Below are 226,083 nucleotides of genomic sequence, written 5' to 3'. Positions count from 1 at the left end.
CGTGACGAAGTCGGTGCCGTCCTTCATGTCGAACAGGCCGTCGTGGCGGTTCATCGGGGCGCCGTTGGGGCCGATGGGCGCGTCGCGGTCAAGGTACCGGCCATCGCCCAGGGTCACGTGGTCCACCCAGATATTGGTGGAGGTGACCGAGGAGATCGCATCGAAGCGGGCGTTCCAGGCGCCGTCCTCGCCGTCCCATGGATCCCAGGAGGAGAAGTAGTCGACCGGGGCTTCCAGCGACAGGTTGCGCAGCACGACGTTGTGGGCCAGGTGCAGCATGATGTTGGACTGGACAAAGCCGGCATCCTCGCCCAGGCCCACCAGGGTCGTGTTGCTCGGAATGGAGATCTCCGACTGGCGCTTGAGCGCATTGCTGCCGGTGACCCTGGCGCGGCGCTGCTGGCCGCAGTACTCGTGGCTCTGGTCGCTCCAGGTCCCGTCCTCGCCGAAGCAGCTCAGGTACTTGGCCACGTCGTAGCCCGGCGCGTAGTCCTGCTCCCCGAGCAAGGTGCCGTCGGCGGCCTGGTTGCCCTGGATGGTCCCGGAAACGTAGATGATCTTCGGCTTGTCGCGCTCCCCGTGGTTCTCCAGGGCCGCCATCAGCTCCTGGCGGTTGGCCACGGTGTAGGTGGACTGCGCATCGGCTCCGGCGCCGCCGTTGGTGCCGCCGTTCTGCGAGGCCCAGCCTGGGGCTTGGTCCGTGGTCATGAAAACGTTAGCTTCCGCTTGCTCCGCAGGCTGCGCGACGGCGCCCTGCGCGCCCGTTGCTGCCAGGGCCAGCGCGGCGACCGTGCTCGAGAGTACAGAGAGCTTCCTTGAAATTGATGACACGATGATCCCTTTCATGTCAGATCAGAGCGATGCCCGCCATTGGAAATCGCTTTCCGAGCCAATTATGGTGCAGCTCCCAGCGCAGTTCAACACTTGTATTTGCAAACGGTTTCATATATGGCGAACGCGACAGAAGCCCGCGACTGCGGGGCGCTCAGGCCCGGTGCCGCGTCGGCTGGATGATCGAGAACTCGGCGCCGGTGGCATCATGCAGCACGGCCATGCGCCCGAAGAAGGAATCCTGCGGCTCCCGGATGACCGCGCCTCCCAGCAACTCGGCGAGCGCCACGCTTGCATCCGCGTCGTCGACCGCAAAATAGGTCCGCCATCCGGCCTGCGCTTCCGGGCCCTGGCCCGCAATGTCATAGATTCCGGCCAGCGCCTCCGAGCCCTGCCCCAAGGTGCAATAGCGGAACTCGGGTGAATCGGAAACCGTGCTCAGCTCCCAGCCCAGGGCCTCGCGATAGAAGCGCGCCACCGCGTCGAAATGCTTGGTGTGCAGCTCGCTCCAGATGCGGGTGCCGTGGCGCCTCGCGGAGTGCAGGTCGCCGGCGTCAAAAGCCTGGAACAGGCCAACGCCAATGCCCTCGGGGTCGCTGATCATCGCCAGCGTCCCCTGCTCGGGGATCTCCACCGGCTTGAGGTGGATCTTGCCGCCATGCAGCCGCGCGGCGAAGGCGGCAGCGTGGACGTCGGCCACATTCAGATAGGTGGTCCAGACATCGGGCGCACCCGAGTCCCGGTCGTTGTGCACCAGCCCGGAAACCAGCTGGTCATCGAGGTAGGCCGGCAGGTAGCCTTCAGCGCGGGCCTCAGGGCCATCGTCAAAGCGCCAGCCGAAGAGGCGTGAATAGAATTCGACGGCACTGCCCAGATCGCTGGTGAGCAAATCCGCCCAGCAAGGTTCGGCCCGCGGTTCCCTGGCTCCCGGCATCGCTACCCCATTCCGCGCTCAATCCAGCTCGATGGGCTGAGTCTATTCCGGTTCCCCGCAGATCAGCAACGGATTCCGGGCACAAATAGGGATTATTACGAAACCGGATATCTTGATTTGAATCGCGGTTCCATTACGCTTGTTTGTGATGCAGGGCATACTCCTATCCCTACGGTGTCGAGGAGACGTCAATGAGCACATCCAATCTCACCCTCTCGGTGGCGGCAATCCTCGCCGAGGGCGCCACTCGCTATCCCGGCTTGAACGCCATCACCATGAATGGGCAGAGCACCACCTACCGCGACCTCTGGGATCAGGCCAGGGCCTACGCCGGGGCGCTGGAAGAGCAGGGCATATCCGAGGGCGACCGGGTCGCGGTGCTCATCCCGAACGTCACCGATTTCGCCCGGACCTACTACGCCATCCTGTCCCTGGGCGCCACCGTGGTGCCAATCCACGCGCTGCTCAAGGCCCGCGAAATCTCCTATGTGCTCGAAGACGCGGCAGCGAAGCTGCTGGTCTGCGCCGCCGGGCTGCTGGGCGAAGGCGCCAAGGGCGCGCAGCACTCCGGGGTCCGGCTGCTGACCGTCATGGACCCGGATGCCAGCGCCGGCAACCGGCTCGAGGACTTTGCCGCCCAAGCCACCCCGATCACCACCTACCTGCCACGCCGAGCCGAGGACATTGCCACGATCCTCTATACCTCAGGCACCACCGGCAAGCCCAAGGGCGCCCTGGGAACGCACCTGGCGCTGATCGAGCAAACCCACTCCACGCTGCTGAACACCATGGACATCCGCCAGGGCGACAAGCTCTTTGGCGGGCTGCCGCTGTTCCACACCTTCGGCCAGACCTGCGTGCTGAACACCGGCCTGCGCATTGGCGCCGAGGTGATGCTGCTGCCCAAGTTCACCGCAGAAGCGGCCTTGGACCTGGTGCTGGATGCGGACATCGACGTGTTCTTCGGGGTCCCGACCATGTACGTGGCGCTGCTGGAGGCCGGTGCCCAGCGCGAAGGCAAGCCGGAGAAGCTGCGCTATGCGATCTCCGGCGGCGCCTCGCTGCCGCTATCGGTGCTCGACGCCTTCGAGCAGCGCTTCGGCTCGCGGATCTACGAGGGCTACGGGCTGACCGAAACCTCGCCGGTGGCCTGCTTCAACCATGTGGGGCGCGAACCCCGCCCCGGCACCGTCGGCACCCCGGTGTGGGGCGTGGATGTGGAGATCGCCGATCCGGCCTATCCCGATGAAATCCGCCTGCTGCCGCGCGGGGAACTGGGCGAATTGGTGGTGCGCGGGCACAACCTCTTCTCCGGCTACCTCAACCGCCCCGACGCCACGGCGCAGGCCGTGGTGGATGGCTGGTTCCGCACCGGGGATCTGGGCACCAAGGACGAGGATGACTACCTGCGCATCCTTGATCGCACCAAGGACATGATCCTGCGCAATGGCTATAACGTGTACCCACGCGAAATCGAAGAGGTGCTCACCAGCCACCCGGAGGTTTCCAATGCGGCGGTCTACGGGGTGCCGCATGAGAAGCATGGCCAGGAGATTGCCGCGTCGGTGACGCTCAAGGCCGGTTCCTCGCTGAGCCCCGAGCAGCTGGGCGCATGGGCCCAGGAGCAGATGGCCGCCTACAAGTACCCGCGGCATATCCAGATCGTCGACCAGTTCCCGCTCGGGCCGTCGGGCAAGATCCTCAAGCGCGAACTGATCGCGCAGTTCAAGAACGGGTAGCCGGCCGGAAGTCGGGGGCGCGGTGCGCCGCAAAGGCCGCGCGCCCCTCGGCCAGGTCCCGGTTCTGCGCATTCTCCTCCCACACGGAGTCCCACCAGCTATCGCTTCCCTCGCCAGCGACCGCCAGCGCGATGGCTTCCTTGGTGCGCTCGATCGAGTAGGGCGAGTTGGCGTGCAGCTGGGCCAGCAGCTGCGCCAGCTGGGTTTCGAGTTCGGCCTGCGGCACCATGCGGGTGAACAGGTTCCAGCTGCCGATCTGATCGGACGGCAGCCGGGCACCGGAAAACAGCAGGTATTTGGCGCGGTGCTCCCCCACTGTGCGCACCAGCCGCTCAATGCCAGGGCGCGGGAAGAGCAGCCCGATCTTGGCCGGGGTGATCGCCAGGCGCACCTGGTCGCTGGCCAGCTGGATGTCGCAGGCCGAGGCCAGTTGCCACCCTCCGCCATAGCAATTGCCCTCCACCACCGCGATGGTGGTTTTGCCGCAGGCCAGGATGCTGCGGTCCACCAGATCGAAGTGGTTGATCAGCGCCCCCTGTTCGTCGCAGTCGAAGAGCACCCGGTCCATCTGGTCGATGGCGATGCCCGAGCAGAAGCTGGAATCCGCTCCGCGCAAGACGATGGCGCGCACCGCGGGATCGGCCGCCAGAGTGGCGAAGGCCCCCACCAGCTGCAGGCACATGTCCTTGGTCAGCGCGTTATATTGTCCGGGATTATCCAGCAGGACGGTGGCGGTTGAATCCTCGATGCCCACCAGGACTTTCGCTTCGCGAGCCATAATTGCCTCCCTGCCCAGAACTGCAGTTTGATCGGCACAGGGTGAAAAGGCACCTGCCCCGTACCAGCAATCTATCGCTGGTACGGGGCAGGCGCACGGACTTTGCTGGACTGTTACTTCACCTCCAGCCTCAGGAAAGTGACCGAGTGGGCCGGAACCTCGTAGTCAAGGCCCGTGCTGCCGGCCTTGACTTTGAACTTTCTGGGCACCACATTGGTCGGATCCTCCTTGGTGTTCTGCGCTTCAGGGGCAGCTACCAGTTCAGTGGCCCTGGCCGTGGAACCGATCTTGACGCCATCCACGGAGATCTTCGTCTGCGATGCCATGGCGGTCGGGTTCACCAGCTTGACGATCAGCTCGCCGGTGGCGCTGTCCCGCGTCACCACCTGGTAGAGCGGCTTGGCGGCAGGCTCGGTGTACTGGAATTGGAACTCGCCATCCAGATAGAGCTTGATGGTATTCCCATCGACCACGATCTTCACCTGGTAGTCCTTGCCGGTTTCCAAACTGAGATTTGGACCTGCCGCCACCTCGCCTTGGCGTGCCGAATCGGCCCGTTCAAGCACCGATCGGGTGTTGCCCCAGCCTCCGAGGTTCCACCAGTAGAACTTGTCCGCCGCCCCGGCGGCAAAGCCGATCAGGAAGCCTTCCTTGCCAGCGTCCTTGCGGGCGGTCAGTTCAACCGTGTAGTTCTTCCAGTCCTTGTCATAGGCTCCACTGACCAGGGTACGGGCGTCTTCGATCCCGGTATCCGACTGCACATAGCGGCCGTCCTTGATCTTCCAGTTGCCTCGTTGGGCCTCCCAGTTGGAATCGTCGGAGAAGTCGTCGCTGAACAGCTCCTGGCCGGAGCTGTTATCGGTGACTTTCACATTGTCGTATGCGGTTTTCGTCTGCCAGCTGCTCAGGAAAACGCCTCCCGCCAGATCAGCCGCGGTGGAACTGTTGCCGCTGAGTTCGGAAGGCACCACCTGATCGCCCACGTTGTTCATCCACAGCTTCTGGTTGTAGTAGTTCGCTGAGCCCCACGACTGGTCGTTGTCGAACCACATCATGTCCGGGGCCCATTGCACATAGTCCTCGTTGGCGAACATCGGTGCGTAGGAGGCAAGCTTGACCACGTCCGAGTTGCGTTCAAGGCCGGTCATGTAGGCAGCTTCCGAGAGGGCGTTGGCGAAGGTGTTGCCTCGCGAGGCATACTCGCCAAGGAACACTTCCGGGCCGCTGCGGTCGTAGGAGTCGTAGCGCTCGTCGTTGCCCAGGAACCACGACGGGTCGTTGTAATAGTGCTCATCGACCATATCCACGCCTTGGTCCTTGTTGAACTTCCACAGTTCGTCAAATCGGGTTCCGGTGTCATCCGGCCCGCTATTGGAAATGATCGTGATGCCGGGATATTCAGCGGCAATGGCGTCGCGGAACTTCGGGAAATTCGCTTCAAAGGTCTTGGTGACCTCCTCGTTGCCCAAACCGATGTATTCCAAGTTGAATGGCTCGCTATGGCCCAGTTCCGCGCGCTTGGCTCCCCATGTGGTGTCGGTGCCTCCGTTGGCGAATTCGATCAGGTCCAAGGTGTCCTGCACCCAGCGGTCGATGCGCTCCTGATCAGTCATTTCGGGAATTTTAGAACCGCAACCGTTGGCTCCGACGGAGACTACCGGCAGCGGGGTGGCCCCCAGGTCCTCGGCCCATTTCAGATATTCCAGGTAGCCAATGCCATAGGACTGGTTGTAGCCCCAGAAGTTCCAGTTGGTCGGGCGTTCTTCCACTGCGCCAATGGTTTCCTTCCATTGGAATGTTCGCTGGCGGTCCTGGCCATCTGATTCCAAGTACGTGTCGAAGGTTCCGACGTTGGTCACGCAGCCTCCCGGGAAACGCAGGAAGCTTGGATTCAAGTCGGCCACTTTTTCTGCCAGATCCTTGCGCAGCACGGATTTTCCATTCACCGGGCCCACCCAGGTCTCCTGCGGGAACAGCGAAATCATATCCAGCTTCACCGATCCAGCCGCAGCAGCCGACAGTGCCAGCCGGCCAGCAGCTACAGTGTCCTTGGCCTTGATCGTGGCGGTGTACTTCTTCCATTGGTCGCTGCCGTCCACAGCGATGGTGGCGACGCCATAAACCTTGGAACCCGTGGCATCTGTGAGCTTGACATCGATTTCCTTGGCTTCTGGCGAGCGCGCGAAGACGCTGAAGTCGTACTTTGCTCTCTTGTCCAGGGCAAGGCCCTCGTTGTAGGAGAGATTTCGTATTCCATCGCCCGGTGCTTGGGCCTCCAGCTCAAGATAGGCGCGATTGGAGTCGTTGAGCCACTGATCGCGCTCGGAACGAACGTGGATGCCGGCATTGCCTACCGTTTCCCATCCGGTCAACGCAGTGAAGTCCTTGTTGTCGGCCGCGCTGAACTCGAAGGAGCGGTTGCGCACCATTTCTGCGTAGAGCCCGCCGTCAGCAGCGTAATTGATATCTTCGTAGAAGGCGCCGTACATCGTGTCGCTGATCTCATGCGCGGTGGCGTCGCCATCGATGGACAGTTCCTGCTGCCCCAGCTCGCCAGAGCCGAGGGCAAAGCTCACGGCATCGGCTTTTGACCCCAAGCGCAGAGAACCATTCTTATGGCGCACCACCCACGCTGCGGCGTCATCGGACGCCCCTGCCAGGCGCAGGAGGCTTTTTCCGCCACCTGCATCAACCAGCCGCCATGCAGTGCCAGCATCCTTGGTCAGTTGCAGTTTTCCCTTTTTCACGTCCACGTTGCCGGCCTGGGCTGACAAGACCAGTGGATGCTGGCCATCGGGGCCGGTATCTGCAGCCTCGGCAGCAGTGAATCGCAGTGCCGTGCTGGGCCTGGTCGTGCTCAGCTCCAGCCGCTGCTTCTTATCGGCCGCCAGAAAACCCAGCTCCTTGGCGGGCTCCAAGGTGAACGGTCCTTCCGGGACCAGGTCCGCCGGACCTGCTTCGTTGAGCCAGAAGCTGTCGAAGGTGGCCGAATGGCCGGTGCCGTCTTGGGCGGCGAGCGCATACAAGCCGACCTTGGTGGCATTCCAATCCACGCTGAAGCTTGCGGCTTTCGCCCAATTGCCTTCTGCATCGCCGTAGGAAACGGTGATTTCCTTGCCCTTGCGGTCCAGACGCAGCCACTCGGTGGTTGATCCGGGACGCGCGGTGAACTGGGACGCATAGCTTCCCGCCGATTCGGCGGCGCTTTCAATTACGACCGGACCGCCCGGAGCGCTGGAGACATGCGCCAGGCCTGCACGCACGTAGTTGTCGAAGTCTTTCCAAGCCAGGAGCCCCGCGCCTTGGAAGTCCTTGGATACCGGAGAGGTGAGGTGGGTTGCCACCGAGAAGTCGCCCGCGGGGACATCGACCATGAACAGGTTCTTGGCGTCGTTCGAGTCCTGCCAGGTGTCTCCTCGCTGGGAGGTCAGGGTCAGCGCGGAGTCCTTCAGCTGCCATGCGCCTGCTTGCTCGTTGATGATGGAGAACCTGTCATCGAGCTCGGCCCCGTCGAATTCCTCGCGGAAAGTGCCTTCCGGAAGCTGAGGGTCAGGGCCCGGGACGACGGGCCCTGGCGGTTCGGGCTCCTCGCCGGGCGGGTAGGCGGCGATCAGTGCCTGTTGCTCCTCGGCGGTGATTGGCAGGACCGTTCCGTGGCGCGGGCTGGTGGGCAATTTCGCGTCGGGAACACTGGTCCAGTCCCCTCCGGCCAGATCCTCGGATTCAAATACCATGTAGCCGTTGCCACCATGATAGGAGGGCTGGTCGATCATCAGGTACCAGCTGTCATCGGTCAGCGAGGGGAACATGGTCGGCCCCTCGCCCGAGGTGAATGTTCCGCCCCACGGGTTCGGCTGGCCGACACCGATTTGCTCCGCAATCATCTCCCATCCATCGCCTTCGCTCACCCCCTGGGTGCGCAGCAGCTCCGGGGAGGATTCCATGCGCACGCTCATGTCGCCCTCGTCTTTGGTCAGGCGGTAGTAGGTATCGCCCACCTCGGCGACGGTGGAGTCGATCATCCCGAGTCCCGGGCCTTGGCGTTCGTCGATCCACACCTTGGGTTCGGAGAAGTCGACGAAATCGGTGGTGGTCGAGTACATCATGCGCTGATAGGAGTCCGTGATATCGCGCTGGTCAGCGGGAACATCATAGGGATAGAGCGCCGAGGCCCAGTAGACGATGTACTGGCCGGTAGCCTCGTCCCAATGCGCCTCCGGAGCCCACAAATTGCCGGAGTTCTCCGGAGCCAGCTCCACTTCTCGCTGCTCCGACCAGTTGATCAGATCCGAGGACTCCCAGATCATCAGCGAATGGCTTCCGGTTTCCTGCGCGTCGCCGAAGCTGCCGCCGCCGTACATCTTCAAGTCCGTGGCCAGCAGATAGTACTTGGATCCGTCTTGGGAACGGATCAGGAAGGGGTCGCGCAGGCCCTTGGTTCCCAGTGTCGATTCCAAGACGGGTTCGCCGTCATTGAGGGTATACCAGCTGTTGGGATCATTGCCCTGCGAGACAGCCAGGTGGATTTTCTCTCCGTCGTCGGTGCTTTCACCAGTGAAATACGGGAAGACGTAGGCCTCGTAATCAGCAGCTGATTCATCTGCATCTGAGGTGGCAAAAGGCAAGCTCGGCCTAGCCAGTTGTGGAACCGCGGCTAGAGCCGAGGCGGGGATTGATAGTGAAACGAGCAGCGCCAGTGGCACGGCCCATCGTTTACGAGGATGCATCACTTACTTGAACCTCCATGAGGTAGTTCGACGTGCTAACGTCGTGATGACGAGGACGGGTTCCGGCAAAAGACACCGTTCTCGCGAAGGGATATTCGCCGCCGATCGGCGGCTGGATATGGTCCAGGGTTCGGCACGGTCGTGCCGAACCCTGGACTTTTTCGCTACGGCACTAGGTCCTCCGCAGGGAAAGTATTCGCTGCAGGATCACGAAGATCAGCAGCAAGACACCGATAACGATCTTGGTCCACCATGAACTGAGCGTTCCTTCGAACGTGATGATCGTTTGGATCAGCCCAAGCACCATGACGCCTACGACTGAGCCGGCGACAAAACCCATCCCGCCGACGAGCAGCGTGCCGCCGATGACCACTGCCGCAATCGCGTCAAGTTCCATGCCCACGCCGGTGAGCGCATATCCTGAGCGGGAAAACATCGCGAACAGGATGCCTGCCAGCGAGGCGCAAGTACCGGAGATGACGTAAACCATCACTTTGGTGCGAGCTACTCGCAGCCCCATCAGGGTGGCAGAATGCTCGCCACCGCCGACCGCATACACGGTGCGGCCAAAGCGCGTGCGGTGCAGCGTCCACCAGGCCCCGGCAACGACGAGCAGCGCGATGAGCACGGCCGCGGTCAACCGCCATCGTCCGGCCGCCAGGCTCCAGTTGGTCAAGGAGGTAAAGCCCTCGTGCCGGATTGGCACCGATTCTGGCGCGAAGATGAAGCACAGGCCGCGGGCCAGGAACATCCCAGCCAGGGTGGCCACGAACGGTTGCACGTCGAAGTACTGGATCATCACTCCCATGCCCAGGCCAATGAGCGAGCCAGCCAGCAAGGCTGTCGGCAACACCAGGGCCAATGGGACTCCGGCCTGCAGCAGGGTTGCGGTGATCACCGAGGACAAGGCCAAGACCGCGCCGACCGAGAGGTCGATGCCTCCGGTGAGGATCACGAAGGTCATGCCCGTGGCAAGCACAATGAGGTGCGCATTATTGATGAAGAGGTTGGAAATCACCGCCGGCGAGAGGAAATTCTCGTAGCGCAGGCCGCCAACCAGCAGCATCAAGAGGAAAACAATGACGGTGCCCAGCACCGGGAGGTAGCGCCGGTCCAGCGAGAGACGCAGCGACGGGCGGGGCGTGGTGCTGGCAGTTGCGGTGCTCATGCGTTGACCTCCTGGAAACGGCGGCGCTCACGCAGTCCGGCCAGCATGGCGCGCAACCGCGTGGACATCATCAGTGTTACCGCGATGACGACAATGGCCTTGAAGAGCGAGGTCACCAGCGGCGATACCCCCAGCACCGTCACCGTCAGGCTCAGGGTGGTAATGATGAGCACGCCAATCAATGTGCCCGAAAGATTGAACTTGCCTCCGGCCAATGACGTGCCGCCAATCACGACAGCCAGAATCGCATCGAGTTCGATGAACAGGCCAGCGTTGTTTGCATCGGCGGCCATGGTGTTCGCAGCGAAGATCAGCCCGGCCAAGCCGGAGAGCATTGCGCACAGGACATAGACGGTGAATACGAGAGTTTTGGATTTAACCCCGGCAAGGCGGCTGGCTTCAGGGTTGATGCCCACGGATTCCAGCAGCATGCCCAGGGCGGTGCGGCGCACCAGGAGCGCTACCACGATATAGACCCCATAGGCGATGATGGCGGCCACCGGAAGCCCCAGCAGGAATCCGGACGCCAAAGTGCCAAAAGGCGCGCTGGCTACCGTAGTGATCTGGCCATTGGTGATCAGCATGGCGATGCCGCGGCCAGCAGTCATCAGGATCAGCGTGGCAATGATGGGCTGGATGCCGAAATTTGCCACCAGCATGCCGTTGAAGCATCCCAGCACGAAGCATAATCCCAGGGCCACCACGATGGCGCCCAGCGCTGTTCCCAGCGATCCGGGATGCTCGGAACTGGCGATGAATGTCAGGGCCACGGCCCCGGCAATGGCAACGGTGGCCCCGACTGACAGGTCGATGCCTCGGGTTGCGATGACCAGCGTCATGCCCAAGGCCACCAGCAGCAGCGGCGCGCTATTGCGCAGGATGTCGATCGGGGCGCCGAACAAATGCCCATCCAGGACGGTGATGCCCAGAATGCCAGGGCGCCTGATGCTGCAAGCCAGCAATAGTGCCGCCAGCGCGGCCAGCGGCCAGAACAGCCGGTGTTTGAATATGCGGATCATTTGTCTTCTTCCCCGGAAGCGATGATTTCAATGAGTCGTGGCACGTCCACGTCTGGGGTGCTGGGTATTTCGGCAACCTTCGCATGATCGCGCATGACGACAATGCGATCCGAGAGGCGCAGCACCTCTTCCAGCTCGGCGGAAATGAAGACCACCGCCATGCCTTGCTCGGCCAGTTCTGAAACAAGGTTCATGATCTCGGTTTTCGCGCCGATATCTATGCCTCGCGTGGGTTCATCCAAAATCAGCAGTTTCGGAGCAGTCGCCAGCCATCGGGCCAGCAGGACTTTTTGCTGGTTTCCACCCGATAGGTTCTTAAGCAGCGCTTGGGGGTTGGCCGGTCGTATTCCAAGCGCCTTGATATAGGCTTCAACGACCTGTGATGCCTTGGCCGCTGGCATCGGGCGGGTCCAGCCACGAGCGGCTTGCAGTCCCAGGATGATGTTCTCGGCCACGGTCAGGTCGCCGACCACGCCTTCGCCCTTGCGGTCCTCGGAAGTGTAGGCGATCTTGTGCCCAAGAGCTTGGCGAGGGGTACGCAATTTTGCCGGTGCCCCCTGCAGATTGATCGACCCCTCGTCGGCCTTATCTGCGCCATAGAGCAGTCGAGCCAGTTCAGTTCGCCCAGAACCCAGCAGCCCTGCCATTCCGATGACTTCGCCAGGATAAAGTTCCAGGTCGAACGGTTGCACTGCACCCTTGCGGCCCAGGCCTACGGCCTGCAGCAAGGGCTTGGCATTTTCGGCACGCGAACCGCTGGAGTTGCGCTCGTTGGCTTGGCCGACCTGCGCATCCGGGGTGCCGGCGATCATCAGCGAGACCAGCTCCCGTTGCGGCAGCTCGCCAGTGAGGCGTTCTTGGACCAATGCGCCGTTGCGCAAAACCGTGATGCGGTCCGAAATGGCGTAGATCTGGTCCAGGAAGTGCGAGACGAACAGGATTGCCACGCCATCTTGGCGCAGCTGGCGCATGACGTCGAACAGCTGTTCCACTTCATCGGTATCCAACGATGAGGTCGGCTCATCAAGGATCAGGACCTTGGCGTTGACTACCATGGCGCGGCTAATCGCCACGAGCTGCTGGACCGCCAGGGAATGGGATCCCAAGGAGCTGGCAGGGTCGATGCCCAGCCCCATTCGCGTGAGGAACACTTTGGCTTGGCGGCGCATGCTGTGCCAGTCCAGACCGCCAAAACGTCGTGGTTCGCTGCCAAGCATGATGTTTTCAGCGACTGTCAGGTTAGTGCACAGGTTGACTTCTTGGTAAACCGTGGAGATTCCATGTTCCCGCGCGTCGGCAGGGCCGCTGAAACGGGCTGGGGCTCCGCTGACCATGACGGTGCCAGCAGCAATCTGGTTGACTCCGGTCAGCGCCTTGATCAGCGTGGATTTTCCCGCGCCGTTCTCTCCCATCAGGGCGTGGACTTCGCCAGGAAATAGCCTGAAATCAACGCTGTCCAGTGCTTTGACGCCGGGGAATTCCACGGTGATTCCGGTCATCTGGACTACCGGTGAAGTTGGTGGGTACTCGGGGATATCGGCTGCGTTTGGCCGCTGTTGAGGTTCTGATGCAATCATTAACTTGCCTCTATGGGTCCGTAATCTGTTGCTAGTTGATGATCCGGCGCACAGTAACCCCGTGCGCCGGATCATGATGCCCTTGGCGCTTAGTACTTGCGCTCTGGCAAGGCCTTGGCTGCTTCGTCCTGGGTGAAAGCTGCATCTTCAACCACGATGCGCTTCTCCACCGCTTCGCCAGCGACGACCTTTTTGGCGATCTCGGAAAGGTCTTGCCCGAGCAGCGGATTGCATTCAACGATGTAGTTGATCTTGCCGTCTGCCAGGGCCTGCATTCCATCCTTCACCGCGTCAATGGTGACGATCTTGATGTCCTTGCCCGGCTTCTTGCCTGCTGCCTCGATGGCCTCGATGGCGCCCAGTCCCATATCGTCGTTGTGCGCGAAGACCAGGTCGATGTCGTCATGCGAGTTCAAGAACCCCTCCATGACCTGCTTGCCGCCGGCGCGGGTGAAATCGCCGGTCTGGGAATCCATGATCTTGATGTCAGTGCCAGCGATTGCTTTTTCGAAGCCTTCTTTGCGGTCGATGGCAGGAGCGGAACCGGTGGTCCCTTGCAGTTCCACCACCTTCAGCTCTTCATCCTTGAAGTTCTCTGCCACCCAGTCCCCAGCGCGCTTGCCTTCTTCAACAAAGTCAGAACCGATGAATGAGGCATAGAGCGAGTCATCTGCGGTGTCGACCGCGCGGTCGGTGAGCACTACCGGAATGTTGGCGTTTTTAGCTTCCTGAAGCACTGCGTCCCATCCGGTCTCCACGACGGGCGAGAAAGCCAGCACATCTACGCCCTGGGCAATGTACGAGCGGAGCGCCTGGATCTGGTTTTCCTGCTTCTGCTGTGCATCGGAGAAGCTGAGCTTGAAGCCATTGGCTTCGGTGAGGGTGTCCTGGATGTCCTTGGTGTTCGCCGCGCGCCATCCCGATTCAGCGCCAACTTGCGAAAATCCGATGGAGATGGTTTCCGAGCCGCCGCCGGATGCCGCAGATCCGCCAGAGTCCGAGCCTGAGCAGGCGGTCAAAGCCGCCATGGCTGCAACAGAGAGCGCAGCAATTCCTGCGCGTAAAAAGGTCTTTCGCTTCATTGAGATGTCCTTCTCGTGGGTCCCCGCCGACTGTCGAGTGATTGATTCCGAATGCGGGATGCCTGTGTCGGTGCTCACAATGTTAGCGCTAACAATTTAGCCTTGGAAGAGTCTGGGTAAATTTTCTTTTTTTATTACAGAATTGCCACAAACATTCGAACCCTGAAATTTCAGTCCGGCGACTAGGAGTTCTAGAGAAAAAGTTAAAAACCCAATGGGACTATTCGGTCGATTTGCACGTGGGAAAGGTTCTGCGCTCGGCATGCCTGCCCCGGAGAACAAGGGATCCTCTCCTGGCAGCACGCCAACGCAGCCTGCCAGGGCGCCACTGCACGAGGGTGGCGCCGGGCATCAGCTTCGCACGTTCGGTTGGCCCTTCCGGCCATGGGACCATGCTCGATGCTGTCACCGTCTTTGGGCAGCATCGAGATGGGCTTGGAGCTTGATCAGCTTGGTCTTCGCAGTACGCCCCTCGTTATTCCAGGCTGCAGCTGCGTAGCTGCCAGGGCCTGCTCGCCGACGCGGGGTGCAGAAGACCTGCGCTGAAGACCATGCAGTCGTGCCCGTGCCACACTAGGTGGGTGGATACACAGATTATTTACACCATTCTTGCTGGAATCTTGCTCGTGGTTTCGGCCCTGGGAACGATCTTCCCGGTGCTGCCCGGTTCGCTGCTGACCATCGGCACCCTGCTGGCCTGGGGCTGGCTGCTCGGCTCCAGCGCCTCCTGGTGGGCCGCCGGCCTGGGCATGGGAATCGCGGTGCTGGGATGGTCCGCCTCGGCCATACTGACCGGCAGGAAGCTCAAGGAGCACCAGGTTCCCAAGGGGTCGATCCTCTTTGCCGCGATCGGGGCCATCGCCGGGGCATTCATCATCCCGGTCCTGGGTCTGTTTATCGGCTTTGCCGTGGGGCTCTTTGCCGGGGAAAGCGTGCGGCGCCGCGAGATCTCCGGTGCTTTCAGCTCTTCCTGGGCGGCATTGAAGGCCATGGGCCTGGGCATCGTGGTGGAATTCGGCTGCGTGCTGCTGGCCTCTTCCATCTGGGTGATCGGCCTGATTGCGCACTTCGCGACTCGCTAGATCCAGCCCATCTCACGGGCGTAGCGCGCCGCCTCGATGCGGTTGGCGGTGCTGGTTTTGCCGATCGCGTTGGACAGGTGGTTGCGCACGGTTCCCACCGACAGGTGCACCGCGGAAGCAATCTGCGAGACCGGCGAGCCGGAGGCGGCCAGCGACAGGATCTCGCGCTCGCGCCCGGTCAGCGGGTTGCTGCTCGCCTCCACGCTGAGCATGGCGCGCTGCGGATCCACGACCTTGTCCCCGCAAGAAACCCTGCGGATGGCGGCAACCAGCTCCGCCGGTGGCGAGTCCTTGACCAGAAAGCCATGGGCGCCGGCCTCGAAGGCCTGGCGGAAGTAGCCGGGTCGGTCGAAAGTGGTCAGGATCAGCACTTTCACCCCCGGGTGGCTGGCCCTGAGTTCCGCCGCGGTGCGCAGCCCATCTTGCCGAGGCATCTGCACATCCAGCAAGGCGATATCCGCCGGGTGCTCAACTAGGGCAGCTGCGACTTCGTCCCCGTCGGCGCATTGCGCGACGACCTGGATATCTTCTTCGAGGTTCAGCAGGGCGGCCAGCGCACCGCGGACCAGGTGCTGGTCATCGGCGATGAGTATCCGGATCATGCTTTGCTCCCTTTCGCGCCAAAGGCTACCTGCACGCTGGTTCCGCCCAGTCGTGACGCCCCAACGGTGCAGCTGGCGCCGAACTGCCTGGCGCGTTCTTGCATTCCCCGGATGCCATGGCCCGGGGTGCTGGCCTGCAGTCCGTCGCCGTCGTCATCAACGCTGACCTTGCCCGGTTCCAGATGCAGCACGATTCTGCTGGCGTGGGCGTGGCGCAGCACGTTGGTGACCGCTTCGCGCAGGATCCACGCCACGTGCGAGCGCAGTTGCATCGGCACCTGCTCGGCGGTGCCTGCCACGCTGAATTTCAGGTTGTTGTCGCTGCAAGCCTGCTGCAGCTCGGCCAATTCCGCGGCCAGGTCCTGGCGGCTGAGCCCGTGCACCGTGGTGCGCACCGAATCCAGCGCGTCCACGGCCAAGGCACTGAGCTGCTCCAGTTCCCTGCGTGCCTGGGCGTATTGCTCCTGGTCCATCAGCCGCAGGGCGAGCTGCGCCTTCAAATTCAAAGCGGTCAGCGAATGTCCGATGCCATCGTGCACATCCCTGGCCACACGTTCCTGCTCGGCCACCAGCAGGTAGTCGCTGCGGATCTTTTCCGCTGCGGTCGAGCGCCGGATGGCGGCCACGGTGATGGCATACACCACCATCAGCACGAGGTTCAGGCCAATCAGGAAGATCGCATCCATGAACTGCCCGAAGATGATCGGCAGCGCGAAGCTGAGCACCAGCACCGCCGCATAGGTGGCGATGGCCCAGGTCCTGCTCAGCAGGAAGATCGCGAACGAGGTGATGAAGGGGAAAAGCCCCATGGTGGTCAGCCCGATGACCGGGATGCCTGCGGCGATGATCGCGCAGAGGACCAGGAAGCTCGCCTGCGCCCGGCGGGCGCTAGTTCCGCCCTGCCCGATCGTCCACGAGAACTGCGCATAGGACCTCAGGTACACGGCGGCGAACAGGGCAATCAGCGCCAGGCCGATGATCCGGGTGGGCAGCGCATAGTCATCCAGGACCAGGTCCAGAACCGGGAAGACCAGGAAAATCACCCAGACCCCGGCAATCAGCCAGCCTCGGCGATCCCAGAATTTCTGGTCATCGTCGAAGCCGCAGGGCAGATCGGCCGCTGCGCCGGCGCCGGGCTGGCTCTGGCTCACTGGCGAGCCTTGGCCTTCCTGGTGGCCAGAACCGCGAAGAGAACGAAGATGAGTGCCCATGCCACTAGGTTAGCGGTTGGGATCCACAGGGCATCCGGCGCCATGTCCACTCCGGCAGGCATGTCCTTGAGCAATGGGTAGCGGGCCAGTGCGACGTAGCCGTACATCGGGGTGAAGCGTGCCGCGTCGAGCATGCCTCCTTCCAGGGGCATGAAGACGTTGCCGAAGAAGGCGAAGAACACCATCAGTCCCGAGGCCAGGCCCAGGGCTGATTCGGATTTGAACATCATGCCCACCCCAATGCCATAACAGGCGAAAACCAAGGCGCCGAGCAGGATGATCAGGTAGCTCGCGCCCCAGATCCAGCCTTCTTGGACTTCGGCCCCAGTGGCCGCTCCCAAGGCGAAGACCAATGCTGCCGAAGCGCCAGCGACCGTCGCGGCAACGATCATCTTGCTTCCAACGAACATGGCCGGAGGCATTCTGGTCAAGGCGATTTGCCGGCCCCACCCCTGCATGGTTTCGGTGGCCACGGTGCCGGCGATGGCTACCGTGCTGACCGCCGCTCCGTAGGCAGCCATGGAAATCATCAGATAGAACTTCACGTTTCCAGCGCCCAGCGCGGATTCGGTGTAGCTGGGGATGTTTCCGAACAGGATGTACATTGCCGCGGGCAGCAGCAGGGCGAAGATCAGGTTGTACCCGTCGCGGAAGTGCCGCGCGAATTCCACGCGGATATAGGTGCTCATCATGATGCGTCCTTGGTCAGCTGGATGAAGGCGTCTTCCAGGCTCGGTGAGGAAATTTCCAGGTCGTAGCCCTGGTATTCGGAAAGCAGGGCGGCTGCGAAGCGGTCAGAATCTGCGCTGTGGAAGGACAGGCGCAATCCGTTGCGCTCGGCCACCTGCACCGAGTCGCCAAAAGCCGCGGCCCGGTCGGCGTGTTCTGGCGAGGGGAAGGAAGCGCTGACTGTGCGGCCGGAGATGAGTTTGCGCAGCTCTTCGGTCGCCCCGTCAGCGACAATCCGCCCTTGGCTCATCAATATGGTGCGTTCGGCGAAGTTCTGGGCTTCTTCCAGATAGTGCGTGGCGAAGATGATGGTGCGTCCATCGGTGGCTTCGGCGCGCATCGTGGCCCAGAAGTCCCTGCGGGCCATCACGTCCATGCCGGCCGTTGGCTCATCGAGGATCAGCACATCCGGGTCGGGCAGCAGGGCCAGGGCGAATTTGATGCGCTGCTGCTCGCCTCCGGAGCATTTGCCCACGCGCCGCTTGGCGATCTTGTCCAGGCCCGTGCGTTCCATGACCGGGCCAATGCGATCGGCCTTTTCATGCATGTGGGCGATGACGGACACGGTCTCCTTGACGGTCATGTCACGCAGGAGCCCACCGGTCTGCAAAACGGCCGAGACCCGGCCAGACAAGATCGCTTGGCGCGGATCCAGGCCGAGGATTTCCACCGATCCCCCGGTGGGCTGGGTCAGCCCCAGGATCATGTCCACGGTGGTTGTCTTGCCGGCTCCATTGGGTCCCAGGAAGGCCACGATCTGCCCGGTCTGGATCTTCAGGTCGATGCCCTTGACGGCTTCAACCTTGTTGCGCGGCGTCGAGAAAGTCTTCTTCAGGCCTCGGAGAGAAACCGCATCGGCTTTAATTAGCGTTTCCATGTTTCACAGTCTTCCCCGTTTGCCAGGTGGGCAGAAGAGCAGAATGTCATGTGTTGCCCATGACCGTTGTCATGGGCGGAAATTAGTTGCCCGGATTCAACCATGCAGTTGATTGCTTCTGGACCGACTGTGAGCTTGGCAACTCGCCGCCACGAGATGCCCGATGGCTGCTGTCGCCAATCTGGCGGAAAACCATGATCCCTCCGGGTCAACGAACACATTGGAGATTTTCTCCCTTGTGGCCGGGCAATCCAGCAGCGGAGCTTCGGGATACCCCTATGGGAAACTCACAGTGACATCCCGTAGGATTTTTCCTGTGCTAGATCAATCTTCTTTTCTTTCCTTCGTGACGGACTTTGCGTCGCCGACCGTGGGAGCGGCCTTCCTGCCAGACTGGCTGAACCCGGCTGTCTTCCTGAATAACCCGGAACTCGGACCATGGGTTGTCCTGCTGGTCTGCGTCATTGTCTTCGCCGAAACCGGATTGCTCGTGGGATTCTTCCTGCCAGGCGACTCGATGCTCTTCACCGTCGGCATGCTCATCGCCACCGGAACCATTCACGTACCGCTGTGGCTCTTTGCCCTGGCGATCTTCATCTGCGCCTTCGCCGGTGACCAAACCGGCTACATCATCGGCAGGAAGTCCGGCCCGGCCGTCTTCAACAAGCCGGACTCGCGCTTCTTCTCGCAAAAGAATGTTGAACGCGCCCACGAATTCTTCGAGAAGTTCGGTGGCCGCGCAGTGATCCTGGCACGTTTTGTTCCCGTCGTCCGCACTTTTGTCCCGGTCATCGCTGGCGTGGCCAAGATGGACCACAAGACCTTCGTCACCTTCAACCTGATCGGTGCCGCTCTCTGGGGCATCGGCGTCACGCTGCTGGGCTATTGGCTGGGACAGTTCAGCTGGATCGAAGAGAACATCGACATCATCTTCATTCTGATCGTTCTGCTCTCAGTGATCCCTATCGGCGTTGAATTGCTCAAGGCCCGCAAGCCAAATAAGAGGATCGAAGACTAGTTTCTAAGCACTTCGGCGGCCGAATCGGCCGCCACCCCACTGTACGCCGTGGCGCATCAACCAATTTTCGCAAGGTTGAATGGTGCCGCGGCGTACTCCTTTGCAGACCAAATCCTCGCCCGCATCGATCAGGCGCATCGCCTCGGTGGTTGCCGGCCGCACCACGTTCAGCAGGACTTCGCAGTCGCAATATCCGCCGAGCACCCGCATTTTCTTCTCCAGCGCGCTGGCTCGCGGAGCGCATTCATCACGATAAAAACTGAGCATCCGCAGGCTTCCATCGCAGGCGGCGTCCGAAGCCACCCGATACAAATAGCAGGGCAGGCATTCATGAATCACAGGCCTGGGCAACTCGGACATCAGAACTCCTTGACGCAGTAGTGGCGAGGCCGGTTATTCCGCCGTCCTCGCCACTACTGTCCAACGCCGAGTCCTCCCCGCAGCACGTTGGGAAGCGAACTGTGGACATCTAGCCCAGGGCCAGACTCCGGCGCAGGAACGCGTCCACCCGCTCCAGGGCTTCGGCCACGCGCTCGTATCCGGCGGCAAAAGACAGCCGGATGAACAGATGGCCTTCGAAGGGGTCAAAGTCCCCGCCCGGTGTCAGCGCCACATGCGCATTCTTCAAAACCTCTTGGCAGAAGCCGCTGGCCGACCCAAAATGTTCCAGCACTCCAGGGGCCAACCGGCCATAAAGGTAGAACGCGCCGTCCGCAGGCGCGGCCTGCTCGATGCCCAGCTTCTCCAGGCTGCCGAGCACCAGTTCCCGGGTGCGGGCGAATTCGCCAACGCGCGCGTTCGCTTCTTCCAGGCTCTGCGGGGTAAAGGCGGCCACCGCGGCGCGCTGGGCAGGAGCCGGGGCGCACAGGGCAAGGTTTGATGCGAGTGCATCCACCGCTGGCAGCAAGTCGTCGGGAACGATCATCCAGCCAAGACGCCATCCGGTCATGCCCCAGTACTTGGAGAAGGAAGAAACCACGATGGAAGTCCGCGAATACTCCCATGAGGTGTGGCCCTTGCGCTGCGGGTCGAACTCGATGCCGTGATAGATCTCGTCGCTGATCAGCCGGACCCCATTGGCCTCGCACCACAAGGCCAGCTCCCGCAGCTCCTCGGCGCTGAACATCGTGCCGGTGGGATTGTTCGGCGAGGCCACCACCAGCCCGTCGAGACGGCCATGCTCCTTCTTGGCTTGTTCCAGATTCTTGATGGTGGGCTGGAAGCGTTGTTCGGCGGTGGTCGGCAAGTCCACCACCGTCAGGCCCAAGGCACCAAGGATATTGGCATAGGCCGGATAGCCGGGGCGGGCCAAGGCCACCACATCGCCGGAATCGAAGGCGGCGAGGAAAGAAAGCTGGAAAGCGCCGGAGGATCCGGTGGTCATGACGAAGTTCTTCGCGGGAATCTGCACCGCATAACTGTCACGGTAGTGATCGGCAAGGGCCTGGCGGGTTTCGCTCAGGCCGGCCGTTGAGGTGTAGCCGAAGTCTGCATGCTCGCCGTGCAGCTGTGCTGCCAGCTCATTGACGGCGGCAGGCGCCCCGCCACCCGGTTCGCCAACGCACAGCGAGATCACGTCGTGGCCGGCCTGGCGCATCTTCGTGACCTGTTCAACGATCTGCATCACTTCAAATGGTGCAACCTTGGCGCGCTGGGATACCTGCACTCTTTGTCCTCACTGGTTACTGGTGCGGCGGGCCCGCACGGCCGGGTGAGGCGCGATTCGGCTGATTCGCGCCCACCCAAGTCCCAGCATCCCATGCTACCCCGGTCCTCCCAGCGGCCGGCTCGCGGTTACAACGGCTGCCGGCGCACCGCGCGCAGGACGGTCTTGGCCAGCATCAAGACCAGCAGCAGGACGCCGACATAGCCATTGACCACGTAGACCAGGTTGACCATCTGCGAGAACGGGAGCAGGAGGCCGATGACGGTTCCGGCGACGGCCAAGATGACGGTGAGGTATTTGAAGCCCTGGGTCCGGTCGGCGTAAAACCGCGAGGAGACCGTCCACAGCAGCGGCACGGCGGTGGTGTAGATGCCGGCGAGAATCATCACCGAAATACCAGCGGCCAGGATCGGATTGATGTCGGCGGCCAGCACCAGCATCGGAATTTCTGTGCCGCCCACTCGGGTGATGTTGGCCAGAAGGCCCAAACCGACAATGACGCACGCCAGCGAGAAGACCGTGGCTCCGGTCAGCGCCCCGGCGGTGGCTTCCTTGCGATTGCGCGCGGTCTTGCCCAGAGCGGTCAGGAATGCGGCCAGCCACAGCATGCAGAAGCCAACGTAGGACAGCCCCGACATGAACCAGTTAGTTGATGCCTGGGTCAGATCCAGGGTTGGCAGCAGCGCCTGCCCTTCGGCAATTCCGCTCGGATTGCGCAAGATGCCGATCAGCCCAAGCCCGACGGCAACAACCACGATCAACGGACCGATCTTGCCAATGACATCCACCAGGTTCTTCAAGCCGAACCAGACGCTCAATCCCACCACGATGGCCAGGCCGACGCCGCCAAAGTATTTGGACATTCCATAGTGTTCCTCGAAAACTGCTCCAGCGCCGGCGACCATCACGGTGAAGCTGAGGAAAACGAAGAGGACGGAGAAATAGTCGAAGAAGGTGCCCAGGTATTTGCCACAGTAGTAGTGGAAGATCCTTGACGGCTTCTCGAACTTCTTTGCCTGGCCGACTATGAAGAATTCAACGGCGACGTAGCTCATGAGCAGCAAGACCAGCAGGCCGGTTCCGAAAATTCCGGCATAGCCGTAGGAGGTGAAGTACTGCAGAATCTCCTGTCCCGTGGCGAATCCGGAGCCGATGAGAAAGGCGATAATCGCCTCGGCGTAGGTTGCTACGCGCACCAGCCTTCCCTTTTTGGATGTTGCTTCTGGAACCTGCGTTGATGAAGTGCTGGGCATTCAATTCCCCCGTGATGGCGCAAAGCCATGAAGTGATATATCAATATGACATCAAAGGTATGCGGGGGAAGCAGTCGCGTCAAGGGATTTCTGGAAAGTCGCCGTGGAGTTCTTGCACTTGTAACACGCCTGAGAACTCCGGAACATGTTCCGCCACGCCATGCTTGTTGATCGCTGGGCGACCGGGGAGACTGTAACAAGAGATTCCATGCTGCCCGGGCAGCAATCGGCTGAAAGCAGGAGAAGCGTTGAACGAGCAAAAAGTATTCCATGCCGTCGTTGGCAAAGAGGGCGGCTGGTGGAACATCTGGGTCCCCGAATTGGACCAGGTCACCTGCACCCGGAAGTCCCGCAAGATCGCCAGCTACACCCGCACGCTCATCGCGGCGATCCTCGGCATCCCGGAATCTTCCTTCCGCGTGGAACGCGAACTGGTGAGCGCGGCCGAATTCGAGCGCCGCTATACCGCGGCAGTTCGCAGCACCGATGCGCAGGAAAAACTGTAGTCCTCGCGAAAAGCGAGCAGCAGCGGAACCCACAGTACACGGCAATCCCTGGTGGCCAGCAGCTCGAAGCTGCGTTGTCCTGAACGCCTTGTGCTGCCCGGGTATCAGGACAGCTCGCGTTCCTTCACCGGGTGGCGCGAGAGAATTGAAATCCTGTTGAAGGCGTTCATGGCAACAGCGATCCACTGGATCGCCGCCACCTGCTCATCGGTCAGGACCAGGCGGGCAGAAGCCACCGCGGCAATGCGCTCCTCGGGCTTTGGCAGATCCGTGGCGGCCTCGGCAATGGCCAGCGCCGCGCATTCCTCTTCGCTGAACAAGCCGCCGCATTCATCCCAGGTGCGCAAGAGGTTGATGCGCTGCAGGCTCTCGCCAGCAGCCAACGCCTTGCGGGCATGCAGGTCCAGGCAATAGGCGCAGCCATTGATCTGCGAAACACGCAGGTTCACCAGCTCTGCGGTGCGGTCGCTGACACCGGCGGCGCGGTAGGACTTGGCCACTTCGTTGGAGAACTTTCCAATCGAGTTCCACAGCTCTGGGTTGGTCTTATCAAGAAATAACGGGTCTGAAACGGCCATGATTGAACTTTACCCCGCGCAGCCCATCTCGCGATTCGAGCTACCTGGTTAAAGCACCGCGGAGACCAGAAAACTGGTCTCCGCGAATAATGCTATTTGTCGCCGTCGGCGGCCAGCTGGCCGCAAGCGCCGTCGATTTCCTTGCCGCGGGTATCACGCAAGGTGGTCGGCACGCCCAGCTCGTCGAGGCGGCGAACGAACTTGGAGGTGATATCCGGTTCGCTTCGGGTCCAGATGGAACCCGGAACCGGGTTCAGCGGAATCGGGTTCACATGCACCCAGCCGCGGCCGCGGGCATTGAGCTTCTTGGCCAGCATTTCTGCGCGCCATTCGTGATCGTTCATGTCCTTGATCAGCGCGTACTCGATGGAAACGCGGCGACCGGTCTTCACGTAGTAGTCGAAGGCGGCATCCAGCGCCTCGTCGACCTTCCAGCGGGAGTTGACCGGGATCAGCTCGTCGCGCAGCTCGTCATCCGGCGCGTGCAGGGACAACGCGAAGGTCACTGGGACGTTCTCATCAGCCAGCTTGCGGATGGCCGGAACCAGCCCCACGGTGGACACGGTGATGCCGCGGGCGCTCATGCCCAGGCCTTCGGGGGCTTCGGCGACCATGCGGTGCACGGCGTTCATGACGCGCTTGTAGTTGGCCAGCGGCTCGCCCATGCCCATGAACACGATGTTGCCAACGCGCTCGTCCGGGTGCTTCTGGCCGCCCAGTCCGCCTTCGGCGATCACGCGGTTGGCCTGGACGATCTGGTCCAGGATTTCCGCGGTGGACATGTTGCGGGTCAGCCCGGCCTGGCCGGTGGCGCAGAATGGGCAGTTCATGCCGCAGCCGCACTGCGAGGAGATGCACAGGGTGATGCGGTTCGGGTAGCGCATCAGCACGGATTCGACCAGCGAGCCGTCGAAGAGGCGCCAGAGGAACTTGATGGTCTTGCCATCATCGGTCTCCAGGCGCTTGACCTCGGTGAGCAACTTCGGGAACATGGCCTGGACCAGTTCCTCGCGGCGATCCTTGGGAAGGTCGCTCATCTTCTCGGGGTCGGTGGTGTAGTGCTGGAAGTAGTGCACCGAAAGCTGCTTGGCGCGGAATGCCGGCAGGCCCAAGGCCTTCAGCTCGGCCTGGCGCTCGGCCAGAGTGAGGTCGGCGAGGTGCGTGGGCGGCTGGGAGACCCGGCGCTTGGTCGAGAACTGCAGTTCCGGGCGGCCATCGGCGCCCATCTCCTGCTTCCAGCCTTCTGCGGTGGGAATCACCTGCGAACGGCCTTCGGCATTGGCGCGGGACTTGGAAATGCGCAGCTGCTGGGCACGCTGAGCAGCAGCCTGCTCGGTACGCAGCGCCTTGCGCTCAACGGCGGTCAGTGTGGTGGAGTCGCTGGAAGTCATTACTACCTATTGTTTCACGTATCCGGGCAGTATTGGCGGTGAGTTTGGGCACGCGATAATGGTGCTGCACCGCCAGCTTAGCGCCAGTGCAGCACCACAGGATTCGAGCGACTAGAACTTGCAGAATTGTTTCACCTGGTCAATCTTTCCCACACCGCCGGCCAGGTCCAGTTCGCCCACTTGGCCACTGGTGACCACGGCAGGACGTTCCTTATCAGTGCGAACACACTCTTCCTGCCGATCCTTGGTAGTCACCACGTCGCCGGTGGCATCCATGGTGACATTCAGCTCTCGTGCTTGCCCCCAGATCGGCTCGCCCGTCTCGGATTCTCCTTCATAGACGCGAACTGTGGCATCAATCGTGGCCTGCGAGAGTTTCTTATCGACACTCACTTCCGCATCGTAGGCATACATGCCGACGATCCCCACTTCTTCTCTCTAATAGTGATTGGCAGGTCTGGTACCCGCTGGCAGGATAGATACCGCCCACAATGATGTGACCCACCACTTCTCTGCCTCAGTTCCACTGATGGCTTTGGTGTGACTCGTCCGCCATTATGGGTGGCATCAGTCCAGCCCCTTGCCTTGGCTTGATAAAAGGTTGACCGTACCGAATAGTGCGTGTCTCGTTAGAGAGTTGCCTGACAAGACCCGAAGCCCAGACCGATGCCACAATCAACGGCACCGAAGGAAAAGAGGGTCTTCCATCATGACCATCGTGGTTGAAGCATACGACTTCGTCATCGGCATCGACACCCACGCGCGCACCCATACCTACGCCATCATCAACACTTGCACCGGAGCAAGAATTGGATGCGAAACGTTCCCAGTGACCAACAACGGCATGAACCGCGCCGTTTCCTGGATCAGCAGAAACACACACGGCCAAACTCTGGCAGCCGTCGAGGGGACGAACTCCTACGGCTCCTCGATCCGACGTACCCTGGCCAAAGCAAACATCGACGTAGCCGAAGTGAAACCGCCTCGGAAACGAACCAGATATGGCGTCGGGAAAACAGATCAAATCGACGCTACCGCCGCGGCGATGAGCGCGCTTGGCACCGAGCTCACTTCGCTGCTGCATCCGCGTGATGATGGGGCACGAGCTGCCATTAGTGTCTTGCTTGCTGCACGTCGCCGAGTCGAAGAGCAATGCACCGCCGACCGCAATGCACTGAACGCGCTCGTGCGCCAGATCGATTTGGGACTCGATTCTCGCAAAGCGCTCACTGATGCCCAGATAACCGATATCAGCAACTGGCGGCTTCGCGAAAGCGATAATGTTGAGCAGCGTATTGCCCGTGCTGAAGCAGTCGATCTAGCGAAATCCATTCAGATATTCCATACTCGGTCGAAGGAGATCAAGAGCGAGTTAGCGATCTTGGACGAACAATTGGCCCCACGGATGCAGTCCCAGCTCGGTATGGGTCCAGTGACAGTCGGAATCATTCTTGCCGCCTACTCGCATCCAGGACGGATCCGCTCAGAGGCCGCCTTCGCCGCACTAGCTGGCGTCGCACCATTGGAAGCTTCCTCCGGCAATACCAAGCGTCATCGCTTGAACCGTGGAGGCGACCGCCAGCTGAACATGGCCTTGGACATCATCATCAAAACCCGCATGAGACTGGATGAAGCCACGAAGGCCTACGTAGAACGCAGAACCGCAGAAGGACGCACCTACCGGGAAATCAAACGTAGCCTGAAACGCTACCTGGCTCGCTCTATCTTCCGGCAACTGGAACGACTGATGAGTTGACATCACCCATAAAAGGGTCACACCCGCTATCAGGTTCCCATGACGGCAGTTGTCCCTCAGGGCAGTTGAAGCTCACCACCGCAACATCGCTGAAGCCGTTCGTGTTCCCCGAAAAGCCGATCAGGTGCGAGGTTCCAGCAAACCCCTCCAATTCTCCCACCTGGGCAATCTCGGCAGTGACCCAGGTGGCAGTGCTCTTTTCGGGCGGTGCTGCAGAGGCTGGTGCGAATGCGGTCACTGCCAGCGCCGCGGCACCGGTTACGGACAGAATTCCGCGAAATTTCAATGACATGCTGATCCCCTTCTCGCTCCGCATGCGCCGTTGCATGCGAATGTAGGCTCAGCCAGTTTGTTCCCCGCAATCCATTAATGCAATAGATGGATATAACAGTTACGGTTCTGATACCAGCGCCTGACAATGGGCCCGATTTCCACTCTTCTGGATCAGGGGAAGTCACCCAGACAGGTCATCAATATTTGCTTGGGGCCCTGCACTCCGCTCGACCGCAGTGAGGCAACCTGGAACCACCGCTGGCCAGCGCAAAAGGCCTGCGGCGCGAAGGGCACGCCATTCGCGATGGCCAAACACCGCTAGGCATCCGAAAAGAATCCAGCTTGTTATCTCTTCGCAATACCCGCACGCGCCCTTCGACCCCGCGCCGCGACCAGCAGAGCGCGCTGAAAATGATGATTCGTGCGATCAATCCAGATCACCGGAATACACGAAGAGGCCACCGGGGCCAAGGCATCACTGCACCTGCCGGAGGGGATCCGTCGGATCATCCGTGACGGCCAGTTCTGCCCCGGCGGCTGGCGAAGCCCTCATAGCCATCTGTTCGGGTCGCGGACTCTTTGTCCCCGGCCTTCCTTGTCCAGCAACTCGGTGGCCTGCCCTGCACTCGCTACCGCGCCACAGGACAGGCAGCCATGAATGACGGATCGACCGGTTCCTGAGCTTGATCAGCTAGAAGTAGCTCGATTTTGAGGCTGTCGGAATTACGCGTTCACTGGTGATAATGACGTTCATCGTTGCGACGGCCCGCTGCACAGAATCAGCCGCCGGGGTGTCCTGGGCGATCTCGGCAATGCGTTCTCGCGCCTGGGGTTCGCTCATGGAGGATAGCTCTTCGGCCAGGACCTGGCGTGTTTTGCCCGTGGCTTGCAGAATGCACAACACCGCAGAGTCGCTGACGCCAGCCGTCTTCTCCCCGTGGATTTCGGCGGCAAGGTCGTTGCGGATCTGGCGCTCGATTTGGTCATTGAGCACATGAACGCGCTCCTTGCCCAACCCGAGCATGCTCCGCGCGCCGTATTCGACGATGCCTTGCCTGGCCAAAGAATCAGTCACCCGCCGGACATTGCACAGCGAAGGGATTTTCACTGCTTCGCCAAGAGTGGTGACTGCCTTTTTCTCCAGCTTTTCCAGCGGAGCGGCCAATACCGGATCAGGGCAGGGACCGGCTCCGATGAACTGGATCCGGGAATCGGGGTCCTTGCTGAAAGCGATCCGGCCGGCAATCATCAGGTCCGAGAGCACCGCGGCGTTCATCCCGTATCCCGCAGCTGACATGACTGCTTCTGGCTTGTGGCGGTTGTCGGCCATCAGCAAGTAGAGCTTTTCTGAGATCAACATGCCTACAGGCTACCGATTCCACCCCGGTCGCGTCCTCAGTCTTTTGACGGATATTAGGATTTGGCCGGCAGCTGGGATTCTTCGGCGAGCCGTGCTTGATTCCGTTCTTCGCCATCGCGCGTCATGGCGGCAGTGGTTCGGATGAAGACCGAAATCCACGAGAACATGATGGCCACGACAGACAGCTCGAAACCGGTCAGGTTGTAGTAGGACCAGTCGTGCCACAGGATGAAGGCCGCCCACACGGCTGCCACCGCGGCAATGGACATCATGTGGAAGACGGCAGGGTACCCCGGAAGCAATACCGCGGTGCCCGCCAGAAGGATGATCATGGCCACCGAGGCCATTTGGACAAAGCCAGAATGCACCTGCGTCGATACATTCACCGGCACCATCCCGATGCCGACAATTGCGGTGGCCACCACCACCAGGCACCAGCGCACAATCCTCGGGCGCGGCCGAAGCCTTCTGGCCAACCGGTATCTGCGCAACGCGGGCCGGCAACGGTAGGTCCGGGAGAGCAGCACCAGATCGCGGGTGAGGAACTCGGTGAAGGCCGCCAGCACCAGCCCGGAAATAATCAGCGTCAGGTTGAAGGTCCAAAATGATCCGTGGCCAGCTTGCGAGGTGCCCAGGAACGAAAACATGCTGCGCCACCAGCCCTGGTCTTCGGCCAGCAGCATGCTGATCAGCACCCCTGCCGCCATGAAGATCCCCAGCACCACCGACAAGGTTTCCGCGCTGGTGCGCGCGGTGGCCACCAAGCACAAATAGGCGCTCAGGCCCGTCACCGCGCTGACTGCCAATCCGCCGGCCAGGACATCAAGGCGCAGGCCGAGGAAGGCTTGCTGGAAGAGGTGGAAGAGCACCAGGATGATCATCACCGAGCTGGCTGCATGCACCAGGATCAGGCCTATGGCAGTGATCAGCTGGCGCCATGCCGGGATGCGGCGCAGCCAGGGTTCGCGGTGCCTGAGGATGAAGCGGAAGGCATAGGCGCTGCTGGATGCCGCCGCGGTCGCCCCGCAGATCGCGGAAACCAGCCCCACCGACCAGCGCCCGAAGAGCGCGGGGCGTTCGCCGGCGAAAAAGATGAGTCCGGCGGCGAGCCCGAAAATGGAGCAGATCAGCCCCGCCCAGAGCGCGCGGCGCTCAATGTCGAGTTCGGTGATTCGGCGGCTGGCGGTGGCATCGGGATACTGGTATGGCACGCACCCATTCTCCCATTAGCTGTAGCAAAGCTGTATCGGCTTGCGCCCGGGGTCAGTGGCCTAAGAGCGCGATGATGCCTTCGGCCATCAGGCTGATGGCTCCGCCAAAGGCGATCAGCACCACGAAGGCCCGGCTGTACTTGGCCGGGATTTTTGGTGCCAGATAGTTCCCCAGCAGGATTCCTACGAGCATGGCGCCGAAACAGGCCACCCACTGGGTCCAATGAAGGTGCGGCAACCCGCCCTTGGCCAGCAGGGAGGTGCTGGAGAGCACCAGGAAATACAGCTGAACGGAGATCGCGAACTTCGCCTGCGGCCACCGGCTGGCCACGGCGTATCCGGCGATGGCCGGGCCGGAGACCCCTGCGGTCACCGACATGAAACCGGAAATGGCGCCGGCCCCAATGGCCATGGGTTTGCCCTGGGCTGCCGGAAGGTTGCGGATCAGGAAGCTGGAGACCAGCGCGAGGATCACCATGACCGCGATGCCGATGGACAGCCACGGGCCGTCCACGCGGGCGGCGACCCACGCGCCGGGAATGGTCATGAGCATCGCCGGAACCAGGAGCAGCGCCACTTTCTTGTACTCCACCTGGCGGAAGACCTGGAGGAAAATCAGCAGGCTGCTGCAGGCGCCCAGCAGGTTGACCAGCGTAATTCCCGCGTGCGGACCGAGCACGATGACCAGAAAGGGCGAGGCCACCAGCGCGAAGCCCATCCCGGAGATGCGCTGGGTGGAAGCTCCGACGAATACCGCTGCCGCCAGCGAGATCACTGCCGCCAGTTGCACGCTCTGCTCCACGCCGCCTCCACATCCTTGTTGTTCCCCAACTATTACGTTAGTGCACGCGCAATGCGTCCGTTGACCTGACGGCGGCCTGGCCAAGGATCTAGGCTGGAAAAGTGAGCAACGACGTAGAATTCCTGATCATTGGCGGCGGAGCGATGGGCAGCGCGACCGCCCTGTCCCTGGCGCAACGCGGGCACGAGGTGCTGCTGCTGGAGCGCTTTGAGCCCGGGCACCTGAACGGCGCTTCGCATGGAACCACCCGGAATTTCAATCCCGCCTACGGTCGGCCTGAGTACCTGCGCCTGCTGCAGCGGTCCAACACCCTGTGGGATGAGATCTCCGCGCAGGCCGGCACCCGGCTGCTGCACCGCACCGGGCTGGTGAACCACGGCATCGTGGCCGAACAGCGCCAGATGCACGAAGTTCTGGCTGGAGCCGGATTTGCCAGCGAACTGCTGGGCATCGACGAGGCCGAGGCGCGCTTTGGCGGGCTGAAATTTGAAACCGAGGTCCTGCACATCCCCTCCGGCGGGCAGATCAACGCCGATGCAACGCTGGTCGCCTTGCAGGAATTGGCGGCCCAGGCCGGCGCGGACATCAGGCATTCGCACCGGGTCACCGGCATCGAGGTCCTCGACGAGGGGCAGGCGGCGGTGCAGGTCTCCAGCGCCGCGGGCGAAGAGACCCTGCACGCCCGCCAAGTGGTTCTCACCGCCGGGGCCTGGACCCAGCAGCTGCTGGGCACCGGTTCGCTTCCGGCGATCCACGTCACCGAAGAGCATCCGGTGCACTTTGCGCTGCGCGGGGAGCCGGGCAATTTCCCGGGCTTCAACCACATCCTCGATGGCAGCAGGGATATCGGGTCCCCGGTGTTCGGCCCGGTCTACGGCATGCATACCCCCGGGCAGGGCATCAAGGCCGGCTGGCACGGTTCGGGGCGCGTGGTGGATCCCGAGTACCGCCCGCACCAGGTGCTCGCGGAGCAGACCCGCGCCCTGCAGCGCTATGCCGAGAAGTGGCTGCCGGGCGTGGACCCGGACGACTTCGAGCCGGTTTCCTGCACCTACGCCAATACCGAAGACGAGCACTTCATCCTGGACAAGCTCGGCCCCATCACCATCGGCGCGGGGTTCAGCGGCCACGGCTTCAAATTCGTTCCGGCCATTGGCGAATACCTTGCCGATCTGGCCCTGGGAACCCGGGGCGCCGAGGCATTATTTGCGGCCTCCGGGCCCGCGCGTGCGCCATTGTTCCTGGAACGCCGGCGCACGCTGGGCCTGGCCTAGCCCGGCGGCCTAGTCGCGCGGCAGCTGCTGGGTGATGCAGTGGATGCCGCCGCCCCGGGCGAACAGCTCGCGCGCATCCACGCTGAGCACTTGGCGCCCCGGGTAGGCCTCGGCCAGGATCCGCGCGGCCTGCTGGTCGTTCGGATCGTCAAAGGCGCAGGCGATCACCCCGCCATTGGTGACCAGGTGGTTGATGTACGAGTAATCCACCCAGCCCTCGTCATCGCGCAGCACGCTCGGGGCAGGCACGGCGATGAGCTCGAGCTGGCGGCCCTGCGCGTCGGTGGATTCCGCCAGGCGCTGGCGGACCTCTTGGGAGATCAGGTAGTCCGGGTGCTGCGGGTTTTGCTGGTCGTGATAGAGCACCACGCCGGGGGCGGCGAAGCAGGCCACGATGTCCACGTGCCCGCGGGTGCCGAACTCCTCGTTGTCCCGGGTCAGCCCGCGGTCCAGCCAGATGACCTTGGAGACCCCGAGCTGCCGGGCGAATTCCGCCTCGATGCCAGCCTCGGTGGCGTTCGGGTTGCGCCCCGGATCCAGTTGCACGCTGCGGGTGGCGAGCATAGTGCCCTCGCCGTCCACGTGGATGCCGCCGCCCTCGTTGGTGATCGATGCCTGCACGCGGGTGATGCCCTCAAGGCCAGCCACCGCGGCGGCGACCTTCGAGTCCTTGCCCCAGGCGGCCCAGGACTGGGCGCCCCAGCCGTTGAAGTTCCAGTCGATGGCCGACCACGTGCCTTCCTCGTCGCGCACGAACGTCGGGCCGATATCGCGCATCCAGGCGTCGTCGAGCTCATGGATCGCGTAGTCGACGGCGTCGCCCAGGTGGCGGCGGGCGTCCACCTCGGCCGACGGGTCGACCACCATGGTCACCGGGGTGAAGGCCGCTACCGCGCGGGCCACGTTGGCCCAAGTGGTGCGGGCCGCCTCGGCCTCTTCTTCGGTGTCCCCCAGGGTGTAGCCGTTGGAGGGAAAGGCCATGTAGATGCGCTGATGCGCCTCGGTTTCAGCAGGCATGAAGAGCTTAGGCATGTGCGCCTTCCTCCTGCTCGCCCAGGGCCGAGTCGTTGCGCTGCCGGGTCATCGCGCCGTAGGTCTCGGGGCGGCGGGTTCGCAGGAACGGGAAGAGCGTGAGCCAGTCGCGGCGGGCGTCCAGGTCCAAGGCCGCCACCAGCACCGCGGATTCATCGCGCGGGGCGCGGGCCAGGATGCGCCCGTAGGGATCGGAGATGAAGGAGGAGCCGTAGAATTCCAAGGCGCCCTCATTGCCCCAGCGGTTGGGCACCACCATGAACAGGCCGTTGGCGATGCCGTTGCCGATGATGGTCTGGCGCCACAGCGGCTCGGTATCGAAGTCCGGATGGTCAGGCTCGGAGCCGATGGCGGTGGGGTAGGCCAGCAGGTCGGCTCCGGCCAGCGAGTAGATGCGCGGCGGTTCGCTGAACCACTCGTCCCAGCAGGTGGGCAGGCCCATGGCCAGATCGCCCAGCTCGGGCACGCGGTGCACCGGGTAGGGATCCTCGTTGGGTCCTTCGCGGAAGTACTTGTCCTCGTAGTAGCCGGCGGTGCGCGGAATGTGCAGCTTGTTGGTGGCGGCAGCCAGCTCCCCCGCAGGAGAAACGATGATGGCGGTGTTCAGGCCCAGCCCATCGCTTCCAGGTGCAGTGCGGAACAAGGAAATGTGCACGTGGATCTGGTAGGCGGCGGCCATCTTCTTGGCGAAGCCGAAGGTCCTGCCGGTCATCAGATCCTCGGCGGTGGCATCGGCCGCCCCGGCCTCGGGGACTTCGAAGGCTGGGTACTTGCTCAGCGTCAGTTCGGGCAGGAAGACGATTTTTGCGCCGTGCTTGGCCGCGGACTTGATGCCTTCTTCCAGCTCGGCTTCGGTGTCGGCGGGGTTTTCATGCCAGCGGTGCTGGACCAGCGCCACCCTCAGCATGCCGCGCTGGGCATCGTCGACGCGTGCCGGGGAGACTGGCGGATTCAGGGACAGGATTTCTTGCATGGTTCACCTTCACGGTATTAAACGAATGTGATTCGTTTTTTAGAATAGATGCTTCGCGGCAGCCAAATCAAGAGTTTTAACGAATGACTTTCGTTTATTTTGTGTATGCTCAAGTCAAGAACATTCGACGCGACCGGAGAACACATGGCAAGGCCTTCCACACCCAAGCTCAGCACCAACGCCATTGCCGACGCCGCGCTCGGGCTCGTCGATGCCCGCGGCGAATTCACCCTTCCGCAGCTGGCCAAGGAACTCTCGGTTTCCGCCTCCTCCCTCTACAACCACGTCCAGGGAAAGGGAGAAATCATCGAGCTGATGCGCGGGCGGGCCATGGCGGAAATCGAGCTGCCGGACTTGGGCCAGGTCAGCTGGCAAGAAGCCGTGAGGGCTATCGCGATGGAATACTGGGCTTCCTATTCCAAGCACCCACGCCTGATCCCGCTGCTGACCAGCCATACGGTCCGGGACAGCACCACGCTGCGCGTCTACGATGCGCTGGCCGAAGCATTGGCGCTGGCCGGAATCGAGCCTGGGCGGCGCCTGCAGGCCATCACCATCATCGACTCCTTCGTCCTGGGTTCCGCCCTGGATGCGGCCGCACCGAAAATCGTGTGGGAAGCGAGTGCCGAGTCATCAAGCTATTTCAAAGAGGCGCTGGACGCCGGCTTAGCGGATAGCAACCGCCCGAAAGCCACCTTTGAGCTCGGGCTGGATATGCTTCTTGGCGCCTTGGGACGCCAGGCCACAGCCGACAGCGACGGAGCCTAGGAACAGGTAAAGTACCGGGCGAGCAGCAGCCCCGGGTGGTAGACGATGTTTCTCGTGGGTGCTGTCCCCACCGGTGAAACCCACCCGATATTGCTGCCGTTTTCACTCACCGCATTGCCATCGGTGGTGTAGACGACCAGCAGTTTCAGTTCCATGGACCGGGACCCGCCCGAGGTGACCAGCCCCAGCAGATTCAGCCCTGGTCCATAGGCCGCCGTTGTCGCACCGGCCGCCAGATTCGTATAGCCATAGGTGGAGGCATCGGTCTGCAACCTCAGCACCAGCCTGGCTCCGGGAGGAATCTGCTGCGCGGGCCAGGAGATATTGGCCGTGGTCAGCAAAACACCGGATTCGGTGCAGGCCAGCGGCCCGGTGGCCGGTGCCACCGTGCCCGCAGCGAGGGCCGATGACGCATTAGCGGTTCCGGTGAAGGCGGCCTGGGTCAGCGCGGCCTTGGGGCCGTGCACCGCAAAAGCGGCGAGCAAGGCCACCACGGCCAGCCCTGCCGCTAACCGGGGCCATCGGCCAGTTCCCGGCTCAGGCCGGGGCCGTTCTCCTTCATCCTGCTGCATCTTTGCTCGCCGCATCGGCGGCACTCCCGTTCCGCCGGCACCGTCCTTGGCACTGTCTATGCCGCGGAAGGCGATGAAGAGCAAATAAGCGCACAACAGGCTCCCGAGGGCGTAGGCCCAGGGCTGGCTGAGCCAGGAAACGGCGTAGCCCAGCCCGGGAACGCTCACCAGCAGCCGATCCACCTGGTCCACCGGATAGGCCTGCACATCGGGCACGGGGTTGGTATCCCCCTTGAGCACCAATCCGCCGGGAACCTTCTCAACCACGCGATGGGTAATGCGCTGGTTCCCGCTGTTGACCACCGACACCACGTCGCCCACGGCGACCTCTTGAACAGTTGCGGGAACGGCCAGGCCCAGGGATCCGGTGGGAATGCCCGGAGACATGGAGCCCGAGGCGAAAACCAGCGGCTTGATTCCAAACACCAAGGCCAGCACCGCCATGGCCAGGCACAGCGTGCCCAGGACAGCGCAGGTGTTCAGCAGGATCTTGTGGAAGGCCGTCAGCGAGGACGCCCGTTCAGATCGGGTTCGATTCGCCGGCATCTCAGGACCCCACGGTCGAGGTGAAGGCAAGGGCCACCGTCGTGGACGCTGCCTGCAGGGCATTCGCCGCATTCACCGGCAACGAGTATTGCACGCACAGCGTTTCGCTGCCGCCAGAAGCCAAGGTCCTGGGATCCGAGGCGCTGCCGAACTGGGAGCCGGCAGCCTTCGTCATCAGCGTGGTCCCGCCCGAGCAGGTGACGCTGGAGCCGCTTCCGCTGATAGTGGCACCGGTTTTCACCACGATAGCCAGTCCCGCGCCCAAGGTTCCTGATCCCGATTCAGTGATTTTTCCCTGGAAGACATAGGGCGCGGAGATGGAGCCGGTGTTCTTGACCGTCACCACCGAGGCCGAACTGGACCCCGGGAAGAGGCTGTTGCCGGTGATGGGCATCTGGTAGCTGGCCGAGGTGGCGGTGCCCGCGGTGGCTCCAACCCCCAGTGACACGGTTGCCGTGCTGATGCTCGAGGTGGCGGTCGCTTCCCCGGTCCATGAAGCCAGGGTCGAGACAGCGCCAAATCCCACGAGGATGCCCAAGGACAATACCGCCTTGATGCGCAGTGAACGTTCGCTCATCGTTGTGCCCCGTCCCTTTCCTGTTCCCGTCGATTTGCACCCCGGGATGCGGCCAGCGCCGCGCCCCCGAGCGCCAGGATGCCGGCCGCCGCCCACAGCACGGCACCGCTGAATCCGGTCTCCGGTAGATCAATTTCCTGCTCCGGGCCCGAAGAATCCGGGCCTCCGTCCTCCCGGGCCGATTCCACGGCATCCACGCGCACCTGCAATTCCGGCACCAGCTGGTCCTTGGAGCCATTGGATGCCGACCACGGCAGTCCGACCCTCAATTCGACTTCCCGTGTTCCCTCGTGTTCCAGCGTGAATGCCGAAGCTCCAGTGGTTGCGAAATAGATCCCGGTTGGCTCAGCTGGCGCGAGGGCGTGGACGCTGACTTCTACGTCCCTGTCCCGATCATTTCTGATCCACAGGGATTTGGCGACTTCATCGCCGGGCACCAGCTCGTGGCCCCCGGCAAAGATCGGCGGAGGGTTCTGGGCATAGCTGCGCCCATCCAGGCTGTAGCTCAGCCCGCGATCTGCTTCGGCGCCTGCCGCCGGCACGGCCAGGCCAAGGACAAGGCAGGGAAGAGCGGCAATGGCGCCCATGGCGATTTTGAGCCGGCCCCTATCCATCACTGTCCCTTCCTTTGCCGCTCGCGCCAAGCACTCGCGAACATCACCACTGAATACACCATCAGCCCGCCTGCGGCAGCCCACGTCAGCCAAGTCCTCTGCTGCCCGGTCAGGGCGCTGTTGACGAACCCGAGCATTGGCAGCGAATACCAGAGCTTGCCCCGGATCTGCTCGGGCCGCACCGGCTGGTCATCGACATTATTGGCATCCCCGCGGAAGACAAAGCGCTGGTCGCCTGCAAGGCTGGTTCCGATGCCGGCCACCCGGTGGGTGACGACTTCGGGCTCCCCCGACACCAATTGGTAGGTCGCCACGTCGCCGATGCGCAGCAGCTCGGGATCAATGGGCTTGACCACCACCAGCGTTCCGGGTGGAAACTGCGGCCTCATCGATCCGGTCAGCACGGTATACGCCGTCGCCCCGCCCAATTTCGGGACCACGATCATCACGGCGATCAGGGCCAGCACGATGAACAGCAGCAGCCAGGAGAACACCTGCCCGGCCCACCACAAGATTCCCGTTCGTTCTCGCAGATCCCTGCGGCGCACCACGTGTCCAGCGGTCATCGTTGCTGGCCTGCAAACTTCAAGGCCAGTTCCACCCTGCCGCCAGCGGCCGATTGCGCCGCCCCGGAAGGAACCGAAACACGCACGCACAAGCTCTCGCTCTCTGGCACCGGCTCGGCACCCAGCACCCTGGCGCTTGCAAAACTTGCGGCAGAGCCCAAGGGCCCCGCATACAGTGCCTCGCCGGCCAATGGCTGGTCCGCTTCGCAGGCCACCGGGTCCATGCCGGCATAGACGCTCAGCCGCAAAGCGCCAGCCAGCGCCTGGTCGGCGCTGCTTGGCGAGGCGGCCGCATTAACCGCCCCATTGAGCTGGTACGACAGGTCAACCGTGCCCGCGTTGCTGATCTGCAGCGGCGCCTGGGTGAATGATCCGGGGATCAGCTCGCTGCCTGCCAGCTCCAGGAACTGGTACTTTGCTTCGCCACCGGCCAGCAAGGCCAGCGATCCGCTGGTCAAGGCCGGCGGATCCACGGTGCTTTCGGCACGCCAATTGGCGGCTGTGCCCTGCGCGCTGACTCCCAGCAGCAAAAGCACAGCCGCGCATATGGCGAACTTCAAGGGTTTGGGCATGCACCGGCCGATCCACACGCCATGGCTAGGCGCGAACCTGGTCCAAGGTCAGGGTCAGCGCTTCAAGGTCGAGAACCTGGTCATAGGTCGAAGGCGGGGTGTCTCCGACAGCCCCTTCGGCGAAGGTAACGGTGATCAGGAACGGCACCGAGTACGTTCCCGGTTCGGCAAAGGTCAGTGTTCCGTCGGTTTCCTCGGTGATCCCCGGAGCCGAAGCATCAACCTGCAGGGCGACCGTCACGTACCCTTCCAGCGCGCCAAGGGCGGTGTCCAGCTGGTCAACGCTCAGCGAACCGGCGATGTTCTTGCCTTCGGCATCGATGGTGGCCGTCTGGCTGAATGAAACCACATCGCCTGGAACCAGTTGCTGGGTTGCCGGGTCGAAAGGCTCCGGCGCCTCTGGGTTGCTGATATCTTGCCAGACGCCGGCTCCCCCGGTGGTCAAATTCAGGTGGCCCGTTTCGACGGTGCCCGCATCGATGGTCTGCTGTGCCTGCCAGCGCGCTACCGTGCCGGCTCCGCCGAGAAGCAGCGCGCCAGCGGCCACAGCCGCGATGGTTGCCTTGGTTACTTTCTTCATGAAATACGCTTCCTCAAAGTCCACGTGCCGCCGATGGCACATACTTCAAGTAAAGCCTATTTAGTAAATTTTTCAACCCCCTAATTACCCATGTCCTTCGCTGGCGGAACGCAATACGGCAGGACCGCCCATTCGGCCGCCTGACACCAATGGCACGGAAGTTGCCATTCGCCAAAGATCCCCAGTTGACTAGGCGTTTTAAGTCGCCATGGCAATACTGGGCATCACAGTTGGGCGATGTTCGACAAGTGGTTGAATTTGCAATACATCTGTCCAAATAAGTCTAGCTAGTTGGCAGATCTTCACGCATCGCGAAGGAGTTCGACCATCGGCTGAATTAGCCTCGCCGGTCCGGAGCCGAGGCAAAAAGGTTCAGCCCCATGGCGCGCGAAAGCGCTCCGATGGCAAGCTGCGCCCGCACCGAGTTCCCGGCCATGTCCAGCGGTGGCGAAAACGCGCCAATGGCGCCCTTGCCCGGGGCCACCGCGACGATGCCACCCGAGACCCCCGATTTCGCCGGAATGCCAATCTCGAAGAGCCATTCCCCGGAGCGTTCATACAGGCCATTGGAGGCCACCGTGGCCAAGGTGTCGCGGCAAACATCGGCGTCGACTACGCGCTGTCCGGTGACCGGGTTGACTCCTCCATCGGCAAGGGTGGCGCCCATGACCGCCAGATCGTGGGCGGTGATGTTCAGCGAGCACTGCTTGGTGTAGACATCAACAGCCTCGGACGGATCATTCTCCAGCCGTCCGTAGCTCTTGAGCAGGTGCCCCAAGGCCCTATTGCGCTCATTGGCCAGCGACTCGGAATGATAGACCTCGTCATCCAGGCTCAACGGGCGGCCGGCAAAGGCCGAGAGCCCCTCGCGAACGTTTTCCCACTTCTTGGCGGCAGTCCGCCCTGGCATCATCGACGTCGTGGCAATGGCACCGGCATTAACCATGGGATTCATCGGCAGTCCATTGTTCAGCTCCACGGCCATCACCGAATTGAAGGACATGCCGGTGTTGTTCACGCCGATGCGCTCGCGCACCAGCTCGCGGCCATGCTCCTGGACCACCAGTGCGTAGACGAACATCTTGGAGATGGATTGGATCGAGAACGGGTGGGAGCAATCGCCCACGGCATGCACCGAACCGCCCACGTGGGACATGGCAATGCCAAATAGCCCGGGGTCCGCTTGGCCAAGCACGGGGATGTAATGGGCCAAGAGTCCGTCATCTGCGTCCGCGTAGCGCTCATGCGCTTCCTTCAGCAGGGCATCGATGCGGTCATGCTCCAGCTCGCCGGTGGAAACCTGCTGAACCACGTCATCGAAGTCGGTAGGAATAGTTTCATTATTCCCTTCCGAGGGGTAGGTCATTTTCACCTGCCTTTCTTAATGGCCTTGTTGATTCGCGCTCTGTGACTTGACCTTATCAACAGCGCACGCGGTTGGCACCCGCGAGCCACGCAGCGAGAACACCAGGTGCGGATCCTGCCTTCCATGCCCCGGGGACTGAAGTAAATCCCCGCGGCGGACCATATGTGTTTTCACCTACACTGTGCATCACCTAACAGCGCAAAGCGGCCCGGCTGGCTTAGCATTTTGAGCATGGCTAAGGGTATTACTTTTCATACGCGCAAGTGGGTTCGCCCAGAAGATCTGAATGCAAACGGGACGCTGTTCGGCGGCAGCCTGTTGCGCTGGATCGATGAAGAAGCTGCGATCTACTCCATCATCCAGCTGGGCAACAAGCACGTTGTCACCAAGTTCATGTCCGAAATCAACTTCATCGCCTCGGCAAAAGAAGGCGATTTGATCGAAATGGGCCTGACTGCCATCGACTTTGGCCGGACTTCAATCTCGCTGCGCGCAGAAGTGCGCAACATCTTCACCCAGGAATCGATTCTCACCATCGAGAAGATCGTCTTCGTGAACATCGGCGAGGACGGCACGCCTCAGCCGCACGGCTACGACCACATCACCTACACCCGTGACCGCATTCCGCTGGAAATCACCAAGGCGCTCGTTTAGGCTTCCTCAACTTTTGCCCTAAGCCCACACTGCATTCAGGGTGCTTTCAAGGCCCCGGCCAGCGGCACTGCCACAGTGCCCTGGCCGGGGCCTTGTCGTATCCTGCCGGAAGTTGGCCTGTGCCCTTGATCTGGCACGAAGCATGGCGCAGAGTAGTACTTGCCATCAAGCAGCACCCGCCGAGACTGAAGCGAGAATAGCCATGGGCCGAATGATCTTCGTCAACCTTCCAACCGCAGATCTAGCCACAGCCGACAAGTTCTACGAGGCATTGGGTTTCACGAAGAATCCCGCCTTCTCCGATGAGAATGCCACCTCTTGGATCATCGACGAGAACATCTTCGTCATGAGCCTGCAGCAAGAATTCTTCTCCAGCTTCCTGGTCAACGGCGACAAGCCGGGCCTTGGCTCCGGCCAGCGCGAAGCACTGAACGCCCTGTCTTCCGAGACCCGCGACGGCGTGGATGAATTTGTCGTCAACGCCCAGGCCGGCGGCGGAAGCATCTACCGCCCAGCTGATGAGCCATTCCCCGGAATGTACCAGGCAGCCGTCCAGGATCCCGACGGCCACGTCTGGGAAATTTCCTGGATGAGCCCAGAAGCCTTGCAGTCCATGGAAGCACCAGAGGGCTAGGCCCGGACCAAACGCTAGGACACCTCTGAATTCCGCAAATGCCGCGCATCCGAAAGTGCGCGGCGTTTGCGGAATTGCTTTTTCATCCCCTTGGCTGGATACATCGGTTCTGGCCACCGCGGCTGAAGCACATCGCCCAGGGTCACTCCGCGCAGCCGGCGCCCGAACATCGGCAGCACCCATTGCCGCAGCCATTCCACATCGCGCTGGGTGGCCTGCCAGAATCCCACCCGCTCGGCAGCACCGAGCGGATCAAACTCCAAGTGGTGCTCTGAACCGAGAATCTCAAGGATCCGGATGGCCATATAGCGGTGGCCAGCACGGTTCATATGCAATTTATCCGTATCCCACATGCGCTTATCGCGGTAGGCATGCCACTGCCAATAATCCACGAGCACCACATTCTCCGGATGCATCAGCGCCAATTCGCGCACGCACTCGTTAAAACGCCAGTTCCGCCTCTTGAACGGAGCCAAAACCGGATGCACCGGGATGTCGAAGCCGGTGAACAGCAAGACCTTGGCTCCGGTCGAAACGAGGTCGGCCACGGCCTGGGAGTATCGCTCAAGGAAAATTTTCATATCCTTGCGGAACTCCAAGATGTCGTTCCCGCCGGCATAGAAGGTAATCACTTCCGGTTTCAGTGCCAGCGCCACCGGAATCTGCTCCTCGATAATCTGTTCCAGGCGGCGGCTGCGGATCCCCAGGTTCACGTATTGCCACTGCGGGTCCGCCTTGGACAATTGCTTGGCCACCCGGTCGGCCCAGCCGCGCACGCCGTTGGGCAGCCGGGGCTCCCAGTCCCCCACGCCTTCGGTGAAGGAATCTCCCAGCGCCATGAATAGCCGTCCCATGATAGCGACGCTATCGGCCATAGCTGACGAACCGATGGATGGACGGCAAACGCATGGCCACCTGGAGGTGGACGTTCGGCCAACCCGGGCTTCGCAAGGGCTTGGGCTTCAGCGGCTTTCCGCCAGGCTGTCCATCACCGACAGCCCCTCGACTTTGCTGAAGTCGGTTCGGATCTGCGAGGAAACCACTGCAGCTATTTCCGTCGTGCTCATGCCCATGCCCGGGCCGGCGAGCGCCGGAAGGTCTTTCAGCACGTTAACGGCGGCCGCTTCAATTGCCTGCGCCGCTGCCTTTTCGCCCAGGTGGGCCAGCATCATCGCGGCGGAGAGAATCGCTCCTACCGGATTCGCCCAACCTTTTCCGGCGATGTCCGGGGCTGAACCGTGGATCGCTTCAAACATGCTCGGTGCCGAGCCATCAAGATTCAGATTCCCGCTGGCCGCAACCCCTAGTCCGCCCTGGATGACCGCGCCGAGATCCGTGATGATGTCGCCAAACAGGTTGTCGGTAACCACGACGTCGAACTTTTCCGGGGCTACCGGCAGATGGAAGCACATCGCATCCACGTGGACGTAATCCACGTTGACTTCCGGATATCGTGTGGCCACGGAATTCACGACGTCTTGCCACAGCTTGCCGGCTTCAATGAGGATGTTCTTCTTGTGGCACAGGGTCAGCTTCTTGCGGCGGTTCATGGCCAGCTTGAACGAGTATTCGACAACCCGCTCGATCCCCTGCCGGGTATTCACGGATTCCTGGATGGCAACAGTATTAGGCGTATTGGCATGGATGGTGGAGCCTTGCCCCACATAGGCGCCTTCGGTGTTTTCCCGCACGATGACCAAGTCGCAGCGTTCAGGGGTGAGCCCGGCGATGGGAGTCGCAACGCCGGGATAAAGCTTGACCGGCCGCAGATTCACTGCCTGCTCGAAGGCCTGGCGCATCGCAAGGATGAAACCGCGTTCCAGTATTCCTGGCTCTACCGAGGGATCGCCCATGGCACCAAAAAGCACCGCATCATGGGTCCGCAGCTGCTGCGCCAGATCGTGATTCCACAGTTCGCCGGTGGCTAGATAATGCTTCGCACCAGCCTTGTAGTGGTGGTACTTGATGGAGAGGCTAAAAATATCCTCGGTCGCCGCCAGTACTTCCAGGGCGCCGTCCATGACATCGGGACCGATGCCGTCTCCGGGGATTACTGCGATGGAATAGCTGTTCACGACGCGGTCCTTTCATTGCCATCGATCAAGTTGAGCAGTTCGTCAAAATACTTCTGCAGCTCCTGCTGCGCCTGTGGAACAGAGCCACGGATGATCGCTGCCATCGACGTCTCGATATGGCGATCCAAGGATGCAGCGGCTTCTTCGTACCAGGCACAAGCAGGCAGAAATACTTCTTCGCTCATGCGCACAAGCGGCACAGACCTGCGAAGCTGGTTATTCCTGCTGCACTCAAGAAGACCGGTGTGGAATCCTGAACGGCTTCGAGGCGTCCATGGGCCGGGATTGCCAGCCGCGAGTTGTTCCAGTTGTGCTGCTGTGCCGTGTTGCACGAGTTCGCAGGCGCCGGTTTCCATGATCCGCCGGTAGGCCAGGACTTCCTTGAGCAGGTGGCTTGCCATCCGGGTTACCGAGGCCCGGCCAAGGTCATCAATCTGAATCATGCCGTCGTTTTCAAGCAGGTTCAGCGCATCGCGCAGCGGGGTCCGGCTGACGCCGAGCTGTTCCGATAGCCACGCCTGTGGCAGCTGCTCGCCAGGTTGGTAGCGCCCTGAAAGTATGCGTTCGCTGATGAGTCCGGCTGTTTCACGCGCCAGGGATACGTTGCTGCGCCACGTGGTTGACATGTTCACCGCCCGGATCCGGAACCACCGATTCTCCGGTTCGGTATCCAGAGACTCTTCATTGACCATTACTGTTCCCCGAGCATTTTTGCTTGTCAATGGTTTCATCGATTTTTGCTCAGTTATGGGGTCACTTTTAATAAATCCATTGACTGCGAGCTAGATCACTGATTAGCTTTGAACACCTACTGGTCTGACCAGTAAAACTTCCACTAGCGACCGCTCGAAAGTAGGAATGGTGTCGACTTACCTGAATGCCTATCCAGAAGGATTGCCGATCGGCGGCCATTGGGTTCCGTGCGAGGACAGCGCCGATATCGTCTTCCCTTTCGATTCTTCGCTGATTGCTTCCGCACCGGTGGGAACCGTGGATCACGCAGCCCAGGCCCTGGACGCCGCCGAGCAGGTAGCCGACGAGGTCGAAGGGCTGAGCACCGGTACCCGTCGGTCAATCCTTTGCTCCGTTCATGACCGGCTGGCAGAACATCGCGAAGAACTGGAGCAGCTCCTGGTCCTCGAAACCGGGAAGCCGCTGGTTGACTGCAGGGTGGAAGTGGCCCGCACGTTGACCACATGGTCCTCTGCCGCCGAAGAAGTCGCCCATATCCACGGCGAAACCGTTCCATTGGACTTGCAGCCATCGGGCGAAGGCATGATGGGCTTCTGGGTGCGCAAGCCCGCCGGCATCGTCGTCGGCATTGCCGGCTTCAACTACCCGCTCTTGCTGGCAAGCCACAAGCTGGCCCCGGCAATTGCCGCTGGCTGCCCCATTATCCTCAAGCCGGCCCCCAACACTCCCCTCGCAACCTTGTGGGCAGTGCACATCATCCGCGAGGCATTGGCCGAGCATTCGGTGAACCCCGGAGCCGTTCAACTGGTCACCGGTGGCATCGACGTTGGCGAACGCCTCGTGGGCGACCCGCGTTCCGCGGTGGTTTCCTTTACCGGTTCCGCGGCTGTAGGACATCAAATTGCCAAGAACGCCGCCCCGCGGAAAACCGTGCTCGAGCTCGGCTCCAACACCGGCTTTATTGTCGCCGCAGACGCCAGCATTCCCCAGGCGGTGGACGCCGTTCTGCGCGGCGGCTTCTACGCCAACGGGCAGGCCTGCATTTCAATCCAGCGGGTGCTGCTGGACAAGGAAATCGCCCAGGAGTTTCAGGCACAGCTTCTGGAGCGCCTCGGCGAAGTCGCCGTTGGCGATCCCCGCTCCGCGCAAACGCGGGTAGCGCCCGTGATCAATGAGGCATCAACACAGCGAATCCTGGGCTGGATCAACGACGCCGCGGCCCATGGCGCCCAGGTGCTGGCTGGCGGCGAGCTGGAGGGCAGGGCCCTGAAGCCAACCGTGGTCCGCGATGTCCCCCGGGATCTGCAGCTATGGAATGAAGAAATCTTCGGGCCCGTTATCTGCCTGGAAACAGTCCCCGATCTCGACACGGCTTTCGAGATCCTCAATGACTCCAGGTACGGGCTGCAGGCGGCCATCTACAGCAGCTCGCTCAAGACCGCATTCCGCGCCATCGACACCCTCAAGGTCGGCGGCGTGGTCGTGAACGAAATCCCGGGATTCCGTTCGGACATCATGCCCTACGGCGGGGTCAAGGACTCGGGCATTGGCCGGGAAGGCCCGCGCTTCGCCATAGAAGAGTTCACCGTAACCCGCATGGCGCTGATCCGGCCATAGCAGCCCACAGAGAAAGAAGCCCACTAGTGGACTACACGCAATTATTTCAGTTCGCCTCACGCCGCGTGCTGGTCATCGGAGCCGGCAGCGGCATCGGGCGCGAAGCGGCCCTCGCCCTGCATGCGCACAATGCCCAGGTCATTTGCGCCGATCTGAACGAAGCGGCCGCCCGGGAAACGGCAGCCCTGCTCGGCGGCCATGCGACGGCCATCGGGCTCGACGTGCTCGACCACGACGCGGTCCGGGTCGCCGCCGAAACCTACCAGGACATCTCGGCCCTGGTCTTCACCGCTGCCATGAACGTGCGCAAGCGCATCGTCGATTACACGATGGAAGAATTCGACAAGGTCGTCAACCTCAACTTGCGCGCCTCATTCTCGCTGATCCAGGCCTTCGCACCGCGCCTGGCAGCCAACGGCGGCGGATCCATTATCGGCGTGGCCTCGATTCGCGCTTCCGTGGTGGAGCCGGGACAAAGCGTCTACGCGGCAACCAAGGCCGCGCTGGTGCAGCTGGTTCGCACCGCCGCGGCAGAGTTCGGCGAGCAGGCAGTGCGGGTCAATGTCATCGCCCCGGGAGTTGTCGAAACCCCGCTGACCGCGCAGATCAAGGCCAATGAGCAGTGGTACAACGCCTACGCCACCAAGAGCGCCCTGGGGCGCTGGGCGAAACCCGAGGAAATGGCCGGAGCCATCGTGTATTTGGCTTCCGACGCGTCGAGCTTCGTCACCGGATCGGTGTTGAGCGTTGACGGCGGATGGACCGCCATCGACGGCCGTTTCACACCGCCAAATTGATCCGAGTCGAGGAGGATACCGCCCATGGCGCAGCCACTGCAGCCCGCTGAACCACCGAAGGCGCGAGCCTTCGAAGCCATTGTCGATCACATTGAACGCCAGGTGCTTTCCGGCGAGCTCAATCCCGGAGAGCACCTTCCCGGCGAACGCGAACTGGTCACCGCCTTCCAGGTCAGCCGCTCCTCGGTGCGCGAAGCCATGCGCGTGCTGGAAAGCAACGGCATGATCGCTTCGCGTCCTGGCGACCCCCGCGGGGCGGTGATCCTGGCACCGACCTCGGGCCCCTTGCAGAAAGTGATCTCCCGGCTGGCCCAGGCCTCGGCATCCAGCCTCGCGGACCTGCTGATTTACCGCATGACCTTGGAATCATCGGCTAATTCCCTGGCCGCCACCCGGCGTACCGAAGCCGATCTGCTGCAGCTGGAAAAGGCCATGGCGCGGATGCGCGCGGCCCGGGCACAGGGACAAGAGGCCTTCAGCAAGGCCGACTTGGATTTCCATGATGTTGTGGCCAATGCCAGCGGCCATGCGCTGTTGCGCATTTCCGCTGAGGCGGTGCGCGACTCCATCGAGCAGCTCATCGCCGCAAGCATCGAGCAGAGCCCCGATGACCATGCGCTGATGCAACGCACCATCGACCACCACGACCAGGTATTCCAGGCCATACGCGACCAGGACGCCCACCTCGCCGAGCACCTGGCGCGAAGCAGCCTTTTCGAGTACTACGGGCACCTGCTGGCCAAGGACGAGCAGATCGCCTTGTCCGCCCTGGCCTCCTTCGGCAGCAACACCCGGTAGCCGCTCCTCCCGCCCTAGTCCAGGGCCAGCCAGTTGGGCACGGCGCTGGCCGGCCGCTGCGACTCGTACCAGCTGGCCGCTGCGAGCACCTGGTCATCGGCACCCACCCGTCCGGAGAGCTGCACTCCGATGGGCTTGCCGTCGCTGGTGAATCCGCAGTTCACCGTTGCGGCGGGCTGCCCCGACATGTTGTAGGGAACGGTGAAGCCGATGTGGCTCATGGTGGCGTGGGGATCGGGGTTCGGCATCGGCTGTTCCGCGCGGAAGGCGGGCATCGGCGACACCGGGGAGATCACCAGGTCGTAGGCGCTGGTCGCGGCAATCGTCGCCTTTTGCATCTGGTCGATGGCTCCGAAGTTCCTGATGGTCTGCGCTCCATCGAATTTTGCGCCATCGGTGCACCACGCGGCGATGTAGTCCAGGACTTTCGCCTGTTCGCTGGCCGGCAGTTCCCGGTAATCGGCCAGCGATCGAGTCCTCCAAAAGCCATCCAGCCGATCAAGCATGCCCTGATCGATGAAGGGGGCCAGCACCTGAACCCGGGCGCCTGCCGCGGCAAAGACCTCGGCAACGGCGGAAACTGCCGAGGCTATTTCCGGTTCCACCGGATCACCGGCATTCGCATCAAGGTGAAGCGCGACTTTCAGGCCCCGCACGCCAGGCAGCTCTGCGGCCCAGTCCATGGCCGGATACGGGCGTGCCGTGTAATCGCGCAGGTCCGGCTGGCCCAGGATCGACATGAACAGGGAAATATCGGCAACGCTGCGTCCCATGGGACCGGCAGCCCGGCCGATATATGGCACGTCCAGGGGAATGAGCCCGGCGCTCGGCTTGAGCGTTGCCAGCGCCTGCCAACCGCCGGGCAGCCGGATGGAGCCGCCGATATCCGTGCCGACATGCAACGGGCCATACCCGGCGGCCGCGGCAGCCCCCGCTCCGGCGCTGGACCCGCCAGTGGTCCATTCGGGGTTCCATGCGCTGCGTGAAATTCCATGCAGGCTGGAAACCCCGGAAGAGAGCATGCCCCAGTCGGGCATGGTGGTGGATCCGACAATCACCGCGCCCGCCTCCAGGATGCGATCGGTGATCGGCGCGTTCTGCGCGGGGATGGCGGGATTCGACAGCGCGGTGCCCGAGGGCATCGGGATTCCCTTGCGGGCGATATTCTCCTTGACCGTCACCGGCACCCCGTCCAGGGCGCTCAGCGGCCTTCCGCTGGCCCAGCGCGCTTCGCTTTCCCGGGCTTGGCGCATCACCTCACGCGGATCGAAGGCGTACATGGCGTTGAGCACCGGTTCGCGTTCTTCGACCCGGCTGATGACCGAGCTAGCCACCTGGACCGGCGAAAGCCCGCGCGCCGCGTAGCCCGCACCGAGTTCACGGGCAGAGAGCTGGTGCAGGGCTGTGGAGTGCTCTGATATTTGTGACATGCGGGCCTCTCAATATGTGCTGCGTGCCTAGCGGGAGGCTAGTTCCTCGCGAAGTGACATCGACGAATTGACCAATGTCCGGGTGTATTCATGGCGCGGATTTCCATAGATCTGCTCCGTGGTTCCGCTCTCCACGATCTGCCCATGGTTCATCACCACCACGTTGTCGCAGATGTAGCGCACGACGGAGAGGTCATGGGAGACGAAGACCAGCGTCAGCTGGTAATCGTCGACCAGATCCGAGAGCAGGTTGAGCACCTGGGCCCTGACCGAAACATCCAGCGCGCTCACCGGCTCATCGGCAACCAGGACCTTGGGCTGGCAAACCAGTGCGCGGGCGATGGAGATCCTTTGCCGCTGCCCGCCTGAGAACTGGTGCGGGAATCGCTCGGCAGCCTCCGCGGGCAGCCCCACGGCCCCCAGCATCTCAGCGACCTGCCGGCGATGCTTTGCGCTGTCCACCTTTTGGCCCGGTGCCAGCAGAGGCTCGGCTATGATGTCCCTGACCTTCATGCGCGGATCGAGGGAGCCCATGGGATCCTGGAAGACGATCTGCAGTTGCTGGCGCAGCTGCAGCAGGTCCTTTTCCTTGGCTCCGGCAATCTGGTTTCCTGCCACCTGCACGCTGCCGGAGGTCGGCTGGTCGAGCCCTGCCAGGATGCGCAGCAGGGTTGATTTCCCCGACCCCGATTCTCCGACCACCCCGAACCTTTGCCCGGCGGCCACGTCAAAGGAGATTCCGCGCAGGGCCTGGACTTCGCCGGGCTTGCCGAAGAGCGCCGTGCGGCCCACGGGATAGGTTCTGACAAGGTCCTTGACGCTGATCACCAGCTGATTGCCCTCGGCGGCTGCCTGCGGGGCAGCGGTCGCAGCGGGCTTCTCGGCCTCGGCTTGGGCTTGAGGCTGTGCCTGCGGATCCTCGATGGTGGGCGGCGTATAGGCGGCGGCCGAAGCGACGGTGAACAGCCTTCCCTCGGCATCGGTCGCGTTCAGGTCCGAGGCCGCCAGCAGGCCCCGGGTATAGGGGTGCTGCGGGTTGCTGAAGACCTGGGCGGTGCTTCCTTCTTCGACAATGCGCCCGTTGTTCATCACCAGGACCCGGTCGCAGACGTTGGCCACAACGGAGAGGTCATGGGTGATGAAGAGCAGCCCGGTGCCCCGTTCGGCCACCGATTCCTGGATCAACTCCAGCACTTGTCGCTGCACCGTCACGTCCAGGGCCGTTGTCGGCTCATCGCATAAGAGCAGCCCGGGGTCGTTGGCCAGGGCCATGGCCAGCATGGCGCGCTGGCGTTGGCCGCCCGAGAGCTGATGGGGATAGGCCCGTGCGGCGCGTTCAGGATCCGGCAGCTTCACGGAGGCCAGCAGTTCCACGGCACGCTTGCGGGCTTCGGCCTTGGTGGCAACTACCTTGTGGGTGGTCATGATCTCGGCGACTTGCCGCCCGACCTTCATCAACGGGTTCAACGCGGTCAGCGGTTCCTGGAAAACCATGGCCATGTCCTTGCCGCGGATCTTCTGCAGTTCCTTGTCGCTGGCGTCCACGAGATTTCCGGGATGCCCGGCCAGCTGGATCGAGCCTTGCGCGCTGGCTCCTTCGGGAAGCAGCCCCATCAGCGCCGAGGCGGTCATCGACTTGCCGGAACCTGATTCTCCAATCAGGCCCACCCGGTCCCCGCGTTTCATGCTCAGGTTGAAATCGGCCACCAAGGTGCGGGTCTTGGTCTTGATCGCCAGGTTGGAGACGTCCAACAGGCTTGAGCGCACGTCGTTGTCAGCCATGGTTCAGCGCTCTCCGTTCAGCTTCGGGTCGAATCTGTCGCGCAGGCCATCACCGAGCAGGGTGAAGCCCAGGACCGCCGTGGCGATGGCCAGGCCCGGCCATACCGCCAGCATCGGGTAAGTGCCCAGGAACTGCTGCGATTCCTGGAGCATGCGCCCCCAGGACGGAACCGGTGGAGGGGTGCCCAGGCCCAGGAAGGACAGCGCGGCTTCGGCCAGCACCGCGATGGCAAAGGAAACGGAGCACTGGACGACCACCATGCCGATGATGTTGGGCAGCACGTGGCGCCGGGCGATCCGCAGGCCGTTCTGGCTCGCAGCCTTGGCGGCCATGATGTACTCGGTGCTCATGACCTGCAGCGTCCCGCTGCGCGCGACCCGGGCGAATCCGGGAATCGAGCCGATGCCAATGGCGAGCATGGCGGTGAGCGTGCTGGCCCCGAAGACCGCGCCGAACATGATGGCGACGAGCAGCGCCGGGAAGGCCAGCAGGATGTCTGCGCCGCGCATCGTGACTTCCTCGGCCACCCCGCCGCGCATCCCGGCCAGGATCCCCAGCGGGGTGCCGATCAGCAGCGCGATGCCCACGGCGACCAGGCCGACCAGCAGCGTGATGCGCGCACCGTAGAGCACCCCGGAAAACACGTCGCGTCCGTAGCGGTCGGTGCCCATCAGGTGCTGGGCGCTGGAGCCCTGCAACCTGTCGGCGGGGACTGCCTGGATGGGATCGTAGGGCGTCCAGATGAAGGAGAGCAGCGCAGCGAGCAGCACCAGCGCTACCAGCGATCCGCCCACAATCAAGGTCGGCGAGAGCTTGCGCCTCGCGGGCTTGGCCACAGCGTGTACTTGTGCCATTACGCTCCCTTTCTGATGCGCGGATCCAGGATCGTATAAAGCACGTCCACCACGAGGTTGATGATCAATGTGATGGCCACCAGGACCATCACCACCGACTGGACGGTGAGCAGATCGCGATTTCCCACGGCATCGAGCAGCATGGAACCCAGGCCCGGAATCACGAAGACGCGTTCAATGACCACGGCCCCGATGATCAGCGCCGCCAGCTGCACGCTGGTCACGGTCAGCACGGGAATCGATGCATTGCGCAGCCCGTGCTTGACCAGTGCCTGCATTTTGCCCAGCCCCTTGGACCGCGCGGTCCGCAGATAGTCTTCGCTCATTACTTCCATGACTGCCGATCGGACGTAACGGGTCAGGATCGCGCCCTGGACCGAGGCCAGCGCCAGCACCGGCAGGATGACCCGGGCCAGGAAGTCGCCGAAGTCGGCCCCCGGCGGGGTCCAGCCATTGGCTGGCAGCCAGCCCAAGCCCACGGCAAACACCACAACCAGCAGGATGCCGGCAAGGAAGTTCGGAATCGCCACGCCCAGCTGGCTGATCCCGCTGATCAGGATGCCGCTGGGGTTGCGGTGCTTGACCGCGGCGTAGGTTCCAAAGGGCACCGCGATGGCCAGCGCAACGATCATTGCCATGATGACAAGGATCAAGCTGACTTGGACCCGGTCGGCGATCAGCGGGCTGATATCCTGCCGCGTGACGTATGAGGTGCCGAAGTCGCCCAAGGGCAGGCCCAGCGCCCAATCGAAGTACTGCACGATCAGCGGACGGTCCGTCCCGAATTCGGCACGGGTCTTGGCCAACAGCTCGGGCGTTGCATTCACGCCCAGCGCGATCTGCGCCGGGTCCCCGGGGATGGCCCTCATGAAGAAGAACACCGCCACGGTCGCAACCACATAGGTGACGACAAACCTCGCCACATTGATCAGTATTCGAAGTCCCATCAGCGTTTCCCCTCAAACGGCGGCTTGCTAGTTCCAGCCGATCCCGGTCAGGTTCAGTGCTTCGGTGACGGAGTTTTCCGGGATGCCGGTGACTCCCGATTTGGCGACAACGATGTTGGGGAAGATGAACAGCGTGTCGGCCGCAGCGTCGTCCACGATGGTCCGCACGACTTTTTTCATGCCCGCGACATAGCCTGCTTCATCGGCGGCATCGGCCTTGGCCGCGATGTCCTTGATTTTCGAGTTGTCGTAGCCCAGGTAGTAGTCCGGGTTGTTGAACATGGCCAGCACATCGCGGCTTTCCACGGCCAGCACCACCGACATCTGGTAGTCCTTCTTCGTGAAGACCTGATCCAGCCATACGGCCGGGAACTCCGCGGATTCGATGCTGGCCTTGATGCCGACATCGGCCAGCTGGGAGACCACGATTTCGGATACCGCAGTTGCGTAAGGCCTGGTGGGTACCGTGAAGGTGATGCTGAGGTCTTCTGCCCCGGCTTCTTTCAGAAGCTGCTTGGCCTTCTCCGGGTCATAGGGGTAGACGTCGTTGAGATCCTCGTAGTAGGGGTCGGTGGTTGGAACCGGTCCGCCCACTACGGTGCCGTAGCCATTCCATGCGGTGTCAACCACCGCTTGGCGGTCGATGGCGTACATGACCGCTTGGCGGACGCGCTTGTCATCGAAGGGCGCCTTCTTGTTGTTCATCGACAACACGATTTCGCCATTGGACGTTCCTTCGAGGACCTGGAACTGGTCATTGGATTCAAAGGAGGAAAGCAGCTCGGGAGACTGCATGTTGTACACGACGTCAACGTCCCCGGATTGCAAGGCATTGGTCGTTGCCACCGCGTCGGCGAAGTAGCGCAGCGTGGCCTTGTCGATCGCTGGCTTCTGGCCCCAGTAGTCGTCGCGGGTGGCAAAGTCGATCGACTGGCCGCGGTTCCACGCTTCGATTTCATAGGGCCCGGTGCCGATTGCGGTGCTCGCCAAATCCTCGACGCCGCTGGGGTCGAACATGGCTCCGACCAGGGTTCCCATGTCGAAGAGCCAGGCGTTGCTCGGCTTCTTCAGCGTGACGGCCACTTCGGTGTCGTTGATGACCTTCACCGAATCGACGATGTCCATCTTGGCTTTCAGGCTGGAAACCCAGGCTTCGGATTTGACCCGGTCGATGCTGAATTTGACGTCATCAGCGGTGAAGGCTTCTCCGTTGGAGAAGGTGACGCCCTCGCGGAGCTTGAAGGTATAGGTCTTGTTGCCGTTACCCAGTTCCCACGATTCAGCCAGCAAGGGCTGAATCTTGCCGTCCTGGTCGATCTCGACCAGGCCTTCGTAGACGTTGGACATGAGCGCCTGGGGAATTGCGGCGCCGGCGGTCGTGGTGAAATCGAGGTTGACCGGCTCGCCGGTCAACGCCACGGTGACCGAAGACTTTTGGCTGGCGTCCTGGGTCGCGGTCGAGCTTGATCCGGCCGAGCAAGCGCTCAAGGCCAGCGTGCCAACAAGTGCTGTCGTAACCAACCGGCAGAGGTTCTTCTTCGCGCTCATGATTCTCCATCGTTCAACGTGACAATGAGTGATGTGATCCATGAAACACCATCCATGCTGATATTTCTACTAAGTTTTCTGGTCTTACCAGTTAGAGAAGTTTTCGTTTTTGCCTGCCATTGAAGCGCCAGCTGGGATATCTTTGTCCTCAACCGAGTGTTTTCGATCCAGGAAAGGCACCAGATGAGCAAGCTGACTTTTACGCCGGCCGTGCCAACGTTGACCTACGAGCGGGTAGTCCAGCAGATCGAAGAAGCGATCCTGTCCAAGGAGATCAAGCCGGGACAGCATCTGCCCAGCGAACGCGAGCTGATGGCTCAATTCTCGGTCAGCCGCCCCACGGTTCGCGAAGCGCTCCGGGTGCTGCAAAGCCAGGGGCTCATTGCTTCCAAGCCCGGAGGCCGCAGCGGCCCGGTGGTCCTGCCGGTGTCCACGGATCATCTGGGCCGGTCCTTCGCCAACCTCACCCGGATTTCCTCGCTGTCGCTCGACGAGCTGGTGCAATTCCGCATCGTGCTGGAAAGCTCTGCCTGCCAGCTGGCGGCAGTCATGCACAATGAGGAGCAGCTCGCCGCGATGCGCGATGCCATCGAGCGCATGGAAATCGAGTCCGGCACCGGCTCCGATTCCTTCAACCGCGCCGACCTGGATTTCCACGCCGCCGTATGGGAAGCCAGCCACAACAGCATCCTGCGGATCTGCGGCGAAGCCGTCGCCGGCGCCATCTTGCAGGTCATGAATGACCAGATGAGCCACGCGGATAATGAAACCCGCGAAATGAAGAAGGTCGTCTCCCTGGACCGCGCCATCTTCGATGCCATCGAGGCCGGCGACCCGGTGGCCGCTGGGGACGCGGCCAGAACAGCGATCTCTTCGTACTTCCATAAGAGCCTGGATGAACAGGGCCTGCTGGGAGTCAAGGCGCTCACCGAGAAACGCTAGCCCCGGTCCGCCGCCGCAAGACCGGACCTCACAGCATCTTGCGCATGATCAGCCTGGGCAGCCGGCTGGCCAGGGCATCGCTGACGCCAACTACCTCGAAGCCGGCCTCTTCAAACATCTTGCGGGTCCCGACAAAGGCCATGGTCAGATCCATCCTGCCCTCGGGATCCACCGGGTATGCTTCCACCGCCGGAGCACCCAGGCTCTTGGCATAGTCCAGCGCGCCGAGCACCATCTGGCGATTCACTCCCCTGCGCCGATAGCCTGCCCGCACTACCATGCAGATGATGCTCCAGACCGCGACCTCGTCCACCGGGCGAATCAGCTTCGAGTTCTGCAGCCTCGGAATTTGGGCCCGCGGCGCAATGCTGCACCACCCCACCGGCTCGCCATCCAGGTAGGCAATGACTCCCGGGGCGATCTTTTCGCGGCTCAGCGAGCACATCGCTTCATAGCGGCTCTCCCCTCCGCGGTCCCGGATCTCCTGGGCGCTGAGCCGATGGGACAGGCACCAGCAGTGCTTCTCGCGGTGATTGGGATTCACTACCGCAGCGAAATCCGGCATCCTCGGCTCGGTCAGCGGTTCAATTCTCAGGGCAGGAGCGATGTTCATGCCACCATCTTGCGCTTGACCGGCATCGATGGCCAGAGCCCGGGGGACGAAAAAGTTCGGGTTTTCCCTAATGAACTTCTCCGGTTCCCTCGGTATCCGCACTGACCTGCGCAATCTACTGTTGAATTATGACTTCGACACCCTGGTCCCTCGCGGGCACCTCAACCGGGCGCCCTCCGCTGAAATTGGGCCTCACCCTGCTGCATTTGGCAGTGCTCGGCAGCTTCGGCACGATCGGGCTTTCGCTGCTGATCGCCTGGCTGGCCCTGGGCTTAGGGCTGGTCCCGCTGCTGGGCATCGGACTGCTCTTCCTGGCCGCGTTGCTGGCCACCCTCTTCGCCGTGGCCCGCGCGGAGATCCTGCGTATCAGCGGGCTCTACGGCATCGACGCGGTGCCGCTGCACTGGCCGGCCCGCCGCGGCCCCGGCTTCGGCGAGTACCTGAGAACCCTCGGCCGCGCGCTGGGCGACGGGCGCATGTGGGCGGCCCTGGGCAGCCTGGTACTCTCCTGCATCGCCGGCACGATCATGCTCGGCGTGCTGCAGTGGACGGTGCACTTCGCGATCATTTCCTTCGCTCCGCTTTCCAGTGCAGAGACTGTGGCAGGTCCCTTCTCGCTGCATACCCCGGCCGCCCAGGCCCCGTGGCTGATGCTGCTGGCCATCGCGGGAGCCGGACTTGTCATCGGCACCGCCTTCTTGCACCGCAGCATCACCGTCGGCATCATCGGGTCCCTGGCCCGGGAAACCGAACTGACCGAGCGGGTGCGCAGCACCACGGTGCAGCGCGAAGGCGCGGTGCGCGCCGCCGAGGTGGAACGCACCCGGATCGAGCGCGACCTGCACGATGGAGTCCAGCCCCGGCTGGTCTCGGTGGCGATGACCCTGGGCCTGGCCCATCAGCAGATCGACAGCAACCCCGAGCAGGCCAAGGAATTGGTGGCCGAGGCCCACGCCTCCACCAAGTCGGCCATTACCGAGCTGCGCCAGCTAACCCGCGGCATCTACGCCTCGGTGCTCGATGACCGCGGCCTGGACGCGGCACTATCCGCGGTCGCCGGCCGCTCGCATATTCCGGTCCAGCTCGATGTGCAGCTGCAGGGACGCTACCCCCGGGTGGCCGAAGCGGCCGTGTACTTCGCGATCGCCGAGGCGCTGACCAACGCCGCCAAGCACTCGCGGGCCCAGCGCTGCCTGGTCACCGTGCGGGTGCGCGAAGCCAGCGGGCAGCCGCACCTGTGGGCGCGGGTTGAAGACAACGGCGTGGGCTCGGCCCGGATCACCCCCGGCGGCGGATTGGATGGCATCAACAACCGGGTGCTGGCAGCCGGTGGAACCCTGCACCTTCAAAGCCCTGCCGGCGGACCAACAACCGTGGAAGTGAGCGTGCCATGCGTGTACTGATTTGCGAGGACTCGGTGCTGCTGCGCGAAGGGCTGGTGCGCCTGCTGGATCACAGCGGCCACCGCGTTGTCGCCGACCTGCCCGATGCCACCGGGCTGATGGACTTCCTGGGCTCGGCCGCCGCTGAGGACTTCCCGCAGATCGCCATCTTGGATGTGCGGCTGCCGCCAAGCTACACCGATGAGGGCATCCGGGCGGCCTTGCAGATCCGCAAGGCCTACCCTGAGCTGCCGCTGCTGGTGCTCTCCCAGTATGTGGAGGAACGCTACGCCTCGGAGCTGATCTCCACCCAGTCCGGGGCCATCGGCTACCTGCTCAAGGACCGCGTGGCCGATGTCAGCGAGTTCATCGCCTCGCTGGAGCAGATTGCCGACGGCGGCACGATCCTGGACCAGGAAGTGGTGGCGCAGCTGTTGACCCGGCGGAACCACGATGACCGGATGCAGCGGCTGACCGATAGGGAACGCAGCGTCCTGGCCGCGCTGGCCGAAGGAAAATCCAATCAGGCGATTGCCGCCTTGCTCTTCCTCTCCGAAGCCAGCGTAGAAAAATACATCACCTCCATCTTCCAAAAGCTCGGACTGGAAGCCGACGGAACGGGCAACCGGCGTGTGCTGGCCGCCCTGGCGCATATGCACAACCTGGTCACCAGCCACACAGACAGGAACGGATCATGACTGACACGCAAACCACCCCAATGCCGCCGGTTCCTCCACAGCCCAACGGCAAGCCCCGGGGCAACGGCACGGCGCTGAATATCATCCTTGCCGTGATCGGCGGCCTGGTGATCCTGACCGTGCTGATCAGCTCGGCACGCAGCGCCTTTGCCGCGCTGAGCCGGGATAACGCCACGCAGAGCGCCAGCGTCCAGGGGGTCACCGGCCTGCAAATCACCGCCAGCGCGGGAAGCTTCGATCTGCGCTTTGCCAAGATCCAGGAAGCCACCTTGGAGGTGGAGAGCACCAACTCCCGGGACTGGAAGCTGAAGCGCGAAGGCGGCAAGCTGGTTGTCGACTCCCCGGATTCCTGGGGCGACTGGTGCTTCTTCGGCTGCGGCTTTGATGAAAACACCGCCGTGCTGACCCTGCCCGAGTCAATGAACGATGGCAGCCTGGATGCGTCATTCGAACTCGCCGCCGGAGACTTCAACGCTGTCGGCTCCTATAAGAACCTGGAGATCGAGGTAGGCGCCGGTGCATTGGACATGACCGGGACGGCGCAGTCGGCCAAGGTCCAGCTGGGAGCGGGCCGGGCCGACGTATCTCTGGAAGATGTGCAAACAGCGGACTTCGACATTTCGGCAGGCCGGCTCTCGGGCACCCTGTCCGGAACGGCACCGCAGAACATCACCGCCAAGGTCAGCGCAGGTTCCCTGGATCTTGAGCTTCCCGGCGGCACCTACGATGTGCGCCAGAGCGTTGAGGCCGGGGACGTGAGCAACCTGCTGGCCACGGAGATGGACTCGCCGAACAAGATCTCGGTGGATGTATCAGCTGGCCATGCCACCTTGTACCCGCAGGACTCCGGCCCCGGCCCCTGGGACAACTAACCAGGACCTGGCAAAACAGCGCGGGCTGCCAATGATCAAGAATCATCCACCAGGCCAGCGGGCGGCGGGAATTTTCCCGGCCGCCCGCTGTCGCGGGTTTAACAGGATGCTGGGCAACTCAGACCGCGATCAGCAGAACTTCGCATCATGATCGGAATTGCCGTCCTGGCGAGACCCGAAAATCGGGATCTGCCAAGCGGAACAGCATATTGGCCTGAAGCTGCTATCCCCGTGTAGCACTCTTTTGTCTAGCAACCTCAGCCTCGCACCTGCCTGTGAAGAAGTTTTCGGCGATGCCGGCAAGCACCGGGTTTTACTGCCGTCTGATCGCTATCCCGCCATCGACGAGTGCATTGATGAGATCTTCTGCCAAGAACGCTACCGACAGGGAAACCTGCGAAGGATCACCGAGCCCAGCTTCAGCTCGACCGGCCATCATGGAACCAGCCGATTCTGGACCAGCCGCGAAATGCTCTCTGAGATAGACCAGAGCTTCCATGGTGGATTGCTGGCTCAATTCGTCGTTCAAAAGACTCAAAAACCGGTTCCGAAGTTCTGATGTTTCTACGCTTCGGAGTATTCGATACGAATCGTGGGCGTCTTTGTCGTTCGAGCGCATGGGAGTTTGAAGACGTTCGACGATCTTGTGAATTTTTGCCACTAGAAGCGCAGCTGGCCCCGCAACTTTTGCAGAAATCGACCGGTTGTCGGCAAGGTCCAGCGAGGTAATCTCTTGAACATCGAAGTCGACAAGTGTGGCTTCGATACCCCGTGTTTGCCGGGCTGAAAATTTATCATGAGGCGGGATGCTGACGCTTCGTCGACCCGACCCAGCCAGTTTCCGGGGAACCATCAGATCCACAGGGATCCCATCCTCACGCAGCCACGATCCGGGTTGAGCACTTGGCAAAAACCCTGCGCGCCGCATGGCTTGTTCGATTCGTGGATCGTCTTGCAGAAGACGTGGATCCAGCGAAAAATCGCTATCGTTCGTCGCCGGAGCCAGTGCGACGTCAAGCTCCCCAGTGCGCAGGTAGACCGCCTGCGCGCCAATCACTACCAATGCATCGCGTTGGCCCTCCAGTGCTTGAAGCGCGTCTAACAGGCCTGCGCGCGCACGAACGAGAAGGCCAGGAGAATCACCGCCATAAGGACTCATTGGCCGCCATCCATCTGATGAGTTCTTCTGCTTCGCCAGGAGCGCGCCCTGGACCGGTCAGGAGGTCCACGGCCACCTGCGTAGGCGCGGCAATGCTCAAGCCATCCTCCCGCTGGCGAGCACCGTCGGTCAACACTGAATAGGCTGGTTCTGCAAGCAAGACATTTGCTCCCGAGTCCGTGGCGCGCAAGCCCCAACGTTGGGCAATTTCGGATGGGTTCTGCGCATAGGCCATCAGAGATCGGGATGGCGCATAGGGGGCCCACGCCTGGGCAGCGACGGACCCGGTAACCGCGTACGTACTGGGATCGGTTGCCAAGGCCAAGCCGATTGCGCTCTCAATGCCTCGTGGAGCAATCCATTGCGTGACAACGTTTGTAGCAAGAAACTCGTAATCGAGGGACCATCTGCGCAGGAGTTGTTCCCACGCGGGGATTCCAACAGTCGAGTCGTCGTTGCGCACCAGCAAGGCTTCCGATTCCAGGAACTCAACCACCCTGTATGCGGAGCCAGTGGACGTACGGGCGGCGGTGGCCAACTGCCTCATTCGCCATGGCCCGGGCGCATCAAGCAATGTACGGGCCACGCGTGCGGCGGGTTCGCCTTTCAGATTGCCTCGCGGACGGCCAGGTCCACGCCAAGGATCCAGGTCCAATCCTCGATCGGCAATGAATAAAGCTGGTGCATCGGAACGAATGTAGATGTTGCCCGTCGCGTCAACGTAGGAAATTCCCGAATCTGTGAGCTTGTTGCGCACCGAAGGCGATAGGTAGCGGGCAGCGACTAGCCCTATGTCCCATGCCCCCACGCTCTGCCCGGAAACCAATTGTTCCGTTAGCTGTGCGACATTTCGCGGATCAATTACGCTCTTGGTGTTAACGGCAATGCGAGCAGATTCTCCGGCAGGACTGGAGAATCGCATCAGGGCGTCAACCGCCGTCGCTGAGCTAGCCGTTTGCGGCTTGTCCACTGTCCAACCAGCAGGAAGCCGCTCTTCAAGCGCACGCTTCAATCCCTGGATGAGCATGCGCTCGGTGACCTGCTTGGGAAGCTCCCGGGCTGTTGACATGTTCAGATAATAGCATCTCTCCGTCAACGACGGAACAGTCTAATTTTCTGAACAAAGAGCTCCCGCAGAACTTCGCGCTGATTTCCCAGCGAGTGTTCTACGGGAGCGTTTAAGAGGTCTCCGAGGACTAGGCCTGCTTGTTCTTCAGCGCGGCCAACCGTGCCTCAACCTCGGAAAGATCAGGTGCTGCGGCTTCCAGCTCTGGGCCGGCTGGCGCCTGCTCGATGACGTCTTCCGGATTGTTGCTGGACTTCAAGGCCGCCAACCGGGCGTCAACCTCGGAGGCAGCCCCCAGATCCTCAAGCTGGGCGAACTGCGCATCAAGCGATGAGGAGGCCAGTTCCTGGGCGCCTCGGACCTTGGCTTCGTCCTGGCGGATCTTCTGCTCAAAACGGCTGATCTCGCTGGATGGATCGCTGAAGTCCAAGGCCTTCATGGTGTCCATCATCTGCGTCTGGGTCTTGGCATTGCGGGCACGAGCCACCAGCTCGTCGCGCTTGGCTACCAGCTCTTGGCGCTTGGACTGCATGGAGTTCAAGCCGGTCTTGAGCTTGTCGACCACTTCGCGCTGGCTGGTGACGGTGGACTGCAGCGAGGCAGCTTTCTTCTCCGCCGACATCTGGCGCTGGATGGCGACGGTGGCCAGCTGGTTGAATTTCTGCTGGTTGGAAGCGTCCCCGGCAGCGGCATATTCGTCCGCCTTGTTCGAGGCAGCCACAGCCTTGGTGCCCCATTCGGTGGCTTCCTGGCTCAGCTTGGCCAGGTCGTCCTCGGCCATGCGCAGATTGCCGATGGTCTGGGCAACAGCCTGCTCAGCCTGGGCAATGTTGTTGGTGTAATCGCGGACCGTCTGGTCCAGCATCTTCTTTGGATCCTCGAGTGCGTCCAGTGCCGCGTTGGCGTTGGCCTTGCCGATACCGAAAATTCGAGCCCAAATTGAGCGCTTCTGTGCCATGGTGCGTCCCCTTCATCGTCCTTTGATTAAAAGCTTAGGGGAAGAGCGCCTGCCTCAATAACCGAGTGTTGTTTCGATGAACTCAGGCGTCGAAGTGTCGTAGGTAGCGCCCTGGCGCATCGAGGAACAAGCGCCAGTTGCTGACCATTTCCAATTCGTCATAACTTGCCGGGCGAATCCCCCACTGGCCGATTTCATAGATTTTTGCCTGCGGCAGCGAGGCAAGAATAGGCGAATGGGTGGAAAGGATGACTTGGGATCCGCTGCGCAACAGATCGGAAATGTGCGAAAGCAGCATCAGGCAGCCGTTGAAGGAGAGCGCTGATTCGGCTTCGTCGAAAACCCAGAGGCCGTTGACGCTGGAGCGTTCAGTGAAGAACTCGATAAAGGATTCGCCATGGCTTTGGAAATTGTGCTTGCCGCGCGAGCCAATGGACCCCAGATAGGTGAAGAGCCCGTGCATGGTTTCGGCCCGCAAGAAGACTCCGGCCTTGGAGGCGCCTGCGCCGCGTTCCAGTTGCAGGTGCGACGACAAGCCTGACTCGGTCATTTGGGTTTGGTGCATGGAGTTGCGGGTTCCGCCCTCGGGATTCAACCCGAAAGCGGCGGCGATGCCTTCAACCAGCGTAGATTTGCCGGCCCCGTTTTCACCGACCAGCACTGTCAGCTGCCCCAGTTCCAGTCCTTCATCAAGGATCTGGCGCACCGCCGGGACCTGTGCCGCCCAATCGGTGCGGTCCATGGGTGCTTTGGGATGCTCGGCGATGCGTCGCACCGGCAAGGAATCAAAGAACGCGTTCATGCCCCAGAGAGTATCAGCCCCGCACGACAGGACGAGTTGCTGGTCGTACGGGGCTGGGGCTGCATCTTGCGGGCCCAGTCCACATTCGTTACCAGCATATGGAGGTTGGCGCTGGATGAGTGCACGATCGGCCGCATGACATAGGCCAGCGTTATTTGGGTCGTTTCGACAGGATAAGTGGCACATCGCTTTCAACATTGATCCAGTGCCTAAAATCTGGATGTATATAACCGGCCAAGGCTACGAGGTCCTCAAATCTTTGCTCTAGGTCTGAGGTCCAGATTCGATGGTGATGCCCAATCCTGTTTCGCAGGTCTCGTAGTGCGCCAACTTTGGAGCTGACTAGCAGTTGATTGCGTCCTTTCATATATGGGAAAGCCCCAGCGAGGTCCGGCCAGAGGAACATCTGACCTTTTGAAACCATTTGGTGCCAGAAGCCGAACGAGATTTCAGAGATGATCTGCCCCGGGGCCAAAGGCATACGGTTCCTACGCACCCGAGAAATAGCTAATTCAATATCGGCATATGGATAAGCATGAGCTCGGTGTCCCTTGCCTGAGTCGCGTCCTAGCTCCCTGGACTCATCGAAAATCCAATTTCCTGGTCGTCCTTTTGCCTCATGCCGTAAGTTCATCTGTCGGTCAATGGCATTTCTCAGTCCCACTTCTAAGTGGCCTAGGGATTCCCAAAATGCGGCGGAGATATCGGAGTTCCATCTATAAAGAAGCATTGCCTGGCTTTGAACGTCATGGCATTCAATTAGATAGTGCTTGAGACGTGCTGCTCCAAAGTGAAACTCGTAAAAGTCCCAGGATTGCAGGCTGGCCATCGATACCCACCTCGTCTAGAATTGAAGAGAACATCCCGGAACCGTCCCTGTAGTCTTTTCAATAGACCGATCACACGGCCGGGATTCTGCTTTTAATTCATGTTCTCAGGGTGATGACCCTTTGATCGGGGCAAGCCTCAAATTGTGGGCATAAATAGCCCTGGATGGTTTCAACGCCGTTTTGAACTGGCACCACGGATCTGCACTGCGTTCTCCTCAGATATTTCGGCCGGGGCGTGGCTCGATCATGCTGTGGCTATGTGTCAGCCTCCGAAATCAGCAGCGCCGCTTGCTCCATGCATTTCTCATGGGGCAAGCGGTGCTGAGAGATAATCCTACGTGTCAGATTCTCACGTCAGATCAGGAATTGCTACCGCTTACCGGCAGCATATTCCCGGCGAAGAACTCGCTAATTTCCTCACGGGCATCCAGCGGGAAGATGCCAGCAACATACTGGTCCGGTCGGACAATTACGATGGCGCCGTCCTTGCTGATCTCGCGGTCGCGGAAGATATCGCGTCCGTGGCCGGCAGCGAAAACCTGGTTGATATCGTGCAGTCCGTAGGGGACCTTCAGCGGCTGGAAGATCTTCGGCACGTCGTGCAGTTCTACCTCGGTGTAGTCCTGCTGGTAGATGGCCTTGGCATCAAAGACCGCATCCTGATCCACCCCGGCTGGAGTGTAGCGGTTGCGCGGGGACGCAGGATCCTTTTCCCACCAGGCCGCGAAGTCGGCCATGGCGGTGCCTTCCAAGGCAGGAGCTGCAGCATCGGCGAAGGCGTAGACCCGCCACCGTCCGTCGGCCTCATGGAAGTGGCCCAGATGGCGCCAGCGGTTATCGGAACGACGGATCACTTCAGCCGATTTGAAGCGCTTGCCCACCGGGAAGCCGGGTGCCAGATCCTGGTGCTCCAGCCCGGTGGTGATGGCCGATTCGGTGTACTGGGTCATGAAGCCGGCAGGGAATTCCTGGGTCTTGGTGTAGTACTTCTCCAGTTCATCCGGGTCTTCCCAGTCATCCACGGACTTGGCCATCAGGGTCGACCATTCCTTGTCGAAGTCGATGAGGTTCTGCGCGATGACCTTGCGCTCCTCGGCGTAGGTATCCAGCAGCGCGTCCGGGGCGCGGCCTTCGAGCACGGCGGCCAGCTTCCAGCCGAGGTTGAAGCCGTCCTGGATGGACACGTTCATGCCCTGGCCGGCCTTGGCCGAGTGTGTGTGGCAGGCGTCGCCCATGATGAAAGCCCGGGCGCAGCGGGTGCCGCGCTCGTGGTCTTCCACATCGTCAAAGCCGTCGGTGATGCGGTGGGCGACCTCGTAGACCGAGAACCAGGCGACGTTCTTCACGTCCATGGTGTAAGGGTGGATGATGCGATTGGCGGTGGCCACGATCTCTTCCACCGGGGTGTTGCGGATGGCCCCGGCATCTTCCGCGGTCAGTTCGCCCAGGTCCACGTAGAAGCGGACCAGATAGCCGCCTTCGCGCGGGATGAGCAGGATGTTGCCCGCCTCATGGGACTGGATGGAGCACTTGACCTGGATGTCCGGGAAGTCGGTGTTGACCATGACGTCCATGACGCCCCAGGCATGCAGGGCCGCGTCGCCGTGCAGCTTGTGGCCCAGCGAGCGGCGCACCTGGCTGCGGGCACCGTCGCCGCCGACCAGGTATTTGGCCTTCACGGTGCGTTCTTCGCCAGCGCGTTCTCCGGCCACGTACTTGATGTGCGCGGAGACCGGGTATTCGGCGCCAGGGTCGATCTCGCAGCCGAGGTATTCCACCCCGTAGTCCGGAGTGACCTTGCCCGGAGCGCGTTCCGCGTCGCGCAGGAAGTAGTCCAGGATGCGCGACTGGTTCACGTAGATATGCGGGAATTCGCTCATCCCGGTGGCATCGTCGGCGGCGCGCGAGTGGCGCTTGATGTTCGCCGGGTTTTCGGGATCCGGGGTCCAGAAGCACATCTCGACATTGCGGTAGGCCTCTTCAATGACCTCGTTGGCAAAGCCAAAGGCCTGGAAGGTTTCCACCGAGCGGGCCTGGATGCCATCGGCCTGGCCAACTTCCAGCCGTCCGGGGCGCATTTCGATGGCGCGCACGTTGATGCTGGGGAAACGGGAGAGCTGCGCGGTCACCACGGAGGCCGCCGGTCCGGTGCCGACAATCAGCACATCCATTTCGTCGGGAATTTCTGCTGCCCGGTTGATCCCGTAGCCGGCGGCTTCCTTGACGCGTGGATCTCCCGAGACGTATCCCCGGTGGTGAATCTGCATGGTGTGACTCCTAGGTCCGTGCCACAAAAACTTCATTATCTCTATAGTTGCGACACTGTTCTAACTATAGAAACAAGTGTAGCTTTACTTGCCCCTCGCGCACCATGGCCAGCGGCATTTTTCTGCGATGCCACAAATGATAGGTGAACTGAACTGGGAAAACAGGTGCGCCCAAGGATCTGAAATCATCTTCACAGGGCCACTTCAATACCCCTGTAACCCCCGGTTCACGTGGTGAGATCCTGTTTACCTGCCGGACACAGAACGGCCGAGGCCGGTGAAACATGCGCTCACTAGGCTGATGCACATGACAGCGACGAATGAACAACAGCAGGCACCGGCCAGCCTTGCCGACGGCACCACCCAGGGGCAATTGAATGCCGCCAAGGAGTCCCTGGAGGACTACACCCTGCGTTTCGCCCCGCGCTCCTATCGGCGCTGGGTGCCCTCGGTGGTGGCCACCAGCGCACTGGGCGGAATTGCCTACCTGGCGGACTTCTCCATCGGCGCGAATATCGCCCTGGCCCACGGCACGGCGAGCGCCATCACCGGCGTATTGATCGCGGCGCTGATCATCTTCGCCACCGGATTCCCGCTGGCCTACTATGCCGCCCGCTACAACCTCGACCTGGATCTGATCACCCGCGGCTCGGGGTTCGGCTACTACGGTTCGATCGTCACCAACGTCATTTTTGCCACCTTCACCTTTATCTTCTTCGCCCTGGAAGGCGCCATCATGGCCCAGGGCCTGGAACTGGGACTCGGGATCCCCAAGCCGCTGGGCTACGCGATTTCAACCCTCATGGTCATCCCGCTGGTCATTTACGGGATGAAAACCCTGGCCAAGCTGCAGGTATGGACCACCCCGCTGTGGCTGATCCTGATGGTTGTGCCCATGGTGTACCTCGTGGCCACCCACCCGGAATCCGTGGAGACATTCGTCAACTATGCCGGCGAGCAGGGCACCGGCGAGGGCGTGAACTTCGCGTCGGCCATGCTGGCAGCCGGTGTCTGCCTCTCGCTGATGGCGCAGATCGCCGAACAGATCGACTACCTGCGTTTCATGCCTCCCAAAACCGCCGCCAACGCGCGCAGCTGGTGGACTGCGGTGATTCTTGGCGGCCCGGGCTGGGTCATCTTCGGTGCCATCAAGCAGATCACCGGCATGTTCATCGCCGTCTACCTGATCGCCACGCTGGACCCTCAGGCCTCGGCCACCGCCAACGAGCCGGTGCACCAGTTCCTGGGCGTCTACCGCGAAATGATGCCGGCATGGCTGGCCATGAGCCTGGCCGTCGTCCTGGTGGTCATCTCGCAGATCAAGATCAACGTCACCAACGCGTACTCCGGTTCGCTGGCTTGGACCAACTCCTTTACCCGCGTGACCAAGACCTATCCAGGACGCATGGTGTTCGTACTGGTCAACCTGGGCATCGCGCTGATCCTGATGGAAGCGAACATGTTCGACTTCCTCAATACCGTGCTGGGCTTCTACGCGAACTGCGCGATGGCCTGGGTGGTCACGGTGGCCAGCGACATCGCCATCAACAAGTACCTGCTGAAGCTCTCCCCCAAGGTGCCGGAATTCCGCCGCGGCATGCTCTACGCGGTCAACCCGGTGGGCTTCATCTCGATGCTCGCCTCTGCCATCGCCTCGATCGCCGTGTTCTTCGGGCTGCTCGGCGAGCAGATCCAGCCGTTCAGCCCGCTGGTGGCCGTGGGCCTGGCGCTCTTGATGCCACCGCTGCTGGCCATCGCCACCAAGGGCCGCTACTACCTGCGCCGCAGCGATGACGGCATCGACAGCCCGCTGCTGGACGCCGAAGGCAACCCGAGCGACGAGCTGTACACCTGCTGTGTCACCGGCCTGCGCTTCGAGCGCCCGGACATGCTGGCCTCCGCGGTGCCCGGCCCGAATGGAGAACTGCAGTACATTTCTTCGCTGGCCTTGGCCACGGATCGCACCGGCGACCACCTGCTGCCGGCTGATCCACCGATCCGCTAGTTCCAGTAGCGACCCCGCGCAGGGGCGCTGATAACGGAAGGCAGGCTGCACCGTGCAGCCTGCCTTCCGTTGCCTATCGCCCCGGCAGTCCTGCCAATCAGCATCGGGGCATTGGGCTAGGCTGTGAGCTAGAAATAGATCACGTGAAGCAGTACCTTGCCGGGCTAACGGCAGGTGGGATGAAATGATGAAGCAATGACCAAATCCACCGAAGGCGGGTCCCAGACCTTGGGCCGCGGGCTCGAAGCGCTGACCCTCATTGGCGAATCCACGGCACCGCTGAGCGTTGCCGAACTAGCCGCGCAACTTGGAATTCACCGCTCCATGGCCTACCGCCTGGTCAAGACCTTCGAGCAGTACGGCTTTGTCGAGCGCATGCCTTCCGGTGATTTGGAACTGGGTGCACGCCTGGGCGCCTTGGCACGCAATGTCGCCAAATCCCTGCAGTCGGCAGCTGCCCCGCACCTGGCAGCGGTGTCAGACGAGCTTCGAATGACTGCCCTGCTGGTGGTTTTTGACGGCGAAGCCGCGGTCACGTTGAGCACGGCCGAGCCCCGAATGGCCGATGCCACTGTGGCCCAGCGCCCCGGTACGCGCCATCCCATTGACAACGGGGCACCCGGACGGGTCATCCGCTCGCAAATCAATCCGGTGCAATACCCGGCCAAGGACTTCGAATCCAGCCACGACGAGGTCATCCCGGGACTGCACTCCATCGCGGTCCCCTTGCTGCTGCCACAGGACAAGCCGGCGGCCGTTGCGGTAATCTATCCACCGCTGGAATTGGATGAAAACCATATCGCCCAGGTACTCACCACAGCCTCCGAGCGCATCTCTGCTGCTCTGGGAATCCGGCCGAAGTAAATACCTGAGCGATGGGTTGTACTGGTTATTGCCTACGCGGTGCAGGCTTCATTGGAGCATCCGGCATCACGCGGCTTGTAGGTTTCCGTACCTTCGACTTTTTCCCACACCACGTGACGATGCTGTCCGCAACGCTCGCATGAAGGAGCGAGGTAAGTGGCCCGCTCTTCCATGGTGTATGTCCGAAAATCACCCATCAGAACCTCTCTTAAACCAGCCTCGAATCAAGGACCCGGGGCGTGCTGGACCTGCTTGGTGCCTTCACTCTACGCGCGGATCACAGCACCGGCTAGAGTCGTTTCCAAACAGTTACCCACACCCGGCCAAGCAGCATTCCCGATGACCTGCAACACTGGTGCCGTGAACCAGCACAAGCCGATTCGCTACCCATCGCACTGCCCGGAAAGAAGATGTCATGAGCACCTCTGAACAAAAGCTCCAGCGGCTGAAGGAACGGATTGCGCTGCTGCTGAACAAGGCGGAAAATACCAATTTCCCTGCAGAGGCCCAAACCTTCCAAGAACACGCCGAGCGGCTCATGGTTCGCTATGGCATTGGACGTGCTGAACTGGACGCGCAGCCCACCGGTCCTGGCAAGAAGAAAGAGCCGATCATTGAAGAGCACTTCGATATGCGCGGCACCTACCGGCTGGGCCAGCGCGATGGGCTGTCTTCGGTAGGCCATGCCTTCAGAACCGTAACCCTGTTGCAAACGAACTATTCGAACTTCTGCCGCCTGTACGTCATCGGCCACGAGTCCGATGTGAGCACCGTCAAGAGCCTCTTCTCTTCGCTGGTGATCCAGGCAAGCCTGGCGATGAGCCATTGGTGGAGCGAAGAAGGAAAGTATGTGGCCTGGGATCGAACCGATTCCGAGAAGGTCATTGAGCGCCGCGAGTTCCAGCGCAGTTTTTACCTCCAGGTGGCAGAACGCATCAGCGGGCTCTACCGGGAAGAAAGCCAGCAGGGCGGCAGCGGTACCGAACTGGTATTGGTGAGCCGCAAGGAACAGGTGGACGACTTTGTCAGCAGCAAATATCCCTCCCTGCGGCGCAGCCGAAATCGTGCTGCCACCGGCAGCTTGAACGCCGCCCTAGCTGGACGGGTCGCCGGTAGCAGGGCCGATCTTGGTTTTGGAAAAGACGTCGAGTCCAACGGGACCGCAGGAGAAGTAGCCAGCTAAGGCTTCTTACTCGAAATCCCACCCCAAAATTCCCAATTAGATTCTCTAAGTGGAAATTTTCAATGGAAGGAATCCAACTCGCTCGTCCGTGAAAGCTGAAGGTACAGCAAAGGGCCGCTCCGAAGAACGACCCTTCATGCCAGCTGACGATTACCCGAGCTTGGCGCGAACCATCTGCGAGACAGCCTTGCCGTCAAAGCGGCCAGCGATTTCGGCGCCGACCAATTTCATCGCCTGGCCCATATCCTTCATGGACAGCTCATGATCTGCTGCTAGTTCGGCCATCACCCTATCTACGATGCCCCGGGCTTCTGCCTCGTCAAGCATTTTTGGGAGGTAGGTAGAAATGAACGCAGCCTCTGCCAGCTCGCGATCTGCCAGTTCCGTTCGCCCATCCTTGGCTGCCAGCTGCGCAGTTTCCTCGCGGTTGCCCACTTCCTTGCGCAACAGGTTCTCGACATCCTGGTCGTTGAGTTCGCTAGGGTTTTTGCCCGACTTCTCCTTGGTGCCAATGGCACTGAGGATATTGCGCAGAGTGGTTTTCTCCAGCTCGTTGCCTGCCTTCAGGTGGACGATGCTGTCTTCGCGCAGGCGATCTTTCAAACTCATGGGGTCTCGCTTTCAAAGTACGTGTGGTTGAAACTCTACCCGCTGGCCCCTGCGATCCAGTGGTCGTGTTGGTACGGTAGCTAAATGAAACCACTGCGCCTTGGAGCGATGATCACGGCTCTGATCCTTGCGGTGGTCATCGTGCTGATCTGGAAGCCCTGGGATGCGTTCAACTCCTGCGATGCTCCCAAGGAGTATTGTGCTCTCGCTGCGCAATTGGATCAGAGGGAAGGGATCGACTCGACCAGCGTCGAGCATGAAATCACCTCTGTTGACGCCAAGGACGGAAACTCCTCGCAAGCGTCATGGACGGTGAAACTCGATGAGCATCTGGCGCCTGAGCAGGCCGGCGACATCGCGCATTGGGCTTCATCCCGCATACAGGCCTTTATCGGCCAGCAATCCAAGGTGTACAGTTCCATTCGTTTTGTTGCCGGAGAACCACAGGATTCGGACGTCCCAAATCTGGCGCTGTACCCGCTGGATGTGTCGGACAGCGAGAACGTCAAAGAGCAAATAATCCAAGCGTTCTCCCTGCGCCAGCTCGGTGCCGACAGCGTGGGCCAGGGATCCGCGGTAGCCAAGGATATCCAAGGGATGAAGGTTCTGGGCGGCTATGCAGCCGAGCATGACGAACCGGTCTCCTTGCGGCTGGAAGACTCTTCACTGATCTATAGCTCTGATCAGCGATTGGATCCCGCCGAGTTTGATCTGGCCTTGGAAGCAGCGGCTCTGGATGCCGTTGACAGCGCAGTATTTGATTCCAGCGGCCTGTCGGTGCACACCACCGCTGAGGCAGGCTCGGAAGACACCGGCCGGATCAAAAAATGGCTCGCCAAGCATGCTCCACTGGAACAACCAGTGGCATTCACCCTGAGCAATGCTGGCTACTCAGACGTCATCGAAGGCTGGGTTGGCGGGAAACTGCCCGAAGAGCTCATCGCCCGTCCGGCGCGGCTGCCCGACAATGTGGCAGCTTGGCCCCAAGATCCCGCTGCCCCAGCCTGCACCGAGAACGATTTGGAACTAGCTCTTGGCTCCCCAGATGCCGCGTTGGGTTCAAGGTACATGGCTGTCTACGCCAAGAACATCTCAACGGCTCCGTGCGCCGTCGAAGGTTACCCGCAGGTTCAATTCCGCAACTCCCAGGGCCAGGCACAACAAGATGTCAGCCTGGCACCGATGGCCAGCATTCAATCCGAGCGTGTGGTTATCCCCGCCGGCGAAAGCATCCTCTCGGCGCTGAAGTGGAAAGCCATGTCCACCGCGAATGATCCAGATGCGACGACCTCGCTGGACATAGCGGCAGCTGCCGGATTCGAGCCCACCGAGCTTGTCCCCGAAGTTGAGGGCTCTGCCACGAGCCTCGATATTCTCGACGGCGGCGAGATCTCCCAAAGCCCGTGGCTTCAAGCCCTGGATGGCTGGCCGGCGCCTGGCACGGCCGGCCAGCAGTCGCCTGGAGCACGGCCTTAAGCGAAGCGCAGGAGTTACTGGGCGCGCGGCGGGAACTTCAACGGGTTGGAGACCGTGCCGGCCTTGAGCAGCACGGCGGCCTTCTTGCCGGTCCCGCTATCGAGGTATCGGCGCAACAGATGATAGCGAGGTCGCTGCGTGTGCCAACCAAGCTCCACCCAGGACCAGATATCCCGATAGACGGTGTAACCGGCCTGGATTAACGCGGTCGCGGAGTTGACGTTTCCACGCTCAAGAACGAGATGCATCGCCATCGGGCTTTCGCTGCCAGGATTGCTGCCAGGAACGCGGTGGTCGAGTTCGTCGAGGTTTGATGCAACCGGAAACGGCAGCATGCCGCCGACGATCGGCTCAGCCCCCGGGCACTGCTGGAACGATGCCGAAGAGAAAAATCAAAGCGCCTGTCTCAACAACTTGGATTGCTGGCCCGCGCCTTCCGCCCAGAAGATGCGGGCCTGCCGCTAGCAAAAACCAATTAGCCCAGCACAACACCGGTAAGCATCGCCGAACCCGAAAGCACTACACGGACCTGCCCCGAAGCCAACGACACCTCATAAACGTGCCCGCCCAGATCAGACACGAACGCCACCCCGCGCCCATGATCCAACGCCAGCCCGATAGCTTCCTTGAACCCGCGAGCCACAACCTCAACGACACCACCGCGATCGCCGGCGGCCGGGATCTGCGCACGGTTCAGCGTGTTGCCATCCGGCTCGGCGCCACGGTCGGTCCAGTAGAGCAGGTTGGAGTCCAATTCCAGTTCCAGATCGATTGGTTCTGGCAGGTTTTCCCAGAGCAGTTCGATATCGGTGCGCTGCGCGGCGTCGGCGCCTTCGGGCAGCTCCAGCCCGGCTCGCAGGATACGTCCCTGTCCGCCCTTGGCTTCGCCCTTCTGGGTCCAGTAGAGATAGCCGTTGACAGCATCCACGGCCACACCAACGCATTGATCTTCGATTTCGCTCGGGGTGGAGCCGGAGGTGCGCACCAGCGCAGTGATGTTGCTGCCATCGGCTTCGCAGCGGTAGACGCCGTGGTCTTCGCGGTCCGACCAGTACAGCCGGCCGGTTGCGGCATCGCGGGCCAGCTGCTTTCCGGTGGTGAAAGCTCCATCCTCAACCACGGTGCGAATGGCTCCGGTTTCCAGAGACAGGGCGCGGATGCCGCCGTTGCGCTGGTAGAACGGAGGCTCGCTGCCGTTGACCGGTTCCTCGTCAGGCTCGCCCATGTGGGTGAAGACCAGTTCGTTGTTTTCGCGGTCCAGGACTACGCCGTCAGGGACCACGCTCAGAGATTCAACTAAAGTAGCGGTGTCGCCGCTGGCGGTGTCAACCTTCAGGATTCCTCCCGGGACGGCGCTCAGTGCGTACAGGGTGCGGTCTGCTGGTTCCAGGTCGGCGGCGCCATGCAGTGCCGAAAGCATGGAATTGCGGCGAAGTTCATCTTTGTTCTCCACGAGGGCTCCTTGGAGTACAGCTCCCACATGGGCGGCGATGACAATTTGCGTGGTTTCGGCCAGGGAAATGGCCGGAGCGAGGCCGGCGGCATCCAGCAGGCTGCCGACAAACGGCATGAGCCGGTGCTGCAGGTCCCGTGAATGCTCATGCAGCGCCTGCTCAATGTCGTTGCTGCCCTGCGATTGCAATGCAAAGACCGCTCGAAGCGCGTACCAGTTGGCATCGGAGGGGACTGCGTCCAGCAGGCGCTCGACGGCTTTTTCCAGATCAATCCCCGGTTCGAAGGGCGGCATGGCCGATAGCTCGTCAAACAGGATCCGGGTCTTGTGCTCATACAGGGCGAAGAGCAGGTCGTTGATGCTGCCGAAGTTCGAATAGAAAGCGCCCCGGGTGAAGCCTGCCTGCTTGCAGACCGCGTCGATGCTGAAGGAAAGCATTCCGGCTTCGGCCAGCAGGCTCTCAGCGGCTTCAATCAGCCGGGCACGGGTGTTGCTGCGGCGCCGGACGGTTTCGTTCATTGTGACCTCTCTCATGACCACACCCATCAATTTTGGGTGCATAATGAATTCAATACATAGTGTACTGAATTTGAGGAGAATTGCACCACATGACTTTCCGTGTTCCAGCAGACATCCAGAATCGCCCGGTAGTTGTAGTTGGCGGAGGCACCTTGGGCCGGCGCATTGCGGCGGTCTTCGCCAGCGGCGGATCGGCAGTACGCCTCGTCGACCTGTCCGAGCAGCAGCGCCAGGACGCCACCGAGTATGTCGCACAGACCGCGCCCGAGCTGCGCGAAAAGCTGAACCCCGTGCCCTCCCGTGCGGCTGGCCAGCTGGAGACCTTCGCCAGCATTGAAGAGGCCGTCTCCAGCGCCTGGCTGGTCATCGAGGCCATCCCGGAGCGCCTGGACCTCAAGCGCCCGTTGTTCGGCACCATGGATCGGATCGCAGACCCGGACGCCCTGCTGGCCACCAACTCATCGTCCTACGCTTCGCGCGAGGTCATTACCGAGGTCCAGCATGCAGACCGCGTGCTGAACATGCACTTCGCCATGCCGCCGGCATCCATGGCAGTGGAACTCATGAGCGACGGCCAAACAGCCACAGAAGCCCTCGAATTTCTTGAACGCGAACTGAGAGCCTTCGGCCTGCTGCCGTTCATTGCCAACAAGGAGAGCACCGGCTTCATCTTCAACCGCATCTGGGCCGCCATCAAGCGCGAGTCCCTCGCTGTGGTCGGTGAAGGCGTCAGCACTCCACAGGACGTTGATGGCATCATGCGCGTCAACATGGGGCTGGCGGCCGGGCCTTTCCAGCTCATGGACCAGGTGGGACTGGACATCGTGCTAGACATCGAGGAGCACTACCTGGCTGAGTCCCCTTGGATTCCCACCACCGCACGCGACCTGGTCAAGAGCTATGTGGATGCCGGAAAGCTGGGGAGCAAGAGCGGAGAGGGCTTCTACAAGTACGAAGCGTAGTTGATGCGCAGGCTGCCGAAAGCCGACACCACTTAGCGCCTGGCCTCGAGCCTAGAGGCGGTAAGTGGCGTGGTGGATCAAGTACTCCAATAACCGCCACAGGCTGCATGAGCCGGGTCAGGTGCCTGCGCGTTACGAGTAAGCACAGTCGGCCCCAGCGCAGGAACTACTGGGCGCGCGGCGGGAACTTCTTGTACTTGCGGTAGTGGTTGACCGCATTCAAGACCAGGTAGAGCTTGCGGCGCGGGTTCTTTTCCGCCGAGAACTTCAACGGGTTGGAGACCTTGCCGGCCTTGAGCAGCACGGCCGCTTTCCTACCGGTCCCGCTATCGAGGAATCGGCGCAGCAAGTGGTGCGGCAAGACGGTGAACAGCTGCTCGCGGCGCAGCTGCAGCACCCCAGCGGCGGTTTCCACGACGGCATCGGTGTGCGGATCCGAGTTGTCGAAGTCGGCGCCGAGGAACTCGGTGACGTAGAAACGCGCCGGGTTCACCCCAGCGGCAGTGAGGTAGAAGTGATTGCGGCCAAGGCGCGGGTTGATCTCGAAGAACTTGATCTGCCCGTCACGGCGGTCGTATTTCGCATCGATCATCGCGATGCCGCGCCACCCCAGCTCTTCGAGCATGCGGGCACCGTCGGCGGCCATCTGGTCGTTCTGCCCGGTGACGATGGCTGCCGAGTTGCCCAGCACCAGCGGCGCATGCTCCTCGATGACCACTTCGCCATAGCCGGCAAAGATGACCTTGCCTTCCTGGGTGGCGAAGTAGGTGCACAATCGCATGGCGTCATCGCCGCCGGGAACGTATTCCTGCAGGATGTAGCCGGAGGTGTAGCCGCTGCCGTCGATCCTGGACAACAGTGCCTCCAGCTCGACGCGGTTGTTGATGGTATGGATTTTCTGCTTGCCCTCGAACTTCGCGGCGATCCAATCCGCCGAGCTTGAAGGCTTGCCGATCACCGGGTAGGTGAAGTCCTTGGCCATGGCTTCCAGCTCGGTGCCCGGGTAGTAGACGGCGGTGCGCGGGTGGGCGATATCCAGCTGTTCGGCGAGCGCGTAGAAGTTTTCCTTCAGCGCCGCCGCTTCGATAATCTCCAATTCGGGATAGGGAATCACGAAGTGGGCTTCGAGCTGCGCGCGGTGCTTGGCGATCAGCATGATGTGGAAGTCCAGGGAACCGAAGAGCATCAGCGGGCGGGCCGAATCGGCGGCCAGCTCGTCGGCCAGATCGATCAGCGCCGCAACCACTCGCGACTCATCTGCCATGGAGCCGATGGGGCGCAATTCGATGGCCACCGAATGCTCGATCACCCCGTTGCCTGCGGCGGGCAGCACTACCGAACGGACCCCGTAGGCCTCGTAGAATTCGCGGGCCAGGGTGTAGGTGCCGATGTCGCCGCCGAGGATGACGGGGACAAATGGCTGGGTTGGATCAATTGCCACAGTGCTGTGTTCCCTACTTCTTGCGCCAGTTCATGTACTTTTCGAAGGCCCAGGCCAGCGGCTTGTTCAGCGCCAGGTCCCATTCGCCATTGGTCTGCACAATGTCGCAGCCGGTGTTGGTCTTGAACTTGGTCAGGCCCGAGAGATGGTGCTCCTTGTCCAAGGTGGCGCTGACGCCGCCCTGGTCCAGGTAGCGGCAGCCGGCGGCGATGGAGTCTTCCACCATGCGGTTCATGATCGCCTTGGGCGCGAAGATCTTGCGCTGTTCCGAGGACGAGGCCCCGTAGAGGTACCAGGCCAGGTTCGACGAGCGGATCACGATGGAGGCCGCCAGATCCACGCCTTCGTTGCTGGCGATGTACAGGGTGCAGGATCCTGGCACCGCTTCGTTGAGCACGCGGTGCATGGTTTCGAAGTAGCCCAGCGGGCGGCCGGTGAATTCCTGGCGGTCTGCGGTGTGGTTGTACAGGGCATGGAAGCGTGCCATATCCGAGGTGTCGCCCACCTCGATTTCCAAGGTGCTCTTCAGTGCCTTGCGGGTTTCATTGCGGGTGGTGGCCGAGTAGCTGGCCATGACCTGTTCCACGTCCAACTGGTTGCCGCCCTCATCCTGCAGGGCAACACGGGCCACGAATTCCGGCTGGCCTGCGCCGAAGTCCAGCCCGACGTCTTCCTTGGTGAAACCGAGGTCCAACAGGGCGTCGTTCAGCGCCAGGGCTTGGGCTGAGCTGCTCTTGAGCTCCAGGTCGGCCAGCTGGGTGAAGCCTTCTTTGCCGAGGTTCTTGCGCACCGCTGCCGCGGCCCAGGTGCGCACTTCCCGGCCCGGGCCCATCTTCAGCTGGAAGGAGCCACGGTTCTTGAGGTAGGCGGCCAGCGGGCGGATGACGTTTTCCGCACGGTGGGCCTGGAAGTCGATCACCGGGCCATCGGGAACGTAGGCCAGGGTCTTCTTGATCACGGGGGCGGCCCGGTGCAGCACCAGTGCGGCGCCGACCAGTTCGTCCTGGTCGAAGAAGCCGAGGGATTCACCACGCCACCCGCCCTTGACCCGGGCCCATTCAGGACGCTGCAGGAAGCTGACGTCGTGGGCGGTTTCGAGGAAGGCTGAGTGTTCGGCGCTGGAAATCGGACGCACGTGCAGGTCGTTGTGGCTCACGGGTGAAATCCTATCGTGCTTCGCGGGCTTAAGCGGGGAGGCTTGATACCCCCAGGGGGTACTTGACTTAATACCCCGTGGGGGTATTATCGAAGTATGGAAATCACCCAGAACCCGGATGCCCAGGCACAGCATCACGGTTATCACGCGGACAAGTCCGCACTGGAACGCCGCCTCAAGCGCATCGAAGGCCAGGTCCGCGGGGTCGCCAAGATGGTCGATGAAGACAAATACTGCATCGACATCCTGACCCAGATCTCCGCCATCAACGCGGCATTGCACAAGGTCAGCGTGCAACTGATTGACGATCACATCGGCCATTGTGTTGTCGACGCCGCGAAGACCTCGATTCAAAGCGGCGACCCCAGCATCGTCCAGGACAAGATCGCCGAGGCCACGGCCGCGATTTCCCGGCTGGTTCGCTAGGCGCACCCCTCCCCCTATTTCAGATTCACACAGAATTCATCGAAAGAGAGCAAGATCATGAGCCACAACTGCAACTGCGGATGCTCCTCCGAAAACAACTCCAGCAGCTCCCAGGGGCTGCAGATCACCACTCGTGAGCAGGCCACCGAGCTGACCACCCAGACCGAGATCAAGATCTCCGGGATGACCTGCGGCCACTGCGTCGCTTCGGTCACCGAAGAGCTCAAGGAACTGGACGGCGTCAAGGACGTCGATGTCATTCTCGATGCCCAGGGCATCTCCACCGCCACCGTCACCGCGACCGGCAAGCTCAGCGAAGCCAGCCTCCGCGAAGCGATCGACGAGGCCGGCTACACCGTCGAAGCAATCAACGCCTAGCCCATCAGCCAGGCACCAGGCCGCCATAGGCGGCAGGAAAGTGCAAGGTAGAACAATGACTTCCCATGCGCCAGAACATGCGCTGCCCGAAGCGCGCACCGTCGACCTGGATATCCAAGGCATGACCTGCGCATCGTGCGTAAACCGGGTGGAACGAAAGCTCGGCAAGCTTCCCGGGGTCACCGCCTCGGTCAACCTCCCCCTGGAAACCGCCAAGGTCCAGGTCCCGCACGATATCAGCGATCAAACACTGATCAGCACCGTCGAAGCCGCCGGATACACGGCGACACTCAAAAAGCCGACGGTCCCCGAACACGACGAGCATGGGCACGACGAGCACGCCGGCCACCAGCATCTGGTCCCCAGCCACCTGTTTCTGCGCCTGGTCATTTCGGCGCTCTTCACCATTCCGCTGTTTGTGATCTCGATGATCCCGGCGGCACAGTTCCCGCACTGGGGCTGGGTGGCTTTTGCCCTGGCCACGCCGGTGGTCTTCTACGGCGCCTGGCCGTTCCACAAGGCCGCGGCAATCAATGCCCGCCATTTCTCCTCCACCATGGACACCTTGGTGTCCCTTGGCGTGCTGGCCGCCTACCTGTTCTCCGCCATCCAGCTGATCCTCGATCCGCAGGTGACGGCGCACACCGGCATGGCCATGAGCGAACACGCGCTGTACTTCGAGACAGCTGGCGTGGTGGCCACCCTGCTGCTGCTCGGACGCTATCTGGAACACCGCGCCAAGTCGTCGGCTTCCGATGCATTGAAGTCCTTGCTGAATTTGGGCGCCAAGGACGCGGTGGTTCTCCGTGATGGCCAGGAGACCAGGATTCCGGCCGCCCAATTGCAGGTCGGTGAGCACTTTGTGGTGCGGCCAGGTGAAAAGATCGCCACCGACGGCATCGTCGTCGAAGGCACCAGCGCCGTCGACACCTCGCTGCTCACCGGCGAATCGGTCCCCCAGGAAGTCATGGACGGATCCGAAGTCACCGGTGCAACACTGAACACCTCGGGACGGCTGGTCATCAAGGCGACCCGCGTCGGCTCCGAAACAACGCTGGCGCAAATGGGCAAGCTGGTCTCCGAGGCGCAGTCGGGCAAGGCTCCGATTGCCCGATTGGCCGATCGCATTTCGGCAGTCTTCGTGCCGATTGTCTTGGCCATCGCGGTAGCCACCTTTGCGATCTGGTGGCTGGTTAGCTCCGATCCCTATCAGGCCTTCAGCGCTGCGGTTGCCGTGCTGGTTATCGCCTGCCCTTGCGCGTTGGGACTGGCCACGCCGATCGGCCTGCTGGTTGGCACCGGCCGCGGGGCGCAGCTGGGCATCTTGATCCGCGGCCCCCAGGTCCTGGAGGATACCCGCAACCTGGACACCATCGTCCTGGATAAGACCGGTACCGTCACCACCGGCGTCATGGCGCATGTGGGCACCAGCCCGGTTCCCGGGGTCGATGCCGACGAAATTCTCGCGTTGGCAGCAGCCGTTGAGCACCATTCGGAGCACCCGATTGCCCAGGCCATTGCCCGGGCCGGCGCCGAACGCGGCCCACTGGAAAAGGCAACGGATTTCCGCTCGGAGCCTGGTGGCGGAGTGTCCGGGATCGTGGCTGGCAAGCAGCTTGTTGTCGGCCGGCCCAGCTGGCTGGAAGCACAGGGCACGGTGCTGGATTCCACGGCGCACGCGCTGCTGAACGAGGCCGAGGCTGCAGGCTCCACCGCAATATTGGTATCAGTTGACCAGCAGTTCCAGGCCATCATCTCGGTGGCCGACCAGATCAAGGACTCCTCCGCGGCGGCCATCAAGGCATTGCAGCAGCGCGGACTGCGGGTAGTGCTGCTCACCGGTGATAATACCTCGGTGGCCACCAAGGTGGCGGCAAAGGTGGGCATCGACCCGCAGGACGTTTTTGCCGGGGTCTTCCCCGCCGACAAGGCCAAAGCCATTTCCTCCCTGCAGGAACAGGGCAAGGTCGTGGCCATGGTGGGCGACGGAGTGAATGACGCGCCGGCGCTGGCCCAGGCAGATCTTGGGATCGCCATGGGCTCAGGCACCGATGTCGCCATCGAGGCAGCGGACATTACCCTGATGGGCAACGATCTGCACCAGGTCAGTGCCGCCATTGACCTGTCGGCCAAGACCTTGGCCACGATCAAGATGAACCTGTTCTGGGCTTTCGCCTACAACACCGCTGGCATCCCGATCGCGGCCCTGGGGCTGCTGAACCCGATGATCGCCGGGGCGGCCATGGCGGCCAGCTCGGTGCTCGTGGTCGCGAACTCGCTGCGCCTTCGCAGCTTTGGCAAATAGCCCGCCGCGAGGGGTCTCCCCGGGCCCCTCACGGCGGACGGAGGCCGGCAAGCAATCCACGTGGAGGCCCTGGAGATACCCAGCTGCACTTGGAAACCGGCACATCCCAAGGTCCCAGCATCCTACAAAAGTATGATTGACAGATCGCGATTATTTGTGAATTAACCAATCTGACTATGCAAGAGTTAGCCGTGAATATAGTTAAATACGTAATATTCGCGAATATTGGATCAACTTCCATGATCCCTTGCTAGATTTCATGGCGTCAGCGCAAGTTGATGCAGCACCATTCATCATCACAAAACACGGAGGACATCATGGATCTGATCAACACCATTCTTGAACTGCTCGCCAGCCTGCTCGGAGGCCTGGGCGGCTAATTACGGCCCCAATAAAGCAAAGGCCACTTCGCGCCAACGGCAATTCCCGCCGTGGCCGCTGGGACCACCTTGCACATTGCCACCCTGGTTCTCCTGCAGCACCGGCGGCACTGCGTGCCACGACCCCCGTGAAGTCCACTGGACCTTCATGGGGGTCGCTTGCGTGCCAACCAGGCAGATGAGTGGCGGCACTGCACCACCATTCGTCGATGCGATGAGCGTCTGCGCGATGAGCAACAGTGAAACCTTCCGAAATGCGATTTGCATCACATTCATTATTCTGCGCATACTGTGATGGTAATCACCTCAACTGTCGTTGGTACGTGGCGCAACAGAGCCGTCCTCTCTGAGGGCGGGCGGCGCAGGAGCCATTTCCTCCCCGGAAAGCTCCCAAGCAGCCATACCGCCACGGGACGGCAACTCTGGAAAGCAGCGCAGAAAGGACTGCGCTCACCGGGGAGAGCAAGCTTCGCCCAGTAGTCGGGTTGAAGTGAAAACTCCCAGGTACCAATGCAGATGGAGAGATACCACGAACAGTGCCGCTTTCAGCGCGTAGGATTCGAGGGATCTTTCCAATGGCAAAGGCAGCAGTTGCTCTCAGCGCAGCGGGCTGGAGTTGTCTTCCCGGAGCACAGGCGAGCCTGGCGTTCTCAGCAAAGTAAGTTGCTAGGCGTCACGCCATGCTCCTGGAAGGCAACCAGCATGAGTACCGCCTGTTCTGATCCCACACTGGACTGCGGACTAGCCAATGGCCACTTCCGGCTCACCACCAATGGCAGGGCCAGCGGCAGCGGCCTGTTTATCAGTCGGCAAGGCCGAAATGCGCCAGGCTCGACAGCGGCCCCAGCTGATCCAGCATCGCCTTCTACTGCCCCGCAGCCTGCGTATTCACTGGGCACCCTGTACGTTGACCTCGATTACTGCGACGATGACAAGTGGCGGTCTCTGCCCAGCACCATGGGATAACCCTCCGCCTTGCAAGGAGATGCGCCATGACTAATATCCGACAGATTTCACGCGCTCAATCACCGGTTCCCCTGGCGCCGGAACAGCGATTAGCAGTTCTCCAGGATTGGATTCGAAGCAAGGAATCATTCACTGCGTCCTACCGATTCGAATCGACCAGCACCGCACTGGAATTCATCACACTCGTCGGGCTGCTCGCGGAAAAGGTGGGTGTCCACCCGCACGTGGAATGGCGCATTGACGTTGTCAGCCTGCGCCTGGGCCATGGCCCGAGCACGGAGATGACCGGGGATGAAGTGAACCTGGCCCGACGCATTTCGGCCGAAGCGCACCGGCTTGATGGTGCTGCCTTGATTAATTGCGAATCCCGTGAGGCAATTGCCTGACCCAATTCCCCAGACCCACTTGGCGCTCATGTGCCGATGGGACAACTTCCCGATGCTGGCCCGGCAGGCACGCAACCGCAGCACCCAGCGCCGTCATATCCACACGGTTAATAAGCAGGCTGGAAGCCAGTTCTGAACTGGCCTTGTGAAAGATCAACAGCGCTGCGCCGACCACAGAAGCCGCGCGAATGGCCCAGTTGCGCCAGCAGGCAAGTCCAATGCAGATCTTGCCGGCAATTTCCAGAAACGGGGCGATCCAGCTCCTCGGTTCCAAGTCGAGGGCCGCGACAAGCCAAGAAGCTGAACAGCTGGACCTCCATGATTTCAAGAACCAGTGAGGGCCAGCTGTTAGCTGCATCCGGCTGGCTACGGAATTCGGGCTTGAAACAGAATTTTCATGCCTTCACTATTGGCCAGAGGGATTGCCTGCACGCACCTGGGTCCCCTGAAGCCCATGGCATGCAGGTCTCGCTAATCCGCCAACCCGAGATCCTTGAGCATGAATTTGGCGCCCTTTTCACCGATCAGGATCGATGGCGCATTGGTATTTCCCGTAGTAATTCTCGGCATAATCGATGCATCGATCACGCGCAGCCCTGTTAGGCCATGCACCTTGAGCTCTGGGTCGACAACTGCCCGTTCGTCCACGCCCATCGCGCAGGTTCCGACCTGATGGTGGTAGGTCACCGCGTTGTTGCGGATGTAGACTTCGAGCTGCTCGTCATCCTGGACTTCTGGCCCTGGATAGACCTCCTGTGCTCCCCAGGATTCCGCGAGTGCTTCTTGCTGGGCTATGCTCCGGCACTGCTTGATGGAGAACAGGAAGGCCTGGATGTCGCGAGGGTCAGCCAGTGCGTTGAGATCGATATTCACCGGATCATCCAGGTCCGGTCCGCTCAGTGTGAGCTCGCCGCGGCTATAAGGGGTCACGATCCCGGAATGAAGAGTGAACGCGGTGCCCTCGACAGGCTCCATCCCCGGCGAATACATCGGAACAGCAAAGAAGATCGGCTGGGTGTCCGGCACGTCGAGATCATCACGGGATTTCGCAAACAGGTGCGACTGGGATACCGATACGCCCTGGCGCGGCGCCGGAATATCGCGCGCAGCGGTCTTCGCGATGACCGGCGCCAGCAAATGGTCATGCAAGTTCTTTCCCACCCCTTGCAGGGCATGCACCGGTGCCACCCCGGCCTGCTGCAGCTCTTCGGCGGGTCCGATTCCGGAGCGCAGCAGGATTTGCGGGGACCCCAAGGCACCGGCACTGAGCACAACATGGTCCGCGGTCAGCTGGCGCATTTGCCCATCCTGGCGGTAATTCACGCCAACGACGGCGCCCTGCTCAACAATGACCGAGTGCACCTCGGCACCGGTAATGATCGTGGCCTGTCCTCGGACCGGCTTCAGGTAGGCCTTCCAGGTATTGATGCGCAGCCCGTCGACGATGTTGACCTGCTCCTTGGAGACCCCGTCCAATACCCCGGAATTGTAGTCGGGGTTGAAGGGGACGCCGGATTGCTCGGCCGCCTTGATGATAGACGCGTGGATCTCATCCAGTTCGTAGTCATTGTCGACCGGAATGGGCCCGCCGGCTCCATGGACATCGCTGGCTCCGCCGGAGAAATCTTCGATATCCCGGTACACCGGAAGCACGTTCTCCCAGGCCCACTCCGAACCGCAGTGCTCCGCCCAGCCATCAAAATCCTGCTGGGCACAGCGAACCCAGATCGTAGCATTGAGCGCATGTGAGCCTCCAAGGACCTTGCCGCGCGGCAGGTGCACGCGTTTGCCGGCAGTGCCTTCCATGGGCGTGGTGTAGTAGTCCCAATCGTCGGGGCTGTGCCACAGCTCCCCGAGCCGCGAAAGATCATGGATGGCGGGATTGGTGTCTTCTCCCCCGGCCTCGAACACGGTCACGTCGGCACCGGCATCGATCAACCGGCGGGCAACCACCGATCCTGCCGAACCAGCACCGACCACAATGACAGATACCTTGCCCATGGAAACCCGCTTTCTGCAATCCTCCAGCCCACGCCGTTGCGGGCCGCGAAGTCATGGAACCAGTGTGCCCCGGCCCACAGGCCGGAAATTGGCTCTGCGTGCAGCGCCATTGCCATCGAGCGCACAGGGCGCCTCAGCGATCACCGCCCTTTTCGCAGGGCCCGCAATTCGTCAACGCGCACTAGCACCACGCCAGCGACAATCAGCAGGCCGCCAAAGAGCTGCACCAGTCCCGGCAATTCCGAGAGCAGCAGCCACGCCCAGAGCACCGCGAATAATACCTCGGTCAGCGAAATGAAGCTGGCCACCTTGGAGCCCAAGGCCCGTGCCGCCATGACCCCGGTGGTGTAGGAGAACACCGTGGCGATCATGATCAGCCCGACCAGGGCCGCCCACCAAGGAGTCTGGAATCCGGCGAAGGATCCGTTGCCCGCAGCAAAGGTCATCGGAAGGATTCCCAAGGCGCCCACCAGCAGCATCGTGATGGCGCCTACGGCCATGCCTCCTGCGGAGAGCATGATCGGCGGCAGCGCCCCGTCGACCTTGGCGCTGATGAAAAAGTAGACGGTCAGCCCGACGGCTGCTCCGAGCCCCCAGAGGACCCCGATCGGATCGATGGTTGATGCTCCGGTCAAATCCAGCACCGCGATCAAGCCCAGCAAGGACAACAGCGTGCCGGCTATGGTGGCTGCCGAGGGCCGCTTCTGATGCCTCACCCACAGCACCAGGACGATGAGCACCGGCGCCAGATACTCAAGCAGCAGAGCCACGCCCACATCCAGCCGCTGCACGGCCAAGAAATAGCACAGCTGGCAGGCTCCCACGCCAAAGAGGCCAAAGAGCAGGATCGACAGCCAATTGGTGCGCACCAGCACCCATCGTCCACGCATCGCAAGAACAGCCGGGATGGCCAGCACTATCGCTGCCCCGGCCATGCGTGCGGCTACCGCTGCGGTGGGGCTCCAGCCTGCTTCGAACAGGCCTCTGGCAAAGGAACCGGAAATTCCAAAGGCCGCCGAGGAGGCCAGGGCAATCCAGATTCCCCTGGCTTGGCTGCCGCCGTGCGCTGATGGTTCCCGGGTGCCTGCAGGCAGCTGCGAGCCGGTGGTTTCGCTCATGGGTGTCGATGTCTTTCACGAAGAATTCCAAGCCCCGCATAAGGGGCAACAATGCATATGGGCATGACGATACGGTTAGGCTTGAGAGGCAGTCAATCCACCCCTCGCCCAGGAACGAATTATGACCTTTGCCCCAGATATCGTCGCTTCGCTGAAGACCGTCGTGAACCTCTTGAATACCGAGGTGCAGATCATCGACATGCTCTCCACCGTCGCTGATCTGGACGAATTCCTCGACGCCGAAAACTTCGAGGGGTCCCGCGCGCACAACCAGGCGGAGCTACGTTCCATCCGCCAGCTGCGCTCCCAGCTCAAGGGCGTCTGGACCGGCAGCGAAGAAGAGGCCGTTTTCAAGGTCAACCAGATCCTGCGCAACGCCAATGCCCAGCCGCAATTGATCAAGAGCGAGAAACTCGGCTACCACCTGCACGCGACGACGACCAGCACGCCCTTGTACGACAGGTTGGCAGTGGACGCCGCCATGTCGCTGGCCGAGGTCATTCGCGCCGGCGGCATCGAGCGGCTGCGGATCTGCGCTTCTGCCGACTGCCGCAATGCCCTGCTGGACCTGTCCCGCAACCGGTCAAAGATCTATTGCGATACCGGGAACTGCGCCAACCGCGAGCACGTACGTGCCTACCGGGCGCGAAAGGCCGGCAAGTCTTCCTAGCGGAGGCGAACTGCTGGCGAAGGCCACGGCGCGTTCTCGCATTTAACCCGATCAGCACCCTATGATGAACACACCACCGGTACATCGGTGGTGCAGCAGTTGAAAGGGCAGGTCATGACTCAGGAAACACACGCTTCAGACGACTACGAGGCACGGCTGGAAGCTGCTCACAGCAACCCGATTGTGGCGGCAGGACGCTGGGTTGTCGCACTGGCTTCGGCGACCTTGGGTGATGGCGAGTTCGAAGCCAACGAGCCGCAGGTCGTGGTCCATTCCCGTGAAGATGATTCGGTAATGCTGCGCATCACCACCTCCAGCCTGGAAGAGGCAGAGCGCCTGATCGTGCAGATCCGCGAAGACCTGGAAAATCTGAGCACCGAAGAATTCCGTGCCGAGTGGGAACAGGCGGCTGACCGGGAACGGTAGCCGCACACCGGACTAGTGCTCGACGAGAATGCCGTCGATGTCCGCGTAGACCATCGCGCCGGGGCGCACCTGCACATCGCCGATGCTCAGCACTTCATCAACCGCGCCATGCGAGCGCTTGACGGTTTTGCGCGGATTGCTGCCCAGGGCCTTGATGCCCAGTTCCAATTCCGCCAACGCCGCGCGGTCGCGCACGGCACCGTAGATGATCACGCCAGCCCAGCCGTTCACTTCGGCGCTGGCGGCAATCATGTCGCCCATCAGCGCATAGCGCAGCGAGCCGCCGCCATCGACAACAAGCACTGCGCCGTTGCCCGGGAAGCTCAGGATCTCCTTGATCAGCCCGTTGTCTTCGTGGCATTTCACGGTGCGGGCTGGTCCGTGGAAGGACAGCCGTCCGCCGAAGTCCTGGAATTGCGCCGAGACGGACTGCAGCGCTTCACCGTGCTGGTCGTACAGGTCTGCGGTGCTGATGGGATCCTGCTGCATGATGCTCCTTGGAGGTCTGCGATGGTCTTCCACCACTCAGCATATCCGCGAGCGACCAGTCGCCGGTGAACGATGCGTAACTTGGAAGATTTACCTGCATTGGATCCACGGGTAAGACTCCTCATGCACGGGCAACCTTACCGAATAGAATGAGCCCCAAGACCTGGCTTCAGGAGTATACCTAAGGGCAGCTCCTCCGAGCCCGTCAGATGTAAGTACGGCTACTTGCTGGCCTCCATGCCATAGCCAGAGTTCGCCTTCACTCATCCAGGCTCCTTTTGACCCGCACATGCTGATTAGTGTTCTCATAAGTGCGGGTCATTTTGTTTCGCAGAGCCAGGGCATCATTGGAATGCCGTGGCGCTACGAGCAAATCGAGTCCGAGGCTATCCAAAACATTCAGGAGCGAGGCGACTGTTCCTGGTCTGCCGTTTTCAATTTGGCTGATAGTTGTCCTGGACACGCCTAGGGCTTGTGCTAGGTCGTCCTGGCTCAGACCGAGTTCAACGCGACGTTGCCGAATCGTACGGCTGAGCGATTGAAGGTTGTTGCTCAAGACTCACCTCATTTAATGTACTGAAATCTAAACATTATCGTGCGAAATTCATTAAAGTTCAGATTTTTGTACATTAAACGAACGTTGCACTTAAAGTACAGAAAGCTGGACAATAATCAACACTCGAGTCGCCGTGGCCGAGCCGTCTGGCCAAGCAACTGAAGCGATAGGTATCACGATAGACCGCAACCAGCCGCGAGCAAGTAAATCGCTACGGACAATTTAGAATTCGGTAATCAATATCAATTCAGTTCACAAGGAAAAAACACCTGGGCTTTAGCGCTCAAGCTCCCGCTGGTACGCCGCGGCATCCAGGGAACCCAAGCGTGAATGGCGGCGCCCGTAGCCAAGGTAGATGCCGGCGCCGACAATCATCCACAGCCCGAAGACCACCCAGGTGATCCCGGCAAGGTTGAACATCAAGAACAGGCAAGCGGCAATGCCAAGGATGGGAGTGGCCGGGTACAGCGGCACGCGGAAGGTGCGCGGAGTATCCGGCTGGGTCTTGCGCAGGTACATGACCGAAACACCGACCAGCGCAAAAGCGAACAGCGTGCCGATGCTGGTGGCTTCGGCCAGCTGCCCCAGCGGAATCAGCGAGGCGGCAATGGCGACCAGCAGGCCGGTGACGCAGGTGCCGATCACCGGGGTATGCGTCTTGGGCGAGACCTTGGCGAAGAAGCGCGGAACCAGGCCGTCACGTCCCATGGAGAGCAAAATGCGGGTCTGGCCATACAAGGTGGTGAGCACCACCGAAACAATGGCAATCACCGAAGCCAGCGCGAAAGCCACCACCAGCCAGCGCTGCCCGGTGATCTCAGAGACGATCTGCACCAGGGCAGCCTCGGAATCGGCGAACCAGTTCCACTCGCGGGCGCCAATCGCGGCAACGGCGACCAGCACGTAGATGGCGGTCACCAAAACCATCGCGATCATGATGGCACGGGGCAGGTCCTTCTGCGGGTTCTTCGCTTCCTCGCCCGCGGTGGAGGCCGCATCAAAACCGATGTAGGAGAAGAAGACCATCGAGGCGGCACCGGTGACACCGGCTGCGCCCATGGGCAGCAGCGGGGCGAAGTTCCCGGCGTTAAAAGCCGTGAAGGCGACGATCACGAAGAAGATCAGAATCGCGATTTTCACCAGCACCATGATGGTATTGGCCATCGCGGATTCACGGGCTCCGCGCACCAGCAGAACGGTGGCCAGCACCACGACGATCAACGCCGAAAGGTTGATCACTCCGCCTTCGCCCGGCCCGCCGGCCAAGCTCTCGGGCAATGACAAGCCGAAAATCTGCAGGGTCTGGTTCACGTAGGCCCCGGCTCCGACAGCTACTGCGGCCGCGGAGACCGCGTACTCCAAGACCAGGCACCAGCCGCAAATCCAGGCGACTCCCTCGCCCAGGGTGGCGTAGGAATAGGAATAGCTGGAACCGGAGACCGGAACCATGCCTGCCATCTCGGCGTAGGACACCGCGGAGAGCAGTGCGGTGATGCCCGCCAGCACAAAGGCGATCCAGATGGCTGGCCCGGCCACCGGCACGGCAGATCCCAGGATGACCAGGATGCCGGTGCCCAGGGTGGCGCCCACCGAGATCATCACCAGCTGCATGACACCCAGCGATCGCTTCAGCGTGCCGAGCCCGGCGTTGCTGGCGGCGTCATTGGACATCGCATTGATGGACTTGCGCCGCAGCAGCTGCTTGCCCAAAGGGGTGTGTCTGGCCGGCGGGGTGGTACTGGTGCTACTCACGGGAAATCCTTGATACGTATTTGTCGCAAACGGGAACGCGCCGGGACTATCGGTAAAGGACAGTCCCAGCGCGTGATCTTTGGCTAAGCTTTATAATCAGTCTTCAAACTTCTTGTCCGGGTTGGCTGAGGATCGGTTCACTCCGGTCCCCTTGCCCAGGTCTGGATCATTCTCCTTGCCTGCCATGGTCATCACCGAGATGACCAGGAGGCAGGCGATGAAGGCAATGCCGAAACAGGCCAAGCCGATGTCGAAACGCAGCGGATTCTGCGATCCGCCGGTGGAGCTGACCAGGCCGACGACTCCCGCGACGATCGCCATGGCCAGCGAGAAGCTCAGTGGGCCCTTGATCGACTGGCTCCACGGCTGCTTCTTCTTGTTGTTTCCCACCAGAAACTCCGTTTCTACTTTTCCTGCAGACTTCAAGACTAGTTGTTTTCTTGCTCCGGCATATCGGCCGCGTGGGGCGCTTCAGCCTTCATCTCGTGGCGATGGCCGAATCCGGCAATCAGCTCGAAGACTGCAAGGACAATGGTGCCGCCGCCAATCAGGCCGAAGAGCGCGTGGGCATCCATGCCGCCGCTGAAGCACAGCGCCATGGCCAAAATCACGCCCACCGCACCGGTGACCAGCTGGTTCCTGAACGGCGGGAAGGCGTGGCGGAGCTTGGCGAAAACGTAGAGTTCAGCAATACCGGAGGCCAGGAAGGCGAAGGCCGCGATGTATCCGATCCATGCCACGGAGGTGGCGAAGATGGTGGCGATGCCGGCCAGCAGCATCAGTCCGGCGCCTGCGGCATAGGCGCCGCGGGACTTTTCCGGGGCACTGCCAACCACCACGTACTGCCACATGAATACGCCGGTGACTACGAGGAACCCTGCCGTTGAATAGGCCAGGGCCTTCTGGTCCGCCCCGATCCAGAAGATCGAGAGCAGCGCGTAGGCCACCGCAGTGAGTCCGCGCAGGAAGACCGGGCGGAAAACATCTTGGGCTTGGGTTGGGGTGGTTTTTGGTGCAGGCACAATTTCTATTCTACCGCGCATAGAACTAACCGCCAGTTCAACGATGACGGAAGCGGGGATCTGCGCTTTTCCGCTTCAGCTTTCCAATGAAAATTCCTAGCTTGGGACTTCAGCGTGCAAGAGCTCTGGGGCTGGTTTCGTTGTTCCGCTTCGCTACAGGCACGGCCATGGTGATTTCAGTTCATAAGCGGACAAGAATTGGTTGGGGCACCTAGCAGCCAATCAGAGGGGTTGATCGCCAGCATTCCCTGAAGCTTGGTCGGAAGGCACCTGCTTCTTTTTCACACGTAGCAATGCGGTGACCAGGTAAGCCGTGGCAGCCAGCAAAAAGAAGACACCCACGAGGATATCGTCGGTAAAGAGATTCCATACGCCCACAGCTCCCGTAAGCAAGGCGAGCATCAAAGCTATTTTCCATGACATGGATGTGCTCCACATTTCGGTGCCTTTCCCCTACATGGTTGTCGAGTAAATACTCTACGTTCCCGTTAGCCTTCCGGCTAAGTGCTTCATCTGAACCGCGCCCGCAGCACCCAACCGCACCTGCAATTCTCGAATCTGCAAGGGAAGTAAGCTCCCGGCCATGCAGGTGGAATGCAGGGACTTAGCTCATGCGCCGGCGGATCAACGACTCATCCAGGTCCTTGATCGAGGCCGCCCCCATCAGCTGCATGGCAACTTCCACTTCCCTGGCCAAGAGTTCAATGGCACGGCTGACTCCCTGCTCGCCACCGGCCATCAGTCCATAGAGATAGGCGCGGCCAATGAGCACGAAGTCGGCCCCGGCGCATAGCGAGGCGACGATGTCCGCACCGGACATGATGCCCGAGTCCAGGATGATTTCCATGTCTTGGCCGACTTCGGCGCGAACCTCGCTCAGCGCTTCAAAGGCAATCGGGGCGCGGTCCAGCTGGCGTCCGCCGTGATTGGATACAACGAGTCCGTCAGCGCCGGCCGCCTTGGCTTTGGCGGCGTCTTCGGTAGTAAGCACCCCCTTGACGAAGAGCTTGCCCTTCCACAATTCGCGGATCCATTTCAGGTCGTCAAAGTCCAACGAGGAGTCGAACATGGAGTTGATGATGGTTGGCAAATCGGCCGAGGTGCCGGAGAGCGAAGCGAACTTCAGCGAATCGGTGGTCAGGAAATTGAACCACCACTCCGGACGATAGGAGGCATCAATGATGGTCTTGAAGGTCAGCTCCGGCGGGATCTTCATGCCGTTGCGCGTATCGCGGTGGCGCTGGCCGGCAACCGGAGTATCAACAGTGACCAGCAAGGTATCAAAACCTGCCGCTGCGGCACGTTCCACCAGAGCCGCGGACTTCTCGCGGTCCTTCCACAGGTACAGCTGGAACCAATGGCGCCCTTCGGGTGCAGCGGCCGCTACTTCCTCGATGGAGCGCGTGCCCATGGTGGACAGGCTGAACGGGATGCCCGCCTGTTGCGCTGCGCGCGACCCGCCAATTTCGCCCTCGGAGTGCATGAAGCGGGTGAAGCCGGTGGGGGCAATGCCAAAGGGCAGCTTGGATGCTGCACCGGCAATGGTGGTGGATAGATCCGAATGCGCGGTGCCATGCAGAATCCGTGGCAGGAGTTCCACCGAGTCGAAGACCTGGCGTGCGCGCCGGGCTGTGATCTCCCGGCCAGCGGCTCCGTCCACGTAGTCGAAAGCCGCGGTGGGAGTTCGTCGCTTGGCAATGGCCCGCAGGTCCCACACGTCGGCGGCAGCCGCCAGCCGCGCCGTGCGCCGGTCAAGGGATGGGGCCTTGAACTTCATCAAGCTCACCAGCTCGGACAGATCCGGTAGTTGTCGTTTGAGATTTCCCATTTATTGCCCTCGCTGCTTGCTGGCTTTCGATGACGCCACCGCGTAAGATTCCTGAAATATATTTCATGCCAGACTAAACTGTTTATCAGATCAGCACCTAGCGCAGGTCGCAAAGTTACGCCCGGAAGATTCGGAGAATCATGGCCAGCTCGCTCTCCGACCGACTCACCGGCATCTTGCGTGAACGCATCAACCGCGGCGAACTCGCACCCGGGACGGTGGTGATTGAACCGGCTTTGGCGCAAGAGTTTGAAGTTTCCAAAACTCCCGTCCGTGAATCCTTGCGGCAGCTCGCCAGCGAGGGGCTGCTCGAGGTCCTGCCTAAAAAGGGCTACCTCGTGCGCGCCATTTCGCTGAACGATATTTACGAAGTCCTGGAATTGCGGCGGCTCCTTGAACCACACGTGGCATCCGAAGTTGCCGCACTGCACTCGGCGCAACTGGCAACCAGCCTCAGCGCCCACCTGAAAGACCAGGAAGAGCTGGCAGTCAGCGATCCCATTGCTTCCATGCACGCGGCCCGCCAGTTCCACAGCGAACTGTGCGCGGCCTCGCGCAACTCCCGGATCACCGCCAGCTTGGAGAACTGCCTAGCGCAAACCGCGCGCGCCCATTATGTCCTGCCTTCCATGCAACCCTACATGTCGCAATCCGGGGAACTCGCCGAACACCAGCGTATTCTGGCCGCTATCCAGAATTCCGATGCCGGCGCAGCCCATCAGGCGATGGCCGAACACCTTGATTCCATCCGCCGGGCCATGCTGGGCGAATACTCGGTTCGGCAGTCACCGATAAGCTGACAGCAGTTCTGCCACCAGAAACCAGGAGCACACCCATGCAGCACCAGGCATCGGCCTATCCCGCGGTCAGCGCCGATGTACTGGTCTCCTGGAAATGCAATCTGAACTACACCATCGTCGTCTGGGTTCACCAGGGCACCGCGCGCGTGCATTTTGAAGATGAAGTCATCTCGCTGCGGCCGGGCCAGGCGCTATGGATTCCTCAGCGCACGGCTCATATGGTTGAACACGCTGCCGATAGCCTGGCCTTGGCGATCCTCATCCCGGCGCGCCATAGCGGGCCGGCGACCGGCCGGCTGCTGCGAATCGAAGTTCCGTCGGGACAAACTGGCTGGATGTTCTACCTCATGCTGCTCACGCTCTCGCCGTTGCATCGGGGCCAGATGCCGACGGCGCGTGTTGCGGAGCACCTGGCCCACTTTGTTGTTAAAGAGCACCGCTCTCCAGCATCGCCTCTGCCACCGGCGCGCCACCCGGCGTTGGAACGTGCGCGCAGGCTCTTGCGCCATGAACCGGCAACTGTGCGCACCCTTGGCGATGTGTCCGCCCGGCTGGCGGTTTCCGAACGTACTTTGCGCCGGCAGATTTCCGCCGAATATGCCATGGGCTTTGACGATTTCCGGCAACGCTGCCTCGCTGTGGACACCACCCCGGATCAAGACCGACCATGGCAGCCGGTGCCGGCCATGGCTACTCGCTGGATGAGTTTTCCGCAGCATCGGTATGCGCTGTGGGCCTACCAGGGACGCGGTTCCGTGAGCCTGTCCGCCCCCGGCGCGGACGAGCAGCAGATCCACACCCAGCGCCTGGAGGCCGGCGAGCTATTGGTGATTCCCGACGGTTATTCGGTCCGCCTGTCCATTGATTCCGGAGCGCTCTTCTTTCCGTTGAGCATGCCATTGGCAGGCAGCGGGCAACGCACGCATCTGCGCCTTCCGCTGCGCATTCCTCCAGAACTCGAGCCGCAGCTGATGCGCCAAGCCATCGCCCACATCACCGCGCTGCGGCCGCCGCACTTTGATCGGCGCGAAGTTTTCACTTTGTTGGAGCGAGGCACCCATTACCCCGGGCTGCGCTGGCCAGAGGACCCCAGCCTGGCGGGCATTGCCCGGCGCCTGCTTCTGGATACCGCTGGAGCCGCCAATATCGCCGAGCTGGCCGCGGAACACGGACTAAGCCCGCGGAGCCTGCAACGCCAATGGCGCGAGGCAACCGGCCAATCGCTGGCAGCTTGGTGGATGGCCTATCGCATGCAGCGTGCCGAGGGCATGCTCGCGGCCGGTTTTTCGATAAGTTCCGTGGCCCGCTGGGTGGGCTACGGGCATGTCCCGAATTTCTCGCGCGCCTTTCTCGCCGCACGGGGTCGTCGTCCCGGTTCCGTGCACCATTCCACAGTTTCCGGACAAAGAAATATCTATTAACGACAAATTTCTTTTGCATCCGAGAACCCGGCATTCACGGATTTTCTAGGCCTTATGGCCTCGGAGCCGGGCTTCTCCCGGCCTTTGATGTATGGGTACCCTAACTGGCTAAGGATAGGCTCTCATCTCGTTATTGCTCGTTCGCCTTGCTCCTGGATCCTGCCCTGTGCAGCATCGAGCAAGCCACCACCAAGGAGAGAATCCAGGTGCGTTTCAACCTTCGTACGATTGCTTCAACCTCCGTGGCCGCGGCGCTGATGCTGGGCCTCGGGGCCTGCACCGCCAGCGGCTCCGCTACGCCGGAAACCAGCGACACCCAGTCTTCGGCCACTCAACAGAGCCAATGGCCACGCACCATCACCGATGAAAAAGGTTCGGTGACCATCGAAGAACAGCCCAAGCGCATTGTGAACACCGCAATGTCCACCACCGGGTCCCTGCTGGCCATTGACGCACCCGTGGCTGCCACCACTGTCACTACCCCCGGACCGGAAGCCGACTCCAACGGATTCTTCACCCAGTGGAGTGAGGCAGCTGCTGCCGCCAACGTGCAGCCGCTGTACAAGATCGGCAACTTCGATCTGGAATCAATCATCGCCCAGGACCCCGATCTGATTGTTGTCTCAACCTCCGGCGCCGACTCGGTGATGGACCACTACGACCAGCTCAAGGAAATCGCCCCTACCATCGTGGTGAACTACTCCAATAAGGACTGGCCAGAGCTAACTCGTCAGTTGGCTGCGGCCACCGGGCATGAAGCTGAAGCGGAGAAGATCATCTCTGAATTCGACGAACGAGCGGCACAAGTCAAGGAAAAGCTGGCTATTCCGTCTGGCACCACAGCCTCCATCGTTTCCTACAACAAGGGCTCGGCCTCCCCGGTAGGCAAGACCACCGGACCACACTCCCGGCTGATCACAGCCCTCGGCTTTGAGGTCGTCGAGCCACCGGAAGAGTACAACACCAACCCGCAGAAGCGTGATGACTTCGTCTTCACCTCGTACGAGGGTCTGGCTAAGTCCGCCACCGGCGATGCGACCTTCCTGATTGCGGCCACCGAGGACACCGCCAAGAGCTTCCTCTCGGATCCCACCTTGGCCAACTTGCCTTCGGTCAAAAGCAAGAATGTCTTCCCGCTGGCCAACTCCTTCCGCCTGGACTACTACTCATCCAGCCAGATCCTGGACTACTTCGAGAACGACTTCCCTTCCTTGGCAAAGTAAGGCCACGTGTTCCAACCGCGCCCCACACCAGGACGCCGCGCACCACTGCTGTGGTGGGCGGCTGCCTTGGCCACGCTCTGCATCCTGATAGGCTGCTCCTTTGCAGTCGGCTCCGCTTCCATCGGGCTGCGCGAATCATTGCGTGCCGTCACCGACTTCGACCCCTCCAATACCGAGCATCTGCTCGTGCATGAGCTGCGCATTCCCCGTACCTTCCTGGCCATGCTGGTCGGCGCGGGACTGGGGCTGGCCGGAGCGCTCATGCAATCGCTCACTCGCAATCCGCTGGCCGAGCCGGGGTTGCTCGGCGTCAATTCAGGAGCCGCCTTTGCGGTGGCCATCGCCATCACGCTCGGAGTGATCCAGCCGGCGGTGCTGATGCTCTTTGCCTTTATCGGCGCCGGCATCAGCGCCATCGCCGTCTTTATGCTCGGCCAGCGCAGCACCCGGGGAAATGACCTCTCCCGCATGGTCCTGGCCGGAGCCGGACTCTCGGTCATGCTCGCGGCAGCAACCACCATTTTGATCATCGGAGGAACCTCGCAAAACCAAACTAAATACGCTTCCTGGGCCACTGGTTCGCTGCAAGGGCGCGGCTACGATGTCCTGCCGACCACCCTGGTCGTGATCCTGATTGGCGCGGTGCTGGCCCTGGGCATGTCACGCACCCTTGATGCACTTGCCCTGGGCGAAGACTCTGCCAAGGCCCTGGGTATTAGCACGCAACGTTCTTGGGTACTCGGGCTCCTGGGCATCGTCCTTCTCTCCGGGGCCGCTACCGCGGCAGCCGGACCGATCAGCTTTATCGGCTTGGCGGCCCCTCACGCCGCGCGCATGCTAACAGGAATCCAGCACCATCGCCTGCTTCCTCTGTCCATGGCCTTGGGGGCCCTCGCATTGCTCATTGCCGATATCCTCGGTCGAGTTGTCGTGATACCCGACGAAGTCGGCGCCGGGGCCATGAGTGCATTGATCGGCGCACCGCTATTCATCCTGTTGGCTCGACGCATGCTCAAGGCAGGTAGCTAATGGCAAAAAGCCACTACACGAAGTCACGCCGGCATACGGTGATGATCACTCTGGGTGCGCTCCTGTGCGTATTGGCCATCGTGGCGCTGGGCACTGGAACCATTAGGCTAGCGCCCGCAGAAGTACTCAGCGTCTTGGGCGGATACGGCAGCCAACGGGATCGGCTGGTCATTGGCTCTATCCGCGCACCACGTGTATTGACCGCCATCGGGGTGGGCGCGGCCTTGGGCGCGGCCGGAGCCAGTTTCCAATCCATCGCCCGCAACCCGTTGGGCAGCCCCGATATCATCGGCTTCACCACCGGGGCAGCCACTGGCGCGGTGGCGCAGATCGTCGTGTTCAATGCCGGTGCCCTGGCCACGGCGGGTGCGGCGATGGCTTGCGGCCTGCTCACCGCAGGGCTGGTCTACTCCCTTTCCTATGCTCGGGCACGCACCGGCGGCCAGCGCCTGGTCATCATCGGCATCGGGGTCAGCGCCATGCTCTCGGCTGCCAATACACTGCTCCTGGCCAAGGGCGACGCAGACCTGGCCGCACAGGCCAACCTCTGGCTCACAGGTTCATTGGGCGGACGCAGCTGGCCTGATGCGCTGTTGGTCTTGCTGGCACTGGCCTTCCTCCTGCCGGTCCTGTTGTGGCAGTCCACCGGGATGACCCTGTTGGAAATGGGCGACGACGCGGCGCGTGCCCTGGGCGTCGGGGCCGAAACCGTGCGCCGCGTAACCATCTTCACCGCGGTCTGCCTCAGCGCCGCGGCCACCGCGGCGGCCGGACCTGTAGCTTTCGTGGCCTTGGCTTCAGGGGCGGTTATTCGCCAGTTGATCGGTTCGCGCAACGTACCCATTGTGCCCGCGGCGCTCACCGGCGCCGTCTTGCTGCTTGGCTGTGACGTGGCGCTGCAACAGCTGCCCATGCAGTGGCAAATGCCCATCGGCATGGCCACCGCACTCGGTGGCGGCCTCTACCTGCTTTTCCTGTTGACCCGGGCTCCTGCACGGCGCTAGCAACCCCCAATATTCACTAACCCGAAGGAGTCTTCCCTGTGAGTGCCCATACTTTGATCGTCAAAGAAATTCTGGACTACACCCCGCGGATGCGCCGCGTCGTCTTCCACGGGGAGGGCGTACGCACCTATGCCGCCGACGGGCCAGCCGTCCCCAATATCAAGATCTATTTCCCCCGTCCCGGGCAAGAACTGGATTTCCCCCAGCTTGATGCCAGCACCGGCCGGTGGCACTTTGCAGGTGACCAGCGCTCGAGGGTGAGGACCTACACGGTTCGCTGGCTTGATGCCGATGCCTCGCGGATGGCCATCGACTTTGTCCGCCACGGCGACGAAGGACTGGCCAGCGCGTGGGTAGAGAGGATCAGTGCGGGAAGCAAGCTCGGCGCTTTCGGCGGAGGTGGACGAGTACTCAAGCCCGGCGGGACAGCGCTCATGTTCGGCGATGAAACGGCGCTGCCGGCGATCAGCGACACCCTTGAGCAGATGCCCGAAAACCAGGAAGGCGAGGTGTTTATCGAGGTGGCCGACGCGCAAGAAATCCATGAACTGCGTGCGCCAGCAGGAATTCGCATCACTTGGCTATCGCGCGCCGGCGCACCAGCGGGCAGTACCCATAACCTGATCAACGCCATGGAAAGCTATCAGGTGGCACACCCGCAGCAGATCCACCTGTGGGTGTCGGCCGAATCTGAAGTGGTTCGATTTGCCCGCTCATGGGCTACACAGGCCGAAATCCCCAAGGCGAACCGCCTGATTATCGGCTATTGGCATCGGACCCTCGATGAGGTGTCCTATGCCTATGATTCGGACCATGACCGCGTCGCCGACGAGATGGCCTACGAACGCCCCGGCCATGAAGAACATGCGCACTAGGCCCGGCACGGCCTCGGGGTCCCCGCGCTGTTTCGGCTACCTGAATGCCACCCGGCCCGATGAAGAATTACGCGCCTGGAAGCACGCACTCCGCAACGGCGAGCTGCACACCCCGGTCTTTGAGGCAACGGCAGATCCAGCCCTGGTGTACGCCCATTTCCTTCTGGCCGATGATGGGCAGCCTGCGCCGCTGACCGCAGCGATCTTGTCGGCCAATGCGCTGGTGGATCACCGTGATCTCGCCGCCAGCGAATTCGAGAAAATCGCGGACGGCTTGTGGGCGGTGACCTTGCAGGTTCCCGCCGATTGGCGTGCTGGCTACCGCATCACCACCCACCGTGGCGCGGGTCTGCCCGCATGGCGCATCGAAACCGAACGCCGGCCTATCCGGCTGGCCGCCGACGCCGGAGGAATTGATGAATCCAATCAGTTGGTGGGAGCAACCATGAATGGCGCCCCGGTGTCCTTGGCCTATGCCCCTGCCAGCCGGATTCCTAGCTCGCTGGCGACTGCGACCCCGGACTGGCACCGCCCTGGTCCCGCGGTCGGGGGCTGGGGAGGGCCGGGACAAGCACCTGGAATCAAGCACCCCAGGCTGCATCATCACGAGCTTTATGATGAAAATTGCCAACGCCCCCGAGACCTGTGGATGTATGTACCGGCCCAGGCCATTGGCCCTACACCACTGGCCATTGTGCACGACGGTGCCACCTACGCTCGGTTCCTTGCGGCCGCGGAATCATTGGATGCAGCCATTGCTTCCGGCGAGCTTGCCCCGCTGCATGTGCTGTTCATCGACAGCACCACTGTTCAGATCAGAAGCGAGGAACTCCCCGTGCTCGCGGGAACCACTACTTCTATCGCCGAGCAGTTCCTGCCGTGGGCCCGCAATCATTACCGGATCTCCATGCGCCGCGACGACGTGCTAATTAATGGTGCTTCCTTTGGCGGTCTGGCAGCCCTGCTGATGCTCTGCCACTACCCGCATCTGGTGGGTCGCGCGATCGCACAGTCCCCCTCCCTATGGCACACCGACCTTGCAAAGGACATCGTGGCGCTGCCGGAAAACAGCACGGTGCTGATCCAGGCTGGCTGTTACGAAACGGATATCCACGAGGGGTGCCTTCGCCTCATGGAGCACCTGTGCCAGTATCCGCCGGCGGGCCAGGTGGACTTCGAGTCGCTGAGCGGTGGGCATGACTGGTCATGGTGGAATCCGGAACTGCTCTGCGGACTAGCCAGATTCTTCCCCGGAGCGGCCCACACCGGCGGGTCGATATAGCGCCCGTTGCCGGCACCGTGCTGGTCGCCCAGCTCCGGCACAGTTCCCAGAGCCCCAGTGGGCGGGGTGGACATGAAAGGTGCTGGTCTGGGCAACCAGCAGCCAGCGTCCTAGCTAGTGGCCCAAGCGCATCCAGGCGGTTCCCCGGGCGCGCACCCACAAGGTGATCCCGCGGGAAGCCATGAATCCCAGCGCAAAGGCCACCCAGATCCACCAGATTGCCGCGCGCGGATCGCTGGTGAAGGCCAGGACCGCCCAGAGCATCGGAGCGTAGACCGCCAGATTCACCACGCTGGCCAGGCCCAGGTAGCGGGCATCCCCGGCGCCGATCAGCACCCCATCGAGCACGAAGACCAGTCCGCACAGCGGCTGGGACAAAGCCAGCACCCACAGGCCCACGGTGGTCAGCTCGCGGATCTGCTCGTTGGGGGTGAACATCATCGGGAAGACCCATGACGTGGCGAGCAGCAGCAGGCCGGTGGCCACGCCGAAATAGATTCCCCAGCGGCTCATGATGCCGGTGAGCTTGCGGACCCGCACCGCATCCCCGCGCCCCAGCTCCTGGCCGATCATCGCTTGGGCCGCAATGGCCAGCGCATCCAGCGCAAAAGCCAGGAAGCTGAAGATGGTGAAGACCAGCTGATGGGCTGCCAGGGTCTGGGTTCCGGAGCTGGTGGCGACAAAGACGGTCAGCAGCAGGGCCGCGCGCATGGTCAGGTTGCGCAGCATCAGCCAGGACCCGACCTGGCCGGTGGAGATGAATCCGGCCCAGCTGGGAGCCAGCGCGATTCCTTGCTGGCGGATCCGTGGCAAGAGCATCCACAAATAGACCGCTGCCATGATCCACTGGGCGATCGATGTGCCTAGGGCGGCACCGGCCACGGACATGTTCGCCCCGTAGACCAGGGCGAAGTTCAGGACGATATTCAAGCCGAAACCGGCAGTGGCAACCACCAGAGGGGTCTTGGTATCCTGCATTCCGCGCAGGACGCCGGTGGCAGCCAATACCAGCAGCATCGCGGTCAGCCCCGGCAGCGAATAGTGGATGTAGTCCACCGCAAAATCCGTGGCCGGCCCCACAGAACCCATGGCCTGCACCAGGGGCCTGGCGGTGAGGTATCCCAGCACTGAGAGCACCACGCCCAGGACCACCGCGAACCACATGCCATCGCGTCCGGCGGCCATCGCCTGCCCGGGACGCCCCGCGCCAATCGCGCGGGCGACCGCAGGGGTGGTGGCATAGGCCAGGAAGATCATCAGCCCCACCGCGGTCTGCAGGACCGTGGTGCCCAGGGCAGCACCCGCCAATTCGTCCACGCCAAGGTGGCCGACGATAGCCGAATCAGCGAGCAAGAAGAGCGGCTCGGCGATCAGCGCGCCAAGGGCAGGAACTGCCAGGGCCAGGATCTGCCGGGAAATGTTCTTCGGGGAATCGGTGGGGGTTGAGGAACTCACGCTTCCCACTCTACGAAGCGCAAGGACGTTTCACCATTTAATATCGCTGGGCGAGATGCCTCAGGCAGATGCCGTCTACCGGATGGAGTAGAAACGCATTAGGTTGGAAGCAACCCAAGAGGCCGTGGGGACGCGGCCAGAAGGAGCAGCAGAGCCCATGAGCCAGGAGCACCTCGATCAGTGGCAGTGCGCAGGATGCGCCGTGGAGTTCCCGCCCGGCGCGCAGCCTGAGGGGCTGTGCCCGATCTGCGCCGACGAGCGCCAATACATTCCCGGAGGCACCCAACGCTGGATGCGGACCGGTGATCTGGTGGCGGACGGCCACGAGCTGACCCTCACGGAACTTGAACCCGGGCTGACGGCCATCGCTTCCCCGGAAATCGGCATTGGGCAAAGCGCCTTGCTGGTTCAGACCACCGGCGGCAATCTGCTCTTCGATGTTCCCGGGCTGATCACCGAGCAGATCATCGCCTGGCTGCAGTCCTGTGGCGGGTTGGCCGGGATCGTGGCCAGCCATCCGCACATGTACGGGGTGCAGCAGCAGTACAGCCAGGCATTTGGCGGCGTCCCGATCTACGTGGCACAGGCGGATGCCCGGTGGGTCCAATATTCATCTTCGGCGATCAAGCTCTGGAAGGATGCCTTTGAGGTCCTGCCCGGCATCACGCTGAAGCAATTGGGCGGGCATTTCCCTGGCAGCACCGTCGCCTGCTGGCAGGCCGGCGCCGATGGGCGTGGTGTGCTCTTGGCTGGAGATGCCATCTTCCCGGTGGCTGATGGCAACGTGACTTTTCTGCGCAGCTACCCCAACCGGATTCCGCTTTCGGCGCCCGTGGTGCGCCGCATGGCCAAGAGCTTGGAAGAGCTCGAATTTGACCGCCTCTACAACAACTTCGCCAGTTGCGTCCGCACGGATGCGCAGCAGATTGTCCAGTTTTCCGCGGATCGCTACGCCCGCTGGGTGTCGGGAGAATTCGACCATCTGACCTGATCTGGCCGGGATTTAAGATATTCCTCCTGCGGAATATCTAGGCTTTGCCCAATGACGGATCGCGTTTGGAGAGGAACGAGGCCAAGACCATCGCCACCGCCTGCAGCACGACCACCGAGAGCACCACGCTGCCCCACCCGTAGTGCATGAACGGGATGCCGATGAGCCATCCCAGCACCGAGGAACCGACGTAGTACAACAGGTTGTAGAGGCTCGATGCCTGGGCTCGCGCGCCTGAGGCGAGCACCGGAACCCAGCCGCTGGCCACCGCATGGGCCGCGAAGAAGCCCGCGGTGAAGACCAGCAGCCCGGCAACAATGACGACGAGATTGCCCGCAAGGGTCAAGGCCAGTCCCGCGGCGCTGCACAAGATGCTCAGGCGCAGCGTATTGCGGCGCCCAATTCTGGCCACCACCTTCCCGCTGGCCACCGAGGTGTAGGTGCCAGACAGATACGCCAAGAACACCAGGGCCGCGAGGGATGACGGGATGAGATAGGGAGGCGCTTCCAGCCGGAACGCCAGATAGTTGTAGACCGCGACGAAGCCGCCCATGAGCAAGAAGCCCTGGGCATAGACCAGAATCATCTTCCCGCGCAGCGCTTGGCCGAACTTCGCGGCGATCGCCTTGAGGTTCTGGTCCCGGATGGGTGCGAAGCCTTGGGCTGCGGGGGCTTTGAGCAAGAAGAACAGCGTGGCCAGTCCGGCCATGATGCTCACCGCCGCGATCCCCCAACGCCACCCCGCAGGCTCGCCAACGAAACTGGCCACCAGCCTTCCGGCCAGTCCGCCCAAGGTGGTTCCCGAGATGTAGGTGCCGCTGGCTACGGCCACGGCCCTGGGGCTGACCTCGTCCACGAGGAATGCCAGGGCAGATCCGGGTACCCCGGCCAGGGCGATGCCTTCAAAGAACCGGATGACAACGAGCGACTGGAACGTCGGCGACTGGGTGCTGAGCAGTCCCAGCAGTACCGAGGCGACCAGCGCCGCGCAGATGACCCTGCGCCGGCCAATCCGATCCGAGATAATGGCCCACGGCGTCACCGCAAGGGCCAGCCCCAAGGTCGCTGACGAGACCGCCAGCGCGGCTTGGGACGAGGTGATGCGGAAGTCATTGGAGATGACTGGCAGCAGCCCCTGCACTGCGTAGAGCTGGGAGAAAGTGGCCACGCCGCTGGCAAAGAGGGCCAGCAGCATGCCGCGGTAAGCAGGAGTGCGTGGTTCATGTCCGGCAAACGGCACTGCTTCAGGCTCCTGCAGGTAGTAGCGGGTAGAGAAGATAGACGACCAGCAGGGCAATGGTGTTATTCAGAACATGCAGCATGTAGGAGTAGGCCATCGACTTGCCACTGAGGATGTAGGCCAGGCCCATCGTGATGCCGAGCATGAAATAGGGGACGACTTCCAGCCAGGACCCGACGCCCGCGCCGACGAAGTGGATCCCCGCGAAGAGGACGGTGGAGAACAGCAGGCAAATCCAGATATTGAATTTGCGTGACAGCTTGCCGATCAGCAGGTGGCGGAAGAAGTATTCCTCGACAAACGGGCCAAAGAGCGCTGTGACGACCAGCATCACGGGCAGCGGCACGGTCGTGGCCATGCCTTCCAGGGCGGCTTGGTTTTCGCTGGTCACCACTTGGCCGGTGAGTCCTGCGATGATCGCGTTGACCATGATGGTCAGCAGCCAGCCTCCGGGCAGCATCAGCCACTTCGCCCACGGGTGGTAGCGCATGGTCTTGAAGGAATCGAAGAACTGCGGACCGCATTGGAACATCGCGAGAATGAAGAAGCCGACATACAGGATGAGGTTGATGCCGAAGAGCGCTTGCTCCTGGGTTTCGAACGCCGTCATGTAGCCCGGGACGAGCGCAATCAGCCCGGCTGCTCCCCCGATGAAGAAGACCAGGTAGGCCAGCATCGTCCACGCATCGCCCTTGCTGAACTTGCCGGCGTTGAAGACGCGTTGCCTGGGCCGTACAGCCATGTATCGAACTGGGTGCTCTGGCCATTGTTGCATGGTACAAGCCTAATGGGCTTGCCTATGGATTTGCCTCAACCGTGAGCGAGCAGACGTAGATCGCCGTCCCTGCCGGTGCCCAGGCGCTACAACGCCCGAGGGCGATCACTGCATGATCAGTGATCACCCTCGGGCGCAGAGAGCTGGCACTAGGCGCCAGAGAGGATCAGACCCTAGTTGCGGTCGAATCCTTCGCGGCCCTTGTCGACGAAGGCCGGGAACAAGACCTTGTAGCTGACACCGGCAATAGCCGCGCCAATAATCGGCGCGAGAATGAACAGCCAGACCTGGCCCAAGGCCTCAGGACCGGCAAACCAGGCTACGCCCAGCGAACGAGCGGGGTTGACCGAGGTGTTGGTGACCGGAATCGACACCAGGTGGATCAGGGTCAACGACAGGCCGATGGCAATCGGGGCAAAGCCCTTGGGCGCGCGCTCGTCGGTGGAACCCAGGATCACGTAGAGGAAAATAGCGGTGAGGACGATTTCAGCAACCAAGGCCGCAACCAGGGAATAGCCATCGGGTGAACGATCGCCGTAGCCGTTGGAGGCAAATCCTGAATCAACTGCGCTGAAGCCATCCTTGCCCGAGGCGATCCAGAACAGCACCGCGCCGGCCACCGAAGCGGCAATGATCTGCGTGACGATATAAGGTGCCACGTCTTTCCATGGGGTGCGGCCAGCGAAGGCGGTGCCCAGGGTGACCGCAGGATTGAAGTGCCCTCCGGAGATATGCCCGACGGCGTAGGCCATGACCAATACGGTCAAGCCGAAGGCCAAAGCGACGCCCATGAATCCGATCCCCATGTTGACGGATTCATCTGCCATGACTTTTGCCGCGAAAATGGCCGAACCGCAGCCACCAAAGACCAGCACAAAGGTGCCCAAGAATTCTGCCGAAAGTTTTGCGCCCACAGTAGGCACGGATGCATCAGACATGCTTTCTTTTCCTTTCCTCGATGAAAATATGCGAGTTCAAGGACAGCTTATGTCCTGACAGCCGGATTCGGGTAGACCTCAGACTATTTAATAGAACTCATTTGTCTTATTTTTCATCGGGGTTCATGCTGCTGTTCGATTTCCGCGCTTCGCCTAGGTTGGCTTTCATGGATGAAGGGCGCCGTTCAAACACGGCGGCCGCCGCAATGCCGACCACCACGCCCAGCAGATTTCCCATGGCGCAGTCCCACACCAGCTGTGATCCGATCTTCGGATTGGCCAATTGGAGCATCAAGATAATCAGCGGGGTGAAGAAGCTGAGGGCAAGACCGTAGTTTCGAGCCATATAGGCCTCGGTAGGGAACATCAGCAAGATGATCAAGCACCCGATCACCGGCTCGCTGGGCGCCAGGTAGCTGATTCCCAACAGCGCGCCAATGCCAGCCAGGGTACCGGCGAGCCGGTGAGCGCCTCGCCGCAAGCGCCCTCGGGCATTGCCAGCGGCCAGCGGAACGGCCGCCCCGGCCAGGATCCACTGGAGATGTTCCACGTGCAGCAAGATCCCGACAGCTCCAGCCAGGAAAATCACCAGCAGGTAGGTTCTTGCCCTGCGCAGGATGGCGGGCCAGGGAATCACCGTGGCGCCCCTCCTGCGTTCGCCCATGGCTTCAAATCGATCGGCTTGGCCGAGCAAAACGCTGAACAGCGCGGTCGCCACGAACGCAATCAGCCCATCCACTGCAGGCAGCTCCCCCACCGGCAAGGTCCCCAAAGCGCCAAAGGCAAAAAGCGGGAAGAAGGCTCCGCCTGGCTTGATCCCATATCGATCGGCGATCACCGAGCTGAAGGCTGACCAGAACATTCCTCCGGCAAGCAGCACCCACCCATGCAATCCCAGGGGAGCCATGGCGATCCCGCAGATTCCCGCGCAGAGCATCATGGCCGCCCCGAGCAGCTGGTTCTTCAGCCGCTGCCAACGATGCGGAGCGCGTCCGTACATTCCGACGATGGAGCCGAACACCGCGTAGGCGAGGAGGTCTGTTCTGCCCGTTGCCAGCAATACGCTGCCGGGGATCCCCAGGCCCAGGCCAACGCGAACTGCCGGACGGATCTCCGGGCTGTGCGCCATGGCAAAACGCTGCCAGTCAATCAATGAAGCGGGCTTCGGCGTGGACTTTCGGATGGCCGTGAGGAGCATCGTTGATCTGCCCATCGTCAGCGCAGCCCTGGGACCAGCGTGGCACCTGGCCGGTTGCCGCTTTCGCTTGGCCCCCGGAGCACTGAAGCGCTGCCTCGTTCCATTGATTTATCCCCGCCTCCTGTCGCATGCCCCGAGTCGGTCATGAGCTCGGGCCTGTTTCTAGGTTCAGGGATATGCCTTGATCAAATCCAACAATTAGATCCGATGATCCAATAAATATTAGTTATGAAGACTACTGGAAGCGCCATTAGTCGACGGAAAAATCTCAAAAATAATCTTCTGGAGCGCTCGCGTCATCAAAGTTAACGGATTGTCATCTTCCATCACCAGGGAAATCTGCGACGTGACCTGCGGATCATCCAGCCGGGTCAGCTCGATTCCGGGAAGGGTGCCCAGCGGAGGCAGCCACTGGCGCGGGACAATGCTGGCCCAATTTCCAGTTGACACATGCGCGAGCAGCGTGACTATCGAGTCGCATTCGATGCGCGGGGAGACTTCCAGGCCATGCTCGCTGAGCGTCTGGTCAAGCACTTGGCGTCCCCTCAGGGATGAGTCCAGAAGGCACAATGGCAGCTCCAAGGCTGAGCTCCATGGCACCACCGCGTCTTGGGCGAGCACACCCGTCGCGGTGAGCAGCACATGCTCCTCTGCATAGAGCGGATAGACCAGCAGCCCGGCCACGTCCTGCGGCTCCGCATAGATCAGCCCCGCGTCCAGCTCATAGTTCCTGATCTGGCGGACAATCTCTTCCGACCGGAGGCTGGCCTGGACATTGATGCCCACTTCCGGATAGGCCCGGGCAAATTTGTCGGTGAGCGTTGCGACCGTGGAAGAGGCGGCAGGAACGGTGCCGATGCGCAAGGTTCCATTGAGCCCATGCTGGTAATGGGCAATTTCCTGTTTCAGCGATTCGTGGTCTTTCAGGAGCTTTCGAGCCCATTTGAGCACGGTCTGCCCTTCAACGGTCAAGCTCTGGAAGGCATGGCTGCGCCTGACCAGTGACGCTCCCAGTTCCTTTTCAAGTTTTCGGATGCCTTCGGACAAAGCTGGCTGGGAGACCGCGCATTCCTCGGCTGCCCGGGCAAAGTGCCCTTCATTGGCCAGCGCCACCAGATATTCCAACTGTCTAAGCATCATGATCACATTGCATCATCATCCGCGGAAAGATGCGCTATTGGTGACCTGGTCGCGCACTTTGGCGGCTTCTGAAACCCCTGGCCGAGCACGGCAAAGGCCCCGGATTCCGGCAGGAATGAACTGCCAGAACCCGGGGCCTCCAGGGAGGAAAACTACTCGGTTTCCTCCTTGGCCTCCGGTGCCAAATCGGAAGCCACCGGAGCTCCAGCGGACACCGCGGCCACCGCTGCGGTATCCGGATTCGCATCCACGTCCTCGGCTGGACCAGCAAACTGCGACTGGTACAAGCGGTAGTAGGCGCCCTGGGTCTTCAGCAGATGCTCGTGGTTGCCCTGCTCGACGATCTTGCCCGCTTCCATCACCAGAATGGTGTCGGCATCGCGGATCGTCGAAAGGCGGTGGGCAATCACGAAGCTGGTGCGATCGCTGCGCAATGCGGCCATCGCCTGCTGCACCAGCAACTCGGTGCGCGTATCCACCGAGCTGGTGGCCTCGTCGAGAATCAGCAGGGAAGGGTTGGCCACGAACGCACGGGCGATCGTGATCAGCTGCTTCTCGCCGGCCGACACGTTGGTGCCTTCTTCATCGATGATGGTGTCATAGCCATCGGGCAGGGCACGCACGAAACGATCCACGAAGGTTGCCTTGGCAGCCTCGATGACTTCCTCATCGGTGGCATCCAGCCGTCCGTAGCGGATATTCTCCATGATGGTGCCGCCAAAGAGCCACGCATCCTGGAGCACCATGCCCACCTTGGAACGCAAATCAGCACGCGAGAGCTGGGTGATGTCATGGTTATCCAGCATGATCTTCCCCGAGTTCAACTCGTAGAAGCGCATCACCAGGTTCACCAAGGTGGTCTTGCCGGCACCGGTCGGACCGACAATCGCCACCGTGTGGCCAGGGTCCGCATCAAAGGACAGGTCCTCGATCAGCGGCTTGTCCGGGGTGTAGGAGAAGGACACGTTCTGGAAGGACACATGGCCATCGGTGCGCTCAGGCAGGGTTGCCTGGGCGTCCTCTGGATCCTGTTCCTCGGCGTCCAGCAGCTCGAAGGTCCGCTCTGCCGAGGCCACGCCGGACTGCAGCATATTCGCCACGCCGGCGATCTGGCCCAGCGGCTGGGTGAACTCGCGCGAGTACTGGATGAAGGCCGTGGCATCGCCAAGGCTCATCGCACCCGAAGCCACGCGCAGGCCACCCACGACGGCGATGCCGACGTAGGAGAGGTAGGACACGAAGTTCATCACTGGCATGATCATGCCGGAAACGAACTGGGCACCGAAGCTGGCTTTGTACAGCTCTTCGTTGCGGGCGGTGAAGCGATCAACCATGTCCTCTTCGCGGCCGAAGACCTTCATCAGCTCGTGGCCCGAGAAGGATTCCTCGATCTGGCCGTTGAGCGCTCCGGTGTTCTTCCACTGCGCGGTGAACAGCTTCTGAGCCCTGGAGCCGATGACACCGGCGGCAATACCGGACAGCGGCAAGGCAACCAAGGCAATCAGGGCCATTTGCCAGGACACCACGAACATCATGATGACAATGCCGATGACCGTCATGATGGACTGCACCAGTTGGCTCAAGGCCTGCTGCAGCGCATTTTGGATATTATCCACATCGTTGGTCACGCGCGAGAGCACATCTCCGCGCTGGCGGGTATCGAAGTAGTTCAGCGGCAGGCGGTTGAGCTTGTCCTCGACGTCCTTGCGCAGGTTGTAGACCACGCGCATGACCAGCTTGTTCAGCAGCCAGCCCGAAGCCCAGGAGAAGACCGACGCCACGAAGTACATCGAAAGGACAATCAGGATGAACTGCGAGAGCTGGGTGAAGTCGATGCCCTGTCCGGGCACAAAATCGACCTTCGAGAGCATGTCCGCCTGGGTGCCCTGCCCCGAGTCGCGCAGCTGCTGGATGACAACATCGGCCGGCGTCCCGGCAGGGATGTTCTTGCCGATCAAGCCGGCAAAGATCACGTCCATGGCCTTGCCCAGAACACGCGGGGCAATCACCGACAGCACTACGTATACGGTGATCAGCGCGAACACCAGGACCATGCCCCACTTGTACGGGGACATCAGGCCGACAAGGCGCTTGGCCGATGGCCAGAAGTGCTCTGCCTTGCGCGCTGGAGCACCACCGCTCCAGTCATCGGCACCGGCGGCTACTTCAAATTCGTCAATTGCGGCCAGCTCGCTATCAAGCTGCTCCGGCTGCGCATTTTTCTGTTTCTTCGCCACTTAGGCCACCTCCTCCACGCTCAGCTGGGACGTCACGATTTCCTGGTAGGTTTCCGAGGATTCCAGCAGTTCTTCGTGGGTTCCCCGGGCCACGATTTCGCCGTGGTCCAGAACCAGGATCTGATCTGCCTCGGTAATCGTGGAGACACGCTGGGCCACGATGATGACCGCCGCGTCCTTGGTTGGTTCAGCCAAAGCTGCACGCAGCTTGGCGTCGGTGTTCACATCCAAGGCCGAGAAGGAATCATCAAAAAGATAGGTCATCGGCTTGGCGGCCAAGGCGCGGGCAATGCAGAGCCGCTGGCGCTGGCCGCCCGAGACGTTGGTGCCGCCCTGCGAGATGGTGGATTCAAGCTGGCCTTCGCGGTCGGTGACAAAGTCGGTTGACTGCGCGATATCCAATGCTTCCCACAGTTCTTCGTCGCTGGCATCCTGCGCGCCGAAGCGCAGGTTGCTGGCGATGGTTCCGGAGAACAGGTAGGGGCGCTGTGGCACGGCGGAGATATTGCGCGAGATTGCTTCCCGGCCCAATTCCTTCAGCGGCACGCCGCCAATGAGGATCTCGCCTTCCGTCGCATCGTAGAGCCGCGGAATCAGATTCAACAGGGTCGTCTTGCCTGCACCGGTGGAACCGATAATGGCAGTGGTCTGTCCCGGCTTGGCGGTGAAGGAAATGCCCGAGAGCACCGGAGCTTCTGCCCCAGGGTAGCCGAAGGTCACGTCCTTGAATTCAACGGTGCCCGGTTCTGGAAGCAGAACCTCTCGGTCTGCCGCATCCTGCATCGACGGTTCGCTGTCAAGGACCTCGGAGATGCGGTCGGCCGAAACCATGGCGCGGGGAATCATCATGGCCATGAAGGTGCCCATCATGACGGCCATCAGGATCTGCAGCATGTACTGCAGGAAGGCGGTCAGGGCGCCGACCTCCACATCGCCGTTGTCCACGCGGTGGCCGCCGAACCAGAGCACTGCCGCCGTGGACAGGTGCAGGATCATGGTGATGGCAGGGAACATCAAGACGAACAGGTTGCCGACCTTCACGCCGAGGTCGGTCAGCTTCTGGTTGGCATCGTCATAGCGTTCGGTCTCGTGGTTCTCGCGCACAAAGGCGCGGACCACGCGGATGCCGGTGATCTGCTCGCGCAGCACTCCGTTGATTCCATCGATGCGGGTCTGCATCTCGCGGAACAGCGGCATCAGCTTAATGACCAGCAGGCCGACCACGATCAGCACCAGGGGCACCGAAACCCAGACGAGCCAGGACAAACCTGGGTCCTCGCGGATGGCCATCACCACGCCGCCGACGGACATGATCGGAGCGTTGATCATGAAGTTCAGCGCCATCAGGGTGAGCATCTGGATTTGCTGCACGTCGTTGGTGCCGCGGGTGATCAAGGTGGCAGCGCCGAACTTGTTCACGTCCTGGGCCGAGAAGGTGGAGACCTTCTCGAAGACCGACTGGCGGATGTCGCGGCCGACGCTCATGGCGGTCTTGGCCCCGAAGTACACGGCGGCCACAGCGGTGGCCACCTGCACGAGAGCCACGATTAGCATGAGCCCGCCGGTGCGCCAGATGTAGTCGACGTCGGCGCTCACGACACCCACGTCAATGATCTTGGCGTTGAGGCTTGGAAGGTAAAGAGTGGCCATGGTGGTGGCCAGCTGCAAAATGATAACGGCAATAATCCAGCCCGTATAGGGCTTGGAATGTTTCAAGATGAGCTTGAGAAGCATGTGGAAAATCCTCGCTGGCATCAGGCTCTCCGGCACCAGGCCACTTCGGATTAAGGGCGCGGTGATTGAAGGGCGATTGCCAGTCTAGCGCCGGGTCCCGACAAGTAGAATCATCCTGGCGATTGATTTTCCCCATTCATTGATTAACTTCACATGAACCGCATGATTCCTGGGCTCTCGCGAAGCTGGCGGTGCAGCTGATGTGGCCCGCTGATCACCCGCCAACGCCGCCGCCGAGGTGTCGGATCAGGATCAGCGATCCTTCTCGGTGCAAATGCAGAAGCGGTTGCCCTGCCGGTCCGTGGCCACGACAAAGCTTGGTGCTGATTCGTGGTCTAGCTCGGCCTGCTGCTTCTGGAGCTCATCCAGGATTTTCTGGCTGTCGGAATACGCTCCCCAGATGTCCAAGTGCAGTCGATTGGGGTTTGGCGTTGTGGTGTGCTGGAACCAGATGGCTGGCAGGCGATGGTTTGGATCCACCAGGCTGCCATCGCTTGCGATCTTGTAGCCCAACCCCGCAGCCCATTGGGAGCTGATGGCTTCCTGGTCTTCGGTGTCGATGGCGATTTCAACAACACCGATCAGTTCCGTATGCGCGGCGACACCTAGCGCCTCGGCGCGCTCGGAGATCTTTGCGGCCAGCGCGATATCGCGGGTGGTGACCTGGCCACCAGCGTCATGGGAAGTGGTGGTGACGAAGACCTTGTTGTACCGCCAGTCGACGTCAGGGTGATGCTGGTCCAGTTCGGCGGCGCTGGCAATCTCGTTCACCAGCTCGATGGCCATCGCCGAGGTCTTGGCCTGGAAAACCGCGGCGATGGCCCCGGGCACTTCGCGCCAGTGCGGCAGGTCCTTGAGGTAATCGCTGATTTGCTGCTTGTCGAGCACGTCCTGGTTGTTCATGTTTTCTCCCTCCTCATGCCACGGTGGCACTATCTGCTGGCCGGCTCAAGCCCCTGACCCAAACGCACAGGTTCTCCCCGCCGGGAGCGGCAGCTGTGATCTGGAAATCTCCTGTGAAGTGGGGTCCTGCCAGCGTTCAGCGCGATGGGTCGAACTAGCCTCGAATCAGCAGCGCAAGGAGGCCGGAATTCCATGCAGAACATCTACCAGGCCACGGTCGATGACTCGACCTTGGATGACATCACGGCAGAAGAGGACAACAAAGGGCGGCGCCGGCTCAGGTTGGCAACGCTGCTCGCGGTGGCTGCCCTCGTGCTCGTGGCCCTCCTTGGCGCCTTCGACCAGGAGAAGACCACCGGGCGGCGCGCCGGCAACCTCGATATCCAGGTGGAATATCCGTTGGTGGTGCGGGCCGGCAATGAAATCCAATTGCGGATAGCGCTCAGCTCGCCGCAGCCGCTGCCCGAAACGGTCAAGATTTCCATCAGCGAGGACTACCTCATGTTCTTCGAGGATTTCTCTGCTTTCCCGGAACCGGAATCGCAGTCAAGCCGAGGCGATGGCACGGTGGAATTCGAGGTGGCCCCGGCGAAAGGGGAACGCTCGATGGTGGCCACGCTGACCGGCCGTGCCTCGGACCAATGGAAACCGAAAACCATGGGGTCGCTGGGCATCACCGCTGATGACCTGCACACGAGCATTGACCTTGAAACCTGGAGGACTCCCTGATGGAAATTGTCATCCGCGCGGCCGTTGCGTTCATCATCCTGTGGCTGGTGACACGAGCCTCCGGCAGGTCCACCCTCGGCGAGCTCAGCTCCTTCGAGCTGATCCTCTTTGTTGTCCTGGGCGATCTGGTGCAACAGGGCATCACCATGGAAGATCGTTCGCTCACCGGCAGCCTGCTGGCGGTGTTCACCATGCTGGTTCTGGCTGCAGGACTGAACTATGCGAATATGCGCTGGCCGAAAGTGGGCAAGCTGATGCAGGGCCGGCCTATCGTGCTGATCCGCGATGGCGTGGTGGATCGCAAGGCCCTGCATAAGGAGCGCATCGGCCTGGATGAGCTGAGCATGCTGGCCCGGCAATCGGGCATCGAGAACTACGGCTCTGTCAGGCTGGCTATCCTGGAGGCCAGCGGCAAGATCTCCTTCTTCACCCAAGAGGCGAAGGCATAGCTCCAGCACGGAGGGAAGCTTGCCGCGCTACTGCTGATCCGGGGTCTGGCGCAGGTCAGGCAGGTTGGCCAGCCGTTGCGCGTCAATGCCCGCCCGGTCCTCCTCCGCCTCGTCATCCAGGGGAATCGGGTCGGCAATTCGCTGCTCATCGAGCGGTTCGGGGTTCAGCGCAAGCGGGTCATGGTCATTGTCGGCCAATACCTTCTCCACGCCATGCAAGGGATCCTCGGCATCCAGCGACTGGGGTGCATCCGACGAACCTTCTGCGGGCTGGCTGTTGCGGCCATCCAGTGGCTCCTCGGCGTCCAGCTCTTGGCGCACGTCGTCGAATTCGGGATTTTCCAGTGTCATCATTGTTCCTTTCCTTGATTTTCCCGGCGGCTAGTGCGCCGAGGAGAACATCTGGCATAGCTGCCTGGTGTCCATCAGCTTCTGCCGGTGCTGTTCCGCCATGAACTTCAGCGTGCTCTGCTCCAGGTCCGGCTCTGCGCAGGCAGTGGCATCGATGCCCAAGGCCACAGGCAGGTTCGCCGCAAATGCATCGGCCGCAGTGGCGGCGATGCAGGTGTCCAACGAGACTCCGGCCAGGGCAATGGATGTGGCCCGGTGCTGCGAGAGCAACGCGAGCAGCCCGGTGTTCCAGAAGGCGCTATCGCGATGCTTGATCACCTCAATGCTCAGGGATAAATCGAGCCCCTGAAGATTGGCTGCTTGCGGCGTTCCCTCGAAAAGATAGCCCTGGTCGTCCTCGAGCATCTTCAACGTCCAGGTCGACTTGTCTTCCTGGTGCACCGTGCGCACGTTGAGAACCAGGACCCCGGATGCGCGGGCGGCGGCGGCCAGCTGGTTGCAGTGCGACAGCATGCGCTCGCGCACCGCAGCCAGTTCCGGCGCTTCGAAAAATCCTTGCTGCAGGTCGATCAGCACCAGGGCAGGTCGGGTGAAATCGCTGGTAGCGCCCATCTCAGGTGTTCCCCGCGCCATGCTGGCTGCGCGCGGTGGATCGCCGGCAGCGCTTGGCCCGGCAAGCTGGCATCAATAACCTCCTGCGTTGCGGCGACCGCCAGCATCCTAGCGTTCGGCCTCGTCTTCGTTCTGCCCGGCTTCGTACTGGTCCTGGATCGAATCGTCGAGCTCAGGGTCTGCTCCGGCCACCGGCTCGGTGTGCGGCGGCTGCGGTCCGGGCTGGGCATTTCCCTGTTCCACGTCGTCCTCGGAGCCATCGGCTTGTGCGGGAAGATGCTCGTCGTCAGGCTGGCCGGCTGGCCAGGTCTTTTCCACCAGGTCCTTGTCCGGATCCTTCAAGCGCTCTGTGGCATGCCCGATCAGGTCTTTTGCCTTGTCCAGAATTCCCATGGTCCTTCTCCTTTGCCGGATTATTTGCTTGCTCTTCTAACGGGTACCAGCTTCAGCGGTCCGCGGTACATGCTTAATCAGCTGTTGCCAGCCACGCGGCGGATGCTCCGGCCCACCAAGCCCGGCACACCGGGCACCTGGCGGAAGGTTTCCCTTCGCGCTGGCCTCCCGAGGTGTTCGTTCGCGGAGGTCATGGTGCTGGCTCTCCCGCCAGCGCCGGGTCACACGCCATTCGCGTCGGTTCCCCCTCGCGGGTGATCCACGCTGCTGCGACCGCGCAGGGCCCGATACAGGCCGTAGAGGAACACCAGTGCACCCCAGCCGACGACGATCCATAAGGGCCCGGAGGTGCTGTCCGGCGCTGCCACCACGGCATAGACGGCGAATCCTGCCGCCAGCAGCCCGCCGATGACCATCAGCCAAAGCCCGGGACGAGGACGATTCCTATTGATCTGGTTTTCCTGCATGGCATTTCCTTCCCTGCATCAAGCGGCTTATCCGGCATCGAAGCGATCTTCGTCTTCCCCGGTGTGTTCTTTGTCTTCATCATTGATGTGGCCTGCGCGGACCACCTGCTCGTCGTTTTCCTCGGGTTCCAGGTTCTCCGGATTCTCGTGATCAGCCATGGTCCTGCCTTTCTCTGCGTGAATGGGCTAGGAATTGCGCAATGCGTCGATCAGTTCTGCCTTGCGCATCTTCGAGCGGCCCTCGATGCCAATTTCCTTGGCCCGTGATTGCAGCTCCTGAACGGTCCAGCTTTCGTACTCGCCGGATTTTCCGCCGCGCTTGCCAACCGCCGAACGCCCGTCCCGGGCCGCGGCATTGGCGATCCGCGCTGACTTCGCCTTGGAGTTTCCCTCGTCGCGCAGTTCTTCGTAGAGTTCTTCGTCCTTGATCCTGCTCTTTGATTCGCTGGCCATTCTCATCCTCCTTGCTGGCGGGTGGAACCCTACCGTAGGCATTAACCCGCAGCCGAGGACAGCGGCCCCCTGAGTCTTTGCGCTAAATCCCAGACTTCCGCTCTAGCACAAAGTGCGCCAGCAGGAAGGAAGCTGGATCGCGGCCGAATGCCAGCTGGCCATTCGCGCTAAAACCAGGGCCGCCGGTTCAGCTGATCCCCCTTGGGGAGCAGGGTGGGAAGTCCCAGACGCCGGCACACGAGCAACTTCGGCGTCCTGTTTCCCTAGGAGGAGGAACCCCATGTCCGAGAATTCACCGCAGTCCAGCCGCGCCGGCAAGGAACGCATCAGCCCGCCAGAACAACGCCAGCCAGAGCCGGGGCTGGACCAAAAGCTGCAGCCCACGGCGGATCACGGCGAGCGCAGCTACCAGGGCCGGGACCGGCTCGCCGGGAAGCGGGCGCTGATCACCGGTGGCGATTCGGGTATCGGGGCGGCGGTGGCCATTGCTTTCGCCCGCGAAGGAGCAGACGTGGCCTTGGCCTACCTGCCCTCCGAGGAACCCGATGCCCAGGCGATCGCCGCGGTGCTTGATGATGCGGGCATCGATGTGCACCGGCTTCCCGGCGACCTGCGCGACCACGGCTACCGCGACTCGCTGGTGGACGAGGCATCGGCCGCCTTGGGCGGACTGGACATCCTGGTCAACAATGCCGGCAAGCAGATCAGCGTCGAGTCATTGGAAGAGCTGAGCGATGAACAGGTGGAAGCTACCTTCGATGTGAATATCTTCGCGATGTTCGCCTTGAGCCGCGCCGCGTTGAAGGTGTTGCCCGAGGGAGGCTCGATTATCAACACGACGTCCATCCAGGCCTTTGATCCCTCGGATCACCTGATGGATTATGCCGCGACCAAGGGCGCGATCAGCAACTTCACCAAATCATTGGCCTCCCAGGCAGCCAAGCGCGGAATCAGGGTCAATGCCGTGGCCCCGGGCCCCATTTGGACTCCCCTGCAGCCTTCGGATGGCCAGCCCATCGAGGCGCTGCCGGAATTCGGGCACGATACCTGGCTTGGCCGCGCGGGCCAGCCGGTGGAAGTCGCCCCGGCCTATGTTTTCCTGGCCAGCGACGATGCTTCCTACGTGGTGGGCTCCACGATGCACGTTAACGGCGGCAAGAACCAGCCGTAGCCAGGCGGGCTAACTGGGTTCATCGCCCGGTGCGGAAATCGAGAAGTCCATGTTGCGCCGCTCGTATTCGCGCTGGCTGAAGGTGGCACGCTGGACTTCTTCCACGTTCTCGAAGCTGGAGCCGATGGCGCCGCCCATGGTCCCCAGCGACGATGCCAGCCATGCCAGGTTCACGTAGTCGGCCAGCGTGACGCCGTGGCGCAGCTGGTAGGCCAGGTATTCCTGGTCGATGACGATCAGCGCGCCGGCCAGCAGAGCCAGGAACATCAGCAGGTACATGGCCGCGGCGGCGAATCCCACGGTCAGCACGGTGGCGGCGTTGTAGACGACCAGGCGCTCGCGGCGGCGGCTGCCCTTGGGGCTTTCCCACAACCGGTTATGCAGCAGCAGCCACAGGGTGAGGATCGCAATGCTGGAGAGCGTGATCAGCCACAGCCGCTGGGTGGAGAGATAATCGGCCATGGACCAGATGCTGGTGTAGAACACGCCGAAGGCTCCGGTCGCCACGGCGCCGGCCAGCGCTGAAGACAAGCGTGGAACGAGCTTCCAGGGGCGGTTGCTGCGCACCATGCCGGCGATGAGCAGCAGCCGTCCACGCAGCCCCTCGATGCTCGAGATCCGGTTCTGCTCGTTTTCCGCATCCTGCCAGCTTGCGTGCACGCTTATGGCACGCCCGAGCGGTGTGGGCGCCGAGCCGGGGGGCTGGCCAGTGGATAATTCCTTGACCAGCTCGGCCAGTGCCGAGGCCACGGTGCGCGGCCGGGCCAGTCCCAGGCTGGGCATGGAGAGCACCGCCGAACAGGATTCCGATGCCACGACCGAGCGCACCGGCCGTTGCTGTACGTAATGCGGTGCATCGGTGAGGTAGATGATGTAGTCCCAACCGTGTTTCTCGCGCAGCTTCGGCACCTTGTCCTCCAGGGCCACCCTGCCCGAGTCTCCCAAGGGCAGGGAGAACGGTGCGACCTGCACCTCCCAATGGACTTCATGCTCTTCCAGCTTCGCCAGCACTCCTTCGAGCCGCCTGGCTACGCGATTGGCCATGGCATCGGCTGTGCCGGGGTCGGCTATCAGTCCGACCACGCAGGCCGAGGATTCTGGCACGTTCATAGGCACCCCTGATGGTCTCTGTGTTCCTGGAATGATTTCTTCTTCCACCCTAGGAAGCAATTCGGACAGCCGCAGGCCGCTCCAGCAATCTTGCAGGAAAGTTGACGCAGCCCCATCTACCCTGGGGTTAGAGTGAAAATAAAAATTCCGCAATAAGAAAGTTGGAGATCATCTCCTAGTCCACCGCTGCCCTGGCCCCTGTCGATGCCGCACCAGCCTTCAGCCTCGACGACGCGCGCCGAATGACCGTCTCGCTGGCCGACCACGCAGGGCAATGCGTCATCGTCTACTTCTAGCCCAAGCCCGCCACTCCGGCTGCATGACCGAGGCCTGCGACTTCCGCGACAACCTGGGCTCGCTGCAGGCCGCTGGCTACGCGGTGCTGGGTACTTCCCCGAAGCCCCGACTCTTCAGCCAGCTTCGCCGACGATGAATCCCCTAACTTCCCCCTCCTGTCACACCCGGACAATGCCGTGGGCAAGGCCTACGGTTCCTTCGGGGTAAAGACTATTCGCGACAAGATTTTTTCTGGCACCCTGTGCTCCACCGCGGTGATCGATCCGCACGCGAAGATTTCCCAGATTGAATAAGTGGTGGATGCCAAGGGCCACGTCGCGCGCCTGAGGCAGCCGCTCGGTCTCTAGGACGAAGAACCGGAATTCACGCGGCGGCGCTCCGGTGAAGCAAGGGTGTCTTGCACTTCACCGGAGCGCTGCAGCTCATGGTGCGATCTAGCGTCCGGCGATTTTCACCAGCTTGCGGTTGATGAATTCATCCATCCCGTACTTACCCAGCTCACGTCCGATGCCAGAACGCTTCACCCCGCCAAAAGGCAACTCAGGAGAGGACGCCGAAGGCTCATTGATGGCCACCATGCCGCTGCTCAACCGGGCGGCAATGCGCTCGGCCCGCTCCAGATCCTGGGTGTGGATGGAGGCACCCAGCCCGTAATCGGTGTTGTTGGCCAGTTCAACGGCTTCGTTCTCGCCGTGCACCTTGTATAAGACCGCCACCGGGCCGAAGAGTTCCTCGGAGAAGGCACGCATCTGCTCGGTGACCCCGGCCAAGATGGTTGGCTCGTAGAAGGCGCCAGGCCCTTCTACCTGCTTGCCGCCGGCCAACACCGTCGCACCCTTGTCGATGGCGTCCTGGACCTGGGCCGCCAGGCCATCGCGCGCCGCGGCCGAGGACAGCGGTCCGAGGAAGTTTTCACCCTGGGTCGGATCCCCGACCTTCATGCCGGCCACCTGGTCCACCAACGCCGCTGAGAATTCCTCGTAGACCGAGGAGTCGACGATGAAGCGCTTGGCCGCATTGCAAGCCTGGCCGGTATTCCCGAATCGTGCGCGCATCCCCAGCTTGGCGGTGCGGGCGATGTCGGCGTCCGCGAACACCAGGAACGGGTCAGAACCACCCAGCTCAAGCACGACCTTCTTAAGGTGGCGCCCGGCGATTTCCGCCACCGCCGAACCAGCTCGCTCCGAACCAGTCAGCGAAACTCCCTGCACCCGGCGGTCGGCAATGATGTCTGCAACCTGGTCATTGGTGGCAAAGATATTCACGTACGCGCCCTGTGGCGCACCTGCCTCCTGGAAGATTTGCTCCATGGCCAGCGCCGATTCCGGACATTGCGGGGCATGCTTGAGCAGGATGGTGTTGCCGTTCATCAGGTTGGGAGCGGCGAACCGGGCCACCTGGTAGTACGGGAAGTTCCACGGCATGATCCCCAGCAGCACACCCACGGATTCCTTGCGTACCAGGGCGCGGCCGCCGGAAGCGATCTCCAGCTCTTCGTCCTCCAGGAATTTCGGGCCGTTCTTCGCGTAGTAGCGGTAGATCGCCACCACGATGCTGATTTCACCCAGCGACTGCTTGATGGGCTTGCCCATTTCCCGGGTGATGATCGCCGCGAGCTCGTCCGCGCGGGTCTCGTAGATGTCCGCCACACGGTTGAGCAAGGCTACTCGATCATCCAGCGCGGACACCGACCATGCCTGATAGGCCTGATCCGTGCTGGATAAGGCCTGTTGGATTTGCTCATCGCTGGCCGTGGCAAATTCTGCTTCGATTTCACCGGTAGCTGGATTGGTCACTGCGTACATGCTCATGCTGCTCCTGTTCCTCAGAGTTGTTGTGCTTGCTTCCAACACTGTCATTTCGCGGGGGCGCACCATAGGCATTTTCCCAAATAACGGGCCATGTTCGTAGCTGGCGAACGCCCGCCCTTCCAGATTGAGCCCCGAGCCCGTAACCCACCTCGCCTATTTGCCCACAGCAGAACCTGGTGCAGCCGAGGCACCAGCAGCAACCATGCAGGCAAATAAATTCAGCGGCACCCAATCCACTGCCGCGGGTTCTCCGAAGTACTTCTACAGGGTTCGTTCCGGAACCTGCACAACTCGACGCGGAATCCACTCCGCGTCCCAGGAAGGACTGATTGCAATGCGCACATCACCTAATCGCTTGCTCGCAACGACTTTCGGAGCTGTATACCTCCTCGTCGGCTTGCTCGGGTTCCTCGTCACCGCGGGCGTGGATTTCTTCGCCACAGAGGGTGGCAAGTTGATCATTTTCGAGGTCAACCCACTGCACAACGTCATCCACCTGGCCATTGGCGCAGTACTGCTCATCGCCGGGCTCGGATCCGTGAGGGCGTCCAAACTCGCCAACTCGACCGTGGGCGCCGTCTACCTTCTGGTGGGCATCTTGGGGCTCTTCCTAGCATCGACGTCCCTGAACATCATTGCCCTGAACGGTGCCGATAACGTCCTGCACCTGGCCAGCGCGATCGTCCTGTTGTCGGTGGGCCTGTCCCAGGACAAAGCACCCGTAGCACGTACTGCACGGTCATGAATTCCCGACTAGGCCGGCAGCCTGCCATCGAACCCACCGTCCAAAGGCAAGGTGCGGTGGCAGGCTTCGGTGCCATCGGCGGCATCTACGCGGGAATCGCTGGACTGGGCATCGCGGCTCTGGCCGCGGCATCCTCCTCCAGCTTGGCATCAAGGTTCTCGGTCGAAGCCACCACGGCTCCCTGGTGGGTGTGGCTCGGCGCCATAGCGTCCGCCACCTGGGCGGGGCTAGCACTGATCTACTCCGTGGCCAGCCTGCGCAAGTCATCAGCGCCAGCGCCGAAGATCGCGGTTCGCTGCCTGGCGGTAGTCTCGCTAGCGCATCTGGCCAGCATCGCCCTGGGTCTTGCGGGAATCCCGGGAAGGGAGAAATTCCTGGATCTCACCGTCGTTTCCCTGCTATTGCTGGAGCTATCTGTAGTCGCAGCCATCATGTGGCAGCGAAAACGGCAACGCAAATCGACACGCGGACCCGCTCGGTCCGGCAGCCTAGCAGTGGTCGGAGGCATATTTGCCGCATCGGTGGTGGTGTCCACGATCGCCAGTATGGGATTAGCGGCCTCCGCCGCGGGCCATCTGGCGGTACCGCATTCTGAGCATGGAGCCCACCATACGGAAGGCATTGAGCCGGGCATCATCGACAAGATGAAGCAGGAAGAACACCACCACTAGCCATGACTCTAGTTCCCATGTTCCAGCGCTACCCACTCGTGGCGAACAACTGGGAACTGCCACCTCCGGAATCGGGACTGCTTTGGGGCAGTCCCGAAGATTCCGCGGACGGCCACACCTGTGTGGCCACTCTTCGAGCCTCTCTCACCGTCCCAACATCTACATGATCATGACGGCCATCAGCTTGATGTTGAGCAGCAGCCCGAGGACCAGGATCCGGACCAGGTGGACACCAGCCAGTTCAATCCCGACTGATTCCATCCTGGCGCCTTGGAGCGGGCCATCTGGCCAGCTAGCTGATTCCCGTGGAGGCATCCAAGGTGCAGGGCTCAATGCCGCTTCGCCAGGAAAAGACGGCGAGGACTGAGCCCAGCAGGCCTATGGTCACGAGGACGAGTGCCGTTTCGGCAAGCCCGAGCACCGCTCCCGTTGCTCCTGCCAAGGGGTAGGTGATCAGGAAGCACGCGTGCGACAGCGAGATTTGGGCCGCGAAGATGCCCGGCCGGTTCTGTTCTGTGCTGTTGCGCCGAAGCAGCCACGAGGAAGGGGTGAGAATTGTCGCGATCGCGGCGCCGATCAGCAGCCAGGTGGCCATCAGCGCAATCCACTGGCTTGTCCCCCGCCCCCAATGGATTGTGCCGGATGCAGCCAAAAGCAGCAGGGGCAAGCAGTCTGCACCGCAGAGCATGACCCGGCGGTCGGGGAAACGATCCAGCAAGCCGGGTACGGTCAAAGCCACCATCATCGATCCGGCGCCATAGGCACCGAGCAGCAGAGCGGAATGCGTCTGGGAGCGGCCGTGCCCGCCTTGCACCAGGACCACCGTGTTGACAATGACCATGGCTGTAGTCGCGGCCACCACCAGATTCAACGCCTTCAAGCTGCGCAGTTCGGGACGGGCCCAGAATGCCTGCACGCCTCCAGTGAACCGATGGAAGAATTTGGTGTTGCCTGGCGCCATGCTCTCCGGGAATTCCGTAACTGAGACCAGCACCGCGGAGCAGGAAAACCCGAGAACCGTTCCCAAGAAGAGGCTGTGATAGCTCGTGGCGGCCAGCAGGAGCGTGGCCAACAGCGGACTGATCAGCGATTCCATGTCATAGGCCAGACGGGAAAGCGACAGCACCCGGGTGTACTCGCGTTCATCAGGAAGTATCGAGGGAATGATGGCCTAGAACGCCGGCGTGAAAGTGGCAGAGGCCGATTGCAGCACGAAGATCAGCACATAGATCTGCCAGGCCTCGCTGACGAATGGCAGGCATACCGCAATCACTGCGCGGATGGCGTCGGATCCGATAAGCAGCGGCTTGCGCGGAATGTGGGCCGCGATGGCGCTGATCAACGGAGTGACAAGGACATAGGCGGCCATCTTAATGGTCATGGCCAAGCCGGGCACCCGGCCAGCTTGGTTGCCGGCCACGCCAAAAGCCAGAAGCCCCAGGCCACGTTGAGCAGTCCCGTGCCGAGCAGCGCGATGACCTGGGCGCTGAAGAGCTTGGCGTAGGGACGGTTGCGCAGAACTTCGAGCATCACAATGCCTAACGCGGGGGATCTGCCTCAGCCCTGTGGCTGATGGTGATGGGGAGGAAGTCCGTTGGCTACGGAATGCTCGGCTTGCTTGACCGCTTCGGCTACCAGCGTGGCAGCGTGACCGTTTGCCAGCTGGTATAGCACTATGGTCCCTTCCTGGCGGGTCGTGACCATGCGGGCCATGCGCAGCCGAGCCAGGTGCTGTGACACTCCGGAGGGGCTCTTCTCGACAAGCTCGGCAATCGAGCTGACTGACAGCTCACCAGCGCGGCGAAGCCCCAGCACGATCTTGATGCGCGTGACATCGGAAAGGATTCCGAAGACCTCGGCGACCAGGTCAACGTATTTAGAGGACGGGTCCAGCCCGCAGCCCTTATTATCCGCATTCATGCTAATACAACAACATTAGTGGGAATTAAATATAACCCGAGATCTGACAGACGGCCGCCCGAAGATGCTGCAACGGGGGGGTGCCCCTATGTTCTGTGTCAAGCAATTTTTAGTTCCGGAACATCATAGAGTGAGCCGTCCCGGATCATGGCGAACAGGACCGTGAGTCGTCGGTGGGCCAGTGCGATCAGAGCTTGGTTATGACGCTTGCCCTGGGCTCGTTTCCGGTCATAATAGGCCCGGCAGGTTGGATCGAATCTGATCGATGCGAACGCCGAGAGGAAGAGGGCTCGCTTCAGCCGTTTGTTGCCTGAATGGCTGACGCGCTCGGACTTGATCGAAGTGCCCGACTGGCGCGTGGTTGGTGCCAGGCCGGCGTAGGAGGACAACGCTGCGGCGCTGGGGAAGGTCTTGCCGGAGGTCTCGGCGATGATGATCGCTGCGGTCCTGACGGCGACCCCTGGCATGGATGTCAGGACCTGGTAAAGAGGGTGGGCCTCCACCATGGTTTCCAAGTGCGTGGCTACATCTACACGCTGGGCGTGCAACGAGATTAGTTGCCGGGCCAGGTGCGGGATGACTAGTCCTGCGGCGTCGGTGCCGACCACGACCACTGTTTGCTCATAGAGCGCGTCCATGATGGCTCCGGCCCAGGCAGTGTGCCGGCGGGCTCCCTGCTTTTTCAGCTTCGCGTCGATCCGCGCTTTGCCGGCATGCTTCAGTTGCGCCGGTGTCGGCCAGGAGGCGAGGACTTCGAGCACCGCGTCGTGTTCCAGCCAGGGACCGAGGATCCGTTCTAGTGGCGGGTGGATTTGGGTGAACAACCCGCGGATTCTGTTGCTGGTTTGGGTGATCTGCCGTGCTAGATCCAAGTCGAATCCGGTGAGCATGCCCAGGGTGGCTTCGTCTTCGTCAGAGACTTGGATGCTGCGTAGCGTGTGGGGCATGGTGCGGGCCGCGTCAGCGATGATGAAGGCGTCCTTTTCGTCTGTTTTCGCCGTGCCGGGATACATGTCTGCGATGCGTCGCATGGTCAGCCCAGGTAGGTAGGCCACCGGAATGCCGAGGTGCTGGGCGACGGCAACGGCCAGGGCGCCGATGGTGGCTGGCTGATCCACGACCACCAGCACGGTGCCTTGAGTCATGAGTTTTTGATAGACCGAGACCAGTTTGGCTTCGTCATTGGGCAGGGTCTTGTTCCAGATTTTGGTGCCGTCTTTGGTGACGGCGCACGCCCAATGGTCTGTTTTCCCGACGTCGAGCCCGAGGAAAATGTCCACGTCTGAGGTGATCATGACTAGTGCTCCCTTGAACTAGTTTTTTGTTCAAAGTCGACCAACCGCAGGTAGCAAAGTCTTACATCCACGTTATGACAGGCGTCCAGTTTTGGCGCCGCGCCCCTAATCAGCAATCACCCTGCTGCCATCCCAATCTCGGTGGCAGCACCCCCCGGACTATTGGCTAAGCAGGGGCAAGACACCATGCCGAGATTGGTCGGCCGACAGTCCCTATGATCCTCTTTTAGGGGCTGTCAACAACATAACGGGGAAACTGAAGAACGCCGTACTTGCACAGGCCTCGACATGCAGAGGGGCGGCGGGCAGCAGCGCCAGCAATCAGCAATCAGATCGGCTCCAAATGGCGCTCGTCGCGCGCGGCTAGTTTGACCAGTCGTGGAGACCGCCGGGCGGCTCGAGAATTGCCCAGATTCCACAGCTCCGCTAACGACCCGATTCCCGCATTGCGCAGGGGACATCCTTTAGTCAGTCGGCGCGGATAGCCAAATGAGCGGCCACAAGCTCCTTAGAGCTGGATTCTCAACTACCACGGAAGGACACCACGGGGTGCTGGCCCGAGGCTCGAATAACGTTTCCGGAATCGGCGACTGCCGGGCTGCCGGCATGCACCAACAACGCAGAGGGGTCCTGCACCGCTAATGGTGCAGGACCCCTCGAAGCAAGCTCTAGAGGTTTACTCTAGCCACCCAAGCCACCGAGAAGGCCTTTGATGATTTCAAGCAGAGTGTTGATCAATTCCATGATGTTCTCCGTATCTGAGGTCGAGCGATTCGCGATGTATCAACAGGTGTTGATGTAAGGGAATCTAGCAACCGGAAGCGAACTCTTGACCAATATTCGCAAATATTACGGTTTTAACTGAATGACTTTCTATTTAATAACTAGTGGAAGGGCTAAATTCATTAATTATTGATTCATGTCAATACTACTTTTGGAGGAAGGCGATGCCTTTGGCGTTGCTGAAACCTGCCGATTCCTCTCCCTGCTATCCTGCCTCGCTGCAAAATCCGCGCGGCCGTTGCTGGAGCACGCTGGCAAGAGACGGAACGCCTGGGATGGCGCGTATCCGGAATCATCCAGTTTTTCGTGGTTCCCCAAGGAGGCCGCCTAACCTGGATGTCTAGTATGGATAATCATGGAACGCGATAAGCAATCATCACCCGGCAGGACCGATCCTCGACTCGCCATGGAACAGAACCTGGCCGAGCACGCCTGCCACCTTCACCGCAGCATGGACGGCGCAACAGTCATTGAAACCAGCGACCTGATGATCGCTGATAGCGGCCTCGACGACGACACCTTCAACATCATCGCCGCCGCCCGATTCACCGCAGCGACCGCGCCCACCCGCATCGCGCAGACACTTCAGCGCCTGGCTTCTGATGGACGTCCATTTTCCTGGTGGGTCGGCCCGGCCAGCACACCCGGCAATCTGGCCGAGCACCTCGAAAACGCCGGGCTGGAAGCCTCTGAAACTGAGACCGGCATGTGGAAAGACCTGCGCGGAGCGCTCCCCCAAGCCCACGACGCAGGCCTGGACATCCGCCTAGTGAGCACCCCTGAGGAACTCGCCGACTACGCAACCGTGCTCTCGGCCAATTGGAACCCGCCGGCCACCACGGTGCAGGGCTTCTACGCCCGCGCCTCGGCAACTGCGCTGTCCGCCGATGCACCAGCCCGCTATTTGGTCGGCTATGCCAACGGCCACCCGGTCTGCTCGGCAGAAGTCTTCCTCCACGCCCGAGTCGCCGGCATCTACAACATCTCAACACTGCAATCGGAACGCCGCCAAGGATACGGAACAGCCATCACCTTGGCCGCCTTGCACACTGCCCGCACTGCCGGCTACGACACCGCAGTGCTACAAGCGTCCCACGACGGAGAACCCGTCTACCGGCGCCTTGGATTCAGCGAATGCGGCCACTTCGCCGAGTACGCGCTCAACCCCTGATCAAAGTGGTCCGAGCGGCCCTCAAGACTGCACCGCTTGCACAGGTCCGCGATCCCATGTTGCGTATAAGGGGCATAGTCGAGAGAATCTCGCTATCCGAAGCGCGATAGGCAAGGGCCAACCCGCGTCAACGAGCCAATTCGGTTTCGCTCCGCTCTATGCAGAATTCGTTCCCTTCGGGATCATGCAGGGTCACCCACCCGCGTCCATCTGCTGAACGGTGGTCTTCATGGATCGACGCGCCCAGGGACACCGCACGCTCCACCTCGTCATCTCGGCTGCGGCCGGTGGGCTGCCAGTCAATGTGCACCCGGTTTTTCACCGATTTCGCTTCAGGCACCCTGATGAACAACAAGCCCGGCAGCGGAGCGGGGGCCTCGATGAGCACCTCTGAATCACCTGGAACATCAACCTCCGAGATAGGCCAACCGGTCAGCTGGCTCCAATAGACCGCCAGGGCGTACGGTTCAACGCAGTCGATAGTCAAATGCCGAAATCTCATGTTGTCCCTGCCTTGGATATCCGGTGTGGCGCGGACGGCTTGCTGGCCCCGGTTCCGGCGCGCATGTTTTTCGTGGAACTTTCCCGTACGCCTTCATCCATAAGGGATTCGAATAATGTACCGCAGTTCCCCGCTTAGCCGGAGGCCTTCTTCTTGCCCGATGAGGACGAAGCCGATTTCTTCGTCTCCGTTTTCTTCGCCTGCCCTTTCTTGGAGGCCTTCTTCATAGCTGAGGTTTTCCCCTCCGTGGATGCCTTGTTCGGGGTCTTTGCCTTGCGCCCGTCGATGCTGCGTTTGAGCGCTTCCATCAGATCGATGACCTCGCCGGACCCTTCGGAAGTTTCCGGCTCTCCGAAGGTCGCTTCGGTATCCAGCTGCTCTCCTTGTTCGATTTTCGCTTCAATCAGTTTCTTGAGCTGGACCTGGTAGTCGTCCTGGAATTGATCCGGCGTGAAATCCCCGCTGTACTGCTCCACCAGGCTGGACGACATCTTCAGCTCTTGCTCGCTGATCCGAGGTGACTTCTCCGGTGCCAGCGCCTCTGCATCACGCAACTCGTCTGCCCACATGACCGCTTGCAACACCATCGTCGTGGAGCGCACCCGCAAGATCCCCAGCCGGGTCTTCTGGCGCAGGGCGAAACGCACCACGGCCAGCTTCTCGGTGTCTTGCAGGGTGCGCCGCAACAATTCGTAGGCCTTGGGCGATGTGGAATCGGCTTGCAGATAGTAGCTTTTCTCCAGCATCAAGGGATCGATCTGGTCCGCCGGAACGAACTGGACCACTTCGATTTCGCGGCTTTTCTCCGCAGGCAGCTCCTCCATCTCCTCATCAGTGAGCACGATGGTCCGTTCGCCATCTTCGAAGGCCTTGTCCAGGTCCTTATAGGCGATCTTCTTCCCGCAGACTTCGCAGCGGCGCTCGTAACGGATCCTCCCGCCGTCCTTGTCATGGACCTGGTGCAGGTCGATGTCGTGGTCCTCGGTGGCGCCGTACGCCTTGACCGGGACGTTCACCAGCCCGAAGGCAATTGATCCAGTCCAGATAGCTCGCATGGAGCCAGTGAAGCATCAGATGCCCAGGACCGTCACGGCCCAAGGCATATTGGCAGGGTCTCCCAAGCTTCGGCACCAAGCACAAAGCTTGCTTGGAACGCTGGCTTATCTGCTCCAGCCCCGGAAGATTGGGCTGCACACCCCAAGCGGAGGACTGGTATGGCACGCAAGGAGCAATTTGTAGAGGTCGCTGGACGCACCCTCAAGGTCAGCAACTTGGACAAGGTCCTGTATCCGGCCACCGGAACCACCAAAGGCGAGGTGATGGACTACTTCCAGCAGGTTGCCCCGGCCCTCTTGCCGCACGCAGCTTGGCGGCCTGCCACGCGCAAGCGCTGGGTGGACGGGGTCGGCACCGCCGCGGAACCCGGGAAGGTCTTCTTCCGCAAGGATCTGGAAGAGTCCGCGCCCCAATGGATCCCCCGCGCCAAACTTGAGCACAAGACCCACGCCAATACCTATCCGATGGTCAATGACGAAGCCGTGCTGGCATGGATAGCCCAAGTGGCCGCCTTGGAAATCCATGTGCCCCAGTGGCGTTTCGATTCCTCCCTGGACCCTGCCAACCCGGATCGCCTGGTCCTGGATCTGGATCCCGGCCCGGGAACCGGATTGGAGCAGTGCGCGGAAGTCGCCTTGATCTGCCGGGAAATCCTCGAGGGCATGAAGTTGCCCAGTATCCCGGTGACCTCCGGTTCCAAAGGCATTCACCTGTATGCGGGCCTGGATGGAAAATACAGCTCGGACCAGATCAGCGAAGTGGCCAAGGAGCTGGCCAGCGCGCTGCAAAAGGACCATCCGCAGCTGGTGGTCTCCAGCATGAAGCGCTCCCTGAGGGAGAACAAGGTGCTGGTTGACTGGAGCCAGAACAATGCAGCGAAAACTACCGTCTGCCCCTACTCGTTGCGCGGCCGCTCCCGGCCCACCGTCGCCGCGCCCCGGACCTGGCAGGAAGTCGAGGCCACCGGGCTGGAGCAGCTGGAGTACCCCGAAGTCCTGGACCGGCTGCAGGACGGGATCGACCCGCTGGCTCCGCTGGCCGCCGGCGAATCGGCCAGGGAAGATCCCGATCGGCTGGCCGTCTATCGTTCCAAGCGCGATGCATTGCAGACCCCGGAGCCGGTACCCCGGCAAACCGCCACCGCAGGACGAACCGGCAGCAGCCAGAGTGCGGATTCAGGGTCGAGTTTTGTCATCCAGGAACATCATGCCCGCCGGCTGCACTGGGATTTCCGCCTAGAGCACGACGGAGTGCTGGTTTCCTGGGCGGTACCCAAGGGGCCGCCGCTGGAATCCGGGATCCAGCGGCTGGCCGTGATGACCGAGGATCATCCCCTGTCCTATGGGAGCTTCGAAGGGAGGATCCCCAAGGGTCAATACGGCGCCGGTGAGGTGGCCATCTGGGATGCGGGCACCTGCAGGATTGAAAAGTGGCGTGAAGGCAAGGAAGTCATTGCGGTACTCCAGGGCAAGCCCGGGGGTGGGCTCGGCGCTATTCCCCGGCGTTTCGTGCTGGTCCACGCACCGGGTATGGGAGGGAAGAACAACTGGCTGTTGCAGCTGGCCAAGGACCAGCCCGCCGCGGACACTGCAACGGATGATCTGGCCTCAGAACCTGTCCAGGCCGCGGCATACCTGTCCCGGCGGCCGCCACGACCGATGCTCGCCACCGCAGGTACCGCCGAGGACATTTCCAGCACGCAGGACTGGAGCTTTGAGATGAAATGGGATGGCTACCGTGCCATCGGCGTTGCCAGAGGCGGAACGCTCTCATTATTCAGCCGCAATGGCCACGAACTGGGCGCTGATTTTCCGGGATTGGCAGAACTGGGGTGCCTGTTGCCAGACGGTTCGGTGGTCGATGGCGAAATCGTGGCATTGAATGAGGCGGGCAGGCCGGATTTCTCCTTGCTTCAACGCTACGTCGCCGCGATGCGCAAGAAGCAGACCCGGCAAGCCCGCGCCATCAGCATCCAGTACCTGCTCTTCGATGCGCTGCAGCTGCCTTCAGCGTCCGGCAGACCCGAGGACCTCACCGGCCTGCCCTATGCCGAACGCCGCCGCCGCTTGGATTCCCTCACGCTCGAGCATCAAAGCGCCAAGATCCCTCCGGCCTACCACGGCACGGTTGCCGAAGCCGTGCGGATCAGCCAGGACATCGGCCTGGAAGGCGTAGTCGCCAAGGATTGCGCGTCGTTGTACGAGCCCGGAAGCCGCAACGGGAGCTGGATCAAGCTCAAGCACGAAATCCACCAAGAAGTCATTGTCATCGGCTGGCGTAAAGGCCTCGGCGCACGAAGCAGCAGCTTCGCTTCGCTGCTGCTGGCCGTCCCGGGGCGCGATGGGCTGCGCTACGCGGGCCGGGTGGGCACCGGATTCAGTGATGCCCAGCTCACCGCGATTCGCCATCGGCTTGAAAAGCTGGGGCGCAAGACCCCTCCTGCCAAGGACATCCCGGCGGCGCACCGCCGCGATGCCCACTGGACTAGCCCCAAGCTCGTGGGCGAGGTGCGCTACAGCGAGTTGACCGGCACCGGGCTGCTGCGCCACCCGGTGTGGCGAGGCTTGCGCGAGGACAAGGAACCGCACGAGGTCCGGTGGGAATCCACCTCGATCATCGAAACAAGATAGGAGAATGGAATGAAAACTCTAGCCAAGATCTTTGGGTCAGTCCTCTCGCTGGGAGCGGGATGGCTTGGGGCCAAGTTGGTCGCCAGCGCCTGGAAGAAGGCAACAGGCGAGCAGCCGCCATCCGTGGCGCATCCTGAGGAACAGCAGCAAGCGGCCTTGGGCAAGGTGCTGTCTTTCGCGGTGATCTCCGGAGCCAGCGCTGCTGCGATACAGGCGCTGGCCAAGCGATGGACACGATCCCTTGAGGACAAGGCCTCGGCTGTCTAATGCCCTCATCCCGGGACCCACGCAGTTCTCGTTATGCTGCAGACCCGTAGGACGTAGCCGTCGTCCCAGAGTCGGCTTCCGGAAGCCGCCGGAGAGCTGGCGAAAGGAGCGCCGCAATGGCCGACAAGCGCAACCCTGGAAAGTTCGGCAGTCGTGGAGATACGGAAGAGCAGTCGGGCGAGGGCGGAGAGGCCAGTATCGGCAGCTTCAACGTGCGCGCCATAGCGCCGACCCAGCACCATCCGCGCGGTAGGGCGCAGAAGCTAAGCCGCGCTAATGGTTGATCTTTCCTTCTTGGACCTGTCCTGGCGGACTGAACGTCTATTCGCGTGGTGTTTAATTCGAGGCAGGCAAGCTCGCCAGGGCTCTGGCAATCAACGCCTCCCATCACTTAGAATGAAAATAAATTATCACTATACGAAAGTTGATGCTCATGGCTTCTCATTCTTCCCCACTGACCCCCGGCCAGCCTGCTCCTTCGTTCTCGCTGAAGGATTCCACGGGAGCCACCATTTCGTTGTCGGACTACTCCGGCCAGAATGTCATCGTGTACTTCTACCCCAAGGCCGCAACTCCTGGCTGCACCACAGAGGCCTGCGATTTCCGCGACAACCTCAACTCGCTGCAGGCTGCAGGCTACTCCGTGCTAGGCATCTCCCCGGACGCACCCGAAGAAATTGCTGCTTTCGCCAGCAATGAATCGCTGAATTTCCCGTTGCTTTCCGATCCTGACAATGAAGTTGCTATCGCCTACGGCTCCTACGGAGAAAAGACCTTCGGCGAGAGGACCATGGTGGGAACCCTCCGCTCGACAGCAGTCATCAACGCAGATGGCACCATACGCCAAATCGAATACGGCGTGGATGCCCAAGGACACGTGGCACGCCTTCGCGACTCCCTCGCCGTCTAGAAACCACTTTCAGCAGGCCCCTGCCGGACCCACTCCGGCAGGGGCCTGATGGCGTTTGGCACCTGCTTGGCGCCCTAACACTTCGAAGGAGGGGCGGACCTCGCGATGCAGCCTGCCTACACCTGCATTTCAGCGTGGGCGTTGGCCAGCAGATGCAAAATGCCTCCTTGGTCGAAAGCCGCCCGTTGCCGCACCGCGCCATTGCCGGCCTCCAGCAGGTTTCTCAGGGAGATCACTGCAAATTCGTAATCTCCATGAGCCTTCAAGGCATGTTCAATGCGCCGCAGCATCCTGCCGGCCAAATCTTCCACGCTGGCAAAGCGTCCCGTTTCCGTGTCCACCTGCGCTCCGCTGGTTCCGTGCTTGGCGCTCTGCCACAATGACAGGTCCAGGATCTCCGGCAGGTACTCGGCGGGAGGATGCTTCCCCGCCACCGCGGTATCCACCAGCCCGCGCATCAGCACCGCGAGCAATACCGAGTCTTGTGCCCGCAACTGCGAATCAGCAACGCGGACCTCAATCGTTGGGTACTTGTCCGAGAGCCTGGCCGCCCATCCAATATGGCCCGAATCGAGCACGGCCGGCATTCCGTTGATCCTTTCGAGCCTCGCGGAATAGTCCTCGTAATCCTTGAAATATGGTGGAATTCCCTGCACTGACCACTGCCGGCTATGAATCGTCCGCCACGATGAAAAACTGCTGTCCGCACCCTTCCAATATGGAGAATTCTCGCCCAGCGCGCATAGGAAGGGCAGCCAGCCGCGCAGGAAATTGAGCGCCATGACGCCCGATTGCGGATCAGGGATGGACACGTGTACGTGCAAGCCGCAGACGTAATGCTCCGTGGCGATTCCGGAAAGGAAATTCCCGATCTGACGGTACCGCTCATTATCGGTGAGTTCCGGGGGCCATGGGGCAGCCATCGGCGCCGTCCCCACTCCGCCGACCAGCAGCTGATGAGAAGCCGCTTGCGCCGCCAGGTCCCTGCGGAAACCGGCCAATTCTTCCAAAGCCTGTTCCCGGTCATGGCATATGGAGCTGGCGTGCTCTATCTGGCAGGCCAAGAATTCATTTTGCACTTCGCCATCACGTTGGATATCCAAGACATGCCGAAACTGCCCCCTGCTGAATCAGCAGGCAGCCCTGTTTCGCCATCGAACAAGAAGAATTCTTCTTCTATGCCAAACGTGCTCATTTCATGCCTCCCTGGTGATACTCGAGACTTCAGCCGCCCTCGCGTTCTCCGGATGGATTAGCCAGGCTCGGCGCGGTGCCTGCCGCTATTCAGTTGAGTGATCCGCCTTGTGGATTCAGCGAAGGGCAAAATCCTCCGCGGATGCCCGTTACCACGGGGCGCTGGATTCTGACACCCTACATCTTGCCTGCTTGCCCACCCCGCAAGACGATGCATTCCCATCCTTTTCCCACCAATCGCTGGCAGATGGGCAAGCAAGCTTGGACTTAGAACGCGTTGAGGACCGACGAGCCACATGAATCGAGCAGATCGGCCTGACTTGCTGCAAATATAGTCATCAACTAGTAAAGTCGAAAAATCTTATTCAACAACCACAAAAGCTGAGAGAACGCTGTGAGCCATTTGCCGCCCATCTCGCCCCCTGCCCGGGTGAATTAGATTGGAGGTACACTCTGTTTCCTCTCGATGGCGAACCTTGCCTGCATGACGGGGCATTGCGCAAGATTGGAAGTGGCGTGACTTGTGGGGATTCACTCGAAAGTTACGAGCAAAGTGGAGGTAGTAATAATGCCAGGACGTATCGTCAGGTCGAAAACTGCTGAACGCGTCGCGGAACTTCTGGGATCACGAGATGGTCGTCGCCATCTCAGCCGGTACGGATGGGCTCAAGGCATGCCCGTGATCATTGCACAACCCCATGAGCCTGCAGAAGATGTCATGGCTCTGGTCTCCGTCCACAATTGCCCGGTTCTCGTGGCTATGTTGGACACTCCGTGCGAGACATTGCGCTTCATCCATGTCTCGCCTCCCAATGCTGCCTTGGAAATTGTCGACGAGCTGCCCCGGAATACCCGGACACGCGCTTTGTTCGATCAATCCGAGGGGCAAGGGATGCTGTCGTTCAGGGTGCGCTATTGGAAGTACAGCGCCGTGGCCAACGCCGTTCCGGTCTACACGCCAGAGACCCAGCAGTCCATGGAGATGCCCCTCGGGTAGCGCCGCGGTCTATTGCCGGAGCTTCTTTCCGATGCCTGCCGAAACGGTCGAATAGTTCCACCGTCTCGCTTAGGTGGAACTATTCGACTTCGATTCGAACCCAGGTGTCCAGCGGGATGGACAGCCAGCAAGCCAGGCGGTTACGCGGCTTCAGGTCTTGAGAGTCAGTCATCGGAGATATTTTCACCCTGTCCGTTCATTGTGTAGGCGATGGAAGAATACGGTTCATTGACGGTGAATCGGGCAATAACATCCCCGGTGTGCTGCATGAATGAATCGCCGCCAAGATCAGAATTTGTCTCCCGTTCCGAGAAGATTCCGATGTCATCGGTAATTGTTTTGTCCAGCCCCGAGCTGACGGACTGCACGGCAGGCCAATAGGCCTGCCAGTGGACATCAGGGATCCTGAAGAGTTCCTCTTCGGATTCAGGCTGGGTGGAAGCAGGTCCGCTACTGGTCAGTTTCCCGCCGCGGAACTGCCAGCTATCGGTGTTCAGCGTGCCTGGCCCCACCGGGGCATCGATGAGAACAAAGTCCTTGTACAGGCTCACCCGGCTGACCCGGTCATGTCCGACCTTCTGCTCCAGGGCGTTGAGCGCAGCACTCACCCCTGGTTCTGTTCTCATGTCGGGTATCCAGGAGCCGGTGAGTTCCTTGGATTCGACGCTTAGTTCCACTGCACCGCGCATCGGCAGCAGCACGATAACAGCACCAACGCAGAACATGACAAGATACAGCAGCGCGCGCAGCGGGAACCATCGCTTGCTGGTTCCGATCAATGGCTTGGTCCGCGTCCCGTTGGGTCGCAGTCTCCCCGATTTTGGACTGCGCACTTCTCCGGCGGAAGCAGCAGAAGGGATTGGCAGCTTCAGCAAGCTCTGGTCGCTCAGTTCCTCGGGTTTGATGAAGCTGACATCCGGCTCCCCCTCGATCAAGATGGCTACCGGATGCACCGAGCCGGGTATCAGGGCTACGCTCGTTTGAAAGTTCAGGACTCTGCGAAATTTCGTCCGGAAGGGCTGCCCATGTCGTGGTTGCACGGTTAGCTCAATGTCGCAAAGCGGCCGCTCGTTGACTCGAGTACCGGTTTCTCCGACATGCTCGACACGGGCCATGCCCACCCGCCCGGCTTGCACGGCCATTTTTGCCATCACCGGGTTATCTGGATGGATCCCTCGCAAGGTACGGCTGACAAGCCAGAACACCAGGGCCATGGACGCTACCGGAATTCCGAACCCGATGCCCCATGCACCAGCTCCCGGTTCGCCAATATAGCTGCCAATGAAGCCACCGGCTATTAACCCCACACCAAGGAAAAAGAAAGCACGGATCATGGTGTGATCCTATCTCTTGCTTTCATTGACAGTAAGTATCGCCACCCACGTGACGAATAGCTGGCCGCTAACCGGTTTGCCCTATTTTGTCGGCGGTTCAGCGTGAAGCCCGAAGAACATTTCCCTCCGCAAAGCATCCACATGTTCCCTGGTTACTGCGATTGCCGCCAGCGCATCCCGCTTGCGGAAGGCCTCCACGAGTTGCTGGTGGTGCCCTCGCCCCTCGTTGAGCTTCTCTTGGGGGTAGGGGACAAAATACTTGAGCAAGGATTCATAGCTGGACAAATAGGTGGGAACTTCAGGCAGTGCGCTGATCTCGGCTACCAGGCGATGGAACTTGGTATCCGGAATATGGTGCTCATGCCAGTTGGCTGCGCTGGCAGAGAGCCGAATCAGTTCTTCCAGCTGCTGGCATTGGGCTTCGGTGGCATTCAAGGCCGCTTGAGCGACGATGGCGCTTTCCATCAGGCTTCGCTGGTCTATCAAGCGCAGCACCTCTGGCACGTCATCATGGAAAGCTTGCACAGCAACATCGTTGAGTTCGGGCGGCGCCTGGGCCACGAAGGTGCCACCGTTTCGCCCCCTGCGGCGCTCCAGCACGCCATCTTCAACCAGGCTTTCCAAACCGCGGCGCGCGGTGATCACGCTGACTTCAAGGCCGGCAGCGATCAATTCGGTACCGGGAAGTTTTCCGCCCGGAACCAGCAGTCCATGCTCCACCGAGAGCAGAATTCTCGCCCTGACGGTTTCCACGGCTGACAAACGGGTTACTGCCGCAGCGCCGGGTGCCGCATGGAGCAGCCGGTCGATTTCTCGCTCTTCGGCGTGGGTTAGCCCCGAAATATTTTTCGCCGTCATGTATTGAGTCTATCGGCTGCGTCACATACATTTGAATAACTGTTCATATTGATCAGTTATAGGTTTTTCGAAAGCAGCTCACGATGCCCCACATGATTACCGCAGGCCTGGCCCAGCGGGTCCCATTGCCCTTGGAGGATCCGCTCCAGCTTTTTGCCGATGATGTCGCCAAGACCCTGGAGACCTACGGCCCCTTGCAGATGCTGGTCTACCCGGAATTGCATCTGCAGGGTACAGAGCACCTGCCGGTTGAAGAACGCAGCGCGGCCCTGGAAGCAGCCGCCGTATCGCTCGATGATCCGTTCGTCGCCGCCCTCGGCGCCATCGCCGCAGAACATCAGATCTGGCTTTGCCCAGGAAGCATCGGCGAGCGCGACGCCGACGGAGGATTCCGCAATACCCAATTGCTTTTCGCCCCGGATGGCACCCTCGTTGCCAGCTATCGCAAGATGTTCCCGTGGCGCCCTTTCGAGCCGCACCAGCCGGGCACAGAATTTGTCGTGGCCAAGGTGCCCGGCGCTGGGGCCGTCGGCCTGTCCATCTGCTACGACGCATGGTTCCCCGAGCACTCGCGCCACCTTGCATGGATGGGCGCCAACGCCATCTTGAATATCGTGAAGACCACCAGCGAAGACCGCGAACAAGAGCTGGTCCTGGCCCGCGCCAATGCCATCGTGAACCAGGTCTACATGCTCAGCGTCAATTGCGCCTCCCCGATAGGACGCGGACGAAGCATCGCCGTGGATCCCGAGGGCATGGTCCTCGGCGAAGCCGGTCTCGGCGAAGACACCCTGGTGGTTCGCATTGATCCGGCGGCAGTGCAAAGGGTCCGCGAGCACGGCACCGCTGGCACCAACCGCGTCTGGTCGCAATTCCATCCCGGCGATGCCTCGATCAAGCTTCCGCTCTACAACGGCGAACTTGATCCAGCGCGCTGGGCCCCGCAGCAACCTAAACATCGCTCTTAGAAAACGACGGAGTTTTCCATGTCTTCCACCCCTGCACTCACTCGCACCCTGAAATTGCCGTCCTTGGTTATTTTCGGATTGGCCTACCTGACTCCCTTGATTGTCCTGGGCATTTTCGGGGTCATTGCTTCTGAAACCGGTGGCGCCAGCGCCAGCGCCTACCTGATCGCCTTGCTGGCCATGCTCTTCACCGCGAACAGCTATGGCCGGATGGCTGCCGCCTACCCGGTAGCTGGCTCCGCCTATACCTACGTGCGCAAAACCATCGATGGACGGGTCGGATTCCTGGTCGGCTGGGCCACCATGCTCGACTACCTGTTCCTGCCCATGGTCATCTGGCTGATCGGCGGATCCTACCTGCAGGCCCAATTCCCGGCGGTGCCCATGCCGGCGTGGATTCTCGGGTTCATCGTGCTGACCACGATCTTGAACATCATCGGCATCAAGGTGGCCGACCGGGTGAATCTGGTGTTGATGTCATTCCAGATCCTGGTCATCGTGTTCTTCGTAATTCTCTCCATAGCCAGCGTTTCCGGTGACCACGGCGCAGGCGCCTTGGTGAGCGCTACGCCTTTCACCGGGATCGGCGCGACCCCCGCCGGGATCGCAGCCGGAGCTGCCATCGCCGCGTATTCCTTCCTCGGTTTTGATGCGGTCACCACGCTGACCGAAGAAACCGTGGAGCCCCGCCGCACCGTGCCCAAGGCGATCATGCTGATTGCGCTGATTGGCGGCGGCATCTTTGTTGTCGTGGCCTACACGGTGCAGCTGGTGAACCCGGGCGGAGTCTTTGAAAACTCTGACGCTGCCGGATTTGAGATCGCACAGCATATCGGCGGCAACCTCTTCGGCGCGATCTTCCTGGCCGCCCTGGTCATCGCCCAGTTCACCTCGGGCATTGCAGCCCAGGCAGCCGGCAGCCGGCTGCTCTACGCGATGGGTCGCGACGGAGTTCTTCCACGGAAGATCTTTGGCAAGCTCAACGAACGGTTCAGCACCCCGGTCTTTTCCATCCTGGCCATCGCCGTGGTTGGCCTGATTGCGATGTTCATGGATGTGGCCACCTCGACCTCATTCATCAACTTCGGTGCCTTTATCGCCTTCATCATGGTCAACGTTTCGGTCATCGTTTACTGGGATCGGCAGCGCCGTGCCGGCAACAAGCTCAACACGCTGCTCTATGTCCTGTGCCCCGCCATTGGCGTCTTGGTCATCGGGTTCCTGCTCACCCAGCTTGATGTTCACGCCGTGGTCATTGGATCCATCTGGCTGGTGATCGGAGCGGTTATTTTGGCGCTCACCACCAAGGGATTCAAGCACCAGCCATCTTAGATGGCGCTGGAAGGCGTTGAAGAATCCAGCTGAGGAGGCAGCGCCCCCTCAGCGTTCATCGGCGCCTTAGCACGGTCCGCCCATGAACGCCATCCAGCTCCTTATGGGCGGGCCGCCCGGTCGTCTCCAACCTACCCGGATTATCGGGTGCGGCCCGGAATGCTGCAGGCCGGCTGCTACTGGGAATCGGAGAGCCGGCGAAGCCACGCCGAGAGCATGGCGGTTTCTTCCTGCCCGAGCACATCAGGCCGGGCATTGGCATATTCCAGAGCGAGATGCATGATCGAACGCGGCGAACTGTCAGTTCCCGTGCCCGTAATGGCCGCGATGGCACCTTCCCGGACCGAGCGAGACAGCTCCCAGTCTTCCTCCGCCAGGATGATCATGCGCAGCGTGACCCCGATGTTGGTGACGAGAATATGCGCCGCCGCTTGCTCGGCGGAGACGACGAGGCGGCCCTGGGCCGCGGCCCTTTCCGTGAGGCCACGCAGGATCTGACTGGGCCGCGATTGCGCTGCGGGCGAATATCCCGGGACCACCTTGCCGTACATGAGGGTATAGAAACCCGGGTTCGCGACCCCGAATGCCACGTGGGCGTCCCAGCCATCGCGGAGATCCTGGATCGGATCGCCGCTGCTTTCATGGGCCTCTTTTTCCGCCAGGTAGAGGTCGAAACCGCGATCCATGACCGCCTCCAGCAGGCCCTGCTTATTGCCGAAGAAGTGGTACAGGGTAGGCATCTTCACGCCGACCTCGGCACAGACCGCACGCAGCGAAATCTCCTCGCCCGGTCCGTTGGCAATCATCTGGGCCGCGGCGTCCAGAATGCGGGTCCGTGTATCCCCTCGACCATCTCCTGTCATACTGTTATAGTATCTCATATCACTGATATACAGACGTGTATTGGTGGAATAGCGAGAAGGAGAAGACATTGGGCAAGCACACCCTCGAAGGCAAGAATGTTCTCGTGGCGGCGGGAGCCAAGAATCTCGGCGGGCTGATCAGCCGGCAAGCGGCCGAAGCCGGAGCCAACGTCGCCATCCACTACAACTCGGAATCCACGCGCGCGCAGGCTGAAGAAACCCTGGCCGCGATCCGCGCGGCCGGCAGCGAGGGGGTGATCCTCAGTGGCGACCTCACCGACCCGGCAGCCGTCGAACGTCTCTTCGTCGAGGCCGAAGCCGCTCTGGGAACCATCGACGTGGCTGTTAATACCGTCGGCAAGGTGCTGCGCAAGCCCATCATCGAGACCTCGGAGGAAGAGTACGACTCGATGTTCGATGTGAACAGCAAAGCCGCCTACTTCTTCATCAAGTCCGCTGGCCTCCATCTTGCCGAGGGCGGCAAGATCATCACCATCGTGACCTCCTTGCTGGCCGCGTTCACGGACGGCTACTCCACCTATGCCGGCGGCAAGAGCCCCGTGGAGCACTTCACCCGGGCAGCGGCCAAGGAATTCGCGGGTCGGGGAATCTCGGTGACCGCCATTGCCCCCGGCCCTATGGACACCCCGTTCTTCTACGGGCAGGAAACCGCCGAGCGCGTCGAGTTCCACAAGTCCCAGGCGATGGGCGGACAGCTGACGCAGATCCAGGACATCGCCCCGATCGTGTCATTCCTTGCCACCGACGGCTGGTGGATCACCGGCCAGACGATTTTCGCCAATGGCGGCTACACCACCCGCTGACCGATAGGAGTAAACCATGGAACCGCAGAGCATTCCCGAACCGCTGGCCTCCTTCTGGAAGGCTGTCAACGCCCATGACGAGCACGGTTTCCTCGATGCATTCACCGAGGATGGGTGGGTGGATGACTGGGGCCGGAAATTCACCGGACGAGAGGAAATCAAGGCATGGAGCGACAAGGAGTTCATCGGCGCCCGCGGCACGCTGGACATCGAGCGGACCATTGAGCAAGATGGACAGGTCACCGTGATCGGGGAATGGACATCGAACTACGCCAATGGCCACTCGAAGTTCACCTTTGATCTCGCGGGAAGCAAGCTGGCCAGCATGAGAATCCGGGAAGGCTAGCCAACGCCCGTAATGGTTCCCGCCACGCATCACCCGCCGCCCGAATTGGAAAGACGACATCGTGAACCCCACACCCCCGCGTTTCCTGCCGCCCATGCTGCCCCGTGACCCGAAAGAGCCCCACCGCGCCGCCAGCCCGCTGGAACTGTTCTTCGACCTGGTCTTCGTGGTCGCCGTGTCCTTCGCCTCGGTGCAGCTGCATCATATGGCGGCGGAAAACCACCTGGGTGCCGGAGTCCTAGGCTATCTGATGGTCTTCTTCGCCATCTGGTGGTGCTGGATGAACTTCAGCTGGTTCGGCACCTCCTTCGACACCGACGACTGGCTCTACCGGATCCTGGCCTTCATCCAGATGGCCGGGGTCCTGGTGCTGGCCTCCGGAGCGGCCGCGGCCATGGAAGAGCACGACTTCACAGCGATCACCATCGGCTATGCGATCATGCGTCTGGCGCTGGTGACCCAGTGGCTCCGCGTGGCGATGGGCAACTCCGAGCTGCGCGCCACGGCGCTGCGCTACGCGGCGGGCATCACGGTGGTGCAGGTGGCATGGTTCGCCCGGCTCCTGCTGCCCGAGACCGCCGGATTCATCGGCTTCTTCGTGCTGGTGGCCGCGGAAATCTCGGTGCCGGCATGGGCCGAATCCCACCGCCGCACCCCAGCGAACCCACACCACATCACCGAGCGCTATGGCCTATTCACCCTCATCCTGCTCGGTGAATCGATCCTGGCCTCGGCCAATGCTGTGGTGGAAAGCCTGCATACCATCGAGAACCTCGGGGCGCTGATGTTCATCGCGGCCTGTGCGTTGATCACCGCCGCGGGCATGTGGTGGATCTACTTCTCCCGCGGGCACCATCACTTGATCACCACCCTGCGTTCCTCGCTGGCCTACGGATATTCCCATTACGTGATCTTCGCGGCGGCGGGAGCCTTCTCCGCGGGCGTGGAGGTAGCCATCGACCAGGCCGCCGGGCACTCCGAGCTGCCGGCCATCGCCACCGCCGGAACGCTCTCCGTTCCGGTGGCGCTCTTCGCGCTGGGCATCTGGCTGCTCATCCTCCGCGGTGATCTCCCGACGGCCCGCAACGCCCTGTTCCTGGCCGGGGTCGCGGTCATCCTCGCCGGCACCTTCCTGCCGTCGGTGCTTCCGGTCGCCGCCGTGGCCGCCGGCATCATCCTGTGCGTGCTGGCCACCGAACGCCGCCCTGGCGCCGTCGCCACCCCGGTGATCAATGCCAACGGCTAGCAGCGCTGGGCCACGGTGATCCCCACATGCTCCTCGTTGTTGCCGATAAGCTGACCGGCACCCCGGAGATCAGCGCCATGGCATCCGGGGCTCCCCGGCACATCCCGTGGGCGAGGCTTGAGTCCCTGCCCTGAACAGCGGCACCATGGAGCATGGACACCATATCGGCGCAACGGCGTTCGCAGCTCATGTCGCGGATCCGGGGCAAGAACACCACGCCGGAACTGGTCCTGCGCCGCCTGCTGCATGCCGCTGGATACCGCTACCGGCTGCACGGCGCGCTGCCAGCCAGCCTGGAGGAGTCCTTGCGCCAGGACTACCCGGAGATCCGCCTTCGCGGAGGCAAGCTGCCCGGCTCGCCCGACCTGGTCTTCACCGCCAAGCGCAAGGCTGTTTTTGTGGATGGCTGCTTCTGGCACTCGCACGATTGCCCGGTGGGACGCCGGCGCCCCTCCTCCAATACCGGGTATTGGAATCCCAAGCTGGATGAGAATCAGGCCAGGGATGCGCGCACCCGCCGCGATCTGGCCGCGCTGGGCTGGCAGACGCTGACCATCTGGGAATGCGAGCTCGAATCCACCGAACAAGTGCTGGAGAACGCCGTCCGTTTCCTCGGACCGCCCAGGCAGGCACCGCGCCGCTGATCTGCGGGCGGCAGCCGGCACCCTTCGTGAATGCGTCCGGCCGTTGGCTAAAATGGTGGCCTTGCCCCTTTCCGCACCCGCGGGAACCGTCCCGGGGCGTTCCTCTCGACAGATCGTTCCCTTCAGGCCATGAGATTTCCGCAGCCCGCGCCCGTCACGCCACCGCGTTCCAGCATCCCGGTTTTGCTGGGAACCCAGACGCTGTTCAACATCGGCTTCTACGCCGTGGTGCCATTCCTGGCTCTGGTCCTCGCCCAGGACTTCCTGCTTGCTTCCTCAGCGGTGGGTCTGATCCTGGGCATCCGGACCTTTGCCCAGCAGGGCCTGTTCCTGGCTGGCGGCACCCTGGCCGACCGCTATGGCGCCCGCAGCATGATCCTGATCGGCTGCGCCGTGCGCGCGGCCGGTTTCCTCATCCTGGCCGCCTCGCTGTGGGCCAGCACGCCCGTTCTCTGGCTGTTCATCCTCGGCACGCTGCTCACCGGATTCGGCGGGGCATTGTTCTCCCCGGGGCTGAACATCCTGGTGGCCGCGGCACAAACCGCCCGGGATCAAGAACAGCACCAGCAGGTTCGCCGGGCCACCTTGTTTGCATGGCTGAGCATCACCGGAGAAATCGGCGCCGTCACCGGGCCATTGGTGGGTTCGGCCCTGTGGAACTGGGGCTTTTCCACCGTGGCTGGGTTCGGCGCCGTCTTCTTTGTGGCCATCGGGATCTTCCTGGCCATCACCTTGCGCCAGCCCGTGCCGGCGAGCGCCACGCCAACAGCAGCCAGCTCCCGCACACAGCGCACCACGCCGCGCGGCGGCCTGCGCCGGTGCCTGAAGGACCGAGGGTTCGTGGCATTCTGCGCACTGCATGCCTCGGACCTGCTGGCCTATAACCAGCTGTATCTGGCCATCCCCCTGGAGTTGCAGCGCCATCAGATGCCAGCCCAATGGCTCGGGCTCATTTTCGCCTGGATCTCCATCCTGACGCTGGGCCTGCAGCTGCCCGTTTCCTGGCTCGCCGCGCGAATCGGCGCCGCCTGGACGCTTCGCATGGGCTATCTGCTCAGTGCCTCGGGATTCCTTGTGCTCGCTTTCATTCCCCCATCGGCATTCGGTGGCGATGCGTCCCCTCTGCGGATTCTCTGCGCGGTCACGTTGATGACGCTGGGCCATATGAGCGTGCACCCCACGGCACTGGGATTTGTTCCGAAGTTCGCGGCCGGCAATGCCACCGGCTCCTATTTCGGCTTGCTCTCCAGTTGCGGCGGCCTGGCCGTGCTTCTGGGGAATCTGCTGTTCGGCTGGTTGCTGTCCCAGTCCCAGGATTCATCGGTACCGGCCTTCGTTCCGTGGCTGGTGCTGATCATTCCATTGCTGTTGGCCTCATGGATTGGCTCCCGGGTGGTCCACGACCGCTTGTTGCGCACCCATATCGCATGAAGTGCGACACATAACGCAAACTACCGCCAGAACTTCCACAGCTGACATCAACTTTCCACTACTCAGCATGCGTAAGTGAAAAAACGAAATTTCCCTTGGCGCTCCATCCCATCTCGCCTGGTTCATGGCCTCCGGGAAACAGCTCGAATTAGGATACGCTTACCAAGGCCCTAATGCATTAGATGCCAATTCATCACGTATTGCCGAAGGATTTCCATGAACCTTGGACGACTGAGCGCAGCCGCAGGATTTGCGGCTCTTGCCCTCGTACTGACATCTTGCAGCTCCACCGCTACCCCTGCCCCGGACGCGGCGGCAGACTCGGAGGCCCGAGTAGTCGTAGCAAACTTCCGCGCCCCGGTGTCCAACTGGGCCTTGGAAAGCGATGATGCCTATGTGCTCTCTATCGCCGGTTGCCTGGAAACCCTGACAAAGTATGACCAGACCGAGAAGAAGGTCGAGCCGATGCTCGCCACTTCCTGGAAGCAGACCTCGGATACCGTGTGGGACTTCGAGCTGCGCAAGAACGTGAAGTTCCAGGATGGCACCGCATTTGATGCCCAAGCTGTAGCCGCGTCGCTGAATCACGTCCTTGAAGCCACTGCGCCGGCACGTGCAGTGAACCCCAAGACCATCAAGAAGGTCGAGGCCGTTGATGCTGACACCGTGCGCGTCACCACCCCAGCCACGGATCCACTGCTCCCATACCGGATGGCGAGCGTGAACGCTGGCGTGCTCTCCCCTGCCGCATACACCGATCAGGGCATCGACCCGATGAACCACTGCACCGGGCCCTTTGCCCCGGTCTCGGAAAAAGCCGGGCAGTCCCTGACCTTGGACCGCAATGAGAATTACTGGGACGGAGAGGTGAAGCTGGCTGGCGGCGAAATCCGCTACATCACCGAGGGCGCTACCCGCGCCACCCAGGTGCAGACCGGCGAGGCGGACATTTCCATGTCCATCCCGGCCACCAGCCTGGCCACGCTGGAAGCCGACGACAAGGTCAGCGTGCTCAAGGCCGACTCGCCACGCACCTCGACCCTGTACCTGAACAACTCGCGCGCTCCTTTCGACAACGCGGACCTGCGCAAGGCAGCCACCATGGCCTTGGATCTGCCAGCCATGGCCGCCAGCATCTATGAAGGCGCCGCCCAGCCTGCCACCGGCCCGTTTGCGCCAAGCGAGCCGTGGGCCAACCCGGATCTGGCCGTGCCCCAGGTGAATATCGAGGAAGCCAAGAAGCTGGTGGAGGCCTCCGGCTACAAGCAGGACAAGCCGCTGGACATCATCGCGATCACCGAGCGCGCCGAATTCGCTGGCGTGGGTGCCATCATCCAGGAGCAATTCAAGCAGATCGGCTTGAAGGCCAACGTCGTCACCAAGTCCTACGGCGCGGTGGAGCCAGATGTGCTGGCCGGCAAGTACGACATGATCCTCAGCCAGCGCAACCGGATGATCGACATCGCTGATCCCATCGGCTTCCTGCAGGCCGACTACACCTGCGAGGGCGGATACAACCTGAGCCACTACTGCAACAAGGACTACGACAAGCTGGTGGGCCAGGCGCAGGTTGAGAAGGACCAGGACAAGCGCAATGATCTCTACCGCCAGGCCGGAGACATCCTTGCCAAGGATGCCGTGAATGTTTGGCTGGTCAATGAACAGGCCATCGACGGCGTGGGCTCCAAGGTCCAGGGCTATGTCCAGGACCCGCTGACCCGTTATGTGATGACCAAGGACCTGGCGAAAACCAAATAACGTGTCACCACTAGCCACCGTGCTGCGCCGGGTCGTTGGACTCGGCGCAGCAGTTCTGCTTTCCTCCTTCGCGGTCTTCCTGGTCCCCTTTGTCTCTCCCGGGGACCCCGTGCGGTCCTTGCTGCGCGCAAGAATGGATTTTGGCGAAGCCGATGAGGCGACGGTCCAGGCCTACGCTGAGCAATTTGGCCTCCACGACCCGATGCTGGTGCAGTTCGGGCGGTGGCTGGGACGGTTCTTCACTGGCGATATGGGCCTGTCGCATATCAGCGGCACCCCGGTGGCAGACCAGGTATTGCCGGCCATCGGCGTCACCCTGTCACTGGCGGGCAGCGCCTTGCTGGCAGCCATCCTTGTATCGATTCTTTTGGGCGTCATTTCAGCCACCCGAGCCGGGCAATGGCCCGACAAGCTGATCACCTCGATCACCCATGCGCTCATCGCCATTCCCGAATACGCGTTGGCCCCATTGCTGGTCCTGCTCTTTGCCGTGCGCTGGGCCTTGCTGCCTTCGGCCGGCTACGACTCCCCCGCCTCCCTGGTGCTCCCGGTCTTCATCTTGGCCTTGCGCCCCATCAGCTTCTTCACCGTCGCTGTGCGCTCCGGAGTGCGCCAGGCGCTGGACTCCGAGCACGTGCTCGCAGCGCGTGCCCGCGGCTTGAGCCGCACCCAGGCATTGGCTCGCCACGTCGTTCCCCACGGCTTGCTGCCGCTGTGGACCATGGTGGGCGTGTGGTTTGCCGGACTGCTGGGCGGCTCAGTCATTGTCGAGGTCATCTTTGCCATTCCTGGCATGGGCCGGCTGATTTTTGATGCCATTACCGACGCGGACATTCCAGTAGCCCAAGGTGGCGTGGTGGTTGTGGTGACCTGCGCAGTGCTGGTCACCGGAATCATTGACCTGATCCACAAGCTCAGTGACCCCAACGTGAGAATCGGAGTTCGACATGGCTAAGAGATCAGCTTCAAGGATTCTTCTCTCCGCTCCTGCGTTCATCTTGCTGGCGGTGGTCATCGTGACCATTGCGGCCCCTTTGATCTCTCCCTATGATCCTGACGCGCAGTCCCTTGCAGACCGTTTGCAAGCACCCAACATGGTTCACCTGCTGGGCACCGACGCCCTGGGCCGCGACACCTTGAGCCGCGTACTGCACGGCGGACAGTTCTCGCTGTCCGTCGCTTTGATCACCACGCTGTTCTCGCTGCTGGTTGGCACCATCTTGGGCTTGCTCAGCGCGTTGCGTGGCGGATGGCTGGACGAGATTTTCTTGCGCGTCAACGACTTGCTGTTGGCCTTGCCTGAAATTGTCATTGCCCTGCTGATCATCGCGGTCATGGGTCCCGGCTTCTTCACCATGGTGCTCTCGGTGGGCGTGGTCGCGTGGACCCCCACCGCACGCTTGGTGCGGTCCATGGCGGCCCAGGTTCTCTCCACCCACCATGTGGAAGCGTCCAAGCACGTCGGGGCTTCGCGCTGGTTCATCTTGCGCCATCACGTCCTGCCCTTTGTGGCCGGTCCGGTGCTGGCCCAGGCTGCCCTGCGCTTCGGATTGCTGCTGGTCTTGCTCGGCTCGCTGTCCTACCTCGGCATCGGCGTCCAGCCGCCGCAGTCCGACTGGGGATCCATGCTGGCCGAGGCCCAGCCCCATGCCATCCGTTCCCCGTGGGGCCTGATCGCTCCGGGAGCTGCCATCTTCCTGGTCAGCTTCTGCGTGACACTGCTGGGCAACCGCATCACCCATGTATTGGGTGGAGACGACGTTCTGGATAGCGAGCCCAAGGCGGAAATCCATGGCTAAAGAACTTGAATTCATTGACCTGTCGGTCAGTTCCGGGCAGAAGCTTTTGCTCTCCAGCGCACGTGGCGCACTGCGTTCTGGCGAATTGGTGGCGGTAGTTGGCCGTTCCGGTTCAGGCAAGACGCTGCTGACCAAAGCGATCATGGGTCTGTTGCCGGAACAGCTGCAAGCCGAGGGGCAGGTCCTGCTCGATGGCCAGCGCCTGGACCAGCTCGGCGACAAGGCCATGGACCAGGTTCGCGGACGGCGCATCAGCATGCTCTTTCAGCAGCCCAAACGGGTCATGAACCCGCGCATGACCATCCGCGCCCACCTGCTCGAAGCCATGGGCGCCCACGGCTGGGGCAAGGCACGGCTGCATGAACCCCGGGTACTCGCATTGCTCGAAGAAGTGGGCCTCTTCCCGGCCGCCCAGGTTGCCGGCAAGCGTCCGGATCAGCTGTCCGGCGGCATGGCGCAGCGGGCCATGCTGGCTATCGCATTGGCCGCTGACCCCGAATTCATCCTGGCCGATGAACCAACCTCTTCGCTGGACTCGATTCTCAAGGCCGAGGTCTTGCAGCTCTTGCGCCGCAAGCAGCAAGAACGCGGGGTTGGCGTCTTGTTCATTACCCATGACATCGCCAGCATCCAGCACATTGCCGATCGCGTGGTGGTGGTCAGTGATGGGCTGATCGTGGACCAATGCCCCACGGCGCAGATTTTCTCCAAGGACCGCCATGCCAAAACCCGCGAGCTGGTTGAAGCGGCGCTTCCGGCACCGCGAGAACCACGCACCGAAACTTCCGGCTGCCTCTTGGAAGCGGTGGAGGCGAGCAAGAACTACACTCGCCGGGCCAAGGGACAAGCCGCGCTGAAGCCAACCAGCTTGTGCCTGCACGGTGGCCAGGTGCTAGGTGTTGTGGGCCGTTCTGGTTCTGGCAAGAGCACCTTTGCCCGACTGCTGGCCGGGTTGGAACAGCCAACCACCGGGCGCATCATCACCGAGCACAACGGTGACGCTGCCACACGCGTTCAGGTGATTGCCCAGGAACCCTATTCGTCCTTTGACCCCAAGCTAGCCATCCGCACCAGCATGAGCGCAGCGGTGCACCGGCTGCCCGTCGAGCAGGCCAGGGAGCGCATGGCTCAGGCCATGTCCCAAGTGGGATTGCCCGAAGGATTGCTGGAGCGCCGGCCGGGCCAGTGCTCGGGCGGCCAGCTGCAGCGCTTGGCGATCGCCCGCGCATTGCTCACGAATCCCCAGGTATTGATCTGTGATGAATCAACCTCTGCTTTGGACTCGGTAGCCCAACGCCACATTCTGGATCTGCTGCTGGAGCTGCGGGACAAGATGGGGCTGAGTCTGGTGGTCATCTCCCATGACATGGACGTGATCCGCTATGCCAGTGATGATGTGGCGGTGTTCTATGAGGGCGAGCTCGTTGAGCATCGTCCGCTCAACGATTTCTTGACTAACGCGGAGCATCAGCACAGCAAGGACCTCGTCGCTGCGCTGGATATCACTGCGGCGGCCACTGCAGCTGGCTAGCTGGCCTGCGCGTAAGATACGCCCAAGTTCTTGTGCCTCTGGCGAGGGTGCTTATAGGTTTGTTGGCTATGACCGACCGTTCAAAGAAGATCTCGTCCTTCATCCGCTCCGCATCCCTGCTTTCCCTGGGTGCGGTCCTATTCGTCTCGGGGTGTTCCGCGCCCGCCCAAGAAGAAGACAATGGCGGCCAAACCGCCCAGAACACCGGCTCGCGCCTGGCCAGCGTCAGCGAGTCCGGCAAGCTCAAGGTCTGCACCACCGGTGATTACCGGCCTTTCACCTACCTTGATCCAGAATCGGGCGAATGGTCTGGAATTGATATCGACATGGCCAAGAACTTGGCGAAGTCACTTGAGGTGGAAGCCGAGTTCATTCAGACCACGTGGAAAGACCTGATGCCGGACTTTACCTCCAAGTGCGACATCGGGGTGGGCGGGGTGTCGATTTCCCTTGAGCGCTCCCAGCAGGCCTATTACAGCGAAGCGACCTTGGATGAGGGCAAGACGCCGATCACCCTGTGTGAAAACGTGGACAAGTACGACACCATCAAGGAAATCAACCAGCCTGGGGTCCGGTCCATTACGCCGATCGGCGGAACCAACGAGAAGTTCGCTGATGCCAACTACCCCAAGGGCGAGATCATCCGTTTTGAAGACAACAACAAGATCTTTGACGAGATCATCGCTGGACGCGCAGACGTCATGACCACTGATGCCTCGGAAACCCGCTGGGTTGCCCATGAGCATCCAGAGCTCTGCGCGGTTCACCCGGACAAGCCGTTCAACTTCTCGCAGAAGGCCTACCTGCTGCCTCTGGGTGATGACGAGTTCCAGGAGTATGTCGACCAGTGGCTGAACATGGCCAAGCACGACGGTACGTTGGATGCTGCTGAGAAGCCTTGGTTTGGATAGGTTCGAAACCAAATGAAGCCGCCGTTTTCTGCTCACAAGATGAGCGGATAACGGCGTCTTCATATGCTTCGGATTAGAGGACTTAAAAGCGGCTGAATCAGGTCACGTGCTCGATCTGGGCCAAGGTCGTGCAATCTCTCGAGTGACGAGTTCGGCTTTCACTTCTCGGTCGACAGTGTGTGTTGCACAAAGCATCAAAAAGAAAGTGATAGTAAGCCAGTTCGTTACTATCACTTTCTGAGAAAGTGATAGTAAGATAATCGTTACTATCACTTTGGAGGGACCCATGGTTGATTCTGATAACCCCTATCCGGGGTTCAGTGTCCCTCCTCTGGGGTACCAGGAGCACTTTTGGAAGCCTTCAAATCCGCAGATCTTCTCCAACGCTGAGGTTCAGCGGCAAACCGGCCCCTACTTGTCTGCGTTGCCTGCCCGCATTGCTGATTGGTCGCCTCAGCCCGAAGCATTGAAGATCCCCGGCCTAGAAGAAGCTCTGCATTCACTCCAGGATTTTGACGTCTATTCGCTTCTGAAACTCGGCAACGACAGCCCTGAACTTGGCCCTATGTCCAGCGTCTTACTCCGAACTGAAAGCTCTTCAAGCAGCCAGATTGAACAGTTGACTGCAACAGCACGTCAACTCGCGCTAGCGGAAATCGACGAAGGCGATAAAGCCAACGCCCGCACAGTTGTCGGTAACGTTCATGCGATGGAATCGGCGCTTGAGCTTGCCCAAGATATCAGCCTCAACAGCATCCTCTCCATGCATCAAAGTTTAATGAAGCAACAAGTTGGCATGGAAGACGAAGCCGGAAAACTCCGGAGCGAACTTGTCTGGATCGGTGGGTCGGATACAGCGGGACCTCGCGGATCTGCCTACATTGCGCCACACCACAGTCTGGTTCAGGACGCATTGGAAGACCTCACTGAATTCATTGCCCGCACCGATCTGCCGGCCATAATCCAATCGGCAATCGCCCATGCGCAATTTGAAACCATCCATCCATTCGTGGACGGCAATGGGCGAACTGGCCGCGCCCTAGTTCACAGCGTGTTGCGCAACCGACGAATTACCCAGTACACCACTGCACCAATTTCCGCTGGAATCTTGCGAGATACAACTGCCTATTTTGATGCCCTAAAAGCCTTCCGCGACGGAAACGCAGCACCAATCATCCATGCCTTCATCAACGCCTCCATTTTTGCGGCAAACACTGGCAAGGACTTGATCGATTCGCTTGCCGCACAGATAGATGATTCGACCGCAAAGTTGGCCGGTTTGCGTTCAAGTTCCGCCGCGTGGAAAATCCTTCCGCGACTAATTTCTCAACCTGTCGTCAACGCCCGGTATCTGAAAAGCCAGCTCAATTTAGGCGATGCCGCAATCCAGCGTGCGCTCGGCCAGCTGACCGAACGGGGCGTGCTCGTTGAAAAATCTGGGCGAAGCAGGAACCGGATCTGGCAGCATGACGGGGTTCTGAAGGTGCTAGACGAATATTCAAAGTCTCTTCGCCGTGTGGCAGGAACGACATAGAGCGGCATCATCTGCTCTTTCCAGTTGAAGTCTTAGTGTCCGCGATGATTTTCATCTTGAACATACGAAAAACTCCCCAAAAGTTGCCCTGACTATTACAGTCCAACTTTTGGGGAGTCATTCAACGGTGGTCTTGCCTAATTCGGATCAGGCAGCTGAAGGACTAGTTCTCCCAGAATGGGTAATCGATGTATCCCTTTGGGCCTTCGGTGTAGAAGGTGGCGAAGTCTGGTTCATTCAGCGGCAGCTCTTCCTTCCAACGGCGGACCAGGTCCGGGTTGGCGATCGCGGGGCGTCCAACAACTATGGCGTCGCCCCAGCCTTCGGCGGCCACGCGCGCGGCTTCTTCATAAGTGGTGATTTCTGCGAAGCCAGTGTTGAGCAGCACCGGTCCGCCGAAGGTCTTGCGCAGCGACTGGATCAGCTCACCGGAAGGTTCATGGTGCAGGATGCTCAAGTTGGCCAGACCAAGTGGGGCGATGCCTTCCAGCAGCGCGGTGTAGGTAGCCAATACATCCGCGCGATCGTTTTCCACAGCGCCCTGGACATTGTGCTCTGGCGAAATGCGCAGTGCGGTCTTGCCGGCACCGATAGCGTGGGCCACAGCGGTAGCTACCTCGATGACAAAGCGTGCGCGGTTTTCAGGGGAACCACCGTAATTGTCGGTGCGGGTGTTAGCCGATGGTGCCAAGAATTCATGCAGCAGATAACCGTTGGCGCCGTGCAATTCCACGCCGTCAAAGCCTGCGGCAATAGCGTTGCGCGAAGCAGCCACGAACTCTTCGATGATTCTTGGAAGTTCTTCGGTGCCCAGCGCGTGGGGAACCGGGTAAGCATGCTTGCCGGTGTAGGTGCGGGACTCGCCCTCAACGGCGATGGCGCTTGGCGCCTCCACAAACTCAGCCCCGGTGGTGTCCGGGTGGGTGACGCGTCCTGCGTGCATGACCTGGGCGACGATGAGTCCGCCTTCGGCGTGCACTGCGTCGGTGACCTTCTTCCACCCGGCAACCTGTTCCTCAGTGACCAGGCCTGGCTGGCGGACGAAGCCCTGGCCGGCAAAGCTCGGGTAGGTTCCTTCGCTGACAATCAGGCCGAGGGAAGCACGCTGGCGGTAGTATTCGACGACGTCAGCATTGGGAACGCCGTCCTTGCCTGAGCGTGAACGGGTCAATGGCGCCATGACCACGCGGTTGGACAGCTTGAGGTCGCCGAGGGCTACTGGGGAAAAAAGATCCATGGGGTTGGACTCCTGAAGTGGAAATTGTAGTTGCATTGCGTAACTACCGTCGCAAACAACTTATTCCACTACAGCGGAGAATATGAGCTGGCTAACGGCACTCAGCGCCTGAATCCGTGAATGCGGAGCTAGCGTGCCCCGCATCCACGACAGGCGGTTGCGCTAGATTGCGGTGTAGCCGCCGTCAACCAGGTGGTAGCTGCCGGTGACGAAGGATGCGGCGTCGCTGGCCAGGAAGGCTACGAGTGCAGCGACTTCCTCTGGCTGGCCCAAGCGGGCAATGGGGTGCTTGGAGACCAGTGCGTCATAGGCGTCTTTTGGCATCTGCTTCAGCAGCGGGGTCTCGATGAATCCGGGAGCCACGCTGTTCACGCGCACCCCGTCAGTGGCATATTCGACGGCGGCGGTCTTGCTCAGGCCCACCACGGCGTGCTTGGTGGACACGTAGGCGGAGCTGCCGGCGAAGCCCACGGAACCGAGGATGGAGGCCATGTTCACGATGGAACCGCCACCGTTCTGGCTCATGGCGTTGGCCTGGGCACGGGTTCCGCGGAAGACGGCATTCAGGTTCACGGAGATGACTTTGTCCCAGTCCTCATCGGTGAGCTCGCCGACCTTGGCAGCGCGTCCGCCGATGCCCGCGTTGTTGACGCCGATCTTCAGTGGAGCCATGGCGTTGGCTGCCTTGATGGTTTCATCAATGATCTCAGAGGAGCTTGCGTCTCCAGCGACAGCTACGGCTTCTCCGCCGGCGGCCTTGATGGTGTCCACGGTGCCCTGGGCAGCTTCGCCGTTCAGGTCCTGGACGACGACTTTGGTTCCGTTGGCGGCCAGGAGAATTGCAATTGCTTGTCCGATACCTGATCCAGCGCCGGTAACTACTGCCGAACGATCTGCCACATCATACTGAGCCATGATGCACTCACTTTCTGTTTCGAGATGGTCACGGGATTTCCGTTGGCCTCTTACCTTGGACGCTACTCCGATCCACCCCGAAAGTCGATGACGTGTCAATCAAACCCCTGTCTGCTTCGTCACCATTGATGCATTTGACCCACCCTTTAGTGTCCTCCCCTGGGAAAAATGCTCGATGCGAAGAGCCGGTGAACCAGGCCAACCAGATCAACCAGCACCAGGATTATCCTTCTGTCCGCGGCCGCTTCAGGTACAACGACGCGGCGTTGCCCCAGAAGATCTCCGGGACCAGCTGCGGATCAATGGCTTGGGAAACCCGCAGGAAGTCCTCGGCCTCGAATGGACGGCGGGCCCTGGTGGAGGGAAGGTCTGTTCCCACCATCAATGCGCGGGGGTTGGTGGCCACGATCTCCTGCACGACCCGTATCGGATCCATGGTGATCCGGCCGAAGCCGGTCGCTTTGACATAGGCCCCATCCTCGACAAGTCGAAGCAGGTGGGGCAGACCCTCCTCATGCATCCCCAGATGGTCAATGCTCAGCTCGGGAAGCCCCTTGAGCTTGGGATGCAAGTCAGCGAGGTCACGGGAGTCAACGTACAGTTCGGTGTGCCAGCCCGCCACCTCGTAGACCTTGCGCGCCAGCGAATCCATGGCCTCCAGGGATTCCGATCCGCCGCGAAACAAGTTGAATCGCACTGCGCGCACGCCGGCCTGGTCCAAGCGCAGAATGTCCTCTTCGCTGGTGGACAGCGGGATCTGCGTAACACCCACATAATTGGGGCCAAGCTCCTGAAGCGCCGCAATCAGGTAATCCTGGTCGAAGCCCTGGAAGGACCCAGAGACCACCGCGCCTCCGCTGACCGGAAGCCCGCCGAGGCGCTGCTGGTAATCTCGCGCAGTGAACTCGGCAGGCAGGAATCCATTGTTCTCGATGAGTGGATATCCCGGATCAATGATGTGCAAATGAGCATCAAATATTTGTTGTGGCATGGCAGATGTTTCGTTCAAGGGTTGTCATTTCCAGTCTGAAGAGTGGCGCGGAAGCCATGGAGCGTGGCTTCCGCGATTGGCGTGCTGGCTAGCTGTCCGAGTTGTCCTCGTAGTAGGCAGTGCCAGAGAGCAATTTACGTGCGGTCCTGACGATGCTCACGGATTTGACGATGGGCGCCGCCCCGGCGTCTTGGACCTCGGCGCTCACCTCAATCGTCCCCTTGGGGTGCTTGATCCGCAGGGCGCCGCGCTCCTTGCCCGGGACCAGGCCATGCACAAGCGTCCCGGCAATGTCGGCTGCCGCCGCCATGCACAGCGAAACCGTCACCGGCAGCGCATGGTGGAACTTCCCCATGGATACGGCAAGGGCGAGGATGTCCGCGCCTGGTTCATCACTGGGTTGCAGGAGCACGATATTGGGAATGGTCGACGACTCGGCGGCAGCGCGTTCAGCACTCTCGGCCGTCCCCAGGCGCACTGCGCAGGTTCCCCTCAGCCGCTCGATCGCAGCCAGCAAATCGGGCTGCCGGTTGAGCGCATTCGTGTTCACGGAATGAAGATCCAGTCCGAAGCCGCTTGATTCGGCAAAGACCACGGGGTGGGTCACATCCAGGATGGACACTTGGTACGCCACATCTCCAACGGCGATTCGATCGGCGCGAGCGCCGGTGGGCAGGGCCTTCCCGAGCACCCCTCCGGCGGGATCCAGATACTTTGTGTGGATTGGCGCCCCTGTTCCGGGAACCCCAGAAACCGCGACATCTCCGCGCACCTGCGCATGTCCTTGCCGCACCTTCACGATGGACTCGATGACGATGCCGGTATTCAGATTCTTCATGCGAATCGTGGCCTCGCCATCGGCAACGTCGATGATCTTGTTCTCGATGGCAAATGGCGCCACGGCGGTTGTCAGGTTGCCGCAGTTTCCCGAGGCATCGACAACCGCTTGGTCCACGCCGATTTGCGCGAACCAATAGCCGAGATCCACGCCGGGTTCACTGCTGGGGACCACCACCATGACCTTGCTGGTGCTTGAATGGGTACCTCCCAGCCCGTCGATTTGCATCGGGTTTGGAGAGCCCATCAGCGACAGCAGTATCCGGTCACGCAAGGCACCGGCTGGAGGCAGGTACTGTTCCTCGATGAACACGCCCTTGCTTGTCCCTCCGCGCATGATCGTCACTGGAACGCTGCGCTGGATCTCCAATGGATCTTCGTGCCACTCATCGGCAGACATTCGCCCCTCCTGGGATATCGGTGATTGGCCACTGCGGGCCGCGGGTTGCGCGTCCTGTTGCATCCCGTGGCCCCATGGCTATTTCTAGGCTTGGCCGTGCGGCTGACGCCAGGCGATGGCCTCGATCTCGACGGGCGAGTCTTGGGGAAGGGCCCGAACCTCGACAATGGTCCGCGTCGGCATTGGCGAGGCAAAAGTCGCAAGATAGGCTTCGTTCATGGCGTCGCGCAATGAAATGTCGGTGACGAATACGGTGGTTTTCACCACGTCGGCCAGGCTCATTCCCTGTCCTGCCAGACGCTGGCCCAGCACGTCGAGTATTCTCTGCGGAGCGGTGGCCACATCGCGGTCAATCGACCCGTCCTCCTTATATGGCAGGACACCGGAAACGTACGCCGTTCCTTCGCCGGCAAATCGAATTTCAGAGTATGGGTGTTGTGCAGTCTGGTACATCAATGCATCACTTTCGTAGTAGATATCTTGCGTTGTGCTTATTCTGTTGTCCCGTTGCGCGAGGACAGCAGGCCCAATGTCGGAGCCAGGAGTTCGCGGATGGGCGCCAATGCCTCCTCCATGGCCTCCTGGGACCAGCGGTTGTCGGGACCTGAGATCGTCAGGGCGCCGAGGAGTTCATGCGTTCCGTAGACCGGCAATGAGATGGTGCCAACCCCGCGGGTGCGCAGCCCGAGCCCGATAATGTGCCCTTCTTGCTGGATCCGAAGAATATCCGCGCGCATCGCCGTGGGATCCTGTCCCGAGGCAGCGGCGATTTCGAGGTAGTTCTCGATCTCCTCCTCGGGAAGCCCCGAAAGGAGGACCCTTCCGGTTTCCCCTGCGTAGACAGGAAGCGTCTGCCCTACCTTGATGACCCGGCGGATGTCATGTGTTCCTTCAACGACGTCAACACAGATTCGCTGGCTTCCGCTGCGAACGTGGAAAGACACCGTTTCGCCGTAGGCGGCGACGATTTCTTCCATGGCCGGACGCACCGCGCGGCCAATGTTGTTGCGGCTGGCCGTCAAGACGCTGATGGAGAGGAACGCAGGGCCGACGGTATACCCGCCCTGCCGTGGATCCCGGCTGACAAAGCCGGCATGTTCCAGCGAGCGAACCAGGCGGTAGGCCACGCTTCGATTGATTCCAATGCGATCGGCGAGAACTTCCAGAAGCACCGCCGTGTCGGACAGGACAATCTGGCGCAGGACTTCGATCGCACGATCCGCGGTCTGCGATCCACCTGGGCTTGGTTCCATCATTGTGCTCTCCCGCCAAATAACAACATCTGCAGCTGGCCCATCAACTCTCAAATAATGGGAGTCGATTCTCTTTTTTAGGCAGCATCACCATAATCATCATCACTTCCCGAGTCAAGCACTTGGGTGGAAGTTGCCGCTGATTGGCAATGATGAAAATTAATATTGCAAGAGGTTGACGACTGCGTGTGATGGGGCTAACTTTTGATTGCCGAAAATTGACAGTCGGCTTTCGAATATAGAAACAAGTGTCATTTGTCGTAGTTCAGTGGCGCGCTATCCACCATCAGAATTCGGGAGAAAACGAATGGAAATCGACTTCACCCCCTTGCCAGCTGGAACGCTGGTGCTTGTCTGCCTCGGAGCCATTGCCTTGCTGCTCTTCCTGATTCTCGTTGCCAAGTGGCATGCGCTGGTCTCCCTGGTCACCGTCAGCATTGCCACGGCCTTCGCCACCGGCATTCCCACGGCCTCGATCCTGGACGTGCTGCTGGGCGGATTCGGCAATACTCTGGGCGAGATCGGGCTGCTCATTGCCTTTGGCGTGATGTTCGCGCGCCTCATAGAATCCAGCGGCGGCTCCTCGGTCCTCTCCGAAGCCCTGATAGGCAAGCTGGGCGAAAAACGTGCCCCGCTGGCACTGGGAATTGCTTCTCTGCTCTTTGGAATCACCATCTTCTTCGACGCGGCCTTCATGGTGATGCTGCCGTTGTACCTGGCCGTTGCCCGCCGCCTGCAGGGAAGCCTTCTGCTCTACGTCTTGCCTGGAACCGCAGCGCTGTCGGTGATGCACATGACGATGCCGCCCCACCCAGGCATCGTCACCGCCGGCACCTTGCTCGGTGCGGACATCGGACTGGTCATGCTCTTCGGGCTCGTCGTCGCGCTTCCGTCATGGTTCCTGGTAGGACACTTGATGGGTTCTTGGATGGGCCGCCAAATGGTTCTGCCCATCCCGGACATCCTGTTTGGCGGACCACGCGTCGAGTCATCCTCGACCAGCAGCGATGACGCCGCACCGGAGGGCAACGGCTCTTCCGGCTCCCCCATCCTGGTCGAAACCGTCAAGCAGAAGAATGCCAGCAAGGTCAATCCACCGAGTGTCGGCACGCTCCTCGCGCTGATTTTCCTCCCCCTGGTGCTGATCCTGCTCAACACGGGAACCACCATGATGGTGAAGACCGGCACCGCCAGCAAGGAGCTCCTCTGGGTTCAGCTCTTCCAATTCGCCGGAGCCATTCCCGTCGCCTTGCTGATCACTGTCATCACCGCCAGCTACGTATTGGGCACCCGCCGCGGCCGCGGCAAGGCAGCCATTGAAGACATGCTGGAGAATTCGCTCAAGCCCATCGCTTCAGTACTTGTTGTTGTTGGCGCAGGTGGAATGTTTGCTGAGGTGCTCACCGCCAGCGGCATCGGAGATGCCTTGGCTGGAACCCTGAACGCTTCGGGCCTGCCCCTTCCGGTCGCGCTGTTCCTGGTCTGCGCCATCATGAGCGCCGCGGTCGGAAGCACCACCATTGCCATTACCACCGGTGCCGGCCTGCTCGGCACCACGATCGCGGCCGCGGGGCTTGACCCCATACAGATGGCGGCACTCGTGCTGGTCATGGCTGGAGGGTCCGGGGTTCTTCCGCACGTCAATGACACGGGCTTCTGGTTGATTGGGCGCCTGCTGAACATGTCTGTCACCCAGACCTTCAAGACATGGACGGTCCTGAAGACCCTGCTGGGTGTTGCCGTGGCCATCTTTGCAACGCTGCTCTACGCCGCTGCCGGCGTCTTGTCCTAGCAATCCCAGGATCGCTGGTCAGCGACGGGATTGAAGCGCATGCACCCGGTCAGTCATTCTTTCCATGAAACGTGCGTCATGAGTGGAAAGAATGACTGCTCCGCCGCCTTCCAGCACCTCGGTTATGGCTTCTTGGAGTATTGCCTCTCCAGCCTCATCCAAGGCTTCCGTCGGTTCGTCAAGAAGCAGGATCTGCGGCTCGCGCACCAGCACGGTCGCCAGGGCAACAAGCCTGCGGGCGGAAGCTGGCAGTTCGTAGGGATGGGTATCGCTGTAGGGCGCGAGGCCAAGCTTCGCGAGGATCTGCGGAACCCGCTCAAGCTGGAGGCTCTTCTTGGGAAGGCCAAAAGATACTTCGCGAAGCACTGTGCGCTCAAAGAGCTGGTCAGCGGAATTCTGCAGCAAGAGGCCTACGCGCCCCGAAGCCTCCAGCGCCCCGGACACCGGGGTTAGCAAACCAGCAATGGACTTGAGCACAGTGGTTTTTCCGGAACCATTCGCGCCGGCTAGTCCAAGGCATTCCCCTGAACGCACGTGAAGATCCAGATGCTGGACTGCAGCGTGGGCTGAACCTGGATAGGCCAGCTCCACGGAGTCCATGCATAGCAATACGTCCGGATTTTCAGCCGATCGCTGGGGGCGCTGGATGGATTTTTCGCTCTGGTTGCCTGGCTCTGCAGCTGAAGCCGGTTGCAGCGTTCCGTTCTCCAGCAACCAAAGTTCATCTGCATCCTGCGCCCAAAATCGTGTTGATCCGGAAAGGATCACCAGAGCAGTTCCTTGAGCGCGCAACGCAGTGATCATTTCCATGACCAAGACGGTGGCCTGGCGATCCAGCCCTGCCAATGGTTCATCGAGGACCACGACATCCGGCTCGCTGATGGCCAGCGCAGCCATCGCGACTAGCCTCTCCTGGCCACCTGAAAGCTTCTCGGGATGGCGCTCCAGCAATTTCCCCAAGTGAAGCCGGTGGGCCAGCTCTGCAACCCGCTGATGCATCTGTTCCCGGGGAACACCAGCGTTTTCCAAAGAGAAAGCCAGCTCTTCGGCTACTGTGCCGCGGATTCCTGAGAGGTAATGCCCTGCGTCCTGGGGCAAGAAACCAATATGTTTCGCCCACTCAGCCACATCAACACGAAGAGTGGACTTGGCAGAAAACTCTATGCGCGTTCCGCCCACAGCCACGCTTCCCTCGAGGTGATCCATCGAGTGGCGTGGAAGCAAGCCTGCAAGAATAGCACCCAGCGTCGATTTCCCCGAGCCCGAATGCCCCGTGATAATCGTCAGGGATCCAGGCTGAATCTCCAGTTGGATATTCCGCAGGACAACGTCATGGGAATCGAGGTAAGAGAAGCGGTCAAGGTCAAGGCCAAGAATGGTGGTGGGCTGCCCTGGGAGTTTTCTTTTCATGGCTGCTAGCCCCTGTTCCCAATGAAAGTCAAAATCAGTATCGGCCCCAGAACTGCGCAGACCAAGGCAGCCCACCGGATGCCGCGCTGTACCGAAGAGTCCGGAACCGTTCGCAAACGGGTACGGGCACCAGTTGCCGGGAACCCTCGTGCTGCCAAATGAACGGCACGATCTTGAGCATCCTGCATCGACGCCAGCACCAGCGGAACCGCGCGCAGGCGAATGCGCTGGAACCACCCTGCCAGGCCTGTTCCGGTGCCCATGTTGCGCAGGGTTTGCGCTTCGCCAATCTGGCGTTGCTTCTCAGCCATCTGCGGTAGCAAAAACAATGTCGCCGCCAACAAATATCCCAGCTGCGGCGGAACTGGCGAGAGGTCAATGGCAGCCACCAGGTGATGCTTGTCGATGAGCAATCCGCAGAGCAGGCCAACAACGACAAGAACTGCCGTCCTCAGGCCCAGCGACAACGCCACTTCCAGACCATGAATGGTCACTCGCAGCGGACCCCACTGCGCAATGGCAGGAGACTGGTCCCGGGAGATCAGCCCATGAATCAACAGCAACGAAAGGAATGTTGGCAGCAGCATGGCACCACTGAGAACTGCCAATTTTTTCAGGTGCCCCGCCCATCCCGCGATGAGCAGGCACAGTGCCATGACGGCGCAGCTCAACCACCATAGGCTGGCAGCAGTCGTCATGGTGATAACTGCTACCGCAATAGCCAGAATGGTGAATGGGTGAAGTTTGATGGTGCGGGGCATGGTTGTCGCTTACTTGCTGACGCGCTTTCCCAAGACCCGGTAGCGACGGACAAAGGCGAAGCTCCCGCTCAAGCGCTTTGGCAGCGCGTACACCAGAAGGGCTGCGACCAGGAAGACCACTGCCTTATCCCCTGGATCCGAAATCAATGCCTGCTTGGTGACAGCAGAGAGCAGCGAGTCACCCATGGAGCTAAAGGCAGCAACCAATGCGCCGGTACCCACGCCCGAGGTACCGCCGTAAACGAAGGTCGCTACCGGGGAGGAAACCACGCCAACGAGAACACCGGCAACAAGACCAGCAACTGGCGCCAGGTAGATGCGACGCAGTGCACCGAAACGCGCAGCGGTTCCTGCAAGGAAACCGACAAGTGCGGCACCGGCTGCGAAAGGCAGAACGGTGGGTGCGAACAGCGACCAGACCAAGGTGCTCAGTACACCGGTGGCGGCACCGGCACGACGTCCTGCCAGGAAGCCGACAATGACCGTACCGATGGAGTCGATGTAGAGAGGAATCATTACCGAGCCGACAAACTGTCCAAGAATGATGTTCAAAGCCAGTGCTACTGGAATCAAAGTCAAGGTGGAGACAGGAAGATCAGGCAATACAGCCAGCAACAGAAGAACAGCGGCTGCAAGGTAGGCAGCGAAGGTACCGAGGGCAACGCCCTGTCCCAGTCCCTCGACGATTCCCATGGGCTGGGTGATGATCAAGGTCAGGTACGTTGCCACGAGGATAACGGTTCCTGCGATAGCCAAGAGCCGGCGGCGTAGAGTTTGCGACGAAGATTCGTCGGACAAAAGAAGATTTGATGACATGATGAATCAGTCCTGGGGTACGAGAATGACTGCGCACCAAGGAGCTGGCTGGCGCGCGCGAGTTGCGGGTCTATGTCACCTCGACCCGGTAGATGATTCTAGCTCACTCGTCTTGGCGCCTAGGAATCCTTGTCTAGTTCTCGGGCCAGCGCACCGAGGCGTTTAACCAGTTCTTCAAATCCTGCTTTTGGATCGTTTCGGGAGACCACATGGGCATTTGCCGGTTTGCCCCAGAGCCCCCTGAAATCCGCCACGGTAGTTCCAAATAGTAATTGTGATTCTGTCTCGACATCGATGGTGGCGGGACGAGTTTCATATTCCAGGGTGCCCGCTGCGACGCCGGCCGCGAAGTAGTCATGGACGTGAGCGATGTAGCCCTGGTCGTAGTGCCGGTGGAATTCAAAGTAGAACCGCAAGGCATCAGAAAGGTAGCGCACCAGCGGGTTGGATGCTTTGCTGAGCGTGCCTTCGGCATCGCTGGCTTGGACCAACTCTGGTTCTTCGCATCCTGCTTCTTCAGCCAGCTTCGTCAGGAACTCCGGCTGCATTTCGAAGCGTTCAGTGGTGTCCAGCGAACAGACGATGGGAAGCTTCTCGGATTCAAGGCCTTGTTCAGCCGCTGCGGTATAGGCCGCAAATACTTCCTTGGCCGCGTGCGGGTCTACATGCGTGTTCCACTCTGCCGTTGGGGTGGTGTTGCCTTGGTAGTAGAAGGCACCGCCCATGATGACTACTTTGCGCAGCAGCCAGGGCAGCTTTGGTTCGCGGCGCAGCGCTAGCGCGAAGTTGGTCAGTGGCGCAGTCAAAAGAACAATAAGCTCACCGGGGTTGGCGCGGGCCGCTTCGATCCAATAATCGACAGCGTCAATGTCATCACTGGAACTGGGCCCAGGATCAGGCAACGTCGCATAACCAACACCTTGAGGGCCATGGGTTTCCGGGGTCGTTACCAAAGGAATTTCTAACGGTTCACGGGCACCGATGAGCACCGGAACATCAGACTTACCGCAAAGTTTAAGAAGTGCACGATTGTTCGCGGCGACTTGCTCGACATCAACATTGCCTGGGGTGCTGGTGACTGCTTCGATCTGCACATGATCGAGGCAGCAGAGATATGCCAAGGCCAAGGCATCATCGATGCCGGTATCGCAATCAATGAGCAAGGATATTTGATTCACGACGTTCCCTTTCAAAGACCGACCCTTCGTCACTTACGTTCCATGTGGCGGACCGGACACGCACATCCGGAAGTCCCAGTTTCCACGTCAAAATCAGATAACTTCTCGACAATCACCGCTACCGCGGTTCGCCCTCAGTTGCATGTTGCTGCCACGCGAACTTCCTCATTGGTCAAAACTGCTAAGGAACCTAGCACAGCTGGTTCGGTTACTCGTCTATAGGTTGATCGCCAACTCAAATTATTTGCCCGAAGGCGAATGGACAGAGCATTGGAAGAGCGCTTCCGCTTTCTTCCGGCAGCATCTCCCAGAAAATATCATGACGCCACCCGGCCCAAAAAGTAATTACTTGCTTACCATTGCCTGCCGAGCCTGCACAACCGAGTTCGCCGCTGCGATGTAACGATAATTCCATGTTCGGACAAAAGAACAGAACATGAATATGGCAATAGATAATCCCACTAATAACAAAATAGACATGAGTCCAGCGGTTTCCTCGAACATCGGAAATCTTGTGTCAACCTCGCCTACTTCGCCCGCTTGGATCATAATTGAAATAAAATTCAGGTGTAACGTCAAATAGGTAGTCAAAGCAATAATTACAGACGAAATGACCGTGACCATGAGCGCAGGGGCAACAAACTGCGTTGGTTTTCGAATCTCATTAGCTGCGACCAGTTCATCGTTAGAATTCACGGGGACAATAGGGTTTCCACTTCGCGCCAGATAGTCATTAACTTTTTCCATCTGGTATTCCCAAAGAATTTTCATTCCGAGGCCTCGTTTTCATTTGATAGGAATGTTTCTGCTCCAGCAAAAAACGCACGCTTACTGTCTACTTAAATCTATTACCCTTTAATCATGGTGCGAACAAGAATTCTTCCGCTTCAGGTAAGATCTGCATTCGGACTCAGATAGTCAAACAGCGCACTGTCTATGGCCTCTTCAAAATGCAGGTCCATAGTAACTACGTTCAGCTGCACATTGTCCTTATCAGGCATTTGTGTCTGTTCAGCGTTTCGTGAGTCAGCGTGGCCGAGATAAAAGAACTCGGTGCCTTCGGCATCGTCTTTCTTCACAAAAACATGAAGGTCTACTTCGTTATTGACTATGTGTCGAACTTCATCGCTGCGCAACGTACGGCGTGACCTCGTGAACCACCGCAAATGCGATGGGTCAACTAATTCATCTTGGTACGCCGTACTGGCAGAAACGTCATCGGATTTATGGAGAGTCACGAATATCGGGCAGGTTTTAGATTCCATGTCGACTTTGTAGCCATAAAGAGTTGAAGTCCACTTTCTCGGTACTCCGAGCAGCCTCGTGACTTCTTTGCGAGAGTACTGTCCTCCGACGATAAACGGGTGTCCTCCAATGTACCGATCGTTGACCAGCGCCATTCCAGTTTGGAGCAGATCATCAACTTCCTCAGTAAAGGATCCGTGCGTACGGTACGCGTGGATGAAACCACGATCAGCAGAAATGGTCTCGTTCGCCATAGTGGCCAGCCGAGTGCCGTACCGTGTTTGGTCCACTTGCGCGTGGTTAGCAAGATTGAGAGTTTCAACCGCACTGAGCATTTGACGTTCGGTAGGCTCCACACCCTGATCGCGCAGAGCTACCTCGAACTCACCAAACGTAATTGACTCTTGAGAAAGCAGCTCTCGAACTAAGATAAATTCGTGGATCCGCTTCGACGTCAGTACTTCGTGCGACAGCAACGATAGGGCACGCAGCTCGTCCGTGCTGAGATCGTGATCGATCCTGAGCAGGCTCTTCACGAGCGTCGGGTAGTTCTCCTTCTTCGTTGCAAGCAGAACTGGGTCGACTGATTCGAAGCGATAGAAGTCGAAAAGTCGCGGAACTTGCCCAACACGGTTCTGCATGGCTTGCATCGATCCTCGCAGCTTTTGAATGCTGTCTAGTGCTGTTGTCCTGATCGAATCAAGAACGCGCTGCTGGGCAATCTTGTCGAATCGAATACTCGATAGGCCAGCCATCACACCTGCTTGTTCGGTTGCTATCAGTTTTTCCTTCAAGGACTCCTTATTCAAGGATTCATCGCCGAACAATGCAATTGGAATCATGTAGTTATTCGCATAGTTGCCAATGAAGTCAATAACAACCAGGTAATCCTTCATTGGCGCCTTGCGAAGTCCACGCCCAAGCTGCTGGACAAAGACAATCGCTGATTGCGTTTGCCTCAACATCACGACTTGATTCACGGTTGGGATGTCGACACCTTCGTTGAAGATATCCACCGTGAGGATGTAATCGAGATCGCCCGCTTCAAGCTGGGAAACAACTTGCTCGCGCCGCTCAATCGAGTCATCACCACTGAGGCTTAGAGTTCGGAGCGTTTTTCCGCGAAGTTTCTGCTGATTCAGGGCGGCAGACAAGGCATTAGCTTCGTCTTTCCTGGAGCAGAAAATCAACCCTTTAGGCGCGGCACCGGCCTGTCCATACTTGGTTAATGCATCGACCACATGATGTACACGATCCGCGGTCACGAGGTGGGATAGATCTTCGGAACTATCGCGGACCGATTCATCATCAAGGGTCACGTCCGCGATTCCGTAATAGTGGAATGGACTGAGCATGTTCTCTTCTAATGCATGGTTCAGCCGAATCTCGTACGGAACGTTGTAATCGAAGAACTCAAATACGTTGAACCCGTCGCTACGTTCTGGAGTCGCTGTCAGCCCGAGCAAGAACTTCGGTTGCAGATAGGCCAAGACCTTCTTATACGTCGGCGAGCCGACCCGGTGGGCCTCGTCGACAATCACATAGTCAAAGGTGTCTGACTCAATCGACTGCAGCACTGCATCTTGAGACAGGGTCTGAACTGTCGCGAACACATACTTTCGATCGCTCTGCTTCGAGATACCAGCCAGCTTGCCAAACTGGTCTGCATCCCCACCGATGACTCGTCGGTATTCTTTAATCGTCTTGTCTAAGATCTGTTCGCGGTGAACAACAAACAAGAATCGTTCTGGGTGGGCAGCTCGTACCTCAAGCGCCGACAGTATTGTCTTGCCTGTACCTGTAGCCGAAATGACAATGGCCTTCGATTCGCCGCTGAGGCGCACCTTCTCCAATGCCTTGAGCGCTTCAGACTGCATCTTGTTGGGCAGAATCGGCATGAGCTGATCTGCCCAGTTGATGTCACCGCCAAAGCCGCTGGATTCGGAAAGCCTTGCAGCAACTTCATCGATAAGCTGTTCGTCCGCTTGCTCGAGTTTTTTGGCAATTTCGATCTTCTTGCGCGGTGGAGGCGGCGTGTACTGCGCTGCATAAAGATCGATCCATTCCTGGCTCAGCGATTGAGACTCAGTGAGCTGGCTACCAGCGAGGTCAGCGAGCTGCCCAGCCAAGTCGCTGTCGTTCGCCGCGGTCACCCTTAGATTCCACTCATGGTTTTTGACGATGGCATTGCCCGTAAGGTTTGAACTACCGATCATCGCTGTGACCACGTCAGCCGACTTAAAAATGTAGCCCTTGGGGTGGAACGCATCAGCGCTATGAATTCGGACGTCAATGCCAAGGTTTTCCAGGTTCAGCAACTCGCTGAAGGCAGACGGCGAATTGAACCCCAGGTAGTCCGAGGTGATGATTGTGCCGCGGCCAGAAAACTCCACGAGCTCTTGCTTGAGCATTGCGATTGCATTTGGTGTCACGAAGGCGACAGAGAAAATGAATTCGTCGCATCGCGCTAACTCTTCACGCAGTATACGCAGAACCGTATTGCCGTCCGCGTTGAGGACTACACGTGGATGATGGTGGCGACGAGACTGTTTCTTGCCGTCCAAAAAACCATAGGTGACATCACCGGAAAGCCCACCGGTGAATGAGATATCCGTGCTGGACGACATCATGCCGCCTTGATGAGCTCGACAGCGGGGATATCGGCAGGAGCCCATTCCAATGCGTCCAGCTCGCTGCGCTTCAGCCACTTTGTAGCTTCATGCTCCGTCAGTTGCGGCTCCCCTTCAACTAATTCGCAATAGAAGGTCGTCAGAGTCACGATGCCGAAATCATATTCATAAGTCGTGCTTGTAACTTCGTCGGTTACCGTCACGGTGCAGAGTAGCTCTTCTTGGATTTCACGTTCGAGTGCCTGGCGAGGACTTTCTCCGGGTTCGATTTTGCCGCCTGGGAACTCCCACATGCCACCGAGGCTGCCGCCAAACCCGCGCTGCGCGCAAAGAATCTCATCGTTTCGAACGATTACGGCCCCGACAACGTTGATCTGCTTCTTCAACCCAATTCCCCACTGACGTCTACATTAATCGACTACTACCGTTACCAGTGATCTTATCTGCCAACATGGACACTTTGCAGACTGACGGATAAATCAGTGCAGTAGAGCCGAAGGTAATACGAATGCCATAGCTGGTTGGCACCGATAAACGGAAAAGACCACGCTTCGTCCTAGTTGAAAACGAAGCGTGGCCTCTACCGAATGATCGTAAGTTTTACCCTTCGACGCGCTGCACCTTGCCGACCAGGAATACGTAGGAAAGGATTCCGACCGCAGCAATGACCGTCATGTAGATGAAGGCTGGACCAAAGTCGGTTGCCGAGACCAGCAGGCCAATCACGATTGGCGTCGCAATCGAGGAGAGGTTGCCGATGAAGTTGAACATGCCACCGGTCAAGCCAATCAAGTGCGATGGCGCCAGCGCGGACACCAGGGACCAGGTAATCGAGGCCAGGCCATTGCCGAAGAAGGCAATGGACATGAAGGTGATAACCAGCGCGGTGCTGTCCGTGAAGATTGCGCCAATCATGCTCATGGAAAGCAAGAGCCCGGTGATGATTGGCAGCTTGCGCGAGGTGCCAAGGCTGGCGCCGCGCTTCAGCATGAGATCAGAGAGCACTCCGCTGATCAGCACACCGGCCAAGGCCGCGATGAATGGCAGCGACGTCAAGAATCCGGTCTTGATGTAGTCCATGTGGCGGTAGGTCACCAAATAGGTTGGGAACCAGGTCAGGAAGAACCACAACGTGGATGTCAGACAGAACTGGCCGATGTAGATGCCCCACAGCTTTCGCCGCCCCAGAACCAACGCGAAGTCAGCCTTGTTCAGCTTGGGTGCTGCCGACTTGGCCTTAGTGCTGCCCAGGTCGACCAATCCACCGCCCTCGCGGATGTACTGGACTTCGGCGGCATTCGCTTTTTTGGAATCCACCGGGTTGCGGTAGAGGACAAACCAGATCAGGCCCCAGATGACACCCACGGCGCCGGTGACTACAAAGACCCAATGCCAGGTCAATGCGTGCTGCAGCCACAGTAGAACTGGAGTCAGAAGCGCGAGGCCAATGAACTGGCCCGAGGTGTAGAAGCCAATGGCGGTGGCGCGTTCACGCTCGGGGAACCACGCGGTGACCACCTTGTTGTTGATGGGGTACGCAGGGGCTTCAAAACCGCCCACTGCCAAGCGCAGGACAATCAGGGCTACGAAGCTTCCGGCCATGCCCATGAAGATGGTCGCGACGGACCAGAGCACCAGGCAAATGGGGTACAAAAGCCGGGGCTGCACTCGGTCTACCAGCCATCCGCCGGGAAGCTGCATGGCAGCGTAGGTCCAGCCAAAAGCGGAGAGCAGCAAACCCTGCTGTGCAGTATCGAGTCCGAATTCCTCGGAAATCAATGGTGCTGCGACCGAAAGGTTTGAACGATCCATGTAGTTGATGACTACGGTAAGGAACAACATGAAGGCTACGGCGTAGCGCATCTTTGTGGCTTTGCCAGAGCCCTTGTGTGTGGCAGTTGACGACACTGTCGACTGAGACATTCGATTTACCATTCTGCGAAGGATCCGTCCTTGTGACGCCAAATAGGGTTGCGCCAGCGATGACCTTCAGCTGCGCGATCAATGACGTACTCTTCATTCACGTCAATGCCCAGGCCCGGTCCCTCGGGGATGGCGACCATGCCATCCTCATAGGCGAAGACCGACGGCTCATTGACGTAGTCAAGGAGATCGTTGGATTTGTTGTAATGAATTCCCAGGGATTGTTCCTGGATGAAGGCGTTGTAGGCACCGGCATCGATCTGCAGGTTCGCTGCCAGGGCGATGGGGCCCAAAGGGCAGTGCAAGGCAACCGCCACGTCGTAGGCTTCAGCCATGGCCGCGATCTTGCGTGCCTCGGTGATGCCGCCACAGTGCGAAGGATCCGGCTGGATGATGTCCACCGCTCCGCTGGCCAGGACATCCTTGAAGTCCCAGCGCGAGAACAGGCGCTCTCCCAAGGCGATGGGCGTGCTGGAATTGCGCAATGGCTCCAGCATCGAGTTCACGTTCTCGCTGAGCACCGGTTCCTCAATGAACATCAGCTTGAAGGGTTCCAGCTCCTTGAGCAGGACCTTGGCCATTGGCTTGTGGACGCGGCCGTGGAAGTCGACGCCGATTCCCACGTTGTCGCCTACTGCGTCCCGGACCGCCTGAACATTCTCCAAGCAACCCTGCACCTTGTCCCAGGTGTCGATGTACTGGAGTTCTTCGGTGCCGTTCATCTTCACCGCGGTGAAGCCGCGATCAACGGCGTCCTTTGCGGCGGCCGCGGTATCCGAGGGACGGTCTCCGCCAATCCAGGAATACACGCGGATCTTGTCGCGGACCTTGCCGCCAAGCAGCTCATAGGCCGGAACTCCCAGGGCCTTGCCCTTGATGTCCCAGAGGGCCTGGTCGATGCCGGCCAGCGCGCTCATCATGATGCCGCCACCGCGGTAGAAACCGCCGCGGTACATGACGGTCCACAGGTCTTCGATGTTCCGCGGGTCCTGGCCGATGAGGTAATCCGAGAGCTCTTCAACTGCTGCGGCCACCGTGGAGGCGCGGCCTTCGAGCACTGGCTCGCCCCAGCCGGTGACTCCCTCGTCGGTCTCGATCTTCAGAAACAGCCAGCGAGGTGGCACCATGTACGTGGTCAGTTTTGTGATTTTCATGCAGACTTCCTCATCTCATGGATCATTTGGTAGGCATGGACAAGCTTGTCTGCCCTTTTGCTCAGGTCTTGAAGGCTTCGTCCGGACTTGTAGAGGGACGAGCCAATACCGAAACCGGTGGCTCCGGCGTCTACCCACTGCGCCATGTTTTCCTCACTGATTCCCCCGACGGGGATCAGGCCGATATCGGCAGGAAGCACAGCGGTCCAGGCTTTGAATCCTGCGAGCCCCACTTGCTCGGCAGGGAAGATCTTGACGTTTTTTGCTCCGGCTTCGATGGCGTCGAAGGCGTTGCTCGGTGTGGCGGCTCCCGGGAAGGAGTCCATGCCCAGGGCCACCGTTTCCCGGATGACATTCACGTTGGTGTTCGGCGAGACGATGATCTGGGATCCAGCCCCATGGCATGCGCGGACTTGTTCCACGGTCAGCACAGTGCCAGCGCCGACTACCGCGTCCTCGGGCAGCACGCTGCGCAGAATTTCGATGCTCTTTAGCGGTTGCGGGGAATTCAGCGGCACTTCCAGCGAGCGGAAGCCGCTGGCATAGAGCGCTTCGCCCACCGCTTGGGCTTCTGCTGGCTGAAGACCTCGCAAAATGGCAACTAGTCCCGCAGTCTTCAAAGCTGTTGCAGGTTCATTCACGGCAAAACCTTTCCTTATTTACATCGTTCATCGAGCTGGGCCTAGACAGAGGTGGTCTGCACTAATCCCTGCGCGCAAGCAACTGCCCACATGCCTCGCGGGGCGGTTCCCTGGAACTCGTGTACTTGATCAATTCCAAAAATCTTGAGTGCTGCGGCGTATCTGGCGCTGAGTTCCTTGTTCCCGCAGATGGTCACGCCCGGGAACGCGGTGCCCCGCTCCATGCCAAGGACCGAACGGATCTCGGCGCCAATCATGAGCCCCGATAGATAGTCGCTGACCTCGGTTTTTTCCAAGCCGCCGGTCAAGACCAAGGTCCGGGCGGAGAACGCTGTCAACATCAGATCCGCTGAGCCGGCCGGTGACTGGGCTATCCGCACTCCGCGTTCAAAGGCATTCCAATCCACTGCATCCGTGGGCTCGATGAGCTTGGACAGGATGGACTTGGAACTAAGCAATGCGTAGGTCTCCCCCGTCATGGACGTAGAGAACCCCGTAATCGTCCGCCCGCTGACCTTGACCCACTTGGAGTGCGTGCCTGGAAGCAAAAACAATTGCTCGTCCGCTTCCTGCAGCGCGTTGCCGCCAAGTTCCACCGCTCCCAGGATCTGAGTTTCTTCTCCCCTCATGACATCGGGAAGTTCTTTGCGGTCCAGGACGCCGGGAATGATGTGCATGAGTCGATTTGGTGCAATCTGGACAGTTGCCATTGCGTAGTCCGGGTCAGCCAGGTTTGCTGGCACTGGCCGGTACTCCGCTTCCACCCAGCCCTGCTGGCTGCCCACCATGCCGCAGGCGATGACCGGGATGGATTCGAAGCGCTCCAGCCAGTCGCCGCATAATTCTGCCAGCGCCTTTTCGAAGGCCCCGGCCAGCGGCAACGACTCCGCTTTGGCCTTTGCTGCCACGTCCATGATTCCCAGCGAGGAGTTGCGTTCCGCCACGGTGTCTCCGTCGCGGCCCATGAGATAGGCACGCGCGGATGTGGTTCCCCAGTCCAAGGCAATCAACTGGGCTTCGGCGATGTTTGTCATAACTCCTGTTTCCATTTGGCGGTCCGCACATCAACTCATCGATGTGCTCCCCTTCACATGTGAATAGTGACGGAGCTATCCCAATAGTTCAAAAGGCGTTGTATATAGTGGGATGGAAGGAACTAATCAATTTTTTGCCAAAGGGGCGCATCATGGCCAATGAATCTGAAATAAATACAGGTGAAACAGCAGATGCTCCCCCGCCCGGGACACTCACCCTGGCACGCGGGCTGGACATTCTGCGCGCCGTCGGCCGCGGGGCCACCAACTTGAATGAAGTCGCGGCCGCGGCTGATATCGGCAAGAGCGCGGCGCAGCGCATGGTGAAGCTCCTGGTGCAGCGCGGATTCCTGCGCAGCACCCACGGCACGGACTTCAGCTTGGGCCCGGCGCTAATCGAGCTGGGATTCCACGCCCTGTACCAGAGCCCGGTTCCGGTGATCGCCAAGCCCATCCTCGAGGAGCTCGCCCGCAAATACCAAGACACGGTCCACCTCGCGGTGGAAGACGAAGCCCAGGTGTTGTACGTGGACAAGGTTCCCGGAACACGCGGTGCGCAGATGCGTTCGCGGGTGGGTCAGCGCATGCCGCTGAGCCGCACCGGCATCGGCAAGGCGCTGCTGCTCGATGATGCCGAGCGCTGGGAATCCACCTTTGATGCGGAGTCCCCGGTGGAACAAGCCTCGGACCAAACCAAGGAAGCCTTCCTGGCCCGGATGAAAACCTACGCGCGCGAAGGCATCGCACTGGACCTGGAAGACAATGAACCGGGCATCCGCTGTGTCGCCGCGCCGATCCGCGATGGCAGCGGGAAGATCATCGCCGCCATCAGCATGTCCGCCACCAACCCGTATATGCCCGATGAACGAATGAAGGCGCTCAAATCAGTGATGGGTTCCACGGCAGCGCAGATATCGCGCAAGCTCGGCTACTCAGGCAAGACCTTCTAGGCCAGGGCCCGCTCACGGGGTGAAGCGGTACCCCATTCCCAGTTCGGTCAGTAAATACCCAAGGGCACGGCGCGCAACAACCAGGCATTCGAAATCGGGTTGGAGATGCTGCTGACGACCCTGCGAGCAAGGCTCCAGGAATACCAGAAGGGATAGCCCACACCTGCACCCCGAGGTCTTCCTACTCGTGTGATTCGATGACTTCGGCGAGCTCCTTGAAACCCAATCGCCGCGCATTCTCCAGTGCTGTGCGCCCCTGCGGGTCGGTGATCTGCGGATCCGCTCCGGCTTCCAACAGCAGCCTGGCTACTTCCTGCTGGTTCGGACCTCCGTCATTGAGCAGGACCGCTTCCTGCAGGGCGGTCAAGCCTGGATCATTAACGTGGTTCAAAGGGACTCCGGCGTCGATGAGGATCTTGACGGTCTGAATATGCCCGTGCTCGCTGGCCGGGATCAGCGCCGTCCCGCCATAGCGGTTCAGGCTCTTCACGTCCGCGCCGTTCTCCAGGGTGAGCTCCAGGATCTCGTTGAATCCCTCGGCCCCGGCATAGAGGAAGGCCGAATCCTCCAGGGAGTCCTTGGCATTGACGTTGCCACCGGCGGCAATCAGATCCCGCACCAGTTCCACGTCGTTGTCCTTGGCTGCGCGGATCAGCCGCTGATCCAGTTCTTCCTGCTCTCCGGCGCCAAGACCTGATTCCGGTGCCGGCGTAGCCGTGGGTTGCGCTTCGGGGACTGCCATGGAGCACCCAGCCAGAACAGCCATACCCGAAAGCATCAGCACACCCATAGCCACAGCCCGCCTGACCAGGCCCGGAGCCTTGATCCGCGTGGCAGTTGGCAGGTCCTGGTTCTTGTTCATGAGCACTCCTCGCTCGGGATCACCGGCTCTCCGGAGATTGGCATCTTCCCATCATCCAGCACAGCCTCTGTTGCGTGCATCAGCCGATAAGCAGGGAAAACCATCCGGAAGGCGGAGCCCGATTCCCGTGGCAAGTTCTACCATGGGAGGGCATCATCACTTCGACAAAGGCTCCCGCCATCACTACCGCTACCGCTTCCCCGAAGTCCCTGCTGGCATCCCGCCGCGGCATTGATGCCGTAGTGCATCTCGGCTTTGCCGTGCTCATGGTCACCGCGCTGATCCGCTATGTCCTGCGGCACGACCCGGCCGAGAACCTGTGGATCATGGTGCTTGCCGGTGTGGTTTGCGCCCTCTATCTGGTCACTGCGCTCTTGGCCAACCGCGAGCACACCCGCAGCCCGTGGGTGACCGTGCTGGTGGCAACGTCCTCGGTCCTGGTGCTGCTCGCACCCAGCTTTGCCTGGTGCTCCTTCGGGCTGTTCTTCCTCTGCCGCAAGTCGCTGCAGGGGATCGCTGGCTACCTGGCCGGCGGGCTGACCATCCTGGCGGCCGCATTGAGCTGGTTCATCTTCAGCGGCGGCACCGACATCGTGATGCTGCTCGGGCCGCTGGCCATTGGAGCCATGCTCACCGTGGTCTTCGCCCAGATGGAACAGGACGCGGCCGAGCAGCGCAGGCTGAACGAGGAGATTTCCAGCGCGCAGCTGAAGCTCGCGGCCAGCGAGCGCCGCGCCGGAACCATCGCCGAGCGTGAACGCGTGGCCCGGGAAATCCACGACACCGTCACCCAATCCCTGGCCAGCAGTATTCTGCTCCTGGAAGCAGCCCACCGGAAGTGGCCCGCTGAAACCGCACAGGACGAGGTCCGGCATGCTGGCGACTTGATCAGGAACAATCTCTCGGAGACCCGGCGGCTGGTCCATGATCTGACATCTCCCGCCGTGGACACTGGTCCGCTGCCCGAAGTGCTCCGCGACGCCGCGGCCGCCTACGTCCCCCACGTCCAGCTGCATGTGGTGGGTACCGCGCGCGAGGTGCCGCCCGAGGTTCGCCATGCCCTGCTGCGCGTGGTGCAAAGCGCCGCGGCCAACGTAAAGCTGCATGCCATGGCAGAGCAGGCCACCGTCACTATCGGTTTCCTCCAGGAGACCGTCACGCTGGACATCCACGACAACGGCCGGGGCTTCGACCCTGAACAGACCAGTGCACCTTCTGAGTCGGGAGGATACGGCTTGCGGGCCATGAAACAACGCGTGGAACAACTAGGTGGCGAATTCTCGGTAGAGAGCACCCCTGGTGCCGGCACCATTGTGGCCGCGCAAATCCCCAGCGAGGAGAACATCTCATGACAACAATTTCGGTACTCCTGGTCGATGACCATCTAGTGGTCCGCAGCGGACTCAAGGCGTTGCTGGACACCCAAGAGGACATCGAGGTCATCGCCGAGGCAGATTCCGGCGAGGCAGCCCTGCGAACCCTGGAACAGCTCACCCCAAAGGTGATTGTCATGGATCTGGCCATGGGCGCAGGCATGGACGGCATCGACGCAATCAAGGAAATCCACCGGCGCAACTCAGAGCAGGCCGTGCTGGTCTTCACCACCTATGACTCGGATGCGGATATCGTCCGCGCGGTGGATGCCGGCGCCATGGGCTACCTGCTCAAGGATGCGGCCCCGGAGGAGATTTTCACTGCGGTGCGCGGCGCGGCCCGTGGAAAGAGCGTCATGAGCGCGCCGGTGGCGTCCAAGCTCTTCCGCCGGCTGCGCAATCCGGATGAGGCGCTGACCCCTCGCGAGGCGGAACTGCTCAGCCTGCTGGTCGAGGGACTGGGCAACAAGGAGCTCAGCCAGCGCCTGTTCATCTCGGAGGCGACGGTCAAAACCCACTTGGCCCATATCTACGCCAAGCTGGGAGTCGAGACGCGGGTCGAAGCGATCACTACCGCGATTCGCCGTGAGGGAATGCGGTAGATAGCGGGTTGCATGCCTGAGCAGTCCCCTGTACTGGTGTACCCGGCCCTGTATTCTGATGCCATGTTCACAGTATTTATGATTAGCGGGATTACGCATGGCAACGCCTGACGTGCGCCCTGTCGGCGACTTGCCCAATGAGTTGGGGAAAACGGCTCCGCGAGCGCTCAAGCAGGCTGGCATCGACAGCCTCGTGAAGATTAGCGGCTGCACGGAGAAGGAGCTGCTCTCAATTCACGGAGTTGGCCCCAAGGCAATCAGGATCTTGCGTTCTGCGCTAGAGGAACAAGGATTGTCTTTTCGGAAACCCTAGTTGCCAGGATCGGCCATCCGATGGCGATTACAGTGCTGGGCACAACCCTGAATAGCCTGCAAAATATGGCAAGAAGTCCTGCGACAAGTCCATTTCTTGCTCACTAGGCGAGGATTTAGCGGTAATCCATCAGGCCAAGGAACGCAGCCAGATGGCTGATGTGCGCAGTTTTGGCCATCCGTAGCGTTGAAGCCATGAACATTTCCCCAGTTTCCCGCCGCATGGCCCTGTCCACCGTTGCCGTAGCGCTTGCTGCCGGCGCAGTATTCTCCGTGGCCCCAGCCAACGCGGCACCAGCACAGCACGGCTCGGTTTCCGCCAGTGCCTCCGCTTGCCAGAACCTGACTCCTTCGCAGACCTTGGCAGCCACCCCGTGGAAAACCACCGGTGCCGTTGACCAGGACGGCCGCCGGGTCGCCCTGGATAACCCGGCAGTCTCCAATTTTGTTGGCTGGGCCTACTTCAAGGCCGATGGAACCTACACCATGTACAACCTGGATGACAGCCCGAAGCTCAAGGGCGACTGGACCGTGAACGCCGAGGGCACCGAGCGCTGGATCAACGCCAAGAATGATTCAGGCGACGTGCTGTTCCAGCGAGTTGTGCCGATCATCGAGCTGAACAAGAACGTCTTCACCTATCGCGTGTTCCCTGACGCGGCAGATACCAGCGTCTACTACGACATCATCCACACCAAGACCAACCACGTTGAACCGGGCACCAACGCCCAGGGGCCAGGCGCCCACGGCCAAGCCAACCAGGGCAAGGGCGGCTACCACTTCAACAACGGCAACCAGCACTAGGCACAATCAAGGAAATGAAGCCAGGCGTCGCGGATAGCGGCCCTGGCTTCGTTGCTGCTGGTATTCCCGCGTACCGGTTCACGAGGGCCGCACAGATAGCTTGACGGCTCCAGACCTGGGAATAGAACTATCGTCCAACGTTGGACGATCCTGAAAGCGAATCCCCAAAGACCGCTAATGCCCACAGGACTCCCCCGAACCCCACCAACAACCAAAACCGTCCAACGTTGGACGATCCTGAAAGCGAATCCCCATAGGCCACTTATGCCCACGGGACTTCCACTACGCGTGGCACCTTCCGGATAGGAACATACAGGACGGAAATCCGGCCACTCGCCATTCCGCCGCTTACGGTGTGAAGCGGTACCCCATTCCCAATTCGGTCAGGAAATAGCGCGGATTCGAAGGCTCGGGTTCCAGCTTGGTGCGCAGCTGCGACATGTAGACCCGCAGGTAATTCGCTTCCTCGCCGTACTCCGGCCCCCAGACCGTGGTCAGCAGCTCGCTGCGCCCGATCAGCCGGTGCGGGTTGCTGGCCAGCACCTCCAGCACCCGCCATTCCAGGCGGGTCAGCCGCACCGCTTCGCCGTGGACAGTAGCCGAATGGCTGGACAGGTCGATGCGCAGCCGCCCATCCGAGGTTTCCACCACCGCCTGACCCGGGTCTGGAAGCGCACGGCGCAACGCGGCGCGCAAGCGCGCCAGCAACTCGTCCATGGCGAAGGGCTTGGTGACAAAATCATCGGCGCCGCGGTCCAGGGCATCAACCTTGCTATGCGATTCATGCCGGGCCGAGACGACGATAATCGGCACGCTCGACCAGCCGCGGATCCCGTCGATGACCTCTGAGCCGTCAAGATCCGGCAAGCCAAGATCCAGCAGGATCACGTCCGGATGTGCATCGGCGGCCAGCTGCAGGCATTGCAGCCCGGTCGCCGCGTGCAGCGCCCGATAGCCCCGGGCCTTGAGATTGACCAGCAGGGCGCGGGCGATCTGCGGGTCATCTTCCACGATCAGTACGGTGGCGCTCATGTTCTTTCCTCTGATATCGGCAGGGTGAAGACCATCGTGGCCCCACCTCCAGGGGTCTGCTCGGCATGGATCTGTCCTTCCATGCCCTCGGCCAGGCCCCGGGCCACGGCAAGGCCCAGTCCCAGCCCGGTGGCGTTATCCCGGTCCCCTTGGCGCTGGAAGGGCCGGAAGATCTGCTCGCGCTGGTCTTGCGGGACCCCTTGTCCGTGGTCGACCACCTGGATCTGGACCTCTGTTGGCGTCGGCACCGCGCGCAGCTGCAATGGATGCTCCCCGCCGTAGCGCATCGCGTTCTCCAGCAAATTGGCCAGAACACGGACCGCCAGCCCGTAGTCGCCGCTGACCTTGGGGCACCCCGGCGGTATCTGCACCTGCAAGTGGCCGGGGCGGATCTGCGCGGCCAGGTCCCGCACCGCGGAGGCGGCCAGGTCCTCGACCTGGATGGGGCTGCGATGCACCACCAATTCCCCGGCCTGGATCCGGCTCATGCTCAGCAGGTCCTCGATCCGCTCGCTGAGCTGGTCCGCCGATTCCTCGATGGTGGCCAGCAAATCCGCGGTGTCTTCTTCGCTGAGCACCACATCCTGCATGCGCAGGCTCGAGGCCGAGGCCTTGATCCCCGCCAGCGGGGTGCGCAAATCATGGGAAACCGCGGCCAGCAGGGCGGTGCGCATCGCGTTGCCGGCGGCCAGCTCCCGCGATTGCAGGCGCACCTCGGCGAGCTGCCGATGTTGCAGCACCGCGGCGATGCGCCCGGCAAAGGCCTCGAAGACCCCCTGGTCCGAGGCTTCCAGCGGAATCCCGTCGATGAGCAGCACATGCTCGGCATCCACGGACACGGTGTAGTCGCTGGCGCCGTCCTCAGTGGGCGCGGCTCCGGCCGTGGCCACGGTGCGCGGCGCTTTCGACCCGTCCTCGCCGCGGCGGGCCAGGGCGACCCCGCGCAGCGAATAGGAGCGGCGCAGCCATTCGAGCAGGGCCGTGACGCTCAGGCCCTCGCGGATCACCCCGCCGGAGAGCTCGAAGAGCATATCGGCCTGGTGCCTGGCCCGGCGCGCCTCGGCGGTGCGCCTCGCCTCGATATCCACCACCCGCGCCACCCCGGCCGCCACCAGCAGGAACAGCCCCAGGGCCACCACGTTGAACGGCTCGTGGATATGCCATTGCCCGGTGGGCGGAGTGAAGTACCAGTTCAGGATCGCGGTGCCCAGCAAGGTGGCGGTGACCGCGGGCCACCATCCGCCCAGCAGCGCCACGAACACCACCAGGGTCAGCTGGCACAGGAAGTTCAGGGTCAGCAGTTCTCCCTCGCTGCCGCTGAGCAGGAAGCCCGCGGCCAGCAGGGGCGGCCCGACGGCAGCCAGGATCCAGCCAGCCAGCCGGCGGCCTGCGCCCAGCGACTGGCGGGCGCGGACCCCGGCGCCATCCCCGGTGCCCGGCTTTTCCGGGCGCGCAATCAGCAGGATGCCAGGATCGCTGGCCCCATTGGCCTGCCGCAGCAGCTTGAAGGCCAGGCCCTCGCCGGAGGACTGTTGCCCGGCACCGGCCCTGGGCCCGCCGAGCACCAGGTGCGTGGCCTGGGTGCTCCTGGCGAATCCGAGCAGCGCCTCGGCGATGTCCTGGCCGAGCACCATATGCCAGGAGGCTCCTGCCTCTTCGGCCAGGGCGCGAAGCCGGGCCAGTTCGCCGTCCGGCTGCCGGGGATCGGCCGCGACGCCACGCTGCGGGACGTGCACGGCCAGCACCTCGGCCCCGGGCATCCGCGCGGCCTGATCGCAGGCCCGGCGCAGCAGCAGCTCGGACCCGGATCCCCCGGAGAGCGCCACGATCACCAGCGGCCTGGCTGGCTGCGGCGTAGTCGGCAGTTCCATGCTGCTCCTTAGCTTTCGGCACCTCATCTGCTACTCAGCGATCGTATCGGATCCGGGCGGTCAGCCAATGACCGGCTGCTCTTCGGGCAGCTTGAACAGCAGCCGCCGGCCGCGCAGGGCCAGCGCCGCGGCGGCCGAGACGATCCCGACACGGCCGATGAACATGAGGCTGATGATCACCCACTGGGCAGCGGTCGGCAGATCCGCGGTGATGCCCATGCTCACCCCGACCGTCGCGAAGGCTGAGACGGATTCGAACAGGACTTCTTCCGTCGAGTGATCGGTGAGGACCAGCAGCGCCAGCGTGCCGGCCACCACTGCGCCCAGCCCCAGCAGCGCCACGGACAGCGCCTGCCGCTGGATCGCCGAGCCGATGGCCCGGCGCCACACGGTGATCTGGTCGTGGCCGCGCGCCTCGCTCCATACCGCGAAGGCGAGCACCAGGAAGGTGCTGATCTTGATGCCGCCGGCGGTGCCCGCGCTGCCGCCGCCGATGAACATCAGCACTTCGGTCACCAGCAGGGTTTCGGGCGAGGCCTGGCCGTAGTCGATATTGTTGAACCCCGCGGTACGCGGAAAGACGCTCAGCCCGAGCACCCCCAATACCTTGCCTGATGGCGAGAGGCCGCCGAGGGTCTCGGAGCGGTTGAATTCGAACATTCCCAGCAGCAGCGCGCCGGCCGCCAGCAATCCCACCGTGCCCCACAGGGTCAGCAGGGTGTGCACCGACCAGCTCTTCTTCGGCCCATTGCGGCGCAGCAGCTCGTGGATCACCGGGAAACCCAATCCGCCCAGCACCACTGCAAGGCACAGCGGAACCATGATCCATGGATCGCTGGCGTGGCTGATCAGGCTGTCGCTGTAGAGCGCAAAGCCCGCATTGTTGAAGGCGGAAATCGAGTGGAAGATCCCGCCCCAGATCGCCGCGAGGGGATCGTGCGGATTGATCACCCAGAATCTGGCGGACAGCGCGATCGCCACCACTGATTCGACGGCAAAGGTGGTTTTGGCGACAAAGACCAGCACCCGGCGCACGTCTCCCAGGTTCATTGCCTGGGTTTCGGATGCGGCGATCAGCTGGGTGCGCAATCCCAGGTGCTTTCGCACCAGCAGCGCCAGCAGCGAGCTGAGGGTCATGATGCCAAAACCGCCCACCTGGATCAGCAGCAGGATGATTCCCTGGCCTACCGGGGTCCAGTAGGTGGGCGTGTTCACGGTGACCAGCCCGGTGACGCAGACAGCTGAGACCGCGGTGAATACCGCCGGCATGAACCCGCCGGCCCCGTCCTGCACCCGCGATACCGGAAGCAGCAGCAACAGGGTTCCCAGCGCGATGGCGGCCAGGAATCCCAGGGGCACCAGCCGGACCGGATTATTCACCAGGGTTTTCTGGGCGCGGCCAGCCAGCACCTTCAGCTGCTGGCCGGTGCGCGGGGAACGCGACAGATTCAATGACACGAGGCTGGCCACCTTCACGCAACGCGGAATGTCTGGGGCAGGAGCTTCGCGTGCCCCTGCACTATCCATTGCACGCCCCCGGCGCCCCGCCGGGCCCCGCGCTTAATGCCGTGTTAATGCCTCGTGGGCAAAACTTGATGGCGCTTTGACACGACGGCTGCAGGTGCTGGCGCTGCTAGGCGCCGGCCTTGCGGGTTCCCCGGTTCAGCAGGTAGATGAGGTAGATGCCACCCAGGCACACGGTGACCACGCCCACCGGCAGCTGCACCGGCGCGAACAGCCGCTGGGCCAGCAGGTCGCCGAAGGAGAGCAGGAACGCGCCGAACAGGGCCGTGGGCACCAGGTTCATTCCGCTGCTGCCCAGGATCCGGCGGGCCAGCTGCGGGGAGACCAGCGCGACAAAGGCCACCGGGCCGATCAAGGCAGTGACCGCCGAGGTCAGTGCCACGGCCAGCACGATCAGCAGCAGCTTGGCCCGTTCGATATTCAGCCCCAGAGACGCCGCCAGGTCATCGCCCATCTGCAGCAGCTGCAGCGGGCGGGCGCAGTACAGGAGCACCGCGGCAATCACCAGGACCACCGCTCCCACCGGCAGGACCCCGCTCCAGGACACGCCGTTGAGCGTGCCGGCGCCCCAGACGGCGGCGCTCATCGCGGTATCCAGGTCCGCGCGCAGCACCATGTACTGGTTGAATGAGGCCAGCACGGAGGAAATGCCGATGCCCACCAGGATCAGGCGGAAGCCGTGGGTGCCATTGCGCCACGCCAGCAAGTAGACGATCAGCGCGGTCAGCAGCCCTCCGGCCAGCGCGCCGGCCGTGGTGGCTGCGAAGCCGCCGCCGAAGATCGTGATGGCGATCAGCGCGCCGCTGTAGGCGCCGGTGGACAAGCCGATGATGTCCGGGGAGCCCAGCGGGTTGCGGGTCAGCGACTGGAACACCAGGCCGGAGAGGGCCAGCGCCGCGCCGAAGAGCAGCGCGGCCAGGGCGCGGGGCATGCGCCAGTCCCAGACAATCGTGGACTCCAGTCCTTCTCCGCCGCCGAAGAGGATCTGCACCACGCGCCAGGGCGAGATGTCGTATTCGCCGCCCGAAATGGCAAGCACGGTGATCACCGCGCAGGCCAGGGCCACCAGCACGGCCAGGCCGCGGGCACGCAGCTTGCGGCGCTGCCGGCGCGGCTTCGCGGTTTCGACGGCGCTCACAGGGCCACCGGCTTCCGGCCGCGGGCGATGGCCACCAGCAGCGGCGCGCCGATGGCAGCGCAGACCACCCCGGCCGGCAGCTCGCTGGGCAGCAGCACGCGCCCCAGCACATCGGCCAGCAGCAGGATCGAAGGGGCAATCAGCGCGGTGTAGGCCATGATCCATCCGGTGCTCGCTCCGGCCACCCGGCGCGCGGCATGCGGGGCCATGAGGCCCAGGAAGCCGATGGCGCCCACCGCGGAGGTCGCCGCGGCGGCCAGCAGGGTAATGGCGACCAGAACCAGCACCCGGGTGCGCCTGATGTCGATGCCCAGCCCCCGGGCGCTGTCCTCGCCCAGGGCCAGCGCATCCAGCGAGCGGGCGCTGCTGGCTGCGATCAGGATGCCGATGACGGTGCACACCAGCAGCGGCACCACGATGCCGCTGTTGCGGCCCTGCAGGTCGCCCACCGTCCAGGCGCGCAGCTGGTCGAAGGCTTCGGGGCGGACCAGCGACAGCGCCGTGCCCAGCCCGGAGAAGATCGCTCCCATGGCCACCCCGGAGAGCACCAGCCGGGAGGGATCCATGGCACCGCGCTGGGGCCGGCCGATCAGGTACACCAGGGCCGCGGTCAGCAGGGCGCCGGCAAAGGCGAAGAAGATGTAGTGGTTGTACTCCTGGATTCCGAGGAATCCGACGGCAATGACGATGGCCAGCGAGGCGCCGGCGTTCACGCCGAGGATCCCGGGCTCGGCCAGCGGGTTGCGGGTCATCGACTGCGAGAGCAGGCCGGCGATTCCCAGGGCCGCTCCGGCGAGGATGGCCAGCAGGGCGCGTGGCAGCCTTGATTCGAGCACCAGGGCCTTCTCGATTGATTCCTGCGGGTCCCAGAGCGCCAGCACAATCGAATGGACGCTCATCTGCCGGGACCCGATGGCCAGGGAGAGCACGGCAAGGCCCACTAGGAGCGCGGCAAAGAATGCCAGGCGGGCAATATGGGCCCCGGCCGATCCGGCCCGTTGGGGCCTGTCTGTTATTTCGCTGGTATTCACGCGGCTCGCTGGCATTCCCTTGCTCTTGGATTCTTCCAAAGACACTTTACCGTGGACGTAATTGCACGTTATAACCTTTGGCAACCCTTATTTGAATAAGGTAAATTGTTCATGTGAATTTCTTGAACACTCGCTTAGCCTTGCGTAAGGCCGTCGTCGGTGCCACCGTGACGATCATGATTGCCGTCACCGCTGGCTGCGGCGCTTCCTCCACTGCGGATTCGGAGGCCGGCAACAAGGACGTGGCCATTGGCGGCCAGCGCTTCGCCACCGCCGATGAGGAAACCGCAAAATTCGGAGCCGACCAGGACAAGGACGGCGTCTTCCCGCGCACCGTCACCCACGCCCGGGGCACCACCACCATCGAGAGCCAGCCGCAGCGCGTAGTGGTCCTCGACTCCGGCGAACTGGACCAGGTGCTGGCCCTTGGGATCAAGCCGGTGGGCATGGTCTCCAGCGACAGCGCCGATGCCGTTCCTGCCTACCTGGGGGACAAGGCCGAAGGCATCAAGAACGTCGGCACCATCAACGAGCTGAACCTCGAGGCCATTGCGGCCTTGAAGCCGGATCTGATCCTCGGTTCGCAGCTGCGCGCTGACAAGACCTACGACAAGCTGGCCCAAATCGCGCCAACCGTGTTCTCGGTGCGCCCGGGCTTCCCTTGGAAGGAAAACACCCTGCTTGTCGGCGCCGCCCTGGGCAAGCGCGAGGCCGCTGTCGACCTGCTGAACAAGTACCAGGATGCGGCAGAAGCCCTGGGCAAGGATATCGAGGGCGACCCCGAGATCTCCCTGCTTCGCTTCTCAGCCAAGTGGGTCCGCCTGTACGCGAACAAGTCGCTGATCGGCGTGATCATGAAGGATGTCGGGCTCAAGCGCCCGGCCAACCAGGACATCGAGGACCTCAAGGCCGAGATCTCCGCTGAGAATCTCACCGAGGCCGACGCCGACTGGATCTTCTACTCGTCCTATGGCGATCCGAAGGCCACCGGCGAGCAGGCGGCCATCGACGGCCCGCTCTGGGACAAGCTCGACGCCGTGAAGCAGGGGCATGCCATCCGCGTGGATGACGATGTCTGGTTCATGGGCCTGGGCCCGATCGGCGCCATGGAAATCCTCCAGGATCTGCGCGAGAACCTCGTCAAGTAGCCGCGCTTCATCCATCGCCGAATAATGCCCCGCCTTCCGGCGGGGCATTATTCGTTGCAGCCCCCATTGCTCGCAGGCTTCCCGGTGACTCCGATTCGGCAGGTCGGCGCTCCCGCCAGGCAACGATTTCTTAATGCTTTCTTAATGCCCCTTGGATCCTGCTTAATGCCGCCTTAATGCGCCAAATCCGGAACCAGCTTCGACACGCCACTCGTGTCCAAAAACACATCCGCGGCCGCCTGGAGCCTGCGGCGCCACGAGACCGCGATATCGACCGCCGGCTGGTCTTGATTATCGAGAATCAATCGCGCGTATTGACTTTATAAATTCAGGTCAAAGGAGGTTAGCGAGCCTAGAATCAATCCATTCCGGGTGAAGTCGCATCGATGCCCGGGTTGCCGCGAACAGGCCGCCCGCTTCGAAATGAACCATCGAATGCACTGGTCTGGGCCGCCCCGAAAGAATTCCCATTAAAGATGGTGCCAACCCTTGTCTTTGGGCGTACTGTACATCTTCGTGAACACAACGATTGCCTCATCCCAAGGGTCGAACCACGGGCCAAAAGCCACGGTTCCCTCTCGGTTGCGCCGCTGGCTGACGGATAGTTCCGTCGGCCAGGAAGACCCGAACAGCGAGCACAAGCATGGCGCCAAATGGTGGCAGGTCATGTGCCTCTCGGGCCTGGACTACTTCTCCACGCTCGGCTACCAGCCGGCCATTGCCGCGCTCGCGGCCGGAGCGCTCGCACCCTTTGCCACCCTGATCCTTGTGGCCGTCACGCTGTTCGCTGCCCTGCCGGTCTACCGCCGGGTGGCCCAGGAATCCCCCCACGGCCAAGGCTCCATCGCCATGCTGGAACGGCTCATGCCGCACTGGAAGGGCAAGGTGTTTGTCCTGGTGCTGCTGGGCTTCGCGGCGACCGACTTCATGATCACCGCGACCTTGTCGGCCGCGGATGCCTCGGCGCACCTGATTGAAAACCCGTTCACCCCCGAATGGTTCAGCGGCAAGGAAGTTCCCATCACCCTGGTGCTGCTGATCCTGCTCGGCGCCCTGTTCCTGCGCGGCTTCACCGAGGTCATCTGGATTGCCGTGACCCTCGTGTTCTCGTTCCTGGCGCTGAACCTGGTGATCATCATCGTTTCGGCCGCCCACATCATCGGCCAGCCGGTCACGATCTCCAACTGGCTTGATTCGCTCTTCACCGCGCACGGGGATCCGATCATGATGCTGCTGGTCTGCCTGATCGTCTTCCCCAAATTGGCGCTGGGCCTTTCCGGTTTTGAAACCGGGGTGGCCGTCATGCCGCAGATCTCCAAGGCACCCGGCGACACCGAGCAGAATCCTGCAGGACGCATCAAGGGCACCAAGAAGCTGCTGACCACCGCGGCGCTGATCATGAGCGGCTATTTGGTCCTCTCCTCCATCGTCACCACCATCCTGATCCCGGCCCAGGAATTCCAGCCCGGAGGCCAGGCCAATGGCCGCGCGCTCTCGTGGCTGGCGCATCATTTGATGGGTGATGCCTTTGGCACCGTCTACGACGTGGCAACGATCCTGATCCTCTGGTTCGCCGGCGCCTCAGCGCTGGCCGGAATGCTGAACCTCATTCCCCGCTACCTGCCGCGCTTCGGCATGGCGCCGGCATGGGCCAGTGCCGTGCGCCCGCTGGTCCTGGTAGTCATCCTCGTTGCCTTGGGCATCACCATCCATTTCAAGGCCAGCGTCGATGCCCAGGGCGCGGCGTACGCCACCGGCGTGCTGGTGCTGATGTGCTCGGCGGCCATAGCGGTCACCATCTCAGCCAAGCGCAAAGGCGAACAGCGCAAGGCGATGCTCTTCGGGGCCGCCAGCCTGATCTTCGTCTACACAACCATCGCCAACTGCGTCGAGCGCCCGGACGGCCTGAAAATCGCGGCCCTTTTCATCGCGGCCGTGCTCCTGGTCTCGCTGCTGTCCAGGTTCCGGCGCTCCACCGAGCTGCGCGCCACCTCGGTGATGTTTGATGCCGCCGCCGTGGATATCATCCACAAGGCCAGCAGCGCAGGACTGCTCCGGCTCATTGCCCACGAACCGGTCAAGATCTCCAAGCGGCGCTACCTGCACAAGCACCAGCATGCGATCCTGGCCAGCCACATCCCGCAGCGCGCCCCGGTGGTCTTCCTGGAAATCAAGGTCAGCGACTATTCGGACTTCGCACAGGATATCGAGGTGCGCGGCATCACCCGCCACGGCCAGTGGATCCTTGAAGCCACCGCCCCTTCGGTATCCACGTCCATCGCGGCCATCGCCATGGCCATCCGGGATCAATACGAGGCCATGCCGCACATCTACTTCCGCTGGACCGAGGGCAATCCGCTGTTGAACCTGGCGAAGTTCATCTTCCTCGGGCAGGGCGAGATCGCCCCGCTGACGCGGGAAGTGCTGCGCGAGGCGGAGCCGAACCTGCAGCGCCGCCCATGGGTCCATGTGGGGTAGGTTTCAGCTGGGGCGCTGATCCATCCGGCCAAGCCGGTGCCCGCTAGCCTATGCCAGCACCGGCCTGGTCGATGTCATCGAGGACCGCGTGCCGACCTTCCAGGATCACGTTCTTGGCCAACGGCAATTGATGCGATGCGCTCTCGATAATGTGCATCAGGTATCCCCCGGTATTGGGAAAAGCGATGATATCCCCCTTGGAGACGCCGTGCGGGAACTCAAAGCGGCGGCGCAGGATCAGTTCTTCTTCAATGCAGTACGCACCGACGAGGAACCCGCTGTACGGCGAGCGCTCTGGTGCGTGCCGGCCCGAGGCCTTGACGAGGATCGGGTCAACCAGGAAGTCCGCAGAAGTGGAACGGCATTGGGTGCGGTTCATGTGCAACCCCACCAGGCTGGCCCCATCGCTGCGCTGCTTGGTGAACGCGACCTCGGACAGGGTCAGCCCGCAGCCATCAAGCAGCGAACGGCCCGGTTCGCAGCGCAATTGAATCCCCCGCTCAGTGAGCATCTGGGCTACGCTCCGGGACCCGTCAGGGTTGCGGGCCGCGAGGATCTGATCCAGCCAGGGTCCGCGAATCAGCTGCTGGTGATAGGGGTACAAGGCATTGCTGGGCTGCGGCCCGGTGGCTCCCAGCCGGTCGGATTTCCAGGTCAAGGATTCATCGCCATCGGGCAGGTCGGCGAGCGCCTCCCAGAATCCGGTCCACTGCGTTGAATCATCAAGATAGGACATCGGAATGCCGCCACCCATGTCCACGAATTCCACCGTGTGCCCGAGCTGCCCCAGGGCGTCGGCAAATTCCATGGACTCTTGCAGCACCAGTGCCCGCTGCCCGCCGCTATAGCCATTGAGATGGAAGTGCACACCGACAATGCTGATCGCTTCGTGGCTGTCCAACTGGGCAAAGAAGTCCAGCCATTGCTGCGCGGCCAGCCCAAATCTGGTGGGCGGAATCTCCGGGCTGCTTGAGGCCAGGCGCAAGGCAACTGGCACGGGAGCCCCGCCGCTCTTGGCCAGTTCCAACAGGTCCGCTGCTTCATCGGTGTTGTCCAGGCTCAGCACCACGTTGTTATCTGCCGCCAGCTTTAGCAGCGCCCTGGATTTCACCGCGGCGGTAACAATCAGCGATTCCGGGCTGACCCCGCGCTGCAGGCATTGATCCAGCTCGTGGAAGCTGGCCACATCCACGCCGCAGCCTTCGGCCACCGCCTTGTCGATCGCTCCCAGGGTCTTGTTGGCCTTGCGCGCCAAATAGACCTGGAAGTCAATGCCGTGCCCCGATGCCGCATCCCGCAGCTCGGTGATGTTCCGGGACATGGACGAGTAGTCGTGGACGTTCAACGGAGACCCGCACTGGCCGAGCAATTCCTTGCACAGCTCGGGGTCCTGAACCAGGTTTTCCATCCATGGTTCCAAGCGGGCGGTCAAGGGCAAGGTTCCGTGCATCAGCGGGGGCATCAATAGGCTGCTTTCTGGCTGGGGGCGTTCAGTTGTGCAAGGATGCGCTGGGACCAGCGCTGGTATTCCGGGTGCAATCCCCGGTTCAAGGTGTCGTGGCCCAGGGTGGGGTCTTCGGTGGGGCGTCCCAGCGCGGCCAGGGATTCGTTGCGCGCCCCTTCGGCATTAATGCAGGTCCCGTCGGTGTCCGTGAGCAGGCCGCGCTCGCCGGTCCTGATCTTGATCTCGCCGTCGGCGAGCAATCCCTGGATAAGCCCGCTGGCGGGTTCTCCTTCAGGGAAGGGCGCGGTGAGCACCCCGGCCGGTGAAGTCACCGCGTCAATCATCACCGCGCCTTCTGGTGGCCCCGGGCTGGCTGGTTCATGCCGCAGCATCCCCGCATTATGGAGGGCCATCAGCTTCTGGGCTGTGGGAATTGGCGGGCCGAAGGCCATGCGCTCGAGGTTTGCGGCGGCAGCGTTGAATTCCTTGCGCTCCTGCCCGGTCCAGTGAAACCGGGACAGTGCGGCGATTAGTTCCGGGTACACCCCGGACCAGACTGCTGCCCACACCCATTCCTGGGTTTGGGGCTTCAGCCCTTGGTGCGCAAGAAGGCTGTATCCCATTTGTTCGAAGGGACTGGCCTGCGTGGAGAACTGGGCGGACTGCCCGGTTTCCAGTGTCTGCCTCAGGGATTCTTCGCTCGCAGGAACCGAATTCAGCGCGGCAACCTGAATGGCGCAGTCCAGCAGGATGCGCCACATCTGCCCGGTCTCCTTTGGGCCGAGGCTCCCCCACCGGCGCAGCTGTGCCTTGCAGGCATCGAGGATGCCTTGGGTTTCTGGCGGAATGCTTGCCGGCTTGGGTGTCATCGGGATGCGATGGCGCGAGGCCATGGTGATCTCTTGTGGCTCGCGTCCGCTGGGCAGGTATTCCAACGTGCCACCCGGGCCGCCTTCAGCCGCTTCCCATTGCCCGCCGCGTCCTTCGGTTAATGCCAGGACCACGTCGTAGGCGGTCAATGCCGCGCCGCGGATCCATACGCTGCTCCCGGCGGGCACGCTGCGAAGCGCATCCTGGGATTGCTCAACGCTCAGGCTGGCGGCCGCGATGGGCGCTAGAGCCGTGTGGCTGTGCTTGCTTCCCGCGAGTCCGTGGCCGGTGGCGATGACCACCTCGTCGTAGAGCAAGCTGCCAGAGCCCGTCTTCACGATCCATTGATCCCCTTGGCGTTCCAGTTTTTCCACCGCTAGCGCCAGGTGCCGGACGGGCAGCGATCCGAGGTGCGCCAGCAGCTCGAATTGTTCTCGCAGATATTCCCCGACAAGCGCCCTTGGCGGAAAGGCGTCGTGGATCGCGCCGGCTGGCTGCCGGTCCCGGAACTCGTTGAACGTTTGCGCGCAGAGGCTCCAGGAGGCGTCGATGATGCGCGAGTTCACGTTCAGCCTCAGTTCCCTGGGCTGCCCGGTATTCCATACCCGTCCCGCTCCTGGCGGGTACGGGTCATAGACGTCCACGTGCAACAGGTGCGCGGCGCCAGCAGCCAGCGAATCGTTGAGCTCCAGCAGCGCGAACAGGCATTTTGGCCCACCGCCAATCATTGCTATGCGGGTCATCGTGCGGCATCATCCTCTAGCTCATGGATTCCCGCTGGATCGAGCACCTCGCCCAGGTTCTCTTCAACCCATTGATCGTTGTAGACGGTGTGCAGGTACGGCACGCCCGAATCGTGCACCAGAAAAGCCACGCGCGAACCCCGAGGCACGTCGGGCAGCACCTGTCCCAGGGCAGCGACGATGGCCCCGGTTGATGCGCCGGCCAAGATGCCTTCGCGCCGGGCCAGCCGCCGGCAACCACGCACCATTTCGATTTCAGGGATGCGCAATACCTGATCGGGTTGCACCTGCAAGGACAGCTCGGGAATGATGCCTGCGCCCAGCCCGGGCAGGCGCCGCTCGGCTGCTTCGCCGCCAAAGAGCACCGAGCCCGCTGCGTCCACTGCCACCAGTTTTGTGGCCAGATCATGTTCCCGGACGTACTTCTGGCATCCAAGGATCGTTCCGGTGGTGCTGGTGGCAACGAACAGCATGTCCAGCTCCCCGCCCGCCGCTTCCATGATTTCAGGCATGGTCGAGGAGTAGTGGGCTTCGGGATTGCGCAGCGATCCATACTGGTTGGTGGTCACCGCGCCGGGGTTCTCGTTCAGCAGCTGGGCCACGCGCTGCCGGCGGGCTGCCAGCCTGTTGCCATCGGGCGGATCCCTGACAAGATCCACCGTGGCACCGTAGGCGCGCATGATCTGAAGCGCGGACTTGTTGGCGTTCTCATCCACGACAGCCACGAATCTGATATCCCGCACCACGCACTGCCGGGCGAGGGAAATGCCCAGGTTGCCCGAGGTGGATTCCACCACCATTCCACCGGGTTCCAGTTCTCCTGATTCCAGGAAGGCTGTAATCAGGGATTCGGCGGTGCGCTCCTTGGTACTGCCCGATAGCTGCAGTGAATCCAGCTTGGCGAATAATTCGACACCGCTTGATTCGAAGAGGCGCTCTAGCTTCACCAATGGTGAATTGAAAGGCGTTAGGGCACCGGTAGCTTGCATAGTCACAACTCACATTCCTGCGACGGAGAACACTGTCGACGGTTACTTGAGTATCAGAGGCTTTGAGCTTGACTCGTCCCGTTTTTCGCAAGTCTATGTGCAGAAATGATTTACTGGCTATCGGGTTGAAGAATTCTCAGGCAATCCTCACACCACTTGTCCGGAACCCGGTCAGCCAGCCTGCTGGGAAGCCTCGCGAACCAGGTGTTCATGGGCCACGATACCCTTGCGGCTGCGCTGGTTCCAGGACAGCCCGAGATAGAGCAGGAAGCTGGCGAAGAAGCACGGAAGCGTCGCACCGATGGGACTCGGGAAAATGTAGGTCAGCAGGTAGGCGACCACTGCGCCGGCCACCCACACTGCCACGGCAATCCAGTTCACTCCATTGCGGTACCAGTAGGCTCCGCCCGTATGGCGCAGGATGTCACGGGTGTAGCTGCCGCGCTTCAAGAAGTAGTAGTCGACAATCATGATGGCGAAGACTGGAACGAAGAAGGCACCGATGAGGGTCAGGAAGTCGGTGAATTGATCCAGCAGTGCCAGCCAGGTGGCTCCGAGGATGGAGACTGAGCCAACTGCCAACGCGGTGGCCAGGAAGGGCAGCTTGCGTTCGGGACGGGAGTTGACCACCGAGGTGATCATTCCGTAGACGGCCATCGTATTGGTAGCCATGACCGAAAGGAAGATGGCGATGGCCAGCGGCGCGCCAAAGGCAGCAACCAGAATCGTCGGGTCGAACGCGGTGGCCTCGCCGCCGGAGAGAATGACATAGCCAAGAGCGGTGGCGCCAAGAATCATCGCCAGGACGGTGGAGAGCAAGTATCCGATTCCCGAGCCGACGATGCCCGAGCGCGAGCTTCGGGCCATGCGGTTGATATCCGCGGAGAGCACCGTCCAGGAAACGGCGGTGGCAATGACAATGTCCAGGACGATGAAGGGCGTGTAGCCAAGAGAATGATCGACGGGGATTGCCGCGAACTGCGCGGGTTCGAATTTTCCGAAGGCTACGGCAAAGACATATCCCATGATCGCCAGAATCAGCACGGCCAGCCACGGCTCGACTCGTGAAATTCCCTCATGCCCGAACAGGGCCAGGGACACGACAAAAACCTGGCAGATCACCGAGAACAGCACCGGGTGGTCGAATCCGGTGGCCGAGGCAACAATGTAGTTGACTGTCACTCCGGCCAGCATGGCCTGCACCCAGCTCCAGCCCATGAGCACGATGACGTTCGCCGCAATCGGCAGGAGGCTGCCCCGGGTGCCGAACGCCCCGCGCGTGATAGCCATGGTCGGAAGGCCGGTGCGGGTTCCGATATTTCCCACGAGCACCAAGATAATGGCGCCAACAAAGGTTCCTGCCACGATCATGATCAGCGCAAGACTGAAATCCAGGCCCGGCACGAAGAACGTTCCGGTCAGCAGTGTCGTCACCACAAGGTTGGCTGCAAGCCAGATCATTCCGATGCGTCCGGTCCCCAGCTGTCCGCGGATAGGGCCGGAGTTTTCCGCCCCGGCTTCGAGCTTCTGCTCGAATTTGCGATAGACATTCATGCGTTTCCGCCATTTGCCTCGGTGGATGCTTCGTCTGGAACCGTGGAGAGATGTTCATGGATGGCTATCAGCGAACCGTCCGGCTCCTGGCGGAAAACGATGGTTTCACGTTCCACGTACGAATCCGTGGAGATGTTTTCGGGTTCGTTTCCGGTTTGGATAGCGGTTGATACCGTGTGGCTGAACACAGCCCCGCCGGGAAAAACGTGGACCAGCTGATCGGAGGAACGGCAGCTGGTGACCCTCCACCCCTCGGCTAGCCAGCCGTTCCATAGCACTTCATAGCTGGCCCGGTCATCCAGCCGGGTGGCTTCGGGATGGAATATGAATGATGCGTCCGGGGCGAAGAGCGAGAAATACTCTTGCGTGCTGGTCGCGGCGAAAGCTTCCACGATTCTGGCAGCGGCGTCCAGGACGTCTTTTTCGGTCGGTGCAACTGTGCTCAACGATTCTCCCAAGGCTGAGGTCCCAAGATGGACACTGCGGAAGCGGGCATAAAGGAGTGACATGGATTACCTATATGCATATTTTGTTTACTCTAGGTGATCTTTTGTTGCCGGTCAATGAAATTGGCGCAGCCGCGACCAGAAAAAGCAGGGCGATCGCGGCACTCTGCGTTGCCGTGGCACCCGACGGCGACGAGCCCATGAAGGCAACACCGCATCGAGGCTTGCTGATGCGGCATGGGCAGAATTCAATTGCCTGCGCGCAACGCCCGGAGGGCATAGCGCAGATGTTCCGCGACACCTAGCCCCTATCGCCCGGGGGCGCAAGGCGAACACCGCGCTCGATACGAATGCGGCTCCCCCTGAGACAGCCGTGCACCCCAGGGAACGCCTGCGACCAGCAGCCTTCACGGCAACACCGGTGAGCGCGTCACCCAAGCCCTGGCCAGGCCCAACCGCATCAATCGACAATGCACTCTTAGTGCAGTATGATGCACTCATGGATACAAGTGCCGAGCGGCTCGCCCGAACCATCGGGGACCGGGTAAAAAGCGAACGCAAGAACCACGGCTGGACACTGGATCAGCTTGCCGAGCTGGCAGGCGTCAGCCGGCGCATGCTCATCAACGTCGAACAGGGCACCGCCAACCCCAGCGTCAGCATCCTGCTGAAGCTTTCGGATGCACTGGGCCTCGGCCTGCCCGCCCTGGTGGAACCGCCGGAAGCCGCACGCTCCAAGATCACCCGGGCTGGCGAAGGAGCCGCATTGTGGACCGGTGAGAACGGAGGACGCGGCGTGCTGGTGGCTGGCACCGACGCACCGGACGTGGTTGAACTGTGGGACTGGACCCTGGCGCCCGGCGAACGGCTCGAGAGCGAACCCCACTCCTCAGGGACCCGGGAGCTGCTTCATCTGCTCAAGGGCTCAATCACCATCGAGGTTGATGGCGAAATCCATGAGCTGAAGGCCGGAGATGCCATCTCCTTCGACGGGGATGCACCGCACGCCTACGCTAATTTACGCAAAACCGCCGCCACCTTCAGCCTGTGCGTCTACGAACCAGGCGTTGGCCATACCCATAAACCGGAGAGCACCAATGCCAAATAACCTGACCCCCACCGAATTCCTCTACGGATGCTCAATCGACCCAGCGGTCCTGGAGTTGCGTCCTGACTACCGCGCCTTGCTGCTGGTGGTTGAGGGCATCAACCCGCAGGCCGATGCGCGGATTGCCGATGAGCTGATCGGGCAGGCCGAAGCGCATGCGGCGGCGCTGCTCGCCGGCACCCCCGTGGATCAGTTGCCGCAGATCGATGCTTGGCGCGAGGCCTACCGCGCCTTCGGGGCGAAACCCCAGCGCACCCGCAACAGCCTCGAAGCGCTCACCCGCCGCGCGTCGTCAGGCCTGCCGCGTGTCAATGCCTTGACCGATATCTATAACGCCATTTCCGTTGTCCACCAGATCCCGATTGGCGGCGAAGACTTCGATCTATATGACGGCCCGGCCTTGCTCACGCGTGCATCCGGCGACGAAGCCTTTGATACCGTTGCCGGCGGCGAGCCAACCATCGAGAACCCGGATGCGGGCGAAGTGATCTGGCGGGATGGCACCGGGGTGACGTGCCGCCGCTGGAACTGGAGGCAGGGACGGCGCACCGCCCTGTCCGAGAACACCACCACCGCGTTCTTCATCCTGGACGCCCTGGCCCCCATGTCCGACACGCAGCTGGAAGCTGCCGGCGAGGCCCTGGGCCAAGCCATGCAGTCCCTGGGTGCTGCCGTACAAGTTTCACAGCGAATCGCAGGTGCCCAGTGATCTCTCGTTCCACGTTCAACGGCCTGCCGCCGTGGACCCTGGCCATTACCGCCATGCTGGCGGTCCAGCTGTCCAACGCCACGTCCGTTTTTGTCATTGAACAGGTCGGTGCCGGTGGCACCGCTTGGCTGCGCATGTGCTTCGGAGCAGTCTTTCTCTGGGTCATCGCGCGCCCCAATTTCCGCTCCATCCGCAAGCAGGACATTCCGGCGCTGATCGCGTTGGGAGTTGTCACCGGCTATATGACCGCATTGTTCCTGGAAGCGGTTGCCCGCATTCCATTGGGCACCGCGGTATCCATCGAGTTCCTCGGCCCGCTCACCGTGGCCGGGATCATGAGCAAAAACCGGAAAGCGCTGCTCTGGCCAGCGTTGGCCGTCCTGGGCGTTGTGCTGCTGACGGAACCGTGGCACGGGCAAATCGACGCGGCAGGTGTGCTCTTCGCACTCGGCGCTGGAACCTGCTGGGGGTTGTACAACGTCCTGACCCAGCACGTTGGCGACCGCTTCTCGGGAATCAGCGGCTTGTCGCTGACCATCCCGGTGGCTGCCATCGCGACACTGCCCGTTGGCTTGCCACAGGTGATCAGCCACGATTTTGCCTGGTGGACACTTCTCGCCGCGGCAGGCATTGCCCTGATCACCCCGGTCATCGCCTTCGGCCTGGAAATGCTGGCGCTCAAGCGGATGAATCACACCGCTTTTGGCACGTTGCTCTCCATTGAGCCGGCCTTTGGCATTCTCATTGGCCTGCTGATCTTGTCCCAGACTCCAACCTGGTTCCAGTTCGCGGGCATCATTATCGTCATTGCAGCGGGCGCAGGAGCCCAGCGTGGCGGACGGCGCCAAGATCCAGGCGTCCCGCTCATTGAAGTGCCGCTGGAACCGCTCAAGTAGGTCATCCACGCCTTTGCTGCCGCGCCTCAACGCAGTGCCAGAATCATCATGATCCCGGCACTGCGTTGAGGTTTAAATAGCTCATTCGGAACGCCGTGCTCGACTGCGGGCAATCGGGTACAAGAGATCTCCAGATGCATGGACTCCCGTCTGCCGCCGCCTGCAAGCCGACGCGCCTGCAGATGTTAACCTCTCGCCGCGAGAAGCCCCTCCCTTCGCTCCCCAGCGCAATTTGCCCTCACCGCAACACTTAAGTGATAATCATTCTCATTATGATTAGCATGGGGAATCAGGCAGGCATCAGCCGCGCCACAGAACTGCTCAGCCTTGAGAACAGCTCGCTGTGCGTCCGCGGTTCTTCACAGGTGCTCCTCGAAATCCCCGAGCTGCGCATTTGCTCCGGCGAGCGCCTGGTAGTCACCGGGCCCTCGGGCAGCGGCAAATCGCTGCTGCTCTCGATGATCACCGGCCGCTGGGCCGCGCAGCTGGGTTACGCCGGGACGCGCACCATCGGCTGCGAGCGCATCGGCTACATTCCGCAGCGAGGCCAAGATGCTTTGCATCCGCTGATGCCGCTGGGCCGCCAGCTGCGCAAGGCCAGCGGCCGCAGCGCCCAGGCAGTTGAAGACACCTTGGCCTCGGTGGGCCTAGATGATCCGCAGCTGCTGCAGCGCCGCCCGGCAGAGCTCTCCGGCGGCCAGGCACAGCGTGCCGCGGTGGCGCTGGCGGCACTGAGCTCAGCCCCGCTGATCCTGGCCGATGAACCCACCAGCGCCCTGGACCAGGCATCGCGCGACAAGATCCTCGGCCTGCTGGACAAGGTGGTTTCCGCAGAGCAGGCCATGGTCGTGGTCACCCATGATCCAGAGGTCGCCGGGGCCCTGGCCACGCGGCGCATCCGGCTGGATTCCGGGAGGCTGCGCGAAGAGCTGGCGCCTGCACGGCAGGCGGTCCCGGCATGAGCCACCCGGTACTCGAGGCATCCGGGGTATCGGCGAGCCGAGGCACCGGCCGCAATGCCCGGCAGATCCTGGCTCCGGTCTGCCTGGCCGTGGAAGCCGGCGAATCGCTGGCCATTACCGGCGCTTCCGGTGCCGGCAAATCCACGCTGGCCGACATCATCCTGGGACTGGGCGACCCGTCCACGGGGCAGGTGAACCTGCTCGGCACACCGTGGTCACTGCCCGGCAGGAATCTCTCGGGACAGCGCCGGCACCTGGTCCAAGGCGTCCCGCAGGATGCCGCGGCGGCCTTCGTGCCCCGGTATTCCATCCGCAGGTCGCTGCATCTGGCACTCTCCCGCCTGGCACCGCACCTGGCAGCAGAAGAACAGATCGAGCGGGCCGCCCACGTGGCCCGATTCGATCCCGCCCTGCTGGATCGGCGGCCGCGCGAGCTTTCCGGCGGCCAGGCACAGCGGGCAGCTTTGGCCCGCGCGCTGGTCGTCGACCCGGCGCTGCTGGTCGCCGATGAACCCACCAGCGCCTTGGACCCCGCCACCGCCGGCGAAGTGGCAGAGCATTTGTTCACGACCGCCAATGACACCGGAATCGCGTTGCTGCTGGTCACCCACGATCTGCAGCTGGCAGCCCGCTGTTCACGCCATTTGCGCATCAGCGCGCCGCGCTGATCTGCGCCCATCACCGACCCACTCGCAAGGAACGCACTTTCATGACTCGACGCCGCAGCACCTCCCTGCCCCTGCTCCTGCTCCCGCTCGCTGCCACCTTGGCGCTGACCGGCTGCTTCTCCGCCTCCGCCGAGCCAGCAGGCAGCACCGGGCGCATTTCGGTGGCCCACATGCAGCCGCCCCGCTCGGGCCTGGACCCGCTGAGCGATGACGCCTTCAAGCTTTCACGCTGGTCCACCGCTGAGACCCTGGTAACCCTCAATGAATCCGGCGACGCCACCCCGGGGCTCGCCACCGCCTGGCAGCGCACCAGCGATACGGCCTGGGAGATCACCATCCGCGAGGGCGTCAGCTTCCACAACGGCGAACCCCTGACAGCCGCGGCGGCCGCCAACTCGCTGCAGGCGGCCATTGATTCCACCCCCGTGCCGCGCATCCTGAACGGGACCGCTTTGAACGTCGATGCGGTCGATGGCCAGACCCTGCGGATCACCACCGCTGATCCCGACCCGCTGCTGCCCCAGCGCCTTTCCAGCCCGCAGCTGGCCATCTTTGATCCTTCCGCCTACACCGATCACGGGGTCAACCCGGTGAACACCGGAACCGGACCGTTCAAGATCACCGCAGTAGACGGCATCTCCGGGGCAACCCTGGATCGCTTCGATGGCTACTGGGGCGAGCCGGCGTCCGCCGAGGGCATCGACGTGAAATTCGTTCCGGACGGCACGGCCCGCACCGCGGCCCTGCGCACCGGCGAGGCCGACATCGTCGAGGCCATTCCGGCTGGCCAGGCCTCCACCGTGGACCAGGAACTGCTCACCGAAGTCCCGATGCCGCGCACCAATACGCTGTACCTGAACACCAAGAAAGGGCCCTTCGCCGATCCAGCGGTACGCGCCGCGGCCCGCGAAGCCATCGACCGCGCGGCCATTATCGAATCCGTCTACGAGGACCGCGCCGACCTTGCCGAGGGCCTGCTCGGCCCCGCCCTGCCCTACGCCGCCGAGTACCGCGACGATGCCGAGTACCAGGAACTGCTGGCCCACCGCGCGCAGCCGGCCAAGGTCAAGGATGTCAAGATCTCGCTGGGCACCTTCACCGACCGCGCGGAACTTCCCGAAGTGGCCGTGATCCTCGAGCAGCAGCTGGAAGCGGCAGGTTTCGAGGTGCAGCAGGATGTGCGCGAATACCAGTACATCGAGGCCGATGCCCTGGACGGCGCCTTCGACGCCTTCATCCTCTCCCGCGCCACGGTTCTGGACTCCGGTGACCCGGTGGCCTATTTCGCCTCGGACTTCACCTGCGAAGGCGGCTTCGCCATCTCCCAGCTGTGCGATGCCCAGGTCGAAGAGGCCATCGCCAGCGCTTCGGAAACCGACGCGGGCACCGGCCGCCAGCGTGCCATCATGCTGGCCGAAGCAAGGATCCTGGGTACCGATGCGGCCATCCCGCTGCTGCATGAGCGGGTGATCCAGGGTGAAAATGCCGCCGTATCCGGTGCTGCCCGGGATCCTCGCGAACGGTCCCTGGTCACCACGCTGACGCAGCTGGACACCAAGTAGGGCGAAGAAGCACCGCATGAGATTCCTCCGCGCCTACAGGCAGAAAACCTCGCTGGTTTCCGCCGCCTCCTATCTGCTCAGCGCCCTGGTGCTGCTCCTGCTCGCCGGCGCCCTGCCCTGGCTTTCGCGCACCGATCCGGCCGCCGCGGTGCTGCGGGCCCGCTATGCGGAGCTGGAGCCCACGCCGCAGGCGCTGGCCGCCATCCGCGAACAGCTTGGACTGGGCCAAGGGCCTGTGCACTCCAGCCTGCAGTGGTGGGCCGGGGTGCTGCGCGGGGATCTGGGTTCATCCTGGGTCAGCGGAGCACCGATCGGCCCCGGGGCCTGGCGGGCCCTGTCCGTTTCGGCCACGCTCACGGCCTTTGCCAGCGCAGCCGCCCTGCTGGTGGCACTCTGCCTGATCGCCCCGGCGATGCTTCGGGTGCTGCGCGACAGGCCGCAGACCGGTTCCGGGCCGCTGGGCGTCGCCCTGACTGCCCTGCCGGAATTCCTGCTGGCCAGCATCCTGCTGGTGCTGGTCGCGGTGAAGCTGGACTGGCTTCCGCCCTATGGCTGGACCGGGCTGGATACCGCGGTATTGCCGGCCCTGGCCCTGGGCATTCCGGCCGGCGGGCTGCTGGGCCGGCTGCTGGCCGACGCCATTGCCTCGGTGGCCGGCGAGCCATGGGTGATGATCTGGCGGATGGCCGGGGCCTCGGGCCCCGTGCTGCTGGCCGGGGTGCTGCGCCGCGCAGGCGCTGCCATCATCGACCAGTTCGGCCTGGTGTTCATCGGTCTGCTGGGCGGAGCGGTCGCCGTGGAACAGGTCTTCGCCATCCCCGGTCTGGGACGCTTCCTGCTCGGCTCGGCCAATGCCCAGGATATCCCGGCGCTGCAGGCAGGCCTGCTGCTGATGGCAGGAACCGCAGTGCTCATCGGATTGCTGGCCACCGCCGCCCGGCGCTGGCTGCGCGGGGGTCCACTGCCTGCCGGAGCCTTGTCCGTCCCGCCGGAATTCCGCGGCAAATCCTCCTTGCTGCGCTGGACTGCGGGGATCACCTGCACCGGGTTGCTGGCCATCATGGCCTTCGGCTTGCCCCGCGATCCCTACGCGATCAGCCACCAGCGGCTGGCCGCGCCGAGCTGGTCCCTTCCCTTCGGCGCTGATGCCAGCGGCCGGGATCTGCTGGGCCGGGTGGCCCATGGAACCTTGGGCACGGTCGCCCCGGCAGTGCTGATCGTGCTCTGTGCCGTGGCCATCGGCCTGCTGCTGGCCGGGCTGGGCGAGATCTCCCGCGGGCCCTCGGCCATTGCCAATGCCACCCCGCCAATCCTGGCGGGCGTCGTGATTGCCGCGCTGCTGGGTCCCTCGGTGATCGGCGCCGGGGTGGCAGTGCTGTGGGTGACCTGGCCCCCGTTGTCCGCCCATGCGGCATCATTGCTCGAAGAAGCACGGGCCATGCCGCATATCCGCTGGCTGCCGCTGTCCGGAGTTCGCCGCGGGGAAATCTTCGTGAAGCACCTGTTGCCGGCAATCGTCCCGCCCTTGCTGCGCCATGGCATGCTGCGCCTTCCCGGAGTTGCCCTGGCCCTGGCGGCGTTGGGCTTCCTGGGCCTGGGCGCCCAGCCGCCCACTCCGGAATGGGGATTGCTGCTGGCCGAGGGCATCGGCTACGTCGAGCGCGCCCCGTGGACGGTCTTCGCCCCAGCGCTCTCGCTGGTGCTGACTTCGGTCTGCGCCGTGGCCGTTGCGGGGATGAGCCCCTCGCGGCGCCCTTCGAAAAATTCTGGCCTGCCCGGCGCTGGAACCGCACCAGCATCTGCGGATGCAACGCCGGATGCTTCTGCTGCTCCCGCTGGCGGCGCGGTACACAGCAACAGCTGAAGTTCGCGGCTTGCACGGAGCAGGCTCTGCACGCATGGATGTTCCCTGGCCTGCTCGCGCCGCATGCACCTGCACGGGAGGAGCTGGAGACCGGTGCGCGAATGGCGAACGCCGCCGGATCCCGTGGTGCGGCTGGAATTCCAGGGCCTTCTTCGGGTTAGCTCATCCGGAACGCCGTGCTCGACTGCGGGCTATCCGGGAAGTCAAAGCTGATCGTGCGTTCCTTATTCGTTTGCAAGGTAGTCACCGACAGCTCAGCAGGGCCGGTACAAGAGATTTTCAGGGTATGGATTCCCAGCAGGTGCCAATGGCAATGCCCCGATACTTCCACCATGTCAAAAGCCAACTTTTTCATTTCAACATTGACGGTGTACCGCGCTACGCCTTCTGGTGGCGTGATATCAAAGGTATACGTCGGGAAGTGCGGATGATGGTCGGTGTGCATCGCGACTTCGAACTGCTCTTGCGATTCAATGCTCGGTGATTCCGTGGGCTCGGCCGTTGGTTCCACGGAAGGCTCGACCGTCGGAGCCACGGATGGCTCGACCGTCGGAGCCACGGATGGCTCGGCCGTCGGAGCCACGGATGGCTCGGCCGTCGGAGTCACAGATGCTTCCGGAGTCGGTTCCACGGTTGGAGTCTCCCTCGCCTCTGGACTCGGCTCCGGTGCTGGCTCCACGGAAGGTTCAGGCGTCGGCGCCACGCTAGGTTCGGCGCTCGGCCCAGCCGTCGCTTCGGCGGTTGCAGGATGCGACGATTCTTCCGGAACAGGCGCAGTTGATGGTTCAGCGGTTGGCGTCTCCGTTACCTGAGGCATTGCCTCGATGCTTGGCTCCGGTTCCGGATCAGAACTCTCCAGCGGGGCTGCAGCTTCGGCAGTAGGCGCCGCAGATGGCGCACTCGGTGACGGTATAACTGGTGGCGCTTCCGCGCGGGCGCTCTGCTGCGATGGCCCCGTCTCCTGCTGCTTCATTGGAGCAACAAAACCAGGTGTCCGAGCAAGATATTCAGACGGTTCAGCATCGAGCGTCGGCGCAGGCTGAACCCATGCCGAACGCCCGGGTCTTTGACCCGATTCAGTGCTCTCGGGCGCAACGACTTCAGGGGCCGGAGCGGGATTGTATTCCTTGGAGCTCGCCGGCGGGGCCGATTTCGGATCAGCACCCGTGGTCGCATCGGGCAGAAAACCCCCTGCAGCTGCGAATGCGGTCATCGTCAATAATCCGACGCCCACCGAAGACACCAGCACCACGCCACCAGTCGTCCCGATACCAACAGCACCAGCGGTGGCCCCGGCACTTGCCGATACCGTCGATGCAACACCCTGGGCACCCGCGATTCCGCCGGCCGCTGGTACGCCCAGCGCCGTGGTGCCGCCAACCAGCAGCGGCACGATGAAGGCACGCAGGCTAGAGCCTACTTCGGTGAGTTCCGCGAATACTGCGGCGCACTCATCACAAGTCTTCAGGTGCTGCTTGACTGCCTTTTCGTCTTTGCTCTTGAGGGTGCCACGGACCATCGCAGGCAGGTGCTTTCGCGCTTCGGCGCACTGTTCCGAAAGCCCGGAGTGGGCCTTCATGTGCGCCGAGAGGTACGCCTGGCGCAGTCCTTCACGCGCACGAATAGCCAGAGCCGATACCGCATTCGGTGTAATCCCCAGGATCGGAGCGATTTCGCGAGGTGCGAGCCCCTCAACCTCGACGTGCCAGAGCACCATCCTCCAGCGTTCGGGCAAGGACTGAAAGGCATTGACGATAAAAGATGTCTCGGCCCGATCCATGACGTCGTCAGCGAATGCATCCCCCATATGGAACTCTTGGTGATCGTCAACAACGATCTGCTGCGACGCTGCCTTGTTCCTGGCAAAAGCGCAGCGCGATACGACAGTCAGCAAATAGGCTCGGAAGAATTCCTGCGGCCCCAAGCCTCGTTCAATGGCTTGGAAAACCTTCAAGAATGCTTCTGAAACGATATCTTCAGCCTCAGACGGAGTATCGGTATGACGATAGGCGACAGCCAAGGCAACCTGCTTATGGCGTCGATATAGATGCGCTTGGGATTCCCGGTCCCCTCCGCGGATCCCTCGGATCAAGTTCGCATCACTGAGTTCAGCGAAGATCTCTCCCGAATCAATTGTCATAACGCCCCCAAAACGTCTAAGGCCTTCAGCTGGCCATCACGTTCTTGGCAACCTGCAGCATTCCCCAAATTTGCGGCCCGCAGAACTTTCGCGGCCAAGGTCCCACCCTTGACTGCATTACTGCGTGCCTCCAACATTCTTCCATCGTGTGTCTGAACTAGAAAGGGCGATTCCACGCAAACATCATCACGAAGTCGCACCTCGTTATTTCCCGCTCGCATTTCATCTCCCTTGAATATTCGTCCGCACCACATCAGTGGCTACTTGGCTGCGCATTTTCTGTACCGTTCTCGTGTGTTGTGCATCGAGTAGCCACGCGCGTACATATTTTTAGATCGCAAGAATTGATGATCGTGACGCGGTTTTTGAAAAAACTTTGTAATTCTTTTTCTAAACTTCCCTGGGCCCGGATCACCGTTATTGCCATGATCGCAGGGAATCACGCCCATAGCTCAGACTGCGATGGAAATCTCCATCCGCTTCTCCGCAGGCCATTGCAAAACCGGTCTCCAGTCGGCTAGAAATATTGCCTTCAACCGGAGAAAAGCGTGCTCAATGCAACTCCAGCGACATCTTGAAGATGAGCCCCGGTCCTCATCAAAACTCATTCACGCACCAAAATTCACGATTTCATCTGATGATTTACAGAAGTCAGTATTTTCCTTCACCCTACGCAAAAATAATTCTCCAGACCTCCGCGTCACGATTTGCGCCCTATTCCGTCTACAAGATATATCCATCACTCGCAGAGAACGGATAAATCTGGGGTGTCGAAGTGGCATTGGAACGCGGGGGCGGTTCCAATGCCACGTAGGCCCCTCTTACAGTGCGCGCCGCGTCCTGCCCAAGATTTATCGCTCCTTCGTTGGCGGATTCGCATTCGAAAGTCCCTCAAGGAGAGAAATATGCAAATGACCATCAGTGTCTTCGCACTACTCGTTTCAATTACGGGTATCTCAACAGCTCTAAGCCGTTGGGGCAGGCGTTGGCTAGCACGTGATTTTGCAAACCACCGACTCATCTTGTGCATCTGGGTGGCAGGAAATCTTGTGCTGCTCCTTTCGGTCATCGGCTACCTTTCAACACCTGATAGCGCAGAACTTTGGGCGGGCTTTGCCATCATCACCGCCATCTGGCTGTTCATGTTTTCGATGGTGAGCACCTTCTTGCAGCGGCGTCCGCAGCGTAAGGAACGCCCGAAGCGATTCCTCGCCGTTGGCGCCCACCCCGACGATGTTGAATTGGCCTGCGGCGCAACCATCGCCAAACTCGTTGATTCGGGGCACGAGGTGCGCATCATGGTGATGTCCCAAGGAGAAAATGGCGGCAATGCGCCACGACGCATTCGCGAAGCCCAGCGCGGAGCGGCTTACCTCGGCGCGCAGTCCCACTCAGTCCAGGACTTCTGCGACACCCGCCTTTCGGAAAGCTCCAACGACATGGTGGCCGCCATCGAACAGGAAATCACGCTATTCGAGCCTGATGTTGTCCTCACGCACTCCGCCACCGATATCCACCAAGACCATGAGGCTGTGCACCGTGCGGTGATGCGCGCAGGGCGAAAGCTGCCCTCTATCCTCTGCTTCGAGAGCCCTTCGGTAGGTCACGACTTCTCGCCAAAATTCTTTGTTGATGTGGAGAAATACACCGATATAAAGGTCGAGGCCATCAAGCTGCACTCGGATCAACGCACCAAGCCCTATATGACTGGCACTCGAACCAAAGCCATCGCCAACTTCCGCGGAAGCCAGGTCAAGCAGAAAAGCGCCGAAGGCTTTGAAGTCATGCGCCTGGTTTCAAAGACGGTAGGAGACTTTTAATGATCATTCTTATTACCGGTGTCGGTGGACCCGCTGGCAGCAGCTTGGCACGCCAGCTTCACGAGCATGGCCACCAAGTCATCGGGGTGGATATGACCCCTGTGCCGGACGAGCATCTTGGCCTCTTCCTGCAGGTGCCCGCGGCGCGCGATGCAAGCTACGTTCCCGCTCTTCGACAGATCATCAAACAACAAGACGTCGCGCTGGTCATTCCCACCGTCAGCGAAGAACTGCCCATCCTGGCAATGGATCAGAATCGCGAACTGCTGGAATCAACTGGGGCTACGATTCTTCTGTCATCGGAAACATCAATCCGCATCGCCGACGACAAGTACCTGACGATGCTGGTCCTCAACGATGACCATGTACCCACGCCTGACTTCGTTCGTGGCGACCTTTATGGCCGCCCCTCGGTAGCAGGGTTCCTCCCCCACCAGTACGCCATCGTCAAGCCCCGGGTCTCCCGCGGTGGCCGTGGGGTGCGCCTGCTCGCTTCGTCCCAGCTGACTGACGGTTCGCAAGAGATGTCGGCGTCAGATCTGGTCCAGCGTTTCGCGCCAGGGCGCGAATTCGCTCCGATGCTGTTTCGCAATCCCGACAACGGAAAAGTTGATGTGTGCGTTGTCGTGGAGAAAACAGAACTGCGCGAGGGCCTCATAGGCAACGCGGTATCGGTACAACGTTGCGAATTCGACGCCACCACAGCCCACGTGGCCCAGGTGGCGAGAGCCGCGGTAGCCAGCCTCGATTTGGTGGGACCTGTGGATCTGGATATCCGGCTGACCGATGAAGGCCAGCCGGTGGTGCTGGAGATCAACGCCCGCTTTGGCGCCAATAGCGCGGCTGCACCGGAGTTGGTGGATTCAGTGCTTCAGTACGCCAGCTTGCATGCCCCGGGCAAGGTGGGCAATGCATGAGCTCAGCGCTGGTCATCGTCTTTAACGTTGCGATTGCCCTCATCATCATTTTTGGAACGATCAAATTGGCCTACATCCCCTTGGCCATCTGGTTCGAAGTGCGCCGCGGATTGCTCTTCACGCGCAATGGAAAACTCACAAGGCTCCCTCCAGGATTCCCGCATGAGGAACAAGAATTGCGCCGGCCCCGCGGACGTTCTCGCCGGGCCGCCCGACACTTCGGAACAACCCCGAAGTACCGAGTATCGGTCATCGTCCCCGCCTACAACGAAGGCGTGGTGCTGCGGGCGTGTGTTGAATCCATTCTCAGGACCAAAGGCGATTTGGCAGAAGTCATCATCGTGGACGACGGGTCCACAGATAATACTGCGCAGGTCATGCACGCATTGGCGCAAGCCCACCCGATGGTGCGAGCCATCGGGCAGCAGAACGCAGGCAAGGGCGCAGCACTAAACCGTGGCATCAAAGAAGCCACCGGGGATGTGCTGGTGTTTGTTGATGCCGACGGCATCTTCTCACCGGTCACCATTCCCTGGCTGCTCACCGGCTTCCGCGACGCCTCGGTGGGTGCAGTGTGCGGAGATGACCGGCCAGTAAACCTGGACCGCGTGCTGACCCGCATGCTCTCAGTGCTTTCCCACATGGGAACCGGAATGGTGCGCCGCTCCCTGTCCCTGCTGCATTGCCTTCCGGTGGTCTCCGGGAACATCGGAGCCTTCCGTGCAGAACTGGTCCGTGAACTCGGTGGCTTCCGCACGGATACCGTAGGCGAAGATCTGGAGCTGACCTGGAGGATCTACGATGCCGGATTTCGTGTCGCCTTCGAGCCTCGCGCAATCGTCCTGGCCGAGTCCCCCTCCACCCTGCGAGCGCTATGGAAGCAACGCGTGCGGTGGGCCCGCGGCTTGTTGCAGTCCGTCAAGATCCATTGGCGGCTCCACGGCAATCCACGGGTAGGACCCTTCGGCCCGTTCCTGCTTTTCAATTTTGCCACCATGGTTTTTGTGCCGGTAGCCCAACTCTTTGTCCTGGCCGCTTTGGCCTATTTGGTGCCATCCGGCCAGATGTCAATCACCAGCGATAGGCAAACCTCGGTGCTGTGGAATGCTATTGCCATCCTCAGCTGGGCGGGTTTGGGGATCACCTTGATCTCTGTTGTCATCGGCATTGTCCTGAACACTGCGTGGCGGGATTTCTTGAATCTGTGGACCTTCCCTTTATGGCCGCTCTACGCAACAGCCATGGGCATGACCATGGTGGCCGCCATTGTTTTTGAAATCCGCGGACAGCCAGCGCAATGGAACAAGCTCCATCGCACCGGCGTGGTCTCCAGCCATGAATTCAGCGCCATCCTGGGCAACGACGTATGAACACCGCACGGGGTTCGGGCCGCAGATGGCGCGTGGCAGTGCTCGCAGTGCTTCTGATCAGTCTGGTCTGTGTGCCTCCCTATGGGCGGACTTCAGCAGGAACCAGGATCTACCACCCAGTGACTGCAGCCCAACAACAGTGCTTGGCCACGGCGCTGGCACCAGATAGCCAAGGAAGCAGGTCCACGGTGGGTAATGCTGGCAGATCTCGCGTAGTGAATATCGGTTTCGAGGATGTCACCAGCGCTGACCCAACGCGAATTCCGGATATTGCCAGGCAGCTGGATGCAGTCAATGCCACCGGGGTCTCCATCTCGGTGGGGCGCCTGGACTGGATCGGTTTCCCTTCTTCCGAATTCAAGGACTGGCAATCCGAAGAGGTTGCCCGCACAGGGCGTGACTATGTGCGCGAAGCAATCGACGCGTTCATCTGCAGCGAGAGTGGACAGCGTCGCACGATTTCCTTGAATATCGATACTCTTTTGGGCCGCGAACTCGCATCGCGTCCGGACATCGCCGGGATCAACGCCCAAGGCGGAGTTTCCAAGAACTGGGCCAGCATCTCTGCGTGGAAGCACAAAGGCCTCACCGGTCGCCTGGAGCGGCTCGTCTCGGACCTGATCCTCCGCTATTCCCCAGACAGCATCAACATCACCGAGCTGATGTTCCCCTCCTATACCTTCAGCGAAGCCGACTTCCATGATTTCCAGGAGTACAGCGGCATGGATCGCTGGCCTCTCTCAGCTGATGGCACGATAGATGCCGGATCCCCGCTGATTCACGCCTGGCGCAGCGACGCGGTTGCTTCAATCATGAGCAGGGTGGCGAAACGCCTGGACGGATCCGGCGTGCAGCTGACCATGGACGTGCGATCCCCCGTCAACGAGGATCTGCGCGGGCGCCTGGACTCAGGGCAGGACTACGCCCAGCTGCTGGAGATTGTCGACCGATTGAACATCTGGAACTTCCAAGGCATCAATTCGACCGGCTACTTCACTACCGGCCAACTAGCCGAGTTCTTTGTTGATCAGGACTCCTCCGGCTTCGGCATCGAGATCGGCCTCTGGGACAAGGGAGGCGCTCTGAGCGCCACCACCCTGGAGCACGAGTTGCGTCTGGCCGAAGAACACGGAGTACCTCATCTATCCATTACTCCGACCTCGCTGATGGACGAGCCAGCGTGGGATACCCTGCGCAGAATCTGGGGTTCTCCGGTACCGGCCGCATCGGAAAACTAGCCACGGCTGGCCATCTGAATCGTTCAATATCGGCTGAATCGGCGGGTGCTGAGCAAGGCAGTACATGCCACGACATCGGGGGCGTTGATTGCTAGGTCGCAGCTGTCGATACCACCTGGAATCTAATTGCCGTAGATGTCCCGTGCTGATGGATCTGCGGCGGTCATGATGATGGCCAACGGGGATATTCCTCGACTGGGCCCCTGCTCGCCCGATCATAGCTGAGTTTGGCCAAAGAGAATATCGAGCCTCCATCGGCCCATGAGATGGTTCCCTCACTATTCAGAGGCAATTGCAACAGCCGCCAGTGGGCTCCTCGCTTGTATACTGATCGCAACAACTGCGAAAGGGTGTCGGCACCATCCGACGAATCAATTGATGATGCAACGTGATACTCCGACGAAATCAAGCTGGTCCCGGCTTTCAAATTACTTCGCTGGCTCGCACCTCGAACCGGTTCCTCGACTGTTGGATCGCATCTTTTTTGCCTGCAGTTTTCTTGCCATAGTTTTCGGGTACTTTGAATTCTTGACCCATGGGGTACAGCTTTCGCAACTGCTTGTCCTGTGCATTTCCGCTGTTTCATTAATCGTCTCGCGCCAATTCATTTGGCTTGGTTCTCTAGGCTCCATGCTGGCAATTCTTCTGTCCGCAGCGTTCGGCTTGGACCCAATCTTGTTGTGGACCGTAACGGTATTCATTGTCTTCTCAGCGACCCTTCGCGGTGCCAATGTCTTCAGCATGTCCGCGCTGGCTGCAGCTACCTCCTTCTCCAGCGCTGTCATTGCATATGGATTTGGGGCCAGCACCCATCAAGCCTTGATATTTGTGGCCATTGCTCTTGCTGTTTGCGGCATGGGCAGTGCCATCTACAGCTACTTCAGATATCGGCAAGAGCAAGATCAGCGAATTCGCGATGCCGGAATGAAACGCGTCGCTGAGATCAACAAACGTGTCTCAGATGAAAGACTGCAGATCGCCCGGGACCTTCATGACTTGGTGGGACACGAAATCGCCATGCTCGGCATACATCTTGGAGTCGCTGAAGTGCACACCCCAGCTGATGCAACCAAAGTTCAAGAATCATTGGCTGCTGCCCGAGCGAACATACAATCCGTACTTGCCGAAACCCAACAGATTTTGCACGTTTTGCGTTCCGACGAGGTCATCACGGATAATTCCAACCTCGCAACACCAGCTCTTGACGGACTGCCTCATCTGATTTCGACGGTGCAAACGGCGGGTCTGAAGGTTAATGATCGTCTGGCACTGGTGCCGCCAAACCTCAATCCCGAGGTCAGCACCGCTGCCTATCGAATCGTTCAAGAAGCCTTGACCAATGCGCAACGTCACGGAGTTGACCCCGTTGATGTGTGCACTGAAGTGACCGCGGAATTCTTGGTCATCACCATCCACAATAAAAAATCCGCCACCCAACACATTCAGGAAGGCAGCGGACTCGGTTTAGTTGGAATGAAAGAACGCACCGAATCCGCAGGAGGAAAGCTCTTGATAGAAGACAAAGCCCAGTCCTTCAAAATCACCGCTACCCTGCCATTGGCCGGAGGACTCGACTAAATGATTCGCATCATGATTGTTGATGATCAAGAGATGATTCGTATTGGCCTGCGAGGCATCCTCTCAGCCCAATCTGAAATTGAGGTAGTGGCTGATGCCAGCGACGGCTTGCAAGCATTACAGTTGCTCGAAAACCATGAAGTTGATGTCGTGTTGATGGACTTGCGTATGCCGGGCATCGATGGGGTGGAAACCACACGCAGAATCCGCGAAAAATTCAGCGGTGAACAACTACGAATCCTCGTCTTCACAACCTTCGACAATGATGAAAATGTCTTCGTTGCGCTTAAAGCAGGAGCCAACGGCTTTCTCAGCAAGGGTGCCAGCCCTGCAGAGCTCGCGGCAGGCATTCAAGATGTTGCAACCGGTGGTGGGGTGCTCTCGGCAACGGCTTCCGCAGCGCTCATTGGTCATGTGGCGCAACAAGCTCCGGCAAGAGTTCCGGCTCCGGAGCAACAGGCGCAGCTTGAACTCCTCACCGCCCGTGAACGTGACGTGGTTGTCGCCATCGCCCAGGGACTGGACAATCAACAGATCGCGGCCCAAATGTTCATTTCACCCTTTACGGTAAAAACACATGCCAACCGAGCGATGAATAAGCTCGGTGCTCGGGATCGGGCCCAACTGGTTTCCTTTGCATACCAGACAGGACTAATGACCTAGTTGCTCTCAGGCGGTCATGCCGCTCTGTAGGGCGGGTGCCTCATGGCGTGGGTTCCGTGCATTGGGGCACTTGATCATCAAAGATTGGGGTTGCAACGTGCACCGATAACCGTAGGCGGCACCAATCCAGTCGCCATCTACTTGGAGCGGTTCTTGCAGGGCACTGCGTACTTCAATACTTTGACCGCGAGTTCTGGTGACGTATTTGCGGGAGTTCGCTTGCCCGGTGGCCACGTCCCAAATGAGTCTGGCCCAATCAACGGCTGTGTGCGGCGCCAACGTAATTGCGTCCAATAGCCCGTCCGAAGGGTCTGCCTGTGGCATGATCCGCAGGCCCATGGTCAAGGTTCCAAAGTTGCCAACCATCACGCCTCTCGTTGATTTACTGCGCTGCATTCCGTGTTCGTTGCTTACAGTTGTTGCGCCAGTTGGCCTGAAAATCGAGCTGAAAGCAGAAACAATATAGGCGGCGTGCCCTAGCTGGCGTTTAAGGTTTTCACCAGCGCCGGCGACAACGGCTGCGTCAAAACCCATCCCGCACATCACTAAAAACAGGTGACGTTCGGCGAATTGTCCCGAATCTTCCCTATCTACTTCCAACCAGCCGGCATCGATGAGTTGCGTATCGCCCTGGCAGATCACGCTGACTGCTTGGCCTAATGCCCTCCGCGGGATTCCTAGCCCCCGTGCTAGGAGGTTCCCCGTGCCCATGGGAAGAATGCCTAGCGGGGTTTGGGCCCCAATGAGTTGCTCGGCCACAGTACGGACGGTTCCGTCTCCACCAGCTGCCACAACCATATCGACACCAAGTGTTTGAGCTTGAAGCGCTTCTGCTGTGCCACGGGATTGTGCAGTTGTTTCCATGAAGATCGGCTGCGACCAGCCTTCAGCAATAAAGCATTGGGTGATGAACTGAGCGAATTCTTCGAGCTGGGTCCGGCGTGAAAATTTTCCCGGATTGATGATGACTGCCGCGACAGGCAGTCGCTCAACGGATAATTTCTGTACTGGGCTTTGTGGATTTCGCATAATTCAAGATTCGCAATGAATCGCCTGGCATACATCGGCTACTTGAAGCGATGAATGTACTGCTATTGCAGTACATCCAACTCGATTGATTCCACTGGCGCCACGTACAGATCATCCCCGAAGATCAATGCGAGATCTTCGGGGATGAGCTTCAACGAGGCAGGAAATTAGACCAGAATGTCGTCGGCGGAGCGTCCTTCCTGCTGCTGTTCTACGCGATCCAGGGAGTGGCCCTCGGCGTCAACATTAGGAACAATGCGGTCCAGCCATCGAGGCATCCACCAAGCAGCGTTGCCTAAGATGCTCAGCGCTGCTGGCATGAGAACCATTCGCACCAAGAAAGCGTCGGCCACCACACCAATCAGCAGGCCGAAAGCAATCGAAGCGCCGATGGCAAAGGATGAACTGGCGAATCCTGCGAACACAGCGGTCATGATGCCGGCAGCGGCTGCGACCACTGGTGCCGAACGGGAGAACCCTTCGATAATTGCCTGCTTGGATGGCAAACCCTTGTGGTCCATTTCCTGGATTCTGGAGACCAGGAAGACCTGATAGTCCATGGCCAGCCCGAACAGGACGCCGACAAGTATCAGCGGCAGCATGCTCATCATCGGATCCCCCTGTGGTGCCGCAATGAGTGGATCCAGCCAGCCCCATTGGAAGACTGCCACGCTGGCGCCGAAAGCAGCACCTACGGACAGCAGATAGCCCACGGTAGCAATCAATGGAACCAACAGCGAGCGGAAGAGCACAATCAGCAGAACCAGGGAAATCGTTACAATGACAATGACATAGCGGACTAAGGCTTCCTTCATCTGCTGATCTTGATCAATGCCCATTGCCGTTTCACCGGTCACTTCAAGGTGGACACCTTCAATGGAATCAGCATCCGCACGCAGTTCATGAACAATATCCTTGGTGCTCTGATCTATCGGGCCGGCATCCGGAGCAACGATGAATTGAGCTTGATGCCCCTGTGAAGTGACTTTGGAACTCATGATCTGTTGAACTCCAGGAACGTCAAGAATCTGTTGCTCGATCTGCTCCTTGTGGGAGTCCAGCTTGTTGCCCTGCGCGGTCACAACCAGAGGGCTCTGGATGCCGCCGAATTCATCAACTACCAGGTTGTAGGCTGCCCGTTCGGTGGACAACGGGTCCGTGCCCCCGGGAATATTGAAAGCAGTCTTCATGGTCAGCATTGGCGCAGCAACCAACAAGAGGATCACCAACCCGCCAATCAGGCTCGCTACCGGACGCTTGACCACGAAGGACACCCAACCAGTAAAGAAGCCCGTCTTTGGCTTGCTTTCATCGGAAATAAAGATTCCCTCGGCAATCTCACGGCGAGCCCTACGGGAGAGCACCTTGGTACCCATAAGACCAAGAAGCGCTGGCAATAGCGTCAAGGAAATCAACACGGAGACAGCAACCACGAAAGCGGCGGCCATGCCCATCTGCGTGATGGTAGAAATGTTGGCGACAAGCAGTGCCGCTAGGGCAACGATGACCGTCAGGCCAGCGAAGACGACTGCGGTGCCGGCAGTACCCGTTGCCCGTGCAATGGCGTCAGGAATTGAACGGCCAGAACGTAGCTCGGCGCGGTAGCGGGAAATAATGAAGAGCGTGTAATCGATACCCACCGCGAGGCCGAGCATGGCTGCCAAAATGATGGAATTGCTGTCCAATGGCTTGAGCGTCCCGTAGGCCATGATGCCGAGCAGACCGGTGCCTAGACCGAATACTGCAAGCAACAGGTTGGCTCCAGCTGCCAGTAGGGAGCCGAAGGTAATAGCCAAGACTACGAAGGCGAGGATGACGCCGACGCCTTCTCCCGGGCCTTGTTCCGGCGCCCCCAAGGGAACAAGATTTCCGCCTAGTTCTACGCCAAGGGAATCGGGCGCATTCTGCTGAAGCTCAAGCGCTGCCGCATAGTCGGACTCCCGTTGTTCATCGGTGAGCTGGCCGTAGCCAAGTGTGGCAACGGCAACCGACTGGTCCTTCGAGATGAAGGGGCGCTGGGCATCCAACGGATCACTGACGGTTTCTACGTCTGGTAGCCGCTGTGCCTGGGCAAGAACGCTTTTGATTTCCTTGGCGTTCTCCGCCGAGAGGACATCGCCGGAGTGCGGGTTAAAAACCAGTTGAAGTTCAGGCGCAGCCTTCACAGCTGCCTGTTCGGCAGCATTGGCCGAGCCATCTGGTGAGGAACCTTTGCCTGCGGCGAACACGCCGGCAAAGATGACAAAGATCGCGAGCCAGGTGGCGATCACCACCCATCGGTGGCGGGCGCTAAATCGCCCGACGCGGGACAAAAACAGAGACATGGGACTCCTTGAACTCGAATGATTTCCTAACCTCTACTTTGTCGTTTTTGCAGTTGGCGGGAATCGTTCAAACAGACCTGCCTTTGTACTGCGTTTGCAGTACTGGCCAATCATTGCGGTACTTGACTCATATATTTTGGCTCCTACTAGACCGCAAAGAGCCGATGGCCTTTTCCCGGAGGGAAAACGTCACCGGCTGCGTGCTCAGCGGATTTTAGACTTTAGTCAGATCGCGTGCTGAGGGTGCATCAATTTCTGGCTATTTACGGATGCAATACCAAAATCGAGTGCACGGCCTGGCCGAGGGGTATGAATACCAAGCAATGGCCATCGCTCTAGAAGGCGGTTGGCACTGGCACGAATGGGCCCAGCCAGTGGGCCAAGGGCCACGCCAATTTATACCGCGCGGCTCGTCGTATGCGGCAGTGCACCGCGCCGGCGGGACAGCACCAAAATTGCTGCTCGTCGCCAGCTTGTCTAAAGCCCCGGTGCGAGTGCGCGCTCTGGCGGCGGGCCAACGACCTGCAGGTCCAGATCCGGGTTGGCCTGGATTCCCGCGATCACGGTCGAGGGGTCGACCAGCCCTTCGGAATACACCGGGGCACTGGTCGGCTCGGAGGTCACATCGAAGAACTTCTCGAACACCCCGCCCGTGAGCAGCCCGAGCATCTGGGTATTGTGCGCGCCGATGGCAAAACTGTGGATCGTCCCGGCCGGCGCGTGCAGGAAATCGCCAGCGGTCAAGAGCACTTCCTGGCCATTGACCCACAGCCACACCCGTCCGGAAAGGCAAACGAAGTTTTCGGTATGCAGCCGGTGGAAGTGGCGGATGATGTAGGGCTGCACCGCGGCCAGCGTATTCACCGCGAAGTAGCGTCCACCGGTGTTGGACGGCCGGGCCAGATAGCTGTTCAAGGCATCGGGCCAGGCCCGATGCTCGCCACCCCCGGCGCTGAGGAAATATCCGCCGCTGCCCTGTGGCAGCTCCAGCGAGCCGGCAGCCTCCACACCTGGCGGGAACTGCAGGTCCGCCGCGCTGAGGGAATCCATGGTGAACAGATGCTTCTCGGTGCGCGAGCCGCCACCCAACAGGTCGGCGAGCGCGCCACCGGGTGCGCTGAACAGGAAGATCCGCGTCATGTGGCTCAACAGCCGATACTCCAGGGTTTCGCCCGGAGCCACATGGAATGAATCTCCTTGCACCAGGATGCGGGTGCGTCCGGCAATGGTGGCTTGCACGCTTCCGTCAACAACAAAGAAGGAACGCTGCACGGCGTCCAGCGCGGAACCAGCACCCTGTGCGCCAGCGGGCCCCAGGATGAAGGCCGCTTCGAAGAGCCCTCCAGTGTCCTGGGTTCGGGCAACCACGGTCACGAGCTGGCCGCCAACCTCATGGCGTTCGCCTTCGCCCGAAGCCACATAATATGGCACTGGTTCGCCGGGCAGGGCATTGATCACCGGGGCGAGCGCGTGAATGCGCTCCAGGTCGATCTCGGTCATGGTGAAACATCTCCTTGGTCAGTGGGCGGATGCGGCGGGCAAGCCGCCAGGTATGTAGACAGGAAATTCTCGATGGCATCGAATCCGAACGAGGTTGCCCGGGGCTCTGGATGACTGGTGTCCCTGAGCTCGGCCACGGCACGAACCTCGGTTTCCAGCCGGCCGTCGTCCATGACGGCGGCCAATTCGACATCCAGTCGTCCCGGAGGGTTGATGAATCCGTGGCGGTAGCCCTCCAGCAGATACAGCTGGGCATGAATCGAATGGGATTTCAGGCGCTGATAAAGCATTTCCGAGTGGATTGGCGGAACCAGCGAATCGGAGGTGCCGTGGCAAAGAAGGAAGGGTGGCGCCTGATCCGAGACATGATTCAGCGGGTTGGCGGCGCGGGCCTTCCGGGAGCCTGCTTCGCTCTGGGGATCCAGTGCCAGCAGCCGTCCCTCAGGAGTCTGGTCCCAGGACCGCCCGGCTGGCCGCTGGGCAATGATCAGCTCAAGGTCAACCGGCGGGTAGCACGCCACCACGCAACTGACCCGGGCATCTGCTGGCGCGCCGGCAGCGGTCGAGGAGGCCTCCAATGCGGCCAGGGCGGCAAGATGGCCGCCGGCCGAAGCACCCCACAACCCGATGCGCTGGCCATCAATCCCCCACTGTGCTCCCTGCGTGCGCAGGTGGCGGATCGCAGCGATCACATCATCGAGCTGGGCGGGGAAGGCCGCCTCGCCCGAAAGCCGGTAGTCAATGGAGGCAAACGCGATGCCGGTACGGCTGGCGATGGCAGCCAGATCGGGGGCCAGGGTGCGGTCGCCGGCAAACCACCCGCCCCCGTGCAGCCACAGCACCACCGGAACGGGACCGGCATTGGTCAAGGGAATATGCAAGTCCAGCAGCTGCGTAGAGCCGTTGCCACAGGCGTATTCCAACGCTGATTCGCTGCGCACCGGATAGCTCGATGAGTGGGAGGTCATGGCTTTAATTTTCGTGGCTGACAACGTTTGCTGGCCATCAGGAAAAACCGAATCATCCTTCGGAAATCCCGAAGCAACAGGTCAACGCTCGCTTCACTTGCGCTACAGTCGAAGCGTGGACCTAACCCTGCACCAATTGCGCTGTTTCATCGCGGTGGCCGATACCCTGCATTTCGCCCGTGCCGCGCAGCTCCTGCACGTGAGCCCATCCACGCTCAGCGGGCAGATTTCCACTTTAGAACGCCAGCTGGACCGCAAGCTCTTTGAACGCAGCCCGCGCGCGGTGCTGCTGACCAGCCATGGACAGGAACTGGTGCCGCTGGCCCGCGAGGCACTGGATGCCGCTGAACGCATTGCCCTCTGGTCCCGGGCGCCGAAGGATCAGGTGGTGCAGATCGGCACCCCGGCCTCCAGCGCTGGTTTGCGTGCCATCCTGCAAGCTGCCGCCGCTCAGCTGCCCCGGGTGGACTTGAGATTGCGGCCCAGCGGCTTCACTGGAGGATTGCGCGCGCTCAGCACCCGGCAAGTGGACTGCGCACTGCTCTTCGATCTGGATCCCAATGCGCAGTACGCAGGAGTGCAAACCGCATTCCTGTGGTCCGAGGAGCTGGTCGTGGCCCTTCCCGAAGGGCATCGGTGCGCCAGCCAGGACCGGGTGGACATTGCGGATCTGTTAGGCGAGACGCTGATTGGCCCAGCCGTTGACGAATCGGCAGATGAAACGCCCCGGCCCGGCTGGTACGAGACCATAGATCCCTTGCTGCCACTGCGCTGCTCCGTCAAGTCGCTGGTGGACTCGGCGGATGAGGCCATGGAACTGGTGGCGGCAGGCATCGGGTTGAACATCGCCGGCTCCTCGGTCATTTCCTCGTATACCCGTCCCGGGGTGCGTTTCGTCCCGCTGGAAACCGGGCACCGGGTCTCGGTCCTGCTCGCCACCCGCGACGAGCAGCCCGCGTCCGAGGTTGCGGCCTTCCTGGAGGTTGCCGCGAGGACCGTGGCTTAGGACGCCATCGGCCCCACCGGGCGGGACTCGGATTCTTCCAGTGCGGCTGCCCTCGCGTCCGATGCGCGGAAGACCACCACGGAGCTGATGACGGCCACACCCAGGATCACCAGGGCAACGCCGAGCATGGTGGCGAAGCCCCCAGTGGCCTGGATCAGGCTTCCGGCCAACAGCGGGCCGATGGCCAGGCCACCGCCGATCACCAGATTGGCCGCATTCATCACTTGGGCTCCGCCCACTCGGGAGACCTCGGCGAGCAGGAACGGAAGCAGCCAGCTCCAGGCGATCTTGAAGAGCACCGCGGCGGCCACGAAGCGCAGCAGTCCCGGAGTGCCGAAGAGGCAGGCGATGGAAACCGCCATGACTGCGAATCCGGCCAGGACAAAGTATTTGCCGAATCGGTGCTCGCCCACCAGCGTGCTGGACAAGGAGGAGAGCACCCCGAAGATCGTGGCGATGCCGATCAGGCTCGACGCGGAATCCAGCGTGATCCCCGAACCGATCGCGATCTGCGCCGTGAAGGTCCATACGCCGCCCAAGGCCACGTAAAAGCAGAGCACCGCCAGCAGCGCGCAGCCCAAGGGCAGCAACCGGGCCCTGGCCGCTGGCTGATCGCTGGCCGCTGCCTGTAATTCATCGCCCTTCACACAGGCGATGCAGCCCAGGCACAGGGTGGCCAGCACCGCCAGGGTCAGGTAGACCGCGGCCACCGGGCGTTGCGCGTAGATCAGCGGGAACAGGAACAGGATCACCGCGCCCATGGCCAGCTGGCTGACCACGAACAGCCCGTAGGCCCGGGAGGGATTGGCTGCCTTGGCGCTGAGCGACAGGATCACCACGATCACCGATCCGGCGGCAAAGGAAGTGAGGGCCCGAATGCCCAGGAGAATGGCGAAGCTGCCGGCCACGGCCGAGGCCACGTTCCCGGCGGCCACAACGGCCAGGCACCAAAAGGTCAGCGTGCGGATATTGACCCGGCGCAACCAGAGGAAGGCGGGCACCGTGGCCAGCGAGAAGCAGCCGAGTTCCACGGAGGCGATCAGGCCCACCTGCGCTGGTTCCAGGCCCAGCTGGGCGCTGAGCTTCGAAGCCAGCACCGGGGCCACCAGCAGCACCGCGTTGAGCACGGCGGAAATGGCGGCGATATAGATGTAGATCCTGCGTTCTGCGGTGTCAGTGTTGGAGGACATGGAACCTATGCTCCTGTGATCTGGCGGCGCTAGCCGCGTGCTGAAGAGGTTTGCGCCGCATAGACGCGGCGTCCGGCGAAGTAGGTGGACTCGGGGCGCAAGTCGACGAGCTGCTGGACCGGGACGGCCATCGGGTCGATGGGCAGCACCGTGAAGTCGGCGGACTTGCCGGTTTCGAGGCTTCCGGTGACATCGGCCAGGCCACAGGCCTCCGCGGCCGCCCGGGTGTAGGCGGTCAGCGCCTCGGCGATAGTCATCGCCTGCTCCTCCCACAACGCTCCGGGGAAGGAACCGCTGGGATCCTTGCGGGTAACCAAGCCATAGATGGCCGGCCAGGGGTTGGGGCTCGGCGCCACCGGCCAGTCGCTGCCGGCGGCGATGCGCGCCCCGTGCTCGAGCAGCAGGCGGTTGGGCTGCACCCGGGAAGCCTGGGGCTCATCGAGGACCTCGTGGAAGGTTTCGGTGATGACTCCCGGATACCAGATGGCCGGGGAGATATCGGCCGATACTTCCAGCTCGGCGAAGCGTGGCAGGTCGTCGGGGTGGATGAACTGCCCATGGGCCACCTGGTATCCGACCCCGGTGAATCCGGCGGCCCGCACCTGGGCGACGGCGTCGAGCACCGCGCGCACCGAAGCATCTCCGGTGCAGTGGATTTTCGCGCCGATCCCCAGCTGCGCGGTACGCAGCAGCCAGCCGGCCAGCTTGTCCTGGCTCATGGTCATCCTGCCGTGAGAACAGGGGTCGGCCTCGGTCGCGCCCTTGTAGGGGTCCAGGAAGGCGGCGGTGCGCGTGGGCGGCACCCCGTCGAGGAAGATCTTGATATAGGTGGGCCGGTGGTGTTCGCTGGCGGTATCCGGCATGGACTCGATAACTGGTTGGCCCACTGGCTCGTAGCCGAAGATGAACTCTTCGACGGGTGTGGAGGAAACCACCCAGGCATTGAGCTGTCCGGCCGTATCGAGCCGGTGGACCGCCTGCATGATCTGCATCGATGTCGCCGCATCCTGGAATCCGGTGATGCCGAAGGCGTTGCATTCGGCCACGCCGCGGGCGCTGGACTCGATGAGCTTGTCCAGCTCGAAGGGATCCAGGCGTTCCTTGGCCTTTTCGGCCATCATGCCCGCTGCTTCCACCAGCCACCCCGTAGGATTGCCCTGCGCGTCGCGGTAAATCTGGCCGCCAGCCGGGTCCGGCGTATCCCGTGAGATTCCTGCCAGCTCGAGTGCCAGGGAATTGGCCCAGCGGTTGTGCAGCGAGTCATCGGTGAGCAGGACCGGATGCCCAGCGCTGGCTTCATCCAGCCGGGCAAGGGCCTGCGCGGTGTTCACCTGGTCGATGAGCCCGGACCCCACCGAACCGCCGGTGAGCCAGGCGCCCCGGGGCAATTCGGCGGCCTCTTTTGCGATCTCGCTCAGGATCCCGCCCAAGCTGGCGGTGGGCGGGATGCAGAAGTCGAAGAGCTCCTTCTTGCCGCCTTGCGCGTGGTGGATATGGGCGTCGATCAGCCCGGGCAGGACGGTGCGGCCACCCAGATCCACCTCCTGGGCTCCGGCGGCCAGCAGGTCGCGGGCGGCATCGCCAAGGGCTGCGATCCGGCCGCCGGACACCGCGAAGGCATCCACGGTGGTGAGGCTGGCGTCCATGGTGTGGATCGTGGCATTGGTGTAGACGAGGATATGTTCGCTCATGGGTGCTCCAGGAAAGTCGGGTCGGAATTCAGGCAGGGCAGCATTCAGGACAGGGCATCAAAGGAAATAGTGGGAAGATCCACCATGTGGGCGCCTCCGTCGGCCACCAGGGTGGCCCCGGTGATGTAACTGGAATCGGAGCCGAGCAAAAAGGCGATGGTGCCGGCGATCTCCTCGGGGTCCGCCGGACGTCCCAGCGGCACATGCTCGGTGACCTTGGCGTAGGCTGCCGAACGGCCGTCCAAGCCCATGGCCGCGCAGAGCTCGTCCATTTCGGCGTTGGCCATGTCGGTGCGCACCCACCCGGGGCAGATCGCATTCACCCGCACCCCATGCTTGCCGTAGTCGCGGGCCATGGAACGTGTCAGCCCGATCAGGGCATGCTTGCCCACGGTGTAGCCGGCCACCGAAGGGCCGGCGGCGATGCCCGCCAGCGAGGAGATGACGGCGATCCGGCCCCGGGTGCGGGACAATTCCGGCAGTGCCGCCCGGCAGAGCTTGAAGGCTGTGGTCAGGTTCGCGTCCAGGCTCGTGGCCCAGAACTCGTCATCGGTGTCGACCACCGTGGAGAAGCCGTGTCCCCCGGCATTGGCGAGCACCGCGTCAAGACGCCCGAAGCGGTCCAAGGTGCCGCCGACCACTTCCTGGACGCTGGCGGTATCGGTCATGTCACCGGCCAGCGCCACCGCTCCGATTTGCTCGGCGGCCACGTTCAGCGGGTCGATCCGCCGGCCCGTCAGGACCACGCGGTAGCCGTCGCGGGCCAGCCTGCGCGCTGCCGCCAGCCCGATGCCTGTGCCCCCTCCGGAAATCAATGCCACCGGCGCGCTCATTTGCCGCCTCCCAGGACTGCCGGGGTGGCGCCTGCAAGGTGCGCTTCGACGAGATCCATGACCACCGGAACCACCATGCGCTCGATGAAATCGGCTTCCTCGTCTCCGTGCCGTTCAGCGGCCCAGCCCAGATAGGTCAGCCCGCGGCCCAGCAGCAGGTCGTCCCAGGCATCGAAGAATCCGGCCGGCACATCTGCGCGCTCGGCCAGGTAGCCGGCTTCCAGCCCCCGGCGGTATTCGGCCAGCCGGGGGTGTGCGGAATAGAAGAACAGGACCGTGGCCAGATCAAAAAGATGCCAGCCGGTGCCGAAGTCGTCAAAGTCGATCAGCACCGGGCCAGCGGCGCTGACCAGGACGTTCTCCGGGGTCAGATCCGCGTGGATGACGCCGAAAACCGCCTCGTTCCGGCTCAGCTTTCCCATCCGGCCATGCAGCGAGAGCATGGCCCGGCCGATCTTGGCCCGCTGCTCCGCGTCGAGGCAAGGCAGCTTGGCCGGATCGCCCCACAGTGGAGCAGCGCCAGCCAGGCCCTCGTGGTCCCAGGTTCCGCGGTCGAAGCCCGCCGGGATTCCGATGGCCATGGAGGCCAGATGAAGTTTGGCCAATTCCTTGCCAAGCTCCTGGAAATCCTTGCCACTCAGCGCATCGGAACCAGCCAGCGCCTCGGAAATGTCGCCCATGGGCGAGACTTCGGGGATCCAGTGCTGCAAATCGATCACCACGGTGTTCCCGTCCTCGATCTCCACTGTGCAATTGAGCTGCCCATCCAGGGTGCGGATCAAGCGCGGCACCGACAGCCCGCGCTCTGCCAGTTCCATGAGGTAGGCCGCCTCGGTGGACAGCTGTCCGGCGGTGCGATAGCCCAGCCGATGCAGCCTGGCCGCGTAGCTGGACCCTTGGCCTGCATCAACACGGAAGACGTGGTTCTCCCGGTACTTCACCAGTTCCAGATGCGCGGTGCTTGGCATCCCGTAGCGGGGCAGGACTTTTCGTAGTGCGGCTTCGGCACGGCTTGGTGAAATCATCGGCTCTCTTCCTGGCGGCTTTATTTGTGACCGTGGTCATACACTAGTAAAAAGTTGTACATCGTGTTTGTCAACTGAACACAGTGTTCAATTTTTTTCTTTTTATGGTTATGCTGGTGTCCAAGGGCGGTGCCAGAAGAGCTGGCCCCGGGATGACAAGGAAGCAGGAGCGGGACAATGATCGAAGAATTGCCGGCCATGAGCCAGCGCGAGCGCAACCGCGTACGCACCCGGAACGACATCCTGGATGTCGCGGCCCAGCTGCTCGGCGACGTCGGCTATTCCGGCACCACCTTGCAAGAAATCAGCAAGCTTGCCGGAGTCGCTCGCGGCACTGTCTACGCTTATTTCCCTGCGGGGCGCGATGAAATCGTGCGCGCCGTCTACCTGCGGCTTGCCGACGAGGTGGTCCAGCGCGGCAATGCGCTCCATGCACAGGCCGAGGGGCTGGAAATGCGCATTCGCGCCCTGGCCCGCGCCCTGACCGAAGCCAGCGCGGACCCCAAGGGGCGGTTCTACGGCATCATGGGCGCGGATCTGGTTCCGGTGCTGGCCGGAGTGACCGGAACCGCTTCCCGATCTTTTGAGAATTTCATCCGCGATGACCTGGTCATGGCCCTGCATGAGGGGCTGCTGATTCCCGGCATCGCCATCGAGGCACTCACCGTGGCGCTCTCCGGCGCGCTGCGCGCTTCGGGCAGCCGCGCGGCCGCGGACCCCGAGAGCGTCGAAGACCAGATCAACGCCCTGGGCGCCCTGGCGCGCGGTTTGATCGCTGCCTGAACATCACCTTCCGAAAGGACCTGCCATGACTGAAATCGCCCAGAACTCCCTGCTTTCCGAACCCACAGCCGCCCTGATGGCCCGTCGCGTGGCAACTATCGGCCCGCACTCGCCACTGTTCTATAACACGCCGCTGGAGCTGGTGCGCGGCGAGGGAGCGTGGCTGACCGATGCGCAGGGACGCACCTACCTCGATGGGTACAACAATGTGCCGCATGTCGGACATGCCAACCCGGTAGTGGCCGATGCGGTGAACCGGCAGCTGCGCACTATCAACCTGCACACCCGGTATCTGAACCACATGGTGGTCGATTACGCCGAGGCGCTGCTGGATACTTTCAACGGCGAATTGGATCGGCTCTTTCTCGTCAACAGCGGCTCCGAAGCCAATGAACTGGCATTGCGCATAGCCCGCCAGCACACCGGGAACCGGGGAATCCTCGTATCGGATTTCAGTTATCACGGGAATACGAGCTCGCTGGCGGAACTCACCACCGGACTGGAGGTCCACGAGGAGTTCGGGTCCCATGTGCGCGCGGTGCGAATCCCGGATGCGACCGGAATGGATGCACAGTCCGCAATGGCCCTGCGGGACCGGGCGCTGGCCGAGGTCGACGCGGCGATCGCCTCGTTGCAGGAGGCCGGGCACGGGATCTCGGCATCCCTGCTCGACCCCATTTTCTCCACCGAAGGCCTCTTGAACGTACCGCCCGGATATATCGAAGGGCTTGCACAACGGGTGCAGGCCGCCGGGGGCCTGTTCATCGCCGATGAAGTGCAGTCCGGGTTCGGCCGGCTTGGCAACCACATGTGGGGCCATCAGCTGTATGCGATCAAGCCGGATCTCGTAACCCTCGGCAAGCCAATGGGCAATGGGCACCCGATCGGAGCGGTCATCACCACCGAAGCGCTGCTCGATGAGTTCGGTGGCCGAAACATGTACTTCAACACGTTCGCCGGCAGCCCGGTGTCCTCCGCCGCGGGGCTCGCGGTGCTCGGTGAGATGCGCGAGCGCCAGCTGATGACCCACGCGCACGCCACGGGAGAATTTATCGCCGATGCCATGCGCGAGATCGCAAAGAGCAGTCCCCTGATTGGCGCGGTGCGTGGCCAGGGCCTGTTCTTCGGCTACGACATTGTGCGTCCCGAGGCTCCCGGCCAGCCCCATCCGGTGGCCGCCAAGCAGCTCATTGAACTCATGAAGGACAAAGGCGTGCTGATCAGCCGCATCGGCCGGGACGACAATGTGCTCAAGATGCGCCCGCCGATGGTTATCGAGCGCGAGCAGGCGCAGCTGCTGGTGGATCGGCTGGCCGAGTCGGTCGCCGAAATCACCTCCGGATTGTCCTAGGACAGGAAACGGGCCGCGTCCGCTCGGCCCCGGAAGCCAACACTGGCCCCGGGGCGCGAGCCGCCGCCCTTGCCTAGGAGGTCACCGCCATCTTCGCTTGCGCCTGGCGCACCGCCCGGGCATAGGCCATGGCGCTGGGCTTTGGCGTGCGTTCCAGGGTCTGCCGGTCGACTTCCAGCAGGCCGAGCTTGGGACGGTAGCCGAAGATCCACTCGAAGTTGTCCATGAGGGTCCAGTGGCAATAGCCCAGCACCGGGGTGCCGGCGGCTATCTGCTGTTCCAAGGCGGCCAGGGCCTGCGGAATGAACTGCGCGCGCAGAGAATCATCGTCAATCTGGATTCCGTGCTCGGTCACCAGCACCGGCACCCCCGAGACCTCGTGGGCGTAGCGGACGGCCCCGGCGAGCGAGCCCGGGTCAACCACCGATCCCATGCCGTTGCGCTGGCCCTCTAGCTGGACTTCGCCGTCTGGCCCGTGCAGGAAGGCCTCATAATTCTGCACGCCAATGAAGTCATCCTCCCGTGCCACGTCAAGCCAGTGGTCGTAGACGGCCGCGCGCCGGGCATCCCTGCGGGCTTCTCCCCCGGGCAGCGCCCGCTCATCGGCAATGGCTATGGAAATCCCCACCGGCACATCAGCCCGGCGCGCCTTGATGGCCGATTTGGCCATGCGGTGGGCCACCGTGAAGGCCTGCTGGAAGTCATCCTGGACATTCGAGGGGATGACATTCGAGGCAAAGTAGCTGTCGGTGCCGGCTGCTTGGGCAGCGGCTTGGAGCATTTGCCGCTTGATCTGCTCCGCTTCCGGGGGCAGCTTCCCGCCGGCTTGCAGGAGCTGTTCCAGATTCGGTTCATTAATGGTCACGGCCGCAGTGAGCCGGTCCCCGACGCGCTGCATCACCCGGTCCACCTGCTCGGCAAAACGCTGTGCCGCGTCTTTGGCCAGCCAGGAACCGGCGGCCGAGAACCAGTGCGGCGAGGCAAAATGGTTGAAGGTGGCCAGCGGGGCGAGCCCGCGCTCAAGGGCCGCATCCACCACCGCTTCGTAGTGGTCCAGCTCCTTGCCCACAACGGTGCCGCGCTCGGGTTCGATGCGGGCCCATTCGATCGAAAAGCGGAATGCGTTCAGGCCCAGGGCCGCCACCTGGTCGAGGTCGGATTCGTAGCGCTCATAGGCGCCGCAGGCACGGCCCGAGGGCTCGCTGAACAGCGTGGGCTGGATGTTTTCGAGGTACCAGATGTCGCTGTGCTGGTTGTTTCCTTCGTTCTGGTGCCCTGCGGTGGCAACGCCCCACAGGAAATCATCGGGATAGTGGCTCATTGTCAAAGTGCCTTTCGAATGTCAGTGGATCAGGTGGAAATGGGGTGCTTGCCGAACCTAGCGGGCTCCGCGCACAAAGAGGATCGCGAATCCGCCGGCAACGGCGGCCATGGCCCCGGCGAGGAATAGCGCCGAGAAGTTCGGCCCCGCGCTGGTAGCGCCGATGGCCAGCAGGACCGGGGCGAGCGCCGAGACAATGGTGACGGGCAGGTTATCCGCGATCTTCAAGATCCCCAGGTCCTTGGCCGGGTTGGTCTTGTCGGGCAGGATCTGGGTAGCCAGCACCAGTTCCACGGCGAAGTACACTCCTTGGCCTAGGCCCACCACGGTGCAGGCCACGAGGTACATGGGCAGGTTCGATGCCGTTGATGCGAGCACCAGGCCGAGGCCCAGGATTACCGCGGCGGCCAGGATGAATGGCTTGCGCACGCCCAGCCGGTCGCTGATCCGGCCGATCACCGGGGCCACCAGCATGGTGATGCCGGCATTGAGCACCACGGTCATGAGGATCGCGGTTCCCAGCGAGGACGGCTCCAGATGCAGGCGCTGGAGCATGTAGATGGCCTGGTAGCCGTTCAGCGCGGCCACCCCGGAGAAAACCAGCATCCGCGAGGTGAAGACCCAGGCGAAAGCGCTGTGCCGGATCGGGTTGACCCAGAAAATCCCCAGCAGCGCCGCTGCGGTGCTGCGCGGGCGGCGCTCGGGATGCCGCAGATCTCGCACCTTGAGGGCCAGGGCGAGCAGGCTGAGGACCGCCAGCGCGGTGGGAATACCCACCAGCGGCACCAGATTGTCGCCGAAAGGCACCGCGACCGCCATGCCGAACAGCGCGCCCAGCGGGGTGCCCATGCTCAACAGCGCGGTGGCCGGGCCGCGGCCGTCTTCAGGCAATTGGTCGGTCAGCAGCGCAATGACGCTCACGTTCGCGGTCACGAATCCAAAGGTGATCACCAGGTGCGCCAGGACAAAGAGCGGCACAGTGCCAGCCGCGACCAGCAGCACGCCGCCAACGGAAAAAGCGAGCGCAGCCAGCAGCAGGAACGGCCGGCGGCGGCCCCATCGCGAACGCGACCGGTCGCTGAGCGCACCAACCAGTGGCAGCGCGAGCAGGGTGAGGACCCCTGCCACCGCGCTGGAAATCGAGATGGTCGTCGTCGCCGTCGCTGCATCC

Annotated in this window: 214 protein-coding genes and 1 pseudogene (1 of these 215 running past the window's edge); 88 read left to right on the top strand and 127 right to left on the bottom strand. The window is 61.5% G+C overall.

The window, feature by feature from the left end; translation table 11 throughout:
• Both H6F58_RS02185 and H6F58_RS02180 read right to left on the bottom strand, forming a co-directional pair.
• Nucleotides 1–831, bottom strand: the 5' portion of a protein-coding gene (locus H6F58_RS02185; RefSeq protein ID WP_348536358.1) for a polysaccharide lyase family 1 protein. It extends 603 nt beyond the left edge of the window; 831 of the gene's 1,434 nt are visible here — the first part of the coding sequence; it begins with the start codon at nucleotides 829–831; the stop codon falls past the left edge of the window.
• A 154-nt stretch (nucleotides 832–985) separates the two neighbouring features.
• Complete coding sequence (locus H6F58_RS02180; RefSeq protein ID WP_146276482.1) at nucleotides 986–1,765, bottom strand: VOC family protein; 780 nt, start codon at nucleotides 1,763–1,765, stop codon at nucleotides 986–988.
• A gap of 191 nt (nucleotides 1,766–1,956) precedes the next feature.
• On the opposite strand from H6F58_RS02180, the gene H6F58_RS02175 reads away from it, so the two are divergent.
• Complete coding sequence (locus tag H6F58_RS02175; protein ID WP_195180998.1) at nucleotides 1,957–3,504, top strand: long-chain fatty acid--CoA ligase; 1,548 nt, start codon at nucleotides 1,957–1,959, stop codon at nucleotides 3,502–3,504.
• Here H6F58_RS02175 and H6F58_RS02170 read toward each other — a convergent pair.
• The 6 genes from H6F58_RS02170 to H6F58_RS02145 form a co-directional block, all read right to left on the bottom strand.
• Entirely contained in the window at nucleotides 3,491–4,282 is a 792-nt protein-coding gene (locus tag H6F58_RS02170; protein ID WP_195180997.1) for an enoyl-CoA hydratase/isomerase family protein, read from the bottom strand. The two genes, H6F58_RS02175 and H6F58_RS02170, sit on opposite strands and share 14 nt — an antisense overlap.
• A 113-nt stretch (nucleotides 4,283–4,395) precedes the next feature.
• The gene (locus H6F58_RS02165; RefSeq protein ID WP_244652267.1) at nucleotides 4,396–9,009 is read right to left on the bottom strand and encodes an alpha-L-arabinofuranosidase C-terminal domain-containing protein; all 4,614 of its coding nucleotides are present in this window, start codon (nucleotides 9,007–9,009) and stop codon (nucleotides 4,396–4,398) included.
• Nucleotides 9,010–9,181: 172 nt separating this feature from the next.
• Nucleotides 9,182–10,177, bottom strand: a complete 996-nt coding sequence (gene yjfF, locus H6F58_RS02160) for a galactofuranose ABC transporter, permease protein YjfF (RefSeq protein WP_146276490.1) — start codon at nucleotides 10,175–10,177, stop codon at nucleotides 9,182–9,184.
• Nucleotides 10,174–11,196, bottom strand: a complete 1,023-nt coding sequence (locus tag H6F58_RS02155) for an ABC transporter permease (protein WP_146276492.1) — start codon at nucleotides 11,194–11,196, stop codon at nucleotides 10,174–10,176. Before H6F58_RS02155 ends, yjfF begins: the two co-directional genes overlap by 4 nt.
• On the bottom strand, nucleotides 11,193–12,695 hold the full coding sequence (locus H6F58_RS02150; RefSeq protein WP_244652266.1) for a sugar ABC transporter ATP-binding protein: 1,503 nt from the start codon (nucleotides 12,693–12,695) through the stop codon (nucleotides 11,193–11,195). Before H6F58_RS02150 ends, H6F58_RS02155 begins: the two co-directional genes overlap by 4 nt.
• 167 nt (nucleotides 12,696–12,862) lie before the next feature.
• Nucleotides 12,863–13,855: an ABC transporter substrate-binding protein gene (locus H6F58_RS02145; RefSeq protein ID WP_146276496.1), complete on the bottom strand. Its 993-nt coding sequence runs from the start codon at nucleotides 13,853–13,855 to the stop codon at nucleotides 12,863–12,865.
• A gap of 581 nt (nucleotides 13,856–14,436) precedes the next feature.
• Between H6F58_RS02145 and H6F58_RS02140 the strand changes: the two genes are divergently transcribed.
• Entirely contained in the window at nucleotides 14,437–14,937 is a 501-nt protein-coding gene (locus tag H6F58_RS02140) for a DUF456 domain-containing protein (RefSeq protein WP_098945519.1), read from the top strand.
• Here H6F58_RS02140 and H6F58_RS02135 read toward each other — a convergent pair.
• The 4 genes from H6F58_RS02135 to H6F58_RS02120 are packed head-to-tail and all read right to left on the bottom strand — an operon-like array spanning nucleotide 14,934 to nucleotide 18,356.
• Complete coding sequence (locus tag H6F58_RS02135) at nucleotides 14,934–15,539, bottom strand: response regulator transcription factor (RefSeq protein ID WP_146276498.1); 606 nt, start codon at nucleotides 15,537–15,539, stop codon at nucleotides 14,934–14,936. The genes H6F58_RS02140 and H6F58_RS02135 overlap by 4 nt on opposite strands.
• Nucleotides 15,536–16,750, bottom strand: a complete 1,215-nt coding sequence (locus H6F58_RS02130; RefSeq protein WP_206693391.1) for a histidine kinase — start codon at nucleotides 16,748–16,750, stop codon at nucleotides 15,536–15,538. Before H6F58_RS02130 ends, H6F58_RS02135 begins: the two co-directional genes overlap by 4 nt.
• A complete protein-coding gene (locus H6F58_RS02125) occupies nucleotides 16,687–17,442 on the bottom strand; it encodes an ABC transporter permease (RefSeq protein WP_060702752.1) in 756 nt (251 codons plus the stop codon). Before H6F58_RS02125 ends, H6F58_RS02130 begins: the two co-directional genes overlap by 64 nt.
• Nucleotides 17,439–18,356, bottom strand: coding sequence for an ABC transporter ATP-binding protein (locus H6F58_RS02120; RefSeq protein WP_146276504.1), 918 nt, complete (start codon nucleotides 18,354–18,356; stop codon nucleotides 17,439–17,441). Before H6F58_RS02120 ends, H6F58_RS02125 begins: the two co-directional genes overlap by 4 nt.
• Before the next feature lie 346 nt (nucleotides 18,357–18,702).
• Between H6F58_RS02120 and H6F58_RS02115 the strand changes: the two genes are divergently transcribed.
• A complete protein-coding gene (locus H6F58_RS02115) occupies nucleotides 18,703–19,374 on the top strand; it encodes a VTT domain-containing protein (RefSeq protein ID WP_348536357.1) in 672 nt (223 codons plus the stop codon).
• Between the two features lie 3 nt (nucleotides 19,375–19,377).
• On the opposite strand, the gene H6F58_RS02110 is transcribed toward H6F58_RS02115, so the two are convergent.
• The 3 genes from H6F58_RS02110 to H6F58_RS02100 all read right to left on the bottom strand — a co-directional run bounded on the left by H6F58_RS02110 (nucleotide 19,378) and on the right by H6F58_RS02100 (nucleotide 22,293).
• Complete coding sequence (locus H6F58_RS02110) at nucleotides 19,378–19,734, bottom strand: DUF2695 domain-containing protein (RefSeq protein ID WP_146276508.1); 357 nt, start codon at nucleotides 19,732–19,734, stop codon at nucleotides 19,378–19,380.
• Between the two features lie 109 nt (nucleotides 19,735–19,843).
• On the bottom strand, nucleotides 19,844–21,040 hold the full coding sequence (locus H6F58_RS02105) for an aminotransferase class I/II-fold pyridoxal phosphate-dependent enzyme (protein ID WP_146276510.1): 1,197 nt from the start codon (nucleotides 21,038–21,040) through the stop codon (nucleotides 19,844–19,846).
• 128 nt (nucleotides 21,041–21,168) lie between these two features.
• Entirely contained in the window at nucleotides 21,169–22,293 is a 1,125-nt protein-coding gene (locus H6F58_RS02100; RefSeq protein WP_195180993.1) for a hypothetical protein, read from the bottom strand.
• Nucleotides 22,294–22,541: 248 nt separating this feature from the next.
• Between H6F58_RS02100 and H6F58_RS02095 the strand changes: the two genes are divergently transcribed.
• Complete coding sequence (locus H6F58_RS02095) at nucleotides 22,542–22,799, top strand: hypothetical protein (protein ID WP_146276514.1); 258 nt, start codon at nucleotides 22,542–22,544, stop codon at nucleotides 22,797–22,799.
• Between the two features lie 104 nt (nucleotides 22,800–22,903).
• Here the strand turns inward: H6F58_RS02095 and H6F58_RS02090 are convergent, their stop codons facing one another.
• From H6F58_RS02090 to H6F58_RS02080, 3 genes are all read right to left on the bottom strand, one after another.
• Nucleotides 22,904–23,377 carry a carboxymuconolactone decarboxylase family protein gene (locus tag H6F58_RS02090; RefSeq protein WP_195180992.1) on the bottom strand — a complete coding sequence of 158 codons (474 nt, stop codon included), beginning with the start codon at nucleotides 23,375–23,377 and terminating at the stop codon, nucleotides 22,904–22,906.
• Between the two features lie 92 nt (nucleotides 23,378–23,469).
• On the bottom strand, nucleotides 23,470–24,768 hold the full coding sequence (rlmN, locus tag H6F58_RS02085) for a 23S rRNA (adenine(2503)-C(2))-methyltransferase RlmN (RefSeq protein WP_244652227.1): 1,299 nt from the start codon (nucleotides 24,766–24,768) through the stop codon (nucleotides 23,470–23,472).
• A gap of 111 nt (nucleotides 24,769–24,879) precedes the next feature.
• On the bottom strand, nucleotides 24,880–25,161 hold the full coding sequence (locus H6F58_RS02080; RefSeq protein ID WP_186467952.1) for a hypothetical protein: 282 nt from the start codon (nucleotides 25,159–25,161) through the stop codon (nucleotides 24,880–24,882).
• Nucleotides 25,162–25,477: 316 nt separating this feature from the next.
• Between H6F58_RS02080 and H6F58_RS02075 the strand changes: the two genes are divergently transcribed.
• Nucleotides 25,478–26,524: an IS110 family transposase gene (locus H6F58_RS02075; RefSeq protein WP_146276523.1), complete on the top strand. Its 1,047-nt coding sequence runs from the start codon at nucleotides 25,478–25,480 to the stop codon at nucleotides 26,522–26,524.
• Here H6F58_RS02075 and H6F58_RS02070 read toward each other — a convergent pair.
• The 4 genes from H6F58_RS02070 to H6F58_RS02055 form a co-directional block, all read right to left on the bottom strand.
• Entirely contained in the window at nucleotides 26,490–26,816 is a 327-nt protein-coding gene (locus H6F58_RS02070) for a hypothetical protein (protein ID WP_195180991.1), read from the bottom strand. The genes H6F58_RS02075 and H6F58_RS02070 overlap by 35 nt on opposite strands.
• 672 nt (nucleotides 26,817–27,488) lie before the next feature.
• The gene (locus H6F58_RS02065) at nucleotides 27,489–28,157 is read right to left on the bottom strand and encodes a GPP34 family phosphoprotein (protein ID WP_060702761.1); all 669 of its coding nucleotides are present in this window, start codon (nucleotides 28,155–28,157) and stop codon (nucleotides 27,489–27,491) included.
• 53 nt (nucleotides 28,158–28,210) lie between these two features.
• Nucleotides 28,211–29,368, bottom strand: a complete 1,158-nt coding sequence (locus H6F58_RS02060) for a hypothetical protein (RefSeq protein ID WP_195180990.1) — start codon at nucleotides 29,366–29,368, stop codon at nucleotides 28,211–28,213.
• A gap of 52 nt (nucleotides 29,369–29,420) precedes the next feature.
• The gene (locus H6F58_RS02055; protein ID WP_060702763.1) at nucleotides 29,421–30,170 is read right to left on the bottom strand and encodes a sulfite exporter TauE/SafE family protein; all 750 of its coding nucleotides are present in this window, start codon (nucleotides 30,168–30,170) and stop codon (nucleotides 29,421–29,423) included.
• A 101-nt stretch (nucleotides 30,171–30,271) separates the two neighbouring features.
• On the opposite strand from H6F58_RS02055, the gene H6F58_RS02050 reads away from it, so the two are divergent.
• Entirely contained in the window at nucleotides 30,272–31,444 is a 1,173-nt protein-coding gene (locus H6F58_RS02050; RefSeq protein WP_195180989.1) for an FAD-dependent oxidoreductase, read from the top strand.
• Between the two features lie 9 nt (nucleotides 31,445–31,453).
• On the opposite strand, the gene H6F58_RS02045 is transcribed toward H6F58_RS02050, so the two are convergent.
• Together H6F58_RS02045 and H6F58_RS02040 are read right to left on the bottom strand one after the other, a co-directional pair.
• Nucleotides 31,454–32,476 (bottom strand): agmatine deiminase family protein, encoded by a 1,023-nt coding sequence (locus H6F58_RS02045; protein ID WP_244652226.1) that lies wholly within the window; start codon nucleotides 32,474–32,476, stop codon nucleotides 31,454–31,456.
• On the bottom strand, nucleotides 32,469–33,449 hold the full coding sequence (locus H6F58_RS02040) for a nitrilase-related carbon-nitrogen hydrolase (protein WP_060702765.1): 981 nt from the start codon (nucleotides 33,447–33,449) through the stop codon (nucleotides 32,469–32,471). The genes H6F58_RS02045 and H6F58_RS02040 overlap by 8 nt, the downstream gene beginning before the upstream one ends.
• Nucleotides 33,450–33,593: 144 nt before the next feature.
• On the opposite strand from H6F58_RS02040, the gene H6F58_RS02035 reads away from it, so the two are divergent.
• Nucleotides 33,594–34,217, top strand: a complete 624-nt coding sequence (locus H6F58_RS02035) for a TetR/AcrR family transcriptional regulator C-terminal domain-containing protein (RefSeq protein ID WP_060702766.1) — start codon at nucleotides 33,594–33,596, stop codon at nucleotides 34,215–34,217.
• Here H6F58_RS02035 and H6F58_RS02030 read toward each other — a convergent pair.
• From H6F58_RS02030 to glsA, 7 genes are all read right to left on the bottom strand, one after another.
• Nucleotides 34,214–35,335: a signal peptidase I gene (locus tag H6F58_RS02030; RefSeq protein WP_195180988.1), complete on the bottom strand. Its 1,122-nt coding sequence runs from the start codon at nucleotides 35,333–35,335 to the stop codon at nucleotides 34,214–34,216. The genes H6F58_RS02035 and H6F58_RS02030 overlap by 4 nt on opposite strands.
• Before the next feature lies 1 nt (nucleotide 35,336).
• The gene (locus tag H6F58_RS02025; protein ID WP_195180987.1) at nucleotides 35,337–35,912 is read right to left on the bottom strand and encodes a hypothetical protein; all 576 of its coding nucleotides are present in this window, start codon (nucleotides 35,910–35,912) and stop codon (nucleotides 35,337–35,339) included.
• Nucleotides 35,909–36,529 (bottom strand): hypothetical protein, encoded by a 621-nt coding sequence (locus tag H6F58_RS02020; RefSeq protein WP_195180986.1) that lies wholly within the window; start codon nucleotides 36,527–36,529, stop codon nucleotides 35,909–35,911. The genes H6F58_RS02025 and H6F58_RS02020 overlap by 4 nt, the downstream gene beginning before the upstream one ends.
• Nucleotides 36,526–37,092 (bottom strand): signal peptidase I, encoded by a 567-nt coding sequence (locus H6F58_RS02015; protein WP_195180985.1) that lies wholly within the window; start codon nucleotides 37,090–37,092, stop codon nucleotides 36,526–36,528. The genes H6F58_RS02020 and H6F58_RS02015 overlap by 4 nt, the downstream gene beginning before the upstream one ends.
• Nucleotides 37,089–37,664, bottom strand: a complete 576-nt coding sequence (locus tag H6F58_RS02010) for a hypothetical protein (protein WP_195180984.1) — start codon at nucleotides 37,662–37,664, stop codon at nucleotides 37,089–37,091. The genes H6F58_RS02015 and H6F58_RS02010 overlap by 4 nt, the downstream gene beginning before the upstream one ends.
• 25 nt (nucleotides 37,665–37,689) lie before the next feature.
• Nucleotides 37,690–38,244 carry an alternate-type signal peptide domain-containing protein gene (locus H6F58_RS02005; protein WP_195180983.1) on the bottom strand — a complete coding sequence of 185 codons (555 nt, stop codon included), beginning with the start codon at nucleotides 38,242–38,244 and terminating at the stop codon, nucleotides 37,690–37,692.
• 337 nt (nucleotides 38,245–38,581) lie between these two features.
• Nucleotides 38,582–39,610 (bottom strand): glutaminase A, encoded by a 1,029-nt coding sequence (gene glsA, locus H6F58_RS02000; protein ID WP_060702773.1) that lies wholly within the window; start codon nucleotides 39,608–39,610, stop codon nucleotides 38,582–38,584.
• Nucleotides 39,611–39,841: 231 nt separating this feature from the next.
• Between glsA and H6F58_RS01995 the strand changes: the two genes are divergently transcribed.
• Nucleotides 39,842–40,264, top strand: coding sequence for a hotdog domain-containing protein (locus tag H6F58_RS01995; protein WP_075972515.1), 423 nt, complete (start codon nucleotides 39,842–39,844; stop codon nucleotides 40,262–40,264).
• Between the two features lie 202 nt (nucleotides 40,265–40,466).
• Nucleotides 40,467–40,898, top strand: a complete 432-nt coding sequence (locus H6F58_RS01990; RefSeq protein WP_195180982.1) for a VOC family protein — start codon at nucleotides 40,467–40,469, stop codon at nucleotides 40,896–40,898.
• A gap of 14 nt (nucleotides 40,899–40,912) precedes the next feature.
• On the opposite strand, the gene H6F58_RS01985 is transcribed toward H6F58_RS01990, so the two are convergent.
• The 3 genes from H6F58_RS01985 to H6F58_RS01975 form a co-directional block, all read right to left on the bottom strand.
• Nucleotides 40,913–41,752: an SGNH/GDSL hydrolase family protein gene (locus H6F58_RS01985; protein ID WP_060703507.1), complete on the bottom strand. Its 840-nt coding sequence runs from the start codon at nucleotides 41,750–41,752 to the stop codon at nucleotides 40,913–40,915.
• A 108-nt stretch (nucleotides 41,753–41,860) separates the two neighbouring features.
• A complete protein-coding gene (locus H6F58_RS01980) occupies nucleotides 41,861–42,973 on the bottom strand; it encodes a 3-isopropylmalate dehydrogenase (RefSeq protein ID WP_060702775.1) in 1,113 nt (370 codons plus the stop codon).
• Nucleotides 42,970–43,665: a GntR family transcriptional regulator gene (locus tag H6F58_RS01975; protein ID WP_060702776.1), complete on the bottom strand. Its 696-nt coding sequence runs from the start codon at nucleotides 43,663–43,665 to the stop codon at nucleotides 42,970–42,972. Before H6F58_RS01975 ends, H6F58_RS01980 begins: the two co-directional genes overlap by 4 nt.
• Before the next feature lie 166 nt (nucleotides 43,666–43,831).
• On the opposite strand from H6F58_RS01975, the gene H6F58_RS01970 reads away from it, so the two are divergent.
• The 3 genes from H6F58_RS01970 to H6F58_RS01960 are packed head-to-tail and all read left to right on the top strand — an operon-like array spanning nucleotide 43,832 to nucleotide 46,878.
• Nucleotides 43,832–45,283, top strand: a complete 1,452-nt coding sequence (locus H6F58_RS01970; RefSeq protein ID WP_195180981.1) for an aldehyde dehydrogenase family protein — start codon at nucleotides 43,832–43,834, stop codon at nucleotides 45,281–45,283.
• Nucleotides 45,284–45,309: 26 nt separating this feature from the next.
• The gene (locus H6F58_RS01965) at nucleotides 45,310–46,080 is read left to right on the top strand and encodes an SDR family oxidoreductase (protein WP_195180980.1); all 771 of its coding nucleotides are present in this window, start codon (nucleotides 45,310–45,312) and stop codon (nucleotides 46,078–46,080) included.
• 24 nt (nucleotides 46,081–46,104) lie between these two features.
• Nucleotides 46,105–46,878, top strand: coding sequence for an FCD domain-containing protein (locus H6F58_RS01960; protein WP_060702779.1), 774 nt, complete (start codon nucleotides 46,105–46,107; stop codon nucleotides 46,876–46,878).
• A gap of 14 nt (nucleotides 46,879–46,892) precedes the next feature.
• Here the strand turns inward: H6F58_RS01960 and H6F58_RS01955 are convergent, their stop codons facing one another.
• Genes H6F58_RS01955 through H6F58_RS01935 form a run of 5 tightly spaced genes read right to left on the bottom strand, consistent with a single transcriptional unit; the run spans nucleotide 46,893 to nucleotide 53,440 of the window.
• Entirely contained in the window at nucleotides 46,893–48,308 is a 1,416-nt protein-coding gene (locus H6F58_RS01955; protein ID WP_186467956.1) for an amidase, read from the bottom strand.
• A 27-nt stretch (nucleotides 48,309–48,335) separates the two neighbouring features.
• Nucleotides 48,336–50,090: an ABC transporter ATP-binding protein gene (locus H6F58_RS01950; protein WP_146276541.1), complete on the bottom strand. Its 1,755-nt coding sequence runs from the start codon at nucleotides 50,088–50,090 to the stop codon at nucleotides 48,336–48,338.
• 3 nt (nucleotides 50,091–50,093) lie between these two features.
• Nucleotides 50,094–50,945, bottom strand: coding sequence for an ABC transporter permease (locus tag H6F58_RS01945; RefSeq protein WP_146276543.1), 852 nt, complete (start codon nucleotides 50,943–50,945; stop codon nucleotides 50,094–50,096).
• Entirely contained in the window at nucleotides 50,945–51,892 is a 948-nt protein-coding gene (locus H6F58_RS01940; RefSeq protein ID WP_146276545.1) for an ABC transporter permease, read from the bottom strand. The genes H6F58_RS01945 and H6F58_RS01940 overlap by 1 nt, the downstream gene beginning before the upstream one ends.
• Before the next feature lie 27 nt (nucleotides 51,893–51,919).
• Complete coding sequence (locus H6F58_RS01935; RefSeq protein WP_195180979.1) at nucleotides 51,920–53,440, bottom strand: ABC transporter substrate-binding protein; 1,521 nt, start codon at nucleotides 53,438–53,440, stop codon at nucleotides 51,920–51,922.
• A gap of 183 nt (nucleotides 53,441–53,623) precedes the next feature.
• Between H6F58_RS01935 and H6F58_RS01930 the strand changes: the two genes are divergently transcribed.
• Nucleotides 53,624–54,382: a FadR/GntR family transcriptional regulator gene (locus H6F58_RS01930; RefSeq protein WP_060702785.1), complete on the top strand. Its 759-nt coding sequence runs from the start codon at nucleotides 53,624–53,626 to the stop codon at nucleotides 54,380–54,382.
• Between the two features lie 28 nt (nucleotides 54,383–54,410).
• On the opposite strand, the gene H6F58_RS01925 is transcribed toward H6F58_RS01930, so the two are convergent.
• A complete protein-coding gene (locus tag H6F58_RS01925; protein ID WP_195180978.1) occupies nucleotides 54,411–54,995 on the bottom strand; it encodes a GNAT family N-acetyltransferase in 585 nt (194 codons plus the stop codon).
• Nucleotides 54,996–55,123: 128 nt separating this feature from the next.
• Here H6F58_RS01925 and H6F58_RS01920 point away from each other — a divergent pair, with 128 nt between their 5' ends.
• Genes H6F58_RS01920 through H6F58_RS01910 form a run of 3 tightly spaced genes read left to right on the top strand, consistent with a single transcriptional unit; the run spans nucleotide 55,124 to nucleotide 57,947 of the window.
• Nucleotides 55,124–56,398: a histidine kinase gene (locus H6F58_RS01920; protein ID WP_195180977.1), complete on the top strand. Its 1,275-nt coding sequence runs from the start codon at nucleotides 55,124–55,126 to the stop codon at nucleotides 56,396–56,398.
• A complete protein-coding gene (locus tag H6F58_RS01915) occupies nucleotides 56,386–57,075 on the top strand; it encodes a response regulator transcription factor (protein WP_195180976.1) in 690 nt (229 codons plus the stop codon). Before H6F58_RS01920 ends, H6F58_RS01915 begins: the two co-directional genes overlap by 13 nt.
• A complete protein-coding gene (locus tag H6F58_RS01910; protein WP_195180975.1) occupies nucleotides 57,072–57,947 on the top strand; it encodes a DUF4097 family beta strand repeat-containing protein in 876 nt (291 codons plus the stop codon). Before H6F58_RS01915 ends, H6F58_RS01910 begins: the two co-directional genes overlap by 4 nt.
• Before the next feature lie 313 nt (nucleotides 57,948–58,260).
• Here H6F58_RS01910 and H6F58_RS01905 read toward each other — a convergent pair whose 3' ends face one another.
• The 6 genes from H6F58_RS01905 to H6F58_RS01880 all read right to left on the bottom strand — a co-directional run bounded on the left by H6F58_RS01905 (nucleotide 58,261) and on the right by H6F58_RS01880 (nucleotide 65,029).
• Nucleotides 58,261–59,106, bottom strand: coding sequence for a hypothetical protein (locus H6F58_RS01905; protein ID WP_146276551.1), 846 nt, complete (start codon nucleotides 59,104–59,106; stop codon nucleotides 58,261–58,263).
• Nucleotides 59,087–60,175, bottom strand: a complete 1,089-nt coding sequence (locus tag H6F58_RS01900; RefSeq protein ID WP_206693390.1) for a hypothetical protein — start codon at nucleotides 60,173–60,175, stop codon at nucleotides 59,087–59,089. Before H6F58_RS01900 ends, H6F58_RS01905 begins: the two co-directional genes overlap by 20 nt.
• Nucleotides 60,176–60,302: 127 nt before the next feature.
• Complete coding sequence (locus H6F58_RS01895) at nucleotides 60,303–61,130, bottom strand: PspA/IM30 family protein (protein WP_075972516.1); 828 nt, start codon at nucleotides 61,128–61,130, stop codon at nucleotides 60,303–60,305.
• A gap of 82 nt (nucleotides 61,131–61,212) precedes the next feature.
• Nucleotides 61,213–61,932 (bottom strand): AAA family ATPase, encoded by a 720-nt coding sequence (locus H6F58_RS01890; protein ID WP_195180974.1) that lies wholly within the window; start codon nucleotides 61,930–61,932, stop codon nucleotides 61,213–61,215.
• 151 nt (nucleotides 61,933–62,083) lie between these two features.
• The gene (locus H6F58_RS01885) at nucleotides 62,084–62,761 is read right to left on the bottom strand and encodes an Abi family protein (protein ID WP_195180973.1); all 678 of its coding nucleotides are present in this window, start codon (nucleotides 62,759–62,761) and stop codon (nucleotides 62,084–62,086) included.
• Between the two features lie 360 nt (nucleotides 62,762–63,121).
• A complete protein-coding gene (locus tag H6F58_RS01880; protein WP_195180972.1) occupies nucleotides 63,122–65,029 on the bottom strand; it encodes an FAD-dependent monooxygenase in 1,908 nt (635 codons plus the stop codon).
• A gap of 307 nt (nucleotides 65,030–65,336) precedes the next feature.
• On the opposite strand from H6F58_RS01880, the gene H6F58_RS01875 reads away from it, so the two are divergent.
• From H6F58_RS01875 to H6F58_RS01865, 3 genes are all read left to right on the top strand, one after another.
• Nucleotides 65,337–67,034: a hypothetical protein gene (locus H6F58_RS01875; protein WP_195180971.1), complete on the top strand. Its 1,698-nt coding sequence runs from the start codon at nucleotides 65,337–65,339 to the stop codon at nucleotides 67,032–67,034.
• 195 nt (nucleotides 67,035–67,229) lie between these two features.
• Complete coding sequence (locus H6F58_RS01870; protein ID WP_060702794.1) at nucleotides 67,230–67,898, top strand: helix-turn-helix domain-containing protein; 669 nt, start codon at nucleotides 67,230–67,232, stop codon at nucleotides 67,896–67,898.
• A gap of 415 nt (nucleotides 67,899–68,313) precedes the next feature.
• Nucleotides 68,314–69,081, top strand: coding sequence for a DUF2786 domain-containing protein (locus tag H6F58_RS01865; protein ID WP_171918904.1), 768 nt, complete (start codon nucleotides 68,314–68,316; stop codon nucleotides 69,079–69,081).
• A gap of 150 nt (nucleotides 69,082–69,231) precedes the next feature.
• On the opposite strand, the gene H6F58_RS01860 is transcribed toward H6F58_RS01865, so the two are convergent.
• Nucleotides 69,232–69,690 (bottom strand): GatB/YqeY domain-containing protein, encoded by a 459-nt coding sequence (locus tag H6F58_RS01860; RefSeq protein ID WP_195180970.1) that lies wholly within the window; start codon nucleotides 69,688–69,690, stop codon nucleotides 69,232–69,234.
• Nucleotides 69,691–69,774: 84 nt separating this feature from the next.
• Between H6F58_RS01860 and H6F58_RS01855 the strand changes: the two genes are divergently transcribed.
• Together H6F58_RS01855 and H6F58_RS18075 are read left to right on the top strand one after the other, a co-directional pair.
• A complete protein-coding gene (locus tag H6F58_RS01855; protein ID WP_171919466.1) occupies nucleotides 69,775–71,166 on the top strand; it encodes a DUF4232 domain-containing protein in 1,392 nt (463 codons plus the stop codon).
• A gap of 195 nt (nucleotides 71,167–71,361) precedes the next feature.
• Nucleotides 71,362–71,540 (top strand): annotated as a pseudogene (locus tag H6F58_RS18075) (IS3 family transposase); the annotation flags it as partial.
• 101 nt (nucleotides 71,541–71,641) lie between these two features.
• On the opposite strand, the gene H6F58_RS01845 reads toward H6F58_RS18075, so the two are convergent.
• Nucleotides 71,642–73,138, bottom strand: a complete 1,497-nt coding sequence (locus H6F58_RS01845) for a TetR/AcrR family transcriptional regulator (protein ID WP_195180969.1) — start codon at nucleotides 73,136–73,138, stop codon at nucleotides 71,642–71,644.
• Between the two features lie 89 nt (nucleotides 73,139–73,227).
• Here H6F58_RS01845 and H6F58_RS01840 point away from each other — a divergent pair, with 89 nt between their 5' ends.
• On the top strand, nucleotides 73,228–74,100 hold the full coding sequence (locus H6F58_RS01840; protein WP_195180968.1) for a 3-hydroxyacyl-CoA dehydrogenase family protein: 873 nt from the start codon (nucleotides 73,228–73,230) through the stop codon (nucleotides 74,098–74,100).
• A 166-nt stretch (nucleotides 74,101–74,266) separates the two neighbouring features.
• On the opposite strand, the gene H6F58_RS01835 is transcribed toward H6F58_RS01840, so the two are convergent.
• Nucleotides 74,267–75,541: a carbamoyl-phosphate synthase gene (locus H6F58_RS01835; RefSeq protein WP_195180967.1), complete on the bottom strand. Its 1,275-nt coding sequence runs from the start codon at nucleotides 75,539–75,541 to the stop codon at nucleotides 74,267–74,269.
• 13 nt (nucleotides 75,542–75,554) lie between these two features.
• Nucleotides 75,555–76,697 carry a peptidoglycan bridge formation glycyltransferase FemA/FemB family protein gene (locus H6F58_RS01830; protein WP_195180966.1) on the bottom strand — a complete coding sequence of 381 codons (1,143 nt, stop codon included), beginning with the start codon at nucleotides 76,695–76,697 and terminating at the stop codon, nucleotides 75,555–75,557.
• A gap of 96 nt (nucleotides 76,698–76,793) precedes the next feature.
• Here H6F58_RS01830 and H6F58_RS01825 point away from each other — a divergent pair, with 96 nt between their 5' ends.
• From H6F58_RS01825 to H6F58_RS01815, 3 genes are read left to right on the top strand one after another with little or no spacing between them, the layout of a single operon-like run.
• The gene (locus H6F58_RS01825) at nucleotides 76,794–77,123 is read left to right on the top strand and encodes a metal-sensitive transcriptional regulator (protein WP_060702801.1); all 330 of its coding nucleotides are present in this window, start codon (nucleotides 76,794–76,796) and stop codon (nucleotides 77,121–77,123) included.
• A gap of 57 nt (nucleotides 77,124–77,180) precedes the next feature.
• Nucleotides 77,181–77,501, top strand: a complete 321-nt coding sequence (locus H6F58_RS18070) for a heavy-metal-associated domain-containing protein (RefSeq protein WP_146276568.1) — start codon at nucleotides 77,181–77,183, stop codon at nucleotides 77,499–77,501.
• 55 nt (nucleotides 77,502–77,556) lie between these two features.
• Nucleotides 77,557–79,806, top strand: coding sequence for a heavy metal translocating P-type ATPase (locus H6F58_RS01815; RefSeq protein ID WP_195180965.1), 2,250 nt, complete (start codon nucleotides 77,557–77,559; stop codon nucleotides 79,804–79,806).
• 380 nt (nucleotides 79,807–80,186) lie between these two features.
• On the opposite strand, the gene H6F58_RS17910 is transcribed toward H6F58_RS01815, so the two are convergent.
• On the bottom strand, nucleotides 80,187–80,456 hold the full coding sequence (locus H6F58_RS17910; RefSeq protein ID WP_206693388.1) for a hypothetical protein: 270 nt from the start codon (nucleotides 80,454–80,456) through the stop codon (nucleotides 80,187–80,189).
• A gap of 432 nt (nucleotides 80,457–80,888) precedes the next feature.
• Here H6F58_RS17910 and H6F58_RS01810 point away from each other — a divergent pair, with 432 nt between their 5' ends.
• The 3 genes from H6F58_RS01810 to H6F58_RS17905 are packed head-to-tail and all read left to right on the top strand — an operon-like array spanning nucleotide 80,889 to nucleotide 81,674.
• Entirely contained in the window at nucleotides 80,889–81,152 is a 264-nt protein-coding gene (locus H6F58_RS01810) for a hypothetical protein (protein WP_195180964.1), read from the top strand.
• A 26-nt stretch (nucleotides 81,153–81,178) separates the two neighbouring features.
• Nucleotides 81,179–81,538, top strand: a complete 360-nt coding sequence (locus tag H6F58_RS01805) for a 4a-hydroxytetrahydrobiopterin dehydratase (RefSeq protein ID WP_195180963.1) — start codon at nucleotides 81,179–81,181, stop codon at nucleotides 81,536–81,538.
• On the top strand, nucleotides 81,531–81,674 hold the full coding sequence (locus H6F58_RS17905; RefSeq protein ID WP_206693387.1) for a hypothetical protein: 144 nt from the start codon (nucleotides 81,531–81,533) through the stop codon (nucleotides 81,672–81,674). Before H6F58_RS01805 ends, H6F58_RS17905 begins: the two co-directional genes overlap by 8 nt.
• Nucleotides 81,675–82,009: 335 nt before the next feature.
• Here the strand turns inward: H6F58_RS17905 and H6F58_RS01800 are convergent, their stop codons facing one another.
• Nucleotides 82,010–83,539, bottom strand: a complete 1,530-nt coding sequence (locus tag H6F58_RS01800) for a GMC family oxidoreductase (RefSeq protein WP_195180962.1) — start codon at nucleotides 83,537–83,539, stop codon at nucleotides 82,010–82,012.
• 140 nt (nucleotides 83,540–83,679) lie between these two features.
• Nucleotides 83,680–84,657 (bottom strand): EamA family transporter, encoded by a 978-nt coding sequence (locus tag H6F58_RS01795; protein ID WP_195180961.1) that lies wholly within the window; start codon nucleotides 84,655–84,657, stop codon nucleotides 83,680–83,682.
• Between the two features lie 121 nt (nucleotides 84,658–84,778).
• Between H6F58_RS01795 and H6F58_RS01790 the strand changes: the two genes are divergently transcribed.
• Together H6F58_RS01790 and H6F58_RS01785 are read left to right on the top strand one after the other, a co-directional pair.
• Nucleotides 84,779–85,327: a CGNR zinc finger domain-containing protein gene (locus H6F58_RS01790; RefSeq protein ID WP_146276580.1), complete on the top strand. Its 549-nt coding sequence runs from the start codon at nucleotides 84,779–84,781 to the stop codon at nucleotides 85,325–85,327.
• A 114-nt stretch (nucleotides 85,328–85,441) separates the two neighbouring features.
• Nucleotides 85,442–85,753 (top strand): hypothetical protein, encoded by a 312-nt coding sequence (locus tag H6F58_RS01785; protein WP_146276582.1) that lies wholly within the window; start codon nucleotides 85,442–85,444, stop codon nucleotides 85,751–85,753.
• Between the two features lie 12 nt (nucleotides 85,754–85,765).
• Here the strand turns inward: H6F58_RS01785 and rraA are convergent, their stop codons facing one another.
• The 6 genes from rraA to H6F58_RS01750 all read right to left on the bottom strand — a co-directional run bounded on the left by rraA (nucleotide 85,766) and on the right by H6F58_RS01750 (nucleotide 91,400).
• Entirely contained in the window at nucleotides 85,766–86,242 is a 477-nt protein-coding gene (gene rraA, locus H6F58_RS01780; protein ID WP_146276584.1) for a ribonuclease E activity regulator RraA, read from the bottom strand.
• Nucleotides 86,243–87,074: 832 nt separating this feature from the next.
• Entirely contained in the window at nucleotides 87,075–88,469 is a 1,395-nt protein-coding gene (locus H6F58_RS01770; RefSeq protein ID WP_244652257.1) for an amino acid permease, read from the bottom strand.
• 177 nt (nucleotides 88,470–88,646) lie between these two features.
• Nucleotides 88,647–88,940: a hypothetical protein gene (locus H6F58_RS01765; RefSeq protein WP_236995204.1), complete on the bottom strand. Its 294-nt coding sequence runs from the start codon at nucleotides 88,938–88,940 to the stop codon at nucleotides 88,647–88,649.
• Nucleotides 88,941–88,978: 38 nt separating this feature from the next.
• Complete coding sequence (locus tag H6F58_RS01760) at nucleotides 88,979–89,572, bottom strand: DUF308 domain-containing protein (RefSeq protein WP_194943695.1); 594 nt, start codon at nucleotides 89,570–89,572, stop codon at nucleotides 88,979–88,981.
• A 222-nt stretch (nucleotides 89,573–89,794) separates the two neighbouring features.
• Nucleotides 89,795–89,995: a hypothetical protein gene (locus H6F58_RS01755; protein ID WP_146276592.1), complete on the bottom strand. Its 201-nt coding sequence runs from the start codon at nucleotides 89,993–89,995 to the stop codon at nucleotides 89,795–89,797.
• A gap of 181 nt (nucleotides 89,996–90,176) precedes the next feature.
• The gene (locus H6F58_RS01750) at nucleotides 90,177–91,400 is read right to left on the bottom strand and encodes an alpha-hydroxy acid oxidase (RefSeq protein ID WP_146276594.1); all 1,224 of its coding nucleotides are present in this window, start codon (nucleotides 91,398–91,400) and stop codon (nucleotides 90,177–90,179) included.
• A gap of 140 nt (nucleotides 91,401–91,540) precedes the next feature.
• Between H6F58_RS01750 and H6F58_RS01745 the strand changes: the two genes are divergently transcribed.
• From H6F58_RS01745 to H6F58_RS01715, 7 genes are all read left to right on the top strand, one after another.
• Nucleotides 91,541–92,200 carry a GntR family transcriptional regulator gene (locus H6F58_RS01745; RefSeq protein ID WP_146276596.1) on the top strand — a complete coding sequence of 220 codons (660 nt, stop codon included), beginning with the start codon at nucleotides 91,541–91,543 and terminating at the stop codon, nucleotides 92,198–92,200.
• 35 nt (nucleotides 92,201–92,235) lie between these two features.
• The gene (locus H6F58_RS01740) at nucleotides 92,236–93,621 is read left to right on the top strand and encodes a helix-turn-helix domain-containing protein (RefSeq protein WP_195180960.1); all 1,386 of its coding nucleotides are present in this window, start codon (nucleotides 92,236–92,238) and stop codon (nucleotides 93,619–93,621) included.
• A 206-nt stretch (nucleotides 93,622–93,827) separates the two neighbouring features.
• Complete coding sequence (fepB, locus tag H6F58_RS01735; RefSeq protein WP_146276600.1) at nucleotides 93,828–94,844, top strand: Fe2+-enterobactin ABC transporter substrate-binding protein; 1,017 nt, start codon at nucleotides 93,828–93,830, stop codon at nucleotides 94,842–94,844.
• Nucleotides 94,845–94,850: 6 nt separating this feature from the next.
• A complete protein-coding gene (locus H6F58_RS01730; RefSeq protein ID WP_309245048.1) occupies nucleotides 94,851–95,873 on the top strand; it encodes an iron ABC transporter permease in 1,023 nt (340 codons plus the stop codon).
• The gene (locus tag H6F58_RS01725) at nucleotides 95,873–96,877 is read left to right on the top strand and encodes an iron chelate uptake ABC transporter family permease subunit (protein WP_171919295.1); all 1,005 of its coding nucleotides are present in this window, start codon (nucleotides 95,873–95,875) and stop codon (nucleotides 96,875–96,877) included. Before H6F58_RS01730 ends, H6F58_RS01725 begins: the two co-directional genes overlap by 1 nt.
• 38 nt (nucleotides 96,878–96,915) lie before the next feature.
• Nucleotides 96,916–97,752 (top strand): siderophore-interacting protein, encoded by an 837-nt coding sequence (locus tag H6F58_RS01720; protein WP_195180959.1) that lies wholly within the window; start codon nucleotides 96,916–96,918, stop codon nucleotides 97,750–97,752.
• A complete protein-coding gene (locus H6F58_RS01715; RefSeq protein ID WP_206693386.1) occupies nucleotides 97,733–99,034 on the top strand; it encodes an alpha/beta hydrolase-fold protein in 1,302 nt (433 codons plus the stop codon). Before H6F58_RS01720 ends, H6F58_RS01715 begins: the two co-directional genes overlap by 20 nt.
• 114 nt (nucleotides 99,035–99,148) lie before the next feature.
• Here H6F58_RS01715 and H6F58_RS01710 read toward each other — a convergent pair whose 3' ends face one another.
• Nucleotides 99,149–100,489, bottom strand: coding sequence for an MATE family efflux transporter (locus H6F58_RS01710; protein ID WP_195180957.1), 1,341 nt, complete (start codon nucleotides 100,487–100,489; stop codon nucleotides 99,149–99,151).
• Between the two features lie 157 nt (nucleotides 100,490–100,646).
• Here H6F58_RS01710 and H6F58_RS01705 point away from each other — a divergent pair, with 157 nt between their 5' ends.
• Nucleotides 100,647–101,480, top strand: coding sequence for a hydrolase (locus H6F58_RS01705; protein ID WP_206693385.1), 834 nt, complete (start codon nucleotides 100,647–100,649; stop codon nucleotides 101,478–101,480).
• 37 nt (nucleotides 101,481–101,517) lie between these two features.
• Here H6F58_RS01705 and H6F58_RS01700 read toward each other — a convergent pair whose 3' ends face one another.
• The 8 genes from H6F58_RS01700 to H6F58_RS01665 all read right to left on the bottom strand — a co-directional run bounded on the left by H6F58_RS01700 (nucleotide 101,518) and on the right by H6F58_RS01665 (nucleotide 111,645).
• Nucleotides 101,518–102,720, bottom strand: coding sequence for an MFS transporter (locus tag H6F58_RS01700; protein WP_195180956.1), 1,203 nt, complete (start codon nucleotides 102,718–102,720; stop codon nucleotides 101,518–101,520).
• 4 nt (nucleotides 102,721–102,724) lie between these two features.
• A complete protein-coding gene (locus tag H6F58_RS01695; RefSeq protein ID WP_195180955.1) occupies nucleotides 102,725–103,495 on the bottom strand; it encodes a type II CAAX endopeptidase family protein in 771 nt (256 codons plus the stop codon).
• 173 nt (nucleotides 103,496–103,668) lie between these two features.
• On the bottom strand, nucleotides 103,669–104,433 hold the full coding sequence (aqpZ, locus tag H6F58_RS01690; RefSeq protein WP_060702834.1) for an aquaporin Z: 765 nt from the start codon (nucleotides 104,431–104,433) through the stop codon (nucleotides 103,669–103,671).
• A 106-nt stretch (nucleotides 104,434–104,539) separates the two neighbouring features.
• Nucleotides 104,540–105,646 carry an FUSC family protein gene (locus H6F58_RS01685; protein ID WP_195180954.1) on the bottom strand — a complete coding sequence of 369 codons (1,107 nt, stop codon included), beginning with the start codon at nucleotides 105,644–105,646 and terminating at the stop codon, nucleotides 104,540–104,542.
• 207 nt (nucleotides 105,647–105,853) lie between these two features.
• Nucleotides 105,854–106,771, bottom strand: a complete 918-nt coding sequence (locus H6F58_RS01680) for a LysR family transcriptional regulator (protein ID WP_195180953.1) — start codon at nucleotides 106,769–106,771, stop codon at nucleotides 105,854–105,856.
• Nucleotides 106,772–106,923: 152 nt separating this feature from the next.
• On the bottom strand, nucleotides 106,924–108,960 hold the full coding sequence (locus tag H6F58_RS01675; protein ID WP_206693423.1) for an ABC transporter ATP-binding protein: 2,037 nt from the start codon (nucleotides 108,958–108,960) through the stop codon (nucleotides 106,924–106,926).
• Nucleotides 108,961–109,008: 48 nt separating this feature from the next.
• On the bottom strand, nucleotides 109,009–110,742 hold the full coding sequence (locus H6F58_RS01670; protein ID WP_195180952.1) for an ABC transporter ATP-binding protein: 1,734 nt from the start codon (nucleotides 110,740–110,742) through the stop codon (nucleotides 109,009–109,011).
• Between the two features lie 252 nt (nucleotides 110,743–110,994).
• The gene (locus H6F58_RS01665; RefSeq protein WP_195180951.1) at nucleotides 110,995–111,645 is read right to left on the bottom strand and encodes a 4a-hydroxytetrahydrobiopterin dehydratase; all 651 of its coding nucleotides are present in this window, start codon (nucleotides 111,643–111,645) and stop codon (nucleotides 110,995–110,997) included.
• Nucleotides 111,646–111,837: 192 nt separating this feature from the next.
• On the opposite strand from H6F58_RS01665, the gene H6F58_RS01660 reads away from it, so the two are divergent.
• Together H6F58_RS01660 and H6F58_RS01655 are read left to right on the top strand one after the other, a co-directional pair.
• A complete protein-coding gene (locus H6F58_RS01660) occupies nucleotides 111,838–112,374 on the top strand; it encodes a hypothetical protein (RefSeq protein WP_195180950.1) in 537 nt (178 codons plus the stop codon).
• Complete coding sequence (locus H6F58_RS01655; RefSeq protein WP_146276627.1) at nucleotides 112,374–112,823, top strand: YetF domain-containing protein; 450 nt, start codon at nucleotides 112,374–112,376, stop codon at nucleotides 112,821–112,823. The genes H6F58_RS01660 and H6F58_RS01655 overlap by 1 nt, the downstream gene beginning before the upstream one ends.
• 27 nt (nucleotides 112,824–112,850) lie before the next feature.
• Here the strand turns inward: H6F58_RS01655 and H6F58_RS01650 are convergent, their stop codons facing one another.
• From H6F58_RS01650 to H6F58_RS01630, 6 genes are all read right to left on the bottom strand, one after another.
• Nucleotides 112,851–113,177, bottom strand: a complete 327-nt coding sequence (locus H6F58_RS01650) for a hypothetical protein (RefSeq protein WP_146276629.1) — start codon at nucleotides 113,175–113,177, stop codon at nucleotides 112,851–112,853.
• Between the two features lie 27 nt (nucleotides 113,178–113,204).
• Nucleotides 113,205–113,786 (bottom strand): isochorismatase family protein, encoded by a 582-nt coding sequence (locus H6F58_RS01645; RefSeq protein ID WP_195180949.1) that lies wholly within the window; start codon nucleotides 113,784–113,786, stop codon nucleotides 113,205–113,207.
• 108 nt (nucleotides 113,787–113,894) lie between these two features.
• Complete coding sequence (locus tag H6F58_RS01640) at nucleotides 113,895–114,179, bottom strand: hypothetical protein (RefSeq protein WP_195180948.1); 285 nt, start codon at nucleotides 114,177–114,179, stop codon at nucleotides 113,895–113,897.
• Nucleotides 114,180–114,400: 221 nt separating this feature from the next.
• Nucleotides 114,401–114,646, bottom strand: a complete 246-nt coding sequence (locus tag H6F58_RS01635; protein ID WP_146276633.1) for a hypothetical protein — start codon at nucleotides 114,644–114,646, stop codon at nucleotides 114,401–114,403.
• 27 nt (nucleotides 114,647–114,673) lie between these two features.
• Complete coding sequence (locus tag H6F58_RS18275) at nucleotides 114,674–114,805, bottom strand: hypothetical protein (RefSeq protein WP_257745549.1); 132 nt, start codon at nucleotides 114,803–114,805, stop codon at nucleotides 114,674–114,676.
• Nucleotides 114,806–114,832: 27 nt separating this feature from the next.
• Entirely contained in the window at nucleotides 114,833–115,099 is a 267-nt protein-coding gene (locus H6F58_RS01630; protein ID WP_195180947.1) for a Rho termination factor N-terminal domain-containing protein, read from the bottom strand.
• Between the two features lie 280 nt (nucleotides 115,100–115,379).
• Between H6F58_RS01630 and H6F58_RS01625 the strand changes: the two genes are divergently transcribed.
• Nucleotides 115,380–116,270 carry an SDR family oxidoreductase gene (locus tag H6F58_RS01625; protein ID WP_195180946.1) on the top strand — a complete coding sequence of 297 codons (891 nt, stop codon included), beginning with the start codon at nucleotides 115,380–115,382 and terminating at the stop codon, nucleotides 116,268–116,270.
• A 9-nt stretch (nucleotides 116,271–116,279) separates the two neighbouring features.
• Here the strand turns inward: H6F58_RS01625 and H6F58_RS01620 are convergent, their stop codons facing one another.
• Nucleotides 116,280–117,380, bottom strand: coding sequence for a hypothetical protein (locus H6F58_RS01620; RefSeq protein ID WP_195180945.1), 1,101 nt, complete (start codon nucleotides 117,378–117,380; stop codon nucleotides 116,280–116,282).
• A gap of 274 nt (nucleotides 117,381–117,654) precedes the next feature.
• Between H6F58_RS01620 and H6F58_RS18360 the strand changes: the two genes are divergently transcribed.
• Nucleotides 117,655–117,813: a hypothetical protein gene (locus H6F58_RS18360; protein WP_308219415.1), complete on the top strand. Its 159-nt coding sequence runs from the start codon at nucleotides 117,655–117,657 to the stop codon at nucleotides 117,811–117,813.
• 298 nt (nucleotides 117,814–118,111) lie between these two features.
• Here the strand turns inward: H6F58_RS18360 and H6F58_RS01610 are convergent, their stop codons facing one another.
• Nucleotides 118,112–119,488 (bottom strand): NAD-dependent succinate-semialdehyde dehydrogenase, encoded by a 1,377-nt coding sequence (locus H6F58_RS01610; RefSeq protein WP_195180944.1) that lies wholly within the window; start codon nucleotides 119,486–119,488, stop codon nucleotides 118,112–118,114.
• A gap of 334 nt (nucleotides 119,489–119,822) precedes the next feature.
• Here H6F58_RS01610 and H6F58_RS01605 point away from each other — a divergent pair, with 334 nt between their 5' ends.
• Nucleotides 119,823–120,233 (top strand): DUF4383 domain-containing protein, encoded by a 411-nt coding sequence (locus H6F58_RS01605; protein WP_060703514.1) that lies wholly within the window; start codon nucleotides 119,823–119,825, stop codon nucleotides 120,231–120,233.
• On the top strand, nucleotides 120,230–120,904 hold the full coding sequence (locus H6F58_RS01600) for a hypothetical protein (RefSeq protein WP_195180943.1): 675 nt from the start codon (nucleotides 120,230–120,232) through the stop codon (nucleotides 120,902–120,904). The genes H6F58_RS01605 and H6F58_RS01600 overlap by 4 nt, the downstream gene beginning before the upstream one ends.
• Before the next feature lie 292 nt (nucleotides 120,905–121,196).
• Here H6F58_RS01600 and H6F58_RS01595 read toward each other — a convergent pair whose 3' ends face one another.
• From H6F58_RS01595 to H6F58_RS01585, 5 genes are all read right to left on the bottom strand, one after another.
• A complete protein-coding gene (locus H6F58_RS01595; protein WP_244652225.1) occupies nucleotides 121,197–122,030 on the bottom strand; it encodes a hypothetical protein in 834 nt (277 codons plus the stop codon).
• Between the two features lie 45 nt (nucleotides 122,031–122,075).
• A complete protein-coding gene (locus tag H6F58_RS18065; protein WP_244652224.1) occupies nucleotides 122,076–122,285 on the bottom strand; it encodes a hypothetical protein in 210 nt (69 codons plus the stop codon).
• Complete coding sequence (locus H6F58_RS18060; RefSeq protein ID WP_244652223.1) at nucleotides 122,282–122,434, bottom strand: hypothetical protein; 153 nt, start codon at nucleotides 122,432–122,434, stop codon at nucleotides 122,282–122,284. Before H6F58_RS18060 ends, H6F58_RS18065 begins: the two co-directional genes overlap by 4 nt.
• 27 nt (nucleotides 122,435–122,461) lie before the next feature.
• Nucleotides 122,462–122,824, bottom strand: a complete 363-nt coding sequence (locus H6F58_RS01590) for a metalloregulator ArsR/SmtB family transcription factor (RefSeq protein ID WP_195180942.1) — start codon at nucleotides 122,822–122,824, stop codon at nucleotides 122,462–122,464.
• A gap of 98 nt (nucleotides 122,825–122,922) precedes the next feature.
• A complete protein-coding gene (locus H6F58_RS01585) occupies nucleotides 122,923–124,119 on the bottom strand; it encodes an IS110 family transposase (RefSeq protein ID WP_171920466.1) in 1,197 nt (398 codons plus the stop codon).
• A 919-nt stretch (nucleotides 124,120–125,038) separates the two neighbouring features.
• On the opposite strand from H6F58_RS01585, the gene H6F58_RS17900 reads away from it, so the two are divergent.
• Together H6F58_RS17900 and H6F58_RS01580 are read left to right on the top strand one after the other, a co-directional pair.
• The gene (locus H6F58_RS17900; RefSeq protein WP_186467963.1) at nucleotides 125,039–125,233 is read left to right on the top strand and encodes a hypothetical protein; all 195 of its coding nucleotides are present in this window, start codon (nucleotides 125,039–125,041) and stop codon (nucleotides 125,231–125,233) included.
• Nucleotides 125,234–125,257: 24 nt separating this feature from the next.
• On the top strand, nucleotides 125,258–126,073 hold the full coding sequence (locus H6F58_RS01580) for a GNAT family N-acetyltransferase (RefSeq protein ID WP_206693384.1): 816 nt from the start codon (nucleotides 125,258–125,260) through the stop codon (nucleotides 126,071–126,073).
• Nucleotides 126,074–126,200: 127 nt separating this feature from the next.
• On the opposite strand, the gene H6F58_RS01575 is transcribed toward H6F58_RS01580, so the two are convergent.
• Nucleotides 126,201–126,575: a VOC family protein gene (locus tag H6F58_RS01575; RefSeq protein WP_146276643.1), complete on the bottom strand. Its 375-nt coding sequence runs from the start codon at nucleotides 126,573–126,575 to the stop codon at nucleotides 126,201–126,203.
• A gap of 134 nt (nucleotides 126,576–126,709) precedes the next feature.
• Entirely contained in the window at nucleotides 126,710–127,630 is a 921-nt protein-coding gene (locus H6F58_RS01570; RefSeq protein WP_146276645.1) for a Ku protein, read from the bottom strand.
• A gap of 159 nt (nucleotides 127,631–127,789) precedes the next feature.
• Between H6F58_RS01570 and H6F58_RS01565 the strand changes: the two genes are divergently transcribed.
• The 4 genes from H6F58_RS01565 (at nucleotide 127,790) to bcp (ending at nucleotide 131,438) form a co-directional block, all read left to right on the top strand.
• The gene (locus H6F58_RS01565) at nucleotides 127,790–130,261 is read left to right on the top strand and encodes an ATP-dependent DNA ligase (protein WP_146276647.1); all 2,472 of its coding nucleotides are present in this window, start codon (nucleotides 127,790–127,792) and stop codon (nucleotides 130,259–130,261) included.
• Between the two features lie 9 nt (nucleotides 130,262–130,270).
• The gene (locus tag H6F58_RS01560) at nucleotides 130,271–130,528 is read left to right on the top strand and encodes a DUF4235 domain-containing protein (protein WP_060702859.1); all 258 of its coding nucleotides are present in this window, start codon (nucleotides 130,271–130,273) and stop codon (nucleotides 130,526–130,528) included.
• A 116-nt stretch (nucleotides 130,529–130,644) separates the two neighbouring features.
• On the top strand, nucleotides 130,645–130,812 hold the full coding sequence (locus H6F58_RS01555; RefSeq protein ID WP_195180941.1) for a hypothetical protein: 168 nt from the start codon (nucleotides 130,645–130,647) through the stop codon (nucleotides 130,810–130,812).
• A 149-nt stretch (nucleotides 130,813–130,961) separates the two neighbouring features.
• Nucleotides 130,962–131,438, top strand: coding sequence for a thioredoxin-dependent thiol peroxidase (bcp, locus tag H6F58_RS01550; protein WP_146276649.1), 477 nt, complete (start codon nucleotides 130,962–130,964; stop codon nucleotides 131,436–131,438).
• Between the two features lie 116 nt (nucleotides 131,439–131,554).
• Here the strand turns inward: bcp and H6F58_RS01545 are convergent, their stop codons facing one another.
• Both H6F58_RS01545 and H6F58_RS17895 read right to left on the bottom strand, forming a co-directional pair.
• On the bottom strand, nucleotides 131,555–132,502 hold the full coding sequence (locus H6F58_RS01545) for a YbdK family carboxylate-amine ligase (protein WP_186467965.1): 948 nt from the start codon (nucleotides 132,500–132,502) through the stop codon (nucleotides 131,555–131,557).
• Complete coding sequence (locus H6F58_RS17895) at nucleotides 132,487–132,633, bottom strand: hypothetical protein (RefSeq protein ID WP_186467966.1); 147 nt, start codon at nucleotides 132,631–132,633, stop codon at nucleotides 132,487–132,489. The genes H6F58_RS01545 and H6F58_RS17895 overlap by 16 nt, the downstream gene beginning before the upstream one ends.
• Before the next feature lie 678 nt (nucleotides 132,634–133,311).
• Between H6F58_RS17895 and H6F58_RS01540 the strand changes: the two genes are divergently transcribed.
• Nucleotides 133,312–133,629, top strand: coding sequence for a hypothetical protein (locus tag H6F58_RS01540; protein ID WP_244652222.1), 318 nt, complete (start codon nucleotides 133,312–133,314; stop codon nucleotides 133,627–133,629).
• Nucleotides 133,630–133,793: 164 nt separating this feature from the next.
• On the opposite strand, the gene H6F58_RS01535 is transcribed toward H6F58_RS01540, so the two are convergent.
• Nucleotides 133,794–134,963: a hypothetical protein gene (locus tag H6F58_RS01535; RefSeq protein ID WP_195180939.1), complete on the bottom strand. Its 1,170-nt coding sequence runs from the start codon at nucleotides 134,961–134,963 to the stop codon at nucleotides 133,794–133,796.
• A gap of 81 nt (nucleotides 134,964–135,044) precedes the next feature.
• Nucleotides 135,045–135,821 (bottom strand): FCD domain-containing protein, encoded by a 777-nt coding sequence (locus tag H6F58_RS01530; protein WP_195180938.1) that lies wholly within the window; start codon nucleotides 135,819–135,821, stop codon nucleotides 135,045–135,047.
• An 83-nt stretch (nucleotides 135,822–135,904) separates the two neighbouring features.
• Between H6F58_RS01530 and H6F58_RS01525 the strand changes: the two genes are divergently transcribed.
• On the top strand, nucleotides 135,905–136,789 hold the full coding sequence (locus H6F58_RS01525) for a carbon-nitrogen hydrolase family protein (protein ID WP_060702863.1): 885 nt from the start codon (nucleotides 135,905–135,907) through the stop codon (nucleotides 136,787–136,789).
• Nucleotides 136,790–136,807: 18 nt separating this feature from the next.
• The gene (locus H6F58_RS01520; RefSeq protein ID WP_195180937.1) at nucleotides 136,808–138,121 is read left to right on the top strand and encodes an APC family permease; all 1,314 of its coding nucleotides are present in this window, start codon (nucleotides 136,808–136,810) and stop codon (nucleotides 138,119–138,121) included.
• Nucleotides 138,122–138,297: 176 nt separating this feature from the next.
• On the opposite strand, the gene H6F58_RS01515 is transcribed toward H6F58_RS01520, so the two are convergent.
• A complete protein-coding gene (locus H6F58_RS01515; RefSeq protein ID WP_146278208.1) occupies nucleotides 138,298–138,984 on the bottom strand; it encodes a TetR/AcrR family transcriptional regulator in 687 nt (228 codons plus the stop codon).
• Between the two features lie 68 nt (nucleotides 138,985–139,052).
• On the opposite strand from H6F58_RS01515, the gene H6F58_RS01510 reads away from it, so the two are divergent.
• The 11 genes from H6F58_RS01510 (at nucleotide 139,053) to H6F58_RS01460 (ending at nucleotide 151,008) form a co-directional block, all read left to right on the top strand.
• Complete coding sequence (locus tag H6F58_RS01510) at nucleotides 139,053–139,808, top strand: SDR family oxidoreductase (RefSeq protein WP_146276663.1); 756 nt, start codon at nucleotides 139,053–139,055, stop codon at nucleotides 139,806–139,808.
• 16 nt (nucleotides 139,809–139,824) lie between these two features.
• Complete coding sequence (locus H6F58_RS01505) at nucleotides 139,825–140,154, top strand: nuclear transport factor 2 family protein (protein WP_146276665.1); 330 nt, start codon at nucleotides 139,825–139,827, stop codon at nucleotides 140,152–140,154.
• Between the two features lie 61 nt (nucleotides 140,155–140,215).
• Nucleotides 140,216–141,400, top strand: a complete 1,185-nt coding sequence (locus tag H6F58_RS01500; RefSeq protein WP_348536356.1) for a low temperature requirement protein A — start codon at nucleotides 140,216–140,218, stop codon at nucleotides 141,398–141,400.
• A 152-nt stretch (nucleotides 141,401–141,552) separates the two neighbouring features.
• Nucleotides 141,553–142,044 (top strand): very short patch repair endonuclease, encoded by a 492-nt coding sequence (locus H6F58_RS01495; RefSeq protein WP_146276667.1) that lies wholly within the window; start codon nucleotides 141,553–141,555, stop codon nucleotides 142,042–142,044.
• A gap of 129 nt (nucleotides 142,045–142,173) precedes the next feature.
• Nucleotides 142,174–143,475, top strand: a complete 1,302-nt coding sequence (locus tag H6F58_RS01490) for an MFS transporter (protein WP_206693383.1) — start codon at nucleotides 142,174–142,176, stop codon at nucleotides 143,473–143,475.
• A gap of 216 nt (nucleotides 143,476–143,691) precedes the next feature.
• Nucleotides 143,692–145,233, top strand: a complete 1,542-nt coding sequence (locus H6F58_RS01485) for an ABC transporter substrate-binding protein (RefSeq protein ID WP_195180935.1) — start codon at nucleotides 143,692–143,694, stop codon at nucleotides 145,231–145,233.
• A 1-nt stretch (nucleotide 145,234) separates the two neighbouring features.
• Nucleotides 145,235–146,188 carry an ABC transporter permease gene (locus H6F58_RS01480; protein ID WP_146276672.1) on the top strand — a complete coding sequence of 318 codons (954 nt, stop codon included), beginning with the start codon at nucleotides 145,235–145,237 and terminating at the stop codon, nucleotides 146,186–146,188.
• Entirely contained in the window at nucleotides 146,181–147,032 is an 852-nt protein-coding gene (locus H6F58_RS01475) for an ABC transporter permease (protein ID WP_195180934.1), read from the top strand. The genes H6F58_RS01480 and H6F58_RS01475 overlap by 8 nt, the downstream gene beginning before the upstream one ends.
• Nucleotides 147,025–148,563 carry an ABC transporter ATP-binding protein gene (locus H6F58_RS01470; protein ID WP_195180933.1) on the top strand — a complete coding sequence of 513 codons (1,539 nt, stop codon included), beginning with the start codon at nucleotides 147,025–147,027 and terminating at the stop codon, nucleotides 148,561–148,563. Before H6F58_RS01475 ends, H6F58_RS01470 begins: the two co-directional genes overlap by 8 nt.
• A gap of 68 nt (nucleotides 148,564–148,631) precedes the next feature.
• Nucleotides 148,632–149,474: a transporter substrate-binding domain-containing protein gene (locus H6F58_RS01465; protein ID WP_195180932.1), complete on the top strand. Its 843-nt coding sequence runs from the start codon at nucleotides 148,632–148,634 to the stop codon at nucleotides 149,472–149,474.
• Between the two features lie 286 nt (nucleotides 149,475–149,760).
• The gene (locus H6F58_RS01460; protein WP_195180931.1) at nucleotides 149,761–151,008 is read left to right on the top strand and encodes a Fic family protein; all 1,248 of its coding nucleotides are present in this window, start codon (nucleotides 149,761–149,763) and stop codon (nucleotides 151,006–151,008) included.
• A 163-nt stretch (nucleotides 151,009–151,171) separates the two neighbouring features.
• On the opposite strand, the gene H6F58_RS01455 is transcribed toward H6F58_RS01460, so the two are convergent.
• The 6 genes from H6F58_RS01455 to H6F58_RS01430 form a co-directional block, all read right to left on the bottom strand.
• A complete protein-coding gene (locus tag H6F58_RS01455) occupies nucleotides 151,172–152,245 on the bottom strand; it encodes an alkene reductase (RefSeq protein ID WP_195180930.1) in 1,074 nt (357 codons plus the stop codon).
• A 162-nt stretch (nucleotides 152,246–152,407) separates the two neighbouring features.
• Nucleotides 152,408–153,160, bottom strand: coding sequence for a glucose 1-dehydrogenase (locus tag H6F58_RS01450; RefSeq protein WP_195180929.1), 753 nt, complete (start codon nucleotides 153,158–153,160; stop codon nucleotides 152,408–152,410).
• Nucleotides 153,161–153,383: 223 nt separating this feature from the next.
• Entirely contained in the window at nucleotides 153,384–154,151 is a 768-nt protein-coding gene (locus H6F58_RS01445) for an amidohydrolase family protein (RefSeq protein WP_195180928.1), read from the bottom strand.
• Between the two features lie 88 nt (nucleotides 154,152–154,239).
• Entirely contained in the window at nucleotides 154,240–155,388 is a 1,149-nt protein-coding gene (locus tag H6F58_RS01440) for a PrpF domain-containing protein (RefSeq protein WP_195180927.1), read from the bottom strand.
• 84 nt (nucleotides 155,389–155,472) lie between these two features.
• Complete coding sequence (locus H6F58_RS01435; RefSeq protein ID WP_195180926.1) at nucleotides 155,473–155,841, bottom strand: RidA family protein; 369 nt, start codon at nucleotides 155,839–155,841, stop codon at nucleotides 155,473–155,475.
• A gap of 38 nt (nucleotides 155,842–155,879) precedes the next feature.
• Nucleotides 155,880–156,644 (bottom strand): IclR family transcriptional regulator, encoded by a 765-nt coding sequence (locus H6F58_RS01430; RefSeq protein WP_195180925.1) that lies wholly within the window; start codon nucleotides 156,642–156,644, stop codon nucleotides 155,880–155,882.
• Nucleotides 156,645–156,948: 304 nt separating this feature from the next.
• Here H6F58_RS01430 and H6F58_RS01425 point away from each other — a divergent pair, with 304 nt between their 5' ends.
• Nucleotides 156,949–158,433 carry a gluconate:H+ symporter gene (locus tag H6F58_RS01425; protein ID WP_195180924.1) on the top strand — a complete coding sequence of 495 codons (1,485 nt, stop codon included), beginning with the start codon at nucleotides 156,949–156,951 and terminating at the stop codon, nucleotides 158,431–158,433.
• 18 nt (nucleotides 158,434–158,451) lie between these two features.
• Here H6F58_RS01425 and H6F58_RS01420 read toward each other — a convergent pair whose 3' ends face one another.
• The 11 genes from H6F58_RS01420 to H6F58_RS01370 form a co-directional block, all read right to left on the bottom strand.
• Nucleotides 158,452–159,843 (bottom strand): ATP-binding cassette domain-containing protein, encoded by a 1,392-nt coding sequence (locus H6F58_RS01420; protein ID WP_195180923.1) that lies wholly within the window; start codon nucleotides 159,841–159,843, stop codon nucleotides 158,452–158,454.
• A 5-nt stretch (nucleotides 159,844–159,848) separates the two neighbouring features.
• On the bottom strand, nucleotides 159,849–160,604 hold the full coding sequence (locus H6F58_RS01415) for an energy-coupling factor transporter transmembrane component T (protein ID WP_195180922.1): 756 nt from the start codon (nucleotides 160,602–160,604) through the stop codon (nucleotides 159,849–159,851).
• A 9-nt stretch (nucleotides 160,605–160,613) separates the two neighbouring features.
• Entirely contained in the window at nucleotides 160,614–161,420 is an 807-nt protein-coding gene (locus H6F58_RS01410) for an ECF transporter S component (RefSeq protein ID WP_195180921.1), read from the bottom strand.
• Between the two features lie 119 nt (nucleotides 161,421–161,539).
• On the bottom strand, nucleotides 161,540–162,589 hold the full coding sequence (locus H6F58_RS01405) for a nucleoside hydrolase (protein WP_195181116.1): 1,050 nt from the start codon (nucleotides 162,587–162,589) through the stop codon (nucleotides 161,540–161,542).
• A gap of 354 nt (nucleotides 162,590–162,943) precedes the next feature.
• On the bottom strand, nucleotides 162,944–163,369 hold the full coding sequence (locus tag H6F58_RS01400; RefSeq protein ID WP_206693380.1) for a hypothetical protein: 426 nt from the start codon (nucleotides 163,367–163,369) through the stop codon (nucleotides 162,944–162,946).
• 116 nt (nucleotides 163,370–163,485) lie between these two features.
• On the bottom strand, nucleotides 163,486–166,473 hold the full coding sequence (locus tag H6F58_RS01395) for a DEAD/DEAH box helicase (protein WP_195180919.1): 2,988 nt from the start codon (nucleotides 166,471–166,473) through the stop codon (nucleotides 163,486–163,488).
• On the bottom strand, nucleotides 166,470–166,859 hold the full coding sequence (locus tag H6F58_RS01390; RefSeq protein WP_060702880.1) for a (deoxy)nucleoside triphosphate pyrophosphohydrolase: 390 nt from the start codon (nucleotides 166,857–166,859) through the stop codon (nucleotides 166,470–166,472). Before H6F58_RS01390 ends, H6F58_RS01395 begins: the two co-directional genes overlap by 4 nt.
• Nucleotides 166,860–167,073: 214 nt before the next feature.
• Entirely contained in the window at nucleotides 167,074–168,396 is a 1,323-nt protein-coding gene (locus H6F58_RS01385) for an MFS transporter (RefSeq protein ID WP_195180918.1), read from the bottom strand.
• A 5-nt stretch (nucleotides 168,397–168,401) separates the two neighbouring features.
• Nucleotides 168,402–169,550, bottom strand: coding sequence for a galactonate dehydratase (dgoD, locus tag H6F58_RS01380; protein WP_195180917.1), 1,149 nt, complete (start codon nucleotides 169,548–169,550; stop codon nucleotides 168,402–168,404).
• Entirely contained in the window at nucleotides 169,547–170,191 is a 645-nt protein-coding gene (locus tag H6F58_RS01375; protein ID WP_195180916.1) for a 2-dehydro-3-deoxy-6-phosphogalactonate aldolase, read from the bottom strand. Before H6F58_RS01375 ends, dgoD begins: the two co-directional genes overlap by 4 nt.
• A 41-nt stretch (nucleotides 170,192–170,232) precedes the next feature.
• Complete coding sequence (locus tag H6F58_RS01370) at nucleotides 170,233–171,225, bottom strand: 2-dehydro-3-deoxygalactonokinase (protein ID WP_195180915.1); 993 nt, start codon at nucleotides 171,223–171,225, stop codon at nucleotides 170,233–170,235.
• A gap of 152 nt (nucleotides 171,226–171,377) precedes the next feature.
• Here H6F58_RS01370 and H6F58_RS01365 point away from each other — a divergent pair, with 152 nt between their 5' ends.
• Nucleotides 171,378–172,175: an IclR family transcriptional regulator gene (locus tag H6F58_RS01365; protein ID WP_195180914.1), complete on the top strand. Its 798-nt coding sequence runs from the start codon at nucleotides 171,378–171,380 to the stop codon at nucleotides 172,173–172,175.
• Between the two features lie 181 nt (nucleotides 172,176–172,356).
• On the opposite strand, the gene H6F58_RS01360 is transcribed toward H6F58_RS01365, so the two are convergent.
• Complete coding sequence (locus tag H6F58_RS01360) at nucleotides 172,357–172,965, bottom strand: ankyrin repeat domain-containing protein (protein WP_195181115.1); 609 nt, start codon at nucleotides 172,963–172,965, stop codon at nucleotides 172,357–172,359.
• 251 nt (nucleotides 172,966–173,216) lie between these two features.
• Here H6F58_RS01360 and H6F58_RS01355 point away from each other — a divergent pair, with 251 nt between their 5' ends.
• The 3 genes from H6F58_RS01355 to H6F58_RS01345 all read left to right on the top strand — a co-directional run bounded on the left by H6F58_RS01355 (nucleotide 173,217) and on the right by H6F58_RS01345 (nucleotide 176,128).
• A complete protein-coding gene (locus H6F58_RS01355) occupies nucleotides 173,217–174,389 on the top strand; it encodes a sensor histidine kinase (RefSeq protein WP_348536365.1) in 1,173 nt (390 codons plus the stop codon).
• Nucleotides 174,386–175,012, top strand: a complete 627-nt coding sequence (locus H6F58_RS01350; RefSeq protein ID WP_060702896.1) for a response regulator transcription factor — start codon at nucleotides 174,386–174,388, stop codon at nucleotides 175,010–175,012. Before H6F58_RS01355 ends, H6F58_RS01350 begins: the two co-directional genes overlap by 4 nt.
• Before the next feature lie 507 nt (nucleotides 175,013–175,519).
• Entirely contained in the window at nucleotides 175,520–176,128 is a 609-nt protein-coding gene (locus tag H6F58_RS01345) for a DUF4822 domain-containing protein (RefSeq protein ID WP_206693379.1), read from the top strand.
• Between the two features lie 348 nt (nucleotides 176,129–176,476).
• Here H6F58_RS01345 and H6F58_RS01340 read toward each other — a convergent pair whose 3' ends face one another.
• The 5 genes from H6F58_RS01340 to H6F58_RS01320 form a co-directional block, all read right to left on the bottom strand.
• Entirely contained in the window at nucleotides 176,477–177,160 is a 684-nt protein-coding gene (locus H6F58_RS01340; RefSeq protein WP_060702907.1) for a response regulator, read from the bottom strand.
• A complete protein-coding gene (locus H6F58_RS01335) occupies nucleotides 177,157–179,031 on the bottom strand; it encodes an ATP-binding protein (protein WP_195180913.1) in 1,875 nt (624 codons plus the stop codon). Before H6F58_RS01335 ends, H6F58_RS01340 begins: the two co-directional genes overlap by 4 nt.
• 60 nt (nucleotides 179,032–179,091) lie before the next feature.
• The gene (locus H6F58_RS01330) at nucleotides 179,092–180,489 is read right to left on the bottom strand and encodes a potassium transporter TrkG (RefSeq protein ID WP_348536355.1); all 1,398 of its coding nucleotides are present in this window, start codon (nucleotides 180,487–180,489) and stop codon (nucleotides 179,092–179,094) included.
• Between the two features lie 175 nt (nucleotides 180,490–180,664).
• Nucleotides 180,665–181,693, bottom strand: a complete 1,029-nt coding sequence (locus tag H6F58_RS01325; RefSeq protein ID WP_195180911.1) for an iron chelate uptake ABC transporter family permease subunit — start codon at nucleotides 181,691–181,693, stop codon at nucleotides 180,665–180,667.
• On the bottom strand, nucleotides 181,690–182,724 hold the full coding sequence (locus H6F58_RS01320; RefSeq protein WP_348536354.1) for an iron chelate uptake ABC transporter family permease subunit: 1,035 nt from the start codon (nucleotides 182,722–182,724) through the stop codon (nucleotides 181,690–181,692). The genes H6F58_RS01325 and H6F58_RS01320 overlap by 4 nt, the downstream gene beginning before the upstream one ends.
• Before the next feature lie 122 nt (nucleotides 182,725–182,846).
• On the opposite strand from H6F58_RS01320, the gene H6F58_RS01315 reads away from it, so the two are divergent.
• Together H6F58_RS01315 and H6F58_RS01310 are read left to right on the top strand one after the other, a co-directional pair.
• Nucleotides 182,847–183,872, top strand: a complete 1,026-nt coding sequence (locus H6F58_RS01315; RefSeq protein WP_348536353.1) for an iron-siderophore ABC transporter substrate-binding protein — start codon at nucleotides 182,847–182,849, stop codon at nucleotides 183,870–183,872.
• A gap of 666 nt (nucleotides 183,873–184,538) precedes the next feature.
• Nucleotides 184,539–186,350 carry an amino acid permease gene (locus tag H6F58_RS01310; protein ID WP_060703524.1) on the top strand — a complete coding sequence of 604 codons (1,812 nt, stop codon included), beginning with the start codon at nucleotides 184,539–184,541 and terminating at the stop codon, nucleotides 186,348–186,350.
• A 43-nt stretch (nucleotides 186,351–186,393) separates the two neighbouring features.
• On the opposite strand, the gene H6F58_RS01305 is transcribed toward H6F58_RS01310, so the two are convergent.
• From H6F58_RS01305 to H6F58_RS01285, 5 genes are all read right to left on the bottom strand, one after another.
• A complete protein-coding gene (locus H6F58_RS01305) occupies nucleotides 186,394–187,812 on the bottom strand; it encodes an alanine racemase (protein ID WP_195180910.1) in 1,419 nt (472 codons plus the stop codon).
• Nucleotides 187,812–189,407 carry an FAD/NAD(P)-binding domain-containing protein gene (locus tag H6F58_RS01300; RefSeq protein WP_195180909.1) on the bottom strand — a complete coding sequence of 532 codons (1,596 nt, stop codon included), beginning with the start codon at nucleotides 189,405–189,407 and terminating at the stop codon, nucleotides 187,812–187,814. Before H6F58_RS01300 ends, H6F58_RS01305 begins: the two co-directional genes overlap by 1 nt.
• Nucleotides 189,404–190,396, bottom strand: coding sequence for a pyridoxal-phosphate dependent enzyme (locus tag H6F58_RS01295; protein WP_244652247.1), 993 nt, complete (start codon nucleotides 190,394–190,396; stop codon nucleotides 189,404–189,406). Before H6F58_RS01295 ends, H6F58_RS01300 begins: the two co-directional genes overlap by 4 nt.
• Before the next feature lie 171 nt (nucleotides 190,397–190,567).
• The gene (locus H6F58_RS01290) at nucleotides 190,568–191,950 is read right to left on the bottom strand and encodes a cytosine permease (RefSeq protein ID WP_195180907.1); all 1,383 of its coding nucleotides are present in this window, start codon (nucleotides 191,948–191,950) and stop codon (nucleotides 190,568–190,570) included.
• Nucleotides 191,947–192,396 (bottom strand): nuclear transport factor 2 family protein, encoded by a 450-nt coding sequence (locus H6F58_RS01285; RefSeq protein WP_244652221.1) that lies wholly within the window; start codon nucleotides 192,394–192,396, stop codon nucleotides 191,947–191,949. Before H6F58_RS01285 ends, H6F58_RS01290 begins: the two co-directional genes overlap by 4 nt.
• Before the next feature lie 56 nt (nucleotides 192,397–192,452).
• On the opposite strand from H6F58_RS01285, the gene H6F58_RS01280 reads away from it, so the two are divergent.
• The 8 genes from H6F58_RS01280 to H6F58_RS01245 all read left to right on the top strand — a co-directional run bounded on the left by H6F58_RS01280 (nucleotide 192,453) and on the right by H6F58_RS01245 (nucleotide 200,165).
• On the top strand, nucleotides 192,453–192,701 hold the full coding sequence (locus tag H6F58_RS01280; RefSeq protein ID WP_206693378.1) for a hypothetical protein: 249 nt from the start codon (nucleotides 192,453–192,455) through the stop codon (nucleotides 192,699–192,701).
• Between the two features lie 194 nt (nucleotides 192,702–192,895).
• Nucleotides 192,896–193,504, top strand: a complete 609-nt coding sequence (locus H6F58_RS01275) for an XRE family transcriptional regulator (protein ID WP_195180904.1) — start codon at nucleotides 192,896–192,898, stop codon at nucleotides 193,502–193,504.
• Nucleotides 193,494–194,213 (top strand): phenylalanine--tRNA ligase beta subunit-related protein, encoded by a 720-nt coding sequence (locus H6F58_RS01270; RefSeq protein ID WP_195180903.1) that lies wholly within the window; start codon nucleotides 193,494–193,496, stop codon nucleotides 194,211–194,213. The genes H6F58_RS01275 and H6F58_RS01270 overlap by 11 nt, the downstream gene beginning before the upstream one ends.
• Nucleotides 194,210–195,109: an EamA family transporter gene (locus H6F58_RS01265; RefSeq protein ID WP_348536352.1), complete on the top strand. Its 900-nt coding sequence runs from the start codon at nucleotides 194,210–194,212 to the stop codon at nucleotides 195,107–195,109. The genes H6F58_RS01270 and H6F58_RS01265 overlap by 4 nt, the downstream gene beginning before the upstream one ends.
• Nucleotides 195,110–195,390: 281 nt before the next feature.
• Complete coding sequence (locus H6F58_RS01260; RefSeq protein WP_244652220.1) at nucleotides 195,391–196,071, top strand: ATP-binding cassette domain-containing protein; 681 nt, start codon at nucleotides 195,391–195,393, stop codon at nucleotides 196,069–196,071.
• Nucleotides 196,068–196,739: an ATP-binding cassette domain-containing protein gene (locus tag H6F58_RS01255; protein WP_195180901.1), complete on the top strand. Its 672-nt coding sequence runs from the start codon at nucleotides 196,068–196,070 to the stop codon at nucleotides 196,737–196,739. The genes H6F58_RS01260 and H6F58_RS01255 overlap by 4 nt, the downstream gene beginning before the upstream one ends.
• 41 nt (nucleotides 196,740–196,780) lie before the next feature.
• Nucleotides 196,781–198,301 carry an ABC transporter substrate-binding protein gene (locus tag H6F58_RS01250; RefSeq protein ID WP_195180900.1) on the top strand — a complete coding sequence of 507 codons (1,521 nt, stop codon included), beginning with the start codon at nucleotides 196,781–196,783 and terminating at the stop codon, nucleotides 198,299–198,301.
• Between the two features lie 16 nt (nucleotides 198,302–198,317).
• Nucleotides 198,318–200,165, top strand: a complete 1,848-nt coding sequence (locus H6F58_RS01245) for an ABC transporter permease subunit (RefSeq protein ID WP_195180899.1) — start codon at nucleotides 198,318–198,320, stop codon at nucleotides 200,163–200,165.
• 157 nt (nucleotides 200,166–200,322) lie between these two features.
• Here the strand turns inward: H6F58_RS01245 and H6F58_RS01240 are convergent, their stop codons facing one another.
• Nucleotides 200,323–202,305 carry a sigma-70 family RNA polymerase sigma factor gene (locus H6F58_RS01240; RefSeq protein WP_195180898.1) on the bottom strand — a complete coding sequence of 661 codons (1,983 nt, stop codon included), beginning with the start codon at nucleotides 202,303–202,305 and terminating at the stop codon, nucleotides 200,323–200,325.
• 1,049 nt (nucleotides 202,306–203,354) lie between these two features.
• Between H6F58_RS01240 and H6F58_RS01235 the strand changes: the two genes are divergently transcribed.
• The 6 genes from H6F58_RS01235 to H6F58_RS01210 all read left to right on the top strand — a co-directional run bounded on the left by H6F58_RS01235 (nucleotide 203,355) and on the right by H6F58_RS01210 (nucleotide 209,891).
• Nucleotides 203,355–204,125 carry a PIG-L deacetylase family protein gene (locus H6F58_RS01235; protein ID WP_206693377.1) on the top strand — a complete coding sequence of 257 codons (771 nt, stop codon included), beginning with the start codon at nucleotides 203,355–203,357 and terminating at the stop codon, nucleotides 204,123–204,125.
• A complete protein-coding gene (locus tag H6F58_RS01230; RefSeq protein WP_146276757.1) occupies nucleotides 204,125–205,042 on the top strand; it encodes an ATP-grasp domain-containing protein in 918 nt (305 codons plus the stop codon). The genes H6F58_RS01235 and H6F58_RS01230 overlap by 1 nt, the downstream gene beginning before the upstream one ends.
• Entirely contained in the window at nucleotides 205,039–206,412 is a 1,374-nt protein-coding gene (locus tag H6F58_RS01225) for a glycosyltransferase family 2 protein (protein WP_146276759.1), read from the top strand. Before H6F58_RS01230 ends, H6F58_RS01225 begins: the two co-directional genes overlap by 4 nt.
• 119 nt (nucleotides 206,413–206,531) lie before the next feature.
• A complete protein-coding gene (locus H6F58_RS01220; RefSeq protein ID WP_146276761.1) occupies nucleotides 206,532–207,650 on the top strand; it encodes a hypothetical protein in 1,119 nt (372 codons plus the stop codon).
• Between the two features lie 378 nt (nucleotides 207,651–208,028).
• Nucleotides 208,029–209,228, top strand: coding sequence for a histidine kinase (locus tag H6F58_RS01215; RefSeq protein ID WP_186467974.1), 1,200 nt, complete (start codon nucleotides 208,029–208,031; stop codon nucleotides 209,226–209,228).
• Complete coding sequence (locus H6F58_RS01210; RefSeq protein WP_195180897.1) at nucleotides 209,229–209,891, top strand: response regulator transcription factor; 663 nt, start codon at nucleotides 209,229–209,231, stop codon at nucleotides 209,889–209,891.
• Between the two features lie 6 nt (nucleotides 209,892–209,897).
• On the opposite strand, the gene H6F58_RS01205 is transcribed toward H6F58_RS01210, so the two are convergent.
• The 4 genes from H6F58_RS01205 to H6F58_RS01190 form a co-directional block, all read right to left on the bottom strand.
• Nucleotides 209,898–210,920 carry a diacylglycerol kinase family protein gene (locus tag H6F58_RS01205; protein ID WP_146276767.1) on the bottom strand — a complete coding sequence of 341 codons (1,023 nt, stop codon included), beginning with the start codon at nucleotides 210,918–210,920 and terminating at the stop codon, nucleotides 209,898–209,900.
• Nucleotides 210,921–211,087: 167 nt separating this feature from the next.
• Entirely contained in the window at nucleotides 211,088–213,244 is a 2,157-nt protein-coding gene (locus H6F58_RS01200) for an MMPL family transporter (protein WP_146276769.1), read from the bottom strand.
• Between the two features lie 477 nt (nucleotides 213,245–213,721).
• Entirely contained in the window at nucleotides 213,722–214,744 is a 1,023-nt protein-coding gene (locus H6F58_RS01195; protein WP_146276771.1) for a cupin domain-containing protein, read from the bottom strand.
• Nucleotides 214,741–215,712 carry an alpha/beta hydrolase gene (locus H6F58_RS01190; RefSeq protein ID WP_146276773.1) on the bottom strand — a complete coding sequence of 324 codons (972 nt, stop codon included), beginning with the start codon at nucleotides 215,710–215,712 and terminating at the stop codon, nucleotides 214,741–214,743. The genes H6F58_RS01195 and H6F58_RS01190 overlap by 4 nt, the downstream gene beginning before the upstream one ends.
• 115 nt (nucleotides 215,713–215,827) lie before the next feature.
• On the opposite strand from H6F58_RS01190, the gene H6F58_RS01185 reads away from it, so the two are divergent.
• The gene (locus H6F58_RS01185) at nucleotides 215,828–216,718 is read left to right on the top strand and encodes a LysR family transcriptional regulator (RefSeq protein WP_186467975.1); all 891 of its coding nucleotides are present in this window, start codon (nucleotides 215,828–215,830) and stop codon (nucleotides 216,716–216,718) included.
• Here H6F58_RS01185 and H6F58_RS01180 read toward each other — a convergent pair.
• Genes H6F58_RS01180 through H6F58_RS01165 form a run of 4 tightly spaced genes read right to left on the bottom strand, consistent with a single transcriptional unit; the run spans nucleotide 216,715 to nucleotide 221,457 of the window.
• Entirely contained in the window at nucleotides 216,715–217,908 is a 1,194-nt protein-coding gene (locus H6F58_RS01180) for an MFS transporter (protein WP_195180896.1), read from the bottom strand. The genes H6F58_RS01185 and H6F58_RS01180 overlap by 4 nt on opposite strands.
• 29 nt (nucleotides 217,909–217,937) lie before the next feature.
• Entirely contained in the window at nucleotides 217,938–219,599 is a 1,662-nt protein-coding gene (locus H6F58_RS01175; protein WP_195180895.1) for an amidohydrolase, read from the bottom strand.
• A 44-nt stretch (nucleotides 219,600–219,643) separates the two neighbouring features.
• The gene (locus H6F58_RS01170; protein ID WP_195180894.1) at nucleotides 219,644–220,432 is read right to left on the bottom strand and encodes an SDR family oxidoreductase; all 789 of its coding nucleotides are present in this window, start codon (nucleotides 220,430–220,432) and stop codon (nucleotides 219,644–219,646) included.
• Complete coding sequence (locus H6F58_RS01165; protein WP_195180893.1) at nucleotides 220,429–221,457, bottom strand: phosphotransferase; 1,029 nt, start codon at nucleotides 221,455–221,457, stop codon at nucleotides 220,429–220,431. The genes H6F58_RS01170 and H6F58_RS01165 overlap by 4 nt, the downstream gene beginning before the upstream one ends.
• Before the next feature lie 177 nt (nucleotides 221,458–221,634).
• Between H6F58_RS01165 and H6F58_RS01160 the strand changes: the two genes are divergently transcribed.
• Together H6F58_RS01160 and H6F58_RS01155 are read left to right on the top strand one after the other, a co-directional pair.
• Nucleotides 221,635–222,240: a TetR/AcrR family transcriptional regulator gene (locus H6F58_RS01160; RefSeq protein WP_195180892.1), complete on the top strand. Its 606-nt coding sequence runs from the start codon at nucleotides 221,635–221,637 to the stop codon at nucleotides 222,238–222,240.
• A gap of 25 nt (nucleotides 222,241–222,265) precedes the next feature.
• Nucleotides 222,266–223,591 (top strand): aminotransferase class III-fold pyridoxal phosphate-dependent enzyme, encoded by a 1,326-nt coding sequence (locus tag H6F58_RS01155; RefSeq protein ID WP_195180891.1) that lies wholly within the window; start codon nucleotides 222,266–222,268, stop codon nucleotides 223,589–223,591.
• A 73-nt stretch (nucleotides 223,592–223,664) separates the two neighbouring features.
• On the opposite strand, the gene H6F58_RS01150 is transcribed toward H6F58_RS01155, so the two are convergent.
• Together H6F58_RS01150 and H6F58_RS01145 are read right to left on the bottom strand one after the other, a co-directional pair.
• Complete coding sequence (locus tag H6F58_RS01150; RefSeq protein WP_244652219.1) at nucleotides 223,665–224,912, bottom strand: family 1 glycosylhydrolase; 1,248 nt, start codon at nucleotides 224,910–224,912, stop codon at nucleotides 223,665–223,667.
• 57 nt (nucleotides 224,913–224,969) lie between these two features.
• The coding region (locus H6F58_RS01145) for an MFS transporter (RefSeq protein WP_195180889.1) at nucleotides 224,970–226,083 on the bottom strand (1,114 nt) is incomplete at its 5' end.

The sequence above is a fragment of the Glutamicibacter sp. FBE19 genome, from assembly GCF_015524875.1.
In the GTDB taxonomy this organism is placed as follows: Bacteria; Actinomycetota; Actinomycetes; order Actinomycetales; family Micrococcaceae; genus Glutamicibacter; species Glutamicibacter halophytocola.
This window is presented reverse-complemented; position numbering and strand designations above follow the sequence as displayed.

Excerpts from the sequence above, each read along its gene's own strand:
- H6F58_RS01740 (WP_195180960.1), top strand. The coding sequence starts at position 92,236 with ATGCAGCACCAGGCATCGGCCTATCCCGCGGTCAGCGCCGATGTACTG.
- H6F58_RS01505 (WP_146276665.1), top strand. The coding sequence starts at position 139,825 with ATGGAACCGCAGAGCATTCCCGAACCGCTGGCCTCCTTCTGGAAGGCT.
- H6F58_RS01515 (WP_146278208.1), bottom strand. The coding sequence starts at position 138,984 with ATGACAGGAGATGGTCGAGGGGATACACGGACCCGCATTCTGGACGCC.
- H6F58_RS01845 (WP_195180969.1), bottom strand. The coding sequence starts at position 73,138 with ATGAACGAAACCGTCCGGCGCCGCAGCAACACCCGTGCCCGGCTGATT.
- H6F58_RS01985 (WP_060703507.1), bottom strand. The coding sequence starts at position 41,752 with ATGGGACGGCTATTCATGGCGCTGGGAGATTCCTTCACCGAAGGCGTG.
- H6F58_RS01270 (WP_195180903.1), top strand. The coding sequence starts at position 193,494 with ATGCCAAATAACCTGACCCCCACCGAATTCCTCTACGGATGCTCAATC.
- H6F58_RS01785 (WP_146276582.1), top strand. The coding sequence starts at position 85,442 with ATGACTCAGGAAACACACGCTTCAGACGACTACGAGGCACGGCTGGAA.
- H6F58_RS18360 (WP_308219415.1), top strand. The coding sequence starts at position 117,655 with ATGCGTCATCGTCTACTTCTAGCCCAAGCCCGCCACTCCGGCTGCATG.
- H6F58_RS18060 (WP_244652223.1), bottom strand. The coding sequence starts at position 122,434 with ATGCTCGAAGTTCTGCGCAACCGTCCCTACGCCAAGCTCTTCAGCGCC.
- H6F58_RS01170 (WP_195180894.1), bottom strand. The coding sequence starts at position 220,432 with ATGAGCGCGCCGGTGGCATTGATTTCCGGAGGGGGCACAGGCATCGGG.
- H6F58_RS01430 (WP_195180925.1), bottom strand. The coding sequence starts at position 156,644 with ATGATGGAACCAAGCCCAGGTGGATCGCAGACCGCGGATCGTGCGATC.
- H6F58_RS01495 (WP_146276667.1), top strand. The coding sequence starts at position 141,553 with ATGGACACCATATCGGCGCAACGGCGTTCGCAGCTCATGTCGCGGATC.
- H6F58_RS01520 (WP_195180937.1), top strand. The coding sequence starts at position 136,808 with ATGTCTTCCACCCCTGCACTCACTCGCACCCTGAAATTGCCGTCCTTG.
- H6F58_RS01435 (WP_195180926.1), bottom strand. The coding sequence starts at position 155,841 with ATGTACCAGACTGCACAACACCCATACTCTGAAATTCGATTTGCCGGC.
- H6F58_RS01930 (WP_060702785.1), top strand. The coding sequence starts at position 53,624 with ATGAGCAAGCTGACTTTTACGCCGGCCGTGCCAACGTTGACCTACGAG.
- H6F58_RS01795 (WP_195180961.1), bottom strand. The coding sequence starts at position 84,657 with ATGAGCGAAACCACCGGCTCGCAGCTGCCTGCAGGCACCCGGGAACCA.
- H6F58_RS18065 (WP_244652224.1), bottom strand. The coding sequence starts at position 122,285 with ATGACCATTAAGATGGCCGCCTATGTCCTTGTCACTCCGTTGATCAGC.
- H6F58_RS01680 (WP_195180953.1), bottom strand. The coding sequence starts at position 106,771 with ATGATGCTTAGACAGTTGGAATATCTGGTGGCGCTGGCCAATGAAGGG.
- H6F58_RS01490 (WP_206693383.1), top strand. The coding sequence starts at position 142,174 with ATGAGATTTCCGCAGCCCGCGCCCGTCACGCCACCGCGTTCCAGCATC.
- H6F58_RS02070 (WP_195180991.1), bottom strand. The coding sequence starts at position 26,816 with ATGTCATTGAAATTTCGCGGAATTCTGTCCGTAACCGGTGCCGCGGCG.
- H6F58_RS01870 (WP_060702794.1), top strand. The coding sequence starts at position 67,230 with ATGACCAAATCCACCGAAGGCGGGTCCCAGACCTTGGGCCGCGGGCTC.
- H6F58_RS01725 (WP_171919295.1), top strand. The coding sequence starts at position 95,873 with ATGGCAAAAAGCCACTACACGAAGTCACGCCGGCATACGGTGATGATC.
- H6F58_RS01300 (WP_195180909.1), bottom strand. The coding sequence starts at position 189,407 with ATGACCCGCATAGCAATGATTGGCGGTGGGCCAAAATGCCTGTTCGCG.
- H6F58_RS02030 (WP_195180988.1), bottom strand. The coding sequence starts at position 35,335 with ATGCCGGCGAATCGAACCCGATCTGAACGGGCGTCCTCGCTGACGGCC.
- H6F58_RS01395 (WP_195180919.1), bottom strand. The coding sequence starts at position 166,473 with ATGATGTCGTCCAGCACGGATATCTCATTCACCGGTGGGCTTTCCGGT.
- H6F58_RS17895 (WP_186467966.1), bottom strand. The coding sequence starts at position 132,633 with ATGAGCACGTTTGGCATAGAAGAAGAATTCTTCTTGTTCGATGGCGAA.
- dgoD (WP_195180917.1), bottom strand. The coding sequence starts at position 169,550 with ATGAAAATCACAAAACTGACCACGTACATGGTGCCACCTCGCTGGCTG.
- H6F58_RS01955 (WP_186467956.1), bottom strand. The coding sequence starts at position 48,308 with ATGTCACAAATATCAGAGCACTCCACAGCCCTGCACCAGCTCTCTGCC.
- H6F58_RS01460 (WP_195180931.1), top strand. The coding sequence starts at position 149,761 with ATGGTTGATTCTGATAACCCCTATCCGGGGTTCAGTGTCCCTCCTCTG.
- H6F58_RS01945 (WP_146276543.1), bottom strand. The coding sequence starts at position 50,945 with ATGGCACAAGTACACGCTGTGGCCAAGCCCGCGAGGCGCAAGCTCTCG.
- H6F58_RS01815 (WP_195180965.1), top strand. The coding sequence starts at position 77,557 with ATGACTTCCCATGCGCCAGAACATGCGCTGCCCGAAGCGCGCACCGTC.
- H6F58_RS01215 (WP_186467974.1), top strand. The coding sequence starts at position 208,029 with ATGATGCAACGTGATACTCCGACGAAATCAAGCTGGTCCCGGCTTTCA.
- H6F58_RS01190 (WP_146276773.1), bottom strand. The coding sequence starts at position 215,712 with ATGACCTCCCACTCATCGAGCTATCCGGTGCGCAGCGAATCAGCGTTG.
- H6F58_RS01530 (WP_195180938.1), bottom strand. The coding sequence starts at position 135,821 with ATGACGGCGAAAAATATTTCGGGGCTAACCCACGCCGAAGAGCGAGAA.
- H6F58_RS01915 (WP_195180976.1), top strand. The coding sequence starts at position 56,386 with ATGCGTGTACTGATTTGCGAGGACTCGGTGCTGCTGCGCGAAGGGCTG.
- glsA (WP_060702773.1), bottom strand. The coding sequence starts at position 39,610 with ATGACCTACCCCTCGGAAGGGAATAATGAAACTATTCCTACCGACTTC.
- H6F58_RS01875 (WP_195180971.1), top strand. The coding sequence starts at position 65,337 with ATGACAGCGACGAATGAACAACAGCAGGCACCGGCCAGCCTTGCCGAC.
- H6F58_RS01705 (WP_206693385.1), top strand. The coding sequence starts at position 100,647 with ATGAGCCAGGAGCACCTCGATCAGTGGCAGTGCGCAGGATGCGCCGTG.
- H6F58_RS01910 (WP_195180975.1), top strand. The coding sequence starts at position 57,072 with ATGACTGACACGCAAACCACCCCAATGCCGCCGGTTCCTCCACAGCCC.
- H6F58_RS01800 (WP_195180962.1), bottom strand. The coding sequence starts at position 83,539 with ATGGGCAAGGTATCTGTCATTGTGGTCGGTGCTGGTTCGGCAGGATCG.
- H6F58_RS01410 (WP_195180921.1), bottom strand. The coding sequence starts at position 161,420 with ATGTCATCAAATCTTCTTTTGTCCGACGAATCTTCGTCGCAAACTCTA.
- H6F58_RS02010 (WP_195180984.1), bottom strand. The coding sequence starts at position 37,664 with ATGCCCAAACCCTTGAAGTTCGCCATATGCGCGGCTGTGCTTTTGCTG.
- H6F58_RS02090 (WP_195180992.1), bottom strand. The coding sequence starts at position 23,377 with ATGGCCGTTTCAGACCCGTTATTTCTTGATAAGACCAACCCAGAGCTG.
- H6F58_RS01790 (WP_146276580.1), top strand. The coding sequence starts at position 84,779 with ATGACCTTTGCCCCAGATATCGTCGCTTCGCTGAAGACCGTCGTGAAC.
- H6F58_RS02100 (WP_195180993.1), bottom strand. The coding sequence starts at position 22,293 with ATGCCCAGCACTTCATCAACGCAGGTTCCAGAAGCAACATCCAAAAAG.
- H6F58_RS01370 (WP_195180915.1), bottom strand. The coding sequence starts at position 171,225 with ATGACAAACATCGCCGAAGCCCAGTTGATTGCCTTGGACTGGGGAACC.
- H6F58_RS01770 (WP_244652257.1), bottom strand. The coding sequence starts at position 88,469 with ATGTCCAATGACGCCGCCAGCAACGCCGGGCTCGGCACGCTGAAGCGA.
- H6F58_RS01160 (WP_195180892.1), top strand. The coding sequence starts at position 221,635 with ATGATCGAAGAATTGCCGGCCATGAGCCAGCGCGAGCGCAACCGCGTA.
- H6F58_RS01240 (WP_195180898.1), bottom strand. The coding sequence starts at position 202,305 with ATGACAATTGATTCGGGAGAGATCTTCGCTGAACTCAGTGATGCGAAC.
- H6F58_RS01560 (WP_060702859.1), top strand. The coding sequence starts at position 130,271 with ATGAAAACTCTAGCCAAGATCTTTGGGTCAGTCCTCTCGCTGGGAGCG.
- H6F58_RS01750 (WP_146276594.1), bottom strand. The coding sequence starts at position 91,400 with ATGGGAAATCTCAAACGACAACTACCGGATCTGTCCGAGCTGGTGAGC.
- H6F58_RS02110 (WP_146276508.1), bottom strand. The coding sequence starts at position 19,734 with ATGTCCGAGTTGCCCAGGCCTGTGATTCATGAATGCCTGCCCTGCTAT.
- H6F58_RS01655 (WP_146276627.1), top strand. The coding sequence starts at position 112,374 with ATGGAAATTGTCATCCGCGCGGCCGTTGCGTTCATCATCCTGTGGCTG.
- H6F58_RS01575 (WP_146276643.1), bottom strand. The coding sequence starts at position 126,575 with ATGAGATTTCGGCATTTGACTATCGACTGCGTTGAACCGTACGCCCTG.
- rlmN (WP_244652227.1), bottom strand. The coding sequence starts at position 24,768 with ATGACTTCCAGCGACTCCACCACACTGACCGCCGTTGAGCGCAAGGCG.
- H6F58_RS17900 (WP_186467963.1), top strand. The coding sequence starts at position 125,039 with ATGTCAATACTACTTTTGGAGGAAGGCGATGCCTTTGGCGTTGCTGAA.
- H6F58_RS02040 (WP_060702765.1), bottom strand. The coding sequence starts at position 33,449 with ATGCAAGAAATCCTGTCCCTGAATCCGCCAGTCTCCCCGGCACGCGTC.
- H6F58_RS01360 (WP_195181115.1), bottom strand. The coding sequence starts at position 172,965 with ATGGGTGTGCTGATGCTTTCGGGTATGGCTGTTCTGGCTGGGTGCTCC.
- H6F58_RS01600 (WP_195180943.1), top strand. The coding sequence starts at position 120,230 with ATGAATTCCCGACTAGGCCGGCAGCCTGCCATCGAACCCACCGTCCAA.
- H6F58_RS01865 (WP_171918904.1), top strand. The coding sequence starts at position 68,314 with ATGAGCACCTCTGAACAAAAGCTCCAGCGGCTGAAGGAACGGATTGCG.
- H6F58_RS02125 (WP_060702752.1), bottom strand. The coding sequence starts at position 17,442 with ATGATGAGCACCTATATCCGCGTGGAATTCGCGCGGCACTTCCGCGAC.
- H6F58_RS01895 (WP_075972516.1), bottom strand. The coding sequence starts at position 61,130 with ATGGCACAGAAGCGCTCAATTTGGGCTCGAATTTTCGGTATCGGCAAG.
- aqpZ (WP_060702834.1), bottom strand. The coding sequence starts at position 104,433 with ATGTCTGATGCATCCGTGCCTACTGTGGGCGCAAAACTTTCGGCAGAA.
- H6F58_RS01880 (WP_195180972.1), bottom strand. The coding sequence starts at position 65,029 with ATGCAGATTCACCACCGGGGATACGTCTCGGGAGATCCACGCGTCAAG.
- H6F58_RS01175 (WP_195180895.1), bottom strand. The coding sequence starts at position 219,599 with ATGAGCGAACATATCCTCGTCTACACCAATGCCACGATCCACACCATG.
- H6F58_RS01535 (WP_195180939.1), bottom strand. The coding sequence starts at position 134,963 with ATGATCCGTGCTTTCTTTTTCCTTGGTGTGGGGTTAATAGCCGGTGGC.
- H6F58_RS01165 (WP_195180893.1), bottom strand. The coding sequence starts at position 221,457 with ATGATTTCACCAAGCCGTGCCGAAGCCGCACTACGAAAAGTCCTGCCC.
- H6F58_RS01825 (WP_060702801.1), top strand. The coding sequence starts at position 76,794 with ATGGAAATCACCCAGAACCCGGATGCCCAGGCACAGCATCACGGTTAT.
- H6F58_RS01620 (WP_195180945.1), bottom strand. The coding sequence starts at position 117,380 with ATGAACGTGCCAGAATCCTCGGCCTGCGTGGTCGGACTGATAGCCGAC.
- H6F58_RS01465 (WP_195180932.1), top strand. The coding sequence starts at position 148,632 with ATGACCGACCGTTCAAAGAAGATCTCGTCCTTCATCCGCTCCGCATCC.
- H6F58_RS01205 (WP_146276767.1), bottom strand. The coding sequence starts at position 210,920 with ATGCGAAATCCACAAAGCCCAGTACAGAAATTATCCGTTGAGCGACTG.
- H6F58_RS01610 (WP_195180944.1), bottom strand. The coding sequence starts at position 119,488 with ATGAGCATGTACGCAGTGACCAATCCAGCTACCGGTGAAATCGAAGCA.
- H6F58_RS01950 (WP_146276541.1), bottom strand. The coding sequence starts at position 50,090 with ATGGCTGACAACGACGTGCGCTCAAGCCTGTTGGACGTCTCCAACCTG.
- H6F58_RS01970 (WP_195180981.1), top strand. The coding sequence starts at position 43,832 with ATGGTGTCGACTTACCTGAATGCCTATCCAGAAGGATTGCCGATCGGC.
- H6F58_RS01810 (WP_195180964.1), top strand. The coding sequence starts at position 80,889 with ATGAGTACCGCCTGTTCTGATCCCACACTGGACTGCGGACTAGCCAAT.
- H6F58_RS01940 (WP_146276545.1), bottom strand. The coding sequence starts at position 51,892 with ATGGGACTTCGAATACTGATCAATGTGGCGAGGTTTGTCGTCACCTAT.
- H6F58_RS01685 (WP_195180954.1), bottom strand. The coding sequence starts at position 105,646 with ATGGGCAGATCAACGATGCTCCTCACGGCCATCCGAAAGTCCACGCCG.
- H6F58_RS01890 (WP_195180974.1), bottom strand. The coding sequence starts at position 61,932 with ATGAACGCGTTCTTTGATTCCTTGCCGGTGCGACGCATCGCCGAGCAT.
- H6F58_RS02155 (WP_146276492.1), bottom strand. The coding sequence starts at position 11,196 with ATGATCCGCATATTCAAACACCGGCTGTTCTGGCCGCTGGCCGCGCTG.
- H6F58_RS01665 (WP_195180951.1), bottom strand. The coding sequence starts at position 111,645 with ATGAACAACCAGGACGTGCTCGACAAGCAGCAAATCAGCGATTACCTC.
- H6F58_RS01415 (WP_195180922.1), bottom strand. The coding sequence starts at position 160,604 with ATGCCCCGCACCATCAAACTTCACCCATTCACCATTCTGGCTATTGCG.
- H6F58_RS01290 (WP_195180907.1), bottom strand. The coding sequence starts at position 191,950 with ATGAATGTCTATCGCAAATTCGAGCAGAAGCTCGAAGCCGGGGCGGAA.
- H6F58_RS01385 (WP_195180918.1), bottom strand. The coding sequence starts at position 168,396 with ATGTCTCAGTCGACAGTGTCGTCAACTGCCACACACAAGGGCTCTGGC.
- H6F58_RS01365 (WP_195180914.1), top strand. The coding sequence starts at position 171,378 with ATGGCCAATGAATCTGAAATAAATACAGGTGAAACAGCAGATGCTCCC.
- H6F58_RS02015 (WP_195180985.1), bottom strand. The coding sequence starts at position 37,092 with ATGACCGCTGGACACGTGGTGCGCCGCAGGGATCTGCGAGAACGAACG.
- H6F58_RS02120 (WP_146276504.1), bottom strand. The coding sequence starts at position 18,356 with ATGGAAACGCTAATTAAAGCCGATGCGGTTTCTCTCCGAGGCCTGAAG.
- H6F58_RS01975 (WP_060702776.1), bottom strand. The coding sequence starts at position 43,665 with ATGGTCAATGAAGAGTCTCTGGATACCGAACCGGAGAATCGGTGGTTC.
- H6F58_RS01590 (WP_195180942.1), bottom strand. The coding sequence starts at position 122,824 with ATGAATGCGGATAATAAGGGCTGCGGGCTGGACCCGTCCTCTAAATAC.
- H6F58_RS01905 (WP_146276551.1), bottom strand. The coding sequence starts at position 59,106 with ATGAGTCCTTATGGCGGTGATTCTCCTGGCCTTCTCGTTCGTGCGCGC.
- H6F58_RS01150 (WP_244652219.1), bottom strand. The coding sequence starts at position 224,912 with ATGAGCCACTATCCCGATGATTTCCTGTGGGGCGTTGCCACCGCAGGG.
- H6F58_RS01180 (WP_195180896.1), bottom strand. The coding sequence starts at position 217,908 with ATGTCCTCCAACACTGACACCGCAGAACGCAGGATCTACATCTATATC.
- H6F58_RS01645 (WP_195180949.1), bottom strand. The coding sequence starts at position 113,786 with ATGGGCGCTACCAGCGATTTCACCCGACCTGCCCTGGTGCTGATCGAC.
- H6F58_RS01225 (WP_146276759.1), top strand. The coding sequence starts at position 205,039 with ATGAGCTCAGCGCTGGTCATCGTCTTTAACGTTGCGATTGCCCTCATC.
- H6F58_RS01275 (WP_195180904.1), top strand. The coding sequence starts at position 192,896 with ATGGATACAAGTGCCGAGCGGCTCGCCCGAACCATCGGGGACCGGGTA.
- H6F58_RS01565 (WP_146276647.1), top strand. The coding sequence starts at position 127,790 with ATGGCACGCAAGGAGCAATTTGTAGAGGTCGCTGGACGCACCCTCAAG.
- H6F58_RS02180 (WP_146276482.1), bottom strand. The coding sequence starts at position 1,765 with ATGCCGGGAGCCAGGGAACCGCGGGCCGAACCTTGCTGGGCGGATTTG.
- H6F58_RS01305 (WP_195180910.1), bottom strand. The coding sequence starts at position 187,812 with ATGCCCCCGCTGATGCACGGAACCTTGCCCTTGACCGCCCGCTTGGAA.
- H6F58_RS01630 (WP_195180947.1), bottom strand. The coding sequence starts at position 115,099 with ATGGCCAGCGAATCAAAGAGCAGGATCAAGGACGAAGAACTCTACGAA.
- H6F58_RS01450 (WP_195180929.1), bottom strand. The coding sequence starts at position 153,160 with ATGGCTCAGTATGATGTGGCAGATCGTTCGGCAGTAGTTACCGGCGCT.
- H6F58_RS02025 (WP_195180987.1), bottom strand. The coding sequence starts at position 35,912 with ATGAGCGAACGTTCACTGCGCATCAAGGCGGTATTGTCCTTGGGCATC.
- H6F58_RS01960 (WP_060702779.1), top strand. The coding sequence starts at position 46,105 with ATGGCGCAGCCACTGCAGCCCGCTGAACCACCGAAGGCGCGAGCCTTC.
- H6F58_RS01400 (WP_206693380.1), bottom strand. The coding sequence starts at position 163,369 with ATGAAAATTCTTTGGGAATACCAGATGGAAAAAGTTAATGACTATCTG.
- yjfF (WP_146276490.1), bottom strand. The coding sequence starts at position 10,177 with ATGAGCACCGCAACTGCCAGCACCACGCCCCGCCCGTCGCTGCGTCTC.
- H6F58_RS01440 (WP_195180927.1), bottom strand. The coding sequence starts at position 155,388 with ATGTCTGCCGATGAGTGGCACGAAGATCCATTGGAGATCCAGCGCAGC.
- H6F58_RS01470 (WP_195180933.1), top strand. The coding sequence starts at position 147,025 with ATGGCTAAAGAACTTGAATTCATTGACCTGTCGGTCAGTTCCGGGCAG.
- H6F58_RS18070 (WP_146276568.1), top strand. The coding sequence starts at position 77,181 with ATGAGCCACAACTGCAACTGCGGATGCTCCTCCGAAAACAACTCCAGC.
- H6F58_RS02130 (WP_206693391.1), bottom strand. The coding sequence starts at position 16,750 with ATGGGCACTCATCTTCGTTCTCTTCGCGGTTCTGGCCACCAGGAAGGC.
- H6F58_RS01925 (WP_195180978.1), bottom strand. The coding sequence starts at position 54,995 with ATGAACATCGCTCCTGCCCTGAGAATTGAACCGCTGACCGAGCCGAGG.
- H6F58_RS02170 (WP_195180997.1), bottom strand. The coding sequence starts at position 4,282 with ATGGCTCGCGAAGCGAAAGTCCTGGTGGGCATCGAGGATTCAACCGCC.
- H6F58_RS01455 (WP_195180930.1), bottom strand. The coding sequence starts at position 152,245 with ATGGATCTTTTTTCCCCAGTAGCCCTCGGCGACCTCAAGCTGTCCAAC.
- H6F58_RS01525 (WP_060702863.1), top strand. The coding sequence starts at position 135,905 with ATGCCCCACATGATTACCGCAGGCCTGGCCCAGCGGGTCCCATTGCCC.
- H6F58_RS01995 (WP_075972515.1), top strand. The coding sequence starts at position 39,842 with ATGGCTAAGGGTATTACTTTTCATACGCGCAAGTGGGTTCGCCCAGAA.
- H6F58_RS02145 (WP_146276496.1), bottom strand. The coding sequence starts at position 13,855 with ATGAAGCGAAAGACCTTTTTACGCGCAGGAATTGCTGCGCTCTCTGTT.
- H6F58_RS18275 (WP_257745549.1), bottom strand. The coding sequence starts at position 114,805 with ATGGCTGATCACGAGAATCCGGAGAACCTGGAACCCGAGGAAAACGAC.
- H6F58_RS01255 (WP_195180901.1), top strand. The coding sequence starts at position 196,068 with ATGAGCCACCCGGTACTCGAGGCATCCGGGGTATCGGCGAGCCGAGGC.
- H6F58_RS01475 (WP_195180934.1), top strand. The coding sequence starts at position 146,181 with ATGGCTAAGAGATCAGCTTCAAGGATTCTTCTCTCCGCTCCTGCGTTC.
- H6F58_RS01625 (WP_195180946.1), top strand. The coding sequence starts at position 115,380 with ATGTCCGAGAATTCACCGCAGTCCAGCCGCGCCGGCAAGGAACGCATC.
- H6F58_RS02075 (WP_146276523.1), top strand. The coding sequence starts at position 25,478 with ATGACCATCGTGGTTGAAGCATACGACTTCGTCATCGGCATCGACACC.
- H6F58_RS01340 (WP_060702907.1), bottom strand. The coding sequence starts at position 177,160 with ATGAGCGCCACCGTACTGATCGTGGAAGATGACCCGCAGATCGCCCGC.
- H6F58_RS01485 (WP_195180935.1), top strand. The coding sequence starts at position 143,692 with ATGAACCTTGGACGACTGAGCGCAGCCGCAGGATTTGCGGCTCTTGCC.
- H6F58_RS01555 (WP_195180941.1), top strand. The coding sequence starts at position 130,645 with ATGGCCGACAAGCGCAACCCTGGAAAGTTCGGCAGTCGTGGAGATACG.
- H6F58_RS01745 (WP_146276596.1), top strand. The coding sequence starts at position 91,541 with ATGGCCAGCTCGCTCTCCGACCGACTCACCGGCATCTTGCGTGAACGC.
- H6F58_RS01855 (WP_171919466.1), top strand. The coding sequence starts at position 69,775 with ATGAAACCACTGCGCCTTGGAGCGATGATCACGGCTCTGATCCTTGCG.
- H6F58_RS01900 (WP_206693390.1), bottom strand. The coding sequence starts at position 60,175 with ATGTCAACAGCCCGGGAGCTTCCCAAGCAGGTCACCGAGCGCATGCTC.
- H6F58_RS01670 (WP_195180952.1), bottom strand. The coding sequence starts at position 110,742 with ATGCTTCTCAAGCTCATCTTGAAACATTCCAAGCCCTATACGGGCTGG.
- H6F58_RS02005 (WP_195180983.1), bottom strand. The coding sequence starts at position 38,244 with ATGAAGAAAGTAACCAAGGCAACCATCGCGGCTGTGGCCGCTGGCGCG.
- H6F58_RS01155 (WP_195180891.1), top strand. The coding sequence starts at position 222,266 with ATGACTGAAATCGCCCAGAACTCCCTGCTTTCCGAACCCACAGCCGCC.
- H6F58_RS01650 (WP_146276629.1), bottom strand. The coding sequence starts at position 113,177 with ATGATGACACTGGAAAATCCCGAATTCGACGACGTGCGCCAAGAGCTG.
- H6F58_RS01715 (WP_206693386.1), top strand. The coding sequence starts at position 97,733 with ATGAAGAACATGCGCACTAGGCCCGGCACGGCCTCGGGGTCCCCGCGC.
- H6F58_RS01445 (WP_195180928.1), bottom strand. The coding sequence starts at position 154,151 with ATGCCACAACAAATATTTGATGCTCATTTGCACATCATTGATCCGGGA.
- H6F58_RS01245 (WP_195180899.1), top strand. The coding sequence starts at position 198,318 with ATGAGATTCCTCCGCGCCTACAGGCAGAAAACCTCGCTGGTTTCCGCC.
- H6F58_RS01230 (WP_146276757.1), top strand. The coding sequence starts at position 204,125 with ATGATCATTCTTATTACCGGTGTCGGTGGACCCGCTGGCAGCAGCTTG.
- H6F58_RS01805 (WP_195180963.1), top strand. The coding sequence starts at position 81,179 with ATGACTAATATCCGACAGATTTCACGCGCTCAATCACCGGTTCCCCTG.
- H6F58_RS01200 (WP_146276769.1), bottom strand. The coding sequence starts at position 213,244 with ATGTCTCTGTTTTTGTCCCGCGTCGGGCGATTTAGCGCCCGCCACCGA.
- H6F58_RS01425 (WP_195180924.1), top strand. The coding sequence starts at position 156,949 with ATGGAAATCGACTTCACCCCCTTGCCAGCTGGAACGCTGGTGCTTGTC.
- H6F58_RS01210 (WP_195180897.1), top strand. The coding sequence starts at position 209,229 with ATGATTCGCATCATGATTGTTGATGATCAAGAGATGATTCGTATTGGC.
- H6F58_RS02150 (WP_244652266.1), bottom strand. The coding sequence starts at position 12,695 with ATGACCGGAATCACCGTGGAATTCCCCGGCGTCAAAGCACTGGACAGC.
- H6F58_RS01860 (WP_195180970.1), bottom strand. The coding sequence starts at position 69,690 with ATGAGTTTGAAAGATCGCCTGCGCGAAGACAGCATCGTCCACCTGAAG.
- H6F58_RS01345 (WP_206693379.1), top strand. The coding sequence starts at position 175,520 with ATGAACATTTCCCCAGTTTCCCGCCGCATGGCCCTGTCCACCGTTGCC.
- H6F58_RS01310 (WP_060703524.1), top strand. The coding sequence starts at position 184,539 with ATGTGCCTCTCGGGCCTGGACTACTTCTCCACGCTCGGCTACCAGCCG.
- bcp (WP_146276649.1), top strand. The coding sequence starts at position 130,962 with ATGGCTTCTCATTCTTCCCCACTGACCCCCGGCCAGCCTGCTCCTTCG.
- H6F58_RS01295 (WP_244652247.1), bottom strand. The coding sequence starts at position 190,396 with ATGCAAGCTACCGGTGCCCTAACGCCTTTCAATTCACCATTGGTGAAG.
- H6F58_RS02135 (WP_146276498.1), bottom strand. The coding sequence starts at position 15,539 with ATGATCCGGATACTCATCGCCGATGACCAGCACCTGGTCCGCGGTGCG.
- H6F58_RS02175 (WP_195180998.1), top strand. The coding sequence starts at position 1,957 with ATGAGCACATCCAATCTCACCCTCTCGGTGGCGGCAATCCTCGCCGAG.
- H6F58_RS01335 (WP_195180913.1), bottom strand. The coding sequence starts at position 179,031 with ATGGAACTGCCGACTACGCCGCAGCCAGCCAGGCCGCTGGTGATCGTG.
- H6F58_RS01605 (WP_060703514.1), top strand. The coding sequence starts at position 119,823 with ATGCGCACATCACCTAATCGCTTGCTCGCAACGACTTTCGGAGCTGTA.
- H6F58_RS01250 (WP_195180900.1), top strand. The coding sequence starts at position 196,781 with ATGACTCGACGCCGCAGCACCTCCCTGCCCCTGCTCCTGCTCCCGCTC.
- H6F58_RS02065 (WP_060702761.1), bottom strand. The coding sequence starts at position 28,157 with ATGTTGATCTCAGAAAAGCTCTACTTGCTGATGGCCGACAACCGCCAC.
- H6F58_RS01755 (WP_146276592.1), bottom strand. The coding sequence starts at position 89,995 with ATGTCATGGAAAATAGCTTTGATGCTCGCCTTGCTTACGGGAGCTGTG.
- H6F58_RS01350 (WP_060702896.1), top strand. The coding sequence starts at position 174,386 with ATGACAACAATTTCGGTACTCCTGGTCGATGACCATCTAGTGGTCCGC.
- H6F58_RS01990 (WP_195180982.1), top strand. The coding sequence starts at position 40,467 with ATGGGCCGAATGATCTTCGTCAACCTTCCAACCGCAGATCTAGCCACA.
- H6F58_RS02045 (WP_244652226.1), bottom strand. The coding sequence starts at position 32,476 with ATGCCTAAGCTCTTCATGCCTGCTGAAACCGAGGCGCATCAGCGCATC.
- H6F58_RS01585 (WP_171920466.1), bottom strand. The coding sequence starts at position 124,119 with ATGATCACCTCAGACGTGGACATTTTCCTCGGGCTCGACGTCGGGAAA.
- H6F58_RS01420 (WP_195180923.1), bottom strand. The coding sequence starts at position 159,843 with ATGAAAAGAAAACTCCCAGGGCAGCCCACCACCATTCTTGGCCTTGAC.
- H6F58_RS01580 (WP_206693384.1), top strand. The coding sequence starts at position 125,258 with ATGGAACGCGATAAGCAATCATCACCCGGCAGGACCGATCCTCGACTC.
- H6F58_RS01635 (WP_146276633.1), bottom strand. The coding sequence starts at position 114,646 with ATGCAGGAAAACCAGATCAATAGGAATCGTCCTCGTCCCGGGCTTTGG.
- H6F58_RS02165 (WP_244652267.1), bottom strand. The coding sequence starts at position 9,009 with ATGCATCCTCGTAAACGATGGGCCGTGCCACTGGCGCTGCTCGTTTCA.
- H6F58_RS01195 (WP_146276771.1), bottom strand. The coding sequence starts at position 214,744 with ATGACCGAGATCGACCTGGAGCGCATTCACGCGCTCGCCCCGGTGATC.
- H6F58_RS01935 (WP_195180979.1), bottom strand. The coding sequence starts at position 53,440 with ATGAGCGCGAAGAAGAACCTCTGCCGGTTGGTTACGACAGCACTTGTT.
- rraA (WP_146276584.1), bottom strand. The coding sequence starts at position 86,242 with ATGCAGCAGGATCCCATCAGCACCGCAGACCTGTACGACCAGCACGGT.
- H6F58_RS01885 (WP_195180973.1), bottom strand. The coding sequence starts at position 62,761 with ATGGCCAGCCTGCAATCCTGGGACTTTTACGAGTTTCACTTTGGAGCA.
- H6F58_RS01570 (WP_146276645.1), bottom strand. The coding sequence starts at position 127,630 with ATGCGAGCTATCTGGACTGGATCAATTGCCTTCGGGCTGGTGAACGTC.
- H6F58_RS01260 (WP_244652220.1), top strand. The coding sequence starts at position 195,391 with ATGGGGAATCAGGCAGGCATCAGCCGCGCCACAGAACTGCTCAGCCTT.
- H6F58_RS01640 (WP_195180948.1), bottom strand. The coding sequence starts at position 114,179 with ATGGGAATTCTGGACAAGGCAAAAGACCTGATCGGGCATGCCACAGAG.
- H6F58_RS01920 (WP_195180977.1), top strand. The coding sequence starts at position 55,124 with ATGACTTCGACACCCTGGTCCCTCGCGGGCACCTCAACCGGGCGCCCT.
- H6F58_RS02035 (WP_060702766.1), top strand. The coding sequence starts at position 33,594 with ATGGCAAGGCCTTCCACACCCAAGCTCAGCACCAACGCCATTGCCGAC.
- H6F58_RS01695 (WP_195180955.1), bottom strand. The coding sequence starts at position 103,495 with ATGCAACAATGGCCAGAGCACCCAGTTCGATACATGGCTGTACGGCCC.
- H6F58_RS01660 (WP_195180950.1), top strand. The coding sequence starts at position 111,838 with ATGCAGAACATCTACCAGGCCACGGTCGATGACTCGACCTTGGATGAC.
- H6F58_RS01840 (WP_195180968.1), top strand. The coding sequence starts at position 73,228 with ATGACTTTCCGTGTTCCAGCAGACATCCAGAATCGCCCGGTAGTTGTA.